Source organism: Arcicella sp. GW822-FHT02H01, from assembly GCF_058802005.1.
Map to the genome: position 1 here is coordinate 4,712,471 of NZ_JBXANT010000001.1, position 197,083 is coordinate 4,909,553.

Below are 197,083 nucleotides of genomic sequence, written 5' to 3' on the forward strand. Positions count from 1 at the left end.
TTGTCAACCTAAAATAAAGGCTTATGACCAAAAAAGTCATTTTGAATATGCAGGAGCTGCAGGAGGGTTTATCGACCATCTGGGCTATCCCTTCTGCCGAGGAAGAATTTTTCAGGAAATAGAAGAAGACTTAGGGCAATACAACGATAACAAAGAAGTATTTTGGGCTACGGGTGCGTGTATGTTCGTAAGGGCAGATGTATTTCATCAGGTAGGGGGCTTTGACGGAGACTTTTTTGCACACATGGAAGAAATCGACCTTTGTTGGCGTATACATCATGCTGGCTATAAAGTATATACTTGCGGTACTTCTGAAGTATTTCATGTAGGCGGAGGCACTTTACACAAATCGAACCCTTATAAAACTTTTCTGAATTTCAGAAACGGTTTGGCAATGTTGTATAAAAATCATCCAGAAGAAGGCTTTGCATTTGCTATCTTAACCAGATTAGTACTAGATGGCGTGGCTGGAATAAAGTTTTTGTTTTTTGATACGTGGCAAGACTGTTGGGCTGTGGCAAGAGCCCATTTTGATTTCTATGCTCACTATTTTAGTTGGTATAATAAACGTAAACAGCTTCAACGGAAAAAAAATATCAGCACCGTATATCGTAGAAATATAGTTTGGCAACATTTTGTTAACGATGTAAAAACATATCCAGAAATACCTCAATAGGTATTACAATTCCCAAACAGAAGGATTGTTGTATTGACGAAGATAACGACGGATATTCATCCAGAAGGCAAGTACTAAATAAAGGATTACTGGCGAACCAACAGTAATGAAAGATACATATACAAAATACAAGCGAATGCTACTGGTAGAGATACCTAATTTCTCACCAATTTTTGTACAAACCCCAAAAACGTGGTGTTCTACAGAGTATTTTAATTTTAATGTATTTGACATGGCTTTAGGTCAAAAAACTGAGTGCTAATTAATTATGCGATAAAAACTATATTAAAGTTACGTTGTTTTAATGGTTTATCAAAAAAAAATAGCGTTGTACAAAACGTATTTTTAAGAGTTATATTATTTTAATAATAATTTGTATTGAAATGGTATAATTTAATATAAATATAGTTATATTAAGTTTTTTATTTTTTAAAAAATATTTATTTAAAAATAGGAATACACAAAATTATACTTACATTTGGGTATTAATAGTAACAAGAGTGACAAGTTTTTAGTACAAAGTAATTAGTTTTCAAGAGTCCGTTGGTTCCCTTAGGTTCAATTCTCCTTGATTATCACATGCTTCGAATATCAATCTTAACTTTTATGGCTATTAATTATCAAAAGGCAGTTATGATGCTTTTGGATAACTATTTGTATCATTATCAAACATTCTTTTTTACGTCATGCAAACAGGAACAGTTAAATTTTTTAATGAAAGCAAAGGCTTCGGCTTTATAGTTGACAGTGAAAGTGGACAAGAAATATTTGTTCACGTAACGGCATTAGGTGGAATTCATTTACGCCAAGATGACAAAGTTTCATTCGATATCGTAGAAGGTAAAAGAGGTCTTAACGCTGCCAATGTTAAGAAATTGTAGTTAGTGTAAGTGCTGTTTTAGTGGATTCAATACGAAAGAATCGTAAAATAAAGTTCAGTACAGTATTATTGTGAATAAATTTAAAGTTTTGGTTTCATTACAAATGTAGCAGAACTTATTGTAGACCTGTTTGCTATGTTGCTTGGGATTAAAATTTTAATTCTATTTAGGTTATAAATTACTTCTTAACTATTTAAATTTTAAGAGTAAAAGGCGAAAGCCGAGTTAGCGAGACAAATCTTTCTTCTTTTAGAGGATTTAAACATATTAGTTTTGCATATATTGATTACCAGTATAATCAGAACAAACCGTAGTATTTTTTATTTTTTCAATTTTTTTTATATCAATTTTTATGCAAACTGGTAAAGTTAAATTTTTCAACGAATCTAAAGGCTTTGGATTTATCGTTGATGATGAGTCTAATGAAGAAATCTTTGTTCACGTAACAGGATTATCTGGCACAACGATTCGTGAAAATGACTCTGTTTCTTTCGACGTACAAGAAGGAAAGCGTGGCTTAAATGCTGTGAATGTGAAGAGAATCTAATTTTTTTTAGATAGATAGTCATTTAAAACCCTGGCCTTTTTAGGTTGGGGTTTTTGTTTTTTATAAATTGTCGCTTTCTCATTATAAATATTTTAAGCAGATGATGGCACAAGTAGAACATATCGGAATAGCAGTAAAAGACTTGGGTATTTCTAACGAATTATTTTCTAAACTTTTGGGTGTAGCGCCATTTAAGCAAGAGGAGGTAACGTCTGAAGGAGTTATTACTTCATTTTTTCAGGTGGGACAAACCAAAATTGAATTACTGGAAGGCACTCATGAGAATAGTCCGATTACAAAGTTTATCGAGAAAAAAGGAGAAGGCATCCATCATATCGCTTTTGAAGTAGCCAATATTTATGAGGAGATGGAAAGACTAAAAGGAGAGGGCTTTACCTTGTTGAATGAAGTGCCCAAAGATGGTGCAGACAATAAATTAGTATGTTTTCTACATCCAAAAGGTACAAACTCAGTATTGGTAGAGCTTTGTCAGAGTAAAGTATAAAAAAAGATTGTACAGCTTTACAAAAGTTGTCTAATCTCAAGAGAGATAGAAAAAAAGATTCGACAACTTTTTTAAAAGTTGTCGAATCTAAAGCTCAATACTAATAACGTTTAACTTTTAATTCTTGCAAACCACCATCAAAATTAATGTTGATTTTTTTGCTAGCTTTTTCAAAATTTGGTGTTTCCCAATGTCCATTTTTTTGAATAAATCCATCAAAATCTTTAGAGTTTAGTCCACCATCAATATCTATTCTACAGCCAACAGCTTCTGGAATATTAAACTCGATAGAAGTTAAACCAGATTCTACTTGTACGTCTAAATTATCTACTTTGTCTCCTAGTTTAACATCCGTTTCAGTTACCCCAGTTTTAATAGAAAGCTTTTTGACTTTATATTCACTCAAATCGAAGTCTGCTTTGCCTGCCCCAAATTCAAAATTCATATCCCACAATACACTTGGGTTTAACTTTAAATTGATTTTGTTGTGATTATCATCGCTAAGATTAAAATGATTTTTCTTTCCTTTTAAAGCAAAAGCAATGTTTGGACTGCTAGAATCTCCTGTTTTCTTAAGCGAGATATTACCGAAATTTAAGTCAGCATCAGCTTCTACTAAATCATTTGAAGAACCATTAATGACAAACTCTGCTGCTCCACCTGTAAATTCAAATGTTGCCGATTTAACTTGTGGACTCATTGATTCTACAAGTTTTTGCTTTGTTCCTTTAAAATGATATTCCTCGTTGTCATTATCATGATCATCGTCGTCATCATCATCCAAGTCGATATGAACATCATGGTCGTTGAAAGCGTGTTCTACTTTATCTTTACAGCTCCTTACTATCACAATAGGAATAGCTATGCAAAGTAAAATAATAGTAATGACAGTAGCTGAACGACTGCTTTTGCCAATAAAAGCAACCAATCCTAAATAGATTAATAAAAGTGGCCAAAGTCTTGAGATTTCGTGCCAATTGATATTAAACCAACCAAACTCTTTCCCTAGAAATAGGAAACCAAGTAAGATTAAAAATCCTCCGGTAAAAATACTTTTTGAATTCATCGTTAAAAAGCGTTTAAGTTTTGAAGCCGTTATTAATAACCGTTTCCGTATATTCATAACGGCCTCAAAATGTCGATTTAGAAGTTAGTTTTGTCGTTATCGTTATGGAAGTTGATTTTATCTTTTTCTTTGAAGATAATATAACCACCCACACCGATTAGAATAAGAGGCCAGAATTTGCCAAAGTCAAAATCAGGAATCCATTCGTCTAATAAGAATATCGTACCTAATACTATTAAAATAATGCCCCAAACTTTGCTTGAATCCTTTTTCATGTTAGTAAATGTTGTTGAGTTAAAATTTGAATCTTCTGGAGTACTGGTTGTTTCCCACTGATGTTTCACTGGCAATGCTATCCACAAGATAATATACATCCAGAAAAAAATACCATGAGTAAATATTAAACCCAAAAATAAAAGTAATCTGACTATTGATACATCAAAGCCGAAGCGTTCTGATAGTCCAGCTGCTACACCCCCTAATTGTCCTTTTGAAGGTATGCGATAAAGTGAATCGTTCATGGTTGTTGTTGTTTAGTTTTTTTGTTTAGAGTTTTATAAAAAGCTGGTTTAAAAATAATTTTAAATAGTTCTTTTCGTTTGATGGATGAAATTTATACCGACCTTAAAGATTATCAATCTGAAAATGAATAGACGGTACATTTGACTTTATGAATGGATTTTTTTGATGGCGAGTTTTAAAATAAAAAATCCTTTGAGCATTTTTAGCCCAAAGGATTTTTAATGATGTAAGCAATAAGTTATGGCTTTTTGAGTTTGAGTTTGGCTTCTTCAACCTTTTTTTGCTGATTTACAAGCCCTTCATTCATCAATAACTGATCTTTTTTGTTTTGTTCTACTTCCATTTGAAGTCTTTCTAGCTCAAGTCTATTTTCCTCTATCTTCAATAAAAGCTTATCTTTTTCTTTTTTATTGTTTTCTATGGCTCTTGTCAGTTTGTCGGACGTCGTTACAGATTTAAGTTGTCTAGTTTTAATGTCTTCTACATTCTTTTCTTCTACCCTAACTTCTTCATGGCGTTTTAGTACCTCTACAAAATCATTCAAAATCTTTTCGGCTGCTAAATACTTTGGATGCGAGCCATTCACATATACTTCGTCACCAAAGCCTATTGAAAGAAAAATTTTACTTCTCCCTCTTTCGGCGGTAATTTTACTGACCACCATCACAGGGTCTGGTGAAATACTTGATATTCTAGCCCCTGTAATTCTAAAAACATTATTTCTGCCTACTTCTACGCTTCCATACTTGGCAAGCTCATTTTGCCAACTTTGCTTGATGTACTTATCCTCAATAGATACAGTAGTGTATACCCCCTCTTTGGTGGCTTTATCTATTTCTTGGGTTCCCGAGAATACTTGTGCACGAATACTTTGAATACTTATTAATAAAAGAAAAACTAAACACAGCTTTTTCATAAATAAAAAGAATGGTTATTATGAATGATTTGGTTAAATGCTTTTGCAAGTTAAGATGCTAAGGTTGTTTCAACAAAATAAGCCAACGTTAAATTAACCTATAATACAGATTAATTTGTAGATAATTTTAGATAGATTTATATAAAACAATCATCAGATATACCATGAAATTAAAATTACTTATCTTTTTCAGCCTCATTGCCCATTTGGCGGTGTCTCAAAATACAGATTGGTCTTTAAAAGGCTTTTCTAAACCCAAAGAAAACCCAATTTTAATGGCCGACTCTAGCTATATGTTTGCTTGTCCGATGACTAACACGTCGGTAAAATGGCAAAAAGCAGATGTTTTTAATCCCGCAGCTATTGTTAGAAACGGAAAAGTATATGTTTTATTTCGGGCAGAAGATATACCCGGCACAAAAATAGGCTTTCGTACTTCTAGGATAGGGCTAGCAGTAAGCGATGATGGCATTCATTTTACAAGAAGAAAAACACCCGTATTATTTCCTGCGAAAGACGAATTTTCTAAATACGATAATCCTGGTGGATGCGAAGACCCACGAGTTGTACAACGAGCAGATGGTACGTATGTCGTAGCGTATACTGCTTGGAATAGAGATGTAGCCAGACTTTGTATTGCAAGTTCTAAAGACTTAATTCATTGGAAAAAACATGGTCCTGCTTTTGGAAAAGCCTATGATGGAAAATTCGTGAATATATGGTCGAAGTCAGGCTCGATTGTTACTAAAATGAATAATGGTAAGATTACGGCTACTAAAATTAAGGGTAAATATTGGATGTATTGGGGAGAAAAAGGAGTCAACATAGCCACTTCCGACGATTTAATTAATTGGATACCACTAGTAGAATCAAACGGCGAATTGAAATTTGTCATGAATACCAGAGCAGGCAAGTTTGATAGCGATTTAACCGAACCCGGTCCGCCAGCGATATTGACCGATAAAGGAATCTTACTATTATACAATGGAAAGAATGCCAACGGAGAAACAAGGGATATGAAACTTCCGGCCGAAACGTATTCGGGTGGACAAGTACTTTTTGATGTCAACGACCCTACAAAAGTGATAGAAAGACTTGATGAATGTTTTATCAAACCAGATTTGCCACATGAGATGCGTGGGCAATACAAAGCTGGCACTACCTTTATTGAAGGGTTGGTCTTTTTTAAGAAAAAATGGTTTTTATATTATGGTACTGCCGATAGTATGGTGGGCGTGGCTGTAAAGAATGGTTTGTAAAATGACTCTTTTGTATCATTCATCTCTAGCGAGGGACTTAAGTCCCTCGCTAGAGATAAGGATTTAAAACTCATGTCATGACTTCCAATTAATTGGGAGCTATTATAAAACTTTCAAAGTCATGCCATGAGTGACTGAGTGATAGTCAAGTCAATCCTTCGCAAAGCGAACGATAAGATTGGTTACTTCAAAAATACAACGAGCAGGCTTTTTTTCATCTGGAACAATAATCCTAAAAGGACCTTTGCCGTTGGGTAGAGGTTTACCTTCCATTTGGTCAGCTAAAATAATTACCCTATCAGTAAAACTAGAATCTAATTCGGCTAACGAAAAAAGTACTTCATAGCCATCTGCTGCTTTTACGATAAGGTATTTACTTAGATTTTCGCCTCTTAACTGTTTGCCTAACGTAACGCCAGCCTTGCCTAATATTTCGGTTACAGGTACTCCCGAATATTTATAAACTTTTCCATCGCGGTCTTTCGTACTGGTTTCTGCACGCTTCATTTTTGATAAATCATCAGCATTTAGTGTTAAAGGAGTCAATACTTCTCCTTCTACTTTTATAAATGATTGAGCAGGTTTGGTTTGCGTCCAAGCAAAATGAGCAGTCAGGCTCATAAAAATGATGGAAAACAACAATTGTTTTTTCATGGCTAATTATCTTTTGTGTGGATTTGAAAAACGAGGGTCATTGATAAACGTCTCGTCGGTAAGCATTTGTAAAAAAGCAATCATGTCACTTTTCTCTTTAGCACTAAGGTGAATAGTGCTTCCGCCCATATTGTTAACTGTTCGTTGTAAAAAAGGACTTAGTGTGGCACTTTGCTTGATATGGTCACTATAATGGTCTAGTACTTCATTCAATGTCTTGAATCTTCCATCGTGCATATAAGGAGCCGTAAGGGCGATATTGCGAAGAGAAACCGCTCTAAATCTACCATTGTCTATCGCTAAACCAGTAAATTTTTCTCGACCAATATCGCTTGGGATACTATCTAAACCATTATTATGAAATAGCTCTGAAAACATTTTTGGTCCTGTATGGCAATGTCCACAATTAGCCCCACGTATGCCTTTTTCAGCCATCGAATTGGTAAAAAAAAGCGACATACCATTTGATTCGTCAAGCGTAGGAGTGTATTTGCCTTGTAAATAATAATCATATTTAGAGTCCGCAGAAATCAGTGTCCGCTCAAATTGTGCGATAGCTTTTACAATTTGTTCACCTGTGATGGTGTCTGTCCCAAAAACTTTTTTGAACAATGGTGGATAGAGAGTAGTCTTTTGAAGTTTACGCGCTACGTTTTCCATCGACTCGCCCATTTCATTAGGATGTGTGATAGGTTCAATGACTTGCCCTTCTAAACTGTTGGCTCTGCCATCCCAAAAAAACGAACGAACCCAAAGCAGATTTGCTAACGACATGCTATTTCGGGTAGTAGGCACTTTACCAACGCCCATACTAAAAGCTTGCCCATCAGTAAATGCCAACTTCTGTTGATGGCATGAGCCACAAGAAACAGCATTGTTGGACGATAATTTAGGTTCATAGAATAACATTCTCCCTAAAAAAACACCCTGTTTAGTAAGAACATTTTTAGCATTTGTATTAATTCTATTGCCGAAATAAGCTGGATACTTCAATTCATAGTCACCGATAGGTATATCCTGTTCATGGCGTATTTGAATAGTAGCCATCGCAAAGCAACCAACAATGATTAGTGTTAGTAAGGAAACCAATTTTTTAGAAAATACTTGGTTTGATATACTGACTCTAGTAGCCATAAAAATCTTTTGAATATACCTTTTTGTCAACAAAGCAATATGAGTTCGCCTTTTCGCTATATTTTTAAAAATATAGCGATACAAACCTAAATAATGAATTTGATATAAGCAATGCAACATCAAAAAAAGGCAGTGTAAGTAATCCAACAATTTTATAAATTATGTCATTGACTGTTTTAAATTCCTTCATGCTACCAATAGGAAAATTCAACGTTTGGATATCTCCGTAATTAACAAAACAGCATAGCGATATAAATCAAGACTATTAATTTATATTTGCGAATATCATACTTTACAAACATGAAAATTTCATCTTTAATCTTAGCTGCGGGTAGTTCAAGCCGTTTGGGAAGTCCCAAACAGTTAGTAACATATAAAGGGGAAATACTCATAAGTAAAATTACTCAATTAGCATTGGATGTAACGAATCATGTACTTGTAGTACTAGGTGCGAACGAAACCTTGATTCAACCAAGATTAAGTGAGCTTGTTCAAGAGAATCAGGAACGTTTAACAATAAAGGTCAATACTCATTGGAATGAAGGTATTGGTAATTCTATCAGCTTTGGAATCAAAGAAATTGCGGGCGAATCTGATGCAGTATTGATTTTATTATGTGACCAACCACTTGTAAATGAAGCAATTTTGCAAAAAATGTTGCAAGTATTTGCAAATTCAGAGAAAACAATCGTTGCTTGTAAATATGCAAACCAATTTGGGGTGCCTATTTTGTTTGATAAAAAATATTTTGAAGTATTAATGGCATTAGAAGGAGATAAAGGTGCAAAAGTAATTTTGAATAATTATTTAGATGAGATTGTAGCGGTTGATTTCCCTGAAGGTATATACGATATTGATACAGAAGATGATATAAAAACGGTTTCTGCCCTTCATTGAGGGATAAAAAACAAAAAAGCCGAAGTATTAGCTTCGACTTTCTGAAAAATAATCTAATAGAATGGCTAAAAGTACGCTGGCGGGGATACTAAGATTCTGATTATTTTTATTAATGGATCATTGTTAAAATGGTGGTTAAGCATTGTTGAAACGACTCTGGCGGATAAATAATAATAAAAATGTATATAAACACATCAATAATTTATTATTATTACTAGTAGAGTAATTCACAATGCAAAGCTATGCAATGTTTGCTTGTTTAGAAATAGCCAAAGTGTCTATTTTACACAATTTCCTAAAAAAAATTAGTATAAAATACTCACATCTTTTTTTGCAAAGAAAATGTAAATTCTACAAAAAACAATGGAATCTTTATCTAATAATTCTATAGAACAATTATTCCGTAAATGTTTAGATGCAGTAAGTATGGTAGCGGGAAGTGCTACCGAGAAATCTGTTGAAAAATATTTACAAGAATTAGGCTTTTTTAGCCTCAGTTCTACTTTGCCTAATGCAGTGTATCAGATTCTGGATATGCGAACCCTCACTTACAGATTTGTCGCTAATACCGAATTGGCACTGGGTATCCATCCTGACGAATTTATAGAAAAAGGCGTCCCCATGGTATTAGGAACTATGGTTCCTAGTATGCAGAATGTATCGGCCATTCCAGAGTTATTGCGATTTATGTACAATTCTATCCGACAAGCCCCCCGTGATGCCCGTGAAAGTTTTGTTGCCTATGGATATGGTATGCAATATTATAGACCCAGCAAAAAACCTTTTCATTCAATGGTGCAATTGATAGGGTTAGAGTTTGATGACGAGGGGTTGCCTACTTTATGTTTTTTGATAGACCAAGACATCGAACATCTGGTAAAGAAATTGGATAATTATTTAGGCAGAGTAAGCTTTAGGCAGAGTGACCTCGTTACCACTTTTTCCTCTACAGAAATGCAACTAAAAAAGCAGGATGTTTTTTCGGATAGAGAATTAGACGTACTGAAAATGCTTTTGAGAGGCTACGAATCAAAACAAATTGCAGAGAAATTGTTTATCAGTTCGCATACTGTAGATAATCACCGAAAAAATATGATTCGTAAGCTAGGCGCTCGTGATACTACTGCCTTGATACAATTAGCCAAATTGATAGGTATTCTAAAGTAACGAATCAGCTTTAATGAATACTTAAACTATCCTTTGCCAGAAATATTTTTACTTTGTGTAAAACTACTATTCATTATTTTTAGTTATCAGTTAGCAATTAGATTATTGATTAATAAAAGAAAAGTAGCACAACCAGAAACACTCAAAGTATTGATGCCTTCCAAAGTCGAAATAGCTCAACAATTAGATATTCTTCCCGATTCATCAAAGGAATTTAGGATTGATGCTGTAGAAGATGTAAAGGACGAAGAGATTGCTTTGGTCGCCAAACATCTTCTAACACTACCAAATGTATCTTCCCTAAAAAGAATTTCTGAAAATACTGACGATACGATAACGCTTGATTTCAACAATGAAGGCGATTTGATATATTTAATAGGCACTTCTAAAAACGACATTACTGCTTCTGAATACTTATCTGCTTATAGAAACATACAAACATCTGTTACATCGGTTTTAGATTGGCAGGAAGAAAAAAATATTCAGGAAGTATTAGCACAATTAATTGAAAATAAAGCTATTCAGTCGGCTCGTAGTGTATCATGCGGAGGTTTGTTTGTAGCGTTGGCTAAGTCAGCAATACTTAATAGCTTAGGATTTAGCATCAGAACAAACTCTGCATTCCGTAAAGATGCTTTTTTATTTGGTGAAGCTCAAAATCGTGTGTTAGTATCCATTGCACTAGACCAATATGCTATTTTTGACGCCACCATAGCAGCTACAGACGTAAAGGCAAGTTTCTTAGGAAAAGTAAAGAAGGGCAATTTCTTGATTAATGCTGAAACAATTATGACTACATCTGAAGCAAAATATTTGATTGAGAAAACTTGGTTGACTGATGAAACCAAGTAAGTGTTTATAAAAAAAGGTTGCCTCAAAAACATTTGTTATATTGTGTTTTGAAGCAACCCTTTTTAGGAAGAACTTGAATGTTACTAAGGATCAATCAATTTATGTTTTTTGTTATATTCTACAATAAATACGATTACCTCGCCAATAATACCCACTGTCGCAGTGAAGGTATCTCCCAACCAAATTAATAAAAAAGCAAAAACGATAAACAAGCCAATCAACTGTGCGGTCGAAAGTTCGTTATCTTCTGAGTGTTGTGTTGAATTAGACATCGTTAAAAAATTTTGTGAATATATAATTTATACTAAGATATGAAAAAATGTAAAAATTTCAAGTGGATTTTAGTGTTTAATTGTGTTTTTTTTCAATTGATAGTACAAACTTATGTGCCAGCTCAGGAAAAATTAATTTCTCTGGGTAATTCTTCTGTTAAATTAAAAAACAACAACTTTTACTTGTTGAAGATTGTCGATGAACGTAGTGATAAACTCAATATCGGACTGGTGCATAATCAAGAAAAAGATGGTGTGTATTTGGATGTAGTAAAGGGCGTAGCAAAAGCAAGTAATGAATTTTTAGCGAAATTCTCCAAAAAGAATCCTGCTGCTTATCCTATTATTATCAGCATCAAAGAACTAAAAGTGGTAGAAAAAATAGTGAATCCTAAAACTATTAATGGTCAAAGTGAAATCAAAGTAACATTTAGTTTTATGCGAGATACTACCTTACTTAATTTGACAACATTCCAAACTAAAATTACGTTTACTCGGAGTTTTAATGCCGATAACCATTTTGAATACCTCATTGGGCGATTGCTAGATAAATCATTGATATATTTTGACCAATGGATGACAATTAATTTCGATAAAAATCCAGCCTTGGCCAAATCACTTAAAATTAATATTAAAGCGGATTATGGTGTAGATAATCCTGTAAGTGGCGATACCGTTTTTTGGTCGCCCAAGCACAAATTATCTTGGCAAGATTTTGAAGGGAAAAGACCACAAAATACAAAGTATGCCGCACAAGTTTTTACGAATTTTGAGTATGGAGCCTTTACTGATATTAAAGACGGAGTATTGATAATCGATTTACAATTAAAAGCTTATTTATTGAAAAGTTCTTCATGGACGATGGGCATGCTTACAGAATATAGCCTTGCTCATGAACAATTGCATTTTGATATTACCAAAACAATTATAGAGCGTTTTAAAAAGAAAGCTACTAAAATATTGACGCTCGATAACTACGACAGCGAATTACAGCTATTATTTATTGAAATGTATCGAGAATTTAATCGTTTGCAAAGGGAATATGATGCGGATAGTAACCATAGTATTAATTTTGTAGGACAACAAAAATGGCAATCGTTGATTTCAGAGGAATTGAGAGAAATACGATAACCACAAAAATTTTAATTAACAATGCGAAAATTATCAATGGAAGACCTCAACCGCTTGACTGTGGAGGAATTTCAACAAGTAGAAAAGTTTCCCTATGTGCTGATTTTGGATGACATCAGAAGTATGAACAACGTAGGGTCGGTATTTAGAACAGCAGATGCTTTTAAGGTAGAAAAGGTGTTTTTGGGCGGTATTACGGCTACACCTCCACACCGAGAAATCCAGAAAACGGCTTTAGGGGCAGATGAAACCGTAACTTGGGAACATGTTGAAAACGTATTGTCATTGATAAAGACGCTCCAAGCGGAGGGATATATCGTAGCGGCAGTAGAACAAGTAGAAAATAGTGTATCTTTATTGAGCTTTGAACCCCAATTAGATAAAAAATATGCTTTTGTGTTCGGGAACGAAGTTTTTGGTGTAAATCAATCAGTAGTAGAGCAGGCTGATTTTTGTTTGGAAGTGCCCCAATTTGGTACAAAGCATTCTTTGAATATTTCAGTCACTACAGGTATCATTTGTTGGGATTATGTTAGCAAGTATTTAATTACAAAAAATAATTAATATTAGTTTTTGAAAAACTTAACACGAAAAACTTTTTTGCTTTCAACCTTATTAATACCTTCGTCTCAATTAAATAACAATAATTTAATATTAAATTAATATTGAACATGAAATCAAATAATAAGACTCTTGCCAACGAAATTTCAGCCCTTATTTTAGGAAAACTCCACGGGTTAAATGCAAAAAGTGCTAAAAAACTAGTAAAATCTGTTGATAAAACAACTGAAGACCTAGTGAAAAAATATACTAAACTTCAGAAAGAGGAGATTGACGAGAAAGAGAAGGAAGCAAAAAAAGAAGCTAAAAAAGCAAAAGAAAAAGCTGAAAAAGTAGAAAAAGAAAAAGCCAAAGCAGCCGCAAAAGCAGAATTGGCAGCCAAAATTGCGATAGTAACAGAAGACGAGCCAGTGGCTGAAAAAAAAGCTAAGCCTACTAAGAAAAAAGCAGCAGAAGTTTCAGAAGAAAGCACAAGTGCTGAGACTAGCGAAGAAACAGAAGCGTAATTATTACCGACTATCAAACAAATAAAAGAGTTTATCAAAAATTGACACCATTTTTGATAAACTCTTTTTGTTTTGTACTGTCGTTGTAATTCTTATTAGCTTTCTGCGACTTATTCCAAAACTTAAATAACTTTTAAACCCACACCGTTGATGTCGAATATTTTAGAAGCCCACCATGTGGTAAAGCGCTATGCAGGACACACTGCCTTGGATGATGTTAGTATAGAAGTACCAGCAGGCTCAATTTTTGGGTTGTTAGGTCCAAACGGAGCAGGTAAAACATCGTTGATAAGAATCATTAATCAAATTACTGCTCCCGACGAAGGACATATCGTACTACTCGGTGAAAAATTACAGCCCAAACACATTGAAGTAATCGGCTATTTGCCAGAAGAACGAGGGTTATATAAAAAAATGAAAGTAGGAGAGCAGTTGCTGTATCTTGCCCAATTGAAAGGCATGAGTAAAGCAGATGCTACTGAAAAGCTGAAACACTGGTTTATAAAATTTGATATAAAAGACTGGTGGAATAAAAATGTTGAAGACCTTTCAAAAGGGATGCAACAAAAAACACAGTTTATCGCTACGATTGTCCATGAACCTAAATTGATTATTCTTGATGAACCTTTCTCTGGTTTTGACCCAATCAATGCCAATCTTTTAAAAGACGAAATATTAGAACTGAAACAAAAAGGGACAACCATCATTTTCTCTACCCATAGAATGGAGTCTGTTGAAGAATTGTGTGACCACATCGCACTAATCAATAAGGCTAAAGTGGTGCTTCATGGAGCCAAGAAAGAAGTGAAAAATCGTTTCAGAGAAAATTCTTATACGATAGACTTCGTGGGTTCGTTAACCGAAAATCCTTTAGCTTTTGAATTGTTAAATACTAAACCTTTGGACGATGGAATTACGCGAGCAAACATCAAACTAGTAGAAGGCGTATCTGTAAACCAATTGATTGCCATTTTGATTGAGCAAGTAGACCTTAAGTCTTTCAATGAAAATATTCCTTCATTCAATGATATTTTTATAAAAGTGGTGGGTGGTGAAGCAAACGATATTCTTTAAGAAACATTGCCAAATCCATTCAATCAGCATTCCTTTTAAAAAATCCCCAAAACTATGAATAAGATTTTACTGATTATCCAGCGCGAATATATTACCAGAGTAAGAAAAAAATCTTTTTGGATTGCTTCTCTCTTAGTTCCCGTTCTGATAGCGGCAGTATATGCCATTCCCCTTTATTTATTTTTGAATTCAAACGATACCAAAACTATTGAGGTAGTCGATGAAAGTAATTTATTCAAAGGTAAGCTTCAATCAGATGATGATGTTGCTTTTAAATTTATCAATGGTTCATTTGAGCAGGCTAAGAAAAACCTAGTAAAAAGTGGAGCCGATATTTTAGTAAACATCCAAAAGGATATTCTTGATAATCCGAATGGTGTGAAAATGGTAGGGAAAAAAAGCATTGGCATATCAACACAATACAAAATTCAAGGGAAAATTCAGACAGAATTACGTAATATTAAACTGATAAAAGCCAATATAGACTTAAAGGTATTGGAAGACAACAAGGTAAACGTAAATGCTAAAACCTATACGTTGGATGACGAAGGTGGTGAACAAAGTAGTAGCTCGGCAGGAGCGATGATTTTGGCAGGTATTTTTGGTTTGATTCTTTATATCTCTGCTTTTTTATACGGTTCACAAGTAATGAATGGTGTAATCGAAGAAAAAAGTAACAGAATTATTGAAGTAATGATTTCGTCTGTTCGTCCTTTTCAATTAATGATGGGTAAAATTGTGGGTGTTGGGTTAGTGGGACTTACGCAGTTTCTGTTGTGGGGTGTACTTACTTTTGGAGCGTCTAGTGCTACAACGGCCATTATGTCAAGTAAAATTCAGGAGAAAGTTCAGACCCTTCAACAATCTGGAGCGAGCAAGGATGAAATCAAAAAATATAAAGAAAATGTAAAAGATACCAATCCGTTATCAAGCATTTCACAAACGATTGATAACATATCTTTGACAAAAATCATTATCTGCTTCTTCTTATTTTATATGGGTGGATATTTGTTGTATAGTTCGCTTTTTGCTGCGGTAGGTTCGGCTGTAGAGAACTCTACAGAAGCACAACAATTTATGTTTCCCGTCACGATACCTATTATCTTATCATTTATACTTGGTCAGATAATCATTCAGAAACCAGATAGTTCAATCGCTTTTTGGGCATCTATGTTCCCCCTTACCTCACCGATAGACATGATGGTTAGGTTACCTTTTGGTGTATCAAATTGGGAAATTGCCCTGTCTTTTGCATTACTTGTCCTTGGTTTTCTGGGTACTACATGGTTTGCAGGCAAAGTATATCGTGTAGGTATCTTGATGTACGGCAAGAAACCATCTTGGAAAGAGATTAGTAAATGGGTGTTTTATAAGGGGTAACAGTTTTATTATCAATTATTTATCACTAGCGAGGGACTTAAGTCCCTCGCTAGTGATAAATAATTGAATTTGATATCCAGTAAAGCAACCTATATGAGGCAATGACAACTACTCACTCAAGACTCACAATTCATCACTCATAACTGTCTCCTCTCACTCTTTCGGCTTATTCAACAAACCTAAATCTGGCTGAGAATATTTTAAAATTTTGATATACATATCCGTTTTGGTCTGAAAAACCCCTTCAATATTCGGAATCCTTTGATTAATTACCTCAAGTAAGTGATTATTATCTCTACACATGACATCTACTTGAATATCAAAATCTCCTGACGTAACCGCCAAAAAACTCACCTCTCTGAATTCTTGTAATTGTGCAGCTACAGATTCAATCAGGTTGGCTGGTCGTACCGAAATTTTGATATGCACATACGCATGAAAGCCTACTCTGGCAGTATTTACACGGCCAACTATTTGAATGGTTTTGTCTTCAATTAGTTTACTTGCTCTGCTTCGTATCGTACTGGCTGATGTTTTTAAATTTTCAGCCATATCTGTAAATGAGCGACGCCCATCTTCTTGCAATTGTCCTAGTATGGCAAAATCTAGCTCATCTAAGTCAAATGAAACATCGTTGTTATTGGTTGGTTGTGTAAGGCTCATGTAGTAGAAAAAGGCTAAGTTGAGGTATTAATTTCGTAAATTTAACTGAAAGATAAAAAATAAATAAAATATAGTTATTGCAAATTCAGCAAAAAATAATCAATTTTTGATTAAAAAGTTAGAAAAAGAGTGTATTTGAAATAAAAATAACAAAAAGTACTTAGATGACAACTGTCTATTTAAGCTCGCAAGTTTTAATGAAGGTTAGTTTTATAAAACTTATAAATACTTCATATAAAATTTTACAGCATTGAACCTAAGCCAAAAATTAATAGTTGAGTAGGTATAGTATCAATTTGCATTGAAGACAAATTAAGAGAGGTAAAATTTAATGATGATTTCCACCACAACTACTTATCAGGCAGCTCAAATGGTTTCTGAAACCATTGAAAGCCATTTTATATTTCACCATCAAAATGCAGTGAGGCATGATGGTAAAATACTTGCCCCTATTCCTAATAGTTTGGTCATAGAATCAATTATCGATGTTGGCTTTTGGGCGAGTCTCCGTCGTGAGGAGGGGCGTTCTCCTAAAATATCACTTGCCTTTTTACCGCCTTCCTTAACCGAACGTCCCTTAATTTTTGAGCATAGATTAAAGTTTAATCCTGATGTACTAACGAAATTAGCACCCTCTGTAGAACATGCAGGTATCCACTTAGGCGTTTGGATAGAAGATGATGAATTATATATTTGGGGAACTACTACCAATATTCCAGGCTTATGTTTTGTCTTAGAAGTTGTTGAACCAGGCCTGTTGGTCATCAAACATCGCAGAACAGATGGCTTTGGTAAATTTATCAACGTTGCTGTATTGAAAGGCGACCAAATAAAAGTAATCGACGAAAGCAGTGGTACTATGCCCGACTGCCCAGCAGTGTTGGGTTCTATGATTGGTATCGCTTCGCCTTCCTCTTGGAATGATTCCTTGAATGTACTTGTCCAGCTAGCAGTAGCCATGCGAGCACACCAAAGAGGAGGGGCTCTTTTGATTGTACCTTCTAAAAATGATAATTGGCGTTCCTCTATTATTTACCCTATTACTTATGCCCTCAGCCCTGTTTTCTCGGGTCTTTCCTTCTTGAATGAAAAAGGATTAGACATCTATAATCCTGCCTTGCAAAATAAGTTAAATCAAGCAATAAATGGTATAGCGGGGTTAACAGCCGTGGATGGTGCTACTATCATTAATGACCAGTTTGAAGTATTGGCTTTTGGTGCAAAAATTGGGCGTTCGCCATCAGGTAAAGCGTTAGAAGCCATCTTAGTAACAGAACCCATCGTTGGCAATGAACCTCAGGTAGTACACCCAGTTCAGAATGGAGGCACTAGACACCTTTCTGCAGCACAATTTGTGTATGATCAACGGGATGCGATTGCCTTAGTAGCTTCGCAAGATGGAAGATTTACTATTTTCTCGTGGTCTCCTTGTGAAAGAATGGTACATGCACATCGTGTAGATACGCTATTAATATAGTACTAGCACGTAAGCGTGAGGCCGTCGTAGGCGAGTTTTATATAAGAAGGTAATTCTTCTTCTACATCTCTATGCAGTCCCATCTGGTGGCTGATATGAGTAATATAAGCTTCGTCAGGCTTGATTTTCTCGAGTACCTCTATGGCTTCAGAAAGGGTAAAGTGGGATAAATGCTTTTCTTTACGCAAAGCACCAATTACGACAATTTTAGAACCTCTTACTTTTTCAAGAGATTCTTCCGAAATATAGTTTACGTCGGTGATATAGGTGAAATCGCCTATCCTAAAGCCATATACTGGCAATTTGAAGTGTAATACTTCAATAGGAGTGAAGGTAACGCCTTCAATATCAAAAGGAGTATTATAATGAATTTCGTTCAGGGTAATTTGCGGAGTGCCGGGGTATTTTATAGCAGTAAATGCATAAGCAAATTCTTGCTGAATTTGCTCAAGTACTGACGGACGAGCATAAATAGGCATATCTTTCTGTTGAAAGAAATTGTATGCTCTTACGTCATCTAATCCAGCGGTATGATCTTTGTGTTCGTGCGTGAAAATAATAGCATCTAGCTTGTGAACACGTTCACGAAGCATCTGCTGACGAAAGTCGGGGCCAGTATCAATAACAAAGCTTTTGTCGGCTATTTCTAGGTGAATAGAAACCCTAAGACGTTTATCACGAAAGTCGAGAGATTGGCAAACTTCACAACCACAAGCAATTACAGGTACTCCTTGGGATGTTCCAGTGCCTAAAAAAGTAATTCTCATAGAATTATGAATTATCAATTATGAGTTATGAATTAATAATATTCGAGTAAATTATCTATCAACTCTCAGCTTCATAACTCATAACTCATTTTTCATAACTATTCGGTAAGTGCTTTTACTTGAGCAACCAATGCATCAAAGTTCAAAGGTTTAGCAAGCATATCATCAAAACCAGCTTCTTTGAAATCTTCCATAGAATAGTTTCTAGCATTACCAGTAATAGCAATAATTGGTATTTTAGCTTTAGCTTCGTCTTTCAAACTACGTACTGCTTTAGCACATTCCATTCCGTCCATTACGGGCATATTGATGTCTAGCAAAATGATGTCAAAATCTTCTTTCTCAAGAGCATCTAACACTTGTTGCCCATTTTTAACAGAATGGATTTCGAAATTTTGAAATTCTAAAATCTTCTTAGCAAGGTTCTGGATAACTGAGCTATCTTCGGCAATCAGGACTTTCTTCATACTTAAGGTTAATGATTGATTAATATGGTAAAGATAAGTAACAGGAAACAATTAACAATTACCAATTAAAAATTAAGCGTTTTTTTTGTAATAAATCTTAGTTTTTATATTAAGTATTTATATGTATAAACGCTGTAAAGCTAATGAAAAATATTAAAAATCGGCTATCAAATGATGAGCAAATTCAATAAAATGATATTTTTCATCAATTAGTCCTACAAAAAAGAGGTTGCCTGCCTTTTATAGCAAACAACCTCTTTGATATGCTTATAGCAATTACTTTACCGTGAAAGTTACGGCTACTTTATCCCACATTAACGTTACATTACCATTGTTTTCAGCTTTGATAGTAAAACGTTCAGTCATATCGTTAGCCCTAGCTGGAGCCGTTACTCTTAAAACGTCTTCTGCTTCACTGTATTTGAATGCACCCCATTGTTTAGCAACTTTGTTGAAAATAATCGTCCATTCTTTTTCACCAGGAATCGTAAAAAAACCATATTTGCCAGCTTTCAATGTTTTTCCTTGTACGGTTACGTCTTTACTTACTTCAAAAGTTGTTGCTTCGTTTGCACCAGTACGCCATACTTTACCCAAAGGGGCAAGGTTGCCATCCCAAACATTACGTCCTTTTACGGCTGGCTGGCTATAATTGATTGTGAGAGTAGTTTCTCCGATAGTAGCAGAAGTAGTTGCTGGTGGAGAAGGCATTTTAGACTTGTCGTTACTTGCTTCATGTTGTGCATTGCTGATGAAAGCGGTGATAGAAAATAACGTCAATAAAATTAACTTTTTCATTTTTGTAAATCTGTTTAAGTTTTTTTGAAAGGAGTTCTTCACCTTAGGAAACGCAAAAGATTTCATAAAGTTTTATTTTAATGGAGTTATTTTGTCTCAAATTTGTTATATTTTTATTAAATGATTATTTTATTTTATTAAATGAAGAAATTTCTATTTTCAGAGAACCCCGCATTGACCTATTTCGATATACAGTATGAGCAGGAGAATATTCGTAGGGAGCGACAAAGGGCTGGGGTTTTATTACTTTTTTTCTCGATAAGTTTTATCAGTTATGCCCTGTTTGCCAAAACGGTGTATCAGTTGAATTATTTAAATGGGCACGAAGGCATCCCTCAGATTATATTTTTGTATTTAGCATTTATGACTTTCTATGAACTGACGGTCTGGCTATCTATGAAGTATCTGCTGAAAGTAATGAATAAAATGCCTTTGGTAGCGAAGTTTGGTAATGCAACGCTCGAAATTACGTTACTCACGTTGGTCATGTATTTTGCGGGACAAGAGTACAACCATCCTATCCTGATAGTACTTTCTCCGTTGGTGTATATCTACTTTATTTTTATCATTCTATCAACGCTAAGGCTGAGTTTTGCCGTGTCGTTGTGGACGGGCCTACTGGCAGGATTAGAATACTTTTTTCTGAGCTACCACCTGATAGAATCTGGAACGATTGTTTCAGAGCATGATATTTATACCAAACAAATGTTTTCATATCTGCTCAAAACTTTCTCCTTGGTTTTTGGTGGTTTGTCAGCAGGTTATGTGGCTACCCAGATTAGAAAGAGCATCCAGCTATCCATAGAACGGATGGAGACTCAAGAGCATATCGTAGAAATGTTCGGACAGCAGGTTTCGCCAGAAGTAGCGCAGGTAATGTTAGAGCAAAATGGTATTCTGAAAGCGAAGCACCAAAAAGTTAGTATCATGTTTTTGGATATCCGTAATTTTACGGTGTATGCTGACAAACATACTGCGGAGGAAGTAATGGAGTATCAGAATGCTTTTTTTGAGGTAGTGGTTAATACCGTTAATGAATACAATGGTATTGTAAATCAGTTTTTAGGGGATGGTTGCATGGTTACTTTTGGCGCACCCATTAATTTAGAAAACCCCTCTGAAAATGCCGTAAAAGCAGGACTGGATATTATCGAAAAAATCCAGAAGATGAATGAGCTGGGTACGATACCTAATACAGGCGTAGGCATCGGTATTCATACAGGTGATGCCGTAGTAGGAAATATCGGAACCGACTCTCGTCAGCAATATAACATTACGGGGAATGTAGTAATTCAAGCTGCAAGGATAGAACAATTGAACAAAAAATACCAATCTCAATTGCTGATAAGTCAGGAAGTAATGGATGAAATTTCTGCTATTCCGATTGATACGAAGCAAGTAGGTTCTGTTAAATTGAAAGGAATGGAGAATGAAATGTTTTTATGGAAATTGGCGTAAAATGCTTTTGACAATTCTTTATTTCTAGCGAGGGACTTAAGTCCTATCAATTACCCACAAGTTGATAAATAATTGATAATCAATGTATAATAACCTCATCCCCCAACCCCTTCTCCTTCAGAAAAGGGGAGTAGACCTTAGTACTTAAAACTCCCCTCTCTGAAGGAGAGGGGTCGGGGGTGAGGTTTGATCCATAGTGATGAAAGATATAAGTATTAGAAAAATAACCCTGCCTTCACCGAAAACAAATGATTTTCTTCTGAAATACCATACATGCCCGTAATCACCACCATATTAAAAGGGGCAATCCAAATACCACCACCATAGCTTTGGTGCCATTTCTCTGAGTTTTCGTTTGGATTCCAAACCCTACCAACATCATTAAAGGCAAGTACACCTGCATAAGCTGGAAATAAATATGATTTGAAATTGAGTACTTTTATGCGAACTTCTGTATTGTTATAAAAAGAAGATTTACCCGAAAAACGAGTACGTCTAAAACCTCTAAGGTTTGTTAAACCGCCTAACGAATTAGCCTGATACAATTCATAATCATCAAGGTTTACGCCTCCTCCAAAACGAGTTGCCAAGCTAACAACTGCGGGTAATTTAAAGGTATAATAAAATGATAAATCAGTTTTTAGGTTGGCATAATTGTTTTTAGTAACATCATTCGCACCTCGCTGAATAGTGGCATCAAAGTTCCATAAAATACCTCTGGTTGGAAAAATGATATTATCACGATTATCAAGGATAAAACCAGTTTTTAGACCGATAAAATTTTTGTCCTGATAGATTTCATCACCATGTGGGGCGAACTCGTTGATAAACCGTTTAGGGTTTTCTTTGATGTGCCATTCATTTCTTGCAGCACCATAATATATTGTTAACTTATTAAATCGGGTTTTGAAAAGGGCTGTAATCTCTTCGTTTTCATATTGAATTCTGTAATAATCAATCCCTTTCTCTTTTTTGTATTCCGATTCGTTACTCAACCCAAAGAAGTTATCAACCAAACCACCTTGCTGAATATTGGCTTTTAATTCAAAATCAGTTTTTCCGATTACGTCAGTGAATTCTCCTTTATAGAAAATATTGTATGAATTAGTACCAAAAGCGTAGTTACCCGAAATACTGTGCTGAGAAGCAAAAGGGTCTTTTCTAAAACCTTGGCGAGTCCATTGCAGACCAGTTCCCACAAAAATACCATCGTCAACGTTATAAGCAAAAGAAGCTAGCGGAGCTATTCTATCATACTTAAAAGCCTCGCGGTTATAATCGTTTACGTTCTTTTTATTACTGGTTAAATCCTTGCTCTCCGACCCTAAATTGAGCGTTGTATTATCTTTTTTATCATAAATGATGGTTTTTTTAGCTAAACCAGTGACAGAAGACGAGTCTGTAAAAATGTCTTTCCCTTTTCCGCCAATCAAACGCACCCTGATGCCTTTGTTGGCTTGACCAAATACTTTGAAGTTGTCTTCCCCATCTAGTCCCCAAATCCTGATTTCTTTTGTGATTTTTGGGTCAAATGTTCTTTCATAAAGTGTCCGACCGATTCCACCATTTTTCTTTTGGTCAAAGACTGACACTTTCGTTTGCCCATCTTCAAGTCGGCTTACAAAAAAATATTCATCCTTATCACTTCCCAGAATATCTACTTCTTTACTCAGAAATTCATACAACTCTTTAGTATATCCCGGAAGGTCGTCACGGCGTTGTTTTAGTTTTTTGGCAATAACTAATGAATGCTCTGGAAAATTAGGGAAGTGCGTGATAGCAGAATCAATCACCGCATCACTAATTTTTTGTTGAAGTTCTTTTGCCATCGCCATCCAATCGTTCTCGGAAGATTGGGTTAGAAACGAACGGTCAAAATAGCGTGCATTAAATGCCAAACCTGCCACATCACGAATTTTATAATCAAACCCTTGAATTTTAGGCAATATCCATTTTCGAGAAATAATACGAGGTAAAACGCCTTCGTTTACAAAAAAAGCTTGGTCACGGTCACGTGGAATAGGCCTAAAGCTCAAACCTTTATCATGACCATTTTCATAACCAGCCCAACGCCATTGATCTTCGTGGCGGTCCCAGTCGCCAATCAACATATCTAATAACCTTGCTCTGATTACCTCTTTTTCATTAATTTCATTGTGGTTATCTTCAGCTAATTTTTCAACTACTTTTTGGGTACTTTGGATTTTTTTAGAACCCGCAAAACTACCCTCTGGTCGTTCTTCAAAAAGGGCTAATTGGTTCGTGAAAAGGCGTTTGTAGTTGCCTAAAACATTGCTTTCTGGAATGATGACTAAAGAAGGGTTGGTATGCAAGACGCCAGCAGCTTCTGCCAAATGCGAAGCCACCAAAGCTGCAAACGGATGGGAAGCAGAAATTTGGTCAGAAACAATATCAGTAGTAAACTGACTGCGGATAGCTTCTGGAACGGCTCTTTCTGGATATTTTTCTACGGAACGCGTAACAAATTGTTCGCCTTTAGGATTTTGATAACGTAATGAAAGTGTTTGATAACCACCGCCCCGTTGAATTACTTTTAATCCTCCTTCTTCATGTTCAAAATCAAGTGTTCTAGATTTGATGGGTGTTGTCCAAATATCCCTATAATTGTTTCCCAACATAAAAGCTTTGAATTTCCCTGCTTTATATTTTGGGTTAGGTACAACACCCTGAAGATGTATTTTTTCGGTTTGTAAGTCTTTAGGGTCAATCGTGTTGGTATCCAACAGGATATCTGTACTATACAATTCATTACCATCTTTGCCATCACCGCCAAAGAATATCAACTTGATTTGGTTATCATAGAAATCTAGACGAGCAAACCCAATTTGCGAACTAGCAAATTTAGAATCGTTGCCCATTTTCACAGGCGTATTTTTTGAACCCGCCCCCGAAGTAATATAGTTGATAGAATCTCGCTGAATTAATTGTAGATTATGTTCATGTCCGTTGGCATAAATTACGTTTTTGTATTGCTTGAAAATCCCCACCAATCCATCACGCATTTGCTTATATTTAGGATGTGGAATATCTTGGATATTACCAATAAGGGTACGATACAATGGATAAATAGAGCCAAGTACTGGCAGAGGAATAGGCACTCCTAATTCATGAAAGGGGAAAAGGTGGTCTTGTAAAGTATAATAACCACCATGAGAGCCATGCGAATACATGGGATGGTGCCCAACTACTAACACTTTTTTATGGCGGTTTCTATCCAGAATATCATTGACACTTATCAGCATTTCTTCCAATGACTTTACTTCACAGTCAGAATCTGCTTCTGGTTTTTTCCAAGGATGTAGCCACCATTGCGTATCAAGAATGACCGCAGTGATTTGGTCGTTCAGGGCTACTTCATGGGGTGTAGGACATCCACCTTTTGGAAAAAATACGTCTTCTCTTTTCAAAAAATCAGAAACAAATTTTTCCTGATTTTGGATATATTCCCAACCTTTTTTGCCTCCTTGTTGCCAATCGTGATTGCCCGGGATGATAAAGGGCTTTCCTTGATAATCTTGCAAAATGCTTAATTGGTCAGCCAAACGTTCCTCATCATTTTTGCGATTAGGCTCATCGATATTACTTAACCCTTTAGGATACACATTATCTCCAAGAATCATGATGGTCGACTGCTTGCCTGCTTGTTGCATTTGCTTTTTCAAAGGGCTCAACACCATGTCTTTGCCATTCTTCGGAGGTTCGCCAGCATCACCAATTAAAAAAACTGAATAATTAGGCTTTTTTTGGCTAAAACCGATTTCAGCAGTAAGCAATAATAAAGGCAACAATACACTGAAGCTTTTGAAGATAATCTGTTTGAAAGTAGTCTTCATATTTTCTTGGACGATTGATATGTTGGTTTAGTAAGATAGTATTTTTCTTAGTACTGAATTAATTTGTGCTAAGAAAAATCAATTAACAGTAATCTCAAACTATTATTTTTTATAATCAAAAGCCAAAATGTAGCCATCTCCGCCAGCGCCTTCTGATGAAATATACAAGTTGCCATTTGGTGTAAAACAAATGCCTTCGGGTTGTTTATATAAATTGGGGTTTAAATCTAGAAGGGCTTCTTTGGCTCCGTCTTTAGACAAAATCAAAAGCTTTTTGCCTTGCGAAGCAATAATAAATACTTGTTGAGTAATTGGGTGAATAGCGATGCCCGATGGACGGAAAGTTTTTTTGCCATCTTTGCCAATTAATTTTTCATCTGGAATGGCGATAGATTTAAATAGAATTTTCCTTTTAAAATCATAGGCATAAATCATCTTTTTATTATCTACCTCCTTTATTCTTTCTTTGGCAGCTAGTAATAAATTGCCTGTGGTAGGGTCATAGCTAAGGCCTTCGTATTCAACAACATCAGGGTCTGAACAGTCTATTTCTCTTTCATAAGACTCGCCAATTTTAAAGCTCTTAATTAAGCCATCACTTCTCAATACAAATACCTCATTACCTACTACTTCTATGCCCTCATAATCACCTGATTTTCCGAAGGGAATCTTCTCACTAATTTCTTTTTTTGTTAAATCAAAAATAAAAACTTTACCTTCTTCGTCATTAATGCAGGCCAATTGATTATTTTTATAAAATGACAGTCCAGAAATTTCTTTAAGGCTCTTCGGTAAGGTTATTTTTTGACTGGGATTTTCAAAATCATACGGTAGTGTAAACACAGTAGTGGTTTCTTCAGGTATTTCTTTTTCTTTGTGTTTTTCTTTTTTTGCACAAGAAAAAAGTGATAATGGAACGAAAGTTAGTAGGATTAAAGTTTTGGAAGAGATCATCATGCTTTTATTTAATGTTGTAAGTTGATTATGCAAACGGAATTGCTCATAAAGGTACAAGAATATGCTGAAGGAATTTTAAACAAATTGCCTGCGGAGTTGATTTATCATAATTTTGGACACACCCATCATGTGGTAAAAGTGACGGAGGAAATTGGTAAAGCTTCTGACCTCTCGGATAAAGCCCTTGAGACGATTTTGATTGCAGCTTGGCTACATGATATCGGTTATCAGCAAGGTTGTATCAACCATGAGGATAGAAGTAAACTTATGGCCAAAACGTTTTTAGAGGGCTTAGAAGTTCCAGAAAAGCGTATTGATAAAGTTTTGGGCTGTATTGAAGCCACTAAAATGCCACAAAATCCGCAGAATCGTAAAGAAATGATTTTATGTGATGCTGACTTATCGCACCTAGGGTCACCCGAATTTATGAATTATTCTGAAAACTTACGGATTGAATTTTGCTCCATTTTAAAAAGCATTGGTGAGAAAAAATGGTGGGAGTCGACAGTAGAATTACTACAGCATCATCAATATTTTACAGAATATGCCCGTGAACATTTTGAACCACGGAAACAAGAGAACTTAAAAAAAGGCTTACTGAAGTTAGCAGAATTTCAAGGGGGAAGTTTTAAATTTAAATTCCCTTGGGAAGAAAAGGAAGAAGACAAGGAAGATAAAGAAGAGATGAACGATACTAAGTTTGAAAAGAAACAAAAAAAAGAAGCTGACAAGATAAAAAAACCAGAACGTGGTATAGAAACCATGTTCAGAACAACCTCTTCCAATCACTTTCAGTTATCAGCGATGGCAGATAACAAAGCCAACATCATGATTTCGGTTAATTCAATCATTATCTCTTTAGTGCTCAGTGTGCTAGCGAGAAAACTGGAAGATTGGCCTAATCTAATATTACCAACAGCTTTGCTGACCATTGTGTGCTTGGTGGCTACGATTTTTGCTATTTTGGCAGTCCGTCCTAATGTTACTTCTGGTAAGTTTTCCCGTGAAGACATTGAAGGCAAAACAGCTAATCTACTTTTCTTTGGTAATTTCCACCAGATGGAATTAACTGATTACGAATGGGGTATGAAAGAAATGATGAATGATTCTGATTTCTTGTATGCCAGCATGACCCGTGATATATATTATTTAGGGAAAGTACTTGGCAAAAAATACAAATTTCTGAGGTTTTCGTATACCGTATTTATGTTTGGTTTTGCCGCCTCGGTAGTATCTTTTGCCATAGCTATGTACTTTTTTAAGTAGTTTTTTTGTCGGAGTGTCCCAAGCTTTTTTCTGGACAGACAAGGTCTCGTACTATCTGTTTTAATTCTTTGGCTTCGGGGAAATGTCCTTCTCGTTTTCTATCAAAAATTACTTCTTGTTCTAAAAATACTTGAAAACGTCCAGACACTTCACTTGGGCGTAAGCTTACTTCTTGTAGTTCATCTACAAAAGTTGTCAGTAATTCCTGTGCCATCCATGCCGAACGCATCAGCCAATTACATTTTGGGCAATATTCTATGGTTATTTTTGGTTTCATGGTTTTGTTAGCTGTCAGCTTTAAGCTATCAGCTATAAGTTTTTTTAACTGTGGTAATATGGGTTTCGGTCATCTGATTATAGCTTTCAGTCATCGGCTTTCAGCTTTTGAATAAAAAATCTCCATAAATCTGCTTATCAATCTGTGAAAATCTGCGGGTAAATCAGCTTTTAGTTATTATTCTTGACTCTCAAACCGTGGTTTTAGCTATGGGTTTTCGGCTATCAGCTTACGACCGACAACCGATTGCCGATTACTCAAAGCTGAAAGCTCAAGGCTGACGGCTCATAGCTGTTACAAATTCCACCAATAAGTAAACTTCAATACAATTGCACGGTTTTTAATATTTAAACTTCCTGGAATATAGTTATCAGTATATACTAAAAATATATCAGAGGCAGGTTTATATCTCCACTGTACGCGACTATTGATATTGACATTTTGTACCTGCTCGTTATACTGTATAAACGTAGTCCAGAATAATTTATTAGTAAATGTAATATCAATTTTAGGACTAACTAGCCAAAAGTTTGATTTTACAATTAAATCATTTTGGTCTTTTACAGGGATTTTTACATCACTAATTTCCACATAATTGATATTTGCCGACAGGCTTACATAAGGCTGAAAACGATAACCTATGTCGCCCGAAATGCTAAGTAATTTACCATCACCAAAATAACTACCATAACTTCCAGTAAAGCCAAAGGTATATTTTTTCCGAGGTGTAGATAGGTAATTGATATTCATCGAACCAAATTTGTGTTCACTTCCAGCGGCTAGTTTATCGTTACTTCCCTTATTGGTAGGGTCGAAAGCAAAAGGCAATTTAATATAGTTGGTTTCGTAATAGGCAGTAAAACTACTACGGTCTTTCATGGTAAAAAGATAATAATATTGCCTTTGCAAATCTGTCAGTAATTTATCTGCATTCCAATACGCATAAGTTGAAAACAATGGCCCATGCGTCTGCACGATGCTAGCTTTATTTTTTGGATAAAAATTATACTGTATCGGTACCGTAATTTTATGATATCCCGTACGGGGTACATAACCAATTTCAGGATTATAATTCTTCCCTACATATTCGTATTGAATGCCTGCATCCACTGCTAAACCATTATAGTTTAAATTAAAGGCACTTACAAAATCATCGTCCTTGCTATTAGGACTGAATGATTTTAAATACATTGCTTTGCCTATCCATAAATTACTGGCTGAGGCTAAATTGTATTCAAACCCTACATTTCTGTTGTACTGATTAAACCCCTTATTGATATTTTCATCGTAATTGAGCGACTGCTTGTTCAACAACATCATGCTAATATTTGAACGGCTAAATACTTTTTGTTGAAGTACCAAGGCAGAAAAGTTTTGAGCAGGTCTATTTTCCAAACTACTCACACCCGTTTGGATATTCATAGCACCAATTCTGAGGTCGTTATTGATTTTACCGCTTAGTCTTACACCATAATCAATAGGGACACCCAAGCCAATTCGTCTTGAAAAAAATGGGCGAATGTTGCTTAACCCAAAATTATTAAAGAGGTCGGCATTTTCAAGGAAAAATTGTCGTCGTTCAGGGAAGAACAACTCAAATCTACTAAGGTTCGTTACTTGGCGGTCTACATCCACTTGTGAAAAGTCTGGATTTACTGTTAAATCCAGATTCAAAGCAGATGAAATGGCTATTTTAGCATCAACCCCAAAATCTTTCCTAACACTAGTCGAGCTAGCATCTTGGAAGTTTTTACTTGTTCCTCCCAATGCATAAGGAATAATTGAAATATTGCTTTTAGGAGTAGGAGGAGGGGTATCCCAAACCATTGTACCTGTATATGCCAAGGTAATACTAAAATATTGACGAGGGATTTTTGCCCAAGTAGATTTTTCACCAGACTTTAGGTCTAACCTACTAAAATTCATCCCCCATTTGGTTTCCCCAGCTTTGTATCGGAGTGTTTTGAAAGGAATAGCGGCTTCGAATATCCAACGGTCGCCCAAGTATTTAGTTTCAGAAAACCACTTATTATCCCAGTTCGCATTCAGGTTTGTTCCTTCCGAAATAATGCCATCAAATTGTGCTCCCGCAGCATTGACACCAAAAACAAAACCATTGGTCAAATCGTTGAAAGGTTCAAGAATCAGCCAAAAATTATCGTTATTTCCAAAATTGAAATCCCTTTTCAACGACTCTACTACAAAGCCTTTGTTTTTTATTTTTTCATAACAAACAGCACTGATGTACAAAAAGTGTTCGTCATAGGTAAGGCGTACTTCCGTGGGCGTTAAACTCAGCGAAGTATCCATGGGCGTCATCATCCAAAAGTCTTTGGCAACATCAGTATTCTTCCAAGCTTCATCATCCAAAATACCATCAATTTTAATTTTTGTATGAGTCTTTTGGATATTGAATTGAAAAGCATCATTAATTTTTTGTGAGAAGCCAGAGAAAGCAACAAATAAGATTAATAATAACAGTAAGGGTTTATTCATTGTATAACGTTAATAGCGTTTGATTGATGTACGAAGATACCACTAATCCCTATGATTAAAGACCATAGCCATTGATAGGCTTTTCTATCCTGCCAGACCCGACAAACACGCCTTGTAGTTTATCCGTTTTTCGTTACATTATCAGAATATTAAGGCTTTTTTGTAATTCTACTCATCATTGATTAAATTGAGTATAATTGTCAATCCTTAAAACCACATCAAATGAAGTCATCGCCTCCTAATCAAGGAAAACTAGTTCGCTCTATTGGACTTACCTCAGCCGTCGTGCTCATTATCAGCTCTGTAATAGGCACGGGCGTTTTTAAAAAAGTAGCTCCAATGTCCGCCGAATTGCAATCCCCTTCTTTGGTATTAATTGCATGGTTAGTAGCAGGACTAATTAGCTTGGCAGGGACATTATCTAATGCGGAGGTTGCCAGTATGTTGGCCGATTCAGGCGGAGAATTTGTTTACTTTCGCAAAATCTATAATCGTTTTTTTGCTTTTCTGTTTGGCTGGACCAACTTTGCTGTAATCCGTACTGCTTCTATAGCATCCATTGCTTATGTTTTTGCTCAATCCCTGAATAGCGTTTTCCCTTTTCCTATCACGGCAGCTTCTTTGGCCGATGTTAGCTTCTTTGGTTTACATCCTTTAGATAACCTCAGTGTAAAATTAGTAGCCATTGCTTTAATTATATTTTTGACCTATTTCAACTATAAAGGATTGAAACTAGGCGAAAACCTTAGTAGGGTATTAACAGCGTTGATGACTACGGTAATGTTATTGATTATTGTCTTGGGGTTACTTTCAAGTGTTGGTAGTTTTGAAAACATTACCACCAATAGCGTGCGATACAGTGCCGATGCAATGTCTGGAACTACTCTTTTCAAGGCGTTGGCTTTGGCGTGTTTAAGTGCCTTTTGGGGATATGAAGGTTGGGCAAGTGTTGGTTTTATTGGAGGAGAAATGAAAAACCCACAGCGAAATCTGCCTTTGGCCTTGATTATCGGCACGTTGATTATCATGGTGTTGTATATGTCTATGAACTTTGTGTATTTATATATTTTGCCTATTGATGAATTTATCAAAATCTATGAATCCAAAAATGGAATTGCGGCTGTAGCTGTAGTTAGTCATTTTCTAGGTGCTTGGGGCGGGATGTTGATATCTGGATTAATCTTAGTAACTACTTTCAATTGTGCCAGTACTACTTTATTGTTAGCATCAAGGTTATTTTATGCGATGGCACACGATAAAATGTTTTTCAAAAGCGTAGATTATATTCACCCTGTTTATAATACTCCTTCACGAGCCTTGTTTATCCAAGCCATCTGGACTTCACTATTAGTATTATCAGGAACATTCGACCAACTGACCGATATGCTGATTTTTGCTGCCTTTATTTTTTATGGAGCTACCGCTTTTGGGGTATTTGTATTGCGTAAAAAAATGCCCGACGCACATCGTCCCTATAGAGTAATTGGGTATCCAGTAGTTCCTGCTGTTTTCGTACTTTTCTGTATCGTCCTTATCGTAAATACGTTAATCGAAAAACCAGAGGAGGCACTCAGTGGACTGGGATTGATGGCAACAGGTCTGCCTTTTTATTATTACTGGACTCGGAAGAAAGAATAGTTTTATATTGTCACTGCCCTGTGTTCTGTGTGCCACAGACCACGGAGAAGAAGACTATTTAAACAGCTCTTTTGATATTAACATTTTTAAAAACTCTTTCTATTAGCTGGCGACTTAAGTCGCCAGCTAATAGAAAGGTCTCCATCCGTGTTCTGTGGCACACAGAATACACTTCAAATAACTAACCTAATTCATCGTAATAAAACGGTCATTCGTCACTACTTCAGGTTTTGTAGTGCCTATTTCTACATTTTTAACGATTGTCGTTTCCCCATCACTAATCTCAATAAGATACTTTCCATCTTCCAATTCTTCTAAATTAAGTTTACCAAAGTATAGCTTATCCTTTTTCCTAAGATATTCAGCAAACAACACAAAGCCAGATTTACTTTTTAAAATGACGGATGCTTTTCTGCCTATAATCTTCTCGACTACTACACTCATTCTAAGACTATTCACAGTTTGATATACTGCTACTTTCAGCGTCCTTTTATCATTTGTTGATTCATCGCCTGCATTAGCCATGAAAGACACTGTTGAAAATAAAGCAATGACGAAGGTTTTAAGTAAGGTTTTCATTTTTTTACTGTTTAGAATTTAAAGGTTCATTTTAAATTGTTTAGAAATTATTATTACGCTTACTATAAATAGGTTCATATCATTTTATTGCTATCGACTTCAGGTGTTATTATAAAATGAGGTGTTTTGTTCTTCTGTTGAGGTTTATGTTATCAAAGATATATGTAAAACATGGTATCTTGCAATGCAAAGTACTATAATCGGTTTAAAATCCTTCTGAATGGTAAACTTTCTTAAAATACAAATGATTTTGGTTTAAGCGAATGCTTTAAAGTTGATGAGCTTTTGATTTAAAAAAACGCAGTTCTCCTAAATCTCAGTCATAAGATGCAGGGAATGATTTGAAGGTTGCACTTATTTTAAAAAATATTATCCTTATTATTTAACAGGGTTGTTGAATCCAATGTCCAATCACTAGGGAGGGACTTAAGTCCCTCCCTAGTGATGATAATTTGTACCAAATAATTTTTATTGTGTTTGAAATAGCATTATTCCATCATTTAATAGGGCATTAATATATCACTAACATTACAACATCATTCTTAAAGATTTAATCATTTCCCCTTGGTTTAAGATAACCCTTCGGTTACAGGCAGGTAATATGACAGGACTAAGTTTGTGACTTCAAACCCAAACTCTTATTACAAGATGAAACATAAAATTTTACTGAATCATGTTAGCTTGTTTTTCATTACATTACTTATGCTAAGTAATGTAGTGTTGGCACAAGACAATGTTCTAACTGGGAAAGTTATCGAAAAGAATGGCGATGTAATTCCAGGCGTGAGTATTTCTATCAAAGGTACTACGCGTGGTACTACTACAGATGGCAATGGTGTATTTAAGTTGCCATTGGCAAATGATAAAATGGTGTTGGTATTTCGCTACATTGGTTTTGCTACACAAGAAATTGTGGTAGGAAATCGTACAACATTAGATGTAACCTTATTAGCGGAAAACAGACAATTAGAAGAAGTTGTCGTAACAGCATTAGGGATTAAGAAGGAAGCCCGTTCAATTGGTTATACTACCCAAGATGTAAAAGGTGAAGACTTAGTAAAGGCGCGTGAGCCTAACCCGATAAACTCTCTTACAGGAAAAATCGCAGGTTTAACAGTTTCTTCTTCTGCTGAAATGTTAGGTCGTCCGCAATTGATTCTTCGTGGTAACTCTGATTTACTTTTTGTAGTTGACGGTGTCCCCATCAACTCTGATACTTGGAATATTTCTTCAGACGACATCGAAACGTATTCAGTTTTGAAAGGGCCAAATGCTGCGGCATTGTATGGTTTCCGAGGACAAAACGGTGCGATTTTGATTACAACAAAAAAAGGCTCGAAAGACAAACGTCAGTTTCAAGTAGATTTCAATTCAAGTACAATGGCTGAGCCAAGTTTCTTGGCAGTGCCTACTCGTCAGAGCGAATATGGCTATGGTGTTAACTATCAGTATGCTTACGGTAACAAAACTTATGATGAAGATGGTAAGTTCCGTCGTACAAACATCTGGGGACCACGTTTTGAAGGACAAAATGTACCACAATACAATTCGCCCGTAGACCCAGTAACAGGTATTCGTCAAGGAACACCTTGGTTAAGTGTTGGTAAAGATAACTTTGCTCGTTTTATGGAAACGGGAATTATCTCTACGAATAACATTGCCCTTTCGGCAAGCGGTGAGAAATACGATTTGCGTTTGTCTATCGCCAACAACTATCAAAAAGGAATGGCACCAAATACCCAATTGAATATTAATAACTTCAATATCAATGCTGGGTACAACTTTACGGATAGATTAAGATTAGAAGGAAATATTAACTTAAGCCTTCAGAACTCACCAAATATTCCAGAGCCAAGTTCAGGACCAGAAGGTTATACGTATATCTTTAATGTATATGGTTCTAGTAGCTGGGATATTGCTGATATGCGTGATTATTATAAAGGCCCACAAGGTAAGCCAGGTGTTCAGCAGTATTATGCAGAATATGGTCGTGAAAATAACCCATATTTCATGGCTTATGAATGGCTACGTGAACATAAGAAAACTGACGTATATGGATATGCGAAATTGAGCTACAAGATTAATGAATTCTTGAATTTTTCTGCCAGAACCCAAATCACTACTTGGACTCAGTTCCGTACAGAGAAGTTGCCATATTCGATGATTACCTATAAAACACCAGATTTAAGACAAGGTGATTATCGTGAAGACAGAAGAAACTTATTAGAAAACAACTCTGATTTCTTGTTAAGCTTCAATAAACCAGTAACGAAAGACTTAACGATTTCGGCTATTGCAGGAGCTAACCTTAGAACTTATAGCTATAACTCAAGCTGGGCATCTACCGATTTCTTGATTGTTCCAGGTGTGTATGACTTTAGTAACTCGAAATATCCAGTAAAAGCATATAATTATCGTGCTGATATGGAAGTAGCAAGTGCATATTATACGGCTGACTTTACTTACAAAAACTTCTTGACGTTAGGAACAACTGGTAGAATTGACAAACTTTCTACGTTGCCTACTGATAACCGTAACATTTTCTATCCATCGGTTTCATTGAGTACAGTAGTGTCAGATTATATCAATTTACCCCAAGCAGTTTCTTTCTTTAAATTGCGTGGGTCGTATGCTAACGTAAAAGGTGGTTTAACGCAGTCGACTATCGGAACAGCATATCAAGCTGTAACTGGTCAGGCACTTGCTAGTGGTTTATTAGGATATGGTGCTGAAATTGTTTCTGCTTATGATGGCCCTAGCTATGATAACCAAAACTCATACAACATCAATACTTCTATTTACAACAACACACCGATAGCCAACTATTCAGGGACGATAGCTAACCCAGCTTTACAGAGCTTCTCGGTTACTTCTTATGAAGTAGGTTTTGATATGAAATTCTTGAAAAACCGTTTATCATTAGATGCTACTTACTTTACATCTATCAACGGCCCGCAGATTTTCCCTTTACCTGTCGCTTCTTCTTCGGGTTATTACAACCATACAATCAATGGTGTAACAACTCAGAAAAACGGATGGGAAGTTTCATTAAATGGTTCAGTGTTGAAAAATCCTAATGGTTTAAACTGGAACGTGTTAGCGAACTTCTCTACTTACAAAGAAACGTTGAAGGAAATCTACGGTGGTGAAACAAGTATCTACTTGTCGGGTCCAGACCACGTTTTCCATATTGGCGACAGATTAGACGGTTATTATGACTATAAGTATTTGAGAAACAGCGAAGGTAAAATTATCTATTCGTCGAACGGTGTGCCTCTAGTACCGCCAACAGGAACAAACAACAAGCAATTATTAGGAAATACAAACCCTGATTTCGTGTGGGCATTGAACAACAAATTCTCTTACAAAGACTTCAATTTTAGTTTCCAAGTTGATGGACGTGTAGGTGGTGTAATTAACGACCGTGTATGGGCTTACCAAGTAAACTCAGGTACTGCAATGGAATCTGTAACGGGTGCATTAGGTGAAGCTCGTCTGAAAGAATGGCAAAGTACAGCTTTGGGTACTAAAACTGCTGTACCAGCTTACATTGGCGATGGCGTTGTAGTAGCAAGCGGAACCATTAAATATGATGCTGCTGGAAATATTGCTAACAGTAGTGAATTATCATTTGCTCCAAATGCCAAAGCTGTAACTGTTCAAAGTTATATGCAAGGTGTTTATAATGCCTTCCAATATGGTGAGCCTTATTTAATTAGCAAGACTTACATGAAATTAAGAGAAATCGTGATTGGTTATACTGTTCCTGCAAGATTATTAGGCAATAACAAATTTATCAGAAATGCTTCTGTGTCATTAGTTGGACGTAACTTATTGTATTTCGCCGAACGTACTGATTTTGACTTAGACCAATATGGTGCTGGCTATAGTGCTTCAAGCAGAAGTACTCAGAAAGACCCAGGTTTACAGTCAGCAACTACTCGTCGTTATGGTATCAACATTAGTTTGACATTCTAATTTGGCTGTCGGTATTCAGCTATCGGTTGTCAGTGATTAATAACTGATAGCTGAGGTCTGACAATGCTTAAAAAATATTTTTAGATATAAATCAGAAATAAAAATGAAAAGATATTTCAAAAAATTATTAATCATATTACCAATTTTGGTAGCAACTACTGGTTGTCAGGATTATGATCAATTATTACCAAACCCAAACGTTGCCAGTGAAAGTAATACGATTCCGCCTGAATATTTATTGGGTAGAATAACCTATGATATGTACGCTGGTGGTGGGGTAGTGGATGGAAGACCAGGAAACGTATCTGAACAACCTTTCGACCAAGCTCACCGTTGGAATCAATTCATCGTTTCTAACAACTTGTATTATGGTGGTAAAAATACCTACGACTGGTCGGTAACGGCTACACCTTATGGTATGTTGAAAAATGCCATTAAGATGGAAGAGCAAGCTTTGAAAACGTTAGGAACAAAAACAAATGCTTATGGTGCGGTAGCAAAATTTGTGCGTGCTTATACAGCCGTTTGGCTTACACAACGTTTGGGTGATGTGCCTATGAGCGAAGCAGGTCAAGGTCTTGATAACCTTACACCAAAGTATGATGCACAAAAAGATGTGTATATCAGTGCTTTACAATTATTAGAAGATGCTAATACTGACTTCACGAGCTTAATTGCTAATAATACACAAGCTAGTATTTTAGCAGGAGATATTCTATTGGGTAATGACATCAAAAAATGGCAAAAAGCTGTCAATACGTATAAGCTAAGAGTATTGATTTCATTAAGTAAAAGAGCTGAGGATACACCAGAGTTGGGTATCAAACAAAAATTTGCAGACATCGTTAACAACCCAACGAAGTATCCAGTAATGGGAAGTAATGCTGATAACATGGTTTTTACCTTCAATTCAGCGTATAACACGTATCCGCATACTCCTAAAGACGGTAATAATAACTACCAAAACATAGGTTCGGCATACTTGAAATTGACAACTGTTAATGCTGACCCAAGAACGTTTATCGTAGCGACTCCTGCACCAGCTGAGCTTGCCAAAGGAAAAGCAGTAGGTGATTTTACAGCTTACGTAGGTTCTGATATTTCTGATGCTGTGGCCGATTTATTTACCAATTCTACGGCGGGTAAGTACTCATTTACCAACTTTAACCGCTATTATGGTTCAGTAGTTGGTCCAGAGCCATATATACTTATGGGTTATTCTGAAATGAATTTCAACATTGCAGAAGGTATTAACCGTGGTTGGGCAACAGGCGATGCGGCTGCTTATTATACAAAAGGTATCAATGCATCGTTAGCATTTTATGGATTATCAGAAGGAGCTACTTTAACAATCGGTGACTTGACGGGTAAGACATTAGGAAATGTAAATGTATCAATTGCTAGTTTTTTAGCTAACCCAAATGTTGTTTACAAAGGCAATAATACTAATGGTTTAGAGCAAATCTTAAATCAAAAGTATATTTCATTCTTCCAAAACTCTGGGTGGGAAGCATTTTATAATCAACGCAGAACGGGTTATCCTAAAACATTCATTACTGCTGGTAGTGGGATAAATTCAGTAGGTAAGGTACCTCTTCGTTGGTTGTATCCAGTAGACGAATCAACTTATAACCCAGAAAACTATACAAAAGCATTAACGCAATTTGGTGGTAAAGACGATATTTATTCGCCTATGTGGTTATTGAAATAATTAACTGTTTAACTAAGATTTACAAGAGAAAATGCGTGGTAAAACGGTTTTCTCTTGTAGCATCACATTAATGTATTATTTAAGAAAAACATGAAAAAGATACTTTTTATACTTTGCTTATTTACTGTAGCAACAAATGTATTCTCGCAAGACAGCTCAGTGGTTTTTAACCCGAAACGTCAGATAAAATTAGAAGGCGGAAGCAATTTCCGTGATTTAGGGGGCTATCCTGCCGCTAACAAAAAGCATGTAAAGTGGGGTCATATTTTCCGTTCGGCTGATGTAAGTAAATTGACTGACAATGATTTAGCTACTTTGTCAAATCTACAACTTGCTACAGTGTGTGATTTACGTGGGCCAGATGAATTGAAAACTAACCCTGACCGTTTGCCTATAGGAATAAATTATATTAACCTACCTGCTGGAAGCGAAAAGGTACAGTCTAATCTTAACTATGCTACCATGAACCGTGATTCATTGATGAATTCATTTTATGGTGCTACTACCCATTTGAAGGCAAAATATAAGCCAATGTTCGAGCAATTGTTGGTATTGCCTAATGATAAATCATTGATGTTTCACTGTACTGCTGGCAAAGACCGTACAGGTATGGGAGCAGCGTTGATACTTTCTGCATTAGGCGTTGATAAAAAATACATTGTGGCAGACTATGCTGCTACGAATGTTTTTTGGAAAGATACTCGTGAGAAAATGCTACAGTCTATGGCAAAAAACGATGCTGCTATGACTGCCATGAAACCAATGTTGGCCGCTAATCCAACTTATATCAATACTTTTTTTGCTACTATCGACAAACAATATGGTTCTATGGATAAGTTCTTAGAAAAGGAAATGGAGCTTGATAAAGAGGATATTAAAAAGTTGAAAAAATTGTACTTGGAGTAGCGTATTGAGTGAGTTAGCGATTGAGTGATTTAGTGATTGAATGGATGATAGTTATCATTGTTTAAAATTAGGTTTCACTGGGTTTAACAAAAGTTAGCTATACACAACTCTTTATACTATCGAATATACTTAAATAAAAGGGGTGTTGTCTTACAACATCCCTTTTTTGATGCCAAGATATTTTCATGAGTAGTTATTCTTTCTCTTTGAAGACAACATATATTAGGCAATGATAAAGGACAATTAATATATTCACTCAATCGCTAACTTACTCAATCACTAAATAATAATTCACTAACTTACAATTCACTAACTCACAACTCACTCAATCACTAACTGTTAATAATACATTAAACTATCTAAACACAGAGCAATCCAAATCTTCTTAGTAATTTTGAAACTTAATTCAAGGCTCTGTGATTATTTAAGTAATAAATTAACATTGAAAGCCATAATACTAATGTGAGATTTATTGAATGTGAAAAATGTTAATCACAAATCACTCATTCACTAAATCACTCAATGAATATAAAATGACGAAAAGAACTTACTATTCCCTTATTCTGATACTTGGTAGCCTAACGGCCTTAGCGCCTTTTTCTATTGATATGTATTTGCCGGGTTTTCCTGCTATTGCGAAAGACTTGAATACTACGGCAGCCAAAGTATCTCTTACTTTATCTGGATTTTTTATTGGTATTTCAGCAGGGCAATTGCTTTATGGCCCTTTGCTAGACCATTTTGGTAGAAAAAAACCATTATACTTTGGTCTCTCGCTATATATATTGGCTTCGATAGCTTGTATATGGGTTAAAAATATTGATAGCCTAATTGTACTCAGATTCATCGAAGCTATCGGTGCATGTGTGGCTACAGTTGCTTCTGTAGCGATGGTACGCGACCTTTTCCCTGTGAAAGATAGTGCCAAAGTGTTTTCGTTATTGATGTTGGTGTTGGGTGTATCGCCAATGGTAGCACCTACTGTAGGTGGTATCGTTACCGCTAATTTTGGTTGGCAGGCCGTTTTTATTATTTTAAGCGTCATTGGGGCAGTACTTTTATTAGCAGTAATACTTTGGTTACCTAATAGTTTTAAGCCAGATCCTTCGCATTCATTAAAACCTGAACCTATCATCCGTGATTTTATCTCAGTAATTATTGAGCCACAGTTTTATACGTATGCCTTAACAGGAGCTATCTCTTTTGCAGGCTTATTTGCTTATGTATCAGGGTCGCCGTTGATATTTATGAGCGTTTTCAAAGTAAATGAGCAAGTATATGGTTGGATATTCGCCTTTTTGTCTATTGGGTTTATTGGTGCTAGTCAGTTGAACAATTTGGTACTTCGTAGGTTCAAGAGCGAGCAAATTATTCCTGTAGCTCTTCGAACTCAGTTATTAATAGGAATTGTTTTCTTGATTGCCTCGTATAACGATTGGCTCAATCTAGGCATTACTATTTTTATGCTTTTCCTATTTCTTTCTTGTATTGGCTTTGCCAATCCGAACATGGCCGCCCTTTCATTAGCACCCTTTTCAAAAAATGCAGGAACAGCTTCAGCCTTGATGGGAGCAATACAAATGGGAATGGGTTCTTTGATTTCGGTAGTCATCAGTATGTTCGATGAACCCTCTACGTTACCGATGGTAGCCGCCATGGCAGGTTCGGCATCAATTGCTAATATTGTATATTTAGTAGGCAAAAGAACGATTAAGCAAGAAGTAGAGGTGAGTGAAAACGCCGAAGCAGGTTTAGTACATTAGAATCTGGCAAAGACTTAACAATTATTTGGATATTAAAAACAATTGAATTTTAATACCATTATTATTTAAGACATTCCATGTAGCGGTAACCCTTGCGGTTACCGTTTATTATATCAATCAAACGGTAACCTACCTAAAATAATTACGTTATTAAGCTCCAAATCGTAGCAAAACTACCGCTTAATAAAAATCACCCTACTTTCTGATTGATTCCTTGTGGGTTATTGCATTATTACCTTATGTTTGTAAGGCCAATTCACTACTACAAAAAATAGACATCCGCAGTTAAATGGGGATGAATGACTATATACATATATGAATATGTATTATATCCCCTAAAAGTTTCAACGACCACTTCTTTAAATAAGCCACGTCCACAAAGAGTTTGAGCAAATTGTTCAAAAACAAACTTCTTTTATTTTAATTGATCTTATGAATTCTCATGACGTATAGTGTGTTCATAAAAACGCTAAAAAACGCCGTGTTATAGATTTATGCATCTTAAAACAATTAAAACATACAAACATGGAAACCTTAGAATTATTGAGATTGGCTACAATTGAAACAGAATCAAGAGCGTTGAAATCTTCTAGTATAGAGATTTTGAACTACAAACCTGATATTAAAAAAAGCAAAATATTGTTAACCCAACAGGGAACGGCAACATTATTTATGGCTAAAAAAGGAGAACCACTTTTAGATGAAATATATAAATACCTAAAATCAGGTGTTGGCACTGAACAGACCATTGTTGAAAAATTTATCAAACAATTTAGTGATATCAAAGAAATAGCACTGGAAGAAGCAGTACTCCTACAAAAAAAGCAAAACTTACTTGCCTCTGTCAGATACGGAGGAAAAACATTGCTAGAAGGCTTTTTTATACCTGAAAAAATCAAAGTAGTAGGAGCATCCTTCCCCTATAATGGCGGAGGAATTTTAGAAGAAGGCTTTAAATTAATACAGCATTATAGCAAAGAAAACTTAAAAGAAGAGCTTCAATGTTTTATCGTATTGCACGAGCCTAATTTAACGAAAGCCGAAGCAGATATTCTTAAACAATTACCAGTCAACCAGTTTGAGTTAAATATTGGTACTAATCCACGTGGATATGCAACGGCTTTAATTGCCATTGCCGCAGCAGTGAGTTTGGCCACGGGGATATGTTGCCCGCATAGAAATGAAGATTTTGTGATACCAAATTATGCTTTTGACCCTTACGATGTCCACCTGCCTGATGCTGTTTTAAAGCAAATCTCAGTGTCAGCTGCAGCCTCTGAAATATTGAAAATTCGCAGAAACTTTCTGACCCATAAATATTAAGCTATTTGTTTGATGGATATTTATGAATATATCATCCTCTTATTCTTTGCGTCTTGGCTTGTATTAACCGTTATTTTTCATTTTCCGTTAACAGGTAATTATAAGCTAAGACTCAAAGACCCCTTTGGTATTATTCCTGATTGGCGTTTTTTTTGTCCGACGCCTATCAAGAATAACTACCATATTTTATGTCGAGAGCTTTTAAGCAATGGCGAAAGCTCTGCTTGGCGTGAAATACAAATGTTACCTGCTAGAAGCTTATTGGATGCTGTCTGGAATCCAGGGAGAAAAACCCGAAAATCATTTTTAGACATCACTATTGAATTGGCAAATGTAGCCACTACAAACAGAGACCAAGAAAATGTAATAGTGGGTTCCATTGCATATTTAACAATACTCAACTACGTTACCCAAGCCAATAGCAATGATAAATGTCGGTTCATACAGTTTGCTTTGATGACGAGCTGTTCTATCAACAAGCTCGAAAAATCAGAATTATTATTGTTATCAAAATTACATTTAATAAAAGATGAGCATCCAACTAGAAATACTTAGCTTAACTAGATTAATCTGTGGGGTCTGTAGTATTGTTTATGCCCTTGAAAAACTATTATATAAAAAGCCAACGCATGATTTATTAAGCTGGGAGGTGTTGCAATTAAGGCATCCTATCTTTATGAAAATACCTATATTCAATAAACTATGCGCTGAGAAAGGAATAAAAACAGTAACCATCGTTTTTCTTATTGCTTCAATAACTTCTATCGTTACTGACATCGAGCTACTATTGATTTTTTGCTATTTCATGATGTCAATATGTTTGCTAATTTTTTCAGCAAGAAGTGCTTATGGGATGGATGGCTCTGACCAAGTAATATTCCTCATTGCTACTTGTTTGTTTTTTATCTACCTCCACAATACAGTTATCACAAGGCATATAGCATTTACATTTATTGCACTACAGTTACTCTTTAGCTATTTTATTTCAGGATATGCAAAACTCACTGCCAAAGTGTGGAGGAATGGTGAAGCATTAGTTGGCATCATGGGGAATGATATTTATGGCAATGAGAATGTATATACGTTGTTATCTAAAAATATTAGAATATCACAATTGTTGTCTTGGGTTGTTTTTGGTTGGGAAGCACTATTTTTTATCTGTATATTTTGTAATCAACACATATTTATTTGTTTTATCGCAATTGGCTTCTTATTCCATTTAACAAATGCCATCATAATGGGCTTAAATACATTTTTCCTTGCCTTTGTTGCTTGCTATTTTCCTTTGATACATTGCTATTTACTGGTTCACGGCAATGCCGTATTTAGTTTTCAAGTATTGGGTTTTCAGGTTTTTATGGCGTGAAAACTGTTGTGGTAAGCTTTGTGCTACCGATATTGTGTTCCTTGCGGAACTATAATCGACATCTATCAATCAAAAAAGCGGTCAAAAAATATATTTTTGACCGCTTTTTAATTCTAAAATTTGGGATGTGTCATGTCATCTTTCACCTACCCAATATTATCAATATCAAAAGGCAATGTACGGATTCTTTTGCCTGTTAAATTATAGATAGCATTGCAAAGGGCAGGAGCGAAAGGCGGTAGGCCTGGCTCACCCACACCACCTGGGGCTTCTTCGTTATCAATAATATGAACTTCAGTTTTAGGCATTTCGCTGAACCTCAAAACATTATATTGATGGAAATTGCTTTGTTCAGCCATGCCATCTTTGAAGGTAATGCCGTTTTTGATAGCAGCAGTCAATCCCATCACGATATTCCCGTCAGTTTGGGCTTTTATATTATCAGGGTTTACCGTCATACCACAGTCGATTACCGAAACTACTTTGTCTATTTTTACCCCTTTACCATTTTTAGAAACCGTAACCGCATGGGCTACTATTGTTCCGAACGAACGAGCAATGGCAATACCTATCGCTTGGTTTTCTGGAAGTTTCTGGTGATAATTAGTTTTCTTAGCTAAAGTTTGCAATACTCTAGTGAATCTTGAAGCATCCGCCAACATATCCAAACGGAAAGCCAAGGGGTCTATATTAGCAGCATGAGCTAACTCATCAATAAAGGATTCTTGTCCGAAAGCAGTCGTTGAAGAATATACCGAACGCCACCAAAGAATGGGAATATCAGTTTCTGCTAAATGGAAAGATGCTTTTCTATTGGTAAAATCATAAGGACTGTCTTCAGTATTAGCCGTTTCAATGGCCCAATCATCTGGCGCATTTTTCAATGGATTGCCAAATACTTGGTGCTGAATAGAGCTACCTACAATTTTATGATTCACTGCCACAACATTACCTTTTTCATCCAAGCCACCTTGCATCGCCGAAAGCATACCGGGACGAAATGGGCCTTGTGTAGTATCGTCTTCGCGTGTCCAAATTACTTTTACGGGAGCTTTGATTTGTTTTGACAAATTAGCTGCTTCCATTACGTAATCAAAATAGGCTTTTCTACCAAAAGCACCGCCCATAAAAGGCACATTCACTTTAACATTTTCGGGCTTGATATTCAAATATTGCGCTAGTTGCGGAATCAATCCATCTGGCCCTTGAATAGGTGCCCAAACTTCTACTTTATCGCCTTGTACCCACACCGTAGCATTTTCAGGTTCTAGCGGAGCATGAGCCAAGAATGGAGTTTCGTACTGAGCTTCTATCTTTTTATTGGCTCCTTCAAAACCTTTGTTAAAGTCACCAACTTTTTCTTTTTTATACTCTTGTCCTTCGGTTTTGGCTAAAGTACGCAAGTTTTCAAAGTATGCATCGGTTGAGATTTTATCAGAACCCTGAGCATCCCAAGTGATTTTCAATGCTCTTCGTCCTTTCAATGCTCCCCAATAGGTATCAGCTATAACGGCTACAGTTTCTACGGCTTTATGAGGCATCTTACGTTCTGATTTCAACACGTGCTTTACGCCTTTTACCTTCATAGCTGCCGAACTATCAAAGTTTACTACTTTACCATGAATAGTCGGTGAGCGTTCGATACTAGCAAACAACATTCCTGGAATATCTGAATCTATGCCAAAAATAGCTGTTCCATTTACTTTTGAAGGAATCTCTGGACGAGGTACTGATTTGCCCAATAACTTAAAATCATTAGGACTTTTTAGTTTTGGATTTTTAGGTACTTCTAATTTAGAGGCTTCCTCTACTAGTTCACCATACGTATAAGATTTACCTGATGGTTTATGAAAAACCTTGCCTGTTTGGGCATAGCATTCTGTAGTAGGTACTTGCCATTTTTTGCTGGCAGCCGTAATCAACATTTCTTTTACCGCAGCACCTGCTTTACGCATTGGTAGCCAACGTGTACGAACCGAAGACGACCCGCCCGAAAGTTGAGCGCCATATTTTCCTTGTCCGTCAGTATTACGGATTTCTACTTGGTCTAAAGTCACCTCCAATTCTTCGGCAATCAATAATGGAAGCGATTGGTAAGTGCCTTGTCCCATATCTGGGCGGGCATTGAAAAGAATAATCTTACCATCATCATTAATTAAAATGTATGGATCCAATTCTATTCCCAATGCAGCCGCAGTAGTATCAATCTTATGGATGCTTTCTGCTTTTCCGATGGAAGAAAAAGAAAAGCCTATTGCCAATATCGTACTGGCTTTTATGAAGTCTCTGCGTGAGTTATTCTGTGTCATGTTCGTGTGGTTTAAAGATTACTTACCAGTAGAGTTCGTTCCTTCGTGCATCAATGCTGCTGCTCGATGGATGGCCTTACGGATACGTGGATAAGTACCACAACGACAAATATTTCCAGACATCGCATCATCTATTTCGGAATCTGTGGGATTACTTTTTTCTTTTAATAACGCCACAGCCGACATGATTTGTCCCGACTGACAGTAACCACATTGTGGCACTTGTTCTTCAATCCATGCTTTCTGAACAGCACTGTCAGTATTTGCTGAAATGCCTTCGATAGTCGTTATTTTGTTGGTTGCCTTCACTGTTGAGATTGGCGTTGAACAAGAACGAATAGGCTGACCGTCTAGGTGGACAGTGCAGGCACCACAAAGTGCCATCCCACAACCGAACTTAGTGCCTTTCAACCCTACATAATCGCGAATAACCCACAAAAGGGGTGTATCGGCATCAGCATCTACATTATACTTTTTGCCATTTATTAATAGATTATACTTTGCCATAATTTTAATTTATTGAATCGGAGAGAAGGCAATGAGCTTTAAGCCGTGAGCAATGAGCATTCTCTCTATTTTGTATTTAACGTAATGATAGTTAATGTTCTAAAGTTTTAAGTCGTAAGCTTTGAGCAATGAGCATTCTCTCTATTTTGTATTTAATCTTACTAAAATAATGCTTGATATTTTAAAGCTTTAATGCTGAGAATTTTACTTTATCCCAAAAACAGCTTATAATTTATTGCTGATTGCTCAAAGCTCATTGCTCATAGCTCACAGCTTTCAAGCTATTCTACCTCATAAGCCATTATCTTATTTTTCAAGAAAGTGGGTATGATTAATAGTTTTTTGCTTGGAATATACTCAAAATCAGCCGTGTTTACTTTTGCATCAACAAAGTCGAGTAATAATTGCGTTTTGCCCTCTGTGTTGATATGCCAAACTTTTCCTCTCCATTCAGATGCAAAATATCCTTTTTTGCCATCTGTTAAAATACCATCGATACCACCCATGCCTTCAGCAATGGTTGAAAATTGTTGTGACTGTAAATCATAAGCCAATATTTTACCATCACCATTGCCAGCAATCAATTTGCCATTTTCAAAGAATAATCCATTTGGACTTTTCAATGGCGCTCCTTCTACTACTTTCACAATCTGCCCTTTGTCTAATTTCCAAAGTCTGTCCGAACGCATATCCGTAAAATAAACGATTTTGTTTTTCGTATCTACGCCTATATCGTTCAAGAACTTCGCATCTGGCACGTCGTATTTGTTTAATACTTTTCCAGACTTAGCATCGATTTCTACTAATTTAAAAATTTCAGTTACATACAGTTTACCATCTAAAAAGCCCAAGCCTTTAGTCGATTGCAAGTTTTCAGTAAATTTCTGTTGCGTAACCTTTCCATTCAAATCTACTTTGGCAATATAACTGTTTGAGTTAGTAGCGGCTGGCCCACCGTTGATACAAGAAACAAACACTGTTTTAGATTTAGGCTCAAACAAGATAGATTCTGGTGTAAGAAGACTTGTTGTATCGCTTTCCCATAACTTTTTAAGACTTACTTGTGCTTGTGAAGAATTTGCTGAAGCAACTAAAACGACTAGTGATGCTATTCTCAATAGATTTTTCATAAAATATTAGATTTAAAAATAAGAGTGTTTGGATATAAATTAGTTCTTAAGTTAGTATTTTCTAATGACTTTACTATCTTTTTTTAGATGTATGAATGCATTTTGAAGCTATAGTGCCTAATTTATTGTATTAGTTTTATGCAATTTATTTTTAAAATTAAACAATTGCCATTTTAATACTTCAAGGAGGGACAAAAAAAAAAGCGAAAACACCTACATCCAAATAAGATGATAAGTGCTTTCGCTAGCAAAAATGTTGAAGATTATCACCAATCAGGAGTAACGCCACCACGTACTCTTGAATTAAGCGATACCCTGAGGCCTATCATGGTATTCTTGAAACCTGTAAAATCCTTATTAGGTATGCCACGATTATTGTAGGCAAGAACAGCTTCAACTCTTAAAATTCTTAAGATGCCATCTACTCCATAGCCCACTTCGATATTATGGATATTGTTGTTGGCAGTATAAAGGTAGTTGGCAAAAAGGTCTTCACGAATTCCTTTGTTACGTATCAGCGTCGATTGAGTCAACGCAAATTTTCTAAGACCAAACATCGTCATGATGTCAATGTATGAACCATTGGTTGAAAAATAAAATGGGTCAATCAACTTTTTACTTACTCCCCAAATATAGTTATCATAAAAACCTACCAAACGATGGGTAGTGAGGGCTTCGCCAATGGCAATTGTATTATTGTTGCCATTAAAGTGCTTGTAGTCAGCAAAAGTCATTTTTTTTGCACTTAAAAAAGTACCTGCCTGAGCGATATAATTGAAATTTGTATTGATACTCAACGGGAAGTTGTGTGCAATGCCTAGTTCAATCGTATGGAAATCTATTTCGCTACCAAACAATTTAGGAATAGCACCACGGTATTTGAAGGTAATTAATGGCGACGACGAGAAGTCTACATAACGAATATTATTGCGGTATTGCTTTTTCAGCGTAGGGCGATAGTTAATCTGAAAATTAGCTAAGAAGGCATCATTGTTCTGAAACTTTGTATCGGGTAGTTCCTGACTTTTAGGAAAGTTCGGAGAGTATGCATCTCCCCCATAATTAAGCCAATAGTAGTTTGTCGTATTTTCTAGTGGATAGCGTTTTGCCCATTCCAAGGACGTTTTAATCCCTAAAGTATTAGAAAAACGGTCGGTGAATGAAATATTGACAAAGTCTTTTTCGTAGATTTTAACAAAGTTCTTTTTAAGAATAAGCGTCGATAACGAGTTTAAATCTAGGGCTACTGGCGTATCTACATTGTATTGAGAGATAAACTTTCCGCCAGAAAAACTTATTTCTTCTTTCTGCGTTTTCCAACGGAGTTTCAACATTCCCATCGAACGATTCTGGGTAACTGAATAACGCCAAGTAGGGTCAATCTCAAACCAATCGTATCGATTTCTTCTGAAACGAAATAAAGCACCCGTATTAAACACAAAGCCTTCTACAGTATTGAAGTTGAAATCTAGGACAGGAGATTTGTAATAGATTTCGTAAGGATAGAATCCACGTTTGGTATCTCCCCAAAAATAAGAACGGCTAAACAATACACTACCAATGCCAAATTTTTGATTGGCTTGTCGGTAGGTCGAAAACTCGTCAGGTTGTAGGGGTAATGAATTTTTGTTTTGTGAATTAATAGGTAAATTCGGCGTGAAAGCCTGAAAGTCAGTATTGTTTTTTAAGTCAGTCCAAACGTTATCGCTTTGGCGTTCTGCATTGCGTACAATTTCAACTTTATCATAGCGCTTCAAACCAGAGGCAATGTTGGCATCACTCCATTGGTTTTTTAGGTTTGTTCCCAAAGCCGACATCACTTGTTTGAATTGTTGCACTTCAAAATTACGTTCTTGCACATTCACTATTTCGTTGAACTCGCTTTCGTCAGGACGAATTAAATCGGGAATAATTTTATGGGCAATGTCCTGATAATCCCAGACTTTGGCCATATATGTATATTCCCCTTCAAAACCCATCAAAGCTCCTGTGGCAACAATTTTATACTGTTGAGGTACCCACTGGGTATTAAAACGGACATAATTGATGGTGATATGATAAGTAATATTGTAGTTTTTGACGGTTAAGTCTAAATCTTGTAGATAAAAATCCCCGTCAGTCAAAGAAATTATCCCACTAAATACTTTTTCATCATTGTTGTGTTTAGGAGTAACTTTGATGTTGTAAACTTTTACCTTATTAATAGTTTTGGTATCTACCAATTCAAAATCGTAGTATTGGAAAGCCTTGGGTGAAAGCGGAGAAATAGCGCCTGTCCCTAAAGTTGCTTTATAGAAATTCGGGTTTACGTATTTGTCAGGACGAGCCTCGGCATGGTAATTATTTCTCAACGCTTTGTGTTGAAAATAATAAGTATTATTACTGCTAACATAAAACTTAGCAAAAGACTCAGATTGGTAAACGAGCTTTTCTGCTATCCCTTCTTTAGCAAGTAAAGGCTCCCAAATATTTGGGATTGTATTCCATTTTGCCGAATTTTGGATAAATACTTCTGCTTCGTAATTCACAAAAGATTCATCATGCACTGGAGCAAGCTTGATAGCCTTCTGAATGATTTGGGTTACATCCGAGCTTGGCGCAGTATCATTTTTTTGAAAAGCGTATATATTATATAAATGGAAAATCAAAAATATAAATAAAGCACTTGTTTTTCTTGGGAACATATTTCTTATTTTGTTTCAGTCATCTAACATAAGTTATAGGAAGCTTTAGAGAGATGGGAAACGGAATTTAAAAGTTCAAAATCAAATAAAAAATTATTGGAGCAGAATATATTAAATACTTTTTAGAAAAGGTAGAACAACAAATTTACTAACAAACTTTGGTAGAATTATTTGTTGTTGATAAATCTTACTTTTATTAATGACATTAACCGCCTGTCAATTTATTTAGAATTTATCTAAACAAAGCAATTAATTTCGTTGTTAGAACAATTAAACAGAGGTTATTTCTTTATTTAAAGACAATAATATCACCCACATTCAAACACAAAACATATGCAATCCACTCAGTTAAGCCTTATTGTTAAGAAACTAACCGAGTTTTACGGTACTGATTTTGATAACTTCGCTTACCAATCGCCTCTTTCTAAACTAAAAACATTTAGTGCTGATGAAATTGATGTATTTGTTAATGCGCTGACTCAAGCCGCCCGTAAACAACAATTCTTAGTAGTAGAAAATTATGCCAGTGGGCAAGATTTCCCAGAACTCCTCAGAGGGAATAAACATCCAGTAATTTTTTTTGATGAAAGCGAAGATGCTATTAAAATCATTTTTGCTGCCAGAAAACTAAAAGACAATGAACCTCAATTTTATCAATTTGCCGATAATCGGGATGTAGAGAAGATTTCAGAAAATGAAACTTTCCAGCCTGTCAAAATCAATAATCATGCCGATAGTACGAAAAATGGCAAAGTAAGATTTTTGATTGTTTATCCGCTCGAAAACATGGATAATATTGTTGCACCAGAAGAATTGAGTCCGACGAAGCGGTTATTCAGGATGCTAAAAGCAGAGCGTAAAGACATCGGATACATTTATATTTATGCCATTGTCGTCGGAATAATCAGTTTAACTCTTCCGTTAGGTATCCAAGCAATTATAGGTTTAGTATCTGGTGGGTTAGTTTTTAGTTCGGTTTATGTATTGATTACCGTCGTAATATTAGGTGTTATTATTTCAGGTATTTTACAGATATATCAACAAACCTTAGTTGAAGTACTACAAAGAAGAGTTTTTGCCAAAGCTGCTTTTGAATTTACCTACCGAATCCCCAGAGTAAAATCAGAAGCATTATTAGGCTCGTATGCCCCAGAATTAATGAACCGCTTCTTTGATATTCTCAATGTTCAAAAAGCCCTCCCCAAAGTATTAATCGATATTACTGCCGCCTTAATTCAGATTCTCTTCGGCATGATTCTATTATCGCTGTACCATCCTTACTTTATTGCATTTGGTTTGCTGACTATCGCTATCGTTACTTTTGTGGTATATATCAATGCAGGAAAAGGGATGGAAACTAGCTTGGCTGAATCGAAATATAAATACAAGGTAGCCCAGTGGCTAGAAGATATTGCCCGTACATTATACGCTTTTAAATCAGCAGGTTCTACTAATTTGCCAATGCAAAGGATGGATTATCTGGTGAATAATTACCTAAAATATCGTAAAAAACACTTCAAGGTACTTTTGATATTGTATGGCAATGCTGTTTTCTTCAAGACGTTCGTTACGGCTGTTTTGTTGATTTTAGGTACTTCTTTGGTAATAGACCGCCAGATTTCTTTAGGTCAATTTGTGGCTTCTGAAATTATCATTGTCTTGGTGGTAAACTCAGTAGAAAAATTAATTTCTGGGGCAGATACCGTTTTTGATTTATTGACGGCTGTCGAGAAAATAGGTTTTGTGACCGATTTACCTTTAGAACGCCAAACAGGCTTGAATATCAATTTTCATGAAAATGCCCAAGGACTTGAAATTAAATTAAAGGATTTGAGCTACCGTTATCCAGGGGGAGCGAAACACGTCTTGAAAAAACTTAATTTAGAAATCAAGCCTAAAGAAAGCATTTGTATCACAGGTACGAATGGCTCGGGTAAAGAAACATTATTAAAGATACTTTCGGCTATTTTTACTGATTTTGAAGGAGGCATTACCTACAACGGAATGTCTATCAGAGACGTAAAATTAGATTCTATCAGAGACGCCATCGAAAGAAACTTGGCACTTGATGCCATCTTTGATGGGTCATTGTTGGATAATATCGCCATGGGTCGCTCGAGTGTGAAATTTAGTGATGTAAAGTGGGCTTTGGATAGCTTGAATTTAAGTGATTTTATTGCTGAATTGCCAGATGGATTAAATACGCCGATGATTGCGGGAGGAAAACGTTTTTCAGAAAGCTTTATCGCTAAAATTTCCGTAGCAAGATGTGTAGTAGAGAAACCTCAGCTACTGATGATTACGGATATTTACCGAGAATTGCATAAAGCAGAAAGGCTGAAAACAATTGCGTTTTTAACGGATAAGGCTAATCCTTGGACACTCCTTACCATCTCAAACGACCCTATGGTAATGGCTGCTTGTGACAAAGTAATCGTATTGAACGAAGGCGAAATCGTATTACAAGGCAGGTACCAAGATTTAATCAAAGACATCAACTTTCAAGAAGCTATAGATTAAGATATGTTAAATTTATCAAAACAAAGTATCAGTAAGCAGGTAAACGAGCAATTTGAATTGCACTCGCTTAATACCTTGCATACACCACGTTCGGCAGTAATTCTGAAACGTTGGCTGATGGCTATCGTAGTGATTTTATTATTGATATTATTTTTGCCTTGGCAACAGAACGTTACGGGCAAAGGTGATATTTCGGCTTTTACGCCTAAAGATAGACCACAGAATGTACAAAATATTATATCGGGAAGAATAGAAGAATGGTTGGTAAAAGAAGGCGACTTAGTAGAAAAGGGTGATACCTTACTGGTAATTTCAGAAACGAAGGATGATTATTTTGACCCCAACCTGCCTTCACGTTTACAAGAACAATTAACCGCCAAAAAAGCTGGACTAGCTAGTTACCAAGCTAAAATTGATGCCTTATCACAACAGATTGTAGCATTAGAGCAAAACCAGAAGTTTAGTTTACAAAAAGCCAGAAACAAAGTGAAGCAGGGCTTTCTGAAAGTAACTTCTGATAGTACGGATGTGATAGCCGAACAAGTACAATTTAATATTGCACAAGTAAGGTATGACAGGGGCGAAGACCAGTACAAAAATGGTGGGTTGGTTTCGCTAAGCGAATTGGAATCACGTAAATTGAAATTGCAGGAGACAAGAACCAAATTGGTTTCTACGCAAAATAAATTAGCGATTTCTCGTCAGGAATTAACCAATGCACAAATTGAACTTAATTCTATTGGTGCTGAATACGCTGAGAAAATTGCGAAAGCTGAGTCTGATAAAAGCTCGGCATTTTCATCTTTAGCTGCTGGTCAGTATGAAATTTCACAATTGAGTAATAAAATTACCAATGTGGATATTCGTAGAAATCAATATTATATCAAAGCGCCCCAAGAAGGCTATGTAGTGCGTGCCTTAAAAGCAGGTATCGGCGAAAACATTAAAGAAGGGGAATCTATCTGTACCCTTCAACCTTTCAATCCAGAAATGGCAGTTGAATTGTTTGTCAAAGCAATGGATGTCCCACTGATTACCGAAGGGCGTGAAGTACGTTTGCAATTTGAAGGTTGGCCATCATTAGTATTTTCAGGTTGGCCATCGGCTACGGTAGGTACTTTTGGCGGAATTGTCAAAGTAATTGATAGGATAGATAATACGAAAGGCGAATACCGATTGCTGATTGTCCCTAAAATTGCTAAAGGCGAGCAAAAATGGCCAAAGCAATTAAGAATGGGTTCGGGCGTAGTAGGTTGGGTAATGCTCGACGACGTACCAGTTTGGTATGAAATCTGGCGTCAACTGAATGCTTTTCCACCAACGTTAAAACAAGAGCCAGAAGGAGCTTTAAATCAGAAAAAAGCAAAGTAAAATGAAACAATCAATAATTAGTGGTGTTCATCAATCTAATGCTTTTGATAGGAAAGGTTTTTCAACACCACGATTTTATACCATATACGTCTTTATACTATTAATGAGCGCCATTAGTAATGCTAATGCACAAGCAACATTTAGTTATGAAGATTTTAAAAGTTTGGTTTTAAAGAATCATCCGACCGTAAAACAAGCCAATTTATACTTGGCTGATGCCGATGCCGAAATTATGCAAGCCAGAGGGGCTTTTGATCCAAAGTTATCATCAGATTTTGACAGAAAGGCGTTTAAAGGGGATGATTATTATAACCGCTGGCATAATGCACTTAAAATTCCTACTTGGACGGGTATAGATTTTAAAGTGGGTTACGACCAAAGTACTGGTAAAAAGCTGTTGGCGGAAGAATCATCCCGACTCATCGTGGCGGGTTTAAGCGTGCCGATTGGTCAAGGCTTGGTGATTGATGCGCGAAGAAATACATTGAAGCAAGCTAATTTAGCCAAGAACATAGCCGAAGCAGAGCGCCAAAAGCTGATTAACAAAACCATCTTGTATGCTGCCAAAAGCTATTGGGAGTGGTGGTTTAGCCATCAGCAATTACAATTTGTACGTGAAGGCTACGATTTGGCAAACCAAAGATTTATCGCTACTCGCGAACGTTCGCGAGTAGGCGAACAAGCTACGATAGATTCTGTGGAAGCGAAGATTACGCTACAAGACCGTGAAGTAGCTTTAGAACAAGCTCAGGTAGATTTGCAGAATACTAGGTTGGCGTTGTCAAACTATCTGTGGGATGATAAGGAAAATCCGCTTGAATTGCCTGAAAATGCTTTTCCGCCAGCGTCGGCAGTGATAAAAGTAGATGAAACCACGCTTCAAGGTTTAATTAGTCAGGCGAAATCAAGACACCCTGAAATTCAGAAATACGATTTGAAAATCCAACAATTAGGGATTGAAGAAAAGTTTAGAAGGGAAATGCTAAAGCCGACGCTGAATGCTAATTTCAATTTTATTGCAGATAGCTTTAGCTCAAATCCTGCTTATTCGTACGAAAATTCCTTTTCGACTAATAACCATAAGCTGGGCTTTGAGTTTATAATGCCCCTGTTCCTAAGAAAAGAAAGAGGGAAGCTACAGCAAATCAGAATCAAGCAATTGAGTACAGGTTTTGAATTGAATCTGGCACGACGTGAAATCATGAATGATGTGTATGCAGCTTATAACGAAGTGAAAAACTATGAACGTCAGCTACGTATTCAACAAGATGCGGCAAAGAACCAAGAACTATTAACGAAAGCCGAACAACGGAAATTTGAAATTGGCGAAAGTACTTTGTTCTTGATTAACAGTCGCGAAAGCAAACTGATTGATATGCGCATAAAAGTAGAATCGTTGAAGAGTAAATATGAAAAAGCACTGGCAAATTTAGCTTATACGGCTGGACTTACAGACTTGCTGTAAATTTATTTATAAAAACCCTTTGGATTGTCAATTTGTATTTGTCGTAAATTTTAGCTATCTTTTCAAAATTGAACATCAACGTTTGTTCGTTCTGTATGCTAAAATACTTTACTTTAGCGTCAACAAGTTCAATATAATCCTTGTTAGACGAGCAAAATTTAAACTAATATAAATTGACATTTCAAGATTTCAACTTTGATTCAAAGCTTTTAGACGGCCTAGAGTCGATGGGTTATACCAAACCAACTGCAATACAAGAACAAGCTATTCCGCTGATTCTTCAAAATAAAGATTTAATTGCCTGTGCTCAGACTGGAACAGGTAAGACTGCTGCTTTTTTGTTGCCAACTTTGCATAAGATTATCAATACGCCTGATAAACAGAGGCACCTCAATACGCTGATTATCTCGCCTACTCGCGAGCTTGCCACGCAAATAGACCAACAAGTAGAAGGTTTGGGCTATTTTACGGGTATCAGCTCTATTTCGATATATGGCGGAGGTGATGGCGCTGCTTGGAATCAGCAAAGAAAAGCCCTAGAAGATGGTGCAGAAATCATTATAGCTACCCCCGGAAGGCTAATCGCTTTGTTACAAATGGGTAAGATAAACTTCTCTCATTTAAAACATTTGATTCTGGACGAAGCCGATAGGATGCTGGACATGGGTTTTTATGATGATATCATCAAAATCATCAAGTATCTCCCTGCTGACAGACAGACGATTCTTTTTTCTGCGACGATGCCTCCCAAAATCAGGTTGTTGGCTAATACTATTCTGAATAATCCAGAGCAAGTAAATATTTCTATTTCTAAACCATCAGACGGCATTTCGCAACAAGCGTATCTGGTGTATGATACACAAAAAATAAAATTGTTGACACATCTTTTGGAAGAAGGGAAATATAGTAGTGTTATTATTTTTGCTTCAACCAAGGAAAATGTAAAGCAATTAGACAAAGAACTAAGACAAGCAGGACTGAAAGCCAAAGCGTTTCACTCTGACTTAGATCAGAAAGAAAGAGAAGAGATTCTGAGAGAGTTCAAAAGTAAATCTTTGCCCGTTTTGATTGGTACAGATATTCTTTCAAGAGGAATAGATGTAGAAGGAATCAGTTTAGTGGTTAATTTTAATACGCCAAACGACCCTGAAGATTATATCCACAGAATCGGGAGGACGGCTCGTGCGGCAACTACTGGTGTAGCCATTACTTTTATCAATGACAAAGACCAGAAGAAGTTTGCTGCGATAGAAGCCTTGATAGGAAGAGAGATTCCTAAAACGCCATTGCCAGAAGGAATGGGCGAGGCGCCAGTGTATCAGCCTAATAAAAGAGTTAATGCGAGTGGTTTTAAGAAAAAGCCATTTAAGAAAAAGAACAAAGTGGTTAAGAAAGAATAGTAAAAGTATGAGTGCTGAATTACGAGTGCTAAGTATTTTACAAATAGAGACTACTCATCACTCACGATTCATAACTCTTACTTAAAAATGCTGTAGTCAGTAGTTTTTATTATAATTGATAAGTACTGCCTACAGCAAATGAGTATGTTGCCCTGAAAAACACCTATTATCTCAGAAATATCATCTCAACCATGTAATTTTGTAGCTTAAAAGCTAAAATTATCGAATCGTCTTCAACATATATACTCTCGGAATCAGAAAAACACTTTGTACAAACACATCTTCATGATGATGTAAATCAGTTACTTTTACAAGCAAAGCGTTTTCCAACCCTCAATATTCCTTATTTAGTAGCACAAATTCAGGCTAGACAAAAAGCTAAAAACAAACTGCCAGAATGGACTGAAAACCTTGATGTTTTCTTCCCCAAAATGCTGTCGTTAGAACAATCTTCTTCGGAAATTACGGCTAAATTTAAAGCAAGTCTGGTAAACGGAGAAAACCTGTTAGACCTAACAGGGGGTATGGGAATAGACCTTGCTTATATGAGTAAAGGCTTCAACAACGCTTTTTATGCTGAACAGAATAGTGAGTTATTGAAAGTTACTCAGCATAATTATCAGGTACTCGGTATTAAGAACATCCAATTTATTCGAGGAAATTCTGAAACTTGGTTGAAAGAGAACGAAGATAAATTTTCATGGATTTACCTTGACCCACATAGGCGTGACGATACGGGTAACAAAGTAGTAAAACTACAAGATTGTGAGCCTAATATATTGGAAATCAAAAACTTGATTTTTGAAAGAACGAATAACATACTCTTGAAGGTATCGCCTATGTTGGATATTGATTTAGCCATATTGGAATTAAAAAATGTATCGAACGTATATATCGTTGCTGTGGAAAATGAAGTAAAAGAAATTTTATTTCACCTGCAAAAAGACTATCATGCAGAAGCTAAAATCACCGCCATTAATTTTCTAAAACAAGGTCATTCTACTGAAACAAAGTCAACTGAGCAACACGTTTTCACCTTCCAAAAGTCGGAGGAAAAAACGGCTATGATTGGTTTTAGCAGTCCACAACAATTTTTGTATGAACCCAATGCGGCTATTTTAAAATCGGGTGCTTTTAGAATGGTGGCGCAACAATTTGATTTGCAGAAAATAGCTCCGCATAGTCATCTTTATACTTCTGAGAAATTAGTCAATGGTTTTCAGGGCAGGACTTTTCAAATAAAAGCAGTTTGTAAATTAGATAAAAAGGAAGTTGCAAAACATATAATAGGAAACAAAGCAAATATCACCATCAGGAATTTTCCTTTGACTGTAAAACAAATCAGAGAAAAGTTGAAACTGAATGAAGGCGGAGATGATTATCTTTTTGCAACTACCGATGCGCAAAATCAGAAGATTGTGATTGTTTGTTGTAGATAGTAAACTTTCCCCGCAGATTCTCGCTGATTTTAAAACCGCAGATAATGGAGATTTTTAGCAAGGATAATCAGTGTAAATCAGCGTATCAATCTCTTTAAATCAGCGGGTAAATATTTCCCGCAGATTCTCGCTGATTTTAAAAGCGCGGATGATGGAGATTTTTAGCAAGGATAATCAGTGTAAATCAGCGTATTAATCTCTTTAAATCAGCGGGTAAATATTTCCCGCAGATTTTCACTGATTTTAAAAGCGCGGATGATGGAGATTTTTAGCAAGGATAATCAGTGTAAATCAGCGTATCAATCTCTTTAAATCAGCGGGTAAATATTTCCCGCAGATTCTTGCTGATTTTAAAACCGCAGATGATGGAGATTTTTTAGTAAAAAATAATCAGCGTAAATCAGCGTATCAATCTCAGTAAATCAGCGGGTAAATATTTCCCGCAGATTCTCGCTGATTTTAAAACCGCGGATAATGGAGATTTTTTTAGTAAAATAATCAGCGTAAATCAGCGTATCAATCTCTATAAATCAGCGGGTAAAAAAACGTTTTACAAAAAAATCAAAACATACTAGTCTGATAATTTCCTGTATGTTTAGCCTCATGTTCTAATAGCCATTTTTTTCGCCATAAATCACCGCCATAGCCTACCAAAGACCCATTTGCCCCAATTACTCTATGACAGGGTACGATAATATTAAATTTATTTGCCCCATTAGTAGTGCCAACCGCACGAATGGCTTTTTCATTACCAATCCTTCTTGAAAGCTCTAAATAGGAAATCGTTTTGCCATAAGGAATAGTTACTAGTTTCTCCCAAACTGATTTTTGAAAATCTGTACCTTCGTGTTGAAAGGGAATATCAAAATCCTTGCGAGTACCCTCAAAATATTCTTGTATTTGTTGCTCATACGTTTCAATGATGGCTGGAACATACAAGGTTGCTTCTTTGCGTGGACTAGGCTTTTTTTGTGTTTCTACAAAAAGAATAGAAGTAAGATAGGTTTCAGTAGCAGATACTTCAAGCTGTCCGAGGGGAGACTCAATATATTTTGTGAAAATTTCAGTATTCATATTTGCGAATGATTAGCAAGGTTTGGTTTTTATTTGAAGAAAACAATTCAGTATTTTGCAATAAAAAACATGAATCAAATCTTCCTTCCTGTTCCTGCACAGTTTTCTTTTCAAGAATGCTTATGGTTTTTAGATAGAAACTATGATGATTGCCTGCACGAAGTTCGGGAAAATTCTGTTTTGAAACTGCTTTCCATTCATGAAAAACCAACTTTAATTGAAATTAAAGCCCTCGACAATCATTTGCAGATAGAAGTATTAACAGGGGAATGTGCCAAAGATGAAATCTGCCATTTTGTGACAGAATGGTTTGATTTAGAACGAGATTTAATGCCATTTTATCAGCTATTAGCCAAGGACGACGACTTAGCTTATATGATTACTGACTATCACGGTTTGCGACTATTGGGTATTCCTGATTTGTTTGAAGCCTTATGTTGGTCGATTATTGGACAGCAGATTAATCTTAGTTTTGCGTATAAGCTCAAACGTAGATTGACGGAGACGTATGGTTACAAACAAACCTATGAAGGAAAAGACTTTTATCTTTTTCCTAAACCCGAAATAATTGCAAAGCTAACCGTAGAGGAACTTAGAAATATGCAATTTTCGACCCGAAAAGCAGAATATTTAATTGAGATTGCCCGTACTTTTTCAGAGAAAATACTCTCAAAAACCATGTTAGAAGAACTTTCAACAGCAGAGGCTATTAAAGCGTTGGTGGCTATCAGAGGAATAGGGGAGTGGACGGCAAATTATGCTTTGATGAAGTCGTTAAAGCGTTTAGAATGTGTAACTTACGGAGATGTAGGGTTGTATAATGCCTTGAATGCTTTGAAAGGTTTGCCTAAAAAACCTTTAAGGGCAGACTTAGAAATCTTTTTTAAAGCCTTTCAAAAGTGGGAAGCCTATACTGTTTTTTACCTATGGAGAAGTTTAGCGGTGAAGAATAAGGCAATTCAATCAATTTGAGCGTAAAAAACTGTAACTTTGTTAATTCAAAAACTGTCAATCTGACAGAAACCAACAAATGGCAAAACTTTTGACAGTATTAGGGAAGTATAAAAATAAAGCGAAAAGTATATTGAAAATGGAAAATAAAGAAGAATTACAGACAGAAGAACAAGCGTTGAACCAAGAAACTGACAATGTTTCTGAAAATATAGAGGCAGTTGTTGAAGAAACAGTGGAAATTTCTGAAACTGAAAAACTTCAAGGAGAAATTGCGGAGTTGAAAGATAAATATTTACGCCTATATTCTGATTTTGATAATTTCCGTAAACGTACTGCGAAAGAGAAATTAGAAATGATTCAGTCGGCATCAGAAAAAGTAATTGTAGATATTATTCCAGTGATTGATGATATTGAAAGAGCTACTGCCAACGCACAAGAAGGAGAGATTTCTGAAGGAATCCAATTGATATTCAATAAATTAAGTAATACTTTGGCTACAAAAGGTTTAAAACCAATGGATGCTAAAGGACAAGTATTCAACCCTGATGTTCACGAAGCAATTACCCAATTCCCAGCGCCTACAGAAGAAGACAAAGGAAAAGTATTTGATGTAGTGGAAAAAGGATATTATTTGAACGAAAAAGTAATTCGCTTTGCAAAAGTTGTTGTAGCAAACTAAAAATATTATTAGAGTAATGTTATAATCCATAAAATATTGGATGATTTCCTGCTTAATTACTCAATTCATTGATTAGAAAAGATGGCAAAAAGAGATTATTACGAAGTATTAGAACTTTCTAAGTCAGCTTCGGAAGACGAAATAAAGAAGGCATATCGTAAGATGGCTATTAAATATCACCCAGATAAAAATCCTGGGGATAAAGCTGCTGAAGATAAATTCAAGGAGGCCGCTGAAGCCTATGAAGTGTTATCAAACGCCCAGAAAAAAGCTCAATATGACCGTTTTGGTCATGCAGGAATGAGCGGAGCTGCTGGCGGAGGTGGCGGTTTTAATGGCGGAGGAATGAATATGGATGATATCTTCAGCCAGTTTGGAGATATTTTTGGTGATAACAATCCTTTTGGTGGATTCTTCAATGGGGGTGGTCAGCAACAAGGCCGTAGAACTAGAAAAGGGTCTGATTTAAGAATCAAACTTAAATTGAACCTAGAGGAAGTAGCCAATGGTGTTGAAAAGAAAATAAAAGTAAAACGTCACGTTACTTGTAAGCCTTGTAGCGGAAGCGGTGCTAAGAACGGTACTGAACTACAGTCGTGCCAGACTTGTGGTGGTTCTGGACAAGTGCGTCGTGTTCAGCAGACTATGCTTGGACAAATGGTAACAACTTCTACTTGCCCTACTTGTAATGGTGAAGGTAAGATGATTAAAACACGCTGTGAAGTGTGTTTTGGTGAAGGTAGAGTATTAGAAGAAGAAGTTATTCCAATCAAAATTCCTGCTGGTGTAGCCGAAGGCATGCAGTTGTCGATGACTGGCAAAGGAAATGTACCTCCTCGTGGCGGTGTGGCTGGCGATTTATTAATCGTTATCGAAGAAGAAGCAGATGAAGTATTGCACCGTGATGGTACTAACGTAATCTATGACTTATACCTTAATTTTGCGGATGCTGCTTTAGGAACTTCAGTAGAAGTACCAACAATCGGTGGTAAAGCGCGTATAACGATTGATCCAGGAACACAAGCGGGTAAGATTCTTCGTTTAAAAGGAAAAGGTATCAAAGAGTTGAATGGTTATGGGGTGGGTGATGAATTAATCCATGTAAATATTTGGACGCCTAAGAGTCTTAGCCGTGAAGAAACTGAACAACTAGAGAAGTTCAGAACTTCGCCAAATTTCCAACCAAAACCAAGTAAAAGCGATAAAAATTTCTTCGAAAAGATGAAGGATTTTTTTAATTAGGACTTTTTTTGAGACTTTAGACGCTAGACATTAGATTTTAGACTTGAGGAATTTTGGACTTGAGGACTTGAAGATTTTTTAGTCGTAGTTTTTTAAATATTAATCCCCTTATTCAGTGATGAGTGAGGGGATTTTTTATGACGCAGTCAATCGGTTAAAACCAAGCGACTGCATTCTTTCTATTAAGGTGCGACTTAAGTCGCACTCTAATAGAAAGAATGCAGTAATCGATTTTTATGTTTACAAACGTTTGCTTATTTATAAAGCTATTCCTAAAAACTAAATCATATTCAAGAGCAAATACGCCCAGAGGGCTTCTGTGAATAGTCGTCACTCGGCTAAAGCCAAGCGACTGCAACTACACAACATCATGAATAACAAAAAATCCCCTTACTCATCGCTGAATAAGGGGATTAATATTTAAAAACCTAAGACTAAAAAATCTAAAATCTAGCGTCTATTATCTTAAAGTCCTAAAGTCCATCATCCTAAAGTCTAAAAGAAAGTCCTTAAGTCCATAATCCTCAAGTCTATACAAAACCTAAGAATTCGCTTTAGTCATTTGCTTATCAAACATCGCTTGGTACTTCGCAGCTTCAGGCAATTTAGCATTTTTTACACCCTCAATGATAATTTGCATCTCATAAAGGTTAGTCTGAATTTGTCTACCGTCGCTACTCTTTTTGTCGATTAAGTAATAATCCAATGCCTTATTATTTCTGTTCATGATAGTTTCAGCCATTTCTAATCCTTTTTTCTTATCGCCAGCGGCTAAGTATAAGGCTACAAAATTTGCCGAAAGCTGATCATAAGGAATCGTTTTATCAGGCATTACTTTCAAGCAATAGTCTAAAGCAGCTCTAGCTTTATCTAATTTACCCTCACGAACCAATTGGTCTGTTAAACGTAAGAAAGCCAAACGAGCCGTTACTACAGGAACCTCTAAATAGAAATCTGAATGATAATATGTTTTAGAATTATCCAAATCTCTCCAGAACATCTTCTTTGTCATATTATTATACATGATGTCAGTATTTACAAAACCATCCTTCGCTTCAGGCACTTTGAAAGGCATCAATCTGTAAGCATAGCCTTCTAGTTGCATATATTCTTTCAAGTTCAAATAACTTGCAGAAGGCAAAGTAGTTGCAAAGTAAATTGGGCGTTTCCAACCAGTTGCTGCATTTTGAGCAATCAAATCTAGTTGAATAAGCTCAGGCTTCATGATACCACCTTTACCTGTTGACCAAGCCATTTGATTCGTCACGAAAGGCTCCATATCTTTTGGAACAAATCCTGATTTTTTAACAGCCTCAACATCAATTGGTAAAAATAGGTTTTCAGTCGGCAACGTATTAATCATTGAGCCATCCGTTAAAGGCACTTTAATGGCTTGATTATCATCTTTTACTAATTTCAAATATTCAAGTAAATTGATGCCCGTTTTTACATTTGGGTTTTCATAATACATGATTTGCTCGTTCAAACCTTCCAAGAAACGGTCTTTAGGTAAAGAAATCGGAAGTGCCTGCGAATCATACGTTTTACGCTTCATTTGGTCGATATACCAGTCTGTTCCTAATAATGAAAGGTTACACACGCGCACGTCAGTACGATAGCCCTCTACCTCTTGAACATACCATAATGGGAATGTATCGTTGTCACCACCAGTAAATAAAATTGCATTTGGAGCACATGAATTCAACATGTTTTTAGCAAAATCTATTTGGTGGTAACGGTGGTTACGGTCGTGGTCATCCCAGTTTTGTTGAATTAAAATCACAGGAACAACAGCCGTTACGACAGTGGCAACAGTACCAGCAACTACACCATTCTTTAAGAATTTACCTAACCATTCAGCCAATTGAATTACGCCTAGACCAATCCAGATAGCAAAGAAATAGAACGAACCAACATAAATATAATCACGCTCACGAGGTTCAACTGGCGGAGAGTTCAAGAAAACAACCAGTGCTAAACCTGTCAGTAAAAACATTAATGTAGTTACTAAGAAGTCGTTTTCGTTTTTACGTACTAGTAATACAAAACCACATATCCCTAAAATCAGTGGTAGCCAGAAATAGTTGTTTCGTGCTTTATTATGTGCTAATAATTCAGGAAGTTCGCCTGAACGAGTATAATCGATTACACCAGCATCTTGAATATCACTTTCACGACCGACAAAATTCCAAAGTAAATACCTCATGTACATATGTCCCATTTGTTTTTTGAACATAAATTTCATGTTGTCTATAAAAGTTGGTTTTTCACCCGGTGCTAAATCCAAGATTTCCTCGTACAACTGAATATGCTGAGGAGAGCTACTATAAACACGTGGCAACAACATTTGTCCATCTTTAGAATAGATTAGTTTTTGCTTGTAATCATATACCTCATACTTACCATCCTTCATTTTGTAAACAGGAGCTCCTTTTTCTACACTTTCAACAGTAGCCGTATAAATTGGACCGTATAATAATGAGCGTTCTCCGTATTGTTCACGTTTCAGGTATTTTACATAATTCAAGATATTGCTTGGGTCGTTTTCGTTGATAGGGGTGTTGAACGTAGAACGAACAAAAGCCAAGTTATACGACAAATATCCAATCAATACAAACACCAATGAAAGCAATGAAATATTAAGGGTAACTTTTTGCTTTTTGATAGAATATAAAATCCCCCAAACGATAGCACCTACCAAGGCAATGATGAAGAAAATGGCACCAGTACCATAAGGTAAGCCTAAGCCATTAGTAAATAATAACTCGAATTTGAAAGCCATCGAAGGAATACCCGGAATAATAGCAGAGTTAATCACTCCGAGAATCGCTAAGCCAATCAATAATGCAATGATACCTCCTTTGAAAGTAGGAACAGGATATTTTTTGAAATAATATAACAATGCCAACGCAGGAACAGTAACCAAGTTCAATAAGTGAACACCGATTGAAAGTCCAACGATATAGGCAATCAAAATCAACCAACGGTTTGCTGTAGCTTCATCTTCGATGATTTCCCATTTGAAAGCCGCCCAAACTACCAACGCAGTAAAGAACGACGACATAGCATACACCTCTGCCTCAACAGCCGAGAACCAGAAAGTATCTGAGAACGCATAAGCTAATGAACCAATAACACCAGCACTTAATAAAGTAATGGCTTCCCCTTTTGAAAGCTCTTCAAATTTTTTGTTGTAAACCTTACGTCCGATTAACACAATCGTCCAGTGCATAAACAATATCGTCAAAGCACTTGATAATACTGACATCATATTGACCCAGTATGCTACTTGAGTAGTATCTGAACCAGCCAATAACGAGAACATTCTACCCAACAACAAAAATAGGGGCGCTCCCGGAGGGTGCGGAACTTGAAGTTTAAAAGCACAGGCGATAAATTCTCCACAATCCCAGAAGGAAGCAGTGCGTTCAACTGTAGCGGTGAAGACAAATAATGAAATAGCAAAGACAATCCAGCCTATGAGATTGTTGATTTTTTTAAAATTGTTCATTGAGGGGTACGTTATCAGTTATTTGTTGATTCTTATTTTTTGGTAAAAATCTATAATCAACGTAAGCAAAAGACAAATTTGAATTCAAAAATACTAAATAAGATTGGCTTGAAGAGGGTAGGGCTGTTAAAATGTGTTAATTCTGCGAAGAAGTAGCTGAATTTTATGAACTTATATAAAATAAAAAGACCTGATTTTACAGGTCTTTTCAAAGCTCATTAATAAATCGTCTATAATCCTTCAAACTGACGTAAGAATCTCACATCATTTTCAGTGAATAATCTTAAGTCTTTGATTTGATATTTTAACATCGTAATTCTCTCGATACCCATTCCGAAAGCGAAACCTGTATATTCCTGAGAATCGATACCGCATTGCTCCAAGACGTTAGGGTCAACCATTCCAGAACCTGCAATTTCTACCCAACCCGAGTATTTACAAACATTACAACCTTTGCCTTTACAGATTAAGCAAGTAATGTCAATTTCAGCTGAAGGTTCAGTAAAAGGGAAATATGAAGGACGATAACGTACTTTAGTATCTTGCCCGAACATCTCTTTGGCAAAATAATAAAGGGTATCTTTCAAGTCTTTAAAACCAACGTTTTTATCTATATACAAACCTTCTACCTGATGGAACAAACAGTGAGCTCGGGCAGAGATAGCCTCGTTACGATACACACGCCCAGGCATAATAGAACGCAAAGGAGGTTTTTGGTTTTGCATCAAACGAATCTGTACGTTGGATGTATGTGTTCTTAACAAAATATCATCCGCTACGTTTCCACCTTTTTTCTCAATAAAGAACGTATCCTGCATTTCACGGGCAGGGTGATTTTCGGCAAAATTCAATGCCGTGAAATTATAAAAATCAGATTCTATTTCTGGTCCATCCGACACATTGAAACCCATTTTAGCAAAGATTTCGATGATGCGGGCTCTTACCAACGTAAGGGGATGAATACTTCCGTTTTCAAAAGGAACGTTTGGAAGTGTTAAATCAAATTCAATCGCCACTGATTTTTCGGAACTAGCTTCAATCAATGCTTGAAATTCATTGAATTTGGTCTGAGCAGCATCTTTCAAAGTATTCAATGCTTGTCCAACAGCACGACGTTCTTCTTGGGCAACGTTTTTAAGTTCATCAAAAAGGTCGCCAATCACGCCCTTGCGTCCTACATAAGCGATACGGAAAGCTTCAAGTTCTTCCTTTGTGGAAAGCTGAAAATCAGCAATTTGCTGATGTATGTTGTTAATCTTATCTTGCATTTATCGGTATTGAATGCTGTGAGCCAAAGTGGTTGTTTACGTTGGCATCTTAAAGAATTGTGAGTGATTGTTTCTTGAAGATATGCAAAATTACAATATTCGTACTTAGAGGGCAAAAAAAATTGACAAATTTAGAGATTTGTCAATTTTGAACAATTTAAAAAAACTCATTGCATGACTAAACAAACCATTAAGAACTATCACAATCACTGTTAGTCATGCCATGAGTATTGCTGAATTTATATTATTTTTTGAGTAATCGAAAAAGCCTAGTTTTTTGCATCATTTTTTTCTTTGATTGTTTGGACAAAATCAATTGATACCCCTGCAATGTCAGCAATTACTCCAATATCAAGTCCTTTTGCTAAGGCTTTAGTAATTATTTCAATATTTTTATTTTCAAGAGCTTCTTTAATTCTTCTACTTTCAGCCTTTATAGCTTCTGCATTACGAGCAATTAATATTTCGAAAGATGCTTTTTCATCTGGTGTCATTTTCCTACTATCTAACTCATCAATTGCTATTTTCAACCACTCTTCATCCCAAAATTGAGGAAATTGAGTGGGTTTTGTAACTGTATGTATCGTTTTCATGGTATATATCAGTTTTTCTAAATTCGTATGACAATCAATCTCTTGTAATGTAAATTTATCTAATTCTAAAGTAATAAATGTCATCTGGTCATCAAAAATTTTCCCTTCTTCATCTCTCAAATTTGCAATTGTGTGGAATTGAGAATACGGAAAAATATTATTAGCTAAAATAGCAACACAGTAAATTTTAGTAAGTATTCCATAGTCAAATTTTCCACGCTTTACCATTGCATTGAATTTATGTAATGCGTAGAATTTCATGCGTTGTACAAAATTAGGAGCTTCACCATACTGCATTTCTACAATGAAATGATTGTTATTTTCATCAACACAAGCTAAATCGAAAATACCACCTCTTGCATCTTGTGTAATTCCTTCGAAAGTATTTTTATCGAAGGTTACTTCTTTTATTGGCACAGTAGATTTTATTAATGCCTGTAAAGCCTTACGTAAAAATAAGGTATTTGATTCATTTCCAAAAGTTGCCTTAAATCCGTAGTCAGAAATAATTGGAATAAATATTTGATTTTCAGTGTATAACGTTTCCATAGAGTGTATGTAGTTTATGATTTGTAGAAATAGTTTTAAGAGATAAAATGGATAACCCTCTTTTATAACCTTAATCCCTTTCGTGAAATTTCGCCTTTAGTTTTAAGGATATATATCGCATTGATAGCATTTTCTTCACTATTATAGTAGTACTTCTTGATGCCATCTATTGAAATAAATAATTGATTGTTTGAGTCTGTCATTATTTCTCCTTGTATTCCATCGGCAAATATTATTTTACCATTTACAAACGAGCGTACTGGAGGAATGGTATTATCAAAAGGAGGCTCTTGAGAAAAGTTATTTATTACAGGGTTTACAGGAATGGTATTAATGGATGGATTAGGTGAAATAGTATCAGAAGCTGGCGAAGGCTCTACTATTTTTCCTTTTAAAGTAGCTTCAGCAATAATAGTCAAAAGCCTATTGTTTTCTTCCATTAATTCTATGCTTTTATTGATTTTCCAATACCAGCAATTCACTTCTCGTAAAAGCCAAAATATTCCAATTATAATAGCAAACGCAAATAATACCCCAACAATTAAAGTAATTAAAAATCCAGATGTTTCAGACATGATGTAAAATATTATAAGTTGAATGGAATGAAAAGCAATATATTAGATAATTACTTCCTCAACAAATTATCCCTCAAAACTTTTTCTAATACCTCTTCTTTGAAACTTCTGCTCAATGGAATTTTGAAGCCTTGTATTAATATTTCATTGTTTTCAATCGTCTTTATTTTTGAAACCGCTATGATATACGATTTATGTACTTGGATAAAGTGCTTGTTATCCAGATATTCCTCGACAGCCTTTAACGAAATCAAGGTCATGTATTTGTTTGTTTCTGTTTGGATAATCACATAGTTTTCTAAGGCTTGAATGAATAGTATTTCCTTGATAAATATCTTCTCGAATTTATGATCACATTTGATAAAGAAAAAATCGTTTCGCTCAATTTCTTCTATCATGCCAGCTTTATGATTCCGATATTGTTGATAGTCGCGGGCTTTGGAAACGGCTTTGAAAAAGCGATTGAAGGTGATGGGTTTGAGTAAATAATCCATCACATCAAATTGAAAACCCTCTAAAGCATAAGTTTGATAAGCCGTGGTGATGATTACCATTGGCAAATCTTTTTTAATTTTCAGGAAATCTAAGCCACTCATAAACGGCATTTGGATATCCAAAAATATTAAATCTACAGGTTCGTTTTCAAGCAGTTTATCAAGCTCTAATGGATTTTCTGCCATTCCCACTAACGTTAAATAATCGATGGCTTCCACATATTTAGCCAATCCTTCCCTTGCCAGAGGCTCGTCATCTACGATTACACAAGTTAATTTCATGCTTAAATTGTTTGAGGAATGAGATGTTGCTTTTTATTGAATGCCAATTTTAACACCACTTTATAACTATCACTAGCGTCATTAATCGCTAGTTTATAATGCTTGGGATATAATAAATCAAGTCTTCGTCTCACGTTTTTTAAACCTATACCGCTATTTTCATACATGCCATTGTCTGATTTCTGAGCCACCACAAAACTATTTTCTATCATTAGATTAACCATCTCACTATCAATGTCTAGCGTCATACTGATATAATTTTTTTGTCCTTTGCCTTTTGAAACATGCTTAAACGCATTCTCTACAAATGGCATCAAGATAAAGGGCTCAATCGTTTGCCCGATAGCGGAATGATTGTTGATTTCAAATTTTAAGTCAGTTTGTTTTTCGTCCAACCTCAGCCTTTCTAATTCAATAAAGTTATTGAGAAAGAACAATTCTTTTTCCAAGGCTATTTCGTTTTCGTTGCATTCGTATAGTTGATAACGAAGTAAATCTGAAAATGAAGCCAGTGATTCAGATGCCAAGTCTGGGTTTTTATGAATCAAGACAAAGATGGAATTGATGGTATTGAACAAAAAATGAGGATTGAACTGTGATTTCAGGTATTTTAATTCTGTTTCCAATTTCTCTTTTTCTAATACATGTTGCTTGCGTTCTGATTGAATCCAATTTTTTGTCAGCTTGATACTCATCGCAAGGGTCGTGCTTGCCATCGTCGACGGTAGGGCATTGATCAGGAAAAAGAACATAAAATCGCTGGGTTCTCTTTGATAAAGTTCCTTGAAGGTAAAATCAGAAAGATAGGCACTGGTATAATAGCCCGCTACAATAAACCATGATGTGCTGAGCACAACGAGTAATAAAAATAAAATATATAGCCCGTATTTACCTTTTTGAAGGTAATGAGGAATCAGGTAAAATAAATTAAAATAAACCGCAATGGCTTGGAAGACCACATAAAACAAGAATTTGATAGAGTAGGCACTGCTCAATAAATTATTGGCTACGGCACTAATATTACGGATAGTCAGCATCCACCAAGCGATATGGTACAAAAACCAAAAAGGGATATGGTATAGTTTATATTTAATAAACCAACTGCTCTTTGAAAAGATATTAGCTTTGTTATTGAACATTTTATGAAAGAGAATAGCTTGCAAAATACGTTAACGCTCAATAATAACCTATCGATATTGACGAACGACATCAGTAAAATGACAAGATGTAATAATGACTCTTTAACCCGATTATAGGCGTTTTCTGCATTTGGTCAATACAAATCTAAGGCTTGTCAATCAAATTATTTTATCTTGGAAATGTACTGTTGTTTTGACTAACAATCAAAATGACAAGCTCATGAAAACCAATGCCTTACTGATAATAACTGCCACTTTAATGGCAACAACTACTTACGGACAAATTACTGGTAAAATAATTAATAAAACCAACGAAGCCATACCTTTTGTCAATGTTGTATTATATCAAGCCAATGATACTACTATCGTTAAAGGAACCAATGCAGACGAAAAGGGTATGTTTTCATTATCATCGACCAAAGAAGGTGTTTTTTTGATAGGCATCAGTAGTGTAGGATACCAATCTATGTTTACAAAACCTATCACCATAGCCATACAAAACGAAGCTGTTGACATAGGAGTTTTGCAAATGACAGACAATGTCAATGCACTAACCGAAGTAGTAGTAAGTGCCAAAAAGGATTTGATTCAGACTACGCCAGTCGGACAGGTAATAAATGTACAAAGTAGCATCATGACCAAAGGGAGTTCTGCCCTACAGGTGTTAGAGCGATTGCCTGGAGTAATTATCGACTACCGAAATAATAGCTTTAGTTTAAACGGACAAAGCGGCGTAGCTGTGATGATTAATGGACGAACAGTTCGCTTGTCGTTGACGGAAGTAATGGCAATGCTCAATGGCATGAATGCTGACAATATTGATAAAATAGAAATCATTACGTCGCCAACTGCCCAATATGATGCCGAAGGTGGGGCAGGACTAATCAATATTGTCTTAAAGAAAAATGAATATGAAGGGACAAAACTCAATTTTTCTTCAACGTTAGGTTATGGGTTTAGAGAGAAAGCATCGGCCTCTATTAATGTGTCACATGGCACTAAAAACTCCAATTACTATGCTTCCTACTCGATGCTACACGACGGTTCTAAATCAAGTTGGCAGGCCTACGGTGCATTGAATTTCCCTGCTTTGGGGGGAGCTTATACCAGTGGTTTTTATAGTGCTACAATTAACCTAAAAAATAGTCATAATCTTTCGCTGGGTTTTGACCATAGACTAAACTCCAAAACATTAGTGGGAGGGAGCGTAACCTACTTATATTCAACTACAAAACCCAATGTTCAAAGCGATGGATTTTATGATTTTCAATCGGGCAATTATTTTGCTATGAAGATAAATTCGTTAGGGAATAATCTTGGGCAGAATATCCAATCTTCCGCATTTTTAGAAAAACAACTATCTGTAAAATCTAAACTGAATGTTGATGCCAGCTATTGGTATTTTAAGAACAACAGTCCATCTTTGATTAATAGCACCTATTATGATAAAGAAGGAGAAATAATAAAACCATCGTCATCAGTTTTTACAGAAGGTAACAGAGGTGAAGGCATTTCTGAACTGAATATTGGCGTGTTGAAAGGTGATTTTTCGACGAAGTTAACTGATAAAATAAATGTTGAAACGGGCATCAAAGGGAGTTATTCTAGTAATACAAATAATAGTAAGGTAGAAAAAAAGGAGCATGACGTTTGGGTGTTGGATAGTCGTTCTCAAAGCACTGTTATAAGTAACGAAAGTATTTTAGCAGCTTATTCTTCATTTGATTTTACTTTAAATACCAAAACATCTTTGACGGCAGGCTTGAGGTATGAGTATTGGGCAAGAGATATTAACCATCAGACAAATACCTATTCTCAATTTTTCCCTTCTCTAAATTTCAGTCATAAAATAGCTGAAAATAGCAGTGTTGTATTGAATGTTTCTCGCCGAATCAGCAGACCCGCTTACAATGACTTGATTGCAGGCTTATTTTATAATGACCCTAGTTCGGTTTTTACAGGAAATCCATTGTTGAAACCGAGTATTACCAATGCCTTCAAAACTACGTTTACGCATAAAAGCATGAGCATTGGTTTAGGTATCCAACACGAAGTAAATCCAATCATTCGTTATCAATTAAGTACTACTGCCGCCAAAGATATATTTATCTTATCTCCTCAAAATCTGGATTTTATGAATAGTATCAGCCTTACAACTAATGTGCCGATTCAGCTTTTTAGTTGGTGGAAAATAAATATAGGGGGAACAACCGCTTATCGCAAATACAGAGTAGGCTATACTCCGCAAGTAGCCGAGAAGGCGTATTTGTTCCATAATTATTTCTTGAATCAGACCTTGAGTCTGCCACAGAATATCGAATTAGAAATCTCAGGATGGCATAATACTAACCAATTTGATGGTCCCAATATGATAAAAGGGTTTGGCGTACTGAATATGGGCATAGCCAAAAAGCTAGATAAAGACAGAGGAACGATACAATTGGCGATTACGGATATTTTTAAATCCATGAATATTTATACCGAAGTAGGCGTAGTTACACATGTCGTATTTATCGAACAAAATAAAGTGCATTATATGGATGAGACCGCTTATGCAAGAATTTTTAAATTAAGTTACTCCAGAAGCTTTGGCAGTACAATCCGTAGTCGTAGTAAAACAAATAATGTAGAAGAGGAGGGGAGTAGGATACGGTAGTGAGATTGGGTAACAAATTCATGGCATGACTAACAGTTAGTCTTTAGTCTGTTAATTATCAAATAATTTGTTTAGTCATGCCAAGAGTGAAATTTAGTTTTACGTCAAATAAAAATAATTTTTAACTTTTTAAAAGAGTCTAATTTTTAGTATTTTTGAGTCATGGAAACACTATACACCGACGACCAAATTTTTATTCCTATAATCTCAGACTACGGATTTAAGGCAACGTTTGGAAATGAATCAAATACCCTATTTTTACGTAAGGCTTTACAAGCATTAATAAAATCTACTATCCCAATAAAAAAAGTAACTTTCGATAAAAATACTTTTGAGGGAATTACATTAGATAGCAGGGGCGGAATTTTTGATTTAGCTTGTACCGATGAAGACAACAATCATTTTATCGTAGAAATGCAATATGGCGGAGCCCCTTATTTTGTGCAACGCATGAAATTCTACGCATTGCATAAATTCAATGCAATGGTGAAACGAGGCAAATTTGATTATGGAACGCTTACTAAGATTTACTGTGTTGCTATTTTAGCAAACAATATTTTTCCTTATCCTCAATTTCATTCAGTTGCTAATCTAAGAAATGAACAAGGTGAACTTTTTGATGAACAAATGTCGTTTATTACGGTAGAATTAGATAAATTTGTTTTACAAGAATCTGATTGTCAAACTGATTTAGAAAAGCTGATATATACCATGAAAACGATACATACAGTTACGAAACCAACTCAATTTCCTAAGTTCTGGGATGAAGAATGGTTGAAAGTTGCTATTGATGAATTGGATAGCAGAAAAATGACACCAGATGAGAAAGCATCCTTTGAGATACTAATTGCTCGCAATGCTGAAGCAGTAAAAGCAGAAAGTAAAAAAATCAAAGAAGCAGAGGCTAGGAAAGAAATATTAGTTAAGACTGAGACCATAGAAAATGGTCTCAGTATGGGTTTAACTATAGACCAATGCGCTAAGTTAGCAGGGGTTTCAATTGAGTTTGTCAAAAATATTCTTGAAAAAATATCAGAAAGAAAATAGCTATTAAATCGTTTCCTATTTACCCTCTGCTAAAAGTTAGGTTGTCAAACTAATGACATAAAGCAAGTATTCATTCCCCTTCACAATATGGAAGAATATATTTTATTAATATTTCAAAAGGTAGTTTTGATTTGGAAGAATTATAACTATTCCCTGTAAATGCTACCACTAAAGCTAAGTCTGGTATTACCATAATATATTGCCCACCGTTGCCTGATGCAAATACTACATTGTGCCTGATTTTATCAGTTCTAATTTCCTCGTTATACCAAGTATAGCCATAATAGGTAGGTTGTGGGATGGCAGATTTGGCTTTTGAGATTTTTACGTTAGAGAAATTTTCAATCTTCGTAATTGGCTGGGTAGCCTCCTTTATCCATTTTTCAGAAATAATCCTTTTGCCTTTGTACGTCCCTTTATTTAATACCAATTCTCCAATTTTAGCCATATCAGTCGGTAATATATAAAATGACCCTGCGGTCATTCCATGTCCAGCAGGGTCTTTCGTCCAGCGATAATTTTTAATGCCTAAAGGCTGAAAAAGAAACTTGTCAGCGAATGCTAAAATAGACATTTTTGAGGCATTGGAAACAATACCACCAAGTATCATTGTATTGCATGACGTATATGCCCAATGCGTCCCAGAAGGATGTAACATGGGTAAATCAAGTGAAAACTTTACCCAATCTTTGGTCTCTGCCATTTCATCCTCGCAATCTTTGGCGCCATCCCATTCTTCACAATCAAACCCTGATTTCATTGCTAAGAGGTGTTGGATTGTCATACTAGCTTTTCTATTATCCCAGTTATTAAAATTTTTGTATTCAGGGAAGAATGAATAAACCTTTTCATCAACACTCTTTATATAGCCTTTGTCAATAGCGATGCCGACAAGCAGTCCTGTGATAGATTTGAAAGACGAGCGAGTATCATGTAAGCTAGCTTTTGTCAATCCATTAAAGTATTTTTCATAGATTAATTTCCCTTTTTGTGACACCACCATGCCATCAATATTGGGGTATGCCCCCTGTTCAATAGCAATTGTCATGCTATCCAAAAGCGTTTTGTTTACCTGAGAAAAAGATGAGACAGATGTAAAAGAAATGATTAAACAGAGGAATAAGATGATTTTTTTCATAGTGATGATAGATAAGGTTCAGTTTACTCAAATCTACCAAAGAATCCAATGTATTCAAATGTTTGTAGGGTAAAATAAATTCGCTAACACGAGGCTGAGAGGAATTAACAGAATTCTTCTATCGACAACCATTATCACTAGCGGGTGACTTAAGTCCTACCGATTACCCATAAGTTTGTAAATTATTAATAATCAGATGTTTATATCTAGCGAGGGACTTAAGTCCCTCGCTAGAGACGAGGGCTTTAACGCTTGGTTTTAAAGACTATTTATGTACATTTAAGCTAATTTGATCAATAATTACATTTCCATTTCAACTTTTTTAAAAGATGTGGGTAATCAGTAGGACTTAAGTCACCCGCTAGTGATAAAAGTTGAAAGCTCGATTTGAAGGATTATTTTACCAATAATTACATATTATTTTAACTTTTAAGAGTCTTTAAAAGAATGCTATAATCCGCTCCATAAATCACAAAAAAGCGGTCTAAATTAGTTTTTAGACCGCTTTTTTGTGATTTAAAATTCGAAATGACTCATATTTTCATTAAAAAACAACTCATCAATACAATACCCAAGTATCCTTCGAGCCCCCACCTTGCGATGAATTAACTACCAATGAACCTTTACGTAAAGCTACACGGGTAAGTCCTCCCGGAATCACTTTTACACCATCTCCATAAAGAATATATGGACGTAAGTCAACGTGTCTGCCTTCTGAATGGTCATCAATCAAACACGGTACTCTCGACAGTGAAATCGTAGGTTGAGCAATGTAATTTCTAGGATTTGCTTTGATACGTGCTTTAAAGATTTCTTGTTCCTCCTTCGTTGACTTTGGACCAATCAACATACCATATCCACCCGCTTCGTTCGCTTCTTTTACTACCAGTTTCTCAATATTTTCTAATACATACTTACAATCATCTTCTTCACCACAAATAAAGGTTTCAACGTTCGGGATGATTGGGTCTTCGCCTAAATAATATTTGATGATTCTTGGTACATACGCATAAATTACTTTATCATCTGCCACGCCTGTTCCTGGGGCATTTGCTAAGGCAATTCTACCTTTTTTGTAAACATCAAAAATACCTGGAATACCAATTAAAGAATCTGGATTGAAAGCCTTAGGGTCTAAGAACGTATCGTCAATTCTGCGATAAATAACATCGACAATCTGGAATCCCTTAGTAGTACGCATTTTTACATAACCATCATGCACTACTAAATCTCGTGAATCTACCAATTCAACACCCATTTGTTGAGCCAAATAAGAGTGCTCGAAATAAGCTGAATTATAAATCCCCGGTGTCAGTACACAAACCGTAGGGTTTGGTCGGTCGCTGATGTGTTGTAACATCTGCAACAATTTGTTTGGATAATCCGAGATAGACTGTACTCTGGTTTTACCCAATACTTCTGGGAAGGTGCGTTTTAGCAGTTCTCTGTTTTCGAGCATATAAGAAACACCCGACGGACAGCGGAGGTTGTCTTCCAACACCATAAACTTACCATCGTCGCCACGAATCAAATCTGTTCCCGTAATGTGGATATAAATGCCTTTTGGTGGACGAATACCAACGCAAGGGCGTAAAAAGTCTTTTGAAGTTTCAATCAATTCACGGGGAATGATGCCGTCTTTCAATATTTTTTGGTCATGATAAATATCATCCAAAAACATATTCAATGCCGTAATGCGTTGTATCAAACCTTTCTCGGTTTTTTTCCAGTCATCCGCTTCTATTACTCGGGGGATAATATCAACAGGCATGATGCGTTCTGTTCCTTCATTTTCCGAGTAAACATTGAAAGTAATACCCATTGCCATTAAAGAGCGTTCTGCTGCTTGGTGGCGACGAATAAACTCCTCAATCTTTAACTGTTCTACCCGTTCCTTGAATGCTTCGTACCCCATACGCACATTACCTTGTGCATCAAACATTTCATCGAAGAAGCCTTCGGTTTGGTAGTTGTCAAAACTAAAATTCATAGGCTTTTGATAATTTATTAGTTGTTATTATTCTAATTTAAAAAAATAATACTGCGTGTCAAAATTGTTTTCCCAAAGAAAATTCTGAAAATGATAAATATTACAAAATATGTTGAAAAATGAGTAAAATTACTTACCAATTTTCCTGCTAAGTTACTCTTTGAACTTACTAATCAAGCAATCCGTTGCATAAATATAGTATTTTTCAAGAAATGAAACGGAAAGAGTTTATAAAAGCCTCTGTAGGGGTACTAACGATGTCAGCATTAGGAACATTAAAAGCATTTTCAGACCAGCTATCAAAACAAGAACAAAAAACGCCATTATTTTTTATTGGGCATGGCTCACCCATGAATGGCATCGAAAATAATCAATTTAGTCAACAATGGGCAACATTAGCCAATGATTTTCCAGAGCCTACCGCAGTAATTGTTATTTCAGCACATTGGCTTACAAGAGGTACTTTTGTAACGGCAATGGAAAAGCCAAGAACTATTCATGATTTTGGAGGATTTCCCAAAGCATTATTTGACGTACAATATCCAGCTATCGGAAGTTTGGCAATAGCAGAAGAAACCCAAAAACTGATTACTAAAACGGATGTACATTTAGACCACGAATGGGGATTGGATCATGGCACGTGGACTATCATTCGCCATATCTATCCCAAAGCCAATATTCCCGTATTACAATTAAGCATTGATTATCACCAGTCGCCGCAATATCATTATGAATTGGCACAAGAATTGGCGGTTTTACGTCGCAAAGGGGTATTGATTATTGGAAGTGGCAATATGGTACATAACTTACGCATGGTAGATTTTCGGAGAATAAATGGGGCTTATGGCTATGACTGGACAATAGAAATGAATGAGAAATTCAAAAAGAACATTGCTGAGAACAATCATAAACCTTTAATAAATTATGAAAGTATGGGCGAGGCTGCTAAATTGGCTATTCCAACGCCCGACCATTACTATCCATTGTTATATATTTTGGGTATGCAAGAAAAGAACGAAGAAGTGAGTTTCTTTAATGATGTGCCTGTGGGCGGTTCTTTAACGATGACTTCTGTGAAAATTGCATAATTAGTGAACGGTAAATAGTGATTGGTGATTAGATTAGTATTTCAAACTGCTTACATAATAAATGATTGACAAAGCCCAATATTCTTTTTTAATAAAGCAAAAAGCCAAGGAATTGGGCTTTGACTATTGTGGTATTTCAGTAGCAGGGTTTTTGGAGGAGGAAGCACCTCGCCTAGAAAATTGGTTGAAAGCCAATCAGCATGGCAAGATGCAGTATATGGAGAACCATTTTGATAAAAGGCTAGACCCAAGACTATTGGTGGATGATGCCAAGTCGGTGGTTTCATTACTCTTTAATTATTATCCTGCCGAAAGACTACCCGAAGGCGTAAATGATTTGAAACTATCAAAATACGCTTATGGCAAAGATTATCATTTTGTGGTAAAAGAGAAACTGCAAGCTTTTTTAGCCTATATTCAAGAAGAAATCGGGGAAGTAGGAGGGAGAGCTTTTGTAGATTCTGCCCCTGTCATGGATAAGGCTTGGGCAAAAAAAGGTGGCATAGGATGGATTGGTAAAAACAGTAATATTATCAATAAAAACCAAGGCAGTTTCTTTTTTATTGCTGAGCTAATTTTGGATGTAGCATTAGAACCCGACGGCCCCGTGAAAGACTATTGTGGTACCTGTACACGTTGTATAGATGCTTGTCCGACGGATGCCATCGTCGAACCTTATGTCGTAGATGGCTCGAAATGTATCAGTTATTATACCATTGAGCTAAAAGAGGCAATACCCATAGAAGCACAGCATAAATTTGAAAACTGGTTTTTTGGCTGTGATATTTGTCAAGATGTTTGTCCGTGGAATCGTTTTTCAAAACCACACCAAGAACCCCAATTTAATCTTCATCCCGATTTGGCGAATTTTACTAAAAGCGATTGGGAAGAAATCACCGAAGAAGTATTTCAAACCATCTTTAAAAAGTCTCCTTTGAAAAGAACTAAGTATGCAGGACTAAAAAGAAACATAGAATTTTTAAAGTAATTGTAATTATATTAGCTTTGAATTGTAAGCGATGAGCTATAAGCTATAAGCAATGAGCTATGAGCTATGAGCGTTTTTTCTTATCCTCTCAATCTAATTCTATTTATGTTAAGATGGGAACCAAAGCCTAAAACTCATTGCTCATTGCTCAAAGCTCATTGCTTATAGCTCACAGCTCACAACTAAACAACAACAATAACTATGAACCAAGAAATTATTAATCTTTTTGACGAGTACACGCACAAACCTTTGACGCGTGAGGATTTTCTTAAACGCCTTGTTAAGTTAACAGGAAGTACGGTAGCCGCTATGTCGGTATTACCACTGCTAGAAGTGAATTATGCCAACGCAGCAACTATCCCTGAAAACGACGAAGACATCGAAACATCAGATATTGCCTACGAAGGTGATGGTTGTACGATGAAAGCCTATTTGGCTCAACCCAAAAAAATCAAAGGGAAAATTGGTTCAGTGATTGTCATTCATGAGAATCGCGGACTCAATCCACATACCAAAGACGTAGCTCGCAGGGTAGCAAAAGCGGGCTATTACGCTTTGGCAGTAGATGCCCTTTCGCCTTTTGGAGGAACACCCGAAAACGAAGATGAAGCACGTAATTTATTCAGTAAATTAGATGCTACTAAAAATACTAATAACTTCTTAAAAGGCTTTGATTACCTAAAGACTTTACCCAAAAGCAATGGCAAAACTAGCTGTGTAGGTTTTTGTTGGGGCGGAGGATTGGCTAATCAATTAGCGGTTAACTCGCCAACGTTAAATTCAGCAGTAGCCTATTATGGTCGCCAACCAGAAGCGGCTGATGTACCAAAAATAAAAGCCAAATTGTTATTACATTACGGCGGACTAGACGAACGTATCAACGCAGGCATTCCAGCGTATGAAACAGCCCTAAAAGCAGCGGGTACGAAATACGAATTATACGTTTACGAAGGCGCACAACACGCATTCAATAACGACACCGCACCCACACGCTATAATGCAGAAGTAGCCAAAAAAGCGTGGGACGCTACATTAAGAGTATTCAAAGAAACGATTTCGTAGATAGATAGCTATGAGCAGTGAGCTTTGAGCTATCAGCTTTCAGTTATCACCTATCAGTTTTTTATTTTTCGTGCGTCAGCATTTTACGAAATTCTACTGTTTGAGCGAAGCGAGTTTAGAATTTCTTGACTTTCTTTTGTTACTTTTCTTGTGTCAAGACAAGAAAAGTAAGGACTTTAAGAATAAAAATCTTATTTTAAGATAAAAAAAATTAAGTCTTTAAGAATAGAAAAGTCTTAATCAATATTAAAAATATAATCAATCTCAGCAACATGACTTTTGAAGAACTAACACAAAAAATCACCGCTTTGGCAGCCGCCAAAGGAGGACTAGGCTCATCTATTAAATTTGCAACCGATGCAGGAAGTATTTTTATTGGAGCAGACGGAAGCGTAAGTAATGCCGACGAAGCCGCAGATTGCACCATCGGCGTAAGCTTAAAAGATTTACAAGGCTTAATGACAGGCGATTTAAATCCGATGACAGCCTTTATGTTTGGCAAACTAAAAATCAGTGGTGATATGGGTATTGCCATGAAATTGAAGGATTTGTTTTAAATTTGTAGCACGATTTGGTACGAGGCGGCGTCTCGCTATCGTTACCGAACTCATTCAATCCACGATTGCGGGACGTCGCAACTATCAAATCGTGTTACAAATTCATGTTTAATCAAGATACAATTTGTGCCTTAGCCACTCCGCAAGGCATTGGAGCCATTGGCGTAATTCGTGTTTCTGGACCAGAAACCTTCCCGATTGTCAATAAAATATTCAAAGGTAAAAACCTAGAAAAACAACTTTCGCATACCATACATTTCGGCACTATCAGAGACAACGAAACCATTGTTGACGAAGTATTGGTATCGCTTTTCAAAGCACCCTCGTCTTATACCCGTGAAGATACCATCGAAATATCTTGTCATGGTTCCGACTTTATTATCCAGAAAATCCTTAAACTGTTATTGCGTGAAGGCGCTAGACTAGCGAACCCAGGCGAATACACGCAACGTGCTTTCCTGAACGGACAGTTAGACCTTGCCCAAGCCGAAGCAGTTGCCGATTTGATAGCCTCCGATTCAGAAGCCTCGCATCAGACAGCCATCAATCAAATCAGAGGAGGATTTTCAAAGCAGATTGCTCAACTAAGAGAAGCCCTGATTCATTTTGCGTCTTTGATAGAACTAGAATTAGACTTTGGCGAAGAAGACGTAGAGTTTGCCGACCGTGACGATTTACGTCAATTAATCTTTAAGATTCAGAAAGTATTGATTCCCTTGATTGATAGTTTCGAGATGGGCAATGTTATCAAAAATGGCGTGCCGACAGTTATTGCAGGGAAACCCAATGCAGGAAAATCGACCTTATTGAATCGTTTATTAAACGAAGAAAAAGCCATTGTATCAGACATTGCTGGAACTACCCGTGATGTGATTGAAGACGAACTCTTTATAGAAGGCATCCGATTTCGCCTGATTGATACCGCAGGGTTACGTAAAACCACTGATACCATCGAGGCTATTGGAGTAGAACGTACTTTGCAACAAATGGACAAAGCCAGTTTGATTGTGTATTTATTCGATGCTTCAGAAATTCAGCTTTCAGAAATTGCCCAGCAGATTTCAGAATTCAATGCACCTTATCTATTAGTAGGCAATAAAGTAGATAAATTATCGCCTGATAAAAAAACAACCTTTGATACCACCTATCCAGACATTCTTTGGATTTCAGCGTCAGAGAACAAAAACATAGATATCCTAAAAGATACGTTAGTCAGAAAAGTAAAAACCAGAGAAATAAAATCGGGGGATACCGTAGTGACCAACCTCCGCCACTACCAACATTTATTACAAACCAACGGAGCATTAGAAAATGTTTTACAAGGTCTTGACCAAAGCATCACAGGTGATTTCCTAGCCCAAGACATCCGTTTTGCCCTACATCACCTAGGCGAAATAACAGGTCAAATCACTACTGATGATTTACTAGCCAATATTTTTTCTAAGTTTTGTATTGGAAAGTAAAAAGGTTTGGTAAAACTCATGGCATGACTCAAAGTCATGCCATGAGTAAAAGTAAATTTTAACCTATAAATTACTTTCACTGAGAAAATATTGTAAAAGATAAACCTCACAAAAATGAAACTCTACCCTAATGAATTATTCCATATTTACAATAGAGGGAATAATAGACAAACCTTATTCTTTGATAGAGATAATTACCTCTATTTCTTAGAGAAAGTTAAAGAATACGTTAAACCTCATTCCGAAATTATAGCTTGGTGTTTAATGCCAAATCACTTCCATTTTTTGATTTACATACCTCCTGATAAAGACAGTAAAGATTTAAGTAAAGGCATCCAGATAATTTTACGCTCTTATACAAGAGCAATTAACAAACAAAAGAACAGAACAGGGTCATTATTTACCCAAAATACTTGTTCTAAAGTCTTAGTGGACAACTCAGTAGTACAACCAAACAGATATACTACTACATGTTTTCATTATATCCATCAGAATCCAATGAAAGCTGGATTAGTAAAGAATATGGAAGATTGGGAGTTTTCGTCCTTTAAAGACTATATAGGGTTAAGGAAAGGCAAGTTGATAAATCGTGAGCTGGCAAATACGTTTATCAATATTTCGGAAGATAGACAACAATTCTATGAAGACGCATATCGAGTTATTAACGAAAGCCTTTTGGATAAAATATTTTAGATAATCATAAAATGTCACTCATGGCATGACTCAAAGTCATGCCATGAGTAGCTTTTTGCTATTGCTTAATCACAAGTCTTCACTGGTTAATATCACTTTGCAAGTGCATGTGCACAAATCACTACTGGCTATGTTCACTTTGGAATTGCTTATGCACAAAACACTTTTAGCAATAATCAATTTACTAATCACACAATTTGTATTATATCAAGAAAAATCACCGTATAATAAGTTTTTTGTGATTCGTGGGTTGAATGTATTTGATTGTATTTGAGAATGGGTAGATTAGAATATGAAACCACCAACAATAGAAAAAGTACGACAAAAATTTCGCATATTAAAAAGTTGTGCCTCATTGTAGAATGAAATTATAAATAAACAAAATAATGGAAGAAATATACCGACTTTTAATTGAATTAAAGACAACACATCCATTGAGATTTTGGACTGCTATTTTTATTGGGATATCCTTAATCATATTTGCCATTTGGAGACTTTCAAAGAAAAAACAAAAAGCAAAAATTGAACAAGAAGAAAATAAAAGAACCCTTTCGACTGTCACAGTAGAAAAAAAAACTGCGAAACCAAAACTTGAAACACATAAAGAAAAATCCATTTTAGAAAAACCACAACCTAAAGTTTATACCGACACACCTGTTAAAAGTGATATAAAAATAAATGAACCAAAACTTATTTATTCAAAACCTACAGAAACTAAACAAGAAAAGGTAATTCCCAAAGTTGAAGCTTTTGAGGTTAAGCCAAAATCTAAACCAAAATCAGAAGAACAACTTCCTCAAGCCAAAATTGAAACAACAAAATCTAAAGACGAAGTTGTCTTTGTTAATTATGACATATCGAAAGTTCAAACGACCAATTCATATCCAGTTTTTCGCTTTCCGAAAAAAGGAACTGTAATAAGAAGCTTTAGATTAGGAAACACAAAACGTAGAGGATTTAAAGAGGAGTCGTTTCAAAAATCTATTGAACAATATTTTGGAAAAGACTTTAAAGTTTTAGGAAACGCAAGACTAAACACAGGTAAAGAAACACGACCTTTTGAACCTGACATAGCGATTATTGACAAGTCAAATACAAACATTAGAATAGATATTGAAATTGACGAACCCTATGCAGGAATAACTCGACAGCCCACACATTGCAAAGGCGAAGATGTTAATCGAGACATTTATTTTGTCGATAGAGGTTGGATAGTTATTCGGTTTTCAGAATATCAAGTTCATTTGCAAGAAGATGACTGTTTGCGATATATAGCAGAAACGATAAAGTCAGCAATTCCAAAATATGAAATACCAAGCCAATTGTTAAAACACCCATTATTACAGGTTGAAAAACTTTGGGACATTGTACAAGCCCAAAAGTGGGAAAAAGCAAAATATAGAGAACAATATCTTAATCATACCTTTCAATCTATTGAAGAGCAAACTGAAACTATTGAAAGAGATTTTGACGAACAAGAACTCAAAGAGGAAAAATTAGTTAAGCCGACTTTTATTGGAGAAGTTAATAATAAAAAATCAATTGGTTTTAATGATGAAAATGCTCATCCAAGAGACCTAAGAATTAAATTTTATCCTGAACCTCATGTTTATACAATTGACAACGCACCAGCACCATCAGCAAGTACAATTATTGGAAAATTTTTTCCAGAATTTGATGGATATTCAGCGGCAAGTCGACTAAATCCAAATCACGAACTTTATGGTAAAGATGTTGAAGAAATTGTAGGAATTTGGAATAAAAGAGGAATAGAAGCTGCTACTAAAGGAACATATCTTCACGAACAAATTGAGAATTTCTATTTGGAACAGGAATATGAAAAAACCGAGGAGTTTCATTTGTTTGAAAGTTTCGTAAAAGAAAATAACCATATTAAACCATATAGAACAGAATGGAGAATATTTGATGAGCATCATCATATTGCGGGAACAATCGACCTAATTTCTAGAAATGGAAATGGTTACGAAATGTATGATTGGAAGAGAAGTAAAAAAGTTATCAACTCTTTCAATGGAGAACCAATAAAAAATAATCAATGGCAAAAGGGTGTTGGACAATTGGCAGATATTGACGACACAAGCTATAATCGTTACTGCTTACAACAAAGTTTGTACAAATACATCCTTGAAAAAAACTATGGACTTAAAGTTTCAAATATGTATTTAATTGTGTTATATCCAGATTACGACAGATACTATAAAGTAGAAGTACCATACTTGAAAGACAAAGCAGAATACATATTACGAACACTGTGAAAAAACAACTCTCTCGTTGTTCCAAGCCCCCACAAATCCTTTTGCACATATACTTAACAACTGATAGCTTTATATTCGAGAACAAAGAAGAAAAGCCGTTTAGACATTGATACTTATTAAGTTCGATTCCAAGCATGGTATGGAATAGTAGTCAAATCAATATTTGATAGGCATATTTTATGCCGCCATTGTTGGTGTTTTTTCACCAACAACACGAGCGTAAGCAACGCTCCAAAGAAAAAATAAAATCAAACTATAAAGTTGGTAAGTTGCTTATTATTAGCTCGTTGGTCTAGGAGACTCCCGTTAAAAATACCAACAATGGCGATAAAATAGACGTTACTAAAATAGAATACAATGGATAACATAGTAGATAATAAATATCATCAACTAGCATTGAGCAAAGTTCGTACATTGATGAAATTAAAGCCTAGCAAAGACAGCGAACAAGGACAAGAGTTGGAAATGCTTATTTCATTGATCGAAGCATACGAAGAAATACACGTTCCTATGCAAGCCAGTGACCCTATCGCATATTTGCAGTATAAAATGGAACAACAGAATCTAAAGCAAGTAGATTTAATTCCTTATATCGGAGATAAAACGAAAGTATCTAAAATAATGAATCGTAAACAAGAGCTTACAGTACAGATGATAAGTCGCCTTAGTAAAGGTTTAAATATTCCTGTAAACTTTTTAATACCTTCGTTGAGTGTATAAAATAAATGAAATGATAGAAGAGGTTTAATGACCTCTTTTTTTGTGCTTCTGTAATGCTCAATAGATTGCAAGTCAGATAAGTATGTGGAACAATTGTCAAGAGTAAAAACGCTTAATTCACAAACGGCAATTCCACAAAAAACTCCGTTCCCTTATCAGGCTCGCTTTTTAGCCAGATTTTACCATGATGGGCTTCTATAATCTGTTTCGTAATGTATAATCCTAAACCAAATGGTTGTTCACCTCCAGTACCTTTTCTCCTAGCCGACGTAAATGGGTCAAATATTTTATCCTGCATTTTGATAGGTATCCCTATTCCTGCATCTTTTACAGTAGTAAGCGTGCCACTTTCTGACGATTTGGTATTGATGTAAATACTGCTACCCTCTGGACTGAATTTGATGGCATTCACCACTAGGTTATTAATTACCCTTGATATTTTGTCTCTATCAATATTCATTTTAATATTAGCGTCTGTATTAAAGATTAATTGCTGACGTTTGTCTTTTGCCTTGAAACGTAGTAGTTGTACACATTCATTCAGTAATCCATCAAAGGACGTCTCTTTTTTGTCAAGGTCGTGCTTTTGCTCAAAATCAGTTTTTAGTAAGTCATTAATTAAATTTAGGCTGTTGTTAATTGATACCTGCATCAATTGTATTAGCTCGCTATCGTCTTCGTCCATTTCTTTTTCGGCGAGCATCGAAGTCATTGCACCTACCGCTCCAATCGGATTTCGGAGGTCGTGCGCTACAATTTTGATAAGACGGGCATAGTTTTTATTCATCGTCTCTAAATCATGCATCGTTACTTCTGCCTGTTGGAATTGTAGTCTTAGTGCCTCTCTAGACTTTTGGGTATTTTTCCAGTTTCGCCATAATATAATAATCATTACGATAGCCATCACACTGATTAAAATGGCTAATATCAGCAACCTAGATTGGTACTTTGCCAATAGGTTTGATGATTCAAGTTGTTGTTCTTTAGCAGCAAAGTCTTGATAATCAATGCCAAAAAGGTTTTCCTGGGCATCGACTTCGTCATGAATTGTTTGACTTTGATTACTATATAAATATGCTTTGGTATAATCCTTTTGCTCGGCATACAAAGATGCTAGTTTTCTAGCCATGACCCCACTGTCTACTAAATAGCCTTTTTGAACCGCTATATCCAACGCTTGCTTGTAATATTTAGCCGCACTTACCTTATCCTTTTGATACACCTTATCTCCCATATCAATCAATAAAAGCATCGCCATGCTATAAAGATGACTATTTAATGCTCTTTCTGTTGATGCTTTTAATAGCGCTATACCTTTATCAAACTGATTATTTTTAATATAATTATCCGCTGTTAATAGTTCATACATTAACAGCATACGGTTGTCTCTATACTTAACTGCTATGTTTCTACCTTTATTAAGATAATGGTTTAGCGAATCTTTACTAACCTTGTCTGAGTATTTGGTGAAATAGTTGAAAATAACCAATGACATGATTGAATCACGGCTTAGTTTTTTGCCTAGTTCAAGTGCCTGATTGTAGTTACTAAATGCCTTTTTTTCTCGTCCCATTGCCTCATAAATGATAGCCATATTCATCAAGGCTTGTACTGTATTTGAAGAATCACCAATGGTTTTATAGCGCAAATATCCTTCATTAAAATAACGTAGGCCATATTGGATATTGCCTTTGATGCTATATACAATCCCAAGATTATTGAGCGCATCAGCTTGTCCCTTTTCATATTTTAATCTATTGGCTATTTCCCTAGCCTTTTTGGTATAATAAAAGGTACTATCAATGTTTTTTTCATATAAAAGTATCCCAATCCTATTTAACGTATTTACATATACTAAGCTATCCTTTATAATGGGTAGCGATTTTTGTAGTTTCAAAAGTTCATTAGATTGCCCATAGCAAAATTTGCTACAGGAGAATAAGAGTAAAAATAAGGTAAGCTTTTTTATATAATAAAGGTATTTATAAGCCATGATTGTTTATAAAATTATTTATGAATGGATAAGAAGGTTTAATAATAAGTAAAGTTGATATAAAGAACAATTTACTGTAAGCATCTTCAAATATATAGTATTTAGGTATATATTACTGATGGCATGACTTGAAGTCATGCCATCAGTTGAGAATGGTATTAATTCACAAACGGCAATTCCACAAAAAACTCTGTCCCTTTATCAGGCTCGCTTTTTAGCCATATTTTACCATGATGTGCTTCAATAATTTGTTTACTGATATACAACCCTAACCCAAATGGTTGTTCTCCTCCTGTTCCTTTTCGCTTTGCCGATGTAAATGGGTCAAATACTTTATCTTGCATTTTTACGGGTATGCCTATTCCTGCATCCTTTACAGTAGTAAGTGTGCCACTTTCCGTTACTTTGGTAGTAATGTAAATATTGCTCCCTTCGGGACTGAATTTGATGGCATTCACCACTAGGTTATTAATCACCCTCGATATTTTGTCCCTATCAATATTCATTTTAATATTCGTATCCGTATTAAAAATCAATTGCTGACGCTTGTCTTTTGCCTTAAAGCGAAGTAATTGCACACATTCATTCAGTAACACATCAAAATAGACTTCTTTTTTATCGATGTCTTGTTTGTGTTCAAAATCAGTTTTTAATAAATCATTAATTAAGTTTAGGCTATTGTTGATAGACGTCTGTATTAGCTCTATTAGCTCGCTATCGTCTTCGTCCATTTCTTTTTCGGCGAGCATGGATGCCATTGCCCCTACGGCTCCAATCGGATTTCGGAGGTCGTGGGCAACAATTTTGATAAGGCGTGCATAGTTTTTATTCATCGTCTCTAAATCATGCATCGTTACTTCTGCATGCTGAAACTGTAGTCTTAGTGCTTCTCTGGACTTTTGGGTATTTTTCCAGTTACGCCATAAGATAATAATCATTACGATAGCCATCACACTGATTAAGATGGCTAATATCAGTAGCCTAGATTGATATTTGGCAAGCAGATAAGATGACTCTAATTGCTGTTCTTTAACAGCGAAATCTTGATAATCAATGCCAAAAAGGTTTTCTTGAGCATCTATTTTGTCATTAATGGTTTGGTATTGCTTGCTAAATAAATAGGCATTATAATAATCTTTTAGTTCAGCATAAGTAGCGGCTAATTTCCTTGTGAGTAGCTCACTATCAACTAAATAGCCTTTGGGAATAGCGATGGCAAGGCCTTGTTTATAGTATTGTATGGCTGTTAACTTGTCCCGTTGATACATCTGGTCTCCCATATCAGTCAAGATAATCACAGAAACATTAGAGAGATTATTTTTTAATGCATCGTCATTAGCCTGTTTTAATAAAGCCATGCCTTTATCAAACTGGTTGTTTTTAATATAATTATCAGCCGTCAATTGGTCATAGGCTAATAGGATACGCTTGTCTTTGTACTTTGCAGCAATGTTTCTGCCTTTATTGAGGTAATAGTTGAGCGAATCTTTACTAAACTTAGTGGGGTATTTGATAAGGTAGTTATAGATTACCAATGAAAAAATAGAATCATGACTTATCTTTTTGCCCAATTCCAGTGCTAGATTATAATTAGTAGACGACTTCTTTTCTCGTCCCATTACCTCGTAAAGAATGGCGATATTCATCAAGGTTTGGACAATGTTTGACGAATCTTGAAGTTTTCTGTAGTGAATATTCCCTTCGTTAAAGTACCGTAATCCTAGCTGTATATTTCCTTTGATGAAATAAAAAATACCGAGGTTATTCAATACATCCGCTTGACCTTTTGCATACTTTAGCCTATTGGCTATGGCACTAGCCTTTTTGGTATAGTAAAACGTACTATCAATGTTTTTTTCATACAACAACGTCGCAATTCTATTCAGGGCATTGACATACTTTAGACTATCACTTATCGTAGGTAAAGATTTTTGTAGTTTCAGGAGTTCATTAGATTGTGCATGGCAAATCTGAGAGCAAGAAAAAAATAGCACAAAGAATATGAGCTTTTTTTTAAAATAGAGAAGTTTTTTAAAGTGCATATTTTTATATGATTTATAGGATACTAAGGTTTAATAATTTTAACGGTAGTAAATAAATGTAGTATTTATAAAAATATTGCTAAACTATATAGCTTTAGTATAAAATTTGATTGGTATGTTAATGTACCCAAATATATTGTTTTTCGTGATTCAAACAGCCTTTCGGTATAAATAATTGATAAATACTCGAGATTTTTGGCTGTTGCTATTACTATTAAGGCAAAATAGTATTAGTAGAAACAACTCAATTTAATATTTAAGCGAAATCTCGATTAGCTTGTTGTTACTATACCCTAAGGAACAGGATGGAATAATCACTAAATCATATCAAGTTGCAGTTTTAAATCATGCGGATGGTTAATCCATAAATATTTAACATGAAAAAACTGATTCTAGTACTGGCGTGTTCGCTTTTAGGATGCACGCAAATGGTAGCACAAAAAACAGCGAAAGCTACTTTCCCTGATGGTAGCCCAATATCGAGCTGGTTTACGACTAACAAAAAAGTGACGCTTGCACAGCTTGGCAAAGCGTATGTGATTACAGATTTTGGCGTTAAGCAAGATAGTACGCTCGTACAAACAGAGCTTATCCAGAAAACAATTGATATAGCAGCCCAAAAAGGCGGAGGTGTAATCATCATTCCGAAAGGCACATTTATGAGTGGGGCTTTATTTTTCAAGCCCAAAACGCATTTGTATGTATCTGAAGGAGCGATATTGAAAGGGTCAGATAATATTGCTGATTATCCTAAACTGCCTTCAAGAATGGAAGGACAAAGTTTAGATTATTTTACAGCCTTGGTAAATGCCTACCAAGCAGATGGTTTTACCATTTCTGGTAAAGGAACGATTGATGGCAATGGCTTACACTACTGGGAAGCATTCTGGGCTAGGCGTAAAGAGAATCCTAATTGTACCAACTTAGAGGTTTCTCGCCCTCGACTGGTATTTATCTGGAAGTCTAATAATGTACAGGTGCAAGATGTAAAACTTCATAATTCAGGTTTCTGGACGAGCCACTACTATCAATGCAATAATGTGAAAGTATTGGATGTTCATATTTTCTCGCCCTATCAGCCCGTAAAAGCTCCTAGCACGGATGCCATCGATATTGATGTTTGTAATAATGTGCTTATCAAAGGCTGTTATATGTCGGTCAATGATGATGCCATCGCATTGAAAGGTGGCAAAGGCCCGTGGGCCGACCGTGTACCAAACAATGGCGCCAACACAAATATTATCATCGAAGATTGCGAGTTTGGCTTTTGTCATTCGGCACTTACTTGTGGTAGTGAGGCTATCCACAACCGCAATATCATCATGCGAAATTGTCACGTTAGTGAAGCAACAAGAATATTGTGGTTGAAGATGCGACCAGATACGCCACAACTTTATGAATATATCAGCCTAGAGAACATCAAAGGACAAGCCCATAGTTTATTGTTTGTAAAACCTTGGAAACAATTCTTTGATTTACAGGGGCGTAAAGATGTACCCCTTTCGTATTCAGACCATGTGAGCTTGAAAAATATTGAAGTAAAATGTGATATTTTCTACGATGTAGCCATTTCTGAATATGACAAGTTATCGAATTTTAGCTTTGAAAACTTTACTGTAGAAAGCAAAAATGCTTCGATTGACAAAAGCGTGGTAAAAGGCTTTACATTGAAAAATGTAAAAGTGAATAATAAAATGATTGAGTAGTTTTTAGCATTCGCTAATGGCATGAGTAATTTTAACGTCTTTATTCCTAGCGAGGGACTTAAGTCTTACTGATTATCCGTAAGTATCTAATTTATTGATAATCAATGTATAATAACCTCACCCCCAGCCCCTCTCCTTCAGAGAGGGGAGCTTTAAGAACCAGAGTCTGCTCCCCTTCTCTGAAGGAGAAGGGGCTGGGGGATGAGGTTGTTAACTGTTGATTATCAATTATTTATCAATTTGTAAGTAATCAGTAGGAATTAATTCCCTCGCTAGGAATAAAGACGTTTCTTTTTTTCTGCCCTTGTTGAAGTTTTCTCCAACAAGCTATGCGTCAGCAAAGTTACTAGTATAATTAAATCGCCTCCTCATTAGTATCATGATTAATCATCCAATCGATACCAAATTTATCTTTAAACATCCCAAAGTAAGAACCCCAAAAAGTATTCTGTAAAGGCATCGTTATTTTTCCACCCTCTGAAAGTGAACCAAACAATTTATCAGCTTCTTCTTTTGAGTCTGCATTAATAGAAATAGAGAAATTTGTACCCGCACTTACATCTCCCATCGTTGTAGATGAATCGCTACCCATTAAAATAGTCTTGCCAATGGGCAACGACATGTGCATGATTCGCTCGCCATCACTTGGTGACATTTGCTGATCCGACGGTGCGTCCTTAAATCTTCCTACATAGGGAAATTCACCGCCAAATGCCGATTTGTAAAAATTAAAAGCTTCTTCGCAGTTACCATTGAACATCAAATAAGGGTTAATTGCTGCCATGTTTGTTTTTGATTAAAATTTATTTTTCAAGTATTACTTTTAGATTTTTCAGTCCATCTTCTAAATCTTTGCCTATCAATGCTTCCATATCATAAAACAACATCATCAAATTCATAGGGTAGGACATGTGTCCTTCAAAAGTCCATGTAACTTTCGTTTGGTTTGCTCCCACAGCGTCAGTCGTGATGTGTGAAGGCGCTGTCGATTCAAAAGGTTCCATAAATCTTACCTCTGTATCTAATCTTTGTCCCTCTACAATTTTCAAAATTTCTTGCTCTCCTTGACCCACATCGGTACTATCACTTTTCCAAGCAGATACAAAGCCTACGGTGCCGTCAGTCCCTCGAAATTCTTTTTTCATCGCAGGATCCATCTTTGCCCATACGCTATAGTCGTTTTGGTTTTTCAAATATTTAACATAGTTAAATACCTCATTTTTAGGCTTGTTGATAGTGATTTCCCTTACTACTACATAATCTTTTTGAGTAAATAATGCAATCAGTAAGAGCGCAGCAATGATGATTACGACAACCAGCAGGATTTTTTTTGCAATTTTCATATTAGTTAAATTTTGAAGTTTAATGATAAAACAAATGTATGGTAATGCATTGATTTTCAAAGGGTAGAATGTGTCAATTTTAAGTTAAATTGCGTCAAAGTGCTTGAGCAACAGAAAATTAATGGTATTTAGGATATTTCTGGGATTAATTTAATGTCAATATTGTTCAGACCATGAGATAAGCGCATAAATATCACTTAATTTGCATAAGAATTATTCAATAAATTAATTATGACACAACCCACAGGAAAAATTTTTACACCCTATCAGATTTTCATGATAGCGGTTTTAGCCTTTATTCAATTTACGGTAATACTTGATTTCATGGTATTGTCGCCTCTAGGGGCTATTTTAATGCCCACTTTAAAAATCACTACTTCTCAATTTGGCTTTGTTGTGTCAGCTTATGCTTTTAGTGCTGGGGCTTCTGGTTTATTGGCAGCAGGTTTTGCCGACAAATTCGATAGGAAGAAATTCTTATTATTTTTCTATGTTGGTTTTATCATCGGCACAGCCCTTTGTGCGTCGGCAACGAGCTATAATTTCCTATTATTTGCCCGAATCTTCACAGGGATTTTTGGTGGCGTAATTGGCTCAGTAGGTTTTGCTATTATCTCTGATTTATTCAAACTTGAAGTACGAGGCAGGGTAATGGGCTTCGTACAAATGGCCTTTGCGGCAAGTCAGGTATTGGGTTTACCGATTGGACTTTTATTGGCGAATAGCTTCGACTGGCATGCCCCTTTTTGGATGATAGTAGGAGTGAGTGCGGTAGTAGGAGTAGTCATTTTTGTTAAAATGGAACCTGTTACTGAACATTTGAAAATACAAAGTGATTCAAATGCATTCCAACACCTTGCCAAAACCATTAGCGAACCTCACTATCTGAGGGCATTCCTTGGAACGATATTGCTTTCTACAGGGGGATTTATGCTAATGCCTTTTGGTAGTGCTTATGGTACTAACAATTTAGGCTTGAAATTATCAGAACTACCCATCATGTATGGTGTTACGGGTATATTCTCTATTTTCTTTGGCCCTATGATTGGTAAACTCAGTGATAAATTGGGCAAGTTCAATACTTTTTTGATAGGCTCTATCATCAGTATCATCATGGTAGGTATCTATACACAATTAGGCATTACGCCACTTTGGGTAATTATTGTATTGAACGTAATCCTTTTTACAGGGATTTCAGCGCGCATGATTTCATCTTCTGCCTTGATGACGGCCATTCCTTCGATGAAGGATAGAGGTGCTTTTATGAGCATCAACTCTTCGATTCAACAAATTTCGGGGGGTGTTGCCTCTTTTATCGCAGGGTTGATTGTTGTACAACAACCTAACGGTATTTTAGACCATTATGACACATTGGGCTATACCGTGATAGGCTCGATGGTCGTTGCGATTGGTTTGATTTATTGGGTAGACCAATACGTAAGACAACGCGAAGCGAGTAAGAAATTAGAAGATATGAAAGTGTAGATTGAGTTGATGAGTTTAAGGTTTAGTAGTTTAAGGTTTATGAGTTTAGCTACCAAATACGTTTATATTTATTCCTAGCGAGGGACTTAAGTCCCTCGCTAGGAATAAGGCTTAAAACCTCATCCGTATAGTTGAGACCTTCTGCCTTTGTTGGAGTTATCTCCATAACCGTCAGGCTAAGAGTTGATAATGTCTTTTGTGTAAGGTTTGTATAGTTTTGGCTGAATCTTTTTTTTCTCTTTTTTAGCTCTTATCCATAATTCTTCAAAAATACATTTCAACCATTTCTTCAGTCCTGACATTTGTTTTCGGAGATAGCCCCACAATACATTTAAGTTTTTTTTACAATTTTGTAAGCTTTCCATTCGCTAAGTTCAAAGTCTATCTTCTCTTCAATGAAATCATTAAAAAGGGTTTGAATATATCCACTTAATAGAATAGAGATTAGCTTTCCATAGAGGTAGCATTCAAATCGAGCAATGCTCATTTTTCCTATTTTATTAATTTCAAAAACACTCTTCCAAATTTTAAAAAGTAGCTCAATTTGCCATCTAAGCCTATAAAAAGGATATATCTGTTTTGTTTTCAGTAATTCCTGTGGTGCATTTGTGATAAAAATATTATAATACGCCAATTCCTTTTTGAAATCAGAGTTTTCATAGAGCCTTTTCTTATTTTTTGACTGGTATTTCTCTTTACTTTCATACTTCTTTAGACGTTTTTGAGCAATCTCTTCTGGTATTTTTTGTAAATGTAAACGCACTTTGAGTTTATCCTTAGCACTACCTAAATATACCTCTTTATCAAAATCATCTCCTTGTATTTGATTGAAAACATCAGCCCAATCTAATGCTACATATTCTCCTTGAATATCTTTGGTATAGAGACAGGTTCCTACTTTGTATCTACTAATAAAGAAGCCTCCTTTTTGAGCAATGCTTGTAAAATGAGCTAATTTGTAATAGCCTAAGTCCATTAGATGTAAATCGTTAGCAGAAACATCTATACCTTTTTGATTCAACCAATCGGTATCTGTTTCTCTCCCATTGCGAAAATCTAACTTAAGTATCTTACCACTTAATAAATCAAAATCGTGTTGGATTTTAATAACACTACCTGTGGTATCTCCCGCATTGCCTTGATAGTAAGTTGCTAAATCAGGAGGCAATTGAAAACTTGTAGCATCTCGTAAAATAATACGTTTAAACCCACTAGCAAAATGTTCTTTATTCCTTGAAGCTGACAAAATCGTTTCAAAAACCATTTCAAAGCACTTTCGCATAAGGCTAACTCCATGAATATTAAAACGCTCATCTAGAGATTGCTTAGTCAGTTTAACTCCAAAAATCTTAAATAATGCTGTCCCTAAATCATTTAGACTATCCATTTTACCATTATTGACCAAACAAGTATTCAATTGTAAAAACATCCAAGCACTTAAACGTGATGTACTTCTTTCTATAAATTTCACTTCCCTGCCTAATCGCTCAATACTTTCTGCTTCAAAAAAATTACATAAATCCCTGAAACAAGTTGATGATAAGTCTATATCATTGAAATCATGTTTTTTCATTCAGCAAAGATAATATTTTTTACTTAGCCTGACGGCTATGGAGTTATCTCCAACAAACTAGCGTCAGCAACACATTATGCTTATTGCTTACGCCCGATTTGTTGGTGAAAACACCAACAAAGGCAGACTAAGACCTTCAACTCATATACTTTAAACTCATAAACCCTAAATCATTCCCTTTGTATTCAAAAGCTCCTCTAAAGAATTACAAAAGGAAAACACCCTATGTACTTCTCTCGCAGGTTTCGCTTTAATTTCTTCAAAACTAAGCCATTTTACTTCTTGAATAATCTGCTCTTTTAATTCAGGGTCAAAGCCTTTTTCTACCTTCCCTTTTTCAAGATTGACTTTAAAGAATAACTCAATAGCATGAAGTGGCGTCTCTATAAATTCGCTGACAAACATAAAATGTTCTATGGAAACCTCCGTGAAAGTTTCCTCTAAAAACTCACGTTTTATCCCTTCTATCACATTTTCGCCATACTGTAATCCACCTCCAGGGGGGCACCAAAAAGCCGCATTTTCAATCACACCCTTATGGTTTATCATTAAAATCTTATCATCTTGCACACAAATACCGCATACTCTTACACGTAATTGTTCACCATACTGCGCCATCACTTGCTCATGAACTCTATCTATCATTGCTACTTAGGTTTGTTGAAAAGGGTTGTTTATAGTGGCTTTATTATGAATAATCGTCTTGATGTATTTAATACTTCCAGCATTAAATATCTGAATAAAACCTCGTTCAGTCAAATCTTGCTCCTGATTAATGCCAAATCTTTTGCTTTCCTGTACATCCAGCCAAAACTGTTGAGCATCCGTACTTTCCACTTTCTGAAAGCCCAAAGTCTCATAGCTTCTTCCATCCGACCAATCTCTATCGGCGTATGACATCACATCGTCTGGCTCATGTTCGTTAATAAAAGCATTTAGCAGTTTGTCCATTCCGCCCACTACATGATGTTTTTTGAGCGTAGCAAAGCGGAGCAATTCATAAGAACGAGTACCCGCCCGCTCACCATATTTCATAGCCCTTCCTGCACTAAACGTAGCAACTGCAATCAACAAAGGCTGATTTGGGTGTTGAATAATGGTTGGCTCAATGAATTTTTCAAGGTACTGAGCTTTCAGAAATAAGCCATATTTGAACTTCGACTTGACTGACCCCTGTAAATGGTTTGCATTTAAAAATACTTCTGCCGTTGGATTATCTATCCTTTCTACAAAGCAATGTCTTGCATTCAAGCGTTTTGAATGTCCACACATGGCCAATATTCTGGCACTTACTAAGTTTGGATTATCCTTCCAAACGTCTTCCCAAAGGTGGATAATTCTTTGGTGTTGGCTTTGTATATCTTCAGATAAATCTTTGAAGAACTCAAAGCTTAGTTCAGTCGTTTGAAAGGTCTGTAGTGAAATAAAATGGATGAATAATTGATGTTCAGTTAGGTAAATTACTTCAAAAGGAGAGGCTAATGTCTTTGTTTCAAAAGAAATCTGATGGTTATTCAATACATGATAAATGGCTTCTTTCCACACAAGACTATTGTTTTGAAGTGAGATATACTTTGTCAATCATTTCCTGATACTCCGATGCGGCTTCCGAAAAAACCGTAATTCCCCCACCACTTTTAAAGATAAGCGTTTGGTTAGCTGTTTTTTCGATAAAACGAATCATGACGGCACTATCTAAGTTTTCGCCATCAAAGATACCAAATACCCCTGTATAATACCCTCTTTGATAGTTTTCGGCTTCTTCGATAATGGCTAATGTTTGGGCTTTAGGCGCACCACAGATTGACCCCGCAGGTAATAATTTGAATAATAAAGTCCCGATTTGCTCATGAAAGTTGTCAGGCAATTTTCCACAAATTTCAGAACTTACTTGTAATAAATCTCCCTCTGAAGTTTGTACTTTACTAATATACCGAAAGCGTTCTACCCATACTTTTTCTGCCACCATACTGATATCATTTCTGATTAAATCTACAATAGTGGCGTGTTCTGCAAGTTCCTTTTTGTTTTTCAATATCTCTGCTTCAGCATTTGGAACATTCGCAGAAATTGTACCTTTCATAGGATGAGATGAAATGATGCCGTCCTTTATTTTTACAAAGATTTCTGGAGAAAAAAGCACAAATTCATCCTTGAAAAACAATTGATATTCGGCTGAACTACGTTCAAAAATTTCTTTCAAATTCAAATTTACTTTGATAGGAGTGGGCTTGGTCAGGTTTACCAGAAAGCTGTTGCCTCGTAACAAATGATGTTTTACGATGTCAAACGACTGTTGATAGGCTTGAAAACTAATCGGATATTTTTCTAAATAGAAAGGCTTCTCAAGCAAAGGTTTGTCAACATTGAAATTACGTTTCGTGCCGATTTTATACAAAATGTCTTCTTTTTCAGCTTCCTCAAGGGGCAACACAATCGGCTTTTTCATCTCATAATCGATGATGAAAAGAAAAGGTTTGCGGTCACGACCCAACAAATTCATTTGTTCAATGGCGATAGTTGCCTGATTGGGAAGTATTTGAGATTTGAAAGACAATGGAGGTTGAAATAAATAAACTATGGGTTAATGTATGTTAGAATATTTCTATTAGGGGGTGACTTAAGTCACCCCCTAATAGAAATATTAACTCAACTAAACCGTGGTCTGTGGCACACAGAACACAAAGTTAAATGTTGTTATTGATGGTTTTATCAATCAAAATAGTCAAATATTGTGGTCTGTGGCACACAGACCACGGTTAATGGATTACCCACAAGTTGATAAACAATTGATAATCAACTTATAATGACCTCATCCCCCAGCCCCTTCTCCTTCAGAGAAGGGGAGCAGACTCTGGGTCTTAAAGCTCCCCTCTCTGAAGGAGAGGGGCTGGGGGTGAGGTTATTACACTTTGATTATCAGCTAATTATATACTTATGGGTAATCAGTAGGACTTAAGTCACCAGCTAATAGAAAATATTAACTAAACCGTGGTCTGTGGCACACAGAACACAAAGCAAATGTTCATATCGATGATTTTATAAACTAACATACTCAAGTATTGTGTTCTGTGTGCCACAGACCACGGTTTAGGTTTAACCTCTGTAAATAAAACAATCAAAAAGACCTAAAAAGTTTATAAACCTTTTAGGTCTTGGAGATTAATATCTGTCAAACATTACTTTAAATCATTGATTTCCTGTTCAGAAAGACCTGTAGCCTGAATAATTGTTTCGATTGAAATTCCTAAAGAAAGCATGTTACGAGCTACTTCTAGCTTACCTTCTAAAATCCCTTTCAGCATCCCTTCGATTTCTCCTTCCTCTCTGGCAGTATCCAATGAGTTCTTTAAATCTCTGTAATACTTCAAGCTATCTTCATAAGATAATACTTGCTCTTGGGTAAACTTAGCTATTTCTGCGGTTTCAAATACTTTCTCAAAAATTTGTTCTCGCAAACTATCTGGGACTCTATCTAGCTTATTTAGGTTGCTAATTACATACAACCATTTATCGAATCTCGTCTCTAATTCATCAATTGTTTTCTTGAACTTAGGCATTTCTAAGTAGATGAAAGTCAGTTTGTCATAAAATACTTTATTTGTTTCTGTGTCTTTCAACTTTACATCATACCTAAATTTATTGGGTTCATTTTTATCTGCATCGAAAACAAAATCAAGAATGGCAATGGTATAAACAGCCTTTAATTCATAATTCCAATCTGCTCGTTTGGCTTGCTCACGTATCGGAAAAGTTGAATAGTAAACTGTTCTATCTTTAAAGAAATTCTGTTTAGTCTTTTGTAACTCCACGATAAATTTCTCTCCACGTTCATTTTCACAATACAAATCAAAAATGGCTTTTCTATCTAATTCTGTCAAACCAAGATTTTCCGTTTTTAGATAGTTTAACGCTGTAATTTGTCCTTGCTCTTCTTTTAATAATTCGTTCAGAAAATCCAATAACAAGTCTTTGTTTAGCTCCTCGCCAAACAATTTCTTGAAACCGTAGTCGGTAAAAGGATTAATATATTTCTCTACAAATTCTGCCATTTGTGTGTAATTTAAAACATCTGGTTTAAATAAACGACAAATTTATGGGGTAATTTTCTGATAATTAACGAGTTACTTAAGTGACTGTTTGCTTAAACAGCAAGGGTTTTTCTCACAGGTCTTTTATCTTATTTAATTACTAATCATTTTCAAGAAATAGAAGAAAAGCTCATCACTCAATGCTTAAAGCTTATACCTAAACAGCACTTCTCCCTTTCTCAATAGCCTTCGCTAATCCTGATACATCAGAACCACCAGCTGTTGCAAAGAATGGCTGCCCACCGCCACCACCTTTTACTTCTTTAGCCATATCACGGATGATTTGCCCAGCGTTTAGTCCTTTATCAGCTACTAAATTATCAGCAATCATGACTGCTAGTTGTGGCTTGCCTGCTACTTCCGACCCTAATACGCAATACAAATTATCCACCTTCGCTTTTAATTCATACGCTAATTGCTTCAAGGCATCGGCACTTGGTACTGAAATCACCTCAGCAATGACATTTACTTCGCCAACCACTTGTACTTTCGTCAACAAAGTTTCTTTGATAGCCTGTAACTTTTCACCTTCAAAGGCTTCTATCTTTTTACTTAAAACAGCTTTCTCTTCCAACAAAGCTTTCACGGCTTTTATTACGTCTGATTGACCTTTGAATAAACCTTTCAATTCATTCACAATCGCCAATTGTTCTTCAAACATTGCCAAGGCATTTTGACCTGTATAGGCTTCTACACGACGAACACCTGCTGAAACAGAACTCTCTGCCACAAATTTAAATAAACCGATTTGCCCAGTTGCTGGCACGTGTGTACCACCACAAAGTTCTACCGAGAAATTAGGGTCAAACGTAATGACACGGACAAAATCGCCGTACTTTTCTCCAAATGTAGCCGTTGCTCCTGCGGCAACTGCTTCTTTGATAGGTACATTGCGTTTTTCATCCAAAGCGATGTTCGCTCTGATTTTAGCATTGACGATGTCCTCAATTTTCGTCAATTCTTCGTCGGTCACTTTCGAGAAGTGCGAGAAGTCGAAACGAGTAAGGTCTTCGTTTTGATATGATCCTTTTTGTGAAATATGCGAACCTAATACCTCGCGCATGGCCGAAAGCATCAAGTGCGTAGCCGTATGGTTTGAAGTAATTTTACTTCTACGAGCCGTATCAATTTTGGCTACTAATTTTTTACCAGTAGCATATTGTTCAACAAATTTCTCGAAGTTTTTATCCGTAGAAATATGAATAAACAAATCGTTTTCCTTTTTAGTATCCGAAATCTTGATAGACAAATCTCCCAACTCCAACACTCCCGAATCTCCCACTTGTCCACCCATTTCTGCATAGAAAGGCGTTTTATCTAACACGATATGGTATTCGCTTCCTGCTTTGGTTTTTACTTTACGGTATTTGATAAGGTTTGCCGATGCTTCTGTTTCGTCATAACCTACAAATTCAAAGTCAAAATCTTCGTCTGAAACAATCGTCCAGTCGGTAGCTTCTTTAGATGAATCCTTACGAGAACGGTCTTTTTGGGCTTGTAGGGCTATTTTATAGCCTTCTTCGTCGATTGATAAACCATTTTCACGCGCAATCAAGGCAGTTAAATCAGAAGGAAAACCGAAGGTATCGTTTAATTCAAATACGATTTCTCCTGCAATTCTTCCGTTTTTCTCTGTTTCAGCAATGATTTTATCCAATCTTGTCAAACCTGTTTCCAAAGTACGCAAGAAAGAATTTTCTTCTTCTAAAATTACTCTTTCTACAAATTCTTGTTGAGCGATTAATTCAGGGAAGACGCCATCAAATTGTTCCGCCAACAATGGAATAATGCTGTGCATAAATGGCTCACGGAAACCTAAATAAGTATAACCATAACGAACCGCACGACGCAAGATTCTACGGATTACATAACCCGCTTTGTTGTTTGAAGGCAACTGTCCGTCCGCAATCGCAAAAGCAATCGCACGGATATGGTCAGCAATTACTCTTAGTGCAATATCTTCCCATTTGCCCTGACCGTATTTTTTACCCGCTTTTGCCGCTACAAAATTGATGGTATTCGAGAACACATCTGTATCATAATTCGATTGTTTGCCTTGAATCGCCATACACAAACGCTCGAAGCCCATGCCTGTATCTACGTGTTTGGCAGGCAACGAAACCAAAGAACCATCCGCCATGCGTTCAAACTGCATGAATACGTTGTTCCAGATTTCAACCACTTGTGGGTGGTCGGCATTGACTAATTCTTTTCCAGAAATTTTGGCTACTTCGTCCGCATCACGTAAGTCGATGTGGATTTCAGAACATGGTCCACATGGACCAGTATCGCCCATTTCCCAGAAGTTATCTTTTTTATTTCCTAAGATAATACGGTCTTCGCCCACCATTGATGCCCAAATGTCCCACGCTTCTTGGTCGAAAGGCACGCCGTCTTTTTCGTCACCTTGAAACACAGAAACGTAAATTCTATCTTTTGGCAATTTGAAAACCTCTGTCAATAATTCCCAAGACCACGCCAAGGCTTCTTTCTTGAAATAATCCCCAAACGACCAGTTTCCCAACATTTCAAACATGGTGTGGTGATAGGTATCAAACCCAACATCTTCTAAATCATTGTGTTTACCAGACACACGCAAACATTTTTGTGTATCGGCAATACGCTTTGACGGAGGCGTACCATTACCCAAGAAAAAGTCTTTGAACTGAGCCATCCCTGAGTTGTTAAACATCAAGGTAGGGTCGTTTTTGGCAACAAGAGGAGCTGAAGGAACAATTAAGTGACCTTTAGATTGAAAGAAGTCTAAAAACTGTTTGCGTATTTCTTTGGAAGTCATTATAAAATCGGAATTTGGTTTGTCCGAAGTAATGCTTCAGACAGTCTCTTTTAAATTAACCGCAAAATTAGTGAATAGTCTTGGAGAATGTTAGTAATTCAAGAGAAAATGAAATGATATGGAAAAAATGATGGTTTTTTAGGGGCTTGAATTGCTCAAAGGCTATGATTTTACTTTTCACAGAATGATTTAACCGATGGTAAAAATAGGTAGATGTTGCTAATAGTAGGAAGCATTGGCTGAATAAAATCATGATAAAGGATGATATAAGGGTGTCTGAACTTATGATTAAGTTACCTGTTTTTCGAGAGATATACAAGGTTTTTTATTGATTTTTTGCCATTAATTTGTATGCGTATAATATAAGCGTTAGGGGATTTAGGGCTAATTTTTAATAAAAGAATCTTTAGGCGATGAGATTGTTAAGCGCTAATCCTTCCATGAGCGGGTGACTTAAGTCCTATTGATTAGCCATAAGTGCATAAGTAATTGATAATCAATGAATAAAACCTCATCCCCCAGCCCCTTCTCCTTCAGAGAAGGGGAGCAGATTATCAAGCTTAAAGCTCCCCTCTCTGAAGGAGAGGGGTTGGGGGTGAGGTTGATGTATTTTGTTACAATTACTCATGGCATGACTTTGCCAATTCTAAGGTTTTTGACAAATATTTGGCTGTCATGCCATGAGTTTTCACACAAATATTTTTCCTATCGTTTATTCAGGATACGACTTGGTTAGACTTATGGTTTTTACCAAGTATTTTATAGTCATGTCTTGAATTTTAAAGCACTTTATTACAAGAAAACACGTTTCTAACCTATTTTTTTTGCTTTGGTATTTGCTCCTGCAGTGCTGTGGTAAAAAATGCTACAGCACTGCAGGAGCAAATACCAAAGCACTGCAGAAGCAAAGCTAGTATAATAAAACAATAGAAAACTATTAAACCTTAAAAACAATAACAACAACAATAATAAAGAAAATTGATGTTGTTGATTTTTTTATTGATTGATGATAATGATTTTTTTACTGTAAAAATCTTCTAAAAAATAAGGCAAGAGTGTTTTGTTTTTTAAGAAAAAATCGCTATTTTTATATAAGTTTTACAAACTGGTGCCCCCCGAGTTTTTGCTAAAATTTACATTGTTTTTTAAGCTGAACAAATTAACTACACCCTACAAAAATGAAAAAATATATTGCCAATATTATTTTGATATTTGCCTGCCTGATTCTCCCATCTTATCTTGTTTTTATTAGAAAATACTTGAACGTCAAGTCGTTGCATGGTGTTTTTTCTTTATGTGCTGAAGTCGTTAAAGGACAATTGGCTGTTTATCAACGCCTGATTCTTTCCGTGAAATCTCAGTTGCTGCTATATGTTAGCCCTAGCGTTATTGAAAATAAAAGGCCGCCTAATCATTGCCTTCAATTCATGCATGACCAAGACGAGTTACCGCCGTAGGGGCATATCCAAAGTGTTTTTTGAAGGCAAAGGAGAAATGAGATAAGTTTTCAAACCCTACTTCAAGGTATAAGTCAACAGGGTTTTTCTTCTTTTCACTCAGCAGATAATGGGCTAGTGCTAATCGTTTTTGGGTAAGCCATTTTTGTGGAGTCGTATTGTAGGTCTTTTTAAAGTCACGCTTGAACGTCGTAAGACTTCGTCCTGTCAGGTAGCCGAATTTTGCCATCGTCATATTAAACATGAAGTTTTTCTCCATGTAATCCGACAAGTTGATTTTGCCCGGTTCTTCAAAATTGGCGAGTAGGGTATCAATGCCAACGTCAATAGTCCGCAGAATAGTGATGGCCTCCTCAATTTTAATGTTGGCAATATTGTGAGGTAGGGCATCTTTTAAATCAAAATAGGGAATTAATGATGCAAGGCAACTTTCTAACAAAGGGTGTTTATTGAAACTCCGAACGTTTTGTGGCTTTGGCAGATGGTTAGTAAAAGGCTTGTTTTTATGATAAAAGTCCTTGAGCCTTTCTTTGGTTAAATGCATGGCAACGGCTTTGTGTGGTTGCCCATTTAATGGATAATTGATAATCGTAGTGGGCTGATTGCGTGGGATTAAAAAGATGTCACCAGCCCCAAAGTAATGCGTACTATCGGCCTGTACAATCTTGGTTTCGCCAGAAATAAACCATATCAGCATGTGGTGTTCAAAAACAGTTTCCGTTTTGAAAGTACCTTCACCGAATAATGAAAGCTTGATGTCTGGGGTCAGGTAATGTGTTTGAAATGCCATGTTTGTTGCAATTTTATAAAATACCATATCAGCCAAAAAAACTTTTGGCTGATATGGTATCACCGAAATCAAATGTTCATTAATGCTCAAAAACTACCCCTGTCATTGTCTCACTTAAAGCCCACAATCTTTGTGCATCAGCGGTATCGATTGAATAGGGCTTTACGCCATGAAGGGTAAGAGGGTCGCCAAAGTTGTGTTCAATATTGCCATCGTCAATGACTGCAATGTCGCAATTTTCGCAATATAATCCGCCGATATTGTTTAAAAAAGGACTCGTAGCACACCATATTGTAGTGGCTGCACCTTGCTCAGTATTTTTTAGTTTTGCCGCAACAGCTTCAAAGATGTTTCCGTCGGCATCGTGTGTGCCCATTTGCTGAAACAATTCCATCGGAGCTACTCGACCTAAATCTGTACCAATGACAGACCCGGGATGCACGGCAAAAGAATGAATATTGAATTGCTCGCCCAGTTGGTCAAGCCCAACGGTAAACAGGTTATTGGCCGTTTTAGATTGTCCGTAGCCTTGTAATGTTTCGTATTCACGGTGTTGGAAATTAGGGTCGTCAAAATTGAAAGGAGCCATTTGATGTCCGTAAGAGGACACATTAATCACCCTAGCGCCGTCGGCTTTTTTTAAGGCAGACCAAAGCCTTGCCGTCAACTGAAAATGCCCTAAATGATTGGTAGCTAGCTGTGATTCATACCCGTGACTATCGCGTTGCAAAGGAACCCACATGATACCCGCATTATTAATAAGTAAATGAAGCGGTCTGCCCGAAGCAATGAATTCTTTCGCAAATAAATCAATTGAGTCGGGGTTCATTAAATCCATGGTTGCTACTTCAACATGGGCGATATGCTCCAGATTTTTGAGGGCTTTTGCCTTATCACGAGCAGGTACAATTACGGTTGCTCCTGCGGATACCAAGGTTTTGGTCGTTTCCAGACCAATGCCTGCATAGCCACCCGTAACGATGGCAATTTTTCCTGTAAGGTCTATTCCTTTGATAACGTCGTGTGTGGTAGATGTTGCATTAAAGCCCGAGCCTATCGGTTTTTGTAATGTTGTCTGATTGTCTAGTCTCATTTTTTTGTTGTTTGATTGATGCAAAATTAGCCATTGCTGAACCAGACAACTTTGTTTTAAAGACCGTATTTGCTTTGTTTTAAGGACCATTTGTTTGTGGGCGTATGCAATACGCCCCTACGTTTTTAAACTGTGGTTTGTGGCATACAGAACATGGTACAGAGATTTGCTGACGCTTGATTTGTTGGTCTACAACCGTGGTCTGTGGCACACAGAACGCAAAGGTAAATGTTCATATTTTCGCCGTTTCGCCGTTGTTGGTGTTTTTCACCAACAACATAAGCGTCAGCAACTTGTCAACTTAATAGTTTGATTTTATTATTTTTTTGGAGTGTTGCTGACGCTTGATTTGTTGGTGAAAACACCAACAAAGGCAGTCAACCGTGGTCTGTGGCACACAGACCACGGTGGTGGAATTGCTCAACTGATGGCATGACTTCAAGTCATGCCATCAGTAATCAGCGTACCCAAACCCACACTTCTCAAATATAAATAAATCAATAAAATCTTGTTTTATATAAGTTTGTAACTGTACTTTTACGCCCAATGTCGATTGTAGAAATCTTAACAACATTCGATTCATTGAAAAAAGCCTAACCAACTCTTCGTTGAGCGTACACACAAACCCTTATTTTATCTTTGGAAAATAGCGTATTAACAGATAACGAGCTCATTGATTTAATTAGAAATGATGATTCCTCCGCATTCGAGGTATTGTATCGTAGATATTGGCAAAAGCTATTTGTTACCGCCCTCAACAAAACACAGGATGATGATTTGTCTAAAGAAATTGTACAGGAAATTTTTGTAGACTTATGGGAACGCAGGGCTAGTCTTCAGATTACGAATGTGCCAGCCTATCTGCAAACCGCTACCAGATTTAAAGTAATATCGGCTTATAAAGCAGAATTACAAACCCAAATTGAGTTTTTAGAAATACCCACCAACCAAAGCACCAGCGACCAGCTCGACCTTGAAGATTTTGAAAGAGCCTTGTCCGCAGCGGTGCAATTACTGCCCGAAAAAACCCGAGATATCTTTGTATTGAACCGTTTAGAAAACAGAACGGTGAAAGAAATTGCTGTTACGCTCCAAATCCCTGAGCGTACTATCGAATACCATATTACCCAGTCGCTACGCTTTTTACGCTTGCACCTGCAAGACTTCTTCCTTTCGCAGGGTATCTGCATCCTCCAATTTTTATTGTACTATAAAAAGAACTTTTTTAATTAATGTGCCTTTTTATATAAATATTAGTAGAAAATGAATATTTAATTGCGGTTAAGTACCATTTTCCTGACTTATATATAGAAGCCTCCTTCAAATGATGAAGTGAGAAAATATTCCTTACAAACAGATGAGCAAAATCCAATTTAAAGAAATCTTAGAAAGATACCTCAGCGGTACTTGTAGTGCTCAAGAGAAAAAGATTGTTGAGCAGTGGTATGAACTGCTGGATGAGGATTATAGAGTCCTTTTTCCAAATATGGATATGGCTTCGTTGGAAGAGGTGATTTGGGAGAAAATAAAACCACAAATGGCTGAACAAGCTCCTGTGGTAGTAGTACGCAAAGTGTGGTATCAGTCACCTGTAAAATGGGCTTGGGCTGCTTCGTTAGTTTTGCTCGTGGGCATCGGTGCTTGGGTGTTGTTACAGTCGCCTATCATTTCGCCTACAGATGCCCTGACGTCCTCAGCAACTTTGCCAAAGGCGGGCTTAGTACACGTTGATAACAAAGGGCAAACCCAAAAATTAGTGAAGCTACCCGACGGCACGATTGTGAAATTGAACGCAGGGGCATCTATTGAATATCCTAAACAATGGGCAAGCGACAAAAGAGAGCTTTTCCTGACAGGCACAGCATTTTTTGAAGTAGTGCGAAATCCAGAACAGCCGTTTTTGGTATATGCCAATGATATCGTAACGAAAGTATTAGGTACTAGCTTTTGGATAAATGCACAGTCGCCCGACAAAAAGGTAGAAATAGCAGTGGTAACGGGCAAGGTTTCAGTATTTAAACGTGACTCAAAGGCGGATTATATTTCAGCCAATACCAAGAGTGGCGTAATCTTGACGCCTAACCAACAAGTAGATTATTTCCCTGAAAATCAGGTATTTGTTACCAGAATTGTAAAAGAGCCAGTATTGATATTACCAGATATACACCATAAGCAAGTAGCGATTACACTGCCCACTTTTGTGTATGACGAACAGTCGGTAGCAACTGTCTTGGATGAAATCGGCAAAGCATACGGCATTGAGATTATCCTAGAAAACGAGCAAATTAATAATTGCCCTATTACTGCCGACCTGTCGCAGAGTAGCCTTTATACCAAATTAGATATTATTTGTGCCACCCTCAAAGCGAGTTATGAGATACGTGGAACGAAGATTCTGATTAGTGGGAAAGGGTGTTAAAGCAGAATACTTAACCATTTAAATATACATATAGTGAATATCACCTTTCATAAAGTAGATGTCAAATTGATTGTGAAGGTCTGAAGTAGTAAAGACTTTGGACAAAAAAAGGCTACCCGTGCGCCAACACTGATAGCCAAAAGTGTTATGTCAAACCGTTCAAAATTTAACAAAAACAAGTAAAAGTATGCAAAAAATTCAAAAAATTAAACCTCCCTTGCTAAGGATTATGAAATATTCTTTGCTACAGTTGTTTCTGGCATGTGTTTTCTCTTCGCTATCCGTAGCGAATGTCTATACACAGGAGCTTCTCAACCGTACAGTGAGCCTAAAAGTTGACAATGCAGCTTTCAAAAATGTATTGCTCAACCTTGAAAAAGAAGCAGATGTAAAGTTTGTTTATAGTTCTCGCTCGGTTCAGCTTGACCGAAAAATGAGTGTACACGTTACCGACAAAAGGCTCTCGGAAGTATTAGATATGGTGTTGCGTCCGTTGATGTTGAACTACCAAGTGGTTGGAGGACAGATAATTATCAATACCATCGATGAGGAAGAAAAGACATCGGCTGAAGTGAATGAAGCATCTCTGCAAGTAAAAGACCAAACCGTAAAAGGGAAAGTGACTGACGAGACAGGTGCAGGATTACCGGGGGCTAATGTATTAATTAAAGGAACTAAAAAAGGTGTAAGCACCAACGGAAATGGAGAGTTCTCGATTAGCTTTCCCGATGGTAGCGATGTTGTTTTGGTGTTTAGTTCTGTTGGTTATATTACTCAGGAAACTGCGGTAGGAAGCCGTACATCCATCAACGTTTCGTTAGTTCCAGACAATAAATCGCTTGCCGAAGTGGTAGTAGTAGGATATGGAACGCAAAAGAAGAGCGACGTAACAGGAGCGATTTCATCCATCAACGAAAAAGCCATCAAAGAAGTACCGACCTCCAACATTGGTTCTGCCTTACAAGGACGAGTAGCAGGTTTAGAAATTCAGCGAGCAGGCTCAACCCCTGGGTCGGGCAATCAGATTCGTATCCGTGGTGAGCGTTCTATCAATGGTAGCAACGACCCGCTGATTGTATTAGATGGTATCCCGTTTGATGGTGGCTTGAATGATATTAATAACAACGATATTGCCTCGATAGATGTCCTCAAAGATGCTTCCGCTACGGCTATTTATGGTTCTAGGGGTGCGAATGGTGTTATTTTGATTACGACTAAAAGAGGGAAATCTGGGGAAACCAAAATTACGTATAATGGCTATTATGGCGTAAGCAGTATTATCAATAAATACCCTGTTTATAATGCCGAACAATACCAAGCTACCCGTAATATCTCGGTATATTCTTCTGGCTATATGCCGGGGGAAATAGCCTCTATCGCTAGTGGCAAAACTACCGACTGGCAAGATTTGATGTATAAAAACGGCTATATCACCGACCAAAACATCAGCGTATCAGGTGGAAAAGATGAAAATTTATTCACCATTGGCGGAGGATATTTCAAGGAAAGTACTGTATTGCCGGGTCAGGATTTTGAACGTTTTACCGTGAAAGGTTCAACAGATACTAAAATAGGACGCATACTGAAATTTGGTATTAGCTCGCTTACCACGCTGACTACTACCAATGGTTCACAGTTTGTAAACCCAATGTATCCGATTCTTACATTGAGCCCATTGATGCAACCTTATGATGCTAATGGTAATATCGTGATTTCGCCAGCGGGTAATAATGACGATGTAAACCAGTACAACCCTTTGTTGTTGTACAGAGATACCAATTCTTGGGTAGATAGAGTACGTCGCTTGCGCACCTTCAATAGCTTGTATGCCGAAGCGCAATTGGCGGAAGGATTAAAGTATCGTGTAAATATTGGGGTTGATTTAAGTTTTCAAGAGAATGCTCAATTCCAAAAAGGAGATAGCTATTTCAGACCCAATGCCAATAGTTTGGGAAGCATGAACAATGCAAAGGCTTCATCACTTTTGATGGAACATTTATTATACTATGACAAAACAATCGCTAAAAAACACAAATTGAATTTCACAGGTTTGTGGAGTGTTCAAAAGTCTCAATCATACAATACTTATATCAAGAGAGAAGGTATCGCCGCTGATTTTATCCAGTTTTACGACCTATCGCAAGTAACAGACGAGGCCAAAGCCAACACTGTTATCAGCGGTAGCGAGTCATCAAGAGGGATGATTTCGATGATGGCGCGTATCAATTATGCTTATGATGACAAATATTTACTAACCCTTACGGGTAGGAGAGATGCCTCTTCAGTATTGGCAGATGGTCACAAAACATTGTTTTACCCTGCGGTATCTGTAGGATGGAACATTGCTAACGAGGAGTTTATGAAAGAGATTCCTGTCATCGCAAGTCTGAAATTACGTGCAGGTTGGGGAACAACTGCTAACCAGTCTATCGGGCCATACTCTACGCTAGGGGGCGTAGTGCCATATTTATACCAAGGTTCGCAAACAGTACCGATTAAATACAACTTCGGTTCGACAGTCGTATCTGGATATAACATCAATACGTTGCCTGACCAAAACCTTACTTGGGAAAGCACAGAAGGTAAAAACGTAGGGGTTGATTTTGGGATTTTAGACAACCGCATTACGGGTAGCGTAGAATGGTATCATCAATATACTAAAGGAATTTTATACGGGGTGACCTTGCCTGCGACAACGGGGGTAACAGGACAGTATTTGACCAACGTAGGCGAAATGAGCAACCACGGGATGGAATTCTCGGTATCGTCAGTGAATGTAAAAACCGCACAAGGCTTTACTTGGAATACAGATTTCAACCTTTCGTTCAACCGTAATAAACTAGAAAAACTAGACGGTTCGGTTACGCAAAACATTGCCAATGGTTTATATGTGGGGCATCCGTTGACTGCCATTTATGACTATACTAAGTTGGGTATCTGGCAATTGAACGAAGCCGAGCAAGCCGCTAAATATGGTTCAGTACCAGGGCAATTGAAATTGGCTGATTTGAACAATGACGGAAAAATTACGGATGTAGACAGAAGCGTAATCGGTAGCGGACAGGCAGATTTTCAGGGTGGTTTGACCAACCGTTTTTCTTATAAAGGCGTCGATTTATCAATCGTTTTATTTACACGTGTAGGCGGAACATTAGTGAGTACTGTTCACCAGCCCTTATCGAATTATTTAACCAACTTGGACGGACGTAGAAACCAATTAGCCGTGGATTATTGGACGCCTGACAACCCGACTAATTCATTCCCAACGCCAGCAGTGGCTAACCCTAGTCCTGTAGGTGCGGCATGGTCAACGCTTGGGTATTTTGACGCTACTTTCTTGAAAGTAAGAAGCATTAATCTTGGGTATAATTTGCCAGCATCTTTGTTGAAAGTAATCAAAGCATCATCAGTAAAACTTTACTTTACTGCTAGCAATCCGTTTATTTTATTCTCGCCTTATGTACAAGCAGGCGGTATAGACCCAGAACCAAGCGGACAAGGTTCTAATGGTTTAGTGGGCGGTGGTCCAGGTAATATTTCAGGTAGAAACTTGAATATTCGCCTTACGACACCCTCTACTAAAAGCTTCATTTTTGGCATGAATGTGACGTTCTAAACGTAGGAAGGATTGATTGCACAACAAATGATTTAACATTTTTTATTCGATACATAATGAAATTAAAACATACATTTTCAGCTTTTCTATTGGGCATAACGGCATTTGCTTTTTCTGGGTGCCAATCGGTCTTGGAAGAAACCCCAAGAACTGCCTTTACGATAGATTATTTCAAAACGCAAGATGGTCTGCAATCTGCTATTTATACCGCTTATGCAGGGTTAAGATATGACTTCGGCCCCATCGGAGCGATGGTCTTGGGGAATGTTGGGACAGATGAATTTACCTATGGCGACCAAGGAGCTTCTGGGCAGACATTAGAGTGTGGTATCTATAGCATTAGCCCTACTAACGGTGCCATTGGTACGCCTTGGAACAGGAATTATTCTAACATCAATCTTTGTAATGCCGTGGTGGAATTTGCCCCAAACGTGACGATGGATGCTACGAACAAAAGCAAATTGTTAGGTGAAGCTCGCTACCTGAGGGCGATGTACTACCTATTGTTGGTAGAAAACTTTGGTGCCGTTCCGTTAGACTTAGGTTCTGGTGATTTGAAATTCAATAGTACGCCTAGTTGTACTTTTAGAAGAAATGACCCAGATTTGTTGAGAAAGAATTTCCAGTCAATGGTAGATGATTTATTGTTTGCGGCTGAAAATCTCCCAGACCAGCGTCCTGCAGGAGAATATCGTTTGGCGAAAGGAGCAGCTTTGCATTTATTGGCAAGAGTATATACCTACCGTGCCTATTCGGCAGTAAAGCAAGCAACAGATTTTCAGAATGCCTACGATACAGCTAAAAAGTTGATTGACGGTAAAGCCAAATATGGCACAGATTTATTACAAGACTTTGGCGATGTACACAAAGAAGGAAACGACTATAACAAAGAATTGCTTTTTGCCGTAGAGCGTTTGCCATTGAACAACATTGCCAACGAAGTAGTAAACCCAAGTTCGGATTTTGACCAGAAGGTGAATATTTCTTGTAATATGTTTGTATCCAACTATACGGCTGTTACCAAAAATGGCGTAACTATTTTCCCTGTGCGTGTCTTACAATATGGTCGCCCGCTTCGTCAGTTTTGCCCAACCCGTTGGACGTTGGACGTAGCCTTTGCAGACAAGCTAAACGATAGCCGTTTTAACAATACTTTCCGAGATACTTACCCAGTAGCTACTTTTTACACGGCTGGTTCATCAGACTACACCAAATATGTAGCTGATATGGCAGCAATAGGTTTTGCGTTGGGCGATACCGCTTTTTATATCGCTCCAACCGATGCCATTGCTAAAACGTTGAAAGCCGCTAACAAAAAGTACGTGGTTTATTCGCCTTCGGAAACGTATAGCAATCAAAACAGGGCCAATAATATTTATCCTGCTTTGAGAAAATACGAGGCTGTCAACCGCAACTCTTACCAAGATATATCTGGTCGTCCGTTTGTGGCAAGTAAATTTTCAGAAGTGTATTTGTTAGCCGCAGAGGCTGCGATGGCTTTAGGAAAAAATGCAGAAGCAGCACAGTTTATCAATGTGTTACGTGACAGAGCAGCTTATCGCCCAGGACTTTCGGCGACAGAATTAGCCAGTAGAAAAGCTAAAATACAGGTGTCAGCAAGTGATATTACGCTAGATTTTATCTTGGATGAACGTACCCGTGAATTATGTGGAGAAAGCATCCGTTGGCCTGATTTAGCCATGCGTGGTAAGTTGGTAGACAGGGCTAAGAAATACAATCCAGATGTTACTAACCTGCAAAGTTTTCATTTGTTACGCCCAATTCCACAGTCGCAATTAGATGCAACGTGCGAAACAGATAAATCTCAATATCAAAATCCGGGGTATAACTAGGAGAGGAATGTGTAGTAAGTATGTGATTGATGTCATCATTAATGCATACTTACTATGCCCTATGCTTAAACCATTGTTGCTGAATGATTTAATGATTTAAAGCCTTGCATTGGGAGATAGACAAGTGCTTCTTTTTACTTCTTTCCACGATTGATGAACAGACAAAACATGAAAAGACATACATTATTATATAAGCTAGCACTAGTAGCCTCGATGGGCTTGTCGAGTGCTTGCGAAAAAGACCCCATTAATATTCTTAATGCCAATACTTACACAGCGGATGGCACGTTGAAAACCGCTACAACGGCCTTCCCAGTAGGATTGAGTATTGATTATGATTTATTTCTGAACAATGCTCAATACCGTGCTGTAGTAGCGGCGGATGCGCAAAGCACTACTTTCGGCTACCACATGAAGCACGGAGCATTAGTAAGAAACGACGGAACGATTGACTTTACCAAAGCGGATGCCTTGTATGATGCCTGTAAAAGTGCAGGTATCGAAGTATTTGGTCATACGTTGGGCTGGCACCAAAACCAAAATGCTACCTACATGAAAACGATAACAGGCGGAGGCTCTGGTCCGACGGCTGTAAACCTTGTTGCTAATGGTAGTTTTGAAAATGGTTCAGGTGATAATTTCAATAACTGGGGGAAATACAACGGAGGGACATCATTAGTAGCTACTACCGTTACCTCAGAAGTTCAGGCTGGTACAAAGGCATTGAAAGTAATTGTAGCTGCCGACGGTAATCCTTGGGCTGTACAAATGGCTAGTGACGAGTTTGCTACTACGGTAGGCAAAACGTATAACATGACGTTTTTTATCAAATCGGCTGTTGCAGGAGGACAAATGCGTATATCTACAGGCGGTACGGGTTCAACGGCACAGTATTCTGGGAACTACTCAACCTCGACAGATTGGGTACAAAAAACGTATTCTTTTACGGCTAATGGTTCCCTTACGCGTGTGTTGATTGACATCGGGAGCAAAGCCAATACGTATTTTATGGATAACGTCGTGGTAGTAGATGCCTCTGCGTCTGTGCCACCAACGGGCGGAGCTTTGGTAACGGCGGTAGATAATGCCTTGAAAGATTTTATTACTCAGACGGTAACGCATTACAAAGGAAAAGTAAAAGCTTGGGATGTGGTCAACGAACCAGTCTCTGAAAGTGGTACATTGCGTACGGATGCCAACACAACGGTAGCTGCGACAGCGACAGACTTTTTCTTTTGGTCGAAATATTTAGGTCGCAACTGGGCATTAAAGGCATTTCAATATGCTGCCGCTGCCGACCCAACGGCTGAGTTGTACATTAATGATTATAACTTAGAGTCGAATAGTGTAAAGCTTGATTCTTTGATTGGCTATGTAGCAGAATTAAAAGGCAAAGGAGCGAAGATAACTGGAATCGGCACGCAAATGCACGTGCTTTGGAATACGCCTTATAGTGGTATTGATAATATGTTCAAGAAGTTAGCCGCTACGGGTTTAAAAGTGCGTATTTCAGAATTAGACGTTCGGGTGAATCCTAATAAAAAGGCTCAGTTTGTTTTAAACAAGCAATTTGAATCATATCAGGCTGATATGTATGCCTATATTGTACGTTCTTATTTGACAAACGTTCCTGTAGCACAGCAATCAGGGATTACGATTTGGGGAATATCAGATAATACAAGTTGGCTGTATGAAAATGGATTAGATTTTCCTTTGTTGTTCAATAAAGATTATTCTAAAAAAGCGGCGTATTATGCTGTGTTGAAGACTTTGAAGGAGAAGTAGTTTAGGAAGTTGTAGGTAATCAGTCACCCGTGGTCTGTAGCACACAGAACACAGTGCTTGACTATTTATGTTCTGTGTGCCACAGACCATGGGGAAGTACAAACTGATAGCATGACTTCAAGTCATGCCATCAGTGAGACATAAATAAGCTTGAATAAAAGAATATAAATACCAAGAGAACCTTAAGAATAGCTAAATTTGCTATACCTTAAGGTTTTTCTATTTTTTGACTTTTATTACCTAAAAAGTACCCACGCTATCATCATGAAAAGCTACGCTAAAAAAGCCTTTTTCTTTCGAGATGCTGCTATTCAAGCAGAAATCAATGCGCTTGATGCTGTCAATGATCATCAGCGAATAGTGTATTTATTGACGGCTTATGAATTTACTTTTGATATGGTACGTGCCTTAGAATTAGCCTTGTTTCATACCTATGCTAGTCCCAGTATTTCAGGGCTCTTGCAAAAGACAGGAGAGTTTGAACGAAGAGGACAAAAAAGATATGATGATACAGGCATCCTGATTGCTCAATTTATGCAAGCAGGTTATGATAGCGAATTAGGCAAAAGGGCAATTGCTCAGATGAATAAAATTCACGGGCATTATCGCATTGCCAATGACGACTATTTATTGGTATTGTCCACCTTTGTGTTTTATCCCATCAATTGGATGGAAACAAATGGTTGGCGAAAAATGACTGACAATGAGCAGTTAGCCTTGTTTCTCTTTTTTAAAGAAGTCGCCAAACGCATGAACTTAGTAAATATCCCTGAAGATTTAGCTGCTTTAAAATCCTTTGCAGCACAATACGAAGAACAATATTTTTGTTATGCTAAAAGTAATGAAGTAATTGCTGATGCTACTATTAAGATTGTTGCCAATTGGTTTCCAAGCTTTTTGAGGTTTGCGGTAAAGCCTGTTTTTGCGGCATTGATTAACGACAAACTACGAGAAGCCTTTGGTTATAAAAAGCCTTCTGAGCTATTTTGTGGATTGCTCCATGCCAGTTTTCAGGTAAGAAAACAATTTTTAAAATATATTACGTTTAAAAAATACCCTACAGAAATATCCAATACCTATTATCGAACCTATCCAAAACATGAGTTTACAATAGAAACCCTTGGTCCTGAATATTTAACGCGGAAGAAATAATTTGTAAAAGTGTATTTTGTTCGGTAAATTTGATTTGTTCGTTTATTTAGAACAATATATAAAATCCGAACAAAATGGAGAATCAACAAGAAATAGCCTATTTGGCAATAGATACTTTTAGAGAAATAAGTCATTTAGAATCGACATTTCAAGTTAGCAAGAATGATAAAATAGATGGCTTTTTAACAATAAAAGATAAAGAAAATGACCAAGAAATAAATTTAGCAGTTGAGATAAAAACCAAACTACAAAATGCTCATATTGCAAAGCTATTGTTGCAAAATAATGAGCATGAGCATTTTATCGTAATTGCTGAAAGTATCATTCCTGATTTACGCAAAAAATTAAGAGGATTGCATATTAATTACTTAGATATTACTGGGAATGCTTATCTTAAATACCCGAATGTCTTTTATTTTGTTGAAAATAATAAAATAAATTCATCAAAACTGTATGCTAGCAATAGTCCCTCTGTAAAGAAAACATTGACAAAAAATGGATTAAAACTTGTGTTTCATTTGCTTGAACATCCTGCTCTTTTACAGACAACCTACCGTATAATGTCAGAGGTCGCTCAAGTTAGTCTTGACACAGTACATAAAACAATTGTAACGTTAAAAAACTTAGGGTTTATTATTCCTCTTGATGATAAAAAGGATTATTTGTCAAATATTCCAAAGTTATTTGAACGTTGGATGATTGATTATGATGCAAAGCTTAAACCTACTTTGTATATTGGAAAATATAGAAGCTTACCTAATGTAGATTGGAAAAGTATAACCTTAGATAATAAAAGTAAATGGGGTGGAGAAGCTGCTGCCGAAATCTTGACAGACTATCTAAGGGCTACAAATCTTACACTTTATACAGAAGATGGAAGAAGTGAACTTATGAAAAAATATAGGCTCGTTCCTGATAATGTAGGAAATATTGATGTATTTCATTCATTTGCAAAAATGAATGAAAGTACTACTCAAACAGTAAGTCCTTTATTAGTCTATGCCGATTTAATAAATTCTACAGATTATAGAAATCAAGAAACTGCACAAAAAATCTATGAAAAATTCATTCAAGATAAGTTATGAACAAATAAGAACAGAAGCGCTAAGAAGTGTTTTTGAAGCTTTTGAAAGAGCCTTCGTTAATACAGGTGTTGATTTTTATGTAATTGGGGCGTTAGCGAGAGATTATTGGTTTTCAAAGCATCACATAGAGACCAAAGGAACTAAAGATATTGATATAGCGATTCAGATTGCTAATAGTTTGAAATTTGAAGCAATAAAACAATATTTAGTAACATCAGAAGGCTTTACGATTCATAGTGAAAATCCTATTTTAGTATTTGATGCTCATGGAATTCAAATAGATTTGTTACCCTTTGGAGAGGTTGAACAGGATGGGAAAGTGTTTTTAAATAGTAGGGCTTTCTCAGAAATAGATGTGGTAGGAATTAAGGAAGTTTTTGAAAGAGGCGTCATTGAAGTGAATGAAAATGGATTGGTCTTTAAATTATCGAAGCTAGAAGGTATTGTTATTTTAAAATTTATTGCTTTCAACGACCGTCCAGAAGATAGAGGAAAAGATATTGTTGATATTGGAATGATTTTAAAAAACTATTTCGATATAGCCAGTGATGACATCTATAATTTTCATCAGGATTTATTTGATGAGGATTTAGGAATAGAATATATTGCAGCAAGAGTATTGGGACGAGAAATGCGTCATGTTTTGGCATTATCCCAAACACTTGATACTAGGATACAAACAATTATTGAGGATGAAATGATACTCAGCCAAGAAAGTTATATGTTGAGAATTTTAGTAACGCAAATACCCAATACTAATATTAGTTTTTGGAAAGAAATGTTGATTAATCTTTTGAAAGGAATTAGAGAAAAAAGTTAAACTTTTAATTACTCCGTCAAGTATTCTACAAAAGTTCTATCTTTGCAATGTTTATTAAATCCTTATTTTGTTTCTTTATAAATGGAAAGTATTGCCCTAACCAAACGATATTATTCAATTTCGGAAGTTGCCCAGATGTTTGATATGAACATCTCGAAACTTCGTTTTTGGGAAGAGCAGTTTCCTTCTCTGGAACCTAAGCGTGATCGTTCGGGCGATAGAAAATATACCCAAGAGGACATCAAGCACCTTGAAGAGATTGTAGATTTGGTTGAAAATCAGGGATATACCATCGAAGGAGCAAAAAGAGCATTAGAGAATCAGAAACGTAAAAAACAGGAAAACCAAGCGATTATCGATAAGTTAACAGAAATTAAGAAATTTATGAAGAGTCTTCGGGAAGCGATGGATGAGCCAAACGAGGAGTCTGAAAAATTAACCGATAGTTAATTTTATCATCTACCATCAATCAAAATTTATCAAATTCTACCTTATTAATATGTCTACAAAAGAAAAATCACACTACCAAATTGCACTAACCTTGATTCCTAAAATCGGAGATGTGCTTATTCGTCAACTTATTAGCTACTGTGGTTCTGCAGAAGAAGTCTTCAAAACACCTGTTTCCAAACTACTCAAAATCCCGAATATCGGTAAAACATTAGCCCTGAATCTTCAAGATAAGTCTGTGCTAGACAAAGCATTTGCCATTATTGAAGAAGCAGAGAGACAAGAGGTTAATTTGCTGTTTTATACGGACAAAAACTACCCGAATCGGCTAAAACAACTTTATGATGCGCCAGTATTATTGTATTATAAAGGGAATGCCAATTTGAACCATACCAAGACAGTCGCCATCGTAGGCACTCGGCAATGTACTGAATATGGCAGAAATGTTACAGAAGAAATCATAGATGATTTAAAAGCTTTTAATCCTTTAGTCATCAGTGGATTGGCTTATGGAATAGACATTGCAGCACACAAAGCTTGCTTGAAAAGCGATGTTCCTACTTTGGGAGTAATGGCTAGTGGTATCAATTTTATTTATCCTTATCAGCACAAAAATACGGCTATTCAAATGCAGGAAACAGGGGGGATTATTACCGAACAAACGTTTGGGGTACAACCTGACCCAAGATTTTTTCCACAAAGAAATAGGATAATAGCTGGAATGTCGGATGTGACAATTATCATTGAAGCTGCCATAAAAGGAGGGGCTTTGATTACGGCAGAATATGCCAATAATTACCATCGTGATATTTTTGCAGTGCCAGGACAGCTTGGCAAATCTTTTTCAGAAGGATGTAATAAGCTTATCAAAGAAAAAAAGGCGGAGATTTATACCAGTATTAAAGATGTAGTAGAAACATTAAATTGGGATTTAGTAGGGCATGAGAAAAACCATAGCCTTAAAAACACATTAGACTTGACCAATTTTACTGACGATGAAAGTCAGGTGATGGCACTGCTCCATAAAAATCAGGTAATGGAAATAGATGTATTGGCTTGGCAGTCTCAGATTCACATTGCCAAATTATCATCCTTATTATTGAATTTGGAATTTCAGGGTGTACTGAAATCCTTGCCGGGGAAGAAATATGCTATTTCAATGCGGTAATTGTTAAGGTAATTGTGTTTTGGATGTCAGCTTTCAGCTTTATTCAAATGTTATGAGAAATTCGCAATATCTCATGTTTGTGAATTTCTCATAACATTTGAATTTTTAAAAGATTTCATAGATTTTGAATTTATACTCGACCTTACTTTTTGTCTTGATACAAAAAGTAACAAAAAAATCAAGAATTCCTAAACTCGCTCCGCTCAAACAGTAGGAATTCGATATCTCTGAATCAGCAAAAAGTGGTCTAAATTAGTTTAGGCCGCTTTTTTGTAATTTAAATTCGGTATGACCTATGTTTGATGTTTTCCGAATTCCTACTGTTTGAGCGGAGCGAGTTTAGGAATTCTTGATTTTCTTTTGTTACTTTTCTTGTATCAAGACAAGAAAAGTAAGGACTAGACGATAGTAAATATCAAACTTCTAAAACTAGTTATCTTGAAGAAAAATCGGAATGTCTGATGCTCAATAGAATATTACTATACTTTCCATTCCGAAGGATTATGTCTCCATTCTTGTAAAGTGATTTGCTGACTTTCAGAAACATAGTTTTTAGCAACCGCTTCTTTAATAAGGGTTTCATAGTTACTCAAAGTATACACTTTCAAGTTTTTCTCAGCGAAATTTTTGTCTGCTATCTCAAAACCATACGTGAAAATAGAAACCATTCCTAATACGTTTGCTCCAGCTTCACGCAAAGCATCCACTGCTTTTAAAGAACTGCCACCTGTTGAAACCAAATCTTCAATCAAAACTACTTTTTGGCCAGCTTTAATTTTTCCTTCTATTTGGTTGCCCATGCCGTGTCTTTTAGGTTCAGGACGAACATAACAGAAAGGAAGGTCGAGCCAATCTGCTACTAATGCTCCTTGTGCAATACCTGCTGTAGCAACTCCAGCAATAATATCAACATCGCTCCAATAAGCTTTAACAGCTGATGCAAGCCCATTTTTGATAGCAGTACGCACTTTTGGATACGAAAGCGTGATTCTATTATCACAGTAAATAGGTGAGTTCCAGCCAGATGCCCATTTGAAAGGTTGGTCGGGGCTTAGTCGAACAGCCTTAACTTCAAGTAACATAGAAGCGACTGTTTCTGCAAGAGTACGTTGTGCCATTTTGGGGTTTTTGTTAAATCTATGTGCAAAATTAAAAACTCTCAGTAATGTTTCGTAACAAAAGTTTAATTTTACGATGAAATATAAATTTTCATTTTAATTCACGAGCAAATCATTAGGGACCAATCAAACTAAAAATGATAATTTTCATTAACGAAAGACCTATCAAGGTCATTGGGAAAAAGAAAGCCCAAGCACTCACATCAACAGAATTTGACCACTTAATAGATGCTCAGCTAGAAGCCATTAAAGCCAATAGTCTACAAGGACACGTATTGATTATCAATGTGCTTTCTCCGACGGTCTCTAGGTTATTTACAATTTTAAAAAATGACGAGCTTCCTAATTTACAATCCATAACGTTAGTTTCAGCCAATAAAGATGCTACCGAAGACCAAATCAAATCTCAATACAAAGTTGTGAGAGCCGCAGGAGGCGTGGTGAGAAATGAAAATGGTAAAGTATTGATGATGTATCGTTTGAAAAAATGGGACTTGCCCAAAGGTAAACTCGATAAAGGCGAATCTTTCAAAATAGCTGCCGTACGTGAAGTAGAGGAGGAGTGTAATGTTAAGGCCAGATTAGAAGAAAAAATCTGTACGACTTACCATACCTATACCTACAAAAACGAAGCTATTTTGAAACAGACAAAATGGTATTCAATGGAACTGATTGATGCTGGCAAAATGAAACCTCAGTTGGAGGAAGGTATTGAAAAATTAGAGTGGATGGATAGAAAACAAATCCATACTGCGATGATTAATTCCTATTATTCTATTCGCTTTGTCTTGAAAAAATACTTTTACGAAGGTGAATAGCAGTAGGCTTAATCAAAAAAGTCTGCATGGAAATTTAATAGAAATACTTCATGGGTTGCACGGGTGACAGCCGTGTAAAGCCATCTGATGAAGTCTTCGTTGATATTTTCGTCCGTCAGGTAGCCTTGCTCAACAAAAACAGCGTTCCATTGTCCACCTTGCGACTTATGGCAGGTAAGGGCATAAGCAAATTTTACCTGTAGTGCATTCAAGTAAGGGTCTTTTCTGATGTCTTCGTTTCGGAGTTTTTTACTCGCTATGTGGGCATAATCAGCCGAGACGGAATCATACAGTGCTTTGTTTTCATCTTTTGACATCGCAGACGTGTTGGTATAAAGCGTACTGAGCATTACTTTGGCATCGATGGTCGGATGGTCTTCATAATCTAGCAGTCTGAGCGTAAGGGTAGCAAACCTAAAACCATGCATTTCTTCGATACCCCTGATTCTCATTACCTCCACAAAATCACCATTGGCCAAAAAGCCCGCAGGCGAATCCTCCGCAAGCCAATGGTAATTATTTCGAACAATCATGAGTAAGTCGCCTGTTGATAATTCATCTTCCATCGAAAAGATTTGCTGACGGATATAACGGTTATACTGCACAGCCGTTTTGTTAGAGCGTGTCAGGATAATCGTATTTTCACGACCAAACTTTCGGTAAGCATAATTCAGCCCATCTTCCAGTTTCTCACCCGTCATTTTAAAGAAATCCTTAAAACCTTTGGTATTAAAACTAATTTGAGGTTTTTCGTCTTTTAGAATATCACGCAAATTGGTTGCATTAAACAAAATGCCCGATTCTGCATCCTGACGCATTACTTCGGTTAACTCCTGCTCCATGACACCCACATGAAACTGACCTTCCATATAGCCTTTTTCAAGAGCAGGAGACATCAACTTGCCCACAGGAGGTAATTGAGCGGTATCGCCCACAAAAATCACTTTATTAAAATTATAATCTGTTTCAGGATGTGTAAAAATAAATTTCATCAAGTCGGTCAATAATCCTGGCGTACCAAATTCGGCATCATCCGAAATCATCGAGGCCTCATCAATGATAAAAATAGTCTTGGTCGCATAATTATTTTGTAATTGAAACTCCAAACTACCCGTATACTGATTAGCTACTTGTCTGTAAATCTTTTTATGTATCGTCAGGGCTTTGTTTTTGGAATAGTTGCCCATCACCTTAGCAGCCCGCCCTGTAGGAGCAAGGAGGATAGCTTTGTAGCCAAATTTAGGCAACACCTTCATAATCGTACTTAGCACAGTAGTCTTACCTGTACCAGCATAACCCTTCAACAAAAAGCATAAAGGTCCAAAATCATCTTGATTAGGGATAAATTTATCCATTTTCAGGAAAAGATCTAATTGCCCATTGGTAGGTTCAAAAGGGAACTTTTGGCGTAGTAAGAAAGAGGGGGTGGGTTTTTCTATTGACATTTATTCAAAAATAAAGCGATATGCTAATAATTCTCTAGGATAATCAGGTTTATCAAAATAACCTTCATAAGATTGTCTGCGACTATCAATCATACCCTGATGATTAAAATCTAATATTTTATGTGTTTTTTCTGCTCGACGTAACTTTTCATCCGTTAAACTAGGAAGAATTTTAATTTTATGTTCTGTATAATCGTAGAAAAAATAATCATTAAAATTATAAGTTGTTTCGTCGGGACGCAGTAACAATTCATCAAATTGAGAACCTTTTACATGTTGACAATGTGCACAAGCAACATATAGGTTTTCCCAGTGACAAACTTCATGAGGAAATTTGGATTTTGGTTTAAAATGGTCAATTGTTTCATCAGCACTTAATAATGGGAAACCATCACAATAGGAACAATGATTGTCAGTTTGTTCCATTAAAATGGGTAATATGATATTGTTTAATTTCTGTTTGTTGATTGTAGGATAATTATAGTATGAACGATTCTGTTGATTTGCATATCTTTCACCATAAACAACCCATCTAGGTTTAGGATTATTTTCTGAAAAAGCTTCTAATAAGATTGTAGGACATTTTTTTCTAATAAAATTTCTCATTATGTAAAACTATATTAATGCTTTGTGAGTGATTCTTCTGAGTTGATTCATTTCCATACCCATCATTTGCTCTAATTCGGTACTTTGAGAGGCTAAATGGTTGACGAGTTTATCGAACTCTTTAATATCATATTCCTGCCCCATCATTATTTTCTGTCTGAAATCTCTGAATTTTTTTAAATCATCCTCCACATTTATGCCATATTGTTCACTGACGCCAAAAACTTCATCTAAAATTCTACGAACACTTTTTCCATCCTCTGTTAAAACAGGTTCACCATCCAAAACCGCATAAGCGCCTACTTTCTTTAATTTATGCACCCAAGCACCATCCACAGAACCCACCACAAAAGGTGAATGCGTAGAAATAAAAATCTGTGCATTTTTAAAAAGTTTCTGAACGACAGGCAAAATTTTACGTTGCCAAGCTGGATGAAGATGTACTTCTATTTCGTCTAGGAAGAGAATGAAATTACGTTCAAAAATTGGCAAATCATTAATCCAATTTAATCTGTCCATTCTCATTAAAAGGTCTCCAATCCATGAAATCATTGATTTAAGACCATCTGAAAGTGTGTTAAAAGGAATTTCTAAATTGTCAATTATAACTAAGACATTAAATTTGTCGTCAAAATCAAATACCGTTTTTTGATCAGTTAAATCAGAGATAATATCTTCAAGTTTTTTAAGAGAACTTTTATGCAACTTTGCACTTTTACTGTCACCCTTATCTTTTGCCCTTAATTCACGAAATTTTGTATTAATAATCCACTGGAAAAGGTTTTCTGTATTAATGGAAGAATTAAAGTCTAAGGAGTTTAATAATGGATTATCTTTAATTTCCTTTGGACCAATTATCTTTTCATGTTTAATGCTTCTATTTCCAGAATAAGCAAACATGGCAAAATAGAGAAGAGAAAAATCAGGAGGTAAATTAAAATCATAGTCCAGATAATTATCTAAACTTTTAGGTTTTGGTCCCATTTGTGGTTCTCCCTCACTAGCATCCTCTTTATTCCCTCCTTTCCACGCTACTTTCTCATAATTATTAGATGTTGTTATTCTAATATTACTTTCTTTGCCAGCATGAGTACTTTTATTGAAAATCTTTCTTTTTTCATTATCGGAAATAGATTCGCCAAGCAGAACCAAAGCCTCCAAAATCGTCGTCTTCCCAGTCCCATTCTCACCAGTCAAAATATGGATTTCAGCTTTTTTAGGGTCAGTCTTTTTAGGGAAGTCCATTTTTAGATGCTCAAAAGCACCTATTTTATTGATTTCTAAACTTTCTATCCGAAAATTTTCCATGATACCTTTCGCTTGTTTTCTTAAAAATACTCAAAATATTGATGTAATTACTTATCAAGTCTAAATCAGTAACATATTTTCAAAATGCTAAGTTTATGCTTGAATCGGTGCTTGGCTATTGGGAAAATAGTATTTTGATAAATACAAAAGTAAGAAAAGCCATTGATTGAAAGAAGACAGCAATAAAAAAGTGTCAAATCTCAGGCATATTGACCATGAAATCTGACACTTTTACTATCACTATACAATACAAAACACTTAGAATACTCTAAGCCCAATAGTCATTTGCCAAAGGCTTCCTTTTTGTGAATAGTTAATGCTTTTTGATAAATCGACTACATTTGAGATGTCTGAAAGACTACCTTCATAACGTAAATCTACTGATAATGAGCCAATGTCTAAACCTGCCCCTGCCTGATACCCATAAGAGGCATTTTTGAACGATTCTCCGATGCTGCTTGAATAATTTTTCAAGTCATCACCAATACTTTCTGATACCTTAAATGATGCTAAAGGCCCAGCATTCAGACGAAGAGGACCAAGTTTATAGCCAATCAATAAAGGTACATCAATACTTGTGTAATCAACGTTTACTTTTTTTGAATTAAAGTCCATACTTCCACCCTTTGCCGAGAAAATTAATTCTGGCTGTAAAAATATCGTGTTCCCAATGCGGAAATATACGCCACCAACATAACCCGTTTTTGTATCTAAACTTTGTTGTAGATTTGCCCCAGCCGACTGATTTTTGAAATCAGTTTTTAATTGAGAAAAGTTTACACCACCTTTGATACCGAAGGTAAATTGAGCAAAAACACTGCTGGTTTTTGTCAAACAAAATAGGACGAGGAGTAATAAGATTTTTCTTTTCATCATAAGTAAGAGTTTGTTTCAACGACAATATAACGGTATATTTTAGACAAGAAGTACTTTATTCTTCATTTTTTTTAATATAATTTAGTAATCGGTAGGTATTTTTGATTTTAAATAAGTAATTGACAAATAAATGTAAATATAATCCTAGCGCAGGATTAATTAAGAAATTATAATTCTTGTTATCTGTTGATAATGAGTGTGTTAAATGTAAATATGGCAAAAGTAAAAACCTCATTTTTCTGTCAAAACTGTGGGAATCAGGCTCCTAAATGGTTGGGGAGATGTCCTGCTTGTGGCGAGTGGAATACCTTCGTGGAGGAAGTAGTACAGAAAGATGAACCCACAAAAGGCTCTTGGAAAGTGTCTACTTCGTTGAAAGTAGCTTCCAAACCTAGGGCTATTCAAGAGATTAATTATCAGGAACAAGACCGAATTTTAACAAAAGACAGAGAGTTAAATAGGGTATTAGGAGGAGGCATCGTATTAGGTTCTTTAATCCTGATTGGGGGCGAACCGGGCATTGGGAAATCAACGTTGATGCTTCAAATTGCCTTGATGCTTGATAACTACAAAGTATTATATGTTTCTGGGGAAGAGTCTGAGCATCAAATCAAGATGCGGGCAGAACGGTTGGAAAACAAAAGTGATAATTGCTTTATCCTGACAGAAACCCAAACTCAAAATATCTTTAAGCAAGTAGAGACTTTTGAGCCTGATATTCTGATTATCGACTCTATCCAGACGCTACAATCATCTTTTATTGAAGCAGGCGCAGGAAGTGTGTCGCAAGTAAAAGAATGTGCGGCTGAATTAATGAAATTCGCAAAAGAATCAGGCACGCCTGTGTTTATCATAGGACATATCACCAAAGACGGTTCGTTGGCTGGTCCGAAGGTATTAGAACACATGGTAGATACCGTCCTTCAGTTTGAAGGCGACCGCCATTTGGCGTATAGGATTCTACGCACTACTAAGAATCGTTTTGGTAGTACGTCTGAATTAGGCATTTATGAAATGCTCAATTCGGGATTAAGAGAGGTATCTAATCCTTCCGAAATCTTGATTTCGCAAAGGGATGAAGACTTTTCGGGGATTACCATCGGGGCTATGCTAGAGGGCAATCGCCCGTTGTTAATAGAAACCCAGTCGCTAGTTTCTATCGCTACTTATGGCACACCACAACGAAGCTCGACAGGGTTTGATGCCAAACGATTGAATATGCTGTTGGCAGTTTTGGAAAAAAGAGGAGGATTTAGGCTAGGTAATCAAGACGTTTTCTTGAACATTGCAGGAGGGTTGAAAGTTGAAGACCCTGCCATTGATTTAGCCGTTTGTGCTTCCATCGTGTCTTCTTATGAAGATATTTCCATCCCGAGTACCATCTGTTTTGCAGCCGAAGTAGGGCTAGGTGGAGAAATCAGGGCGGTCAATCGCATTGAAAACCGCATTTCCGAAGCCGAAAAATTAGGCTTTAAAGAAATATGGATTTCAAAGTTTAATGCCAAAGGCTTGGATGTAAATAACTATAAAATCAAAGTCAGGATGGCTTCAAGATTGGATGAAGTGTTTATGCAGATTTTGAGGAAATAATTTGAATATGAGTCATTTCAAATTTTCATTACAATAGAGAAGTTTAACAAAATAGCCTCGTAGAGGCGAAATATCGGTAGCTACTACCGATATTTCGTTCCTAACGGAACTATAAATTACTCATATTTTTTATAACTCATTACCATGTATACTCAATGAAATTAAGGTATAAATGATATTCTGAGTCTTGACACTATTAAAAATTTCTTTCAAATGCTTCGTCAAAGCTTCTTCTGTTTCTATGGCTGAAGAATATAAGGTTGAATCTAAATAGATACTGCAAGGATAGAAAAACAGCGATTTTTGTTCGATTGTTAATAGTGAATACTGATATCCTTTTGAATTGAGAATTTTAGTATCTGGGGCTTCTATTTCAAAGATATACTTAATGATGCCACTATTGTTTTCAATCGTTTTCCTGATACTTGCTTTAATCGTTTGTTGGGTGATTTGTTCTAAAAAACTAGCTTGTTCTAATAAAACTACTTTAGGACTGCGTACGGGTTTATTCAGAGAAAATTCTGGCCAAAGGTTTTCTGATTTCATAATAAGGCGGATATTATAGTATAAATTATGGTTAGTATGTTATTTTTAAACGGTATTCTAAATTCAAATTTCTATCGGTTTTTATTGAAATAGAAAAATTTGTACGATTAAAGTAATATACATTTTTGGGTTTAAAATCAATGATTAAGCGGTTTATAACTGATTTTAATCAAAATGTTATATATTTTTTAAGAATAAGAATATAATCTATTTAAGAAATATATTACTTATTAAATCAATTTCAATATAGTGCATTTTTTCAATATTCTTCAATTCTTTTCCCACTTTTTAGAAGTCTTAGCTGCAAGTTTGTATTTTTGTAAAAACATATACATTATTCATTTTCAATAGTTAATTTGATTTTCAATCATTGATGTTCAGCCTACTTTTTGAGCAAATAATACAGATTGAATTTTTTTAATAATCACATGGCAAGACCTTCTAAAAATACTGACGACACAACTAAACCCATCAAAAAAGCTAACGAAACACCCCTTGCCAAACAGTATAATCAAATAAAAGCGCGTTACCCGGGAGCATTACTATTATTCAGAGTAGGTGATTTTTACGAAACTTTTGGAGAAGATGCCGTGCGTGCTTCAAAGATTTTGGGTATTACGCTTACGCGTAGAAATAACGGTACTGCCGACGACCATCTGGCTGGTTTTCCCCACCATTCCTTAGATACTTATTTACCACGTTTAGTCCGTGCGGGTGAACGTGTAGCTATTTGCGACCAACTAGAAGACCCTGCCACTGCCAAAGGCATTGTAAAAAGGGGCGTGACCGAATTGGTTACCCCAGGGGTTTCGTATAACGATAACGTACTTGATACCAAGCAGAACAACTACTTAGCGGCTATCAGTTTTTCCTCTTTTTCTTCGGAAATCATAGGGATTGCTTTCCTAGATATTTCTACAGGGGAATTTCTGTGTTCACAAGGAAGTCCTGCTTATATCGAAAAACTTTTGCAAAGCTTTGGCCCTTCAGAGGTGCTTTTTTGTAAGAAGAGCAGACAAGAATTTACTGCGTTGTTTGGTGATAAGTTCAATACATTCGGCATTGATGATTGGGCGTTTACCCGTGATTTTACCTATCCATTGCTAACGAATCATTTCAAAACCAATTCGTTAAAAGGTTTTGGGATAGAGTCTTTGGCAGAAGGTATCATTGCCGCAGGGGTAGTGATGCACTATTTGGCAGAAACAGAACACAAAGAAGTAAGCCATATTTCCAGAATCAATCGACTGGAAGAAGAAAAATATGTGTGGTTGGATAGGTTTACTATCCGCAATTTGGAATTGGTCTCTGCCCAACAAGAAGGGGGTATTTCTTTGATTCAAATTCTTGATCAAACCATGACTCCGATGGGAGCAAGGTTACTTAGGAAATGGTTAGTATTGCCTTTGAAAGAAAAATCTTTGATTCAGGAGCGTTTAGAAACGGTTTCATTTTTCAAAGAAAATACTGATTTGCGTGAATTTATTGAGCAACAGCTAAAACCCATTGGAGATTTAGAACGCCTTATTTCAAAAGTAGCTGTTCGTAGAATCAATCCGCGTGAATTAGCTACGTTAAAAAGAGCCTTGTCGCGTATAGAGCCTATCAGGGAATTATTGATAAATTCAGTGCATTCTGAAGACAAAACAAAATCGGCTCAGACGGCCAACGTAACGATGTTACGGAAGTATGCCGACCAGTTGAATCCTTGTCAGTTTTTGTTAGATAAAATTGAAAATGAGTTGCGTGACGAATCATTGCCAATTGTGACAAACCAAGGGTGCATGATTAAGGCTGGGGTTGACGAAGAATTAGACAGACTTTTAGGCATTGCTCATACGGGGAAAGACTTTTTATTACAATTACAAAATCGTGAGATAGAGCGTACAGGGATTTCGTCATTAAAGGTTTCTTTCAATAAAGTATTTGGGTATTATCTGGAAGTGACCAATGCCCATAAAGATAAAGTGCCGAATGATTGGATTCGTAAGCAAACCTTAGTAAATGCCGAACGATACATTACCCCCGAACTAAAGGAATATGAAGAAACCATTTTGGGTGCAGAAGATAAAATTGCCGTCATCGAATTTAGGATTTTTAATGAATTAGTCAATGTCGCAAACGATTATGTACATCAGATTCAGCAGAATGCTAAAATCATAGCTGTATTGGATGTACTGACGAATTTTGCAAAAATTGCTGAGAAAAATAATTATGCGAAACCACAAGTATCTGATAGTAAAGAGCTTGTAATTAAAGACGGTCGCCATCCAGTTATTGAACAGCAATTACCTTTAGGGGAAAATTATGTGCCTAACGATTTGTTTTTGGATGACTCGAGCCAACAGATTATCATTATCACAGGCCCAAACATGGCAGGTAAATCTGCCCTCTTACGTCAGACGGCGCTGATTGTGTTAATGGCACAAATTGGCTGTTTTGTGCCTGCTAGTGAAGCTAAAATTGGGGTTGTCGATAAAGTATTTACCAGAGTAGGAGCAAGCGATAACCTTTCAAAAGGGGAGTCGACTTTCATGGTAGAAATGACTGAAACGGCAAGTATTTTGAATAATCTTTCTGATAGAAGCCTTGTGTTAATGGATGAGATTGGTAGAGGAACTAGTACGTATGATGGCGTATCTATCGCATGGGCAATTGCTGAACATTTGCATAATCATGCGAACTATCGCCCTAAAACACTCTTTGCTACACATTATCATGAATTGAACGAACTGGCGAATGATTTTCCAAGAATCAAAAACTTTAATGTTTCAGTAAAGGAAATCAATGGCAAGGTAATTTTTATGCGGAAGCTAAAAGAAGGCGGTTCAGAACATAGTTTTGGTATTCATGTGGCGCAGTTGGCAGGTATCCCACAGCCAGTGGTGTATCGTGCAAGTGAGATTTTGGTTGAACTAGAAAAAAATCGCTCAAAAGAACAGCATCGCCAGACAATTCGGGAAATGCCTAAACAGAATTTTCAAATGAATATTTTCGGAGGCGAAGCTAATCCTAAATTTGAGAAAATAGAAAAGCTATTAAAACACCTTGACATCAATGCGATGTCGCCAATTGAAGCACTTTTGAAACTAAATGAGGTGAAGAAAGCTATTGAGTAAGTTCAGTTCAATAATTTAAAAACCGTGTTCTGTGTGCCACAGAACACGGTTTGAGAACACCAACAAAGTCAACCTCTTATCACTAGGTAGGGATTTAAGTCCCTCCCTAGTGATAAGAGGTTGCTGTCAACAATAGTCATAATATTGAACTATAAGATTATGTTTATAAATTTATAGTTCAATATACAACATAATGTTATCCTGTAGTTGGCTAAATCAATGATATAATATTTATGAAAAAAGCTTTTATCCTATTTATGATAGTTTTGTGTGGCAATGTTGGGTTTGCCCAGCGTTTCTACGCTACTGTTTTTGATAACCTCCCTCAAAGCTATCAACTCTATCCAAGAAATGAAAAAAACGAAGCCTCAGTCCCTATCTCTGGAAGAATAGAACTGGAAGGATGGTCATATTTTTCCCTCAAAGTATATCGCAACAAGCAGTTAATTGCCTATCAAAGAGCGCCTGTTAGCTATAAGAATAGCCTTGGTACTTTTGCCTTTACGCCTGTTGTGATTAAAGCCGAAAAAGCGGAATACGACTTTAAAATATTTGCTGTAAAAGGAACAGATTCCTTGGATTTAGTTACCAGAGAAAATGTAGTCGCTGGCGATGTGTATGTAATTACGGGGCAATCAAACTCTACGGCATTTTTTTCAGAAACCCAAACGAATGAATTTTGTAGAACCTTTGGTAAAATAACGGGAACATATAATGTTGAAGATTATAATCCAGCGGATACGCTATGGACGTTATCTAACCAAGAAGTATATTTCAAAAATGTAGGAACGCTTGGCTATCAATTCCAGAAATACATATTAGATAATTTTGGTATCCCTACTTGTTTGATTAATGCAGGCTTTCACTGGTCTTCTGCTCGTCAGCATGCCAATCGTACGGCATCCAACCCCGCAGATTTGAACAATGGATATGGTAGAATGCTATATCGTTTGCAAAAAGCAGGAGTAGACAAATATGTTAAAGCACTAATTTACAGACAAGGAGAAACGGAAGCTTATGGAGAAGGGGCTGATTTTGGAGGATACTTCGATACGTTTTATAAGAACCTGAAACTAGATTTACCGTCTATTAAACAACTGTACGTCTATCAAATAGACATTATCAATCCAGCTGTGGGCGAAGCTCCCAAAGTGCGAGAAACCCAAAGAGCTTTGGTTGATAAATATCAGAACCTACAGGTGGTGGCTTCCATAGGCACAGCAGGTTTTGATGGGTTACATTATACTACAGAAGGCTATACCCAGAATGCTATAGAATTAGGCTGGTTGGCTGGTCGTGATTTTTATAATGTATCCAATACGGATAATATAGATGCCCCTAACGTCCGAAAGGCGTACTTTTCTCAAGCCGATAAAAGTGAAATAACAATCACTTTTCCAGTGGGACAAGAGCTTACTTGGAACGAGAAAACAAGGAATCTTTTGATGAAAGATTTTTTCTATTTGGATGGTGTAGCAGGTAATGTAGTCAGTGGCACGACAGCTGGCAATAAAGTAATCTTAAAATTAAAGACGAGTAGCTCGGCAACTAAAATCTCTTATTTGCCTTCTTTTATAGAACCCACCAGTCCCGACTATCCATATACTGGTCCATACATCACGAATAAAAAAGGGTTGAGGGCACTTTCCTTTTATGAATTCAAATTAGAGGAAGTTCCTACTACTAAGTTAAATGCTGTAGCCACTAATTTTGAAACGATAAAATTACAATGGGAGGCTATCGCAGGAATTAATGGCTATATTATTGAAAGAAAAACTGCGTCAACAGCTTTTCAACAGATTGCCCAATTGAGTGCTAATACCTTGGTTTATGAAGATAAATCTTTGAAAGGAGGAGAGCTTTATACCTACCGCATAAAAGCAGTGGGCAATTATTGGGAGTCGCTGTACGCGAATGCCGAAGCTAAAACGCTTGCTTATTTAGCCACACCTGTATTGGGTGTAAACATTGTTTATAACAATTCCCTGAGTCTTTCATGGCAAGCTGTTGCCCAATCAACTGCTTATCAGATTGAAAGAAAAGTAGGGACAGAAGATTTTAAACTATTGAGTACTCAACCTGCCAATCAGTTGACGTTAGTGGATAAAGATTTAACGCCTAATACCGCGTATGCATACAGGATTAAAGCCATCGGAAATTTGACGGAATCATTATATACTACCGTTGAAAGTAAGACTCCTGCATTATTAGCGACGCCTGTGTTACAAGCTGAATCAGTAGCCTATGGCATTGCTAAAATTTCATGGAAGAGTATTCCTAATGCGACTAGTTATGTGTTAGAAAGAAAAGTGACTGAATCAGGGAGCTACGCGGAGTTAGCCAAATTGGATGCTACAAGAACTGATTTTTTGGATATGCCACTCACCGAAAAAACGAATTATTATTATCGTTTGAAGGCTTTTGGAGATAAAACAGAGTCGCTGTATGCTGCTATGTTGACAGTTACTACACAATCAGTTTTGGGGATAGAGGAGGAGCAAAATTTGGGTTTAAAATTATATCCTAATCCGAATAAAGGACTTCTGATAATTGACTTCCCGAAATCGGTAAGTGGGCAAATTTCAATCATTGATTTTAGAGGTGTAAAATTAGTAGAACAGCCAATCAAACAGAGCGATACACATCAAATTGATTTAAGCCATTTAGCAAAGGGGAGTTATATTGTCATCTTTAACAATAGCGATACGAGTATCTCTAAAAAACTTATCCTTGAGTAATATTTTGGGTATTCAAGGATAAAAATATTCTTGAATACCTGATTTTTATGAAAGCCTGTCTAATAATTAACTTCCATCAAAAATAGTCCTTGCGGAGGCGCAGCACCACCAGCTTTTTGGCGATTTTTAGATTGAATGATTTTTTCAAAGTCTTCAATACTGATTTTGCCCATCCCTACCTCAATCAACGTTCCCACAATAGCCCTTACCATTCCCCTGAGGAAACGGTTTGATTTGATGTGAAATACCAAGATACCATTTTCTCTTTCTTCCCAACGTGCTTCCATGATGGTACAATTGAAAGTGAATACCTGCGAATGCAATTTGCTAAAGCACTCAAAGTCTATGTACTGAAAAAAGTATTTACAAGCCTCGTTCATGGCTTCGATGTTCAATTCAGGCGTGAATTGATAACATAAATCTATCAAGAATGGATTTTTCTTTCTGGAGATATGATATTCGTATTTTCGTGAACTTGCCTCAAACCTAGAATGATAGTCATCTGCTACTTCAAAAATGTTTAAGATTGAAATATCAAAAGGAAGCATTTTATTCATTCTGTAAACGATATTCGCTGGATTCGGAATGGCTTCTTCTAAATCAAAATGGGCAGTTTGGTGCTTGGCATGAACGCCCGTATCAGTTCTGCTACTTCCTACAATTTCAATCGGTTTTCTTAATAAAATAGACAGTACTTTTTCTATCTCTCCCTGAATAGTACGGGAGTTTTCCTGTGCTTGCCAACCACAATAATTTGTGCCTTTATATGAGCATTCTATAAAATATCGCATTTGCCTTTAAAAGGTAATAGTTGTATGAAAGGAAACATGGGCATCCCAAATTTTCTTAAAATAAGGAAGTTTAACAAAAAGCCTCATAGAGGCGATATATCGGTAGCCATAAACAACATTATCCTCGAAGCCCCATCGGGGCGAAATATTTCGCCCCGATGGGGCTTCGAGGAATTAGCAAACAGCGGCTACCGATATAGTGTTCCTAACGGAACTATAATCTACATCAATAAAAAAGCGGTCAAAATTAGTTTTTCGACCGCTTCTTTTTGATGTTAAAACTCGGGATGACTTATGTTCAATGAATGTATGAAGAAAACTATTTCATATTATGATATACGTTCTGAACATCGTCATCTTCTTCCAAACGTTCGATTAGTTTTTCAACATCGGCCATTTGTTCTTCCGTTAGTTCTTTGGTATCATTCGGAATTCTTTCAAAATCTGCTCCTAATAATTCAAAACCTTTTTCTTCTAAGAATTTTTGGATAGCTCCAAAGGCTGTGAATTCTCCATAGATGTTTACTTGATTGGTTTCTAAATCCAAGAAAATCTCGTCAGCACCGTAATCAATTAGTTCTAATTCTAATTCTTCAACGTCTATTTCAGCCGTTTTAGCAATTTTGAAAACAGATTTACGTTCGAAAATAAAATCTAACATCCCTGTTGTACCTACGCTACCTCCACATTTAGTAAAATGACTTCTGATATTGGCAATAGAACGATTGGTATTATCTGTAGTACATTCTACTAATACAGCAACACCATGCGCCGCATATCCTTCATACACAATCTCTTTATAGTCTTCTTGCTCTTTAGATGATGCTTTTTTGATAGCACGCTCCACATTGTCTTTCGGCATATTTACTGCCTTGGCATTCTGGATAATGGCCCGTAAACGTGAATTTGAATGAGGGTCTGGTCCACCCGATTTTACTGCAATGACAATATCTTTACCGATTTTGGTAAATGTTTTTGCCATTTGTCCCCATCGCTTAAATTTTCTTGCTTTACGAAATTCAAATGCTCTTCCCATTTCTATTTTTAATTGTGATTGCTACCTTTTCTTTTTGAGTTTGCAAAGTTAGGAATTATTAGGTTTTTACGCAAAGGAGAGTTTGTTTTAGCCTTTGCGATTCTACAAAAAAAGCCCATGAATTTCACGGGCTTCTCAAGAATTATATTTTTGTTGACCTACCAACCATCATCAGCTTTTGGTTTTACGTTGGCCGCAGATGATTTTTTTACGGCTGGTTTGTTCGTAGCAGCTACTGGGCTTGCCGAAGCAGCAGTTCCTTTTACTTGCGTATCCAAGTCTGTACGGCTGAAAACACGGCTAACGATTTTCCAATCGTTGCCAAATTTTAGCATACTCAATAAGTCAACATATTTAAAATCACCGAAACGTAATTCAACGGTTGCTAAGGCAGATACCCCAATGTATGAATATCCAACTAGTTTTGTCGAACCTCCTTTTGTTTCTATTCCTCCAGCAGGAGTCGTCGAAATAAATTTAGCCACAGGAATATCTTGCAAAGCGCCTGTATTGGTATTTACAGTCCTGAGCATAGCCGTTGGGTGAAAAGCAAGGTTCAATCGGGCTGCATCACCTTTTAAAACACCATCCAAATAATTATTTACACAAGTTTTAATAGCATCATCTTCACTCTGTGCCTTTACAGAAAATGAAAGACATAACAACAAGCAAAAGGAATGGAGGAGTAACTTTGAGATTCTCATGTTTTTTGTAATTTTCATAAAGGTTTTTGTCCCTCTAAAATTAGCTTTTTTTTATGATTTAACGACTTTTTTAATACTTTATTATTGAGTAATTCTTACCAAATTATTCTATTTCTAATTCGCCAGGCATGTTTTCTCCGCTCATAAAATACCATGCTTTATCTGGATATAAAATAGATTGTGCTACTTTTATTCTACCTAAGGCCCTGTTGGAAACATTCTGTAGAATAATGATAGATGAATTGTCTCTATTATTGTGCATATAATAGTTTTTAAATCCATGCCACCAACCTGTATGGAAGGTCAGCCAAGTGCCATCATCCAGTAGTTGAAGACGCCAGCCATAGCCATAGTTTTTGGTGAGTAAGTTTTTAAAAGAATGCACTGGCAAGAAAGCTTCGTTCAGGGTAGTCATTTTTACTAATTTCTCGCTGTTCAAAGCCATGTCCCACTTATACAAGTCTTCCACGGTTGAATATACTCCTTTGTCGCCCACTACGCCATCTAGGTGGTCGAATGGTACTGGCCAGAAACCTCTGCGACGAGGGGTATAACCAATGGCGGCTGTAGCGTTCAATTCGGGCTTGCTAGGGTCATACACAAAACTTCTTGACATACCCGCGGGTGCAAATAAATTTCGTTTGGCATATTCCCTAAAGTTCATCCCCGAGAGCTTCTCGACGATATAAGCTAACAAAGCGTAGTTTGAATTGTTATAGTTGAATCTGGTATTGGGATAATAATTGATACCGGGCTTATAACGAGCAAACAAATCGACTACCTGACTATTTGTCAAGGGTACTTTTTTATTGACAATTTTGTCTAAACAGTACACATAATTCGGAATACCCGAACTATGCGACAACAAGCTTTTAATGGTAATACTTGGGTCGTAAGGAAAATTTGGAATGTATTTATAAACAGGGTCATCGTAATCAATCAATCCTTTTTCGTGTAATTGCATGATAGCAACTGCCGTAAACTGTTTGGATACCGAAGCTAACTGAAATTGCGTTTGAGTAGTATTGGTATCTTTGCTCGAAAAATTGGCATAGCCAAAGGCTTTCTTGTAAATAATTTTTCCGTATTGAGAAACCAAAACGGCTCCATTAAATCCATTCAGTTTATGCAATTTTTTAAAAAAAGTATCTAGCTTACTCGCTTTTCTGACAGCTATTTGTGGGTCGAATAGCTTCGCAATGCTATCATTTCTGATGGAAATGTCAGAGGAGGTTTTTTTAGCTAATTGCTTGGGTTGATGTGAGCAGGCTAATAAAACGATGCCTGAGATAAAGCAACTTACAAAAATGTGTTTTGTGTATTTCAATATTATCACGATATGATTAAGGATTATATTTTCTATCGAGTGGTCGATTAATCAAGCAATTTACTGCTGGAATTTGAAAATTGCCAATCTCTTCTCTAAATTGAATTCAATTTTACTATTTTAAATCAAACGATTCTGATGTCAAAAAGATATATTATTCAAAATAAAAACTTAGGAACATCGCCCGGAACGCTTACCTATGTGGGGCAAGAAGTGAGTTTTGAAACTAAAATATGGTGGACTAGCTATAACTTCGATAAGTATGAAATTAGCGAAGTCCCTGATTTGGGTAATTTTAATGTCGAGCTTGCCGATGATAAAACTTATTGGATGAACGTAGATGGTATTCATGAACCAGCCGTAATAGCGAACATTGGCGATATGTTTAATTTACACCCGTTGGTATTAGAAGATATTTTGAATACCCACCAAAAGCCCAAGTTTGAATATTATAATGACGACCAGCTTTTTGTCACCTTAAAGATGATTGAGTATAACCCCTTTACCCGCGAAGCCGAAATAGAGCATTTGAGTTTTGTAATGGGTGATGGCTATCTAATATCCTTTCAAGAAGAACGCTCCCGAGATATTTTTGAACCTATTCTTACCAGAATCAAGGCATCTGCGGGTAAAACCCGTAAAAATGGGGCTGATTATTTAATGTATTCTTTGATAGACTTAGTCGTCGATAATTACTTTACCGTGCTTGATAAATTCTCTGAAAACATGGAACAGTTAGAGGAAGATATTATCAAAAATCCTAATCCAAAAGCATTGAATGAACTCTATAGCATGAAGCGAGAACTTACGATAATGAGGAAAACTATCTTTCCCCTTCGTGAAATGTTGGCAAGTCTTATCAGAGAAGAAGCTCCGTTAATCACCGCGAATACTAGCCTGTATTTAAGAGATGTATTAGACCATGTAATGCAGGTAATTGAAACAGTCGACTCATACCGAGATTTGGGGGCGTCATTGATGGATTTATACCTTTCGCAGGTAAGTAATAAGATGAATAACGTTATGAAAGTGCTAACGGTGATTTCTGTGATATTTATGCCCCTCACTTTTGTAGCGGGGATATATGGGATGAATTTCGACAATATGCCCGAATTGCATTGGCAATATGGGTATTATGTGGTGTGGATTGTGATGGTAATATTGGTAATTGTGATGTTAATATGGTTTAAACGGAAAAACTGGCTCTAAACATAAAAATATTTTTTTTGCAATTATAGGGCTAATTTTAAACCTGTTTTTATGAAATAAAGTACCTATTCGATTGATTTATATATTTTTTGAATGCCTTCTTTATTAAAATAGCAGTTTTTGAAAAATTAAGGTAAAAAAGGAAACCTTTGCCAGAAAAAATACAATAAAAAAACTTTAAAATTCAATAAAATATTTTTTTCAGAGAAGTCCGTTTAAAAAATAAGTACTTCAAGCTTTAAAAATGGACTTTTTGGAAAAACAGCTTTCAAAAAGTAAATCGTTAAATAAAAAAAATAAAAATTCACAAAAAGTAGCCTTTCACAAATCTTCTGAGTAGAATCCTCTATAAGGGTAACAGCTTGGTTTTTAATGAGTTTTGTATGAAATTTGTATAGGAATAATAAGATTTATATTTCTATCGGTCAACGAATCATTAAATTTTTGTGAATATGGAAAGTGCATTTAATTCAATTTTACTTATATCAGGCCCACACGGCACTTATGAAGGAGTACCACCGTTAGTAATGGCTGGATTTATAATCGTAGCTGGGGCATTAATATTTTTAGGTATTTATTTAAGCAGAAAACGTCGCGAATGGCTTCAACATTCAGTATTGACAAACGGTCAAGTTGTAGAAGTAAGCAAACGTTATGAACGCAGTGATAAATTAGGTCAAAGCCCAATTTTCTTCCCTGTCGTATCATTTATCGTAAACGGAAGACAATTCAAAATTGAAGCCGACAAAGGAATGTCTATGCTTAGTCAAGTTGGACAAACGATGCAGGTAAGATATAATCCAGAGAATCCTTATGATTCAGCTTTAGGAGAAAGAAGTATCCCAGGCTTGAATCCATCAGTTTTCTTAATTTTAGGAATCGTTTTATTATGTACTAGCGCATTATTGATGTTTTAAGGTTAGTCAGCTTAAAATGAGTCATTTCAAAATTTCTCATAAATCATAAGTTTTAAACGATTTCAGAAATATTTGAATTTATACTCGTCCTTACTTTTTGTCTTGATACAAAAAGTAACAAAAAAATCAAGAATTCCTAAACTCGCTTCGCTCAAACAGTAGGAATTCGGAGAACATCAATCATAAAAAAGCGGTCTAAAACTTAATTTAGACCGCTTTTTTTTATGATTTTAAAATTTGCTATAACTCATGCTTATAATTGAGAGATAGCGAATTCCTACTGTTTGAGCGGAGCGAGTTTAGGAATTCTTGATTTTCTTTTGTTACTTTTCTTTTATCAAGAAAAGAAAAGTAAGGACTAGACGATAATACATACAAAACCTAAAAACTCGTTATTCTAAAATATAAATTCTGATTGTTTACTTTTTGCAATTATTTGCAAAAATAAATATCACAATATCTCAACATTTTTATCCCTAAAACCCGATAATAAATTATCAGTAGGCGATAAACTCGTGATTAAATAGTCTAATGCCGTAAAATCGCATACCTTATAATTCTCTTCTCTGTTGATTTTCTCCTCTATCACACAAGTAACGATTTTCCTTGAAATACTCATCATTTTTTGTTTTAATAAAGACTCTTCATAGTGGCGAATAGCTAATCCCAACTCTGGATTGATACTGTTCGTACCCATAAAATATAAATCAGCATGGATATGCTCTAAATCCTGAACCGTCTTTGAGCCAAGGGTTATTTGATATCGTTTGTAAAAAGAACCACCTAATAGAATTATTTCCACCCTTGGATGCTCCGCTAAGGCCGTAGCTAAATGAGGATTGTTCGTTACAATGGTAAGTTCCATGTTTTTAGGGAGTTGTTCGGCTATATAAAAATTGGTTGTTCCTCCATCCATCAAAATGATTTTATGGTTTTCAATCAATTTCATTGCTTTCTTAGCAATCGTTACAAATTCTGTATTGACAATCCCCAGCCCTTTACTTGCCTTGATAGATAAGTATGAATTAGCGATAGCACCACCATGTACTTTTTTCAGAAGCCCTCTGTCTTCGAGTTCAATAATGTCACGACGAACGCTGTCGTAAGATACATTTAGTATTTGTCCTAAATCAACTAAAGTTACTTTTTTGTCTGTACTTAGCTTATCTAAAATTATTTGTTGACGTTCTTCTTTTAACATAATACCTAATTAGGAGGATAAATATTTTAATATTGAAATTGTTTGCAATTATTTGCAAATATACTTGCATTTATACGAAAAGTTTGCATAAATTTGTATTGCAAACATTAGCCATTTTTTAAAAGAATACTATAACCATTTTTATATCAAACAATAAAGCAGTCAATCGAAAGCATTATACTCAAAATTGGTTTTGATTGAATTATGTTTTAAAAGGTTGAAAGTTAAAAGTGCAAGAATTATTTCTTGCACTTTTTTATTGCCTTATAATTGATAAAAAACACGCTTTACTCTTTCGCTTACGCTCGTCAATACTTCGTAAGGAATTGTATCTATCTTCTGAGATAATTCGGTAATAGTCAACGCTTTATTAAAAATAATCACTTCGTCTCCTTCTTGAACATTTGGTACATCAGTGATATCCACCATCGTCATATCCATGCACACATTGCCAACTACCTTGCATCTATATCCATGAATCAGTACTTCACCCACGCCTCGGCCATACCCTCTATCAAAACCATCAGCGTATCCAATCGCTATGGTAGCAATTTTTGTATCTCGTTTCAATTCGCCTTTTCTGCCATAACCGACAGTCTCTGAAGACTTTACCAGCTTAATTTGTGAAATTACCGTTTTTAAAGTACCCACAGTCTGCAAATTTACTTGGTCTTCGGGTTTGGCGGCTACACCATACAGCCCAATACCAAGTCTTACCATATCCAGACGAGCCTCAGGAAAACGGGCAATGCCAGCAGAATTAGCTAAATGGCGTGAAGGAATATACCCCAAGGCTTCCGAGATTTGGTTCGCCATTTGGGTAAACGTTTTGACTTGCTGTCTTGTAAAATCATCAAAATCAACATCATCCGCCGCTGCTAAATGGCTAAAAATGGTTGAAACCCATAAATTGGGGTTCGATTGCAAACTTTTCAGTAATTCCGGCAAAGCCTCTTTCTCAAAGCCCAACCGATGCATCCCTGTATCAATTTTAAGGTGAATTTTCGAGCTGAGATTACGGCTATCAATGTATTCAGAAAACTCATGGAGGATTCTTAAACTATATATTTCAGGCTCAAGCGAATAAGCCACCAATTGCTCAAAATCATTAGGAGAGGGGTTCATCACCATAATTGGTAAATAAATGCCGTTTTGTCTGAGCGAAACTCCTTCATCAGTATAGGCAACGGCTAGGTAATCAACGCCATGGAATTGAAGCAAATTGGCTACCTCTGTGCTACCAGAGCCATAGGCAAATGCTTTCACCATTACCATCATTTTAATCTGTTGCCCCACTTTGTCACGATAGTAATTCAAATTATTGGTTATGGCATCCAGATTGATTTCAAGGATAGTTCCATGCGTTTTTTGAACAAGTCTATTTACTATTTGCTCAAAGCCATATTTCCTTGCCCCCTTGATAAGAATAGTAGCATTATGCAATGATTTGATGGCTTGACTTTCCAGAAAATCCTTCGTGTTTTTGTAAAACTGGATAGTTGTACTTGTTTGAGCCGAACTAGCTATAAAATGATTTTTATTGCGGGAAATTACATCACCGATACCAATAAACTCTGCTAAGTGCCTTTCTTTGACTAAATGGGCTATCTGTTTATATAGTTCTTTTTCGGGGATACCAGTCTCTAATAAATCACTTAGGATAAGTACTTTTTTCTGTTTTTGTTTTTGTTGGCTCAAGAAATTCAATGCGATTGTCAAGCCTGCTAAATCATTGTTATAGGTGTCATCTATCAAATAATTAGCATTGGTTCCTTGTTTCATTTCTAAGCGCATCGAAACAGGACGAAGGATTTGTAACCTTGCCTGTATTTCAGAGGTGCTATACCCCAAATGCCAAAGCGTAAGGATGCAATGAATCGCATTTTCGATAGAGGCTTCGTCGGTAAAAGGAATATCAAGCGTTGTGCTGAATCTTTCTGAGTTAGGCGAAATAGCAGTTAAGTCTAAAAAGACTTTCGTATTTTCATTGTATATTTCCCAAGAAACACGCGCGCCCGTATTGGCCATGCGTGACCAATTGATGATTGTGCAATCGGGGTTTTCAACCATGAAATCCGTTTTGATGATTTCATCAATCGCTACATAATCGGCACAATAGATTAAAGTAGATGCATGCTTGAAAAGCTTGATTTTTTCTTTAATCTTCTGTGAATTACTGCTGAAAAACTCGTTGTGGGCAGTGCCTATATTCGTGAAAATACCAATGGACGGTTTCACTACTTTCTCTAGCTTTTCCATTTCCTCCACCTTGGAAATACCCACCTCGAAGATACCTAAATTATGACTTTCATTGATTTGCCATACCGAAAGCGGAACGCCAATTTGTGAATTATAACTTTTGGGACTTTTTACAATTTTAAAACGGTTACTCAACAATTGGGCTAACCATTCTTTCACGATGGTTTTGCCATTGCTACCCGTGATGCCGATAACGGGTAAATTAAACTGCTCGCGGTGGCGTTGAGCTACCTCTTGCATGGCAGTGATGCTATCTTCCACTTGCCATATTTTGGCATCTGTAAATTTCTTTAATTCACGTACAATAGCAGGATTGAGGGCATCGGTTTCTACCACAAATTCGCGTACGCCTTTTCGGTATAAATCATCTAAAAACAGATGTCCGTCGTGATGTAAACCTTTAATCGCAAAGAAGATAGACCGCTGTGGTGATGACAACTGGCGACTATCATTCAAAAGATATTGTGCTGTAGTGTTGATGGGTAATGCTTTAAATTCCACGATTGTTATATTATAATTGTCTCAAAGATAAATACAAAAAGGCGATACAAAAATTGTATCGCCTTCAAAATAATGCAAATTTTTATTAGTTATTGCAATGCAGCAACACCTGGTAATACTTTACCTTCCATGTATTCTAACAATGCACCACCGCCTGTTGAAACATAAGAAACTCTGTCACCATAACCAGCGTTGTTTACTGCTGAAGCAGAGTCACCACCACCGATTAATGAGAAAGCTCCGTTTTCTTCTGTCGCTTTCACTACTGAATCTGCGATAGCGTTTGTTCCAGCCGCAAAATTAGGGAATTCAAATACGCCCATTGGGCCATTCCATAATACTGTTTTTGATGCTTCAATTACTTTCTTGAAAATTTCTGCCGTTTCTGGACCGATGTCCAATCCTTGCCAACCGTCTGGAATAGCACCCGAAGCTACTACTTGGCGTTCAGCATCGTTAGAGAACTTATCAGCACACAAGTTATCTACAGGCATATATACGTTAACGCCTTTTTCTTTTGCTTTAATCAAAATTTCTTTGGCTAACTCTACTTTATCTGGTTCAGAAATTGAATTTCCGATTTTACCACCTTCAGCCAGCACGAAAGTGTATGTCATACCGCCACCGATAATCAAATTATCAACTTTATCTAAAAGACGCTCGATAATCAATATTTTATCAGAAACCTTAGAACCACCCATAATGGCTGTAAACGGACTCTCAGCACTTTCTAATACTCTTTGAGCATTCTCAATTTCAGCTTGCATTACATAACCACAAATTCTGTCTTCAAAAAACTGACCGATTACTGCTGTTGAAGCATGGGCACGGTGTGCTGTTCCGAAAGCATCATTTACCCAAACATCACCTAGCTTAGATAATTTCTCAGCAAATTCAACATTTCCTTTTTCTTCTTCTTTGTAAAAACGAAGGTTTTCTAACAATAAAATTTCTCCGCTTTGTAAACTAGCAGCCAAGTCAATAGCAGATTGACCGATACAATCATCTGCAAATTTCACTGGGCGACCAAATACTACTGAAAGAGGGGTTACAAGGTGTTTTAATGAGTATTTATCTGTAGGGCCATCTTTCGGGCGACCTAAGTGAGACATCAAAATCACCGAACCACCATCATTCAAAATTTTAGTGATTGTAGGAATTGTAGCTTTGATACGAGTATCATCAGTAATCTCAAAACGCTCGTTTAAAGGCACGTTAAAATCTACTCGGACTAAGGCACGTTTGCCAGCAAAATTGTAAGAATCGACAGTTTTCATGGATAATTAAATTATGTATTTTTTATTAATGGCAAAATAATATTTTGATAATATTGAGTATTTCAAAATATTTCTCTCTTTTATCAAGAAAGTAGACCTTTTGGTTGTTTAGGTAAAATTCGGATTAAAAGTATTACTAACAAAACCGAATTCAAAAAACAAATATACATTTTTCATCATCATTCACGAAAAAAGTAAATAATTTGAGTATTTTTTCTTAGATAATCATTGAATGGTTATATTTAATATTGCTATGTCAATATTCACTTCCAGCACCACCTCCGCCACTGCTTCCACCGCCAAATTTGAAAGGCTTATCGTGTGTATTTATTTTACTATTTACTACTTCAGCCAATAGGAGCGTATCTAAATTAAAGCCCTCTAGGTTGTTATCAGGCGCATAAGTGAAGCCATATTTAGGTTCCTTCAAATAGTTGATGGCTACAAATGCTCCGCCAATCATCAAGCCTCCACAAATTAACAAAGCAATCTCAGTAGGAATTACGCCAAAATAATGTCGATAAGTAAAAAAAGAAAAAGCCATCGTAAGCAAGCCTAACATTAGGAAGGTACGATCACGTTTTTTGAGGCCTATATACACATACGCGAATGGAATAACTGTAGTAAAGAAATAGAAAAGCGGAGCAAGACCTATTTGTGGCGCTACACTTGTAAAGACTTTATTAATCATGGCGTTACCCTCGCGAACGATAAAATAATTTACACTGAGATAGAACGAAGCAATAGATAAGGTTTTTAAAATATCCAATGACGTTTCGTAATAAAGGTAATCTTTCCGCTGACTAAGTTTTATGACCAATCGATTCATGCCCAAGGAGAAAAACATCATCACAAAAGGCAAAATTGTTTTGCCAACAGTAAATTCAAGGCAAAAATCAACTAGCATGATGATGAGCAAAAAATAAATCCCACAAGCTACCAAGGCATCGGCATAGCGGATATAAGCGATAACAAAGAAGGGTAAAAAGAAAAAACATTCTAACCAAGCAGGTAAATGAGAGGACTCTAACAGATAATAGATGAAAGTACAAAAAGCGCCAATGGAAAAATAGATTAAGGCATTATCGATACCTGATTGAAAAACTTGCTTTTCTTTTATCAAATATTCTAATAAAATGACCGCAGCAATGGCAAATATAATGGACAAAATAGTAGTGCTAGCAATAGGACTTTGTGTGAACGCGTTTTCAAAAATTAAGTAAAGCAACGAAATGCTAAATATACAAGCCAACGCCGTAAAAAGGAATAAGGCTATTTTGATAAAAACATTCGGTTGATAATAATCAAGGACAAACTGCTTTTTGACGTCAGCATTTTGCTGTTCGGTCAACAAGCCTTTTTCAAACCAGTTTTGGGCTTTAGCTTGAAGGTAAGCGTGTTCTATCCATTGTTGTTGGTATGCTTTCATAGATGTTTAATTGGAGGTTTTAAGGATTTTCTTGAGATTGAACAACAGAAATATTACTCCTATGCCAGAGGCAATAAAGTAATAAGCCGCAAACCAGTTATTGACAGTTATCAAATCAAAAATGATATTTGTGATGGCTATATAGCCAAAAATAACCCCCGTCAACAAGAAAACATAAGATTGTTTGATTTTAGCATATAGGAACAATACTACGCTGATGGCTATGACGGTAAAAAAGTAGGTGTATTGAAGGTTTTCCTTAAAAATACCTACTGTGCCTGCTACCAAGGACAAATTGCTCCCAAACAGAATGTACGTAAATGAAAAATGCCTTTTCAAGAGTTTGTATTCAGAAAGAAAGCCAATCGCCATATAAGAAAGCCCCAAGCAAATGGAAGTAAAGATAAAATAAGGGGCAGTGAAATCATTATTAGTGAGGATAGACACAGGAGAAATAGAAACGCCTACCCACGAAGCAAAGGCAGTAATAGCCATTGAAAGCACTCCTCGATGGTCGAAAAAATAGGCAGTAAAGAAAAAAACTACCGCAGGAATAAACGTAATCAATCCGTATTTTTCTCCGAACAGGTCATATTGATATTGCAAGTATCCTTCTAAGGTAAGGAAGCTCAGACAGCCCAATAGCAACGTGAAGTCGGCAAAGAGGTTATTCTGCTCGACTAGTTGCCAAGTAAATGGTTGCCTCTTCCAAAACGAAAAACCAAAACCTGCTACTACTAGCACGCTAATAAAAACGACAATAGCAGTATGCCCAATAGAATCGAGATTTTGATAGATAACAATGCCCAAACCGCTACTTAATAAAAATATACCTGCGTATAATATTAGCTTTAGTTCATAGTGCAGGGAAAAGGGTTTTTTATCTTCAAAGTCAATTATATGTTGCCCTGTTTGTGCAGATATAATAGCTTTCTCTTGAAATATTTCAAGGACTTTTTGGTTTGTCATACCTAAATAGGATTATTTATCTTTGTAAATTACGAAAAAAATATTTGATGGCTCCCGAACGAATAGAACTTCCTCCAAAATATTACTTAGAATACTTTCAATATTTATTGACTTTTGTCCAGAAAAAGTATCAACATATTCTGAACGAAAGTGAACAACAATTCTTGTCTCAATTTGATGCATTAACAGAAGACGAGCAATGTTTGTACATACGCTTTGTGAACAGAACAGGTTCTTTTTTCAGGGTTGAAAAGCTGAAATATGCTGAAATTGAAAATATTCCAGCGGTATTGAACAGTTTAATTATTAAAAATTTTGTAGAACCACTCGGAATAAATCATCTTCAATATGCATACGAAGTATTAGACATTTTTAATAAAACCGAGCTGATTTTTTTAGCCAAGATGCTCAACCTACCTACCAAGGGCAAATCATCTTTGAAAAAAGAAGAAGTGCTTGATTGGCTTTTAGAGGTTGGAGATTGGGAAGAAATGCTGTTTTTATTAGATGAAAAAGATTTCTCAAAAATTCATGCCATCGAGCATTCTGTCGTGAAAGTATGTTTTGAAGAGGAGGTACAACTATTAAAGTTTCTTTTCTTTGGAACGCGTCATGGCGATATGTCAGAGTTCGTAACCCGCGATTTGGGCTATCAGAATTATGAGAAGTATGACGAAGATAAAATGGTTGCTTATTTTCAGACCCGACAAGAGGTGGAAGATAAACTAAAAGTGAGCTTGGCGAGGGAAGATTTTTATGTGATGCAAGAAACCAAAGTAGATTACCTTGAAATTTATAATTGGTTTATGGATTGGGCTGAAACACATGGAAAGGAACTGTCGGAAATAGCCATTCCTACCTTTGAACGCTTTACGTTGAAAGTAGGGGCTTACCTAGAGAAAATCAAAGCCTTGGACGAAGCCCTAATCGTTTTCCGCTTGACGGAGCAGTCGCCTTCCAGAGAAAGGCAAGTACGGATTTTAGACAAGCTTAAAAACAAAGAAGAAGCCAAAGCCCTTTGCGAGGTAATTTTAGCAGAACCCCAGAACGCAGACGAACACTTTTTTGCAGAAGATTATTTGAATCGTTTGGAGGCACAGTTGCAAAAAAAGAAATCAAAGAAAGCCATTACGCAACATTTGCATGGGTCAGAATCAATCATGATTGATTTAGTATGGAAACGACAGGTGGAGATGGGCGTGATAGATTATTACGAAAGGCAATATAAAAAGGCGACTTTTACCGAAAACCATCTTTGGAGGAGCCTCTTTGGATTATTATTTTGGGACATTATTTTTGATACCGAAACCTTGTCTATCCATCATCCCTTACAGCGTTCACCGTCTGATTTGTTCAAGCCTACTTTTTTTGAAAAGAGGAAAGAGAAGATAGAAGAGCGCCTTCAGATGTTGGAAGATATAGATGCTACGGCGATTTATATTTACAATATTTTCTTTGAAAAATATGGCATCACTAATCCGTTGGTAGATTGGTATGGAGGACTTTTTCCGTTGATTCAGACCGTTTTAGAAAAGCTATCTTCTGAACAAGTTAGTGCTATTATGCTAGAAATGGCGAGAAACTTAAGAGAAAATATTCGGGGATTTCCAGACTTATTCATGTGGGACGATGGCGAATATTGTTTTATAGAAGTGAAGTCGCCAACCGATAGTTTGTCTAATCAACAACTGTATTGGCAACGCTTTTTTGAGAAAATAAATGTACGGTCAAAAGTGCTGAGAGTAGCGTGGGAAAAGCCTAATTTGGATGAGTTTTTGTAGATTTCAAAGGTTTTTTTACCCGATTAAAAGCCGAATTTTGCACTTTTCTAATATAATTACCCTGTAACTATATAGTAGCATTCAATAACTTTGATTATTCAAAGAATGTGTATTTAACATTTGGATAATTGAAATTTAATGTCGAAATTCATTTAAGAAAAAGCTCAAGATAAGTTATAAACCCTGTCTTAGTCGGTAGGGTTTTTTTGACTAAAACGGAGAGTTCTTTGTTTTGACTTTAATGTTTCTTATTTCCATTTGTGTTGAATTATATTTTTTGTTTGATTGCAATAAAATAGATGTGTAGCGTAAGTGAAATTTGAATGAGAAACATTAAGGTAAAACAGAGAACTGCTCCAATGAGCAAAAAAGCTTTGATTGAGGGCTTTCTTTTTAAAATTTGTTTAACTTAAACACCGAGTGCGTATGAAATTACAAGTGCATTCAATTCACTTCGATGCTGACATCAAGCTATTGGAGTTCATCCAGTCAAAACTAAACAAACTGGATACCTTTTATGACCGAATTACTGGAGGTGAAGTATTTCTAAAAGTGGATAAAGGAGATACAAAAAAGGTCAGAAGTAAAATGTTGGAAGTTAAAATTAATTTACCCGGCGGGACGCTTTTTGTAAAAGAACAGGGTAAGACATTTGAAGAAGCAATGGACATCGCCATTGAAGCACTCAAAATCCAACTTAAAAGATTTAAAGAACGAATACAAGATAAAGCTAATCCGACAAGAAACGTTTTAATGTCGATGGCAATGGAAAGTTAATATTTTAGTAAGTGCAATTTAGTAAGTGTAATTTGCTTTAAGGGGAGCTTCGCAAGAAGTTCCCTTTTTTATTTTCTAAAAATAGAGTATAAATACAGGAAATGTTGCTTGTGATGTATTAGATAATATTAAAAAAAATGGTTATATAGTATCAAAAAAAAAGGCATCGATTGATGCCTTTTTTTTTGATAGATAATATATCTAAATTATGCCAAGCCAAATTTAGCTTTTACAGCATCTACGTAGTCTAATTTCTCCCAAGTGAAAAGCTCAACTTCTTTCTCAAAAACAACGCCATCTGGCCCTTTGAAAGACTTCTTCACGATTTCGTTGGTACGTCCCATGTGGCCATACGCAGCCGTTTCTGAATAGATAGGGTTACGCAATTTCAAACGTTGTTCGATAGCATAAGGACGCATATCGAAGATTTCTTCAACTTGACGAGCGATTTCTCCATCTGTTAAGTCTACCTTGCTAGTACCATAAGTATTGACAAAAAGACCACAAGGCTGAGCCACCCCGATAGCATAAGAAACTTGTACCAACACTTCGTCAGCCAAACCAGCAGCCACTAAGTTTTTAGCGACGTGACGCGTAGCATAAGCCGCCGAACGGTCAACTTTTGAAGGATCTTTACCAGAGAATGCACCACCACCGTGCGCACCTTTGCCACCATAAGTATCAACAATGATTTTACGGCCTGTCAAACCTGTATCTCCGTGAGGTCCACCGATTACAAATTTTCCAGTAGGGTTGATGTGGTAAGTAATATCGCCGTCAAATAAACCCTGTAATTCAGGCTTACATTTATCTTTTACTCTTGGAATAACAATATTGATAACATCAGCCTTGATTTTGGCTAACATTGTTTCGTCATCCGAGAATTCATCATGTTGTGTTGAAACAACAATGGTATCAATTCTTTGAGGAACGTTATCGTCAGAATATTCAATAGTTACTTGTGATTTTGCATCTGGACGAAGGTAGTTAATCAATTCAGGTTCGCTGTTACGAATCGCTGACATTTCCTTCAAGATTTGGTGAGCCAAATCTAACGCCAAAGGCATATAGTTGTCGGTTTCTTTGGTTGCATAACCAAACATCATTCCTTGGTCACCAGCACCTTGTGCATTTGCTTTCGATTCAAAATCATCAGCCGTTACTCTATCAACACCTTGGTTGATATCAGCAGATTGATCATGGATAGCAGAGATGATACCACAAGAATTTGCCTCGAACATATATTCAGATTTTGTATATCCGATTTTACGAATTACATCACGGGCAATGGTTTGAACATCTAAATAAGTATTAGTTTTTACTTCTCCTGCTAACACTACTAAACCTGTGGTTACAAGGGTCTCGCACGCTACTTTTGAAGAAGGATCAAACGCCATGAAATTATCAATGAGGGCGTCTGAGATTTGGTCAGCAATTTTATCTGGGTGTCCTTCCGATACCGACTCAGAGGTGAAAAGATATGCCATTATGAATATTTTATAATTTGTGAATCAATCAAAGCACAAATTTATCACTAATATTTTTATTTGACAATTTGGCTTATTGAATGCTGTATTTATAGATAAATTATCTTTAAATAAGTCTATATTTAAGGATATTGACTATAAAAACGAATGTTACCATAAAATATTAGGACTAATACTACTATAATTTAATAGAGTTTTGCCAGTACAACACTTTTTGCACCCATGATAAATGGCAAAGTAGGCATACTTTGCATCAAGCCAATGTCTTGCCAGATAGTACTATCTTCATCCAGAAACTTTAATACATCTGCTGGACGATTATATTGAAATAACTTAGTGAATATCATATCAGCAGGCATTCTTTTATGCAGCATCACATTGAGGAGGATACTATCCAACAACGCCTTCCAGCGATTTGTATTGAAATTACCATGAAATATTATCGACTGATTTTCAGTATGGGCTACGGCTAAATCCGAGACTAATTTTTGTAAAAATCGTTGACTACGCTGAAAACTATAGCCCGTTGAGGCTTTAACATACCCACCAGCCGTACCAATCCTGATAACTTTTGGAGACGGAGAAATTACCTGTGGCTCGTCAGACATGGGAATAACGCCCGACTCTATTTCAGTGATTCGATAATCATCAATCTTCAAAACCTCTTGAATATATTGTTTTAAGGTATTGTTATAGGAAGCCTCGTCGAGGAGGTTGTCTGAAAAAACCGTAAATTCAATCAATGCTTTAGTAGCGGAATGAGGCAAAACATATACGAATCTACATTCATTTTCCTGTGGTATTCTGAAATCAAAAAGCGTAGGTTTTTCGGGTTCAAAGCTTGGTTGAGTAGTTTCAATGATCCAACCCTTAAAATGTTGGAGCATATTATGGTAATTGGGATTATTGAAGCTAGACACTGTGACGCTATCAAACACAAAGCCATTGGCTATGAATGTACCTTTGTTGGTCACCACCTCTGCTGAGGTAGTAGTTCCACTAATCCTTTCAATATCAGCCTGCAAAAAACTAATGTTAGGGTTTTGTTTGAGGAGTGGAATAATATATTGATAAAAATCTTCACCCCGAAGCATTTTGTAGGTGTATTCTTCAATATCCATAAATCTAGCAAATTGTTCCTTTCCATAGAACCAAAAGCCATTCCATTTTCTATAGATAATATCCTCAAAGGGGCTAGCATCTTTCTCCCAAAAACACCAAGTATGGTCATTAGCCTGTTTTACATCACGGTCGATAATAAGGATAGATTCATTTTTCAATAAGCTTTTATTCAAGTAAAAAGCCAAAGAAAGCCCAGCCATACCACCACCAGCAATGATATATTGATAAGTATTTGGAAGATGTTGATTCATTATTCAGTAGAAGAAGTATCAATTTAATGATATTAACTTGAAAATTGGGATGTTGTTTTGGGATTTTTGTAGTTATGAGCTTTGAGCTTTCAGCTGTGAGATTTTTTATTACTCATTTTCTGCCTTCGTTGGAGTTTTTCTCCAACGAATTTTGTGTCAGCAATATTTAATAATAATATTGTAAAAATAATTGGCAAATTGCTGACGCATGACTTGTTGGTGAAAAACACCAACAAAGGCTAAAATATTTATAATGTTACTTTAGAAAATAGAAAAAGCACTATAAAACTTTCGTATATAAACGAGTAGCACTTATTTTAGCTTAACACCATACAATAAAATGACCGATAAAGAGCTACAAAAAACTTTAAGAGAAAAAATTGAACATCGAGACTGTTTTAATAAAGAAGTTCAAAATATTTTAATTGACTATAAAAATTCAGGCGGGCAACAAGAAGATGCTGAAAAACTTGTCGAACAATTAGCTGTGAATTTTTCAAGTGATGAAATTTTTCAATACAGAACATATGAAATACTTGACATTATTACGGGTTGGGGTAACTATGGAATGAGAGTTTGGGACAAAAAAAAACCTGAAAGGCTAATGGATGGGCTTCAATTTGAGGATAACGAAACAGGAGTAATATTTAATCATTTCTCATATTGTGAATATATAAAACACATGATGGTAAAGTATGGCAAAATAAATTACTTTATTGCAAGTGAAACCGTAAACGATTCATTTTTAGCAAAAAAACCGAGAACAATTAATGACATTACATTTTTAACCCACGAAGTGTCATTTCATTGGGCTATGTTATTAGTCCACGGAGATATGTATTGGGCAAGAGGAATTCCTAGCGATGTCAATGAATTTAAAGAAGACTATTTAGCTTGGAAAACTGGGATAAAAAAGGAATACAACTTAAAAGAGGAGTACATATATTATGATAAACCAAAGTGCAAATAAATAAAACAGCCGTTAATAAGGGTTCTCAGGTTATATAATACTTATCTACTTTTAAATCGATATAAATCTAAACTTTATCTATCTTAAAACTTCTTTAATAAGCACATAATATGGGAAACCAAGGAGCATCTGTAGTCATAACGCATCATATCATAGAAGGCAAAGAGGAGAAATACGATGAATGGCTCAATGAAATTGGTCCAATTTGTAAGAGTTCAAACGGTTTTGTTGATTGGCAAATAATACGCCCAATTCCTAATCTAACGTTTATCTATACTGTTATTATTCGTTTCGATTCAATTACAAACCTTAAAAATTGGATAGAGTCTTCAAAAAGGAAACAGCTCATCGAAAAGGTAACTCCACTATTTGCCAGAGATGATAATTATGTTATAAAAAGTGGTTTAGATTTTCTTTTTGTTTCAGAAACTGAAAAGCCCAAAGCACCTGTTCGTTGGAAACAGTATTTAGTAACGTGGTCTGCTATCTATCCATTATCACTCATTATTCCATTACTTATTTTAACAGTGTTGAGGTTTTTGCATTTTCCTCAGATTCGATACTTGGACTCACTTTTTATTTCAGGGGTTATCGTTTTTCTGATGGTTTATGTTGTAATGCCTCATTACACAAAACGTATAAAAAACTGGCTTTATAGGTAAGCTATCTTCCGCCTTCATTGGTCTGGGCGTCGCCGTGATAAACAGTAACAAAAGTTAAATTGAAAAATAATATTAGAAAAGAAACCAATCCCGAAGGGATGATATATTTATAGAAAAAGGAAAAAAGAATGGTATGACTCCGAAGGAGTCGTATATGAGGGGTTCATTTTAAGCTATAGACATTTGAATCCGAAGGATTCTTTCATTCATACGATTTTTTAAGGTTATAAGCTTCTGCCTACAGATACCTATTTCAGGTGGATTTTATTTGTTTCAAGTCATCCCATCTGTTTGAAAAAACTTTTTTTATTTTTTTTCAAATATTTCTGTAACCTTTCATCATTACCGCGGTTACCAATACAAATTACACTAAATCACATTTAATTACTTGGATAATCTTTCTGATAACGCACTCATGCTAAAAGTAAAAGCTGGAGACCTCGACAAGATGGGTCTGCTCTTTGAACGGTACCATCGTTCTCTGTACGGCTTTCTTTTTCACATGACGAACCAGAAAGAAGCAAGTGAGGATATGACTCAGAATGTTTTTTATCGGATGCTTAAATATAGAAATGCGTTTGTGGGTGATGGTGAGTTTAGAACTTGGATGTATCATTTGGCTCGCAATGTGTTGAACGACCATGCTAAAAAGAATATCAGAAATAAGGCTCAATACGATATAAAAGATTTTGAGGAAAGAATAGGAGGGAGTACACTGGCTGATGAGCAATTTGAGAAAGAAGAAGAATTGAACATGCTCGAAAAAGCTCTTGGTAGTTTAAGTACAGAAAACCGTGAATTATTGATTTTGAGTAGGTATCAGGAATTGAGTTATCAGGAGATTGCCAAAATATTGGATACTACCGAAGGGGCAATTAAAGTAAGGGTGCATCGTGCGATGGGTCAATTAAAGAGTATTTATTTTAAAATTAATGTATAAAAAAGGCAAGTCTTATGAAATGTGAATATGATAAAGAGCGACTTACTTATTTGTTGAATAATCCTATCAACGATGTTGAACGTATAGCGTTAGAAGAACATTTAATTGAATGTGCAGATTGTCAGAAAGAGTTTGAACAATCTCAAACATTATGGATAATGATGGGCGAGCTTCCTAAGCCTATGCCTTCTGCGAATATGCGCACAGATTTTTATGCCATGTTGGAAGATTATAAAGAAACCGTAGCCGAAAAGAATAATCCATTAACAAGTATTTTAGCAAAATTCAAACAACTTTGGACGATTCAACCTGCTCTGCAACTGTCGTATAGTTTTATGCTTTTAATTGTTGGACTTGGCATTGGTTATTTTATCAATCATTCAAATGATAAACTAACTTCTAATCAGGAAATAACTGCTTTATCTTCTGAAGTGCAGGAAATGAAGAAAATGATGATGATGTCGTTATTGGAAAACCCTTCGGCCTCTGAAAGAATGCGTGCGGTGAGTTATTCAGAAGAAATTACAGAAGTAAATGCACAGGTAGTAGATGCATTGTTGATGACACTAAACAACGATGAAAATGTAAATGTCCGCTTGATGACCTTGGATGCCCTTACCAAATTATCACATAATGCGAGGGTTCGTGAAGGATTGGTGCAAAGCATTACTAAGCAAGATTCGCCCTTAGTACAATCAGCCATTGCTGATGTAATGGTAAAATTACAGGAAAAAAAGTCGATAAAACCCCTTCAAAAATTGCTTAAACAAGACAATCTTAACGAGATGGTCAAGGATAAAATAAAACAAAGTATTAATCAACTCATTTAAATAAACCTTTACATCATGAAAAGAACATTATTCTCCTTTATAATAGGAGTGGTACTCTCTTGTGCCCAATCGTCAACAAATGCACAGAAATTTGATGAACATCTTCATAAAGAATTTGAGGTATCGAAGACAACCACTAACATTTTAGCCATTTATAATATCAATGGTTTTGTAAAAGTAGAAGGCTATGCTGGCACTAAAGTAGTCATAGAAGTGGATAAAAATATTTCTGCCCGAGAGGAAGATGATGTAGAGACTGGCAAAAAAGAATTTCAGTTGGCATTTGAACAAAAAGGCGATAGTATTATTGCTTATGTGGCTCAACCATTTGATTCTCGCCCTAATCGCAATAACGAGCGAAGAAACGACAAGCGAGTAGAGTATCATTATAATGTATCGTATACTGTAAAAGTGCCCTTCAATATGAACTTGCATATTTCGACCATCAACAATGGATATGTAGAGGTAAAAGACGTTGCGGGAGCATTGCATTTACGCAATATCAATGGCGAAATCTCAGTAGCGAATGCAAAAGGACAAAGTAATTTGCATACCATTAATGGCAATATCACAATAAACTATGTGAGCAATCCTCCAGAACCATCGTCTTATTATACCTTAAATGGTGATATCAGGGTTAGCTATCTCAATGACCTTTCGGCAGACTTACAGTTTAAAAGCATGAATGGACATTTCTATACAGATTTTTCTAATACTGAAGTATTGCCAACGCAGGTAGTGAAGAATAAAGAGACCAAGGGAGAAGGAACTGTTTATAAACTAAACAAAACATCGTCTATCAGAATAGGCTCTGGTGGAAAAGCTTACCGCTTTGAAACCATGAACGGAAGCGTATATATCAAAAAACAACCATAAAATATTTATTACAAAAAATATATCAAGCACATGAACACAATAAAAAAAGCAGGATTTTTGCTACTATCAATCATATTGATGAACAGAGCCGTGGCTCAGACAGAATCAAAAGACCAGATAACGGTGCCTTTGACCGACCCAACTAAGCCATATTCGTTGACAGTGAAATTAATCAATGGCTCAATCAAAGTAGCTAGCTATGCAGGCAAAGAAATAATAATAGAAGCACAAGCGGCCTCAGGCAAAAAAGAAGAAAGCAAAACCAATGCCGAAGGTATGAAGCGCATCGTGGCAGATAATGGATTGGAGCTTACTGCCGAGGAAAACAATAACAAAATAATCGTACATTCTGATTCTTGGAAAAGAGCCGTTAATCTTACCCTAAAAGTACCACAAGGTGGAAATTTTAAACTCCATACCATCAATAATGGAGATATTACGGTAGATAACATCAATGGAGAAATGGAGGTAAACAATGTAAACGGTGCAATAAAACTTTCTAATATTTCAGGTTCTGTCGTGGCGAATACTGTTAACGGAAACATCATTACCAGTTTCAAATCGGTAGATGCTAAAGCACCTATGGCATTTACAACCTTGAATGGAAATGTTGACATTACTTTCCCTGTAACGATTAAAACCAATGTTAAGTTGAAGTCAGATAGAGGTGAAATACTAAGCGATTTTGACATTGACATCGACAAAACACAACCTAAGACAAATACAGCCAGTGAAAAAGGGATGTATAAAATTAAAATTGAAGACTGGATTTATGGGAAAATCAATGGCGGTGGCCCTGAAATCATGATGAAGAATATGCATGGAAATATATATCTAAGAAAAGCCAAATAAACCTATTTTAACTTAATCAATAAAGAATCTGTAGGTTTAGCATTTGTGTTAAACTTATAGATTCATCTTAAAGTTTTAACCTCATCCTATTGTTTTGTTTACTTGTAATTAATTTTGAAAAAATTGCAACAAATTAGTAAAACCTCTTGTCCTTGTCATAAAAAAAACCTCAACAAACAACCTAACAAACTATGAAAAAAATACTCTTGCTAATGCTACTGCTATGTATTGCTAGTGTTAGCTTTGCCCAAACATTTACTATCAATGGCACTATTAAAAATCAACAAAATGAAGTAGTTCCTTTTGCTACCATTGCGTTGCATCATACCAAAGATTCTTTGTTAGTAAAAGCTGATATTGCCACTGAAGAGGGCGTGTTTAAAATGGCTAATATTGCTAAAGGACTATACTATCTTCAAATTAATGCGGTAGGTTTCAAAAGTTTTAGGTCTTCGCCCATTGAAATAATCAATCAGAATATTGATTTACCGCCTTTTACCTTATTAACCTCTGTCCAACAGTTGGAGGAAGTAAAGGTGGTAGCTTCCAAACCTTTGATAGAGGTGAAGCAAGACAAAATAGTTTTTAATGTAGAAAGTAGCATTAATGCGACAGGCTCAAATGCATTAGAATTATTACAAAAATCTCCTGGGGTACAAGTAGATAAGGATGAAAACGTGTTGATAAAAGGCAAAGCAGGCGTCAGGATTTATATTGATGGAAGACCGTCGCAGATGAGTGGGAAAGACCTCGCCTCAACCCTTAGAAGTATGAACTCTGCTGATATTGAAGCCATTGAAATTATCACCAATCCCTCCGCTAAATATGATGCTGCTGGCGACTTAGGCATTATCAATATTCGCTTGAAGAAGAACCGAAAAATTGGAACTAATGGTAATTTAAGTCTTGGGGCTAATTTCGGTATTACGCCAAAATACAATAGTTCATTGAACATCAATCATCGTGATAAAAAGGTCAACCTTTTTGGGTCTTATAGTTATAATCAAGGTGCTTGGCACAATACCACTTTTGATGACCAAATTCTGAACAATACTATTTATAATAAGACGTGGCATGGCTTATGGAAGGATACCTCGCAAAGTGCCAAAGTAGGCGTTGATTATTATATCGATTCAAAAAATACGATAGGCTTTAGTGCCAATGGTAGAATGAGCGACCACAATGGCGGAGGCGAAAGCCAAACGCTGATTGGTAAACGATTTAGCTCAGTCCCTGATTCTGTAGTACTTTATTCGCAAACATCTAATCCTGAAAAAAACAAGAATCTCAACTTAAATCTAAATTATCGTTTTGCTGATACCACGGGGCATGAACTGAATGTTGATGCCAATTATGGTATTTTTACTTCTAGGGGTATCAATTATCAGCCCAACAGGTATCAGTTTTATTCGCCAGAGATTCCTGCTATCGAACGAAACTATGTCAGTAAAACTCCGACAGATATTACAATCAGTTCTTTTAAAATTGATTATGAACAGCCTTTCCAAAAAGGAAAATTGGGGTATGGCGTAAAATGGTCGGATGTTACATCGGATAATACATTTGATTTCTTTAATGTCATTAATAATACTGAAGTCAGAGATATAGACCGAAGTAACAGATTTACCTATACGGAAAGAGTATACGCTGGATATATAAATTATAATGTTCAGTTGAACAAGAAATGGGATTTTCAAGTAGGGTTGAGGGCTGAAAACACTAAATCGCTAGGTAATCTTACCAGTTATAAGCACAACGATTTAGATAGGGTAGATACTACTTACCTGAACTTTTTCCCAAGCGGCACGCTATCATTCAAGGCATCTGATAATCATTCTTTTAACCTTAATTATAGTCGCAGAATCAATCGCCCGAGTTATCAAAACCTGAATCCATTTGAATACAGGATTGATGAATTGGTGTATTCAAAAGGAAATCCATTCCTTCGTCCTGAGTTAGCCAATAGTTTTAAATTGACGCACGTATATCAATCTAAACTGACAACCTCTTTAGGATATTGGCGAACCAAATTCCCAGTGGTGGGTCTAAGGATTCCTTATGATAGTAGTCGAACCTATTTTATTTCTAGGAACTTAGATTATTCTGAAGGGGTAAGTTTGGATATGAGTATTACGGCTTCTATTACAAAATGGTGGCAAATTTATTTCAATGTGAGTGCCTATCACAATATCTGGAAAGCAAATCTGGAAAATGGATTAGTCATTAATAACAGCACAGCGGCACTTAATTGCAACGGACAGAATACTTTTAAGATAAAAAACAACTGGACGATAGAATTATCAGGTTGGTATAATTCACCCTACCGAAGAATCGATTACAACTCGGGAATGGGTATGATGGACATAGGTGTGCAAAAGAAGTTTTGGAGTGACAACGCCACTTTCAAGGTCTCTTATAGTGATGTATTAGGCACTGCTCGCGGAGGATACCATTCACGCTATGCAGGCATTGAAACAAATTTAAGATTCACTTTTGAAGGGCAACAATTGAAATTTAGTTTCAATTATCGCTTCGGAAATAAGGAAATCAAAGGAGCGAGAAATCGTAAATCAGGTTCTGAAGATGAAATGAATAGGATTAAGGGAGGGTGATTTTCTATTAGCGGGGGAGTTAAGTCCTACTGATTACCTACCAGTATTTAATTTATTGATAATCAGTATCTAATAACCTCACCCCCAGCCCGACTACGCGTCCCGCTCTTTTCAGAGAGGGGAGCTTTAAGCTCGAGAATCTGCTCCCCTTCTCTGAAGGAGAAGGGGGCGGGGGATGAGGTTGTTTAAATCCTAATAAAACTTAGGCAAAGGATTCAATTTAAGATTTTGTCTTTGATGCCAATATGGATAAATTGGTGGTACTTCACTGGCTTGGTCTAATTTCTTTACTTGGTCAGTTGTCAAGTTCCAACCTACCGCATCAATATTTTGAAGAAGTTGTGCTTCGTTTCTAGCACCGATAATAATGCTCGATACTGTTGGTCTTTGCAATACCCAGTTGATGGCTACTTGTGCTAAGGTTTTGCCCGTTTCTTCTGCTACTTCATCCAAGGCATCGATAATATTATAAAATACTTCTTCGTTGATTACTGCTTCTGGAATGGGGCTACCACCTTGCGCTACTCTGCTATCTTGTGGCAAAGGTTGGTTTCTACGATATTTTCCGCCTAACCTACCTGCCGCCAAGGGTGACCAAATAATTCCGCCAACTTTTTGGTCTAAGCCCAAAGGCATTAGTTCCCATTCGTATTCACGATTGGCCAATGAATAATATACTTGATGTGCTACATATTTATTCCAACCATATTTGTCAGCAATGGCTTGAGATTTCATTAAATGCCAGCCTGAAAAATTAGAAGCAGCAATATACCTGATTTTCCCACTTTGAATTAAATCATCTAATGCCCTGAGGGTTTCTTCAATAGGTGTGTTGCCATCGAACCCATGCATGTGATAAAGGTCGATATAATCAGTGTTTAGGCGTTTTAAACTCCCTTCTACTTGTTTAATCAAACGATAACGAGATGAACCCTGATTGTTTGAACCCTCGCCAAAAGTAAAAGTAGCTTTGGTCGAAATAATTGATTTATCTCTTTTGCCAGCCAGTGCTTTTCCTAGAATCTCTTCTGAAAGCCCTTGAGAATAAACATCGGCAGTATCGAAGAAATTGAGACCTGCCTCTAAACAAATGTCTACTAAACGAGTAGCTTCTTCTACCTGAGTACTTCCCCAAGCTTTAAAAAAATCGTTTCCACCACCAAATGTAGCAGTACCAAAACTTAGCACAGGCACTTCTAAGCCTGATGCACCTAACTGTCTGTATTCCATTCTTTATTGATTTTAGAGATTTGTTATATACTACTCTTTAAGGAGTAGCTGATAGTAAAATCCAAAAAATAAAAAGTTGGTTCGTTTTTGGTAAATAAGATGTTAGACTTTAGGACTTGAGGACGTTAGATTTAAGACTTGAAGACGCTAGACTCAAGACTTGAAGATTTTAGATTTTAAGATGCTGGACTTTAGGTGTTAAATTTAAGGTGCCAAACTTAATGACAAAGTCCAAAGTCTTCAAGTCTTAAGTCTAGTGTCTTAAGTCTAGCGTCTTCAAGTCCAAAGTCCAAAATCAAAACAGCTCCCCGAAACATTCAGGAAGCTGTCGCCTATTCACCTAACCACTAAAATAGTTTTTCTTTAATTAGCATACATTGACCAATTGGTAATCAAGCAATTGATTTTATTGTAAACTGTCTTATTATATTTTGAAACGCCACTTTGCGACGTCTAGCAATGTCTATCTTTTGTCCATCTATCATAATTACACATGGCTCACCTGTAGTACTGAATGCTTTTAAATATCTTAAATTAATCAAGAAAGATCTGCTTACTCTTACAAAATCATGGGGTTCAAATAATTCACAAAATTGTTTTAACGTTTTTGAAAAAAGTCTTTTACTACCATTCTTATAATGTACAAAAGTATAATTTCCTTCGCCTTGACACATCACAATTTCATCGATAAAGATTTCTGTTTTTCCTCTTTCTAAGAAAATAATTGTTCTTTTTTCACGACCATATCGTTTTGAAGAAAAGAGAAAATTGGTTTGGATTGGTAAGTTCATAGTTGTTTGGTTTACATAATCACCTTGATGAATATTTTTCCATAGTACAAAACAAAAGACTTTGCTTTCAATATTTTAGCGTAAAAACACTTTAATTGCTTAATTGCGTATTTTTACCCTCCGTAAACCCCCCCTTTTGTGCTACATTTTCTTAGTCGTAAAAGCATTGAAAAATGGTAACAAGAAAATCAGAAAAATTTATGGTTTGAAGACACACGAATAATCCTTAATTTTGCAGGAAAACAAGATTGGTGTTTTTTCACGAATCATATTACAAATACTATGCTTTCAGAACAAGAAGTACTTCGCCGACAAAAGCGCGAAGATTTAATGAAGCTCGGAATCGACCCTTATCCAGCTGAACTATACGAAATCAATGTAACTGCTGAGGATATTCAGCAGAATTATGCGAACAATAAGATTGATTATAAGAATATCTCGATTGCAGGTAGATTAATGTCTTTCCGAATTATGGGGAGTGCATCTTTCGCAGAATTACAAGATGCTACAGGCCGTATTCAATTATATTTCCGTAGAGACGACCTTTGTCCAGATGAAGATAAAACGCTTTATAATACAGTTTTCAAGAAGTTATTAGATATTGGTGATATCATTGGGGTGAAGGGCTATGTGTTTACTACCCAAACAGGAGAAGTTTCTATTCATGTTACCGAATTCAAGATTCTGAATAAATCATTACGCCCATTGCCAGTAGTAAAACGTGATGAAGATGGAAATGTGTTTGATGGTTTAACAGACCCAGAAACACGTTACCGTCAGCGTTATGTCGATTTGATTGTTAATCCAGAAGTAAAAAATATATTCATCAAACGTTCAAGAATTGTAACGACGATGCGTACAATTTTTGATGGAAAAGGTTGGTTAGAGGTTGAAACACCAATTCTTCAACCTATTCATGGGGGTGCTTCTGCTCGTCCGTTCAAAACACACCACAATTCTTTGGATATTCCTTTATATATGCGAATTGCCAATGAATTGTATTTGAAACGCCTTATTGTAGGCGGTTTTGATGGCGTGTATGAGTTCGGTAAAATGTTCCGTAATGAAGGAATGGACAGAACTCACAATCCTGAGTTTACGTCTTTAGAATTCTATGTAGCCTATAAAGACTACAATTGGATGATGGAAATCACCGAAGAGATTTTCGAGAAAGTTGCCATCGCTACCAACGGACAAACGAAAGTAAAAGTTGGCGAAAACGAAATTGAATTTGCTGGACCATTCACACGTTTGACGATTGCAGGAGCAATTGAAAAATACACAGGTGTTAATGTAGAAGGCATGGACGAAGTAACGCTTCGTAATCACTGTACTTCTTGGGGAATAGAAGTGGATGCTTCGATGGGAACGGGTAAATTGATTGACGAAATTTTCGGTGAGAAAGTAGAAGGCAATTTGATTCAGCCAACGTTTATTATCGACTATCCAGTTGAAATGTCTCCGTTGACTAAAAAACACCGTAGCAAACCAGGGTTGGTAGAGCGTTTTGAATTATTTGTGAATGGTAAAGAAATTGCCAATGCTTATTCAGAATTAAACGACCCGATTGATCAGCGTGAACGTTTTGAGGAACAATTGAAACTAGCTGAAAGAGGTGACGACGAAGCAATGGCGATGGATGAAGATTTCCTTCGTTCATTAGAATATGGTATGCCACCAACAGCAGGTATTGGTATTGGTATCGACCGTCTGACGATGTTGATGACTAACCAAACGACTATTCAAGAGGTATTGTTCTTCCCTCAGATGCGTCCAGAGAAGAAAGCTGAACTTTCTACTGATGCAGAATATGAGGCAATTGGTGTACCAACAGCATGGATACCTGTACTTCAAAAAATGGGCTTTATGACTATCGCAGGACTGAAAGAGGCTAATCCAAACAAAGTATTTAACGATTTAGGCGGAATGCGTAAAAAGTTAAAACTAGATATTTCAATTCCTACTAAAGACGATGTTCTCAAATGGTTTGAATAAAAAAAAGAAAACGGCTACTTCATCGAGGTAGCCGTTTTTTTTACTCGCAGATTTATTAAATAATCTCCGAAAATCTGCGGTTTAAAATCTCCAAAATCTGCGGGTAAAATCTTTTCCCGCAGATTCTCGCAGAAAAGTATCGCTGATTTTTAAATAATTCAAAATCTCCGAAAATCTGCGGTTTTTAAATCTCCAAAATCAGCGGGTAAAATCTTTTCCCGCTGATTACCGCAGAAAAGTATCGCTGATTTCCGCTGATTTTTAATAATTTAAAATCTCTGCAAATCTGCGGTTTTTAAATCTCCAAAATCAGCGTGTAATATATTTCCCCGCTGATTACCGCAGAAAAGTATCGCTGATTTCCGCTGATTTTTAATAATTTATAATCTCCAAAATCAGCGGGTAAAATCTTTTCCGCTGATAATCTAAAAAATGACAATTTATCAACCTTGATTTGTAATAATCGGTTAATTTGTCATGTGAAAATCATTGTAAAATAAAAATACAAGACATAATGGCATTAAAATGTGGGTGGTATAGGATTTGAGATAAAAGGGATGTCCAGCTATTATAAAAAGGACAAAACATTTTAACATTTAATCAAAAAACATTAAACAACATAAAACCATGAAACTTGTTAGATTCAATAACCCAGCATTCCAATTTTTCAATGAAGATTTCAACAACATTTTAAAAAACATAGACACCATGTATCCTTCAAAACAACACCATAGTGTAGCATATAATAACATTCCTGCTGTGAATGTAAAAGAAGTAGAAGGCATATTTCATATTGAAGTAGCTGCTCCAGGTTTGAAAAAAGAAGATTTTAAATTAAGTCTTCATGAAAACCGTTTGACTATCTCGACTAAGAAAGAGCAATCAAATGAAGAAAAAACTGAGCAATATACTCGCCAAGAATTTAATTATACTTCGTTCCAAAGAACATTCAATTTGCCTAAGTCGGTAGACGGAGAAAAAATAGAAGCTACTTATGCAGACGGAATATTGAATATTTCACTTCCTAAAAAAGAAGAAGTAAAACCTGCGGTTAAAGAAATAGCAGTAGCGTAATTGATTAGATTACGTTAGGCTTTTAGCCATTAGTTTCAAGATTATTATTATCGATTCCTTCTCTGAAAAATAGTGTTAGAGAAGGAATCTTTTTGCCCTAAATGTTATATTATTGTTCTACAAAAAAATCATCACTCAAAGCTGATTACTTACTAATAAGTATTTTCTTAAAATATGTTAAAAAGCTTTAGAGGAATGCACCTTAAAAAAAGTTTTAGCGTTAAATTAGCAGATGTGAATTAAAGATCAAAAATTTATTCAATCTTGTATTGTTTTGTAAAATTTAACAAAATATCACAAACCATGGAAATTAAAAGTAATGTAAAAAACCTAGCTATAGCCGGAATATTGAGTAGTGCTACTACGCTTGGAGCCTATAAGCTTTTTTTAGAAAAATCATCATCAGACGCCTTATTTACCAATACGCCTTCTGCTTTCACACGAATGGTTTCAAATGTTGGGGCTGTTCCAGCAGGTGCACCGGGTGAGTTTACGTATGCGGCAGAAAAAGCTACGCCTGCGGTAGTACACATTAAAACAAAAATGACACGCAACGTTAGCCGTCAAATGATGGACCCGTTTGAAGATTTCTTCGGAGGTTTTGGCGGAGGCGGTCGTCGTCAGCAAGCAGAACCTCAAGAAGCGTCAGGATCGGGGGTAATTATTAGTTCAGACGGTTATATTGTTACTAACAATCACGTTGTACAAGATGCAGACGAAGTATCAGTAATTTTGAATGACAAACGCGAGTTAAAAGCAAAAGTTATCAGTACTGACCCAGCTACGGACATTGCGGTAATTCAAGTGAAAAGCTCTAATTTACCATTCTTGACTTTTGGTGATTCAGATGCTATCAGAGTAGGAGAGTGGGTATTGGCTGTAGGTAATCCGTTCAATTTAGAATCGACCGTTACAGCGGGTATTGTTTCGGCAAAAGGACGCCAGAATATTATAGACCGTGGTGGAGACGTTAATCCATTAGAATCGTTTATTCAAACAGATGCAGCCGTAAATCCGGGTAACTCTGGTGGTGCTTTGGTTAACTTAAAAGGTGAGCTAATTGGTATCAACACTGCTATTTATAGCCGTACTGGTCAATTTGCAGGATATTCATTTGCAGTGCCAGTAGGAATTGTTAAAAAAGTAGCGGCTGATTTGATTAAATATGGCAATGTACAACGTGGCTATTTGGGTATCAACATTACCGAAGTAAACGCTAAATTGGTTGAGGAGAAAGATTTAAAAGTAGGTGATGGCGTATATGTAGGTGGTTTCCCAACAGTAGGCGGAAGCTCAGCTCAAGCTGCTGGATTAAAAGTAAACGATGTAATTGTAAAAATAGACGGTATCGAAACCAGATCAATGTCTAAATTGATGGAATTGGTAGGTCGTAAACGCCCAGGTGAAACAGTAGTAGTTACTGTAAACCGTGATGGAGACCTTAAAGACTTCAATGTTGTGTTAAAAAATAAAGATGGCAACACAAACATTGTAAAAGGTGAAGTGGTTGGAAATGTTGTAAAAAGCGATTTCTTAGGTGCTAAACTTGCTAATTTGAGTGATGGCGAAAAAGCTAAATTCAAAATTAGTGGCGGTGCAAAAATCACAGAAGTTGACCCAGAAGGTAGATTAGGCTACCAAGGATTAGATAAAGGCTTTATTATCACTAAAATTGATGAAAAAGCTGTTACCGATGCAAAAGAAATAGCAGACGTTTTAGCTAATCGCAAAGGTAAAGTCAGACTTGAAGGTATTGATGTAGACGGTACACGCGTACTGATGATACTTTAATAATTCTTTATATAATAGTACTAAAAACCCTGTAAAGCACTGCTTTACAGGGTTTTTTATGGCTTGGCTTCAAGGGTTTCTAATGCCTTTGCTAATTCCTTTGCCCAAATTGGATAAGCGTCGTATTGTAAATGAATGCCATCTAATGAGAATTGTGGTTTTAGTTGATTGTTTTCAGCTAAATATGGGTTAGCATCCACATATACCAATTGATTTTCTTGGCAAAACCTCGCTAATTTATCATTCAACAGGGTGATTTCTTGATTAATATCAGGCATCGACGTATAGACTACTGCTTGAACAATTATTTTAATTTGTTGTTCTTGGAGTATTTTAATCATTTTTTGATAGTTCTCAAAAACCCGTTGTTCGGGTACACCAGCTAGCAAATCGTTTATACCGCCTTCAATTACGCAAATCTTGGGTTTAATGTGGGGTACTTGCAGTGTTAAGTCTTTTAAAATATGCAAAGTGATTGCCCCACCATAAGCGATGCTGTAAATATCATTTCTTCCTAAAAGTAGTGACCAGTTTTCTTGTGCAATCAAAGAATCACCAATCAATAAAATATTTTTTGATTTCACTGGGAATAAATATCGATAGAGTTTTAGCCTAAACTGGTATGCCAAAATGCCACCTGTGATGATAAATAAGAGATTCAGTAACAATGAAAAAGTTAGTAGTTTTTTCTGCATCATCAATAGGTTTTAATGTCAAAACTATCAGCATCTAAATAAGCAGGGAATTGTTCTCTGAATTCAGCCAAACTTTTTTTATGGAGTACCTGTGTGGTTACAATTTCAATATTTTCTTCATAAAAAAGTTGATTGCCTTTAAAATCAATCACTGCCGAATTCCCCGAATAGATTAAATCCATTCCATCTTTGCCTACACGGTTTAACCCCACTACATACGCTTGGTTTTCAATAGCACGGGCTTGTAGAAGAGTATCCCACACTTTTGAACGAACCGCTGGCCAATTAGCTACATATATCAGTAAGTCGTAAGCTTGATTTACATTCCTAGACCATACGGGGAACCGTAAATCATAACAAATAAGCGGACAGATTTTCCAGCCTTTCAATTCCACAATTAGCTTTTTTGTACCGCCTGTAAAATAATGATGTTCGCCCCCCATTCTAAATAAATGACGTTTGTCGTATTGCTCAAAACTCCCATCAGGGCGCATCCAGATTAATCTATTGAAAAAATGATTTCCATCTTTTACAATAAAACTTCCAGTGACAACGGCATTGCTTTGTGCTGATTGTTGTTTCATCCATTTTTGTACGAAAAAATTCATTGGCTGTCCTACCTCGTTAACATTCATCGTAAAACCAGAGTTAAACATTTCTGGTAAAATAATAAGGTCAGTAGGCGTATCAATCAGCGCAATTTTTTCTTCCAACATCGCCAAATTAGCAGTGGTATTTTCCCAATATAAATTCGTTTGAATAAGCGTTACAGAAAGGTCTTGCATAAATATATGTTTTAAGAGAATAATCGTGGGATGAGTATTATCAAAAATAGTGATTTTCTATGGCTCAATCAAATAAAGCAACCAAAGCAAGATACATTAGTCCGAAAAAGTGTTTTCTTTTGTATAGAAAAAAACAATTTATAAAAACTATGAAAAGAATACTCTCCCTCTCATTATTAACGATTTGCATAGCATTATTGGGCTTCAAAAATATTGAAGAACATCCCACTCTAGAAATTGGGGCTGTTGCTCCTAATTTTAATTTAAAGGGAATCGATGGTAAAATGTATACGCTCAATTCTTTTGCCAAAGCCAAGATTTTAGTAGTCGTATTTACCTGTAATCACTGTCCGACAGCACAATCTTATGAAGAGCGTATCAAAAAGCTCGTGACCGATTACCAAGCCAAAGGAGTGCAAGTAATTGCCATTTCGCCAAATGACCCTGTAAGCGTGCGTTTGGATGAAATGGGTTATACCGATTTAGGTGATAGCTACAATGATATGAAAATCAGGGCTAAGGAACATCATTTTAATTTTCCTTATTTGTATGATGGTGATACGGAAGTAGCCTCTAAAAAATATGGCCCTGTGGCGACGCCTCATGCCTTTATTTTTGACCAGAAAAGAATATTAAGGTACTCAGGAAGAATTGATGATGTTGAAAAACCAACGGGTACACCTAAAAATCACGATACCAGAAAAGCCCTAGACGAATTATTAGCGGATAAGCCTGTAACTGTGAGTAAAACCAAAACCTTTGGATGCTCGATAAAATGGGGAGGTAAAAGAGAATTGGCGGAACAAGAAAAAATAGATTGGGCAAAAGAACCCGTAGCGTTGGAATCAATCGATGAAGCAGGTATAAAAAATTTATTGAAAAATGATTCAGGAAAGTTAAGATTAATTAACGTTTGGGCTACTTGGTGTGGGCCATGTGTGGCTGAATTGCCTGATTTTATGACTATCAATAGAATGTTTAGACAACGAGATTTTGAATTAGTGACCGTATCAGCAGATAAACCAGACAAAAAAGATAAAGCTTTGGCAACGCTGAAAAGACTACAGGCTTCGAACAAAAATTATATTTTTAATTCAGACGATGCCTACAAACTGATAGAACTTATTGACCCAAAATGGCAAGGAGCATTACCTTATACTTTATTAATAGAACCAAACGGAAAGGTAGTGTATCAGAAACAGGGCACGATTAATCCTCAGGAAATGAAGAGAATTATTGTAGACAACCCTGCTGTAGGAAGATATTATTAGGGTGAATTTTATTTAAGTATCATAAATAGCGACTAATCTGATGTTAATAAGCATTAGGTTGGTCGCTATTTTGGTGATAGGTTTTCGTAAAATGTCATGTTATTTGCACGATTGGTCAAGGACGATTTCGATGGATTAAATCAACTTTGTATCATCATTAAACAACCAGAAAACATGAAATCAGAAATCTTAATATTAGGCTCAACAGGAAGTATTGGTTATGCTTTTACCGAAAATTTACTTCGCAAAAATATTCCAGTAAGCATCATTGTTCGTGATGTAGCCAAGGCAACAAATCTTTTTAAAGACTTTGACAATGTAGAAATCATCAAAGGTGATGTTCAAGATTTGAATCTTTTAAAACAAGTCTCCGCCGACAAAAAGTATATTTTTCACGGGATTAATTATCCTTATGACAAATGGTTTGGCAATATGGATGTGGTGACTGCAAAGATTATTGAAGCTGCCAGTCTCAATCAAGCAATGATAGTTTTTCCTGGGAATGTTTACAATTATGGTAAAACCCCATTAATTAAAGAAGATTCTCCCGAGAATCCTTGCACTCGAAAAGGAGCTCTGCGTGTTGAGTTAAAGAAGATGTTGAAAGATGCTGCCCATACGGGGAAATGTAAGGTATTAGATGTGTGTTTGCCAGATTTTTGGGGTCCTAATGTATTGAATGAAGGGATAAAGCCTTTTTTTATGAATGCCCTTAATGGTAACGCTCTTCCTTATTCTGTTCGTGTTGATATTCCACATCAGATGGTTTTTACCAAAGATGCTGCCGAAATGATGGTAAGATTAATGCAAAGAGGTGTGCAGCAACCTTATGAAAATTATAATTATGGCGGACAAGTACATCCAACAATCAAAGGTTTTCTTAACCAGATTTCAAGGTCAGCCGATGCTCCTGAAAAGATAACTGTTTATCCAAAATGGTTATTTACAATATTAGGAATTTTTATGCCAGTAATGAAAGAAGTAAAAGAGATGCTTTATCTTTTTGAGGGAACTGTAATACTGGACGATACTAAAGTGAGAAGTATTTTTCCAACTTTCAAAGAAACCCCTTTACAAGAAGCCATCACTGAAACGTTGGATTGGTTTAAGGAGAATGAACTTGAGAAGTAGCTGTGAGCGGAAAGCCTTGAGCAGTGAGATTTTTTAGTTTAACATTTTACCTTTTAAACAAACAGATATTAAATACATAAAACATTATGAAAACTATATTAGCACTTGAAGAAATGGCTGAATTTGTATTAGGAATATTAATATTCAGTCGCTTAGAATTTGCATGGTGGTATTTTCCAGCATTATTGTTAACCCCTGATTTAGGGATGTTAGGTTACTTGGTTAATACCAAAATAGGTGCTTGGCTATATAATTTTGTTCACCATAAAGCCTTAGGCATTAGTATTTTGGTACTCGGTTTCTATCTCCAAAATCAAGTCATTTTATTAGTTGGAACAATCCTGTTTGCACACTCTGCCTTCGATAGAATGATGGGCTATGGGCTAAAATATGAAGATAGTTTTGGGAATACGCATTTGGGAAAGATAGGGAAGTAGCTTTGAGCTATGAGTGATGAGCTTTAAGCTTTAAGGGTGATTTGTTATATAAGTAATGAGTCAAAATAATAATCACTAACTCACTCATTTACTAACTCACTCAATTACTCACGCTACCATTTTAGGGTTTTTGCGATAGACCGTTGGTGTATATCCTGTCCACTTTTTGAAGGAGCGAAAGAAAACACTTGGCTCTGAATAGCCTAATAAATAAGCAATGTCTGTAGTGCTTAAATGGGTTTCTTGTAGATGTTGAACAGCCAAATTCTTACGAATATCATCAAGGAGTTGCTGAAAAGTGACTCCTTCTTCTTTGAGTTTCATTTGTAGTGAACGTAACCCAATGCCCAGATTCCTAGAAATATTAAACAATGATGGCTCTTCCCCTTTAAGTCCATCCAGAATCTCTTTCTTAACCTTTTCTTTGATAGAATTATCTTGTTTTAGACTCGTCAAAATACTTTGAGCATGTTTATCAAACAAGGGAAAAAGATTGGGATTAGCATTCAGTATGGGGTAGTCCAAATACTTTTTTTCAAAAACTATTCCTGTAATATCGCTTTCAAATATTATTTGTTCCGTCTTAAAAATACGCTGGTACTCGCTTAAATGCGACGAATAAGCAGGATAATTAAAATGCACTGCATGAAGGGGTAGTGCTCTACCAAGCATACCTTTTACGGCTTCATTGTAAATAGATAATTCAGATTCAAAAGCATAGTGCGGATAAAGCATTTCCTCGCTTAACTGTGTTAAAGTTACATAAGCCAAATCATCTTTTATATAAAACTCAGTCTTTGAACCATCACAAACGATGTCTTGATATTGGCAAAGTTTTTCTAAGGCTTTCCCTAGTGTAGGGCAGTGCATCATTACATAAGCTAAAATTCCTACGGCAACAGTATTGATAGATTCCCCTATATGCAATGCTAAATGTTCATCGCCCGTCATTTCCACGGCTTCTTTCCATAATTCTTGCACTTTTCTGATAGGCAAACGAGCGTCAGGGTCTTGAAGCATATCTGCTGTTAATCCTACTTTTTCGCAAAGGACATTGTATTCAGCACCCCTCTGTTGGGCTGAATAGAGAATTAGGTTAAAAGAAGAAACAGAAAGTGTGTTGTACATATTTTTAAGCTGTCAGCTATAAGCATTGAGCTGTGAGCAATGAGATATTTAAGTAAAAAAGGCTTACAGTTGAATTAGCTATGAGCATTCAGCCATGAGCTATTAGATTTATTTTTTTAGGCTAAAAAAGCTCACAGCTCAATGCTCATAACTTACAACTCATATTAGCCATGAGATTTATTTTTTTAGCCTAAAAAAAGCTCACAGCTCACTGCTCAAAGCTTACAGCTTATTTCAAATAACGCCAATCTTCGTTGCCAGTCAGAGCCAATAGAGATTCATAAATCAAATTAATTACTGCTTGTACATCGTCTTTTGCAACGGTTTCAACAGTTGTGTGCATGTATTTCAACGGTAAAGAAATCAACGCAGACGCTACACCTTCAGTTGCATAAGCAAATGAATCTGTATCCGTACCAGTAGAACGAGAAACTGCCTGACGTTGGATTTTAATTTCTTTAGAGGCAGCTACATCGATAATAAAATCACGTAGGTTATTTTGTACAGCAGGGCCATAGCAAATCACTGGACCAGCACCGCATTTTAAATCACCTTGTTCTTTTTTATTGTACATCGGCGACTGTGTATCATGGGTAACGTCTGTAACAATGGCTACGTCTGGTTTCAAACGTCTTACAATCATTTCAGCACCACGTAAACCGATTTCTTCTTGTACAGCATTTACTACATACAACGTAAAAGGTAACTCAACCTTGTTTTCTTTGAGCATACGCGCTACCTCCGCAATCATAAAGCCACCAATGCGGTTATCTAACGCACGACCAACGTAATAACGATTGTTTAGCTCCGTTAAACCATCTTCAAAAGTTACAACCGTTCCAACATGAACGCCCATTTCTTCCACTTCCTTTTTGTTGGCGGCACCCAAATCAATAAAAATATCATTAACAGTTGGTGCTTTGTCTTTTGACAAATCACGCACGTGAATAGCAGGATAGCCAAATACGCCTTTTACAACACCTTTTTTAGTATGTAAATTACAACGCATAGACGGAGCAATCACGGCATCAGAACCACCATTTCTTCTTACGAAAATATAACCATTATCGTCGATATAGTTTACAAACCAAGAAATTTCGTCAGCATGCGCTTCGATAACTACTTTATAAGATTTTGCCAGTGAAGCAGTGTTTGGTTTAATCACGCCAACGGCTGTACCATACACATCAATAATAGTTTCGTCGATATAAGGTTTGATATAGTCTAACCAAATTTGTTGTCCCGATGCTTCAAAACCAGTTGGCGAAGCATTGTTGAGGTATTCGTAGAGAAATGTTTTTGCGTTTTCAGTCATAATTAAAGTATTGATATATTTCGAAATGTCATTTTTACAAAAATACAAAACCCCAAAGGTTTTTAAAGCCTTTGGGGATAAAAATCAATTTTTAGTTAAATATCCTGCAAAAAAGAAGCTCAAAGCTCATAACTCAAAGCTCACAACTACAAAGGAATATTCCCATGCTTCTTCCTTGGTAAATTAGCTACTTTATTTTCCAGCATTTTAAAAGCCCGTATTAATTTCTGACGCGTTTCTGAGGGCTGAATTACTTCATCAATATAACCCCGATGTGCCGCTCTATACGGATTAGCAAATTTCTCGGTATATTCCTCTACTTTTTCTTGTAATTTCTCAACAGGGTTTTCTGCTTCTGATATTTCTCTTTTAAAAATAATCTCCGCCGCACCTTTAGCCCCCATCACCGCAATTTCGGCTGTTGGCCAAGCATAGTTCATATCAGCACCAATGTGTTTGGAGTTCATTACATCATAAGCGCCTCCATAGGCTTTGCGTGTAATTACTGTAATTCTTGGTACAGTAGCCTCACAGAAGGCATACAACAGTTTTGCTCCATGAGAAATGATGCCGCCCCACTCTTGGTTAGTGCCAGGCATAAACCCTGGTACATCTTCTAACACCAATAATGGAATATTGAAACAATCGCAAAAACGAACAAATCTAGCAGCTTTCTGACTTGCCTGAATGTCTAATACGCCTGCCATTACGATAGGTTGATTGGTAACTATACCAATACTTCTACCTGCCAGACGAGCAAAGCCCACTACAATATTTTCAGCATAGTTTTTATGCACTTCAAAGAAGGAGTCGGTATCAGTAATGTGCTCAATTACTTCCTTGATATCATAAGGCTGATGGGGGTTCTCTGGAATAAGGCTATCCAAAGCTTTTCGTTCTTCATTGCCTATTTCATAGGGTAGGGAAGGAGCTTTGTCTTCGCAGTTCTGAGGGATATATGATAATATTTTTTTGATGTTATTGATACAGACCACTTCATTGGCACAAGAAAAGTGGGTAACACCCGATTTAGTAGAATGCGTAGAAGCGCCGCCCAATTCTTCGGAAGTAATCACTTCATGGGTAACAGTTCTTACCACATTCGGGCCTGTTACAAACATATATGAAGTGTTTTCAACCATTAAAATAAAGTCGGTTATCGCTGGAGAATATACTGCCCCACCTGCACATGGCCCCATAATGGCTGAAATCTGTGGAATTACGCCCGAAGCCAAGGTGTTTTTATAAAAAATATCCGCATATCCTGCCAAAGAAGTAACTCCTTCCTGAATCCTAGCACCACCAGAATCATTCAGACCAATAATAGGAGCACCATTTTTCATGGCTAAATCCATAATCTTGCAGATTTTTTCCGCATGTGTTTCGGATAAGGCACCGCCAAAGATGGTAAAGTCTTGGGCAAATACATAGACCAAACGCCCATTTACTGTGCCATAGCCCGTAATTACGCCGTCTCCTAAGTAATATTCTTTATCTAACCCAAAATCTTTACAGCGATGCATCACGAATTTACCAATCTCTTCAAAACTGCCTTCATCCAATAGCAACGTCACCCTTTCGCGTGCTGTCAGCTTCCCTTTTTTGTGTTGAACCTCAATTCGCTTTTCACCTCCACCCAATAAAGCTTCAGTGTTTTTCTTTGCTAATTCATCAAATTTTACTTGATTGCCCCCTGTATTCATTTTGAATGATTTTGTTCTATTGCTTTGTTTTAATTCTTATCAAAGATATACTTTCAAATAGCAATTACCTGCAAAAACAATATAGTTTCTTGATTTTGTATAATTTTATTTTTTTTGCGTATTTTAACATAAACTCTAACGATATTCTGATAAATTACACAATAATAAATATAAATAAACTGTATTATGCTAGATTGAATGCTTATCTTGGTTCGTTTTTATCAAAATTGTTTTATCTCCACTCAATAAAGGTTGTAGTTTGGTTGAACAATATTGAGATTGAAAGACAAAAAATATTAAATAAAGCATGAATAAAAATTACTTTTGGAAATTTTTCATACTATTTTTTCTACAAATTGCCCGACAAGGTTTTTCTCAGATTGGAGGTAATCAAAGCTTCAGCTTTTTGAATATTCCCAGCAATCCTGTCACGTTAGCTTTGGGTGGAATAAATGTTGCGCATACCAATAAAGATGTAAATGTAATTTTCCAAAACCCTGCTCTTTTAGATACCACTTTGCATAATCTTTTAGCTGTAAATTATATTCCTTATTTTGCTGGCATCAATTATACCACGGCTGCTTATGGTCGAAGTTTCAAGAAAAACATTGTTGCTTTGGGTGTTCAGTCGGTTAATTATGGCAATTTTCAATTAACAGATGCTGCTGGAAATATTCTTGGACAATTTACCGCTAATGATGTAGCACTTACGTTATCAAGTGCTAGGACTCAAGGAAATATTACCTTTGGTGGAAGTATAAAATATGTATCTTCTGTCGTAGAAAATTATTCAGCGGTAGCTCTATTGTTAGATTTTGGTGCTATATTTAAGCATCCTACTCAAGCATTAACGCTTGGGATAAGTGCAAAAAATGTAGGGGCTTTATTAAAAGCGTATACTCCCTTTGATAAAAGCAATTTACCTTTTGATGTACAAGCAGGTATTAGCTTTAAACCTAAATATATGCCAGTCCGTTTTTCGTTTACGGCTCATCACTTATATCAATACGATATTGCATATTTAGATAAAACCATCATCAAAAAAGACTTTAATGGTAATATCATTGAGAATAAAGTAGGTTTAGCAGATAAAATAGCAAGACATTTCGTCATTGGCACAGAAATTTTGCTTAATAAAAATTTTCATGCTTTAATTGGATATAACCATTTAAGGGCTGCCGAGTTGAGTCAACAGAATATCAGTGGCTTTTCTGGGTTCTCTTTAGGGTTTTTAATACACACCAAACTTTTTGATTTTTCCTATGGGTATTCAGGCTATAATACCGCAGGAAATTTGAATAGTTTTGGTTTAGTTTGTGACTTAAACAGAATAATAAAATAAAAATTCACCGACCCACACGTTGGTTAAAACCCAAATTCGTGGAACGTTTAAAAGATGGCAAATTTAGAATCATTAACTCCTAAACAAATTGTCGCAGAACTCGACAAATACATCATTGGGCAAAAAGATGCCAAGAAAAATGTAGCAATTGCACTGCGAAATCGCTGGAGACGCATGAATGCTCCAGAAGATATGCAAAAAGAAATTACACCCAATAATATCTTGATGATTGGCTCTACTGGTGTTGGAAAAACAGAGATAGCCCGTAGATTAGCCAAGTTGGCAGATGCTCCGTTTACCAAAGTAGAGGCATCAAAGTTTACAGAAGTAGGATATGTGGGGCGTGACGTAGAATCAATGGTCAGAGATTTAGTTGAATCGTCTATTCACTTAGTACAATCAGCCAAAAAAGAAGAAGTAAAAGATAAAGCCTCTGAAATCGTCGAAGAGATTATTGTGGAAGCATTGGTGCCATCAATGGGCAAAACGGGTAAAAAGAAAAAGCAAGAGAAGGTAGGTTTTGATAGTAACGAAGTCCCTGAAAGTGACGAAGAATTGAACCAAAGAACCAGAGAGCTATTTCGTGAAAAATTAAGAAGAGGAGAACTTGAAAATCGTAAGATTGACATTGCCGTTCGCAGTGTAAATACGCCTAATATCGGGGTGATGGGTGGACCAATTGATGAAATGTCGATGATGAATATTTCTGAAATGATTGGAGGAATGTTGCCCAAAAAAGAGAAAAAGCGTAAGATGACTATCGCTGATGCACGTAAGGTACTTTTGGAAGAAGAATCAGCAAAACTGATTGATATGGATGAAGTAAAGGAAGAGGCCATCAGAAAAGCAGAGAACTTAGGGATAATATTCATTGATGAAATAGATAAAATAGCCTCGTCAAGAAGTGGCGGAGGTGGTCCCGATGTAAGTCGCGAAGGTGTACAAAGAGATATGTTGCCTATTGTTGAAGGCTCTACGGTGAATACTAAATATGGCGTCATTAATACTGACCACGTGCTATTTATTGCAGCAGGTGCTTTTCATGTTTCAAAGCCAAGCGACTTGATTCCCGAATTACAAGGTAGATTCCCTATTAGAGTAGAATTACAAAGTTTAAAAGAAGAAGACTTTTATAGAATTTTAAAAGAACCTAAAAGTGCTTTGACGAAGCAGTATATTTCTTTATTACAATCTGAGGGGGTAGAGTTATCCTTTGATGATGATGCTTTAGCAGAGATTGCCAGAATCGCCTTTGCGGTAAATTCAGAAGTTGAAAATATCGGAGCAAGACGTTTACAAACGGTAATGTCACATTTATTGAACGATATTATGTTTGATATACCTGATGTAATAGTTCCCAATGAAAAAATAGTGATTGGCAAAGAACTAGTAATAGAACGCTTGGGAGGAATGGTAAAAAACAGAGATTTGAGCCAATATATTTTGTAAGGAATCAATGTTTAATTCATAAAAAAGAGCTTCTTGAAAATTTCAAGAAGCTCTTTTTGGTACAATACCTTTAGGAAATTGGGGCTAATTACTTACCTCTTTCGTTATAAACTTTTTGTAATTTGATAGCTACAAAAGTAGAAGCACCCATAAGTACGATAAAGAAAGCCCAAGTTAATAATGTTCCAGACATTTTTATATGATTTTGAAGGTTCAAATATTCGATTTTTTCTTGCTTACAAAGGTAACTAAGAATTACCAAATATAGATTATCAGTGATTAATTCTTTGTTTAATTTAACTACTAAATACGCAAAATACAGTTTATAATACGCCTTTTGTTGAAGGGAGAATATCTAAATCTTTAATTTCACGCTTGGTTGCCATTTTGATAGCCTTTGCAAAAGCCTTAAAAATAGCTTCTATTTTATGATGCTCATTATCAGCTTCGGCTTTGATGTTCAAATTACATTTAGCAGTATCAGTAAACGATTTGAAGAAATGGAAGAACATTTCTGTAGGCATTTCTCCGATTTTCTCACGAGAGAACTTAGCATCCCAAACCATCCAGTTTCTTCCTGAGAAGTCAATCGCTGCATGTACCAAGGCTTCGTCCATTGGCAATAAATAAAACCCGTAGCGGGTAATCCCTTTTTTATCACCCAACGCTTTTAAATAAGCCTCGCCCAAAGCTAAAGCCGTATCTTCAATCGTATGGTGTTCATCGATATGTAAATCTCCATTTACTTTGATGGTCAAATCTGCACCCGAATGTCTCGCCAATTGGTCTAACATGTGGTCGAAAAAGCCTAAACCAGTATCAATGTTTGATTTACCTTTTCCATCTAAATTGACAGTTACCCAAATTTGCGTTTCTTTCGTAATACGTTCTATGCTACCAATACGCTCTGGTAAACGTATAAACTGATAAATTTCATCCCAATCTTTAGTGGTAATAGCGATAGCCTCTTCTAATGCTTTGTCTTCTGATTGGGCATCACCTAAATAAATTGCCTTAGCTCCTAAATTAACGGCTAATTGAACATCCGTCAGTCTGTCTCCTAAAACGAAAGAATTTTTTAAATCATAAACGGTTTCATCAAAATATTTTTGCAACATTCCCGTTCTTGGCTTACGTGTCGGAGCATTTTCGTGTTCAAAGGTATGGTCAATGTGAACATCTGCGAAATGAATATTTTCATTACTCAACGTTTCCATCATTTTGTTGTGTGCAGGCCAAAAAGTATTTTCTGGAAAAGAGTCTGTTCCTAAACCGTCCTGATTTGTTACCATTACCAATTCAAAATCTGCCTCTTCGGCTATTTTGCGAAGATTAGAAATTGCTTTGGGAAGAAACGCTAATTTTTCTAGAGAATCTACTTGGAAATCTGTTGGAGGTTCAACGATAATAGTACCATCACGGTCAATAAACAATATTTTTTTCATAAAATATAATATGATTCCAAAATCATGAATTTGAAATGGGAATCACAAAATTAGTACGACAATCCTAGAGTTTTATCACTTTTTTCAAATTTGCTTGATGTTTATTGTTTTACATGCCTGATTTTTGTGTAAAAATCTATTTTTAAGCAAAAGCAGTAAATTTCAGGAGGGAATAAATTGTAAAAATTGAGTGGAAATTCTTAGGAAAGATTTGCCATTGAAAACATTTTGAGTGTTTTTTAAATAATAAGGTTGTAATTTTGAATCGACATTAAAAGAATTATAAAAATAAGAGTATGAATTTATTTGGAGAACTTAAAGAGCTGTTTGCAGGAGATATTCCATTAAAAATTGCTAACATAACAGGGGAAACTGAGGCGAAAGTAAAAGTGGCTATTGATGGACTAATCCCTACATTAATTGGAGGTTTGATGAAAAGAGTCTCTAATGAAGCAGGTGCTACTACTTTAATGAATGTTATTCAGCGTGGCAAACACGATGGAAGTATTAATGATAGATTAGATGACTATTTAAGAGATAAAGAAAGCTTTGCTCCCCTTTTTGAACAAGGAAGCAGTGTAGTTAGTATGCTTTTGCCTGATAAAAAAAGCTCTGTAGCTACCTTGATTTCACAGTATGCTAGTATCAGAAATTCATCTGCTACCTTAATAATGGCTGGCGTTGCACCGATTATTGTGGGTAAATTAGGGAAGTTGGTCATTAGCCAAGGGCTGGATAAAATACATTTAGCTAATTATTTATTAGAACAAAAGGCTTATTTGATTGATGAAACGCCTGAGGCTCTTCAACCTAAAATGATTGATACCTTGGGTATTGCCGTTTTCATGAGTCAGGAGATAAAACCAATACAGTTTGCTCCGGCGGCGCCTATTAAATCTGTTTCTGTGAACAATCCTGTGGCTGCCAAACCAATGGCAGAACAGAAAGTAACCTACTCAGGGAAAAACTACGAAAGTGAAGCTTCGGAATCAATGAAAATTCCTAAATGGTTTTTGCCTTCAATATTAATCGTAGCAGTAATAGCTGGACTAGGATATTTTGCTTTTACTTACGATTGGAAAAGCCTTAGTAATTCATCTACTGCGATGACCGATTCATCTGACATGGAAGAAGTAACAGGTGCTGTTATTGATACCAGTAGTCTATCAAAGGATACTACCGTTGCTAAAGTAGATACGGCTAGCACCATTAGCGAAACAAAAACAATAGGAGTTAATTTGCCAAACGGTCAAAAAGTAGATTTGACAGATGGTTCTTTTACCTATAATTTTGCTCGATACTTGTCTGATTCAGTTGCTGCTCCAAACAGAACTTTCACATTTGATCATATCGGATTTGAAGGTAATACAGCAGCCCTAACAGCAGGGTCTGACAAAACTGTTACTGATTTAGCAAAAATTATCTTGGCTTATCCACGTGTACAAATTAAGCTAACAGCTTTTACTGATAATACAGGTGACTCTCTCCAGAATATAAGATTAACAGCCAGACGTGCAGTAGCTGTTAGAAATATCTTAATTGGCAATGGTATTAAAGATACTAGAATTGATTTTGCAGGAAGAGGCTCTCGAAACCCTATTGCAAGCAATGCTACCGAAGAAGGTAAAGCTAAAAATCGAAGAATAGAATTGAAAGTAGTGAAGAAATAATCATTAAAAAGGCTAACATTATTGTAAAATGTTAGCCTTTTTAATTTCCCTTTGGTTATCATTAACGATAACTCAAACGATTTGCCTGCCAATTGCTTGTTTTTACACCAGTTTGGTTATCCGTTTGTACTTGTACTGAAACTTTTTTAGTAGTAATTAAATAATTAGCCAATGCCGCTGCTAGTTTTTCTTCTTCAGGATTAGGTAATCCGTCCAACATGGCTGGTGAAAAATATAAACTGATAAACCTTGTATCGAAATTACCAGACAAGAATGCTTCGTGTTGCATCACAAATTTGCAGAAAGGTAGAGTAGTTTCAATGCCAGAGATTTTAAATTCATCAATAGCCCGAATCATTTTAATAATCGCTTCTTCACGGTTTTTACCATAAGTAATCAATTTCGCTATCATTGGGTCGTAGAAAATCGGAATAGTCATTCCTTGCTCAAAACCATCGTCTACTCTTACGCCATTTCCTTCGGGTCTGACATAGGTATTCAACGTTCCGATGTCTGGAAGGAAATTATTTTTTGGGTCTTCCGCACATACCCTAATTTCTATCGCATGCCCATGTATTTGTAAGTCTTCTTGTTTGAACGAAATACATTCTCCCTCCGCAATACGAATCATTTCCTTTACTAAATCAATGCCTGTGATTAATTCAGTAACGGGATGCTCTACTTGTAAGCGAGTATTCATTTCTAAGAAATAAAAATCAAGCTTTTCGTCTACAATAAATTCTACCGTACCAGCTCCATAATAATTACAAGCTTTAGCCACATCAACCGCACAACGCCCCATGGCTTCGCGGATTTCAGGTGTTAATACAGAGGAGGGAGCTTCTTCAACAACTTTTTGATGACGACGCTGAATAGAACATTCTCGTTCAAACAAATGAACTACATTTCCATGCTGGTCGCCCAATACTTGAATTTCAATATGCTTGGGGGCGGTAATATATTTTTCAATAAAAACGGCTCCGTTTCCAAATGATGTAATGGCTTCAGAAACCGCTCTATCCATTTGGTCATCAAAGTCCTCTTCTTTTTCAACTACTCGCATTCCTTTCCCTCCTCCACCTGCCGAGGCCTTAATCAATACAGGATAGCCAATTTCTAAAGATTTCTCTTTAGCAGTAGCTCTGTCTGTAACAGCATCAGGCGTACCGGGCACCATCGGAATATTGTATTTAGCGACAGTATGTTTTGACGTTAGTTTATCTCCCATCAACTCAATACTCTCGGGCGAAGGCCCAATGAAGATTAGGCCCGCATCAATTACTTTTTGGCAAAATGAAGCATTTTCAGAAAGAAATCCATAGCCTGGATGAATGGCATCTACCTGTAAGTCTTTACAAATTTCAATGATTTTATCTCCTAATAAATAAGATTGGTGTGAGGGTGGGGGACCAATACATACAGCTTCGTCAGCAAAACGGACGTGTGGCGAATTTCTATCTGCCTCAGAGAAAATAGCTACTGTTTGTATATTAAGTTCGCGAGCAGTACGCATAATGCGTAAGGCTATTTCTCCACGATTGGCTATTAAAATCTTTTTTATTTTTGACATATACTAGGCTCAGGTTTTATATTGCTTTTAGTATCTCTATCAAACAAAGATAAACTTTAGCTAGAAACTTATTGGTTTTTTTTAATTTTTTCTGGTAAGCGTTATATGTTTAAGAAGATAATTTTTAAAAGAAAAATTTAATTAGAAGCTTCAGCATCTAATTAAAAGTAGCTATCGTAAGTAAGGCTGTTTTGATGTGTTAGCTTATAGCATTGGATAAACAGATTTTTTTGAAAAAAAAGTAAATATTTTTCTTGAAAAATAAATTCTTGGTACGGTAATTGTTTAATAAATAAGCGTTGGTAAGAAAGAATTACTAAAATGTATTTTTAATGTTAATTACAAAAAAATATTTTATTGTATTTTTTTTATGAATACAAAAAATGTTTTAGCTTTTGGATAAGCGTACGTTTATTGAGATAAGTGAAGATAATTCATGGAAATTAATAATAGCTTCAATTGTAAAACGTACAAAATGTGTATAACTGATTGATAATCAAGTATTTAATATTAAGCGATTATACGTCTTTTGTCTTTTGAAAATTAGAATTAAATTTGTAGTTAATATTTAAGACAAGATAGTTATATTATAAAAAATAAACTTTACAAAGATTTTAATAAATTAAAGGATTACTCAAAAATTACCATAGATTAAAAAGATAAGTTACTAAAACTATCGTTAACTTAATGTTCTAATTTATAGAACGAAAATAAATAAAATGAAAACAAAAATTCTATCAATTGTATTCGGCTTAGGCATTATTGCTTCTTCATGCGTATCTGAACTTGTTGTTGACGATAAAGTTGCCAATGATATTAATAATCTAGTAGTACCTGCTGGTTTCAATTGGTCTACAGCAAGAGATGTAAATTTCAAAGTATCAATAAGTGATATTCGTTTTAAAAACTCACTTCACGTAGTTTCTGTTTACACTTCAGACCCATCAACAGGTGTAGCAAAAGCACTTTCAAAAGGAACAGCTTCATTGGCTTCTCCTTTCCAAACTAAAATTTCAATTCCAGCTGGTGTTAAAGAAGTTTACTTTGTAAAAACAGCTCCAGATGGTACAAAATATACTCAGAAAGTATCTTTAACTTCGGCTAGTAGCCTTGCAGTAGCTTTAGGTGCAATTCCTTCTGGAAGATTGAGCGCAAATACTGAATTATACGCTACTACAGAAACAAGTCCTGATTGTAGTACTGGATGTGAGATGTCAGTAAGCAGCGCTACAACTATTGACCTTGATTCAAAAACTGGGTCACAAACAATTTGTTTGACAGGTAGCGATTATACTGTAAACTTCAATCCAAATACATTAAATGGTGGTACGCTTCGTATTTGTGGTACTAACATTACACTTAATAATTTGAATTTCAATTCAGGTGCTAAGTATACTGTAATCATTACTTCAAAGGGTTCTGCTAATTTCAGCAATGTAAACTGGAACTCTGCTGACGTAACAGTGAAAAACTTTGGTACGTTGAATTCTTCTGGTAACCTTATTGTTGGTGGTACTTTCTATAACTACGGTGTTGTAAATGCTAATTCAGAATTACAATCTCGTGCAGGTTCAAACATCATTAACGAAGGAAAAATCGTTGTTAAAGGTGCTTCTCCATTAGATGGCGCAATGACAAACAATGCAGAAATTTCATTTGCTGGCGAAGTTAGATTAAATTCTTCTGGACAGACAGTAACTAACAACGGTACAATGACTGCTGCGGGTAACTTTATCATCAACAGTTCTAGTATCATGACTAACAATAGCTATATGACTGTTGCTGATATGCAAGTAAATAGCTCAAGTGTTCTTAATAACAAATGTCATTTAATTGTTAAAAATACACTTGGTGTAGATAAAGTTATCAATAACGATAGTTATATCTCTGTAGGAAGCTGGACACGTATCAATGGCTCAGGTGTTGTAAACTTGTATAATGGTGCTTTATTTGTAACTAACTCTTTATCAACTTACGACGGTAAAATTACTGGTACAGGCGATAACTATTCATTATTCAAAGTATTAACTGCTGCTGGTGGTAACATCAACAACGGAGGTGGTCAGAAACTTACAGGTACTGTTCAATTCTCAGAACCAAGTGATGCGCTTAAAGCTGATTTCTTAGATAAAGTTGCTCAGAAAACTAAAGATGCTGGTATTTATATCGCAAAAACATCTTGTAACGAAGGAAACGGAACTGCACCAGTATCAAGTGGTGACTCAGATAAAGATGGTGTTATCGATTCAGAAGATGCTTATCCAAATGATGGTACAAAAGCATTCAACAACTACAATGTTCCTTCAACAGTAGCTTTTGAAGACCAATGGCCATCTGTAGGAGATTATGACTTGAACGACGTAATCCTTGCCTTTACTTACACTATCGTTACAAGTTCTTCTAACCAAGTTGTTCAAATCAAAGCGGATTACACTCTTCAAGCAACGGGTGGTTCATTCAACAATGGTGCAGGTATTCAGTTTAACATTCCAAGTGGAAATGCTAAGAACTTTACAGGTACTTCTACTATTGGTGCAGGCTTAGAAGCAGGTCAAGACAGTGTGGTTGTAATCTTATTCGGTAACGCTAGAAACGAACAATCAGCATGGAATACACGTCCAACCGAACCAGCAGTAGCTTACAAGACTTACTCATTCTCATTTGATGTAACAAACGGACCTTCTATCGGTGCATTTGGTCTTGGCTCATACAATCCATTCATTTATAATGGTGGTTTGGATAGAGGTTATGAAACACACTTATTCGGTAAAAATCCTACAAAATTAGTAACCAAAGCTTTGTTTGGAACGAAGAATGATGCTTCTACTTCAGTTGCTTATTATGCAACATCTAAAAAATTACCTTGGGGAATAGAAATATCAACAGCGAACTTCAAATATCCAAAAGAAGGCGTTAAAATTACTGATACATATTTGAAATTTGAAAACTGGGCATCGTCTGGTGGTACTTCAAGTGTAGACTGGTATTCAAACACAGCGGATGGTTATAGAAATGTTTCAAATATTTTCAATCCATAATCTTAAGTAGTTTAATCAAAAAGAGCTTCGGAATTAACTTCCGAAGCTCTTTTTGTTATAAGATAAAATATTATTAAATAATGAATCAAAACTAAATTACGTTGTGACATGAATTAAATTAAAACATTCCCTATTGCAACTCAACATTCCCACATCAAAACTCACAACTCATTACTCACAACTCATCACTCAAAAGTCTTATTCTTCCTCAAAATCTGCCCTGTTGAATAAAGCTTTAAAGGTTTCAGACATTGCAATAAGGTCGTGAACCTTATTTTTTGCCAATTTCAATGTCCTGACTTCTTGGGAATCATGAATTCTTTTATCGAAATGATTCCATAAATTAATCATGTCGTTCATGTTTTCAGCAAAACGCTCTACAATATACCGTTCAAATTTAGGCTTTTCTCCCTCAGCCAAGTAAAGAATGATATGAAAGTTTTCGTCAACAAAAAACCACGAAAGATGACTTTTAGTAAAGTCCTTAATCATAGCATTATTATCTACCAAGAAGTCTATAATATCAACTTCATTGTTGATGGAATATAGGTTTTGATCGTTTTTCATATCATTATTGTATTTTTTTAAGAAGATACACTCTAAAAATTTTACAAATATTTGACTACTATAAACGTTAGGCATATTCAATATAATAATAAGAATTGATATTTTCGATGAAAAAATATAAGTTCTTGAAATATTACTAGAAATTATTAGGGAATTGTCTAATTCAAATGAAATCACACTTAATATTGAGACATTTTTGCAGAAAGAAAATAATACCTTAACTTTGTGATTATTTAAAGATTATAAAATGTTTTTCTCTTGAAATATATAACAATATTTATACAGCAAAATATTTTATAATTGAGTTCATAGAATGCGAGGTTGCTTTCGTGAAGCTTATATTAGTTATTAATCATTAAAACATAAAAAAAAGTGGATATTTTCGATAAAGTCAGCAAAGGTCTGGGGCCTATCGGTGCCCATGCTCATTATTCTCATCACTACTTTACTTTCCCTAAGTTGACAGGAGAGCTAGGGCCAAGAATGACCTTCATGGGAAAAGAAATGTTAAACTGGTCATTGAACAATTACTTAGGTTTAGCTAATCACCCTGAAGTTCGTGAAGCTGATAATAAGGGAACGCAAGATTATGGTTTGGCTTATCCAATGGGCGCTAGGATGATGTCAGGTAATTCAGATTTACATGAGGAATTTGAAGCTCAATTAGCTGAATTTGTTGGAAAAGAAGATGCCTTTTTATTGAACTTTGGTTACCAAGGAGTAATGTCAGTAATTGAGTGTATTTGCGACCGTAACGATATTATTGTTTATGACGCCGAAGCACACGCTTGTTTGATTGATGGTATTCGTTTGCACAAAGCTAAAATGGGTGATTATTATAAGTTTAATCACAACGACATGGATTCTTTGCGTAAAAACTTAGAAAGAGCTACTAAAAAAGTAAAAGAAACAGGCGGAGGTATTTTAGTAATTACTGAAGGTGTTTTCGGGATGTCGGGTAAAGTAGGTTCATTGGATGAAATTGTGAAGATGAAAGAAGATTTCAATTTCAGAATTTTAGTTGATGATGCTCACGGTTTTGGAACAATGGGACCAAACGGTCGTGGCGTTCATGAAGAATTAAACTGTATTGATGGAATTGATTTATACTTCTCTACTTTCGCAAAATCGATGGCATCAATTGGTGCTTTTATTGCAGCAAGTAAGGAAATTGTAATGTTCTTGAAATATAATATGCGTTCGCAAATCTATGCAAAAGCATTACCAATGCCATTTGTAGTAGGTGGAATGAAACGCTTAGAATTGATTAAAAAGCATCCAGAATTCCGTGAGAAATTATGGGAAAATGTAAGAGCTATCCAAACAGGATTTAAAGCAAAAGGATTTGATGTGGGTGAAACTACATCTCCAGTAACGCCGATTTTCTTACATGGAGACTACGAATTATCACACGTAACAGCACTTGTTCGTGATATGCGTGAAAATATGGGTGTGTTCTGTTCTATCGTAACTTATCCAGTTGTACCGAAAGGACAGATTATGTTAAGAATTATTCCTACGGCTTCGCATACTTTAGAAGATGTGGCGTATACGCTAGATTGCTTTGAAAAAGTACAACAACGTCTTCAAGATGGTACTTATCGCAGAACTGCTGAAGAATTCTTAGCTCAGCAAGCAGAATTAGCATAATTTATATAGGTTTTTGACTTATTTCGCTTAAATTTTGGTGCTTGGATTTGTAAGATGTAATAAAATAGCTATATTTCGGACACAAAAAATGCGTCTCAACGCTATTAAAGGCTTTTTCAACCAATTATCAACTTAAATCCAGTTTCTATTATGAACAGATTTGCAGAAGTGAAGGACTTAATTTTGTCCTTAGAAGGAGATTTCGATAAGTTTTATGACAAAGGCAATCAAGCTGCTGGTACTCGCGTAAGAGGTGGTATGCAACAATTGAAAACTTTAGCTCAAGAAATCCGTACAGAAGTTCAAGAGATAAAAAACAATGAAGCGAAATAATGCTAAATAGTTAAGATTTAATAAAAAGGCTCAATGATTATTGAGCCTTTTTATTTTGGATTAGAATTCTTCTTTATTCATGATGGATGCCGAACCTTCAGTGGTTTTCTTCCCAGTTTGTACATCAAAAATTTCTGTTGAAATTTCTCCTATGTGTTTATCAGCATTAATAGCTGTTACAGTGAATACTGCTTCATATTCGTTATCAACAAACATAGGGCGTTTGTACTCAGAACTCTGCTTTAAATAAACACTTCCATAGCCTGGAAATTCTGTTCCCATGATTTTTGAAAAAACGCTTGAGGCAAGTGCTCCATGAATAATTGGGCGTTTGAATGAAGTAGTTGCTGCAAATTCAGCATCCAAGTGAAGCGGATTGTTATCTCCTGATACTTTAGCAAACAAAATCACATCTTCTTGTGTAAAAGAAAATTTATGACGGTAAACTGTTCCGAGTTGAATCATTGTTTAATTAATCTGTATGATTTTACTTAAATAAAGGTAAAATTACGACAATTTCTCTCCAATATTAAATGTTGGGTTATTTGAATAGGTAATCACGATAGAAATAGTGATTGGTAATTAGTAAATAGTAATTGGTAAATAGTGATTAGATGTGCTTGCCTTTCAAATTGTATTGATTATTTATCACAGTTATTAGTCTTTAATTTTTAAAGCTCATTGCTCAAAGCTCACAGCTTATAGCTTTTATGACGAATGATCGGCAACAATTACCCATTCTCCTTTTATTTTTCGCCAAAGCAACGTATAATGTCCGCCAACATCACCTTTTTCAGGGCGAGTTAAATGCCATTTACCCACCACAAAACAGGCATCTTTCGCAATAAAATTTACCTTAATAATATCAAATTTCAATTGCCCCATCGTGGCTTTATCGGGGTAGTTTTTACGGTAACTTTCTAAGGTTGCTTTGTATCCATATTTAACGCCACTTTTGCCAATATACATCAGCGAATCAGAAACCCAGTAGCCATGCATGAAGTTTTTAACGTCGCCATTGTTCCATGCTTTTGTCTGAGCATCCAAAATGTTTAGGATTATTTCCTTGTCTTTGCCCGTTTGAGCGAACACATTCAGTGATATGAATGTTAATGAAAGTAAGAGTAATTTTTTCATCCCTTAATTTTTGTGTAAATTTGAATAGATATTAAAAATGATATTCAAATATAAGCATATGTTTAAATACTCTTGATGTAGAGTTTGCTTCCTTATGAAATTCAAAGAATTTTACGAAAAATACAAAGATTATTATTTAGTTGACGGAATGATGTATTTATCATTCATCATTATGATAATATTGATGTTTATCTTTTTTAGCTGATATGGTTTGGTTTGTGATGAATCCTAAGTCGGGGACTACTACACCCGCACAAAAAAATAAGATTACTAGTTTAGTAGGAAAACAGGCAAATACAAAGTTGTTTTTTACTGACTATAGTGGGCATGCGACAGAAATTGCCCAACAAGCAGTTAAAGAAGGTATTGTTAAAGTGATTGCTGTTGGTGGAGATGGCACTGTGAACGAAGTAGCACGTGGCTTGGTTGGGTCGCATACGGCCTTGGGTATCGTTCCGATTGGTTCAGGTAATGGTTTGGCTAGGCATTTGAAAATTCCATTAAAGATAGAAAAGGCCATTAATTTTGCTCTTTCAGCCCATTTGTCTGCCATAGATGTATGTTTTTTGAATGAGATTCCTTTTTTTTGTACAGCAGGAGTAGGCTTTGATGCGTATGTAGCCAATGAATTTGCACAACAAGATTCACGTGGACTCAAGACCTATGCAAAGATGTCTCTAAAGTCATTTAGAACGTATAAGGCAGAATCGTATCATTTAGAATCGAAAGAGAGTACAGCCATTAAAAATGCTTTCTCGATTACCTTTGCCAATGCAACACAATATGGGAACAATGCTTTGATTTCGCCAAAATCTAAAATTGATGATGGTTTAATTGAAATGGTTGTATTAAAGCCCTTTCCATTTGGTGCTGCACCAATCATTGGCGTACGTTTATTCAGAGGAACCCTTCCGAACTCAAGGTATATTGAAACGGCATCTGACACAGAGTTTATCTTGAAAGCAGATGAAAATTTATTGATTCATTATGATGGAGAGCCGTTGCAGTTATCTACTAATGTGTTGAAAATTACGTTGAAACCCAAAGCTTTAAAAGTAATTGGTTATGTCTAAAAATAAAAAAATACCAGTTGGAGTAGTATTTTCTACCAATCCAGATTTTGATTTTGCCTTTGAAAATGATGGGGAAGTTGAAACTTTAGCACCCAATCAGCAAAACCTAAAAGTTCAGTTAGATAAAAAAGCACGTGCTGGAAAACAAGTAACGCTAATTTCGGGCTTTGTTGGCAAAGATGATGACTTAGAAGTATTATCTAAAAAACTCAAGAATCTTTGTGGCTGTGGAGGCTCTGCCAAAGATGGCGAGATTTTGATACAAGGAGATTTTAGAGACAAGATATTAACATTCTTGACTACCTCAGGATATAAAGCTAAAAAAGTAGGAGGGTGATTAACCCTCCATTAAATCTTTCAAGATTTTCTGGGCTGCAATCGAGATAACCGTACCAGGGCCAAAAACGCCAGATACGCCAGCATCATACAAGAATTGATAATCCTGAGCAGGAATTACGCCACCAGCAATTACCATAATATCTTCACGGCCATATTTTTTCAATGCTTCAATCAACGCAGGAATTAGCGTTTTATGTCCTGCAGCTAAACTAGAAGCACCCACAATATGCACATCGTTTTCAATCGCTTGTTTGGCTACTTCCTCAGGCGTTTGAAAAAGTGGCGTAATATCTACATCAAAACCAAGGTCGGCAAAACTAGTCGCTATTACTTTAGCGCCACGGTCATGCCCATCCTGTCCCATTTTAGCCACCATTATTCTAGGTCGCCTGCCATCCATATTGGCAAATTCATTAGCCATTTCTCGGGCTATTCTAAAATTTTCGTCGTCTGTCACTTCTGCTGAATATACTCCTGAAATAGAGCGAATAATGGCTTTATGTCGGCTAAATACTACTTCTAACGCATCTGAAATTTCCCCTAATGTCGCCCTTAAACGAGCCGCTTCGATAGCTAATTGTAATAAATTTCCCTCTCCAGTTTTAGCCGAATCAGTTAATTTTTCTAAGGCATCTTTTACGGCTAAGGTATTTCTTTGCGCTTTAATATAGTTTAATCTTTCAATTTGTGAAAGCCTCACCGCCTGATTATCTACATCTCTTACTTCCAGTTTAGTTTCTGTATCAATTTTAAAACGGTTCACACCCACAATAATATCTTTTCCTGCATCAATCCTTGCTTGTTTTCTAGCAGCGGCTTCTTCAATCCTCATTTTGGGTAAGCCCGTTTCAATGGCTTTGGCCATCCCGCCCAATTCCTCTACTTCTTCAATCAGTTTCCAAGCTTTTCTAGCCAACTCTTGCGTTAAATATTCAACATAATAGGAGCCACCCCAAGGGTCAATTACTTTCGTAATGTCGGTTTCCTGTTGAATATATAACTGCGTATTACGGGCTATTCTTGCAGAGAAATCAGTAGGTAATGCAATGGCTTCGTCTAATGAATTGGTATGCAAACTTTGTGTATGCCCTAAGGTAGCTGCCATGGCTTCAATACAGGTACGCGCAACATTATTGAATGGGTCTTGTTCAGTAAGCGACCAGCCAGAGGTTTGGCAGTGCGTTCTGAGCATCAAAGACTTATCATTCTTAGGATTAAATTTCTTGACTATTTTTGCCCAGAGCAATCTGCCCGCACGCATTTTAGCAATTTCCATAAAATGATTCATGCCTATCGCCCAAAAGAACGATAGTCTTGGTGCAAAATTGTCAATGTCCAATCCTGCCTGAATACCAGTTTTTAAATATTCTAGTCCATCCGCTAAGGTATAAGCCAATTCTAAATCTGCTGTAGCTCCTGCCTCTTGCATGTGGTAGCCCGAGATAGAAATAGAGTTGAATTTAGGCATATTTTTAGCGGTATAAGCAAAAATATCGGCAATGATACGCATAGAAGGAATAGGCGGATAAATGTAGGTATTCCGCACCATAAATTCCTTTAAAATATCATTCTGAATAGTGCCAGATAGCTTTTCTGGCGCTACACCTTGCTCTTCGGCAGCTACGATATAAAATGCCATAATGGGTAAAACAGCCCCATTCATGGTCATTGAAACAGACATTTCGTCTAAGGGAATCTGGTTGAAGAGTATTTTCATATCTTCGACCGAATCGATGGCTACACCTGCCTTTCCTACATCCCCCGTCACTCGCGGATGGTCTGAATCATAACCACGATGAGTCGCCAAATCAAAAGCGACAGATAGTCCTTTTTGTCCAGCCGCTAAATTCTTGCGGTAGAAAGCATTCGATTCCTCAGCCGTTGAAAAACCAGCATATTGGCGGATTGTCCAAGGTTGTTGGGTGTACATCGTTGCATACGGCCCTCTCAGAAAAGGAGATAAGCCTGCCCCAAAACCAAGATGTTCGGCCTCTTTTACATCTTCAACATCAAAGTAAGGTTTGATAAAGATACCTTCTGACGAACGCCATTTCTGTGTAGAACCAGTGTTTGTCTTTTCTTCTTCGTGACTTTGATTATCCAACGATATTTTTGATAGATTCAGTCTCATGGCTTTGCTTCGTTACTATACTTCAAAAATGGCTGATAAATGTAAATTAGGGAGTAACGCTAAATCACTATCATGGTTAGGTGAACTCTTTACCTTTTTTTGAAAGGGCTTTTCATCAAACCTGAATTTATTTACACCCACCATTATATACTTGTTCTGTGCTAATTCTTCTTGTTTCCTCTGGTGTTCAAGGCTGATTTGCTCTTGGATAAAACCCTTTTTGAAAGCTTCCATAATGCCACCCATTTCTTCTACCTCTTGAAGGAGTTTAAAAGCTTCATCAGCTATTTCTTTGGTAAGTACCTCAATAAAATAACTACCTGCCGAAGGGTCGATTACCTTGTCAAAATAGCTTTCTTCTTTCAATATAATGGAAATGTTGCGTGCTATTCTATCACCAAAATCGTCAGCGTCTTCTTCTTCGCTATCAAAAGGTAATATGCTGATGGCGTCGCAACCACCGATAATGGCAGACATGGCTTCGGTTGTGGTTCTTAATAAGTTGGTTTGTGGTGTGATTGACGCATGATAATACGAAGAAGTTTGGCAATGAAACGACGTAGCATTTGTCAAAGAAGCATCAATGTCATAGCCTTCAATTACTATTTTTTTCCATAAGAATTTTAATGCCCTAAGCTTCGCAATTTCAACAAAATAATTGGTGCCTATCGATATTGAAAATTCAATATTTTTAAGAATATCTTGTATCGCTAGCCCTTCTTGACTAAGCTTATCTATCACTTCAATGGCTTGGGCTAACAAGAAAGCTAGCTCTTGAACAGCATTGGCACCAGCATTATGGTAATGATGACTGGATAAATTAAGGGCTTTAAATTGAGGAGAATCTTGTACTTTTCTAAGAAGTTCTCCAGTACTTTTCCAGTAGTTTTCATCCCAATTGCCCGTGTACATCCATCTTTCAAAGGGATTATTTACAATGCCCCCTTTTAATTGATAAGGTGCAACCTTTTGTAACTCATTTACTAAATTTAAAGCTTTATTTTCTACTTTAAAAAAAAAGGGTGTGTCAGATAGTTTGAAATTGTGTAACAATTTCTTAATTTCAACATCAGAAAGTACCACGTCGCTTAAGTCAATCAGAAAAGAATCAACACCCGATTTTAATAGTTTGAGTATCAATGAATTAGTCTCTTTTTCTGATGTATATCTAACCATTTCCCGATATTGCCAATTGAAGTTAACTCTTTGATTTTGAGCTTGTTGTATGTGTTTTGTAGATTGAAAGTCAATATCTTCAGAAGCATAGTACGGTTCTATGTGAATATTTTTGTCAATATTCCAAATCATTGTTTCGTCGAAGTTTTTACCTTTTAATTCTTTGACGGCCTGTTGTTTCCATTGCTGTTTTGTATGAGCATGGAATTCATTAAAAAGTTTATTCGCCATATAATTATTTTCTGAAATATTTGACTTTTCAAAGTTAACGAAATTTATGAATTTAGACTTTTCAAAACAAAAAAACAAGGAAAGTTACCAAATATGCTGGTGTTATTGTACTATACCATGATGTAAAGCTTTCATATTAAATTAAAATTTATTTTAAATGAGAATGAAACGAAATTGATTTTTCTCTCCAAGAAAATTCACTATTTTTGCCATCCTTTTGAGTGAATCAAATATAGATTTTCAGTTAGATAGCTAATCGTTTGAAAATCAAATATTTAATAAAGTGCTTTTTTAAAGAGCCGCCAATATAGCTTACT

At 36.2% G+C, this 197,083-nt stretch carries 157 protein-coding genes (1 of these 157 only partly in view); 85 read left to right on the forward strand and 72 right to left on the reverse strand.

The genetic code is table 11. The annotated features are described in order from the left end of the window. Nucleotides 1–676, forward strand: partial view of a glycosyltransferase family 2 protein gene (locus AC1RNE_RS19705; RefSeq protein WP_492803342.1) — the 3' portion only. It extends 332 nt beyond the left edge of the window; 676 of the gene's 1,008 nt are visible here — the last part of the coding sequence; its start codon lies beyond the left edge, outside the window; its stop codon occupies nt 674–676. A gap of 3 nt (nt 677–679) precedes the next feature. Here AC1RNE_RS19705 and AC1RNE_RS19710 read toward each other — a convergent pair whose 3' ends face one another. Continuing rightward, complete coding sequence (locus tag AC1RNE_RS19710; protein WP_492803343.1) at nt 680–910, reverse strand: PspC domain-containing protein; 231 nt, start codon at nt 908–910, stop codon at nt 680–682. Between the two features lie 452 nt (nt 911–1,362). On the opposite strand from AC1RNE_RS19710, the gene AC1RNE_RS19715 reads away from it, so the two are divergent. The 3 genes from AC1RNE_RS19715 to mce all read left to right on the forward strand — a co-directional run bounded on the left by AC1RNE_RS19715 (nt 1,363) and on the right by mce (nt 2,609). After that, nucleotides 1,363–1,557, forward strand: coding sequence for a cold-shock protein (locus AC1RNE_RS19715; RefSeq protein ID WP_309919211.1), 195 nt, complete (start codon nt 1,363–1,365; stop codon nt 1,555–1,557). Between the two features lie 352 nt (nt 1,558–1,909). After that, nucleotides 1,910–2,104, forward strand: a complete 195-nt coding sequence (locus tag AC1RNE_RS19720; RefSeq protein ID WP_184132988.1) for a cold-shock protein — start codon at nt 1,910–1,912, stop codon at nt 2,102–2,104. A 100-nt stretch (nt 2,105–2,204) separates the two neighbouring features. Further along, the gene (gene mce, locus AC1RNE_RS19725; RefSeq protein WP_492803346.1) at nt 2,205–2,609 is read left to right on the forward strand and encodes a methylmalonyl-CoA epimerase; all 405 of its coding nucleotides are present in this window, start codon (nt 2,205–2,207) and stop codon (nt 2,607–2,609) included. Nucleotides 2,610–2,709: 100 nt separating this feature from the next. On the opposite strand, the gene AC1RNE_RS19730 is transcribed toward mce, so the two are convergent. The 3 genes from AC1RNE_RS19730 to AC1RNE_RS19740 form a co-directional block, all read right to left on the reverse strand. Then, nucleotides 2,710–3,675, reverse strand: coding sequence for a toast rack family protein (locus AC1RNE_RS19730; protein ID WP_492803348.1), 966 nt, complete (start codon nt 3,673–3,675; stop codon nt 2,710–2,712). 77 nt (nt 3,676–3,752) lie between these two features. Beyond that, nucleotides 3,753–4,196 carry a PspC domain-containing protein gene (locus tag AC1RNE_RS19735; RefSeq protein ID WP_492803350.1) on the reverse strand — a complete coding sequence of 148 codons (444 nt, stop codon included), beginning with the start codon at nt 4,194–4,196 and terminating at the stop codon, nt 3,753–3,755. A gap of 239 nt (nt 4,197–4,435) precedes the next feature. Then, entirely contained in the window at nt 4,436–5,113 is a 678-nt protein-coding gene (locus AC1RNE_RS19740; RefSeq protein WP_492803352.1) for a hypothetical protein, read from the reverse strand. 164 nt (nt 5,114–5,277) lie between these two features. Between AC1RNE_RS19740 and AC1RNE_RS19745 the strand changes: the two genes are divergently transcribed. After that, nucleotides 5,278–6,372: a glycoside hydrolase family 130 protein gene (locus tag AC1RNE_RS19745; protein ID WP_492803353.1), complete on the forward strand. Its 1,095-nt coding sequence runs from the start codon at nt 5,278–5,280 to the stop codon at nt 6,370–6,372. A gap of 150 nt (nt 6,373–6,522) precedes the next feature. Here AC1RNE_RS19745 and AC1RNE_RS19750 read toward each other — a convergent pair whose 3' ends face one another. Together AC1RNE_RS19750 and AC1RNE_RS19755 are read right to left on the reverse strand one after the other, a co-directional pair. Then, nucleotides 6,523–7,026, reverse strand: a complete 504-nt coding sequence (locus tag AC1RNE_RS19750) for a molybdopterin-dependent oxidoreductase (protein ID WP_492803354.1) — start codon at nt 7,024–7,026, stop codon at nt 6,523–6,525. Between the two features lie 6 nt (nt 7,027–7,032). Continuing rightward, nucleotides 7,033–8,160 carry a cytochrome-c peroxidase gene (locus AC1RNE_RS19755; RefSeq protein WP_492803355.1) on the reverse strand — a complete coding sequence of 376 codons (1,128 nt, stop codon included), beginning with the start codon at nt 8,158–8,160 and terminating at the stop codon, nt 7,033–7,035. A gap of 300 nt (nt 8,161–8,460) precedes the next feature. On the opposite strand from AC1RNE_RS19755, the gene AC1RNE_RS19760 reads away from it, so the two are divergent. The 3 genes from AC1RNE_RS19760 (at nt 8,461) to AC1RNE_RS19770 (ending at nt 11,076) form a co-directional block, all read left to right on the forward strand. After that, nucleotides 8,461–9,057: a nucleotidyltransferase family protein gene (locus tag AC1RNE_RS19760; RefSeq protein ID WP_492803356.1), complete on the forward strand. Its 597-nt coding sequence runs from the start codon at nt 8,461–8,463 to the stop codon at nt 9,055–9,057. 363 nt (nt 9,058–9,420) lie between these two features. Continuing rightward, nucleotides 9,421–10,224 (forward strand): response regulator transcription factor, encoded by an 804-nt coding sequence (locus AC1RNE_RS19765; RefSeq protein WP_492803357.1) that lies wholly within the window; start codon nt 9,421–9,423, stop codon nt 10,222–10,224. 33 nt (nt 10,225–10,257) lie between these two features. Further along, nucleotides 10,258–11,076, forward strand: coding sequence for an AIR synthase-related protein (locus tag AC1RNE_RS19770; protein WP_492803358.1), 819 nt, complete (start codon nt 10,258–10,260; stop codon nt 11,074–11,076). An 83-nt stretch (nt 11,077–11,159) separates the two neighbouring features. Here the strand turns inward: AC1RNE_RS19770 and AC1RNE_RS19775 are convergent, their stop codons facing one another. Next, nucleotides 11,160–11,348, reverse strand: coding sequence for a hypothetical protein (locus AC1RNE_RS19775; RefSeq protein WP_309919239.1), 189 nt, complete (start codon nt 11,346–11,348; stop codon nt 11,160–11,162). A gap of 39 nt (nt 11,349–11,387) precedes the next feature. On the opposite strand from AC1RNE_RS19775, the gene AC1RNE_RS19780 reads away from it, so the two are divergent. The 5 genes from AC1RNE_RS19780 (at nt 11,388) to AC1RNE_RS19800 (ending at nt 16,000) form a co-directional block, all read left to right on the forward strand. After that, nucleotides 11,388–12,479 carry a hypothetical protein gene (locus AC1RNE_RS19780; RefSeq protein ID WP_492803359.1) on the forward strand — a complete coding sequence of 364 codons (1,092 nt, stop codon included), beginning with the start codon at nt 11,388–11,390 and terminating at the stop codon, nt 12,477–12,479. Nucleotides 12,480–12,500: 21 nt separating this feature from the next. Next, nucleotides 12,501–13,043, forward strand: a complete 543-nt coding sequence (locus tag AC1RNE_RS19785) for an RNA methyltransferase (protein ID WP_492803360.1) — start codon at nt 12,501–12,503, stop codon at nt 13,041–13,043. 107 nt (nt 13,044–13,150) lie between these two features. Then, nucleotides 13,151–13,546, forward strand: coding sequence for a hypothetical protein (locus AC1RNE_RS19790; RefSeq protein WP_492803361.1), 396 nt, complete (start codon nt 13,151–13,153; stop codon nt 13,544–13,546). Nucleotides 13,547–13,696: 150 nt separating this feature from the next. Then, nucleotides 13,697–14,620: an ABC transporter ATP-binding protein gene (locus AC1RNE_RS19795; RefSeq protein ID WP_492803362.1), complete on the forward strand. Its 924-nt coding sequence runs from the start codon at nt 13,697–13,699 to the stop codon at nt 14,618–14,620. A 54-nt stretch (nt 14,621–14,674) separates the two neighbouring features. Further along, on the forward strand, nt 14,675–16,000 hold the full coding sequence (locus AC1RNE_RS19800) for an ABC transporter permease (RefSeq protein WP_492803363.1): 1,326 nt from the start codon (nt 14,675–14,677) through the stop codon (nt 15,998–16,000). Between the two features lie 153 nt (nt 16,001–16,153). On the opposite strand, the gene AC1RNE_RS19805 is transcribed toward AC1RNE_RS19800, so the two are convergent. Beyond that, nucleotides 16,154–16,663: an Lrp/AsnC family transcriptional regulator gene (locus AC1RNE_RS19805; RefSeq protein ID WP_323250816.1), complete on the reverse strand. Its 510-nt coding sequence runs from the start codon at nt 16,661–16,663 to the stop codon at nt 16,154–16,156. 331 nt (nt 16,664–16,994) lie between these two features. Here AC1RNE_RS19805 and AC1RNE_RS19810 point away from each other — a divergent pair, with 331 nt between their 5' ends. Beyond that, nucleotides 16,995–18,140: a putative sensor domain DACNV-containing protein gene (locus AC1RNE_RS19810; protein WP_492803364.1), complete on the forward strand. Its 1,146-nt coding sequence runs from the start codon at nt 16,995–16,997 to the stop codon at nt 18,138–18,140. Between the two features lie 2 nt (nt 18,141–18,142). On the opposite strand, the gene AC1RNE_RS19815 is transcribed toward AC1RNE_RS19810, so the two are convergent. The 3 genes from AC1RNE_RS19815 to AC1RNE_RS19825 all read right to left on the reverse strand — a co-directional run bounded on the left by AC1RNE_RS19815 (nt 18,143) and on the right by AC1RNE_RS19825 (nt 20,172). Then, entirely contained in the window at nt 18,143–18,907 is a 765-nt protein-coding gene (locus tag AC1RNE_RS19815; RefSeq protein WP_492803366.1) for an MBL fold metallo-hydrolase, read from the reverse strand. Nucleotides 18,908–19,005: 98 nt separating this feature from the next. After that, nucleotides 19,006–19,374 (reverse strand): response regulator, encoded by a 369-nt coding sequence (locus tag AC1RNE_RS19820; RefSeq protein WP_309919265.1) that lies wholly within the window; start codon nt 19,372–19,374, stop codon nt 19,006–19,008. Nucleotides 19,375–19,650: 276 nt separating this feature from the next. Continuing rightward, on the reverse strand, nt 19,651–20,172 hold the full coding sequence (locus AC1RNE_RS19825; protein WP_492803368.1) for a DUF2911 domain-containing protein: 522 nt from the start codon (nt 20,170–20,172) through the stop codon (nt 19,651–19,653). A 141-nt stretch (nt 20,173–20,313) separates the two neighbouring features. On the opposite strand from AC1RNE_RS19825, the gene AC1RNE_RS19830 reads away from it, so the two are divergent. Beyond that, nucleotides 20,314–21,630, forward strand: coding sequence for an adenylate/guanylate cyclase domain-containing protein (locus AC1RNE_RS19830; RefSeq protein WP_492803370.1), 1,317 nt, complete (start codon nt 20,314–20,316; stop codon nt 21,628–21,630). A 215-nt stretch (nt 21,631–21,845) separates the two neighbouring features. On the opposite strand, the gene AC1RNE_RS19835 is transcribed toward AC1RNE_RS19830, so the two are convergent. Continuing rightward, nucleotides 21,846–25,484, reverse strand: a complete 3,639-nt coding sequence (locus AC1RNE_RS19835; RefSeq protein ID WP_492803372.1) for a BamA/TamA family outer membrane protein — start codon at nt 25,482–25,484, stop codon at nt 21,846–21,848. A 102-nt stretch (nt 25,485–25,586) separates the two neighbouring features. After that, nucleotides 25,587–26,441 (reverse strand): SdiA-regulated domain-containing protein, encoded by an 855-nt coding sequence (locus AC1RNE_RS19840; RefSeq protein WP_492803374.1) that lies wholly within the window; start codon nt 26,439–26,441, stop codon nt 25,587–25,589. 27 nt (nt 26,442–26,468) lie between these two features. Between AC1RNE_RS19840 and AC1RNE_RS19845 the strand changes: the two genes are divergently transcribed. Next, entirely contained in the window at nt 26,469–27,707 is a 1,239-nt protein-coding gene (locus AC1RNE_RS19845; RefSeq protein ID WP_492803375.1) for a Pycsar system effector family protein, read from the forward strand. Here the strand turns inward: AC1RNE_RS19845 and AC1RNE_RS19850 are convergent. Beyond that, on the reverse strand, nt 27,700–27,984 hold the full coding sequence (locus AC1RNE_RS19850; protein WP_492803377.1) for an Rdx family protein: 285 nt from the start codon (nt 27,982–27,984) through the stop codon (nt 27,700–27,702). The genes AC1RNE_RS19845 and AC1RNE_RS19850 overlap by 8 nt on opposite strands. A gap of 294 nt (nt 27,985–28,278) precedes the next feature. Then, a complete protein-coding gene (locus tag AC1RNE_RS19855) occupies nt 28,279–30,480 on the reverse strand; it encodes a DUF5916 domain-containing protein (protein ID WP_492803379.1) in 2,202 nt (733 codons plus the stop codon). Nucleotides 30,481–30,702: 222 nt separating this feature from the next. Between AC1RNE_RS19855 and AC1RNE_RS19860 the strand changes: the two genes are divergently transcribed. After that, nucleotides 30,703–32,118 carry an APC family permease gene (locus AC1RNE_RS19860; protein WP_492803380.1) on the forward strand — a complete coding sequence of 472 codons (1,416 nt, stop codon included), beginning with the start codon at nt 30,703–30,705 and terminating at the stop codon, nt 32,116–32,118. Nucleotides 32,119–32,304: 186 nt separating this feature from the next. Here the strand turns inward: AC1RNE_RS19860 and AC1RNE_RS19865 are convergent, their stop codons facing one another. Further along, nucleotides 32,305–32,697, reverse strand: a complete 393-nt coding sequence (locus tag AC1RNE_RS19865; RefSeq protein ID WP_492803382.1) for a hypothetical protein — start codon at nt 32,695–32,697, stop codon at nt 32,305–32,307. Nucleotides 32,698–33,345: 648 nt separating this feature from the next. Here AC1RNE_RS19865 and AC1RNE_RS19870 point away from each other — a divergent pair. The 7 genes from AC1RNE_RS19870 to AC1RNE_RS19900 all read left to right on the forward strand — a co-directional run bounded on the left by AC1RNE_RS19870 (nt 33,346) and on the right by AC1RNE_RS19900 (nt 43,744). After that, nucleotides 33,346–36,675, forward strand: a complete 3,330-nt coding sequence (locus AC1RNE_RS19870; protein WP_492803384.1) for a SusC/RagA family TonB-linked outer membrane protein — start codon at nt 33,346–33,348, stop codon at nt 36,673–36,675. A gap of 103 nt (nt 36,676–36,778) precedes the next feature. Continuing rightward, nucleotides 36,779–38,386 (forward strand): SusD/RagB family nutrient-binding outer membrane lipoprotein, encoded by a 1,608-nt coding sequence (locus AC1RNE_RS19875; protein ID WP_492803385.1) that lies wholly within the window; start codon nt 36,779–36,781, stop codon nt 38,384–38,386. A 90-nt stretch (nt 38,387–38,476) separates the two neighbouring features. After that, entirely contained in the window at nt 38,477–39,292 is an 816-nt protein-coding gene (locus tag AC1RNE_RS19880) for a tyrosine-protein phosphatase (RefSeq protein ID WP_492803387.1), read from the forward strand. A gap of 533 nt (nt 39,293–39,825) precedes the next feature. Continuing rightward, a complete protein-coding gene (locus AC1RNE_RS19885; RefSeq protein ID WP_492803389.1) occupies nt 39,826–41,055 on the forward strand; it encodes a multidrug effflux MFS transporter in 1,230 nt (409 codons plus the stop codon). A gap of 525 nt (nt 41,056–41,580) precedes the next feature. After that, entirely contained in the window at nt 41,581–42,378 is a 798-nt protein-coding gene (locus tag AC1RNE_RS19890; RefSeq protein WP_492803391.1) for a hypothetical protein, read from the forward strand. Nucleotides 42,379–42,390: 12 nt separating this feature from the next. Beyond that, nucleotides 42,391–42,933, forward strand: coding sequence for a hypothetical protein (locus AC1RNE_RS19895; protein WP_492803393.1), 543 nt, complete (start codon nt 42,391–42,393; stop codon nt 42,931–42,933). Further along, the gene (locus AC1RNE_RS19900) at nt 42,908–43,744 is read left to right on the forward strand and encodes an HTTM domain-containing protein (protein WP_492803395.1); all 837 of its coding nucleotides are present in this window, start codon (nt 42,908–42,910) and stop codon (nt 43,742–43,744) included. Before AC1RNE_RS19895 ends, AC1RNE_RS19900 begins: the two co-directional genes overlap by 26 nt. A 146-nt stretch (nt 43,745–43,890) precedes the next feature. Here AC1RNE_RS19900 and AC1RNE_RS19905 read toward each other — a convergent pair whose 3' ends face one another. From AC1RNE_RS19905 to AC1RNE_RS19920, 4 genes are all read right to left on the reverse strand, one after another. Then, a complete protein-coding gene (locus tag AC1RNE_RS19905) occupies nt 43,891–46,053 on the reverse strand; it encodes a xanthine dehydrogenase family protein molybdopterin-binding subunit (protein ID WP_492803397.1) in 2,163 nt (720 codons plus the stop codon). 18 nt (nt 46,054–46,071) lie between these two features. Further along, nucleotides 46,072–46,560 carry a (2Fe-2S)-binding protein gene (locus tag AC1RNE_RS19910; protein ID WP_492803398.1) on the reverse strand — a complete coding sequence of 163 codons (489 nt, stop codon included), beginning with the start codon at nt 46,558–46,560 and terminating at the stop codon, nt 46,072–46,074. Between the two features lie 281 nt (nt 46,561–46,841). Beyond that, the gene (locus AC1RNE_RS19915; protein WP_492803400.1) at nt 46,842–47,690 is read right to left on the reverse strand and encodes an SMP-30/gluconolactonase/LRE family protein; all 849 of its coding nucleotides are present in this window, start codon (nt 47,688–47,690) and stop codon (nt 46,842–46,844) included. 266 nt (nt 47,691–47,956) lie between these two features. Further along, entirely contained in the window at nt 47,957–50,374 is a 2,418-nt protein-coding gene (locus AC1RNE_RS19920; RefSeq protein WP_492803402.1) for a DUF5686 family protein, read from the reverse strand. Between the two features lie 333 nt (nt 50,375–50,707). Between AC1RNE_RS19920 and AC1RNE_RS19925 the strand changes: the two genes are divergently transcribed. From AC1RNE_RS19925 to AC1RNE_RS19945, 5 genes are all read left to right on the forward strand, one after another. Next, complete coding sequence (locus tag AC1RNE_RS19925) at nt 50,708–52,894, forward strand: peptidase domain-containing ABC transporter (protein ID WP_492803403.1); 2,187 nt, start codon at nt 50,708–50,710, stop codon at nt 52,892–52,894. A gap of 3 nt (nt 52,895–52,897) precedes the next feature. Beyond that, a complete protein-coding gene (locus AC1RNE_RS19930; RefSeq protein WP_492803405.1) occupies nt 52,898–54,265 on the forward strand; it encodes an HlyD family secretion protein in 1,368 nt (455 codons plus the stop codon). A 1-nt stretch (nt 54,266) separates the two neighbouring features. Beyond that, nucleotides 54,267–55,730: a TolC family protein gene (locus AC1RNE_RS19935; protein ID WP_492803407.1), complete on the forward strand. Its 1,464-nt coding sequence runs from the start codon at nt 54,267–54,269 to the stop codon at nt 55,728–55,730. Between the two features lie 173 nt (nt 55,731–55,903). Further along, nucleotides 55,904–57,130 (forward strand): DEAD/DEAH box helicase, encoded by a 1,227-nt coding sequence (locus tag AC1RNE_RS19940; protein WP_492803409.1) that lies wholly within the window; start codon nt 55,904–55,906, stop codon nt 57,128–57,130. Nucleotides 57,131–57,561: 431 nt separating this feature from the next. Beyond that, nucleotides 57,562–58,569, forward strand: a complete 1,008-nt coding sequence (locus tag AC1RNE_RS19945) for a class I SAM-dependent methyltransferase (protein WP_492803411.1) — start codon at nt 57,562–57,564, stop codon at nt 58,567–58,569. Between the two features lie 561 nt (nt 58,570–59,130). Here the strand turns inward: AC1RNE_RS19945 and AC1RNE_RS19950 are convergent. Beyond that, entirely contained in the window at nt 59,131–59,643 is a 513-nt protein-coding gene (locus AC1RNE_RS19950) for a methylated-DNA--[protein]-cysteine S-methyltransferase (RefSeq protein ID WP_492803413.1), read from the reverse strand. 69 nt (nt 59,644–59,712) lie between these two features. Here AC1RNE_RS19950 and AC1RNE_RS19955 point away from each other — a divergent pair, with 69 nt between their 5' ends. The 3 genes from AC1RNE_RS19955 (at nt 59,713) to dnaJ (ending at nt 62,518) form a co-directional block, all read left to right on the forward strand. Beyond that, the gene (locus AC1RNE_RS19955) at nt 59,713–60,615 is read left to right on the forward strand and encodes a DNA-3-methyladenine glycosylase family protein (protein ID WP_492803414.1); all 903 of its coding nucleotides are present in this window, start codon (nt 59,713–59,715) and stop codon (nt 60,613–60,615) included. A 58-nt stretch (nt 60,616–60,673) separates the two neighbouring features. Next, nucleotides 60,674–61,276 (forward strand): nucleotide exchange factor GrpE, encoded by a 603-nt coding sequence (locus tag AC1RNE_RS19960; RefSeq protein ID WP_309919367.1) that lies wholly within the window; start codon nt 60,674–60,676, stop codon nt 61,274–61,276. Between the two features lie 81 nt (nt 61,277–61,357). Next, complete coding sequence (gene dnaJ, locus AC1RNE_RS19965; protein ID WP_492803417.1) at nt 61,358–62,518, forward strand: molecular chaperone DnaJ; 1,161 nt, start codon at nt 61,358–61,360, stop codon at nt 62,516–62,518. 541 nt (nt 62,519–63,059) lie between these two features. Here dnaJ and AC1RNE_RS19970 read toward each other — a convergent pair. From AC1RNE_RS19970 to AC1RNE_RS19995, 6 genes are all read right to left on the reverse strand, one after another. Next, on the reverse strand, nt 63,060–66,029 hold the full coding sequence (locus AC1RNE_RS19970; protein ID WP_492803418.1) for a glycosyltransferase family 117 protein: 2,970 nt from the start codon (nt 66,027–66,029) through the stop codon (nt 63,060–63,062). 230 nt (nt 66,030–66,259) lie between these two features. After that, nucleotides 66,260–67,297, reverse strand: a complete 1,038-nt coding sequence (pheS, locus tag AC1RNE_RS19975; RefSeq protein WP_492803420.1) for a phenylalanine--tRNA ligase subunit alpha — start codon at nt 67,295–67,297, stop codon at nt 66,260–66,262. A 269-nt stretch (nt 67,298–67,566) separates the two neighbouring features. Beyond that, the gene (locus AC1RNE_RS19980) at nt 67,567–68,439 is read right to left on the reverse strand and encodes an Rpn family recombination-promoting nuclease/putative transposase (RefSeq protein WP_492803422.1); all 873 of its coding nucleotides are present in this window, start codon (nt 68,437–68,439) and stop codon (nt 67,567–67,569) included. 62 nt (nt 68,440–68,501) lie between these two features. Continuing rightward, a complete protein-coding gene (locus AC1RNE_RS19985) occupies nt 68,502–69,014 on the reverse strand; it encodes a hypothetical protein (protein ID WP_492803423.1) in 513 nt (170 codons plus the stop codon). Nucleotides 69,015–69,064: 50 nt separating this feature from the next. After that, a complete protein-coding gene (locus AC1RNE_RS19990; protein WP_492803424.1) occupies nt 69,065–69,790 on the reverse strand; it encodes a LytR/AlgR family response regulator transcription factor in 726 nt (241 codons plus the stop codon). 2 nt (nt 69,791–69,792) lie between these two features. Further along, nucleotides 69,793–70,929 carry a sensor histidine kinase gene (locus AC1RNE_RS19995; protein WP_492803425.1) on the reverse strand — a complete coding sequence of 379 codons (1,137 nt, stop codon included), beginning with the start codon at nt 70,927–70,929 and terminating at the stop codon, nt 69,793–69,795. A gap of 220 nt (nt 70,930–71,149) precedes the next feature. On the opposite strand from AC1RNE_RS19995, the gene AC1RNE_RS20000 reads away from it, so the two are divergent. Together AC1RNE_RS20000 and AC1RNE_RS20005 are read left to right on the forward strand one after the other, a co-directional pair. Next, nucleotides 71,150–73,585 carry a TonB-dependent receptor gene (locus tag AC1RNE_RS20000; RefSeq protein ID WP_492803427.1) on the forward strand — a complete coding sequence of 812 codons (2,436 nt, stop codon included), beginning with the start codon at nt 71,150–71,152 and terminating at the stop codon, nt 73,583–73,585. A gap of 162 nt (nt 73,586–73,747) precedes the next feature. Next, on the forward strand, nt 73,748–74,632 hold the full coding sequence (locus AC1RNE_RS20005) for an Rpn family recombination-promoting nuclease/putative transposase (RefSeq protein ID WP_492803429.1): 885 nt from the start codon (nt 73,748–73,750) through the stop codon (nt 74,630–74,632). 70 nt (nt 74,633–74,702) lie between these two features. On the opposite strand, the gene AC1RNE_RS20010 is transcribed toward AC1RNE_RS20005, so the two are convergent. Beyond that, complete coding sequence (locus AC1RNE_RS20010; protein ID WP_492803431.1) at nt 74,703–75,770, reverse strand: serine hydrolase domain-containing protein; 1,068 nt, start codon at nt 75,768–75,770, stop codon at nt 74,703–74,705. 559 nt (nt 75,771–76,329) lie between these two features. Beyond that, complete coding sequence (locus tag AC1RNE_RS20015) at nt 76,330–77,760, reverse strand: circularly permuted type 2 ATP-grasp protein (protein WP_492803432.1); 1,431 nt, start codon at nt 77,758–77,760, stop codon at nt 76,330–76,332. Between the two features lie 257 nt (nt 77,761–78,017). On the opposite strand from AC1RNE_RS20015, the gene ygiD reads away from it, so the two are divergent. The 8 genes from ygiD to AC1RNE_RS20055 all read left to right on the forward strand — a co-directional run bounded on the left by ygiD (nt 78,018) and on the right by AC1RNE_RS20055 (nt 86,607). Beyond that, the gene (ygiD, locus tag AC1RNE_RS20020) at nt 78,018–78,848 is read left to right on the forward strand and encodes a 4,5-DOPA-extradiol-dioxygenase (protein WP_492803675.1); all 831 of its coding nucleotides are present in this window, start codon (nt 78,018–78,020) and stop codon (nt 78,846–78,848) included. A gap of 61 nt (nt 78,849–78,909) precedes the next feature. Further along, nucleotides 78,910–79,836, forward strand: coding sequence for a tRNA epoxyqueuosine(34) reductase QueG (gene queG / locus AC1RNE_RS20025; protein ID WP_492803434.1), 927 nt, complete (start codon nt 78,910–78,912; stop codon nt 79,834–79,836). Between the two features lie 201 nt (nt 79,837–80,037). Continuing rightward, on the forward strand, nt 80,038–80,898 hold the full coding sequence (locus AC1RNE_RS20030) for a dienelactone hydrolase family protein (protein ID WP_492803436.1): 861 nt from the start codon (nt 80,038–80,040) through the stop codon (nt 80,896–80,898). A gap of 272 nt (nt 80,899–81,170) precedes the next feature. Next, a complete protein-coding gene (locus tag AC1RNE_RS20035) occupies nt 81,171–81,455 on the forward strand; it encodes an SCP2 sterol-binding domain-containing protein (protein ID WP_492803438.1) in 285 nt (94 codons plus the stop codon). Between the two features lie 104 nt (nt 81,456–81,559). Next, nucleotides 81,560–82,918, forward strand: a complete 1,359-nt coding sequence (gene mnmE, locus AC1RNE_RS20040) for a tRNA uridine-5-carboxymethylaminomethyl(34) synthesis GTPase MnmE (protein WP_492803440.1) — start codon at nt 81,560–81,562, stop codon at nt 82,916–82,918. Nucleotides 82,919–83,032: 114 nt separating this feature from the next. Further along, entirely contained in the window at nt 83,033–83,611 is a 579-nt protein-coding gene (locus AC1RNE_RS20045) for a transposase (protein ID WP_492803442.1), read from the forward strand. Between the two features lie 386 nt (nt 83,612–83,997). Next, nucleotides 83,998–85,887 (forward strand): putative endonuclease domain-containing protein, encoded by a 1,890-nt coding sequence (locus AC1RNE_RS20050; RefSeq protein WP_492803444.1) that lies wholly within the window; start codon nt 83,998–84,000, stop codon nt 85,885–85,887. A 357-nt stretch (nt 85,888–86,244) separates the two neighbouring features. Continuing rightward, nucleotides 86,245–86,607, forward strand: coding sequence for a helix-turn-helix domain-containing protein (locus tag AC1RNE_RS20055; RefSeq protein ID WP_492803446.1), 363 nt, complete (start codon nt 86,245–86,247; stop codon nt 86,605–86,607). Nucleotides 86,608–86,719: 112 nt separating this feature from the next. On the opposite strand, the gene AC1RNE_RS20060 is transcribed toward AC1RNE_RS20055, so the two are convergent. Both AC1RNE_RS20060 and AC1RNE_RS20065 read right to left on the reverse strand, forming a co-directional pair. After that, nucleotides 86,720–88,504 (reverse strand): tetratricopeptide repeat-containing sensor histidine kinase, encoded by a 1,785-nt coding sequence (locus tag AC1RNE_RS20060; RefSeq protein WP_492803448.1) that lies wholly within the window; start codon nt 88,502–88,504, stop codon nt 86,720–86,722. A 254-nt stretch (nt 88,505–88,758) separates the two neighbouring features. Continuing rightward, on the reverse strand, nt 88,759–90,594 hold the full coding sequence (locus AC1RNE_RS20065) for an ATP-binding protein (protein ID WP_492803449.1): 1,836 nt from the start codon (nt 90,592–90,594) through the stop codon (nt 88,759–88,761). A gap of 425 nt (nt 90,595–91,019) precedes the next feature. Between AC1RNE_RS20065 and AC1RNE_RS20070 the strand changes: the two genes are divergently transcribed. Further along, nucleotides 91,020–92,348, forward strand: a complete 1,329-nt coding sequence (locus AC1RNE_RS20070) for a rhamnogalacturonidase (RefSeq protein WP_492803451.1) — start codon at nt 91,020–91,022, stop codon at nt 92,346–92,348. A gap of 355 nt (nt 92,349–92,703) precedes the next feature. Here the strand turns inward: AC1RNE_RS20070 and AC1RNE_RS20075 are convergent, their stop codons facing one another. Both AC1RNE_RS20075 and AC1RNE_RS20080 read right to left on the reverse strand, forming a co-directional pair. Beyond that, a complete protein-coding gene (locus AC1RNE_RS20075) occupies nt 92,704–93,132 on the reverse strand; it encodes a VOC family protein (RefSeq protein WP_492803453.1) in 429 nt (142 codons plus the stop codon). 19 nt (nt 93,133–93,151) lie between these two features. Continuing rightward, complete coding sequence (locus AC1RNE_RS20080) at nt 93,152–93,691, reverse strand: SRPBCC family protein (RefSeq protein WP_492803454.1); 540 nt, start codon at nt 93,689–93,691, stop codon at nt 93,152–93,154. A 231-nt stretch (nt 93,692–93,922) separates the two neighbouring features. On the opposite strand from AC1RNE_RS20080, the gene AC1RNE_RS20085 reads away from it, so the two are divergent. Further along, nucleotides 93,923–95,176 (forward strand): MFS transporter, encoded by a 1,254-nt coding sequence (locus AC1RNE_RS20085; protein ID WP_492803456.1) that lies wholly within the window; start codon nt 93,923–93,925, stop codon nt 95,174–95,176. A gap of 331 nt (nt 95,177–95,507) precedes the next feature. Here AC1RNE_RS20085 and AC1RNE_RS20090 read toward each other — a convergent pair whose 3' ends face one another. From AC1RNE_RS20090 to alaS, 6 genes are all read right to left on the reverse strand, one after another. Further along, entirely contained in the window at nt 95,508–96,749 is a 1,242-nt protein-coding gene (locus AC1RNE_RS20090; RefSeq protein WP_492800012.1) for an IS4 family transposase, read from the reverse strand. Nucleotides 96,750–96,914: 165 nt separating this feature from the next. Continuing rightward, nucleotides 96,915–97,394 carry an NUDIX hydrolase gene (locus AC1RNE_RS20095; RefSeq protein WP_323254087.1) on the reverse strand — a complete coding sequence of 160 codons (480 nt, stop codon included), beginning with the start codon at nt 97,392–97,394 and terminating at the stop codon, nt 96,915–96,917. Between the two features lie 6 nt (nt 97,395–97,400). Next, nucleotides 97,401–98,294: a hypothetical protein gene (locus AC1RNE_RS20100; RefSeq protein WP_492803458.1), complete on the reverse strand. Its 894-nt coding sequence runs from the start codon at nt 98,292–98,294 to the stop codon at nt 97,401–97,403. Between the two features lie 4 nt (nt 98,295–98,298). After that, the gene (locus AC1RNE_RS20105; protein ID WP_492803460.1) at nt 98,299–99,306 is read right to left on the reverse strand and encodes an aminodeoxychorismate synthase component I; all 1,008 of its coding nucleotides are present in this window, start codon (nt 99,304–99,306) and stop codon (nt 98,299–98,301) included. Between the two features lie 622 nt (nt 99,307–99,928). Further along, nucleotides 99,929–100,801 (reverse strand): Rpn family recombination-promoting nuclease/putative transposase, encoded by an 873-nt coding sequence (locus AC1RNE_RS20110; protein ID WP_492803462.1) that lies wholly within the window; start codon nt 100,799–100,801, stop codon nt 99,929–99,931. A 196-nt stretch (nt 100,802–100,997) separates the two neighbouring features. Continuing rightward, complete coding sequence (alaS, locus tag AC1RNE_RS20115; RefSeq protein WP_492803464.1) at nt 100,998–103,637, reverse strand: alanine--tRNA ligase; 2,640 nt, start codon at nt 103,635–103,637, stop codon at nt 100,998–101,000. 1,178 nt (nt 103,638–104,815) lie between these two features. On the opposite strand from alaS, the gene AC1RNE_RS20120 reads away from it, so the two are divergent. Further along, a complete protein-coding gene (locus AC1RNE_RS20120; RefSeq protein WP_492803466.1) occupies nt 104,816–105,094 on the forward strand; it encodes a hypothetical protein in 279 nt (92 codons plus the stop codon). Here the strand turns inward: AC1RNE_RS20120 and AC1RNE_RS20125 are convergent. Beyond that, complete coding sequence (locus AC1RNE_RS20125) at nt 105,063–105,884, reverse strand: AraC family transcriptional regulator (RefSeq protein ID WP_492803468.1); 822 nt, start codon at nt 105,882–105,884, stop codon at nt 105,063–105,065. The two genes, AC1RNE_RS20120 and AC1RNE_RS20125, sit on opposite strands and share 32 nt — an antisense overlap. Nucleotides 105,885–105,963: 79 nt before the next feature. Continuing rightward, a complete protein-coding gene (locus tag AC1RNE_RS20130; protein ID WP_492803470.1) occupies nt 105,964–106,977 on the reverse strand; it encodes an SDR family NAD(P)-dependent oxidoreductase in 1,014 nt (337 codons plus the stop codon). A 139-nt stretch (nt 106,978–107,116) separates the two neighbouring features. On the opposite strand from AC1RNE_RS20130, the gene AC1RNE_RS20135 reads away from it, so the two are divergent. From AC1RNE_RS20135 to dprA, 11 genes are all read left to right on the forward strand, one after another. Next, on the forward strand, nt 107,117–107,290 hold the full coding sequence (locus AC1RNE_RS20135; protein WP_492803472.1) for a hypothetical protein: 174 nt from the start codon (nt 107,117–107,119) through the stop codon (nt 107,288–107,290). Between the two features lie 326 nt (nt 107,291–107,616). Next, the gene (locus AC1RNE_RS20140) at nt 107,617–108,210 is read left to right on the forward strand and encodes an RNA polymerase sigma factor (RefSeq protein ID WP_492803473.1); all 594 of its coding nucleotides are present in this window, start codon (nt 107,617–107,619) and stop codon (nt 108,208–108,210) included. Between the two features lie 124 nt (nt 108,211–108,334). Next, nucleotides 108,335–109,396 carry a FecR family protein gene (locus AC1RNE_RS20145; protein WP_492803475.1) on the forward strand — a complete coding sequence of 354 codons (1,062 nt, stop codon included), beginning with the start codon at nt 108,335–108,337 and terminating at the stop codon, nt 109,394–109,396. A gap of 187 nt (nt 109,397–109,583) precedes the next feature. Then, on the forward strand, nt 109,584–113,012 hold the full coding sequence (locus tag AC1RNE_RS20150) for a TonB-dependent receptor (RefSeq protein ID WP_492803476.1): 3,429 nt from the start codon (nt 109,584–109,586) through the stop codon (nt 113,010–113,012). Between the two features lie 56 nt (nt 113,013–113,068). Beyond that, nucleotides 113,069–114,865, forward strand: coding sequence for a RagB/SusD family nutrient uptake outer membrane protein (locus AC1RNE_RS20155; protein WP_492803477.1), 1,797 nt, complete (start codon nt 113,069–113,071; stop codon nt 114,863–114,865). Nucleotides 114,866–115,033: 168 nt separating this feature from the next. Further along, nucleotides 115,034–116,650, forward strand: coding sequence for an endo-1,4-beta-xylanase (locus tag AC1RNE_RS20160; protein ID WP_492803479.1), 1,617 nt, complete (start codon nt 115,034–115,036; stop codon nt 116,648–116,650). Nucleotides 116,651–116,914: 264 nt separating this feature from the next. Further along, a complete protein-coding gene (locus AC1RNE_RS20165) occupies nt 116,915–117,802 on the forward strand; it encodes an oxygenase MpaB family protein (protein ID WP_492803481.1) in 888 nt (295 codons plus the stop codon). Nucleotides 117,803–117,876: 74 nt separating this feature from the next. Then, nucleotides 117,877–118,887, forward strand: a complete 1,011-nt coding sequence (locus AC1RNE_RS20170) for a type IV toxin-antitoxin system AbiEi family antitoxin (protein ID WP_492803483.1) — start codon at nt 117,877–117,879, stop codon at nt 118,885–118,887. Continuing rightward, complete coding sequence (locus tag AC1RNE_RS20175; RefSeq protein ID WP_492803485.1) at nt 118,859–119,707, forward strand: hypothetical protein; 849 nt, start codon at nt 118,859–118,861, stop codon at nt 119,705–119,707. Before AC1RNE_RS20170 ends, AC1RNE_RS20175 begins: the two co-directional genes overlap by 29 nt. Before the next feature lie 81 nt (nt 119,708–119,788). Next, nucleotides 119,789–120,157: a MerR family transcriptional regulator gene (locus tag AC1RNE_RS20180; protein WP_492803487.1), complete on the forward strand. Its 369-nt coding sequence runs from the start codon at nt 119,789–119,791 to the stop codon at nt 120,155–120,157. A 49-nt stretch (nt 120,158–120,206) separates the two neighbouring features. Next, nucleotides 120,207–121,325: a DNA-processing protein DprA gene (gene dprA / locus AC1RNE_RS20185; protein ID WP_492803488.1), complete on the forward strand. Its 1,119-nt coding sequence runs from the start codon at nt 120,207–120,209 to the stop codon at nt 121,323–121,325. A 479-nt stretch (nt 121,326–121,804) separates the two neighbouring features. On the opposite strand, the gene pyrE is transcribed toward dprA, so the two are convergent. After that, nucleotides 121,805–122,443: an orotate phosphoribosyltransferase gene (gene pyrE / locus AC1RNE_RS20190; RefSeq protein ID WP_492803490.1), complete on the reverse strand. Its 639-nt coding sequence runs from the start codon at nt 122,441–122,443 to the stop codon at nt 121,805–121,807. 137 nt (nt 122,444–122,580) lie between these two features. On the opposite strand from pyrE, the gene AC1RNE_RS20195 reads away from it, so the two are divergent. Next, nucleotides 122,581–123,261: an NUDIX hydrolase gene (locus AC1RNE_RS20195; RefSeq protein ID WP_492803492.1), complete on the forward strand. Its 681-nt coding sequence runs from the start codon at nt 122,581–122,583 to the stop codon at nt 123,259–123,261. A gap of 8 nt (nt 123,262–123,269) precedes the next feature. On the opposite strand, the gene AC1RNE_RS20200 is transcribed toward AC1RNE_RS20195, so the two are convergent. From AC1RNE_RS20200 to AC1RNE_RS20215, 4 genes are all read right to left on the reverse strand, one after another. After that, on the reverse strand, nt 123,270–124,706 hold the full coding sequence (locus AC1RNE_RS20200; protein WP_492803494.1) for an ATP-dependent DNA helicase: 1,437 nt from the start codon (nt 124,704–124,706) through the stop codon (nt 123,270–123,272). After that, nucleotides 124,707–125,312: an HNH endonuclease family protein gene (locus AC1RNE_RS20205; protein WP_492803496.1), complete on the reverse strand. Its 606-nt coding sequence runs from the start codon at nt 125,310–125,312 to the stop codon at nt 124,707–124,709. A 9-nt stretch (nt 125,313–125,321) separates the two neighbouring features. After that, entirely contained in the window at nt 125,322–126,620 is a 1,299-nt protein-coding gene (locus AC1RNE_RS20210) for an AAA family ATPase (RefSeq protein ID WP_492803497.1), read from the reverse strand. A gap of 258 nt (nt 126,621–126,878) precedes the next feature. Then, on the reverse strand, nt 126,879–127,496 hold the full coding sequence (locus AC1RNE_RS20215; RefSeq protein ID WP_492803498.1) for a porin family protein: 618 nt from the start codon (nt 127,494–127,496) through the stop codon (nt 126,879–126,881). Between the two features lie 213 nt (nt 127,497–127,709). Between AC1RNE_RS20215 and radA the strand changes: the two genes are divergently transcribed. Beyond that, nucleotides 127,710–129,086, forward strand: coding sequence for a DNA repair protein RadA (gene radA / locus AC1RNE_RS20220; RefSeq protein WP_323250371.1), 1,377 nt, complete (start codon nt 127,710–127,712; stop codon nt 129,084–129,086). 129 nt (nt 129,087–129,215) lie between these two features. On the opposite strand, the gene AC1RNE_RS20225 is transcribed toward radA, so the two are convergent. Further along, nucleotides 129,216–129,632, reverse strand: coding sequence for a hypothetical protein (locus AC1RNE_RS20225; protein ID WP_492803500.1), 417 nt, complete (start codon nt 129,630–129,632; stop codon nt 129,216–129,218). A 428-nt stretch (nt 129,633–130,060) separates the two neighbouring features. Between AC1RNE_RS20225 and mutS the strand changes: the two genes are divergently transcribed. Both mutS and AC1RNE_RS20235 read left to right on the forward strand, forming a co-directional pair. After that, nucleotides 130,061–132,751: a DNA mismatch repair protein MutS gene (mutS, locus tag AC1RNE_RS20230; RefSeq protein ID WP_492803502.1), complete on the forward strand. Its 2,691-nt coding sequence runs from the start codon at nt 130,061–130,063 to the stop codon at nt 132,749–132,751. 233 nt (nt 132,752–132,984) lie between these two features. Beyond that, nucleotides 132,985–135,489, forward strand: coding sequence for a T9SS type A sorting domain-containing protein (locus AC1RNE_RS20235; protein WP_492803503.1), 2,505 nt, complete (start codon nt 132,985–132,987; stop codon nt 135,487–135,489). 59 nt (nt 135,490–135,548) lie between these two features. Here the strand turns inward: AC1RNE_RS20235 and truA are convergent, their stop codons facing one another. The 4 genes from truA to AC1RNE_RS20255 form a co-directional block, all read right to left on the reverse strand. Next, nucleotides 135,549–136,280 (reverse strand): tRNA pseudouridine(38-40) synthase TruA, encoded by a 732-nt coding sequence (gene truA / locus AC1RNE_RS20240; protein WP_492803505.1) that lies wholly within the window; start codon nt 136,278–136,280, stop codon nt 135,549–135,551. A 319-nt stretch (nt 136,281–136,599) separates the two neighbouring features. Beyond that, the gene (locus AC1RNE_RS20245; RefSeq protein WP_492803507.1) at nt 136,600–137,316 is read right to left on the reverse strand and encodes a YebC/PmpR family DNA-binding transcriptional regulator; all 717 of its coding nucleotides are present in this window, start codon (nt 137,314–137,316) and stop codon (nt 136,600–136,602) included. A gap of 158 nt (nt 137,317–137,474) precedes the next feature. Further along, nucleotides 137,475–138,020: a nuclear transport factor 2 family protein gene (locus AC1RNE_RS20250; RefSeq protein ID WP_492803509.1), complete on the reverse strand. Its 546-nt coding sequence runs from the start codon at nt 138,018–138,020 to the stop codon at nt 137,475–137,477. A 103-nt stretch (nt 138,021–138,123) separates the two neighbouring features. Next, nucleotides 138,124–139,347, reverse strand: coding sequence for a serine hydrolase domain-containing protein (locus AC1RNE_RS20255; RefSeq protein WP_492803511.1), 1,224 nt, complete (start codon nt 139,345–139,347; stop codon nt 138,124–138,126). A 138-nt stretch (nt 139,348–139,485) separates the two neighbouring features. Here AC1RNE_RS20255 and corA point away from each other — a divergent pair, with 138 nt between their 5' ends. Next, complete coding sequence (corA, locus tag AC1RNE_RS20260) at nt 139,486–140,556, forward strand: magnesium/cobalt transporter CorA (protein WP_492803512.1); 1,071 nt, start codon at nt 139,486–139,488, stop codon at nt 140,554–140,556. A 452-nt stretch (nt 140,557–141,008) separates the two neighbouring features. After that, entirely contained in the window at nt 141,009–141,473 is a 465-nt protein-coding gene (locus AC1RNE_RS20265; RefSeq protein ID WP_492803514.1) for a DUF3592 domain-containing protein, read from the forward strand. Between the two features lie 451 nt (nt 141,474–141,924). Here AC1RNE_RS20265 and AC1RNE_RS20270 read toward each other — a convergent pair whose 3' ends face one another. From AC1RNE_RS20270 to AC1RNE_RS20290, 5 genes are all read right to left on the reverse strand, one after another. Then, on the reverse strand, nt 141,925–142,674 hold the full coding sequence (locus AC1RNE_RS20270; protein ID WP_492803516.1) for a DeoR/GlpR family DNA-binding transcription regulator: 750 nt from the start codon (nt 142,672–142,674) through the stop codon (nt 141,925–141,927). Nucleotides 142,675–142,938: 264 nt separating this feature from the next. After that, nucleotides 142,939–145,434, reverse strand: coding sequence for a bifunctional UDP-N-acetylmuramoyl-tripeptide:D-alanyl-D-alanine ligase/alanine racemase (locus AC1RNE_RS20275; protein WP_492803518.1), 2,496 nt, complete (start codon nt 145,432–145,434; stop codon nt 142,939–142,941). Between the two features lie 89 nt (nt 145,435–145,523). Next, on the reverse strand, nt 145,524–146,711 hold the full coding sequence (locus AC1RNE_RS20280) for a phosphoglycerate kinase (RefSeq protein WP_492803520.1): 1,188 nt from the start codon (nt 146,709–146,711) through the stop codon (nt 145,524–145,526). Between the two features lie 256 nt (nt 146,712–146,967). Continuing rightward, on the reverse strand, nt 146,968–148,140 hold the full coding sequence (locus AC1RNE_RS20285; RefSeq protein ID WP_492803522.1) for a hypothetical protein: 1,173 nt from the start codon (nt 148,138–148,140) through the stop codon (nt 146,968–146,970). Nucleotides 148,141–148,146: 6 nt separating this feature from the next. Further along, nucleotides 148,147–149,109, reverse strand: a complete 963-nt coding sequence (locus tag AC1RNE_RS20290) for a DUF2157 domain-containing protein (RefSeq protein ID WP_492803523.1) — start codon at nt 149,107–149,109, stop codon at nt 148,147–148,149. A gap of 47 nt (nt 149,110–149,156) precedes the next feature. On the opposite strand from AC1RNE_RS20290, the gene AC1RNE_RS20295 reads away from it, so the two are divergent. Continuing rightward, nucleotides 149,157–150,890, forward strand: a complete 1,734-nt coding sequence (locus tag AC1RNE_RS20295) for a VRR-NUC domain-containing protein (protein WP_492803525.1) — start codon at nt 149,157–149,159, stop codon at nt 150,888–150,890. A gap of 426 nt (nt 150,891–151,316) precedes the next feature. After that, on the forward strand, nt 151,317–151,667 hold the full coding sequence (gene hpf / locus AC1RNE_RS20300) for a ribosome hibernation-promoting factor, HPF/YfiA family (RefSeq protein WP_309919573.1): 351 nt from the start codon (nt 151,317–151,319) through the stop codon (nt 151,665–151,667). Between the two features lie 206 nt (nt 151,668–151,873). Here hpf and metK read toward each other — a convergent pair whose 3' ends face one another. Both metK and AC1RNE_RS20310 read right to left on the reverse strand, forming a co-directional pair. Continuing rightward, nucleotides 151,874–153,154 carry a methionine adenosyltransferase gene (gene metK / locus AC1RNE_RS20305; RefSeq protein WP_492803527.1) on the reverse strand — a complete coding sequence of 427 codons (1,281 nt, stop codon included), beginning with the start codon at nt 153,152–153,154 and terminating at the stop codon, nt 151,874–151,876. Between the two features lie 185 nt (nt 153,155–153,339). Continuing rightward, nucleotides 153,340–154,527 (reverse strand): lycopene cyclase family protein, encoded by a 1,188-nt coding sequence (locus AC1RNE_RS20310; RefSeq protein WP_492803529.1) that lies wholly within the window; start codon nt 154,525–154,527, stop codon nt 153,340–153,342. Between the two features lie 340 nt (nt 154,528–154,867). On the opposite strand from AC1RNE_RS20310, the gene AC1RNE_RS20315 reads away from it, so the two are divergent. The 7 genes from AC1RNE_RS20315 to AC1RNE_RS20345 all read left to right on the forward strand — a co-directional run bounded on the left by AC1RNE_RS20315 (nt 154,868) and on the right by AC1RNE_RS20345 (nt 162,269). Continuing rightward, nucleotides 154,868–155,497: a hypothetical protein gene (locus AC1RNE_RS20315; RefSeq protein WP_492803530.1), complete on the forward strand. Its 630-nt coding sequence runs from the start codon at nt 154,868–154,870 to the stop codon at nt 155,495–155,497. Nucleotides 155,498–155,607: 110 nt separating this feature from the next. Next, on the forward strand, nt 155,608–156,159 hold the full coding sequence (locus tag AC1RNE_RS20320; RefSeq protein ID WP_492803532.1) for an antibiotic biosynthesis monooxygenase: 552 nt from the start codon (nt 155,608–155,610) through the stop codon (nt 156,157–156,159). Between the two features lie 415 nt (nt 156,160–156,574). Beyond that, complete coding sequence (locus tag AC1RNE_RS20325; RefSeq protein ID WP_309919630.1) at nt 156,575–157,099, forward strand: RNA polymerase sigma factor; 525 nt, start codon at nt 156,575–156,577, stop codon at nt 157,097–157,099. Between the two features lie 14 nt (nt 157,100–157,113). Next, entirely contained in the window at nt 157,114–157,929 is an 816-nt protein-coding gene (locus AC1RNE_RS20330; protein WP_492803534.1) for a HEAT repeat domain-containing protein, read from the forward strand. A 15-nt stretch (nt 157,930–157,944) separates the two neighbouring features. Then, a complete protein-coding gene (locus tag AC1RNE_RS20335; protein ID WP_492803536.1) occupies nt 157,945–158,805 on the forward strand; it encodes a DUF4097 family beta strand repeat-containing protein in 861 nt (286 codons plus the stop codon). A gap of 30 nt (nt 158,806–158,835) precedes the next feature. Then, nucleotides 158,836–159,657: a DUF4097 family beta strand repeat-containing protein gene (locus tag AC1RNE_RS20340; RefSeq protein ID WP_492803537.1), complete on the forward strand. Its 822-nt coding sequence runs from the start codon at nt 158,836–158,838 to the stop codon at nt 159,655–159,657. Nucleotides 159,658–159,848: 191 nt separating this feature from the next. Then, nucleotides 159,849–162,269, forward strand: coding sequence for a TonB-dependent receptor domain-containing protein (locus tag AC1RNE_RS20345; protein WP_492803539.1), 2,421 nt, complete (start codon nt 159,849–159,851; stop codon nt 162,267–162,269). A gap of 192 nt (nt 162,270–162,461) precedes the next feature. Here the strand turns inward: AC1RNE_RS20345 and AC1RNE_RS20350 are convergent, their stop codons facing one another. Both AC1RNE_RS20350 and AC1RNE_RS20355 read right to left on the reverse strand, forming a co-directional pair. Continuing rightward, nucleotides 162,462–163,499: an aldo/keto reductase gene (locus AC1RNE_RS20350; RefSeq protein WP_492803540.1), complete on the reverse strand. Its 1,038-nt coding sequence runs from the start codon at nt 163,497–163,499 to the stop codon at nt 162,462–162,464. 392 nt (nt 163,500–163,891) lie between these two features. Next, nucleotides 163,892–164,290: a LytR/AlgR family response regulator transcription factor gene (locus AC1RNE_RS20355; protein ID WP_492803542.1), complete on the reverse strand. Its 399-nt coding sequence runs from the start codon at nt 164,288–164,290 to the stop codon at nt 163,892–163,894. A gap of 282 nt (nt 164,291–164,572) precedes the next feature. Here AC1RNE_RS20355 and lysS point away from each other — a divergent pair, with 282 nt between their 5' ends. The 3 genes from lysS (at nt 164,573) to AC1RNE_RS20370 (ending at nt 169,150) form a co-directional block, all read left to right on the forward strand. Then, nucleotides 164,573–166,285, forward strand: a complete 1,713-nt coding sequence (lysS, locus tag AC1RNE_RS20360; RefSeq protein WP_492803543.1) for a lysine--tRNA ligase — start codon at nt 164,573–164,575, stop codon at nt 166,283–166,285. Nucleotides 166,286–166,912: 627 nt separating this feature from the next. After that, a complete protein-coding gene (locus AC1RNE_RS20365) occupies nt 166,913–167,359 on the forward strand; it encodes an Hsp20/alpha crystallin family protein (protein WP_492803545.1) in 447 nt (148 codons plus the stop codon). Between the two features lie 303 nt (nt 167,360–167,662). Then, nucleotides 167,663–169,150: a Do family serine endopeptidase gene (locus AC1RNE_RS20370; RefSeq protein ID WP_492803547.1), complete on the forward strand. Its 1,488-nt coding sequence runs from the start codon at nt 167,663–167,665 to the stop codon at nt 169,148–169,150. A 56-nt stretch (nt 169,151–169,206) separates the two neighbouring features. Here the strand turns inward: AC1RNE_RS20370 and AC1RNE_RS20375 are convergent, their stop codons facing one another. Then, the gene (locus AC1RNE_RS20375; RefSeq protein WP_492803549.1) at nt 169,207–169,845 is read right to left on the reverse strand and encodes an SGNH/GDSL hydrolase family protein; all 639 of its coding nucleotides are present in this window, start codon (nt 169,843–169,845) and stop codon (nt 169,207–169,209) included. A gap of 2 nt (nt 169,846–169,847) precedes the next feature. Continuing rightward, nucleotides 169,848–170,630 (reverse strand): amidohydrolase, encoded by a 783-nt coding sequence (locus tag AC1RNE_RS20380; RefSeq protein WP_492803551.1) that lies wholly within the window; start codon nt 170,628–170,630, stop codon nt 169,848–169,850. A 149-nt stretch (nt 170,631–170,779) separates the two neighbouring features. Here AC1RNE_RS20380 and AC1RNE_RS20385 point away from each other — a divergent pair, with 149 nt between their 5' ends. The 3 genes from AC1RNE_RS20385 to AC1RNE_RS20395 all read left to right on the forward strand — a co-directional run bounded on the left by AC1RNE_RS20385 (nt 170,780) and on the right by AC1RNE_RS20395 (nt 173,469). Continuing rightward, nucleotides 170,780–171,901, forward strand: coding sequence for a redoxin domain-containing protein (locus AC1RNE_RS20385; RefSeq protein WP_492803552.1), 1,122 nt, complete (start codon nt 170,780–170,782; stop codon nt 171,899–171,901). Between the two features lie 174 nt (nt 171,902–172,075). Further along, nucleotides 172,076–173,032, forward strand: coding sequence for an NmrA family NAD(P)-binding protein (locus AC1RNE_RS20390; RefSeq protein WP_492803554.1), 957 nt, complete (start codon nt 172,076–172,078; stop codon nt 173,030–173,032). 86 nt (nt 173,033–173,118) lie between these two features. Next, entirely contained in the window at nt 173,119–173,469 is a 351-nt protein-coding gene (locus tag AC1RNE_RS20395; protein WP_492803555.1) for a DUF4260 domain-containing protein, read from the forward strand. A 108-nt stretch (nt 173,470–173,577) separates the two neighbouring features. On the opposite strand, the gene AC1RNE_RS20400 is transcribed toward AC1RNE_RS20395, so the two are convergent. The 3 genes from AC1RNE_RS20400 to AC1RNE_RS20410 form a co-directional block, all read right to left on the reverse strand. Next, the gene (locus AC1RNE_RS20400; protein ID WP_492803557.1) at nt 173,578–174,597 is read right to left on the reverse strand and encodes an AraC family transcriptional regulator; all 1,020 of its coding nucleotides are present in this window, start codon (nt 174,595–174,597) and stop codon (nt 173,578–173,580) included. A 229-nt stretch (nt 174,598–174,826) separates the two neighbouring features. Then, nucleotides 174,827–175,912, reverse strand: a complete 1,086-nt coding sequence (locus AC1RNE_RS20405; RefSeq protein ID WP_492803559.1) for a M42 family metallopeptidase — start codon at nt 175,910–175,912, stop codon at nt 174,827–174,829. 146 nt (nt 175,913–176,058) lie between these two features. Beyond that, nucleotides 176,059–177,615 carry an acyl-CoA carboxylase subunit beta gene (locus AC1RNE_RS20410; RefSeq protein WP_492803561.1) on the reverse strand — a complete coding sequence of 519 codons (1,557 nt, stop codon included), beginning with the start codon at nt 177,613–177,615 and terminating at the stop codon, nt 176,059–176,061. Between the two features lie 307 nt (nt 177,616–177,922). On the opposite strand from AC1RNE_RS20410, the gene porQ reads away from it, so the two are divergent. Beyond that, complete coding sequence (porQ, locus tag AC1RNE_RS20415; RefSeq protein WP_492803563.1) at nt 177,923–178,957, forward strand: type IX secretion system protein PorQ; 1,035 nt, start codon at nt 177,923–177,925, stop codon at nt 178,955–178,957. Between the two features lie 54 nt (nt 178,958–179,011). After that, the gene (gene hslU / locus AC1RNE_RS20420) at nt 179,012–180,406 is read left to right on the forward strand and encodes an ATP-dependent protease ATPase subunit HslU (protein ID WP_492803564.1); all 1,395 of its coding nucleotides are present in this window, start codon (nt 179,012–179,014) and stop codon (nt 180,404–180,406) included. A gap of 323 nt (nt 180,407–180,729) precedes the next feature. Here the strand turns inward: hslU and hisB are convergent, their stop codons facing one another. Beyond that, nucleotides 180,730–181,851, reverse strand: coding sequence for a bifunctional histidinol-phosphatase/imidazoleglycerol-phosphate dehydratase HisB (gene hisB, locus AC1RNE_RS20425; protein WP_492803565.1), 1,122 nt, complete (start codon nt 181,849–181,851; stop codon nt 180,730–180,732). 296 nt (nt 181,852–182,147) lie between these two features. Here hisB and AC1RNE_RS20430 point away from each other — a divergent pair, with 296 nt between their 5' ends. Further along, the gene (locus tag AC1RNE_RS20430) at nt 182,148–183,521 is read left to right on the forward strand and encodes a DUF937 domain-containing protein (protein WP_492803567.1); all 1,374 of its coding nucleotides are present in this window, start codon (nt 182,148–182,150) and stop codon (nt 183,519–183,521) included. Between the two features lie 61 nt (nt 183,522–183,582). Here AC1RNE_RS20430 and AC1RNE_RS20435 read toward each other — a convergent pair whose 3' ends face one another. After that, on the reverse strand, nt 183,583–185,091 hold the full coding sequence (locus AC1RNE_RS20435; RefSeq protein WP_492803569.1) for an acetyl-CoA carboxylase biotin carboxylase subunit: 1,509 nt from the start codon (nt 185,089–185,091) through the stop codon (nt 183,583–183,585). Between the two features lie 719 nt (nt 185,092–185,810). Here AC1RNE_RS20435 and AC1RNE_RS20440 point away from each other — a divergent pair. Beyond that, a complete protein-coding gene (locus tag AC1RNE_RS20440; protein ID WP_492803571.1) occupies nt 185,811–188,129 on the forward strand; it encodes an LruC domain-containing protein in 2,319 nt (772 codons plus the stop codon). A gap of 198 nt (nt 188,130–188,327) precedes the next feature. On the opposite strand, the gene AC1RNE_RS20445 is transcribed toward AC1RNE_RS20440, so the two are convergent. Next, nucleotides 188,328–188,696: a hypothetical protein gene (locus AC1RNE_RS20445; protein WP_492803572.1), complete on the reverse strand. Its 369-nt coding sequence runs from the start codon at nt 188,694–188,696 to the stop codon at nt 188,328–188,330. 372 nt (nt 188,697–189,068) lie between these two features. Here AC1RNE_RS20445 and AC1RNE_RS20450 point away from each other — a divergent pair, with 372 nt between their 5' ends. Together AC1RNE_RS20450 and AC1RNE_RS20455 are read left to right on the forward strand one after the other, a co-directional pair. After that, nucleotides 189,069–190,346: an aminotransferase class I/II-fold pyridoxal phosphate-dependent enzyme gene (locus AC1RNE_RS20450; RefSeq protein WP_492803574.1), complete on the forward strand. Its 1,278-nt coding sequence runs from the start codon at nt 189,069–189,071 to the stop codon at nt 190,344–190,346. Between the two features lie 150 nt (nt 190,347–190,496). Then, complete coding sequence (locus AC1RNE_RS20455; protein WP_492803576.1) at nt 190,497–190,679, forward strand: histone H1; 183 nt, start codon at nt 190,497–190,499, stop codon at nt 190,677–190,679. 60 nt (nt 190,680–190,739) lie between these two features. On the opposite strand, the gene AC1RNE_RS20460 is transcribed toward AC1RNE_RS20455, so the two are convergent. Both AC1RNE_RS20460 and AC1RNE_RS20465 read right to left on the reverse strand, forming a co-directional pair. Beyond that, complete coding sequence (locus AC1RNE_RS20460; RefSeq protein WP_492803578.1) at nt 190,740–191,144, reverse strand: MaoC family dehydratase; 405 nt, start codon at nt 191,142–191,144, stop codon at nt 190,740–190,742. A gap of 243 nt (nt 191,145–191,387) precedes the next feature. Further along, on the reverse strand, nt 191,388–191,816 hold the full coding sequence (locus AC1RNE_RS20465; protein WP_492803580.1) for a YybH family protein: 429 nt from the start codon (nt 191,814–191,816) through the stop codon (nt 191,388–191,390). Nucleotides 191,817–192,037: 221 nt separating this feature from the next. Between AC1RNE_RS20465 and AC1RNE_RS20470 the strand changes: the two genes are divergently transcribed. Both AC1RNE_RS20470 and AC1RNE_RS20475 read left to right on the forward strand, forming a co-directional pair. Further along, nucleotides 192,038–192,889 carry a diacylglycerol/lipid kinase family protein gene (locus AC1RNE_RS20470; RefSeq protein ID WP_492803677.1) on the forward strand — a complete coding sequence of 284 codons (852 nt, stop codon included), beginning with the start codon at nt 192,038–192,040 and terminating at the stop codon, nt 192,887–192,889. Next, complete coding sequence (locus tag AC1RNE_RS20475) at nt 192,882–193,226, forward strand: translation initiation factor (RefSeq protein ID WP_492803582.1); 345 nt, start codon at nt 192,882–192,884, stop codon at nt 193,224–193,226. Before AC1RNE_RS20470 ends, AC1RNE_RS20475 begins: the two co-directional genes overlap by 8 nt. Here the strand turns inward: AC1RNE_RS20475 and scpA are convergent, their stop codons facing one another. Continuing rightward, on the reverse strand, nt 193,227–195,359 hold the full coding sequence (gene scpA, locus AC1RNE_RS20480; RefSeq protein ID WP_492803584.1) for a methylmalonyl-CoA mutase: 2,133 nt from the start codon (nt 195,357–195,359) through the stop codon (nt 193,227–193,229). A 15-nt stretch (nt 195,360–195,374) separates the two neighbouring features. Further along, a complete protein-coding gene (locus AC1RNE_RS20485) occupies nt 195,375–196,766 on the reverse strand; it encodes a methylmalonyl-CoA mutase family protein (RefSeq protein WP_492803586.1) in 1,392 nt (463 codons plus the stop codon). Nucleotides 196,767–197,083 lie beyond the last annotated feature (317 nt).

Excerpts from the sequence above, each read along its gene's own strand:
- AC1RNE_RS19710 (WP_492803343.1), bottom strand. The coding sequence starts at position 910 with ATGTCAAATACATTAAAATTAAAATACTCTGTAGAACACCACGTTTTT.
- AC1RNE_RS19715 (WP_309919211.1), top strand. The coding sequence starts at position 1,363 with ATGCAAACAGGAACAGTTAAATTTTTTAATGAAAGCAAAGGCTTCGGC.
- AC1RNE_RS19720 (WP_184132988.1), top strand. The coding sequence starts at position 1,910 with ATGCAAACTGGTAAAGTTAAATTTTTCAACGAATCTAAAGGCTTTGGA.
- mce (WP_492803346.1), top strand. The coding sequence starts at position 2,205 with ATGATGGCACAAGTAGAACATATCGGAATAGCAGTAAAAGACTTGGGT.
- AC1RNE_RS19730 (WP_492803348.1), bottom strand. The coding sequence starts at position 3,675 with ATGAATTCAAAAAGTATTTTTACCGGAGGATTTTTAATCTTACTTGGT.
- AC1RNE_RS19735 (WP_492803350.1), bottom strand. The coding sequence starts at position 4,196 with ATGAACGATTCACTTTATCGCATACCTTCAAAAGGACAATTAGGGGGT.
- AC1RNE_RS19740 (WP_492803352.1), bottom strand. The coding sequence starts at position 5,113 with ATGAAAAAGCTGTGTTTAGTTTTTCTTTTATTAATAAGTATTCAAAGT.
- AC1RNE_RS19745 (WP_492803353.1), top strand. The coding sequence starts at position 5,278 with ATGAAATTAAAATTACTTATCTTTTTCAGCCTCATTGCCCATTTGGCG.
- AC1RNE_RS19750 (WP_492803354.1), bottom strand. The coding sequence starts at position 7,026 with ATGAAAAAACAATTGTTGTTTTCCATCATTTTTATGAGCCTGACTGCT.
- AC1RNE_RS19755 (WP_492803355.1), bottom strand. The coding sequence starts at position 8,160 with ATGGCTACTAGAGTCAGTATATCAAACCAAGTATTTTCTAAAAAATTG.
- AC1RNE_RS19760 (WP_492803356.1), top strand. The coding sequence starts at position 8,461 with ATGAAAATTTCATCTTTAATCTTAGCTGCGGGTAGTTCAAGCCGTTTG.
- AC1RNE_RS19765 (WP_492803357.1), top strand. The coding sequence starts at position 9,421 with ATGGAATCTTTATCTAATAATTCTATAGAACAATTATTCCGTAAATGT.
- AC1RNE_RS19775 (WP_309919239.1), bottom strand. The coding sequence starts at position 11,348 with ATGTCTAATTCAACACAACACTCAGAAGATAACGAACTTTCGACCGCA.
- AC1RNE_RS19780 (WP_492803359.1), top strand. The coding sequence starts at position 11,388 with ATGAAAAAATGTAAAAATTTCAAGTGGATTTTAGTGTTTAATTGTGTT.
- AC1RNE_RS19785 (WP_492803360.1), top strand. The coding sequence starts at position 12,501 with ATGCGAAAATTATCAATGGAAGACCTCAACCGCTTGACTGTGGAGGAA.
- AC1RNE_RS19790 (WP_492803361.1), top strand. The coding sequence starts at position 13,151 with ATGAAATCAAATAATAAGACTCTTGCCAACGAAATTTCAGCCCTTATT.
- AC1RNE_RS19795 (WP_492803362.1), top strand. The coding sequence starts at position 13,697 with ATGTCGAATATTTTAGAAGCCCACCATGTGGTAAAGCGCTATGCAGGA.
- AC1RNE_RS19800 (WP_492803363.1), top strand. The coding sequence starts at position 14,675 with ATGAATAAGATTTTACTGATTATCCAGCGCGAATATATTACCAGAGTA.
- AC1RNE_RS19805 (WP_323250816.1), bottom strand. The coding sequence starts at position 16,663 with ATGAGCCTTACACAACCAACCAATAACAACGATGTTTCATTTGACTTA.
- AC1RNE_RS19810 (WP_492803364.1), top strand. The coding sequence starts at position 16,995 with ATGATGATTTCCACCACAACTACTTATCAGGCAGCTCAAATGGTTTCT.
- AC1RNE_RS19815 (WP_492803366.1), bottom strand. The coding sequence starts at position 18,907 with ATGAGAATTACTTTTTTAGGCACTGGAACATCCCAAGGAGTACCTGTA.
- AC1RNE_RS19820 (WP_309919265.1), bottom strand. The coding sequence starts at position 19,374 with ATGAAGAAAGTCCTGATTGCCGAAGATAGCTCAGTTATCCAGAACCTT.
- AC1RNE_RS19825 (WP_492803368.1), bottom strand. The coding sequence starts at position 20,172 with ATGAAAAAGTTAATTTTATTGACGTTATTTTCTATCACCGCTTTCATC.
- AC1RNE_RS19830 (WP_492803370.1), top strand. The coding sequence starts at position 20,314 with ATGAAGAAATTTCTATTTTCAGAGAACCCCGCATTGACCTATTTCGAT.
- AC1RNE_RS19835 (WP_492803372.1), bottom strand. The coding sequence starts at position 25,484 with ATGAAGACTACTTTCAAACAGATTATCTTCAAAAGCTTCAGTGTATTG.
- AC1RNE_RS19840 (WP_492803374.1), bottom strand. The coding sequence starts at position 26,441 with ATGATGATCTCTTCCAAAACTTTAATCCTACTAACTTTCGTTCCATTA.
- AC1RNE_RS19845 (WP_492803375.1), top strand. The coding sequence starts at position 26,469 with ATGCAAACGGAATTGCTCATAAAGGTACAAGAATATGCTGAAGGAATT.
- AC1RNE_RS19850 (WP_492803377.1), bottom strand. The coding sequence starts at position 27,984 with ATGAAACCAAAAATAACCATAGAATATTGCCCAAAATGTAATTGGCTG.
- AC1RNE_RS19855 (WP_492803379.1), bottom strand. The coding sequence starts at position 30,480 with ATGAATAAACCCTTACTGTTATTATTAATCTTATTTGTTGCTTTCTCT.
- AC1RNE_RS19860 (WP_492803380.1), top strand. The coding sequence starts at position 30,703 with ATGAAGTCATCGCCTCCTAATCAAGGAAAACTAGTTCGCTCTATTGGA.
- AC1RNE_RS19865 (WP_492803382.1), bottom strand. The coding sequence starts at position 32,697 with ATGAAAACCTTACTTAAAACCTTCGTCATTGCTTTATTTTCAACAGTG.
- AC1RNE_RS19870 (WP_492803384.1), top strand. The coding sequence starts at position 33,346 with ATGAAACATAAAATTTTACTGAATCATGTTAGCTTGTTTTTCATTACA.
- AC1RNE_RS19875 (WP_492803385.1), top strand. The coding sequence starts at position 36,779 with ATGAAAAGATATTTCAAAAAATTATTAATCATATTACCAATTTTGGTA.
- AC1RNE_RS19880 (WP_492803387.1), top strand. The coding sequence starts at position 38,477 with ATGAAAAAGATACTTTTTATACTTTGCTTATTTACTGTAGCAACAAAT.
- AC1RNE_RS19885 (WP_492803389.1), top strand. The coding sequence starts at position 39,826 with ATGACGAAAAGAACTTACTATTCCCTTATTCTGATACTTGGTAGCCTA.
- AC1RNE_RS19890 (WP_492803391.1), top strand. The coding sequence starts at position 41,581 with ATGGAAACCTTAGAATTATTGAGATTGGCTACAATTGAAACAGAATCA.
- AC1RNE_RS19895 (WP_492803393.1), top strand. The coding sequence starts at position 42,391 with ATGGATATTTATGAATATATCATCCTCTTATTCTTTGCGTCTTGGCTT.
- AC1RNE_RS19900 (WP_492803395.1), top strand. The coding sequence starts at position 42,908 with ATGAGCATCCAACTAGAAATACTTAGCTTAACTAGATTAATCTGTGGG.
- AC1RNE_RS19905 (WP_492803397.1), bottom strand. The coding sequence starts at position 46,053 with ATGACACAGAATAACTCACGCAGAGACTTCATAAAAGCCAGTACGATA.
- AC1RNE_RS19910 (WP_492803398.1), bottom strand. The coding sequence starts at position 46,560 with ATGGCAAAGTATAATCTATTAATAAATGGCAAAAAGTATAATGTAGAT.
- AC1RNE_RS19915 (WP_492803400.1), bottom strand. The coding sequence starts at position 47,690 with ATGAAAAATCTATTGAGAATAGCATCACTAGTCGTTTTAGTTGCTTCA.
- AC1RNE_RS19920 (WP_492803402.1), bottom strand. The coding sequence starts at position 50,374 with ATGTTCCCAAGAAAAACAAGTGCTTTATTTATATTTTTGATTTTCCAT.
- AC1RNE_RS19925 (WP_492803403.1), top strand. The coding sequence starts at position 50,708 with ATGCAATCCACTCAGTTAAGCCTTATTGTTAAGAAACTAACCGAGTTT.
- AC1RNE_RS19930 (WP_492803405.1), top strand. The coding sequence starts at position 52,898 with ATGTTAAATTTATCAAAACAAAGTATCAGTAAGCAGGTAAACGAGCAA.
- AC1RNE_RS19935 (WP_492803407.1), top strand. The coding sequence starts at position 54,267 with ATGAAACAATCAATAATTAGTGGTGTTCATCAATCTAATGCTTTTGAT.
- AC1RNE_RS19945 (WP_492803411.1), top strand. The coding sequence starts at position 57,562 with ATGCTGTCGTTAGAACAATCTTCTTCGGAAATTACGGCTAAATTTAAA.
- AC1RNE_RS19950 (WP_492803413.1), bottom strand. The coding sequence starts at position 59,643 with ATGAATACTGAAATTTTCACAAAATATATTGAGTCTCCCCTCGGACAG.
- AC1RNE_RS19955 (WP_492803414.1), top strand. The coding sequence starts at position 59,713 with ATGAATCAAATCTTCCTTCCTGTTCCTGCACAGTTTTCTTTTCAAGAA.
- AC1RNE_RS19960 (WP_309919367.1), top strand. The coding sequence starts at position 60,674 with ATGGCAAAACTTTTGACAGTATTAGGGAAGTATAAAAATAAAGCGAAA.
- dnaJ (WP_492803417.1), top strand. The coding sequence starts at position 61,358 with ATGGCAAAAAGAGATTATTACGAAGTATTAGAACTTTCTAAGTCAGCT.
- AC1RNE_RS19970 (WP_492803418.1), bottom strand. The coding sequence starts at position 66,029 with ATGAACAATTTTAAAAAAATCAACAATCTCATAGGCTGGATTGTCTTT.
- pheS (WP_492803420.1), bottom strand. The coding sequence starts at position 67,297 with ATGCAAGATAAGATTAACAACATACATCAGCAAATTGCTGATTTTCAG.
- AC1RNE_RS19980 (WP_492803422.1), bottom strand. The coding sequence starts at position 68,439 with ATGGAAACGTTATACACTGAAAATCAAATATTTATTCCAATTATTTCT.
- AC1RNE_RS19985 (WP_492803423.1), bottom strand. The coding sequence starts at position 69,014 with ATGTCTGAAACATCTGGATTTTTAATTACTTTAATTGTTGGGGTATTA.
- AC1RNE_RS19990 (WP_492803424.1), bottom strand. The coding sequence starts at position 69,790 with ATGAAATTAACTTGTGTAATCGTAGATGACGAGCCTCTGGCAAGGGAA.
- AC1RNE_RS19995 (WP_492803425.1), bottom strand. The coding sequence starts at position 70,929 with ATGTTCAATAACAAAGCTAATATCTTTTCAAAGAGCAGTTGGTTTATT.
- AC1RNE_RS20000 (WP_492803427.1), top strand. The coding sequence starts at position 71,150 with ATGAAAACCAATGCCTTACTGATAATAACTGCCACTTTAATGGCAACA.
- AC1RNE_RS20005 (WP_492803429.1), top strand. The coding sequence starts at position 73,748 with ATGGAAACACTATACACCGACGACCAAATTTTTATTCCTATAATCTCA.
- AC1RNE_RS20010 (WP_492803431.1), bottom strand. The coding sequence starts at position 75,770 with ATGAAAAAAATCATCTTATTCCTCTGTTTAATCATTTCTTTTACATCT.
- AC1RNE_RS20015 (WP_492803432.1), bottom strand. The coding sequence starts at position 77,760 with ATGAATTTTAGTTTTGACAACTACCAAACCGAAGGCTTCTTCGATGAA.
- ygiD (WP_492803675.1), top strand. The coding sequence starts at position 78,018 with ATGTCAGCATTAGGAACATTAAAAGCATTTTCAGACCAGCTATCAAAA.
- queG (WP_492803434.1), top strand. The coding sequence starts at position 78,910 with ATGATTGACAAAGCCCAATATTCTTTTTTAATAAAGCAAAAAGCCAAG.
- AC1RNE_RS20030 (WP_492803436.1), top strand. The coding sequence starts at position 80,038 with ATGAACCAAGAAATTATTAATCTTTTTGACGAGTACACGCACAAACCT.
- AC1RNE_RS20035 (WP_492803438.1), top strand. The coding sequence starts at position 81,171 with ATGACTTTTGAAGAACTAACACAAAAAATCACCGCTTTGGCAGCCGCC.
- mnmE (WP_492803440.1), top strand. The coding sequence starts at position 81,560 with ATGTTTAATCAAGATACAATTTGTGCCTTAGCCACTCCGCAAGGCATT.
- AC1RNE_RS20045 (WP_492803442.1), top strand. The coding sequence starts at position 83,033 with ATGAAACTCTACCCTAATGAATTATTCCATATTTACAATAGAGGGAAT.
- AC1RNE_RS20050 (WP_492803444.1), top strand. The coding sequence starts at position 83,998 with ATGGAAGAAATATACCGACTTTTAATTGAATTAAAGACAACACATCCA.
- AC1RNE_RS20055 (WP_492803446.1), top strand. The coding sequence starts at position 86,245 with ATGGATAACATAGTAGATAATAAATATCATCAACTAGCATTGAGCAAA.
- AC1RNE_RS20070 (WP_492803451.1), top strand. The coding sequence starts at position 91,020 with ATGAAAAAACTGATTCTAGTACTGGCGTGTTCGCTTTTAGGATGCACG.
- AC1RNE_RS20075 (WP_492803453.1), bottom strand. The coding sequence starts at position 93,132 with ATGGCAGCAATTAACCCTTATTTGATGTTCAATGGTAACTGCGAAGAA.
- AC1RNE_RS20080 (WP_492803454.1), bottom strand. The coding sequence starts at position 93,691 with ATGAAAATTGCAAAAAAAATCCTGCTGGTTGTCGTAATCATCATTGCT.
- AC1RNE_RS20085 (WP_492803456.1), top strand. The coding sequence starts at position 93,923 with ATGACACAACCCACAGGAAAAATTTTTACACCCTATCAGATTTTCATG.
- AC1RNE_RS20090 (WP_492800012.1), bottom strand. The coding sequence starts at position 96,749 with ATGAAAAAACATGATTTCAATGATATAGACTTATCATCAACTTGTTTC.
- AC1RNE_RS20095 (WP_323254087.1), bottom strand. The coding sequence starts at position 97,394 with ATGATAGATAGAGTTCATGAGCAAGTGATGGCGCAGTATGGTGAACAA.
- AC1RNE_RS20110 (WP_492803462.1), bottom strand. The coding sequence starts at position 100,801 with ATGGCAGAATTTGTAGAGAAATATATTAATCCTTTTACCGACTACGGT.
- alaS (WP_492803464.1), bottom strand. The coding sequence starts at position 103,637 with ATGACTTCCAAAGAAATACGCAAACAGTTTTTAGACTTCTTTCAATCT.
- AC1RNE_RS20120 (WP_492803466.1), top strand. The coding sequence starts at position 104,816 with ATGAAAAAATATATTGCCAATATTATTTTGATATTTGCCTGCCTGATT.
- AC1RNE_RS20125 (WP_492803468.1), bottom strand. The coding sequence starts at position 105,884 with ATGGCATTTCAAACACATTACCTGACCCCAGACATCAAGCTTTCATTA.
- AC1RNE_RS20130 (WP_492803470.1), bottom strand. The coding sequence starts at position 106,977 with ATGAGACTAGACAATCAGACAACATTACAAAAACCGATAGGCTCGGGC.
- AC1RNE_RS20145 (WP_492803475.1), top strand. The coding sequence starts at position 108,335 with ATGAGCAAAATCCAATTTAAAGAAATCTTAGAAAGATACCTCAGCGGT.
- AC1RNE_RS20150 (WP_492803476.1), top strand. The coding sequence starts at position 109,584 with ATGCAAAAAATTCAAAAAATTAAACCTCCCTTGCTAAGGATTATGAAA.
- AC1RNE_RS20155 (WP_492803477.1), top strand. The coding sequence starts at position 113,069 with ATGAAATTAAAACATACATTTTCAGCTTTTCTATTGGGCATAACGGCA.
- AC1RNE_RS20160 (WP_492803479.1), top strand. The coding sequence starts at position 115,034 with ATGAAAAGACATACATTATTATATAAGCTAGCACTAGTAGCCTCGATG.
- AC1RNE_RS20165 (WP_492803481.1), top strand. The coding sequence starts at position 116,915 with ATGAAAAGCTACGCTAAAAAAGCCTTTTTCTTTCGAGATGCTGCTATT.
- AC1RNE_RS20170 (WP_492803483.1), top strand. The coding sequence starts at position 117,877 with ATGGAGAATCAACAAGAAATAGCCTATTTGGCAATAGATACTTTTAGA.
- AC1RNE_RS20175 (WP_492803485.1), top strand. The coding sequence starts at position 118,859 with ATGAAAAATTCATTCAAGATAAGTTATGAACAAATAAGAACAGAAGCG.
- AC1RNE_RS20180 (WP_492803487.1), top strand. The coding sequence starts at position 119,789 with ATGGAAAGTATTGCCCTAACCAAACGATATTATTCAATTTCGGAAGTT.
- dprA (WP_492803488.1), top strand. The coding sequence starts at position 120,207 with ATGTCTACAAAAGAAAAATCACACTACCAAATTGCACTAACCTTGATT.
- pyrE (WP_492803490.1), bottom strand. The coding sequence starts at position 122,443 with ATGGCACAACGTACTCTTGCAGAAACAGTCGCTTCTATGTTACTTGAA.
- AC1RNE_RS20195 (WP_492803492.1), top strand. The coding sequence starts at position 122,581 with ATGATAATTTTCATTAACGAAAGACCTATCAAGGTCATTGGGAAAAAG.
- AC1RNE_RS20200 (WP_492803494.1), bottom strand. The coding sequence starts at position 124,706 with ATGTCAATAGAAAAACCCACCCCCTCTTTCTTACTACGCCAAAAGTTC.
- AC1RNE_RS20205 (WP_492803496.1), bottom strand. The coding sequence starts at position 125,312 with ATGAGAAATTTTATTAGAAAAAAATGTCCTACAATCTTATTAGAAGCT.
- AC1RNE_RS20210 (WP_492803497.1), bottom strand. The coding sequence starts at position 126,620 with ATGGAAAATTTTCGGATAGAAAGTTTAGAAATCAATAAAATAGGTGCT.
- AC1RNE_RS20215 (WP_492803498.1), bottom strand. The coding sequence starts at position 127,496 with ATGATGAAAAGAAAAATCTTATTACTCCTCGTCCTATTTTGTTTGACA.
- radA (WP_323250371.1), top strand. The coding sequence starts at position 127,710 with ATGGCAAAAGTAAAAACCTCATTTTTCTGTCAAAACTGTGGGAATCAG.
- AC1RNE_RS20225 (WP_492803500.1), bottom strand. The coding sequence starts at position 129,632 with ATGAAATCAGAAAACCTTTGGCCAGAATTTTCTCTGAATAAACCCGTA.
- mutS (WP_492803502.1), top strand. The coding sequence starts at position 130,061 with ATGGCAAGACCTTCTAAAAATACTGACGACACAACTAAACCCATCAAA.
- AC1RNE_RS20235 (WP_492803503.1), top strand. The coding sequence starts at position 132,985 with ATGAAAAAAGCTTTTATCCTATTTATGATAGTTTTGTGTGGCAATGTT.
- truA (WP_492803505.1), bottom strand. The coding sequence starts at position 136,280 with ATGCGATATTTTATAGAATGCTCATATAAAGGCACAAATTATTGTGGT.
- AC1RNE_RS20245 (WP_492803507.1), bottom strand. The coding sequence starts at position 137,316 with ATGGGAAGAGCATTTGAATTTCGTAAAGCAAGAAAATTTAAGCGATGG.
- AC1RNE_RS20250 (WP_492803509.1), bottom strand. The coding sequence starts at position 138,020 with ATGAGAATCTCAAAGTTACTCCTCCATTCCTTTTGCTTGTTGTTATGT.
- corA (WP_492803512.1), top strand. The coding sequence starts at position 139,486 with ATGTCAAAAAGATATATTATTCAAAATAAAAACTTAGGAACATCGCCC.
- AC1RNE_RS20265 (WP_492803514.1), top strand. The coding sequence starts at position 141,009 with ATGGAAAGTGCATTTAATTCAATTTTACTTATATCAGGCCCACACGGC.
- AC1RNE_RS20270 (WP_492803516.1), bottom strand. The coding sequence starts at position 142,674 with ATGTTAAAAGAAGAACGTCAACAAATAATTTTAGATAAGCTAAGTACA.
- AC1RNE_RS20280 (WP_492803520.1), bottom strand. The coding sequence starts at position 146,711 with ATGAAAACTGTCGATTCTTACAATTTTGCTGGCAAACGTGCCTTAGTC.
- AC1RNE_RS20285 (WP_492803522.1), bottom strand. The coding sequence starts at position 148,140 with ATGAAAGCATACCAACAACAATGGATAGAACACGCTTACCTTCAAGCT.
- AC1RNE_RS20290 (WP_492803523.1), bottom strand. The coding sequence starts at position 149,109 with ATGACAAACCAAAAAGTCCTTGAAATATTTCAAGAGAAAGCTATTATA.
- AC1RNE_RS20295 (WP_492803525.1), top strand. The coding sequence starts at position 149,157 with ATGGCTCCCGAACGAATAGAACTTCCTCCAAAATATTACTTAGAATAC.
- hpf (WP_309919573.1), top strand. The coding sequence starts at position 151,317 with ATGAAATTACAAGTGCATTCAATTCACTTCGATGCTGACATCAAGCTA.
- metK (WP_492803527.1), bottom strand. The coding sequence starts at position 153,154 with ATGGCATATCTTTTCACCTCTGAGTCGGTATCGGAAGGACACCCAGAT.
- AC1RNE_RS20310 (WP_492803529.1), bottom strand. The coding sequence starts at position 154,527 with ATGAATCAACATCTTCCAAATACTTATCAATATATCATTGCTGGTGGT.
- AC1RNE_RS20315 (WP_492803530.1), top strand. The coding sequence starts at position 154,868 with ATGACCGATAAAGAGCTACAAAAAACTTTAAGAGAAAAAATTGAACAT.
- AC1RNE_RS20320 (WP_492803532.1), top strand. The coding sequence starts at position 155,608 with ATGGGAAACCAAGGAGCATCTGTAGTCATAACGCATCATATCATAGAA.
- AC1RNE_RS20325 (WP_309919630.1), top strand. The coding sequence starts at position 156,575 with ATGCTAAAAGTAAAAGCTGGAGACCTCGACAAGATGGGTCTGCTCTTT.
- AC1RNE_RS20330 (WP_492803534.1), top strand. The coding sequence starts at position 157,114 with ATGAAATGTGAATATGATAAAGAGCGACTTACTTATTTGTTGAATAAT.
- AC1RNE_RS20335 (WP_492803536.1), top strand. The coding sequence starts at position 157,945 with ATGAAAAGAACATTATTCTCCTTTATAATAGGAGTGGTACTCTCTTGT.
- AC1RNE_RS20340 (WP_492803537.1), top strand. The coding sequence starts at position 158,836 with ATGAACACAATAAAAAAAGCAGGATTTTTGCTACTATCAATCATATTG.
- AC1RNE_RS20345 (WP_492803539.1), top strand. The coding sequence starts at position 159,849 with ATGAAAAAAATACTCTTGCTAATGCTACTGCTATGTATTGCTAGTGTT.
- AC1RNE_RS20350 (WP_492803540.1), bottom strand. The coding sequence starts at position 163,499 with ATGGAATACAGACAGTTAGGTGCATCAGGCTTAGAAGTGCCTGTGCTA.
- AC1RNE_RS20355 (WP_492803542.1), bottom strand. The coding sequence starts at position 164,290 with ATGAACTTACCAATCCAAACCAATTTTCTCTTTTCTTCAAAACGATAT.
- lysS (WP_492803543.1), top strand. The coding sequence starts at position 164,573 with ATGCTTTCAGAACAAGAAGTACTTCGCCGACAAAAGCGCGAAGATTTA.
- AC1RNE_RS20365 (WP_492803545.1), top strand. The coding sequence starts at position 166,913 with ATGAAACTTGTTAGATTCAATAACCCAGCATTCCAATTTTTCAATGAA.
- AC1RNE_RS20370 (WP_492803547.1), top strand. The coding sequence starts at position 167,663 with ATGGAAATTAAAAGTAATGTAAAAAACCTAGCTATAGCCGGAATATTG.
- AC1RNE_RS20375 (WP_492803549.1), bottom strand. The coding sequence starts at position 169,845 with ATGCAGAAAAAACTACTAACTTTTTCATTGTTACTGAATCTCTTATTT.
- AC1RNE_RS20380 (WP_492803551.1), bottom strand. The coding sequence starts at position 170,630 with ATGCAAGACCTTTCTGTAACGCTTATTCAAACGAATTTATATTGGGAA.
- AC1RNE_RS20385 (WP_492803552.1), top strand. The coding sequence starts at position 170,780 with ATGAAAAGAATACTCTCCCTCTCATTATTAACGATTTGCATAGCATTA.
- AC1RNE_RS20390 (WP_492803554.1), top strand. The coding sequence starts at position 172,076 with ATGAAATCAGAAATCTTAATATTAGGCTCAACAGGAAGTATTGGTTAT.
- AC1RNE_RS20395 (WP_492803555.1), top strand. The coding sequence starts at position 173,119 with ATGAAAACTATATTAGCACTTGAAGAAATGGCTGAATTTGTATTAGGA.
- AC1RNE_RS20400 (WP_492803557.1), bottom strand. The coding sequence starts at position 174,597 with ATGTACAACACACTTTCTGTTTCTTCTTTTAACCTAATTCTCTATTCA.
- AC1RNE_RS20405 (WP_492803559.1), bottom strand. The coding sequence starts at position 175,912 with ATGACTGAAAACGCAAAAACATTTCTCTACGAATACCTCAACAATGCT.
- AC1RNE_RS20410 (WP_492803561.1), bottom strand. The coding sequence starts at position 177,615 with ATGAATACAGGGGGCAATCAAGTAAAATTTGATGAATTAGCAAAGAAA.
- porQ (WP_492803563.1), top strand. The coding sequence starts at position 177,923 with ATGAATAAAAATTACTTTTGGAAATTTTTCATACTATTTTTTCTACAA.
- hslU (WP_492803564.1), top strand. The coding sequence starts at position 179,012 with ATGGCAAATTTAGAATCATTAACTCCTAAACAAATTGTCGCAGAACTC.
- hisB (WP_492803565.1), bottom strand. The coding sequence starts at position 181,851 with ATGAAAAAAATATTGTTTATTGACCGTGATGGTACTATTATCGTTGAA.
- AC1RNE_RS20430 (WP_492803567.1), top strand. The coding sequence starts at position 182,148 with ATGAATTTATTTGGAGAACTTAAAGAGCTGTTTGCAGGAGATATTCCA.
- AC1RNE_RS20435 (WP_492803569.1), bottom strand. The coding sequence starts at position 185,091 with ATGTCAAAAATAAAAAAGATTTTAATAGCCAATCGTGGAGAAATAGCC.
- AC1RNE_RS20440 (WP_492803571.1), top strand. The coding sequence starts at position 185,811 with ATGAAAACAAAAATTCTATCAATTGTATTCGGCTTAGGCATTATTGCT.
- AC1RNE_RS20445 (WP_492803572.1), bottom strand. The coding sequence starts at position 188,696 with ATGAAAAACGATCAAAACCTATATTCCATCAACAATGAAGTTGATATT.
- AC1RNE_RS20455 (WP_492803576.1), top strand. The coding sequence starts at position 190,497 with ATGAACAGATTTGCAGAAGTGAAGGACTTAATTTTGTCCTTAGAAGGA.
- AC1RNE_RS20460 (WP_492803578.1), bottom strand. The coding sequence starts at position 191,144 with ATGATTCAACTCGGAACAGTTTACCGTCATAAATTTTCTTTTACACAA.
- AC1RNE_RS20465 (WP_492803580.1), bottom strand. The coding sequence starts at position 191,816 with ATGAAAAAATTACTCTTACTTTCATTAACATTCATATCACTGAATGTG.
- AC1RNE_RS20470 (WP_492803677.1), top strand. The coding sequence starts at position 192,038 with ATGAATCCTAAGTCGGGGACTACTACACCCGCACAAAAAAATAAGATT.
- AC1RNE_RS20475 (WP_492803582.1), top strand. The coding sequence starts at position 192,882 with ATGTCTAAAAATAAAAAAATACCAGTTGGAGTAGTATTTTCTACCAAT.
- scpA (WP_492803584.1), bottom strand. The coding sequence starts at position 195,359 with ATGAGACTGAATCTATCAAAAATATCGTTGGATAATCAAAGTCACGAA.
- AC1RNE_RS20485 (WP_492803586.1), bottom strand. The coding sequence starts at position 196,766 with ATGGCGAATAAACTTTTTAATGAATTCCATGCTCATACAAAACAGCAA.